The sequence below is a fragment of the Alkalihalobacillus phoenicis genome (genome assembly GCF_047302405.1).
Classification (GTDB): domain Bacteria; phylum Bacillota; class Bacilli; order Bacillales; family Bacillaceae_D; genus Alkalihalobacillus.
This window is the reverse complement of record NZ_CP154853.1, coordinates 2018500-2249185: the sequence shown is the minus strand read 5'-3', so window position 1 is coordinate 2249185 and position 230686 is coordinate 2018500. Positions and strand designations below refer to the sequence as shown.

Sequence of the window (230686 nt, the reverse complement as noted above, 5' to 3'; positions counted from 1 at the left end):
ACAAGTAATCAACATATCAACCTATAGAGGGAAGGAGACATTAGTGAAGGCTGTTTTTGATGATTCTAAACCAATTTTTCAGCAAATTGCTGATATGATAGCAGATGATATAGTCGAAGGTCATTTAAAGGAAGGCGACCAAATCCCTTCTACAACAGAGATCTCACAATTTTACCAAATCAATCGTGCTACGGCCCAAAAAGGACTTGCGACATTGGTGAATGAAGGACTTGTCTATAAGCAAAGAGGTGTCGGGATGTTTGTTGCTAATGGTGCCACGGCTACTCTGATGAAACAAAGAAAAGAACATTTTTATAAACAATATGTGAAACCTATGTTAAATGAGGCAAAGAGAATTCACTTAACAGAAGAAGAACTGATTCAATTTATTAAGGAGGATAAAGATGCTTAAAATTGAAAATTTATCTTTTTATTATGGGCCATCACTCGCTTTAAATGAGGTGAATTTGTTTGAAGGTGAACCCATTATTGCTGGATTATGGGGGCGTAATGGGGCCGGAAAAACAACGTTAATGAAGTTATTATCTGGTCAAGAAAAACCAACAAGTGGTCAGCTACTTGTGAATGGAATCGCTCCATATAATCATAGTGAAACGATGAAACATGTTACGTATATGCAGGAAAACCACCCATTTTCCGAACTGTGGAATGTTGATGATGCCTTGCGCTTTGGTTCTTATTTTAATGAGAATTGGGATCAAGCTTTTGCTGAAGAAATGGTGGAGTTATTCGAATTACCACGTAAGAAAAAAATTCGTAAATTCTCCAAAGGGATGCAAACGATGATTAAAATTGTTATTGGATTAGCAAGCAAAGCACCCATTACGATTTTTGACGAGCCAACGAATGGATTGGACGCCCATATGCGTAAGGTTTTTTATCAATTATTACTAGATACGTATGAGGACCACCCACGTCTAATCATTCTCTCTTCCCATCATATCGATGAAATTGAGCCACTATGTGAAAAAATTGCGATTATTGATAAGCAGACCGTTTCTGATTATGTAGAAACCGAGGAGTTGAATAGAAAAGGCATTTTGTTAACAGGACAAAAAGAGCAAGTTGAATCATTAATCATTGGTGAACATGTGTTAGAGACAAAAACGTTAGGGACTCAAATCCATGTAATGGTTGATGTTCCTTTTACAGAAGAGTGGAAGGAGCGTGCGAGTGAGGCTGGAGTCAAAATCGAAAAAGCACCACTCCAAGATTATCTCGTTCAAATTACACAAAAAGAACGAAAAGAGGCTAATGTATCATGAATACATTTAAAGGTCCTTTTCTGATTTTGTTTGAAGATTTACGTTTTCAAATTTATATCATTTTATTGATCACCTTTTTCTTAGAAGTTTTTATGGTTGGGTTAGGCCTTTTATTAAATGTAGATCAATTTGCTGCGGTTGTATTTGGGCCGATCTATGGATTGTTTATTATCTATCCATTTATCCTTTTTAACAAGAGTTATAAGTACACGCTTGCTTTTGGTGGAACTAGAAAGCAGTTTCTGTTTGCGACTTATCTCAATGTTGGTTTGTTTTTGCTCATAACGATGCTTATTTTAAATGGCATGTATCAGTTAAATCAGTGGGTGTTTGATAGAGGAATTAGCTCAGCTCAATTTATTCACGCTGGTTGGATTCATGAGTCTACAAATGCTTTTCTATATATATGGACAGATATATTGTGGGGAGTCTTTGCTTTTGGATTAGGGTTTATGATGAACTCGGTTTGGTATTACTTTGGTACAGTAAAGGCTTTAATTGTGGGGACACTTTTAGGGTTAGTGTTGATTGGCTGGGGTACATTTGGCGATTTCTCTAAGATTATATCTTTCATTGTTGAGCATTCCTTAGCTTTTATGAATACAGTTGGTGGATTAGGTGGTTTATTTTTGGTTATCTCTTATTTTTTGATGAGGAATGGACCAATCGAACGAGGCGGTCACGGATTATCATTTCGAGAAAAAAGAGTGCTTACTAGTAGTGAAAAAAAGTAAGTTTAAAAAGTATAAATAATTGGAGTAGGTGAGGTTTAATGAATACTTTTAGAGGACCATTTCGACTCATTTGGGAAGATATGCGTTTTCAATTTTATATTATGACGCTTGTAACAGCGATCCTGTTTGCTTTTTACCTTTTTTTAGGTATGGTTATGCAGGTTGAGGGGATGACAGGTGCTTTGTTTGGCCCATTTTATGGATTCCTTCTCTTTTATCCATTTCAAATATTCGTCAAAACGTATCCGACATTTATGGCTTTTGGCGGTACTAGGAAACAATTCTTAATCGGAAATTTTATTGTCTCTGGAATTTTTATCGTCATAAGTATGTTTATTTTAAATGTTATGCATCAGTTGAATCAATTTTTGTATGAGCAAGGGTTGAATACGAATCAATTAATTCATATGGCTGGGATCAATGCTTCATCAAATGCCTTTTTATACTTTTGGGTTGATGTTCTGTGGGGAGTTTTTGCTATTGGACTTGGAATTCTTATTGCGTCCGTCTGGTATTATTTTGGAGCAGTAAAGATGATGTTAGGGGGAGCTGTGTTATCGTTAGTTGGGTTATCTTGGTGGATGTTTGGCAATGTTGATTCTGTCATCCAATTTGTATTTGAAAGTCCTCTTGCCTTTTTACACATTGTGTCAGGCGTTGGCGTAGTCTTTGCATACCTCTCTTATTTGTTAATGAAAAATGGACCATTAGAACGTGGTGGTCATAGTTTATCATTGCGTGAAAGAGAAAAAGGAGTTTCTTAAGTGCATGACTGATAATTTTTTGATAATATCTAAAGAACTAGGCACTTCTCATTAGAGGGGTGCTTTTTTATGTTTATATAAAAAAGATTGAATAATATCCTGTGTTTACACGTTTTTTATGTAACTATGGGGGCAGAAGAATTGAGTGGAAAAGTGAAATTAATCATTTATGTCACTGGATTATCTGCAAATAAATGCTAAAGGTTTTTTGAAATATTAGAATAATAACTCAACTTTCGCAGCGTATAATGAACCCTTAACCGTTGATAGAGATTAACTTTAGGGAGATACAATACTCAAATTGACTTTACATGAACGGTTCAATCGTTGACAGTCTGAACACCTCTCTCCATAGGCTGTTGAAGGAAACTGTTCACTAAATGAAGCGCCTCGGCGTGCGCTACCAAACAGACACCAGACATGGGAGTGATTTATGCTCTACTTGTTTCATGCCCTCCGGCGGTCGCTCCCAAACAGACACTCCGCGTCCTGCCGGAACCTCATGAGCCTCCTCAGCACGCTTGCGGGGTCTCATTGGACGGTTTATTCCGGCGGGAGTCTCCGTGTCTGTTTGTCCGCTAGATCATGGAATCGAATCTAGGTTCGGTTTTCTCATTGAATAAAAAAACAGTCATGACTTCAACGTCCATTAGCTTGAGAATGATTTTTTCTCCTTCCATGACTCATTCCGTTACAGTTGTAAACAAATCAGTGTGGATGCTCTGTACGTTAGCTAGATGATCGAGCTTGTTTCGATTGGAATCCTGTCTTTTCATGACGGCAGACTTAGGAAAAAAATAGGGGGTAACGACCTATTTAGTTCCATAACCAACAAAGGGAAGAAGAAGGTCCTTCTGCGTTAGAAATAGCTGATTGAGAATGGCCCTATCATCAAGCATCTCCACGACACTTAGCGGACAAAACCATACGGAGACTCCCGCGGGAATAAACCGGAGCGAGACCCCGCAAGGCTTGCCGAGGAGGCTCGCCAGGTTCTCGGCAAGGACGCGGAGTATGGTTTTGGGAGCGACCGCCGGAGGGCATTGTACATTGTATATTTTTTCTTGATGCGCAGTTTATCCGTTTTGTGTGATAGTACGTTCTCGCTTTTCAAACGTGTCAAGGGCATTTGTTTAAGAGCTTCCCTTTCGCTCTGCCAACTAGTTGAACGGACTTTCTCGATGCGAAAGTTGAGTAATAAGTAAAAAGGAGTTGGTTCATATTAAAATCCTAAAGGACAAGTATTATTGGATATTAATGCCACCCTTTCTAATATTGGCCCTTATCCTTCAGTTTACCCTTGCAGCTGATAAAAGACCTTTAATTGTATTTTTGGTTATTATGAGCTTTTGGATAATCTATTACACATTAAATTACTTCCAAAAGAGAAAAAAACAAGATTGTGGGAGTCATAATAAGTAATGTAATAAAGCTGATATGAAGGTAAGTTGAGATTTTTATTTTGCTATGGAATGAAAAGGAGGAATTCAAGTTGGTTACTAAACCAACCGTTCTCATTGTTGGAAATGACGGGGACGAGAAAAAAATTCACGCTAGAAGAAGTGAAAAAGGCGTTCGAAAAGTTTAAAATCAATCCAACGCGAGTTGATTTTGCCATTTGTCTTAAAGACGATGAGCAAATGATTGGTGACTTGGCGATCGTTGATATCGACAAAGACAACTATAGTGCAGCTTTCCGGATCGCCCTTCATCATCCGGATTTTAAGAATAAAGGGCTTGGGACAGAAGGCGTTCAACTGTTGATGCAATATGCGTTTGAGGAATTAAAACTTAATCGCTTACAATTAGAAGTATTCTCTCATAATAAAGCGGCTATAAAGTCTTATTTAAAGGCTGGTTTTAAATTAGAGGGGACGTTAAAACAAGCTCTTTATTATCATGGTGTCTACTCGGATATGTTAATACTTGCTATTTTGTTTGAGGAGTATAAACACTTATACAAGTGAAGCGATTTTGGAAGGGGTTAGTATGATTAGCCTCTTTCTTTTTTTATGTTATACTCCGATAATGAGAATCATATTCAATTAGAGGTGATTGTATGAGGGACTGGTTTAATACGGTTATTCATTTAGAGAGTGTCTTATATGCGAACCAGCATCTGGCTAACAGTATTCAGTTCGCGGATACTTTTATTTTTCTTTTCGTTGAGTCAGGAGAAGGGCGTATTAATCATAATGAAAAATCAATTTCATTGAAGGAAGGAGATTTTTTATTAATAAATGCAGGGGATACTTATGGTCCGTTACCAAGGTCAATGTCGATGTATCGATTCTATTTTCAATGTTATCAAGTGAATGAATCCGAGGAGAAGGGATTCATTCCACTAGATAACCGATTTTTCCAAACACGAAAAGGTGTTTTACCTCAGCATTTAAAAGAATGGCCTATTCAACTTTATAAAGAATGGCAGAATCGCTCTTTTTTATGTCAGTATCGTTTTTTGGAAATGCTATATATTTGTTTAGAAAACGGAAATAAAGCTGCTAATGAAGACGAAATTGAGAACGTTAAGCAGTATATCGAGACGTCTGTCGAAAAAGTGATTCGGTTGGAAGAATTAGCCCAAATGTTTGGCATGACAAGTAGTTATCTAAGTGAAAAGTTTAAAGAGAGAACAGGGAAAAGCATTACTGACTTTACTACTGAAGTGAAAATGACAAAAGCAAAAGCGTTTTTACAAACAGAAAAAGCGACGATTAAAGAAATAGCCAATCGGCTTGGGTTTGCAGATGAATTTTATTTTAGTCGTAAATTTAAGAAAGTTGTCGGGGTATCACCAAGTCAATTTCGTCAAGAGCATTCTATTAAAGTGGTTGCTTTTGATTCCTCTGTATTAGGGGATTTAATCGCTCTCACACAATACCCAATTGCTGCTCCAATCCACTCAAAATGGACAAAATACTATTTTGATCATTACCGCAATCATATTCCGATTCATTTGGATGCTTATCGTGCAACAATTGATTGGGAAACAAATGTTGAGAAGGTAAAAAAATATAAACCAGATATGATGATTTCAAAGAAGCATTTTCCTGATCGATTTAGAGAAAATTTAACGATTAATGAGTGTGCCCTCTTGCAAGTAGATGAACAAAAATCGTGGCAGGATCAACTGCATTTGATTGCGACTAAGCTGAATAAAAACGAGGATTATCAGCTTTTTTTAGAAAGCTACATGGAAGAACTATCAGAAGGTAAGCAGCTTCTTAAACTTATCAAGATGGTCCGTCCCCCTATGATCCTACGAATGTATGAAAATAAGATGTATGTTTATCAAAACAGAGGAACGAGGGATTTGTTTCAGGATTTTGGATTTTCACTATCAAAAACAACAGGACAAAAATTAGTCACAGTCGAAGAGCTAGCAACATTAGCACCGGAAGAGCTTTGGCTATTACGCCTCCAAGATAAAACAACAGAGCAACACTATTTAGAACTCCAGCAAACAAAAGAATGGCAGTTGTTGCCTGCCGTAAAAACCAATCGAATCATTTCTTTACAGTCTGATTTATGGTTTGAGTATTCATCCTATGCCCAATTGAGAAAGGTCCGTTTTTTCATTAAGCAGTTAAAATCCATGCTTAATCGAAAAAAAGTCCATGGTTTTTCTCAGTTAGAATCCGTATAATCAACATTATTGAGAATGATTATCATTCGTAATGACTGAGAGGAGAATAGAGGATGAGAACAAAGTGGTTTATAGGCAGTATGTTATTCCTATTATTTATGTTATCAGCTTGCAATAGTGGTGAAACAGCTGGTGAAAATGAAGAGGTTAATTCAATAGAAAGTACGGAAACGAGTGAGGGCAGCGAAACGGTGGAATCTGAACAAACCGTTACTTATCTAGGGGAGGAGTATGTACTGCCTGCTCAAATTGAACGAATTGTCGTGACCGGAGCGATGGAAGCGATGGAAGACTTTTTAGTATTAGACGTCCAACCAATTGGAGCGATGACTGTTGGTGGAGCTTTTCCTGAACGATTTGAATCGATTACAGCACAAGCGGAACCGATTGGTGAAAAAACAGAGCCTGATTTAGAAAAGATTTTGGAGTTAAATCCAGATATCATTTTAGCCTCAACAAAATTCCCACCAGAGGTCGTTGAAAATCTTGAAAAAATGGCTCCAACCGTGAAGATTTCGCATATCGCCACGGATTGGAAAGATAATTTGAACTTTTTAGCAACCATTACAGGACAACAAGAGCAGGCTGAAACAGCGATTCATGATTATGAGGCACAGCTAGAGCAATCAAAAGAAAACATTCAAGCGGTGACAGAAGGGAAAAACGTGCTGTCGATTCGAGTAAGAAGTGGAAACCTATACGTGTATCCGGAATCTGTCTTTCTTAATCCGATTTTATATGATGATTTAGAGCTTGAAGTTCCAGCCGTTGTTCAAGCAGCGCAGGCCCAAGAATTAATTTCAATTGAACAGTTAGCGGAAATCAATCCAGACTTCTTGTTTATTCAGTATGCCGATGCTGAAAATGCCGATGTTACGAATGATGTTGTGGAGGAATTGAAAAACAATCCAATCTTACAAAATGTCCCTGCTCTTAAAGAAAATCAAACATTCGTCAATATAATTGATCCACTTTCTGAAGGTGGGCCCTCATGGAGTCGAATTGAATTTCTAGAAAAGGTGCAAGAGCATCTTGTCCCGTAATCTAAATTCCTCATTTAAGGAGAAACCAAAGAGATTATTGGTTTCTCTTTTTCTTTGGAGCAGTCTTTTTCTTGTTTTGGTAATGGTTTGTTTTAGCTCATTATCGATTGGGGCAAAGTCTATGGAATGGACTACTGTATTTGCTATCATCACGAATTTTGATGAGACGAATACCAATCATCAGGTAATTGTCCAAAGCCGATTGCCACGACTAATTGGGGCATTAGTGATTGGAGCGAGCCTGGCCGTATCAGGAGCACTTATGCAAGGGATGACTCGAAATTATTTAGCTTCTCCTTCGATTATGGGCGTATCGGATGGTTCTGTTTTTATGATTACGATTTTAATGATTTTTTTGCCTACAACCAGTCCTTTAATGATGATTAGCAGTTCTCTAGTAGGCTCAGCGATTGGAGCTGGTGTTGTGTTTGGAATTGCCTCGGTCATTCCTGGGGGATATAGCCCGGTTCGGCTTGCTGTATTAGGAACGATTATCGGCACATTTTTAGCTGGTGTATCACAAGCACTAGCCACGTATTTTCAAATCTCACAAAATATTAGCTTTTGGTATAATGCGAGGTTACATCAAATGGATCCGACATTACTTAAGTGGGTGCTCCCTTTTGGACTTGTCGGGATGCTATTTGCCTTGTTTTTAGCGAAGCAAGTGAGTCTTCTTTCTTTAGGAGAGGAGATTTCAGTTGGGCTTGGTTTAAGGATTCGTTTAATAAAAGGTTTGGTATTCTTAGCGGTTGTTATTTTAACTGGAATCTCCGTTGCTTTAGCTGGAAAAATCGCCTTTGTTGGCTTAGCTGTTCCTCATATCGCGAGGTTTATTGTTGGTCAGGATTACCGAAAAATCATCCCAAGTTCAGCTTTAATTGGTGGCTTGTTACTTGCTTTTTGTGATGTAGTGAGTCGATTAATTAATTTTCCTTTTGAAACGCCAGTCGGTGTCGTGACTGCAATATTTGGTGTCCCTTTCCTTCTTTATTTAATCAAAACGAGAGGGGGAAAGCAGCGTGTTTAACGATCGTAAAAAAGTCTACTTCATTTATAGTGCGGTAATTGCTGTAATTGGTTTAGGACTATATTTCAGTCTTACAAGTGGTTCTTATTCGTTAACGGTAAAGGAAACGTTTCAAACTCTATTTCGAATGGAGAAAAATCCACAATATGATTTAATTATTTTTGATTTTCGTTTGCCTCGAATTGTAATAGGGGCAATGGTTGGTTTTGGTCTTGGTACTGCGGGTGCTGTTTTACAAGGCATTACAAGAAATCCGTTAGCGGACCCTGGTATTTTAGGGATTAATGCAGGTGCTGGGGCAGCGATTGTTGGTTTTCTCTTTTTCTTTCAAGGACAAATCATGGACGTGAACTGGGTGAGCATTTTAGCGATGCCGTTATTTGGCTGGTTCGGTGGAATTACGGCTGTTCTGTTGATTCTCTTTTTTGCAACAGAAAAAGGAAGGCTTGACCCACAGACCTTTATATTAGTCGGGATTGCGGTATCAGCTGGATTTGGGGCAATCACTTTATTCATCTCATTAAAAATGAATCCAAGTGATTATGAAACAGCAGCCGTTTGGTTAGCAGGAAGTGTCTATAGTGCCAACTGGAAATATGTGTGGACGATCTTACCGTGGGTGCTCGTTTTGACTCCGCTTATTATTTATAAAGCAAAAGTGCTGGATATTTTCAGTTTAGTGGATGGAAGTATTAAAGGATTAGGAGTTTCTTTAACAAAAGAAAGGTATTTATTGATTTTTTATAGTGTTGGGTTAGTAAGTGCCTGTGTCTCTGTTTCTGGAAGCATCGGCTTTGTTGGTCTAATTGCCCCGCATATAGCAAGGCAATTACTCGGAGTGCGTCATATAAGAATTTTGCCACTTAGTGGATTAATCGGGATGGCGATGGTCGTTGTCGGAGATTGGATCGGTAAAACGATATTTGCCCCCGCACAGCTCCCGGTTGGAATTGTCATTTCAATCATCGGAGTTCCCTACTTTGTTTATTTATTATTTAGAGCACGAAAAACATAAAGGAGTGAAAGAAATATGTATCAGTTACCTAATACTGAACAGTTTGTACTTGAAATGAATACTAGCAGACGTTATCAAATTATGATTTCGACACCAAAGGAGGAAGCTCCTGAAGAAGGTTTCCCGGTGCTATTTGTGTTGGATGGCAATGCTGTATTTGCTTCTATTACGGAGGCCATTCGATTGCAAACACGGAAACCACATGGTTATCGACCGGCGATTGTTGTAGCAGTCGGTTATGAAACAGATGAACCTTTTCATCGTGAAAATCGTTTCTGGGATTACACGGTGGCGGCAACTGCGGATGAGTTAATGGAGACACCGCATATGGAAGGGTGGCCGAAATCAGGAGGAATTGAACCGTTTCTTGATTTTATCGAAAATGAACTTATCCCTTTTGTGAAAAAGAAGTATGAGGTAAACACGAGTAAGTTTGCTTTATTTGGCCATTCACTTGGTGGACTAGCCACATTGCATACTCTATTTACACGACCACGGTTGTTTCAATATTACATCGCAGGCAGCCCGTCGATCTGGTGGAAGAATGGCTATATTAAAGGAAAGGCGAAGGAATTTTTGGAGAGAAGTAAGGAAAATGCTGGTTCGAGTGCGGAAGTAGTTAAGGTTTTGATTAGTGTTGGTGGCAATGAAAAGGAAATGATGATACAGGAAGCAAAAGCGATGTATCAACACTTAGTGGAAGTTGAACAAGAATGGTTAAAACTCGAATTATTAGTGATGCCCAATACAGGTCATGTCACCGTCTTGCATCCCTTAATGACGGAGATGTTAAAATTCTTTTTGTCAGATGAGAATGAGTCCATTCATTTATAAAAAGGAGGGTGGTAAAAATAGAGTTTTGCTTTTGTTTGGATATTGTGAGGAGAAAGCCCGTCCACTTGGATTGAGGCCACTGAAAAAGTCTCATTCTCATCTTTAACAAGGAAGCAAATTTCGAACCATTAGGTTATTTATTAGATAATCAACTATAGCTTCAGTTGTTTTTTCTTTGACCAAAACGGAGCCAGCACAATACCCGGAGACTCCTGCGGGAGAAGTGAAACACGGGAGACCCCGCAGCGATGAGCGAGGAGGCTCCCGGTTCACCCGCGGAACGCGTAGGGTATGGAGCTGGTGGAGTATAACTAACTAATATAACCATGTTTTAACGAGTTGCCCGGTTTTTTAGTCGCCTCCCCAGATTTTCCCGAAGGTGCTATAAAAAAAACGCTGAAACACCGTCCAGCCGAATTCAACAACTGATGAAAGGTAAAAGAGCCGAGAAAAATCGCTAGAGAACAAGCCTCGTTGTATTCATTTCTGTTAACTCCTATAAACTTATGCTAAAATAAAAAAGAGTTGATAAACAGTCAATTTGGAGGCTAGAAGATGGAGAAAGAGAACAGTGGTTCATGGGAATGGTTAAAGGCGATTATTATTGCTTTATTATTAGCTTTTTTAATTCGCTATTTTTTGTTTGCCCCCATTGTCGTTGATGGGGAGTCGATGACGCCAACATTGCAGGATGGCGATCGGATGATTGTAAACAAATTTAGTTATACACTTTTTGAACCGGAGAGATTCGACATTGTTGTTTTTCATGCTCCCGGTGGGAAAGATTATATAAAGAGAATTATTGGGTTACCTGGTGATGAAATTGAGTATCGTTCCGATGTTTTATATGTGAATGGGGAACCAATAGATGAAATCTTTTTAGAGGAATTAAAAGTACGATATGAAGGCGAGACGTTAACAAATAATTTCACATTAGAAGATGTGACAAATCAATTTGTCGTACCTGACGATCACTTATTTGTTCTTGGTGATAATCGTCGTCACAGTAAAGATAGTCGTGATATTGGTACGGTACCGTATGATGAAGTAATTGGAAAAGCAAGCATCATTTTCTGGCCATTAACAGAAGTGAGGATAGCAAAATAGGAGCGAGTAATAACATGACAATACAATGGTTTCCAGGCCATATGGCCAAAGCAAGAAGAGAAGTAACAGAACAATTAAAAATGATCGATGTCGTCATTGAATTAGTGGACGCCAGAATTCCGCTTTCATCAAGAAACCCTATGATTGATAAATTGGTTGAACATAAACCTCGCTTAATTTTATTAAATAAAGCCGATCTAGCGGATGAAAGTCGTACGGCCAAGTGGAAGAGCTATTTTGAAAAGTTAGGCTACGCTGTGCTTGTGATTAATTCTCAAAATGGCAAAGGGACAGAGAAAATAAGTGGAGAGTGTCAAAAACTTGCCACCCCAATGCTAGAAAAGATGAAGGCAAAAGGAATGAAACCGCGTGCGATTCGGGCGATGATTTTAGGGATTCCAAATGTCGGAAAATCAACGCTCATTAATCGTTTAGCGGCTAAAAGAACGGCTCAAGTTGGTGATAGACCAGGAGTGACCAAACGCCAACAGTGGATTAAAGTCGGAAAACAGCTTGAATTGCTTGATACGCCGGGGATTTTATGGCCTAAATTTGAAGATCAAGAAACAGGTTTCCGTTTAGCGGCAACCGGTGCAATTAAAGACGAGATTTTAGACTTCCAGGACATTGCTTCATTTGCTTTAACTTATTTAAGAGAACATTATCCAGAACGTTTACAAGAACGTTATAAATTGGACGAACTTTCAACCGATAATGTGGAGCTTTTTGACCAAATCGGTCAAAAGCGGGGGTTTTTAGCTAGTGGAGGCTATATTGATTACGATAAAGTAGCAGAGACAATCTTAAGAGAACTTCGTAGTGGATTGCTAGGTCGATTATCATTTGAAGTTCCAGAAAACGAAAAGGAAACCGTTTAGAGAGTGCCTTCTTTAAGCGGTTTTTGTTTTTTTTGATTAAAAAAGAAATAAGACGGTCGATATAAAAAGGAGAGGCTAAAATTAATATGAAACCATTAACGATTAAGGAAATTGAGCACATCCTTTTTAACGGACAACATCCAGAAAAGGAGCAACTTGAGCAATTAAAATTAGATGAGCGTAAAGGTGTTCAAATTCTACTGGCTCGTTTTGAGAAGCAGCAAGTAAAAAAACAGCAGTTGCTCGATATGCATAAGGAAATGCGAAAATATGAAGAAGTTTTGTATCAACAAGAGCATGCCTATATAGCTGGTTTAGATGAAGTTGGTCGCGGGCCATTAGCAGGACCTGTTGTTGCTGCGGCTGTTATTTTGCCAGAGGATTTTCAGTTATTAGGTTTAACCGATTCGAAAAAGCTCTCAAAAGTCAAACGAGAACAATTCAGTGAAGTGATAAAAAAAGAGGCGTTGGCGTACTCCATTCAAATGATTCCAGCACCTATAATTGATGAGATTAATATCTATCAAGCGACGATTAAAGCGATGACAAATGCCGTCGCTGACTTATCTATAAAACCTAGTTATCTATTATTAGATGCGATGAAGCTTCCATTGCCAATCGAACAAACGTCCTTAATAAAAGGTGACCAGAAAAGTATTTCGATTGCCGCGAGTTCCGTCTTAGCAAAAGTGGCTCGAGATCGGTATATGGAAGAGTTACATAAAAAGTACCCATCTTATCAATTTGAGAAAAATATGGGGTATGGGACTGCCGAGCATTTAGAGGCGATTAAACAGCATGGGATTATTTCAGAACATCGGAAAAGTTTTAAACCGGTTTTAGAGTTAGCTGGTTTAGAAACAGAAATGGTGAAACAAGATTCATTATTTTAGAGAAGTGAAAGGAGGGGGAGCATGTTTCAATCTATTTTTACTAAGCAAAACGCAATAACTCAAACCTCTTCTTTTCAACCTTCTTTGGCTTTTAGGCAAGGGCAGCTTATGAAAGGGCAGGTGACCAAGTTATTTCCAAACAATATCGCTACACTCTCGTTAAATGGAGTACCGGTAACAGCGAAGCTTGAGCTTGGATTAACAGTTGGCCAAATTTATTGGTTCGAAGTGTTAAAAAGTAAAGGGTTGCCGACGTTAAGACCATTTATTCAAACAGGTGCAAAAGAAAAAGAGCAGGATGGCGAGCTTTTGGAGAAGCTCGGGCTGCAAGCAAAAGGAAAAGCGGAAACCTTGTTACAGGCATTGCAAAAACAATCGATTCCTTTTACAAGACAAGCCTTTGCTAATGCGATTTCTTTGCTTAATAGACAAAATGAAATCGGACCAATATCCATAGAGCACGTCTCAAGAATGCTCCAACAAAATTGGCCACTGACTGCAGTTGGTTATTCTGCCTTTGTCGAGCTTGATTCAAATGAAGCGATTATAAGGAAAATCTTTACTTTATATCAGTCTTTACAACAGAGTCAAACTGAATCAACAAAGGAATTAGAGACGAACTTAGCAAAATTTATCAATGAAATTCAAAGGGAACCCGAAAAGCCATTTGCATTACGATTATTTCAATCGTTTCTTTTAGAAGAAGTGGGTACGCCTTTACAGCTAGGAGCAAAGCAGTTATTAGAACGAGTGAGTGGACAAACATTAGATGTTGAGCGACTTGTCCAAAGGGTGGCGACAGAGCTTTTAAATTCTAGTTTAGTGAAGCAAGAACAGATAACTCTACGTGAACAAATTCAATCTTTTTTACAACAAAATCAACTAAATGTTTCGGAAACCATAGAATCGTTCGCACGAATTTTGTTTCAAGGGCAACGGCCTACTGAAGAGCTAAGTTGGCCGAACCTTTTTTCGCGCCCGAATTTAACGGAAAATGAACAAGTTGTTTTAAGACAGTTGTTAGATAGTAGTTGGAAGGGCCTCGTTTCCCCTACACAAAACAGACCTGCTTTTTCTAGTCAGCTTCAACAGATCTTTCAATTATTTGGCTTGCAGCATGAAGCAGAAATTGGGAGAACGGCAGCTATTAACACAAATGATTTTGATTCTTTAAAGGCTATTTTATTAAAAGCAAGAGGAGAAGAGCATCCTTCTCAAGTTCAAACGTCTATTTCCCGATTGATCTCTCATCTAACTGGAATCCAGATGCTAGCAGCGATTGAACAACAGGACTTGAATATAAACCATTTGATTATGTCCTACCCAGTTTTGATAGGAAAAGAGCAGTGGAATCTAGATTTGCAGTGGCAAGGAAAACGACTGGAGGATGGAAGTTTAGATCCAGAACACTGTCGAATTCTTTTTTATTTAGAATTAAAGGCTTTGGAAGAAACGATTGTTGATGTTCAAGTCCAGTCCAAAAACGTGACGATGACGATTTATAATGATCATAAGAAACCAAACCATTTAATCAGTTTGTTAATCCCAAGCTTAAAGGAAAGATTCGCTCAATTTGGCTATCAGCTCCAGACATTCTATTGGAAACAAAATCTAGAACATTCGAAACATATGAATATAGCCGGGCAAGAGAAATGGCAAGGTTACTCCAGCTATAAAGGGGTTGATATCCGCATATGAAAGAACAAACGAATACATTTAAGCAGGCAGTTGCTTTGAAATATTTACAAGGGAAAGAAAATGCTCCAAAAGTTAGTGCAAAGGGGAAAGGTTTTGTCGCGGACGAAATCATTAAACGTGCTAAAGAAGCAGATATTCCGATTCAAGAAGACGTTAATCTTGTCCAAATGCTTTCAGAGCTAGAACTGAATGAGACGATTCCAGAAGAGCTATATCAAGTGGTCGCCGAAGTTTTTGCATTTATCTATTTATTAGATAAAAATTACTATGAAAATGAAGAGAACACTCCTTGACCATATTGAGAGTCCGCTGAAAAGCGGTCTACTCGTTAAAATATGGTTGGTTACATTCGTTAGCTTACTCCGGGTTCCGCGGGTGAACCGGTATGTACGTTCTAAACGAGTAAAAGAGCTTGAAGACGATGAGTAAGATAACGAAAAAAGCGGCCAAAAGCTCAAATGAGAGCATCTTTTGGCCGCTTTGATATTATGAACTTTTAAGTGCCTTTTGAAAAGCGTCTAAGGCGACGATAATGGATTCAGTTGGGCATCCTTCTTCGGCATCTTCTAAATCGTCCTCAAAATCTTCTGGAACAGGAGTGATTCCTTGATTATTATCTAAGATAGATTCTGAAAGACCTTCTTCATCATAATCAAAGATTTCTGGAGCAGTAGAGGCACATGCTCCACATGCGATACACGTTTCTTTATCAACGATTACATATTTCGCCATTCTTATCCCCCTCTCCTAGAATTTTAAGCAAAGACACTCGTACTATGAAGTGGCTGTACCTTTGCTTTTGGATCGATAAAAGCCTTTGCATTATTGACCGCAGTAGGAGCTTCGCCAAATCCAGTTGCAATGAGCTTCACTTTTCCATCATACGTACAGATGTCACCTGCGGCATATACTCCTGGAATATTTGTTTCCATTTTTGAATTGACAACAATGGAATTTTTCTCAATCGTTATTCCCCAGTCCTTCATTGGACCTAGTGAAGATATAAATCCGTAGTTAATAATTAATTCATCAAACTCAATCGTTTCTTCCGTTTTTTCCTTGTTATGCTCTAATGTTAGCCCTAAAATGCGTTCACCATTGTCATGTAGTTCAACAGGAACAAAAGGGGTTTTTATTTTTACACTGCTATTAAATAATTGTGTCACACTTGATTCGTGAGCTCTAAATTTATCACGACGATGGACAAGCGTTACTTGGTTCGCAATAGGTTCTAGCATTAAAGCCCAATCAACTGCCGAATCACCGCCACCACATAATAAAACATTTTTTCCTCTAAAATGATTTAAATCTTGAATAAAATAATGCAGATTAGAAGATTCAAACGGTTCGGCACTATCTAATTCCAATTTCCTCGGTTTAAAAGCTCCGTTCCCAGCTGTAATAATGACCGTTTTTGTTAAATGCACCCCCTTATTTGTTGTTAATTGAATCGTTCCATCCTCAAGTGTTTCAAGGTTTTCGACCATTTCTTCTAAACAGATCGTTGGGGCGAAGGTTAAAGCTTGCTGTTCTAAACGTTCAATTAATTCACCAGCACGAACTTTAGGGAATCCCGCTATATCATAAATAAATTTCTCTGGATAAAGGGCTGCTAATTGTCCCCCAAGCTGAGGTAAACTCTCAATGATTTTAACAGATGAATTTCGCATTCCGGCATAAAAGGCAGCAAACAATCCAGCTGGTCCACCACCAATTATCGTGATGTCTTTTATTTGATGCTCCATTAAATAACCTCCTATTCATTATTTTTATTACGTTTTATAAACTATCGTTAATTATAGATAATGTATTTGATCTCGTTCATTCTGTCAAGTTATTTTTAGAAAATAAAAAATATTGATTTAATTTAAAATCGACCATTACTGACTTCAAAAACGGCTGATGAAACTCTATAGTTAGTGAAACAAAGGAGAAGGATAACTATTTATCCTCAAAAAGTGTAAGGTTTATCGGATGATTACATCGATTTTAAAAAGCTTCTAATTATAAAATATGTACTTAAGTGAAAAGGGATTATGTTATTTTAACGTCCGTTATAAAATTGCGAATAAATGAGGGATTGGATGAAAAATAAAGAGATATTGCTGTTTTGTTAAATAAATGCTTATTTTTGCTATTTTTAAATTGAATGAAGATTATGTATATTATGAATTAGTTACGAAAGAATAAAAACCATAAAGAAAACTCGAGGAGGTCTTTTCATGTCGACAACATTATCAGAAACTAAAACGCTTACATTGGTGAAGAAAAACGGAGTAGCCGAGGTTCATATTCATGTTAACAAAACGAATGCGTATGATTTAGACTATTATAAAGAATTAAATGCTGCGATTGATGACATTCGATTTGATAGTGACATTAAAGTAGCCGTTTTAATGAGTGACATGCCGAAATTTTTCTCAGCTGGAGCGAACATCAACTTTTTAAAAGCAGCAGAGCCAAGGTTTAAAACGCAATTCTGCTTGTTCTGTAATGAAACGTTAGATAAAATGGCTCGTTCTCCCCAAATCTGGATTGCTTGTTTAGAAGGACATACCGTAGGGGGAGGGTTAGAAATGGCTCTAGCTTGTGACCTTCGTTTTATGGGGGATACAGCTGGAAAAATTGGCTTACCCGAAATTACGCTTGGTGTGCTAGCAGGAACAGGGGGAACGCAACGCCTTGCTCGTCAAGTCGGTCATTCCAAAGCGTTAGACTTAAACTTAACGGGCGAAACGTTAACCCCACAAGAAGCATTAGACATTCGTCTTGTTGACCGCATCTACCCGCAAGAAGAAACGCGAGCGAAAACCTTGGCTTATGCCGAAAAGATTGCGGGCAGTGCGACGTATGCAGCCTCAAACATTAAGCTCTCGATTATGAATGGAAAAGAAATGCCACTAAATGCCGCAATTCGCTATGAAGGTGAATTACAAAATCTCTTATTCCGTTCGGAGGATGCCCAAGAAGGATTAAGTGCTTTTATTGAAAAACGTTCAGCCGATTGGTCTGGGAAGTAGGAAAGCAAGAATGCTTATAATTAATGGCGATATCGGCTCACCGGTATCGCCATTTTAAACAAAAAATAAAGAATGAGTGAAATGGATGTGAAATTAAATGGAAGATAAAGTCCAAACGTTAGAAGAGGCGATTCATTTACATGTAAAAGATGGTCAATCCGTTGTACTTGGGGCCTGTTTAGAGCCGATGATCCCATTTGCTGCTGCTTATGAAATAATTCGTCAGCAAAAAAAAGAGTTAACGTTAATCGCACCGATATCGGATATTTTATTTGATCTATTAATCGGAACTGAAAGTGTAAGCGGTATCAAAACAGCTTGGGCAGGTAATGTGAGTGCAGGACTTGGGCATAACTACCGCCGTTGTGTTGAAGAACAAATCCCTTCCAAAATTGACATAGAAGATCATAGTAATTTTTCACTTGGATTATCATTATTAGGGGGAGCGATGGGTGTGCCTTATTTGCCGACCAAATCTTTATTAGGTACAGACTTGTTACAAAGCAATCGCTCGTTATCTGTTCATGAATATGAAGGGGAAAAATTAGTACATGTTCCAGCTTTAAATCCAGATGTAGCGATCCTTGGTGTTCAACGTGCAGATAAAAAAGGCAATGCTCATTTTTGGGGGAATATGGGGGTTGCACAAGATGCTGCCCTTGCAAGTAAAAAAGTAATTTTGTTAGCGGAGGAAATAGTGAAAAACGAATTGATTATAAGTGATCCGAACCGAGTGCTAGTTCCAGGCTTCAAAGTCACCTCGGTTGTCCATTGTCCAGCCTATTGCCATCCTTCACCAATGCCAGGCCATTATAGCCGTGATCATCTATTTTTTCATGATTACCACAAGGAAACCAAAACAAGACAAGGGTTTTTACAATGGGTTGAAAAATGGGTAATGAGTGTCACAAGCCATGAAGAATATTTAGACCTACTTGGGCACGAGCGTGTCTCGCAGCTGAAAGTAAAAACAGAAGCATTTGCCGCATCTGTTAACTATGCAGCGGAATAGACGGGGGAGTGATTACGATGAATTATACAATAGAAGAATTAATGGTCGTGAGTGCGGCAAGAGAAATTCAAGATCATGAAGTGGTTTTTGTTGGAATGAGGTTGCCAATGCTCGCTTTTGCAGTGGCGAAAAAGCTACATGCACCGAATGCGGTCGGCTTTTATGAATGTGGAATCGTTCGGGATTTCCCCTCTGAACAGCTCTTATATACAATGGGTGATACACCGAATGTCATTGGTTCGCAATGGTGTACAACGACAAACCATTTAATGTACTTAATGCAGCAAGGTTATGTTGATTGTGGTTTTATCGGTGGAGCAGAAGTGGACCAATACGGAAATGTGAATACCTCCTATATTGGAGATTATAAAAAACCGAAAATTAAATTACCAGGTAGTGGAGGAGCTGCCGATATTGCTTCTTTATCGAAACGTTTACTCGTAATTATGAATCATGAAAAAAGAAGGTTTAAACCTAAAGTTGACTATATAACTTCACCTGGCTTTGGAGATGGTGGAAACTGGCGCAAACAGCAAGGGTTACCTCGCGGTGGCATTGGAGCTCTCATCACAACTTTAGGTGTAATGAAAGCGAATGAAGCAAATGAGCTTGAATTAAAAACAATCCATCCAGGTATTCAGTTAGAACATGTGAAAGAAAACACAGGGTGGGAGCTGAAAGTGAACGCTCAATTAGAAGAAACCGTCGCCCCTTCTAAAGAAGAATTAGACGTAATTAGAAGCGTTGATCCAGAAGGATTTTGGACGGGAAAGAAAAAATAAGGAGTGGAGTGTATGAGAAAGAATGAAATTGAAGTTCTTGTTAATTGGGGCGATACCGATAAAGCAGGGATTGTTTATTACCCCAATTATTTTAAGTGGTTTGATATTGCTGGGCATCAGTTTTTTAGAAGCTGTGGGTTGTCACCGACTAAATTAGAAAAGGAACGACAAATCATTTTACCGATGTTAGATGCGAGATGTACGTTTGAAAAAACATTATTATATGAAGACTTAATTACGATTCGAACGACGGTTATCGAAATCAATGCCAAAACCATTAAGTTAAAACATGAAGTTTTTAATGGTGACATTCGGACTGGAAATGGCTATGAATTACGTGGTTGGGTTCAGCAAACTCCAGAAAGTATAAAAGCTGTACTCATTCCTGACGATGTGAAGGCGATTCTAGAATCCGATGTCCAAAAAGGAAATGGTGTTCTTGCGACGACAAAGTATAATGCATAATATTGTAAATTCCTCTATAATGGAAGAAGAATCAATCTATGATTAAATTTTTCTAACTAAATGGATGGTGACAAAATGAAACCAAGATCGTTGATGTTTACATTATATGGGGAATACATTAAGCATTATGGGGGTGAAGTTTGGGTCGGTAGTTTAATTCAATTAATGGGGAAGTTTGGCGTTTCTGAATCGTCTGTTCGTGGAGCTATTTTTCGAATGGTGCAAAAAAATCTACTTCAAGTGCGGAAAATCGGCAATAAAAGCTATTATTCCGTTACCGAATTAGGTAGACGACGAATTGAGGACGGGGTTAAACGTGTTTATACGACTCAAAGCCAAGCATGGGATGGAATGTGGCGTATTTTAACTTATTCTTTTCCGGAAGAAAAAAGGGAGCTTCGTAACATTATACGAAAAGAGTTAAACTGGACCGGGTTCGGTGTTATATCGAATAGCACATGGGTGAGCCCAAATCCTTTAGAAGAGCAAGTATTAGAAATGATTGATACGTACAAGATTCATGATCATACTTTTTTAATGAGTGCGGGTTCGATTGTTTCTCATGACAATGAGAGCATCATTAAAAAGGGATGGGATCTAGAAAAAATTTCGAGTGAATATGATGTTTTTATCGAAAATTTAACCCCTAAATTTGAAGAATTGCGTGAAAAAGCTTTAAATAATTTATTGACAGACGATGAATGTTTTATTGAACGAACAAAACTCGTCCATGAATATCGGAAATTTTTATTCCAAGATCCGGGTTTTCCACGTGATTTATTACCAAATAACTGGTCCGGTTCAAAGGCACGTGATTTATTTTGGCAAACCCATCAGTTAATTTCGATTCCTGCTGTCCGTTGTTTTGAACAATTATTTGAATCTCCACCAGATATTGATGTAGAAAAAAACCGTAATCGAGCGATCAATCCATTTCGTGAAATCACGGTTCCATTTTAAAAGATAAGTTTTCAGCAATCGGGACCTGGAGGATGGACAAATCTAGTTTAAGGAATGATTTATAAACATAAGGACCTGGAGGAGGAATCTATGAAACTAGAAAAAATCGAAGGCAGAGGATACCGTGTTGGGGTACCTGTGCCTTTTCCGATGAAGTATATATATTGTTACTTATTTAAAGATGAGGGGCATTATGTATTAGTGGATGTTGGTTTTCATTATGAAGAAGCGAAAAAATGCTGGCAAGATGTATTTGTCAAAATTGGGATCGCTCCTACCGATATTAAGACGATTTATTTAACTCATTTTCATCCAGACCATTCCGGACTTTGCGGCTGGATGCAAGAGCTCACAGGGGCAAAAGTGTTTATGCATAATACCGATAAAGAGATGATGGAGCATGTTTGGGGCGAGGGTGCGAATCAATCGACGGTTTTAGAAACGATGTTTATCGATTATGGTGTGCCAAAGGATTTAAGTGAGGACGTTCGTATTCATATGGATAAATTAGCAAAGCATGTCCATCCATTGCCTACAGTTCAATCGATTGATGAACAGATATCGTGGAATGAGCAAGAGTGGACCGTCATCCATACACCTGGCCATAGTGGCGGTCATATTTGTTTTTACCAAAAAGAAGATAAAGTGTTAGTGGCAGGTGACCATATTTTAGATAAAATCACTCCGAATATTAGTGTTTGGCCACGTGCAAGTCAAAGGCCACTTCATGAGTACTTAGATTCTTTGGAAAAGATAAAACAATATGAAGTGAACTATATTTATACGGCCCATGGAAAAATGGTGACCGACCTTTCAAAACGAGCAGATGAAATTATTAGTCATCATCATGAACGCTTAGCGAAAATAGAAGCGCTTTCTGATGGAAAGACTGCTTATCATGTGGCTGAACAATTATTTGCCCATAAAAACTTAACTCCGCATCAATGGCGTTTTGCGATTGCTGAGACGATCGCTCATCTTTTTTATTTAGTCGAAGAAGGAAGAGTAACAAAAAGTACGACCAAACCACATGTCTTTTATTAAATTGAAAATATCGAAAAATAAACTATCGTTAAAAAAACATGTAATGCCACTTATCGGCAGTTGCATGTTTTTTTATGTTAATTACTCAACTTTCGCATCGAGAAAATCCGTTCAACGAGTTGGCAGAGCGAAAGGGAAGCTCTTAAACAAATGCCCTTGACACGTTTGAAAAGCGAGAACGCACTATCATACAAAACGGATAAACTGTGCATCAAGAAAAAATTGCACAGTAAGAAAAAAAATAAAAGGCCCTCCGGCGGTCGCTACCAAACAGACACCAGACATGGGAGTGATTTATGATCTACTTGTTTCATGCCCTCCGGCGATCGCTCCCAAACAGACACTCCGCGTCCTGCCGGAACCTCATGAGCCTCCTCAGCGTTTCACGCTTGCGGGGTCTCATTGGACGGTTTATTCCGGCGGGAGTCTCCGTGTCTGTTTGTCCGCTAGATCATGGAATCGAATCTAGGTTCGGTTTTCTCCTTGAATAAAAAAACAGTCATGACTTCAACGTCCATTAGCTTGAGAATGATTTTTTCTCCTTCAATGATTAATTCCGTTACAGTTGTAAACAAATCAGTGTGGATGCTCTGTACGTTAGCTAGATGATCGAGCTTGTTTCGATTTGAATCATATCTTTTCATGACGGCAGACTTAGGAAAAAAATAGGTGGAAACTCCCTATTTAGTTCCATAACCAACAAAGTGAAAAAGAAGGTTCTTCTGCGTTAGAAATAGCTGATTGAGAATGGCCCTATCATCAAGCATCTCCCCTACACTTAGCGGACAAAACCATACGGAGACTCCCGCGGGAATAAACCGTGGAGCGAGACCCCGCAAGGCTTGCCGAGGAGGCTCGCCAGGTTCCCGCAGGACGCGGAGTATGGTTTTGGTAGCGACAGCCGGAGGAGCCTCATTTTAGTGAACAGTTTCCTTCAACAGCCTACGAAGAGATGTGTTCAGACTGTCAACGATTGAACCGTTCATGTAAAGTCAATTTGAGTCTTGTATCGCCCTAAAGTCAAACTCTATCAACGGTTAAGGGTCAATCATACGCTGCGAAAGTTGAGTTAATTTCATATGATTTTTGTTGGATGAACTCTCATTTAATTTGTTTTATCAATAATGAATGTTTAGTATTAATTATTCGTTCGTCTAAAAAACATAATAAAATATATTGACAGATAATTTGGAATGTTTTATATTACTTAATATAGACGAAAAGAATAAAAACATAATAAAAGAGGTGTTAATAAAATGAACAAAAGTGAAACTGAGGTTTTATTAGAGAAGGTGCAAAAGGGGTTCACGGTTGAGCGTGTGGAAGATATGGATGAAGCCTATTTAAAAGCATTAAAGCAAACGTTAACCATTGTTGGGGATACGGAGTTATTAAGTGTACCGCCGTTACTTACTGTTTATAATGAGGCACCAAACTTGAACTATAAAATTACCGCTTTAGCCGTTATGCAAGATGAGATTGGTCACGCTCATATCGCCTATCGTTTACTTGAGAATTTAGATGTGAATGTCGATGAACTCCTTTATGAGAGAGAGCCTAATCGTTGGAAAAATCCTTATGCCTTTGATTTTGAACTAGATAATTGGATTGAATTAGGAGTCTTCAACGGATTATTTGACAGAGCAGGATACACTCTTTTAGGTGACGCTCATGAACATACATCGTATGGGCCGTGGAAAAGAGCGTTAGTAAAAGTGGATAAAGAAGAATTATTTCACTTACGTAATGGAGAAATCATTATGAAATCGGGGATGAAAAAACAAGAGACAGCGAAACAAGTACAAGAAGCCGTTGATTGGATGTTTTTAATGGGACTTGAATTTTTTGGAGTCGCCGATAATTTGAAAAGCCGTTCCGCCCAATTGGATTACCGTTTAAAGGGGCGGACGAATGACGAACTTCGTCAAAAGTGGTTATCAACAGCTGTTCCATTTTGTGAATCGATTGGTGTAAACGTACCAGCACATTTTGATGAAGAAAAAAATGAATACGTCATTGATGTACCATTTCCTTGCAAATTTGATGTGAAGAATAAAAGATGGCTCCATGACGAGCCAGATACATGGGACGGTGTTATCAAACGATTTAAAGAGCGCGGACCTAAAAACCAAGAGTTTGTGAAAAGAATCCAAAAAGGAGCAAAAGAGCTTGAAGCAATGAGACAAGAGGGGGCTTGAATCATGGAAACGACAATGATTAGTATTGTACCGAACAAAAAATATTGGAATGCATTAAAAGAAGTCATGGACCCCGAGTTTCCTATTAGTGTCGTTGATATGGGGTTAATCTACGAAATCACAAAAAAAGGTTCAAGTTTACAAGTTTTAATGACCTATACGTCAACAGGTTGTGCTTGTATGGAATGGATTGAAAGCGATATCAAAGAGCGGTTGCTAAAAGAAGAGGAAATCGAGCATGTCGACATTCAAGTCGTGTGGGATCCACCTTGGACGGTTGAGAATTTAAGTGAAGAAGGGAAAAGGAAGCTTCGATATTGGGGGGTAAGCTCATGAATAAGCAAGTGGAGTACGTATTATTTACCCGCATTAAACGAGGGGACGATTTAATGGAGATCGGTTCATTTAAAGCGGCTGATTCTGAATTAGCGAAAATTTATGCCGAGCATATTTATGATGAAGAAGATTGGGTCGAAATGCAAGTCGTTCCTAAAAGTGAGTTTATTAGTGTTAGACAGCCTGAACCACTTTTTAATAAGGAAGGAGTGAAATGAATGACGATAAATAAAAATATCTCGTTAATTGAGCTAGCTGAAACCATTGCCGATAATAAATATATTTTAGGGGACCGATTAGTAGAGGTAGGGATCAGTGGTCCTAATTTAGAAGCTACTCTTTCGGCGATTGCGATGGCACAGCAGGAATTAGGTCATGCCAGGCTTATCTACCGTTGGGCTTTTGAGTTAAAAGGGTTGAATGGCAATAGAGTAGATATTAAAGATCAAACAGGAAAAGCGTATAAATCAAATGTGGAAATTACAAACTGGATTGATTTAATTGCGGGATTATACGTAACGAATATCGCGACTGATATCGTAATGAAGGCTGTTATAGCAGCTGAACATCCAGATGTGAACCCACCTTTTAGCAAAATGTTAAAAGAACAAAATGAACATACGATTTATTCAAAAAGTTGGTGTGGACAGCTCGTTCAGGAGAAAGGATCGATTCCAAGAAGATTTCATGAAGCTCTAACAAAACAATATGAAGAAGCACTTCAATGGCTTCAAAAAATAGAGCAAGATCCTTTATTACAATCTGAAAAGATGATTCAACATAATGGCGACCTTAGCACACAATTAAAAAATAAAGTTGAGGTCTTTCTCCAAAAAGGAGTTGTATCCAATGTCAACGGATAAAGTCGAATGCTCCTTTTGCTCATCTGACCAAGTTGAAAAAATTTCTTCATTTGGTACGGCACAGCTTGTCCGACAGTATTATTGCCAAAATTGCCAAAGTGTTTTTGAATATATTCGCTGGCAAAAAGAGGAAAATACGAAATAAAGAAAGGGGCAAAAAGATGGACCAAATGAAGAAGGTTGGTGTGGTCGGTTCCGGAACGATGGGAACAGGCATTGTCCAACTAGCGATTCAAAATGGGTACAAGACTGTTATGTTTGATATTTCCAAACAGGCGGTACAAAGGGCTGAAGAACAACTCGAAAAAATTTTGGCACGCCTAGTCGAAAAAGGAAGATTATCAAAAATAGATAAATCGAATGCGTTAGCCTGTCTACAAGCGACAACGGAGATGGAACTTCTAAAAGACTGTGATCTCGTTATTGAAGCTGCATCGGAAAAATTAGAAGTGAAGCAGGCTATTTTTAAACAATTAGAAGACATTTGTGACGATAAGACGATACTGGCTACTAATACCTCTTCGCTATCGATTACGGAAATTGCTGGAGCTCTAAAGCAGCCGGAAAAAGTAGCTGGATTACATTTTTTTAATCCCGCACCGTTAATGCCACTTGTTGAAGTGGTTTCCGGTATTAATACAACTGAGCAAACCGTCGAGCAGCTTTTTAATTGGGCAACTAGTTTAAAGAAAACAGCCGTTCTTTGTAAGGATACTCCTGGTTTTATCGTCAATCGTGTCGCTAGGCCATTTTACAACGAGGCGTTAAGAATTATGAATGATGGTGTAGCGAGTGTGGAGCAAATCGACCGCATTATGAAAAAGGCCGGTCATTTTAAAATGGGACCTTTTGAATTACAAGATTTAATCGGAATCGATATTAACTTAGCGACTACTAAAACGGTTCATCAAAATTATTACGGTGAAAATCGCTTCCGTCCCCATTTTTATCAAGAAAGGCTCGTGCAGGCTGGGCGTTTAGGCAGGAAGACAAAAGGAGGTTTTTATTCTTATGAGTAAAATATCTCTCGCTATTTTTGGGGAGCATCTATTAGCCCACGCTCTAGCGGATGCTCTTTCAGAAACGGATTTTCAAGTGAGTGTCAATCAAGTCGACCCTCATACACATATAGTTATCGAAACAAATCATTTGATCGAGGAAAAACGGCAGGCGATTGAAAAAATCGAAACGATTGTTGCTGAAGAAGCGTTAATTGTAACCTCTTGCCTTGCATTAACGGCAACCGAAGTAGGTTCGTGGATGACCCATCCGGAACGACTGATAGGTTTTGCGACATATGCCAATTTTTCTGAACATGATTTAGTAGAAGTAGCAAAGCCATTACAAGCTGATTCCATCTATTTAGCCAAAACAGCTGAGCTCTTTCAAAAGATTGGACTTAGTGTAGAAGTGGTCGAAGATGAGGTAGGCATGGTGTATCCACGTATATTAGCTCTTATTATTAATGAGGCTGCTTATGCTTTAACTGAAAAGATTGCTTCGGCCAAAGCGATTGACACCGCGATGAAAAAAGGTGTGAACTATCCACTTGGACCTTTAGAGTGGGCAGAGAAAATCGGAATTGAAGATGTATATGCGGTCTTATCAGGCCTTTATCGTCAATTTGGCGAAGAGCGTTACCGTCCAGCACCTTTAATTAAAAAGCTCGTTTTCGCGAAGTGGGTTGGTGGCGAGACTAAAAAAGGCTTTTACCATTACGATCACCTTAAAAATATACAAAAAGAATTAATAGAAAACTAGTTTTCCTTTTCAATCGCAGTACCAATTTATCAACTAAATTTATAGAAGCTTTGATAATGTTGAGATGAAGGAGTGTTTTATGTGTCCGTAATTAAAGATACTTACCAACTATTTATTAATGGAGAATATACAAACAGCCGTGATGAGAAATTTTTTGAGACGTATAATCCTGCTACAGGTGAGCTGATTGCTCGAGTAGCGAAAGCAACAAAAGAGGATGTTGACCGGACAGTTGAAGCTGCTCGTGCGGCTTTTGAATCGGGAAAATGGCCAAGAACATCTCACACCAAAAGGGCACGTATTTTAAATCAAATTGCCGCAGTTATGAGGGAGCGTTTTAGTGAACTTGTTGAAGCGGAAGTTTTGGATACGGGCAAAACCGTTGCTGCAGCTCAAGGGCAAATTAATCAAGCGATTGAGGATTTTGAGTTTTATGCGGGGACAATTGCTACCTTTGGAGGGCGTACAAACCCAATGCCGGGCCAGTTTTTTAATTATACATTAAAAGAGCCTGTTGGTGTCTGTGCTCAGATTATTCCGTGGAATTATCCACTAATGATGGCGGCTTGGAAAGTGGCCCCTGCTCTTGCAGCTGGTTGTACCGTCATTTTGAAACCCGCTTCCCATACCCCTGTAACCGCTTATATGTTAGCTGATATTTGTAAAGAGGCAGGCGTGCCTCCAGGGGTTGTAAACGTTATCACTGGTAGTGGCTCGGAAATTGGTCCTTACCTTACAGAGCATGCTGGTGTGGATAAGGTCGCCTTTACAGGTGAGACTGAGACAGGTAAGGACATTATGGCCAAAGCTTCTGGTACCTTAAAACGAGTCACCCTTGAATTAGGTGGGAAATCGCCAAACATCGTTTTTGATGATTGTGATCTTGAGGGAGCGGTTGTCGGTTCTGTTTATGGCATTTTTTATAATACAGGACAATCATGTGAAGCAAGATCAAGATTATTTATTCATGAAAATATTTATGATGAATTTGTGAGCAAGTTTATTGAAAAAACAAAAGCATTAAAAGTAGGCGACCCGTTTAATAAAGAAACACATGTTGGGGCTCTAATTTCCAAAGGTCATCAAGAGGTTGTCGATGGTTATGTAGCGCTTGCGGTTAAAGAAGGCGGCAAAGTGTTATATGGTGGCCAAATTCCTGAGGGTGAAGAATATAAAGACGGTTATTGGTATTTGCCAACGGTGATTGGGAATGTCACCAATGATATGAGAATCGCTCAAGAAGAAGTATTTGGTCCAGTTGTGGTTCTTATGAAATTTTCCGATGAAAAAGAAGTGGTCGAGCGTGCAAACGACTCAATCTTTGGGTTAGGCTCGGCGATTTGGACGAAGGATCATGGCAAAGCTCATCGAGTAGCCAAAGCTTTAAAAGCGGGGATTGTGATGATTAATAATCCTATTTCAGCTTTCCCTGGAACGCCATTTGGTGGTTATAAACAGTCTGGTTTTGGTCGTGAGTTATCGATAGAGACGCTAGATCTTTATACAGAGACAAAAAGTGTGGTTTCATACATTGGAGAACGTCCATTAAATTTATTTGGAATTTAAACTTTAATATGCGCTCTATCAATGTATCTAAAATAAAATTTTGATAAATACGAGGAGGAATTATTATGTCCACTGTAGAAACAGAAAAAAAGAATTTAACGGTAGTGAAGAAAAACGGAGTAGCCGAGGTTCATATTCATGTTAACAAAACGAATGCGTATGATTTAGACTATTATAAAGAATTAAATGCTGCGATTGATGACATTCGATTTGATAGTGACATTAAAGTAGCCGTTTTAATGAGTGACATGCCGAAATTTTTCTCAGCTGGAGCGAACATCAACTTTTTAAAAGCAGCAGAGCCAAGGTTTAAAACGCAATTCTGCTTGTTCTGTAATGAAACGTTAGATAAAATGGCTCGTTCTCCCCAAATCTGGATTGCTTGTTTAGAAGGACATACCGTAGGGGGAGGGTTAGAAATGGCTCTAGCTTGTGACCTTCGTTTTATGGGGGATACAGCTGGAAAAATTGGCTTACCCGAAATTACGCTTGGTGTGCTAGCAGGAACAGGGGGAACGCAACGCCTTGCTCGTCAAGTCGGTCATTCCAAAGCGTTAGACTTAAACTTAACGGGCGAAACGTTAACCCCACAAGAAGCATTAGACATTCGTCTTGTTGACCGCATCTACCCGCAAGAAGAAACGCGAGCGAAAACCTTGGCTTATGCCGAAAAGATTGCGGGCAGTGCGACGTATGCAGCCTCAAACATTAAGCTCTCGATTATGAATGGAAAAGAAATGCCACTAAATGCCGCAATTCGCTATGAAGGTGAATTACAAAATCTCTTATTCCGTTCGGAGGATGCCCAAGAAGGATTAAGTGCTTTTATTGAAAAACGTTCAGCTGACTGGTCTGGGAAGTAAGCGTCATCAAATGTTGTGAAAAGGGTGAATCTAAGGTAAAAACCATGGTTTTTACCTTGATTTTCCTGAATTTAAACGGGTAGAGACGTATCATTTTTTCAACTGGAGGGAAATAAATGATCGATTCACATGCATTAAATTTAGTCGGGGTTAAGGAGCACTATAATGCAACAAACCGTTTTATTGAGGAGAATGTTAAAAAGGGGTTAGGGGAAAAAGTCGCGATTTATTCAGATGATAAAAGCCTTACGTACAACGAACTCTTAACACGTGTTAATCAAATTGGTGACGCTTTCAAAAAAATCCATGTTGAAAGTGAAAATCGAGTCCTGTTATTAGCCTACGATTCAGCCGAGTTTATCGTCACTTTTTATGGGGCGATGAAAATCGGTGCGGTGCCGATTCCGGTGAATACGATGTTACCGACACAGGATTATGAATACTTATTAAATGACAGCCGTGCGAAGGTTCTCGTCGTAGAGTCAGAGATTTGGCAAAAGATGAAAGAAAATAAAGAGAGATTTATTTATTTAAAACATGTGATTGTAATCGATACAAAAGAGAAAGGAGCTCATGAAGAACTTGATTTTTATCGGTTTTTAAATACGGGTTCAGAGGGTTGTCAAACCTATCATAGTGGGGCAGAAGATCCAGGATTTTGGCTTTATAGTTCCGGGAGTACAGGCAAACCAAAAGGGGTCATCCATCAGCAACAAAATATGGAAGCAGCTTTAGAAAATTATGCGAAAAACATATTAAACATGACAGAGGATGATATAACGTTCTCGGCTTCTAAATTATTTTTTGCTTATGGATTAGGGAATGGGATGTATTTTCCGCTAGGGGTTGGTGGAACGACGGTTTTGATGAGTGAGAGACCGAAACCAGATAAGGTTTTTGAACAAATTGAAAAAGCGAAGCCGACTATCTTTTTTGGAGTCCCTACCTTATATGGAGCAATGTTGAACTATGTGGAGCAGACGGGGATCGTTCCTGATTTGTCGTCTATTCGAGTCTGTGTTTCAGCGGGAGAAGCTTTGCCGGCTTCTTTCTACAAAAGGTGGAAAGAGGTCTTTCAATTAGATATTTTGGATGGTATTGGTTCAACCGAGGCGTTGCATATTTTCTTATCAAATCGGATTGGCGATATTCAACCTGGGAGTACTGGGAAATTAGTGCCGGGTTACGAAGCGAAAATTTTGAACGACCAATCGATCGAGTTAGGACCGAATGAGGTAGGCGACCTTGTCATTAAAGGGGATAGCTTAACAGGGGGATATTGGTGTAATAAAAAAGAAAATCAGCGTAAGTTTTATGGAGAATGGATGCATACTGGAGACAAATACTATCTGGATGAAAACGGCTATTTTTGGTATTCAGGACGATCGGATGACATGTTAAAAGTAGGGGGGATCTGGGTTTCGCCAATTGAAATTGAAAACATTCTTTTTCAACATCCGAAAGTACTAGAAGTAGCGGTTGTTGGGAAAGAGACAGCGAATCATCTCGTATATCCTAAAGCCTATATCGTTTTAAAAGCTGGGATTGAAGGAACAGAAATGTTAAAAGATGAGTTAAGATTATATGTAAAGGAGCATTTAGCCCCTTATAAATACCCTCGAGAAATTGAGTTTATTGATGATTTACCAAAAACAGCTTCAGGAAAAATCCAACGCTTCCGTTTAAGAGTATAAGTATATGAAATCCATAGAGCTGATTTTCTATGGATTTTTCTTATTGTGGAAATGAAAACCCTAGGCTCGGCCTAGGGTTCCAAAAAGCTTAGAGCGAGGTATTAAAAAAACTCCCCCGAGGTGCTAAAATATATTTTGGTTCGCCAACCAGAATATCAAGCATACGGAGGAGTTTTCATGTCAAAAGACACTAACAGTTTAGCACACACAAAGTGGAATTGTAAGTATCATATTGTGTTTGCACCCAAATATAGGAGGCAAGCTATTTATGGGAGACTAAAAAAAGATATAGGTGAAATTTTAAGAACCTTGTGTGAACGAAAGGGTGTAGAGATTATAGAGGCAACAGCCTGCGTAGACCATATACATATGTTGGTTAGTATTCCGCCTAAAATAAGTGTGTCTTCATTTGTGGGCTATTTGAAAGGGAAGAGCAGTTTAATGATTTTTGATCGACATGCCAACCTAAAATATCGATATGGAAATCGTAAATTTTGGTGTACCGGTTTCTATGTAGATACGGTAGGGAGAAATAAGAAAGTGATACAAGAATACATCAAAAATCAAATACAAGATGATATAGTGGCCGAACAATTGAGTCTTTTAGAATATGTCGACCCATTTACAGGTGAAGAACTAAAAAAGAAGAAGAAATCATACAAAAAGTAGGCCTTTGAGGTCTGGCCAGTAAAAGGAGTACACATGGCGAACCGTTCAGTAGCCCTTTAGGGTTTGGTCAGTAACAAAGGCTTTCAGCCGTAGAGCAAACCACCCGTTATCACGGGTGGTTTTGATTTTTCAAATCATTATATTTTAAATTCGTAACTAGAGCAGGAATTATTTTATTACAATAACAAATAATTGATCGCTTTTTTTGGGTTGGCAAGGCTAAATCGGTTAATGATAAACAAGTATAAAGAAAAGAAAAATAAAAAAACTTTAGAAGCTTTTTGGAATGAAAAGGGAGAGGAAAAGGTTTAGTAAAGCGGGTTTTTAATGAAAAAGAGCATCAATATTCTTATAATACAAAAGAATTTGTCGATTTATTGAATAAAATCCTCCACAAATAATTCTAATAATGCTAAAATAAATATGGTTCTAATCAATCGTTCGAAAAATGATTGGGTAGGAAACAATTTATGTTACCGATAGGAGGCTGGAGAGAATGAATATCCATGAATATCAAGGAAAAGAACTCCTTCGTCAATATGGAGTAGCAGTTCCAAATGGTAAAGTGGCATTTTCTGTAGACGAAGCAGTAGAAGCTGCCAAAGAGTTAGGTACGCAAGTAAATGTAGTAAAAGCTCAAATCCATGCAGGTGGACGTGGGAAAGCAGGCGGCGTTAAGGTTGCCAAAAACCTTGATGAAGTTCGTACATACGCTAATGAGATTTTAGGAAAGACATTAGTAACTCATCAAACAGGTCCTGAAGGTAAAGAAGTAAAGCGCTTACTTATTGAAGAAGGCTGCGATATTAAGAAAGAATATTATGTGGGACTAGTTTTAGATAGTGCTACATCACGTATCGTTTTAATGGCTTCTGAAGAAGGTGGAACAGAAATTGAGGAAGTGGCAGAAGCAACTCCTGAAAAAATCTTTAAAGAAATCATTGACCCAGCAGTAGGGTTGCAAGGATATCAAGCAAGAAGAATTGCTTTTAATATTAATATTCCGAAAGAGTTAGTTGGACAAACGGTTAAGTTCATGATGGGCTTATATAAAGCATTTGTTGATAACGATGCTTCGATTGCTGAAATTAACCCACTTGTAACAACTGGAGATGGAAAAGTAATGGCACTAGATGCAAAGTTAAACTTTGATTCCAATGCTCTTTACCGTCAAAAAGACGTTCTCGCTTTCCGTGATTTAGAGGAAGAGGATGAAAAAGAAATCGAAGCATCTAAATACGATTTAAGTTATATCGCATTAGATGGAAACATCGGTTGTATGGTTAATGGTGCCGGACTTGCGATGGCAACGATGGACATTATTAAACATTACCATGGTGATCCGGCTAACTTCCTTGATGTTGGGGGCGGTGCGACAACTGAGAAAGTAACAGAAGCTTTCAAAATTATCTTATCTGATGACAAAGTTAAAGGGATTTTCGTTAACATCTTTGGTGGTATCATGAAATGTGACATCATTGCAGAAGGTGTTGTAGCAGCCACAAAACAAATTGGTTTAGAAATTCCTTTAGTTGTACGTTTAGAAGGTACAAATGTTGATTTAGGTAAGAAGATTTTAAATGAATCAGGCTTAAATATTACAGCGGCTGATTCCATGGCTGATGGCGCACAAAAAATCGTATCTCTAGTTAAATAGAAAGGCGGGACGAAAGAAATGAGTATCCTTATAAACAAAGATACAAAGGTTATTGTTCAAGGGATTACAGGTAAAACAGGTTTATTCCATACCCAACAAGCTGTTGAGTACGGTACAAATGTCGTTGGTGGTGTAACGCCTGGTAAAGGTGGAACGGAAGTAGAAGGAATCCCAGTATTTAATACAGTTTCTGAAGCGGTTGCAGCAACTGGTGCAAACGCGTCCGTTATTTATGTACCACCTGCATTTGCGGCAGATTCTATTATGGAAGCGGTTGACGCTGAATTAGATTTAGCGATTTGTATTACAGAGGGAATCCCTGTAATGGACATGGTTTCTGTTAAACGTTATATGGAAGGTAAGAAAACTCGTTTAATCGGACCTAACTGCCCAGGTGTTATCACGCCTGAAGAATGTAAAATTGGGATCATGCCTGGTTACATTCACAAAAAAGGTCATGTCGGTGTTGTTTCTCGTTCTGGTACGCTTACGTATGAAGCGGTACATCAATTATCAACAGAAGGCATTGGTCAATCAAGTGCTGTTGGGATCGGTGGAGACCCAGTAAACGGAACGAACTTTATCGATGTTTTAAACCTATTTAATGAAGATCCAGACACATATGCCGTGATCATGATCGGTGAAATCGGTGGAACTGCTGAAGAAGAAGCAGCTGAATGGATTAAAGAAAACATGACTAAACCGGTTGTTGGTTTCATCGGTGGTCAAACAGCTCCTCCAGGTAAGCGTATGGGCCATGCTGGAGCGATTATCTCAGGTGGTAAGGGTACAGCATCTGAAAAGATTAAAACGCTTGAAAGCTGCGGTGTGAAGGTTGCTGAAACTCCATCTGTTATGGGCGAGACTTTAATTTCTGTTTTAAAAGAAAAAGGTCTTTACGAAAAGTGTGTTACACATGAGGTAACAAATTAATATTTAATGTTCAAAATAAGAGTGGCCTATGATGCTAATCTTAGACATATTTAAATGGAAGCTATCCGATAAGGTTAACATAACCTTATGTGGATAGCTTTTTTTATAGGAGTAAAATGACCCGGCTTACACGGCCCAAAACCGACAGGAACCCCGTCAAAGCGAAATAGCTCTTCTTCATGTACAATAATCTCCACTTCTACTTTTTATCGGTACGAAAAAAGCAGGAATTTAATACGTGATGTCGAATGAGAGTAATGATTGACGATGTGATTTGTTGTATAACAGAAATATTCCTATTGGTTCTACATATATTTTCCCACGCGATAAGTTCCTACAAACGACCCGTTTTTCTCTGCGTTATTTTATTTTTGAAAGGTTGTGAAATATTGTCACAAATTCGTCAAAAAATCATTCATTTACATTTTTGTCGAGGAGTATCGAACGCAAAATGTCTCAAAATTTTAAAAAAGGATCCTCAATTAGAGCAATTACCTACCTTAAGTGTCCACGACCTCCAGCAAATCTATCGCTTTTCTCCAAAACAAGCCTCTCATTTTTATGAAGACTATCATCGTTTTTATCCAGAACAGGTTGTTGAATTTTTGGCAAAATATCAAATTGAAGCGATTACGATGATAGATGAAGATTATCCCCTTTTATTAAAAGAGATTTATGATCCACCCCTTGTCTTATACACAATTGGAAAAAAGGAGTTATTAAAAAGGAAAATGATCGCAGCTGTTGGGACGAGGCAACCAACGCAATTAGGGAAACGGAGTGTCGCCCTATTATTACCCCCACTTATTGAACAAAATTGGACGATTATTAGTGGGTTGGCAAAAGGAATTGATGCAATAGCACATCAAGCTACGATTAAGGCTGGAGGGAAAACGATTGCGGTTTTAGGTTCTGGATTCTTTCACCCTTACCCAAAAGAAAATCTGTCATTATATGAATATATTAAAAAAGAACAACTTGTCATTAGTGAGTATCCTCCTTATTGTCCGCCGAAAAGATGGCAGTTTCCTGCAAGAAATCGAATCATAAGTGGTCTTTCCTATGGCGTCATTGTGGTTGAAGCAAAAGAAAAGAGTGGTTCTTTAATTACCGCCGATCAGGCCTTAGAGCAAGGAAGGGAAGTATTTGCTGTACCTGGACCTATTTATGAATCCCAATCATTAGGAACAAATTATTTGATTCAACAGGGTGCAAAACTTGTCGTGAACGCAAACGATATTTTAAACGAATTACCATCTGTCGATATTTGACGAGTTTCTACTATATAAATAGTGTCTAAGATAGTGAAGAAAGGATAAAAAAGTGGCTTTAAAACAGAAAAATAAAAAAGTACAGTTTGACAAAATAAGAAAGTCTGTTTAATAATGAGGAAGATTTACATTTTATCTTCGAGAGAGGGAGTTGCAATATGGCCGATTATTTAGTAATCGTAGAATCTCCCGCCAAGGCAAAGACCATTGGAAAGTATTTAGGAAAAAAATACATTGTGAAAGCTTCAATGGGTCATGTAAGAGACTTACCTAAAAGTCAAATGGGAGTAGATGTGAAAGAAGACTTCGAACCACGTTATATAACAATTCGAGGTAAAGGACCCGTATTAAAAGAATTAAAGACTGCTGCAAAAAAAGTGAAACAAATTTATTTAGCGGCTGACCCCGATCGTGAAGGGGAAGCGATCGCATGGCATTTAGCTCATAGTTTAGGGGTAGATCCAAATTCAGATTGTCGTGTCGTCTTTAATGAAATTACAAAACAAGCGATTAAAGATGCGTTTAAAACCCCAAGAAAAATAAATATGGATTTAGTCGATGCACAGCAAGCACGTCGGATTTTAGACCGATTAGTTGGTTATAATATTAGTCCACTTCTATGGAAAAAAGTGAAAAAAGGATTAAGTGCTGGCCGCGTACAATCGGTTGCTGTCAAAATGATCATCGAGCGTGAAAAAGAAATCCAAGAGTTTATACCTGAAGAATATTGGAGCATCGAAGGTCAATTCAAAATGGATGAGGAAACATTTGATGCGAAGTTTTATGGCGTCGATGGCAAAAAAAAGAGTTTAGCCTCTGAAGAAGAAGTGCAAGCTATATTAAAGAAAATCAAAGGTAAAAAATTTGATATTTCTTCTGTTAGTAAAAAGGAGCGAAAACGTAACCCGGTTGCCCCATTTACAACATCTTCTCTTCAACAGGAAGCAGCAAGAAAGTTAAACTTTCGGGCAAAAAAGACAATGATGATTGCCCAACAACTCTATGAAGGAATTGACTTGGGAAAAGAAGGAACTGTCGGGTTAATTACGTATATGCGTACCGATTCCACAAGAATTTCGGAAACGGCTCAAACGGAATCCAAAGAGTTTATCGAAAAAAACTATGGAAAAGAATTTTTACGACAAGGAAAAAGAGTTGATAAAAAAGGCTCTAATGCTCAAGATGCCCATGAAGCGATTCGGCCAACATCCGTCTTTTATGAGCCAAAAGATGTAAAGGTATATTTATCTAGAGATCAATTACGACTTTATAAATTAATTTGGGAACGTCTTGTGGCAAGTGAAATGGCTCCAGCGGTTATGGATACGATGAGTGTTGACTTAACGAATCAAGGAGTTATCTTTCGAGCGACCGGTTCAAAGCTGAAATTTCCTGGTTTTATGAAAGTGTATATTGAAGGAAATGATGACGGTAAAAAAGAAGAGGATCGCTTATTACCGGACTTGGAGGAAGGTGGAATCGTTTCAAAGGAAGAGATTGAACCTAATCAACATTTCACCCAGCCACCGCCTCGATATACGGAAGCAAGGCTTGTAAAAACCATGGAGGAACTAGGAATTGGTCGCCCGTCTACATATGCCCCTACATTGGATACGATTCAGCGGAGAGGATATGTGGCCTTAGAGGAGAAGCGTTTCATTCCGACTGAGCTTGGAGAAATTGTTCTTCATTTAATCGTTGAATTTTTCCCAGAAATTTTAGACGTAGAATTTACTGCTAAAATGGAGAATGATTTAGACTCGATTGAAGAAGGGAATCATCGCTGGGTTCAAATCATTGATGATTTTTATCAAGGGTTTGAAAAACGACTTCTTGTTGCCGAAGAGGAAATGAAGGAAGTTGAAATTAAGGATGAACCAGCCGGAGAAACTTGTGAAAAATGTGGGCACGACATGGTGTACAAAATGGGCCGTTATGGGAAATTTATGGCGTGCTCTAACTTCCCAGACTGTCGTAATACAAAGGCGATAGTGAAGGAAATTGGGGTTACTTGTCCAACTTGTCATGAAGGACAAATTGTCGAACGAAAAAGCAAAAAGAAACGAATGTTCTATGGGTGTAATCGATACCCAGAATGTGAATTTATTTCTTGGGATAAGCCAATCAATCGTTCGTGTCCAAAATGTCAACAGCAACTCGTTGAGAAGAAGTCGAAAAAGGGTGTACAAGTACAGTGTACATCTTGTGATTATAAAGAAGAATCAAATTAATAAGAGTTTTTTGTTGAATATTGTAGAAAAAAGTATTATGATATGTTTGGCAATCAAGTCAGTTGTACGTACTTTTTTAAAAGCCTTCACCTTTAGTAGGGTGAAGGCGTTTGTATGCTTACAATTGTTTTGAATAGGATAAACTGAGTACAGATAGCTTTTTAGCAAAGGAATTTAATTCTTACATAGAGAATCCAAATAAAGAAATATTTTTGAAATGCAAACAAAGTACATGGAAATGGTCAAAAAAAATCTTAATTCATAAAATGTTCACAATTGTTTTAAGTGGGAGGAAGTATGATGCAAACGAAACATGTTAATGTGATAGGTGCTGGGCTAGCAGGTAGTGAAGCGGCGTGGCAATTAGCTAAAAGAGGCATTCAAGTCTCGTTATATGAAATGCGTCCTGTTAGACAAACCGCTGCTCACCATACGGATAAATTTGCTGAGCTTGTGTGTAGTAACTCACTCCGTTCAAATGCCCTTACGAATGCAGTCGGTGTTTTAAAAGAAGAGATGAGAGCTCTTGATTCTGTCATTATTGCAGCGGCAGATTCAGCGGCAGTACCAGCTGGTGGAGCGTTAGCTGTTGATCGTCATGATTTTGCAGCCCTTGTGACGGAAAAGGTGAAAAACCATCCGAATGTAACGGTTATAAATGAAGAGGTTGATGGAATCCCCGAAGGACCAACGATTATCGCAACAGGACCGTTGACTTCAGAAAGCCTTTCCAAAGAACTACGTCAGTTAACAGGTGAAGAGTACTTATATTTTTATGATGCGGCTGCACCTATTATTGAAGCCGATTCGATTAATCTGGATAAAGTGTATTTAAAATCTCGTTATGATAAAGGGGAGGCGGCTTATTTAAACTGCCCGATGACGGAAGAAGAGTTTGAACGTTTTTATGAGGCGCTCACTTCAGCTGAAACAGTACCGTTAAAGGAGTTTGAAAAGGAAATTTTCTTTGAAGGGTGTATGCCAATTGAAGTGATGGCTTCAAGAGGGAAAAAGACGATGCTATTTGGCCCGATGAAACCTGTAGGATTAGAAGATCCTAAAACAGGGAAAAGACCTTATGCCGTTGTTCAATTACGACAAGATAATTCATCGGGTACTCTTTACAATCTCGTTGGTTTTCAAACTCATTTAAAGTGGGGACCACAAAAAGAAGTCCTTCGCTTAATTCCTGGTTTAGAGAATGCAGAAATTGTTCGATATGGTGTCATGCATCGGAACACATTTATTAACTCACCGAACTTACTCAAACCAACGTATCAATACAAAGAGCGCGATGATTTATTTTTCGCTGGTCAAATTACTGGAGTTGAAGGATATGTAGAGTCTGCGGCAGCTGGACTAGTTGCAGGAATTAACGCCTCACGTTTTGTAGAAGGTGAAGAAATGTTAGAGTTTCCTGATAAGACGGTCATTGGAAGTATGGCTCAATATATTACCCAAGCGAATTCAAAGAACTTCCAGCCGATGAACGCAAACTTTGGTTTATTGCCTCCTTTTGAAGAAAGGATTCGTAATAAAAAAGAGCGTTATGAAAAGCTGGCTACGCGAGCATTGGAAGAGATTCAGAATTTTGTGAAAAAAGTGTAAACATAATTGTCACTGTTCTGAATTCATGTTAGAATTTGATAAGCTTTGTGAGGTGATGAAATGGAACCTGAACAGAGAAACAAAAATCAAGAGCTTTTTTTTCAATATATGAAAATAGAAAAAAATGTCTCCAGCCATACGATTACAAACTATCAAATTGATTTAGATGATTTTTATCGCTTTATGTTCGGACAAAAGATTTTATGTGAAAGAGAAGTCACCCGTGAACATGTTCGCCGATACTTGACGTATCTTTTCGAGAGGAAATATGAACGTAAATCGGTATCAAGACGAATTTCTGCTTTACGTTCGTACTTTCGTTTTTTAGAAAGAGAAGAAATTCTCTCTGAAAATGTCTTTAATATGACGGCGTTGCCAAAACAAAACAGGAGGCTACCCCACTTTTTGTACGAGCAAGAAATGATTCAATTATTTGACTCGTTACAAGGTGAGGAGCCATTACTTCAAAGAGACAAAGCGATTATTGAATTATTGTACGCGACAGGGATGCGGGTCAGTGAATGTCAGCAGTTGCAACTGGCCGATATTGATTTTATGATTGGCACGGTATTTGTTCATGGAAAAGGAAACAAGGAGCGCTATGTTCCTGTTGGCGAATTTGCTTGTGAGGCATTGAACACATATATCGAAGACGGTCGAAAAAAGCTGTTAGCAAAATCGACGAATCGTGAAACAAATAATCATCTGTTTTTAAATTATAAAGGTGGACCACTTTCAACTCGTTCATTTCGGACTTTGTTAGCAAAGAGAGTAAAAGAAGCTGCCTTAACATCACATGTGAGTCCGCATCATTTAAGACACTCTTTTGCCACTCATTTACTTAACAATGGAGCAGACTTAAGGGTGGTACAAGAGCTTTTAGGACATGAGAGCTTGTCCACTACTCAAATATATACGCATGTGACAAAGGAACGCCTTCGGGATGTATACATGCAAAATCACCCACGAGCATAAATTGTTTCAAAGCCGTGTATGCTTAGTAGAATAAGGGTATGACGTTGACCTATTTTGAGAAAAGAGCTAAAGGGGGGACGAATAATGGGCAATTTTCATGCAACGACGATTTTTGCGGTTCGACATGAAGGGAAATGTGCGATGTCTGGAGATGGGCAGGTTACGATGGGAAATGCCGTTGTAATGAAACATACCGCTAAAAAAGTACGTCGTCTTTATTCCAATCAAGTCATTGCTGGATTTGCGGGCTCTGTTGCCGATGCCTTTACTTTGTATGAGAAATTTGAAAGTCGTTTAGAAGAATATAATGGTAATTTACAAAGAGCGGCGGTTGAACTAGCAAAAGAATGGCGAAGTGATAAAATGTTGAGACAATTAGAAGCGATGTTAATTGTCATGAATCAGGAGCATTTATTACTCGTTTCTGGAACTGGTGAAGTGATTGAACCTGATGATGGGATTTTAGCGATTGGTTCAGGTGGAAACTATGCGTTAGCAGCTGGAAGAGCATTAAAAAAACACGCTCCACAATTAAGTGCCAAAGAAATTGCCAAGGCGGCCTTAGAAACAGCAGGAGAGCTTTGTGTTTATACAAATGATCAAATCGTGATAGAAGAATTATAATAAAGCCTAATCTACTATTACCAGCACTGAGCGAAAGTGAGGAGTGATAAAATATGAGTACTTCTTTAACACCACGTCAGATTGTTGAGCGTTTAAATCAGTTTATTGTCGGTCAAGAGTCAGCCAAAAAATCAGTCGCTGTTGCCTTAAGAAATCGCCATCGTCGTAGTTTATTAGAAGATAAGCTTCGTGATGAGGTAACGCCCAAAAATATTTTAATGATTGGACCAACGGGTGTTGGTAAAACAGAAATTGCCCGCCGTTTAGCTAAAATAGTCGGAGCTCCTTTTATTAAAGTAGAGGCAACTAAATTTACGGAAGTTGGTTACGTTGGTCGTGACGTCGAATCAATGGTCCGAGATTTAGTTGAAACGAGTGTTCGAATCGTCAAACAAGAAAAAATGGAATCGGTCAAAAGACAAGCTGAAAATCAAGCGAATCAGAGGCTTGTTCAATTGCTTGTGCCCGAAGCGAAAAAGCAATCCAATTATAAAAACCCATTTGAAATGATCTTTGGTCAACAAAATGAAACTGAACAAACAGAATCATCAACAGAAGAAGATCATGGAATCGCCCAAAAAAGAAAACAAATGGCCCACCAGCTTGCATTAGGTGAATTGGAAGATTATCTCGTTACCATTGATGTTGAAGAGCAACAACAAGGTTTTATGGATATGTTCCAAGGAGCAGGTATGGAGCAGATGGGCATGAACATGCAAGAGATGCTAGGTGGGATGATGCCTAAAAAGCGGAAAAAGCGTCGATTGCCTGTAAGTGAAGCGAGAAAAGTGTTAACAGAAGAAGAGGCACAAAAGTTAATTGACATGGACGAAGTAACCCATGATGCGGTAACAAAAGCCGAACAACTAGGAATTATCTTTATCGATGAAATTGATAAGGTAGCTGGTAAAGGCAATCAACAATCGGCTGATGTTTCGCGTGAAGGGGTACAAAGAGACATTCTTCCGATTGTAGAAGGTTCGACGATTGTTACGAAATATGGTTCTGTTAAAACCGACCATATTCTCTTTATTGCGGCCGGGGCGTTCCATGTCGCAAAACCATCTGATTTAATCCCGGAGCTTCAGGGACGTTTTCCTATCCGGGTTGAATTAGAGAATCTAACCGTTCAGGACTTTGTCCGTATTTTGGTTGAACCAAATAATGCTTTAATTAAACAATATATAGCTCTTTTAGAAACAGAAGGTATAAAAGTTCGATTTTCGGACGAAGCTGTTCATAAGATTGCGACAATTGCAACAGAGGTCAATCGTGATACGGAAAATATCGGAGCTAGACGTCTGCATACTTTATTAGAAAGATTACTTGAAGATTTGTCATTCGAGGCACCTGATATTAATTTAGAAGAAATTTTAATTACCCCTGAATACGTAGATGAAAAATTAGCATCTATTGCTAAAAATCGAGATTTAAGTCAATTTATTTTATAAGAAGTAGAAATTAGGAGGATATTTTAATGAGTTTATTATCAAGAACAAGAAAAATTAATGAGATGTTACAAAAAACAGGTGGTCAACACGTCAATTTCCGTGAAATGGCCGAAACATTACGTGATGCGATTAGTGCGAACGTATTTGTTGTTAGCCGTCGTGGAAAATTATTAGGTTTTGCGATTAGTCAAGAAATTGAAAACGAAAGAATGCAAAAGATGTTTGAAGATCGTCAATTTCCAGAAGAATATACAACTGGTCTATTTAAAGTAGAAGAAACAACAGCTAACCTTGATATTGAAAGTGACTATACAGCGTTCCCAGTCGAAAATAAAGAATTATTCCAATCAGGACTTACAACAATTGTTCCAATTATTGGTGGAGGACAACGTTTAGGTACACTTGTTTTATCAAGACTAGGCGATTCGTTTAATGATGATGATTTAATTTTAGCTGAATATGGTGCAACCGTAGTAGGAATGGAAATCTTACATGAAAAAACACAAGAAATAGAAGAGGAAGCAAGAAGTAAAGCGGTTGTTCAAATGGCAATTAGTTCATTATCTTACAGTGAGTTAGAAGCTGTTGAACATATCTTTAATGAACTTGATGGAAAAGAAGGTTTACTTGTAGCGAGTAAAATCGCGGATCGTGTCGGAATTACACGTTCAGTTATCGTAAACGCTCTTCGTAAATTAGAAAGTGCTGGTGTTATTGAATCTCGTTCATTAGGTATGAAAGGGACATATATTAAAGTTTTAAATGACAAATTTTTATTCGAACTAGACAAATTAAAAACTAAATAAGTATAAATTTTATAGGACCACTGATGGTGACAGTGGTCCTATTTTTTTGTTTAATGAGGAAAAAATACTCAGATGACTTTGTTAAAATAATATGACTTTTCGGCATAAATATAAAAGAATATTTAGAATTTAGTAAAAGTATCTGTGAATATGACGCTTTTATGACGAATTTTTTAATGGTTAAAAAGTAATAAAGAAGTAGTGATATAATAAAAAAAATCTATAAGTAATGACAAATTTATTATAGATGAGCAAGAAGGACTATCTTTTTGGGTAGTCCGTTTTTACTAAATGTGAAAATAGGTAAAACGGTGTTAGACATTTGTCCCAATGTTTATTACAATTTTCATAGAGAGTAATATGTAGGATTTTGTAGAAATATAGAATATTTAGAAGGCATATGTTAAGGGTTTAAAAGATTGGAGTGAAAAAAGTGAATTTATTTTCGGGAACGACTTTCCGAATGTTAGAGCAAGGGTTAAATGGGGCTCAAATGCAGCATAAAGCCATTTCGCAAAATATAGCGAATGTTGATACGCCGAATTATAAAGCACAGCGAGTATCATTTGAGCAGTTATTAAATCAGGAACTTTCCCGTTCAAAATTGGAAGCACATCGAACTAATGAAAAACATGTTGATTTTAAAAGTTCGAGCTTTTCTAGTCCTATTCTCACAAAGGGAAATAGTTCCTATAATCATAATGGTGGTAATGTTGATATTGATTTGGAAATGACAGAGTTAGCGAAAAATCAAATTTACTATAATGGCTTAATTGACCGGCTTAATGGGAATTTTTCAAACTTAAAAATGGTCATTAGAGGAGGTAGTTAAATTAAATGACAATCTTTAATAGTGTGAATATTAGTGCATCAGCGTTAACGGCTCAGCGTCTTCGAATGGATGTTGTATCGGCTAATATGGCAAATGCTGAAACAACTCGAGGTGAGTATGTTAATGGCGAGTGGCAGCCTTATCGAAGAAAGATGGTTTCATTAGCTCCTCAATCAGGAAATCAAAGCCCTTTTTCGGCTCAGTTATCTAGAGCGATGAATTCAAGTGGTTCTGTCGGTCAAGGGGTAAAAGCAACGGCATTAGTTGATGATATGTCTCCATTTAAACTCATTTATCAACCAGAGCATCCTGATGCGAATGAAGAAGGCTATGTATCGATGCCAAATGTTGATCCGCTTCGGGAAATGGTCGATTTAATGAGTGCATCTAGGTCATATGAAGCGAATGTGACGGCGATGAACGCTTCAAAGAATTTGTTGATGAAAGCTTTAGAGATCGGAAAAGGTTAATTGAAGAAATAGGATGTGAAGATAATGGAAATAAACAGCATACAGTCTCCGTTTGTGTTGAAAACAAATGAAATGCAAAGTCAAAAGGTCCTACAAACACCTGCCGAGGCAGAAGCGTCGTTTAAAGCGGCCTTTAAAGATGCTTTAAATAATGTCAATCAATTGCAACAAGAGTCCGGGCAAAAAACACAGCAACTTGTAACAGGTCAAATTGATGACTTACATGAGGTTATGATCGCAGGTCAAAAAGCATCTGTTGCCCTTCAAGCTACTGTAGAAGTGCGTAATAAAGTCGTTGAAGCCTATCAGGAAATTATGAGAATGCAAGTTTAATAGAAAAATGAAGATAGTCAAAATTCTCTACTGCTTTTGATTGTAGGAGGAGCCATGAACGAGAAATTATTAACATACAAAGAAAAAGTAACAAATTACTGGACAGAGAGAACAGAAACGCAAAAGCGGTATTTTGTTATTGGACTAATTGGAATGATTATCTTTGTCAGTCTGTTACTTTTCTTTAGTACTAGAACAACATTTGTTCCTTTATATAGCAATTTAAGTGTTCAAGAAACAGGTCAAATTAAAGCAACGCTCGATTCACGAGGGGTGTCTTCAAAGGTGAGTGATAATGGCACAACGATAATGGTTCCCGAACCAATTGTTGACAATTTAAAAGTGGAACTTGCTGCTGAGGGCATTCCGAACAGTGGGAATATTGATTACACATCGATTCAAGACCAAATGGGTTTTGGAATGACGGATAATGAATTTCGAGTTATCGAACGGGCGGCCATTCAAACTGAGCTAGAAAATCTGATCAGTTCGATTGACGGGATTCAAAATGCGAATGTCATGATTACATTACCTGAAGATAGTGTTTGGTTAAACGCTGAAAAACAAAGTGCGACTGCGGCGATTATCTTAAATGTAGCACCAGGTTACTCGTTGGATGAAAATCGAGTTCGAGCCCTTTATCATTTAGCATCAAGAAGTGTTCCGAATCTTCCTATAGAAAATATCGGCATATCTGATCAAATGTTTAATAGTTATTTTTACGAAGATGAAAATAGCTCTTCTGTCCTAGCAGCTTTTGAACAACAACGGAAAATTCAAAAGGATATTGAGCAAGATATTACCCAAAGTTTGCAACAAATGTTAGGAACGATTGTTGGTCGGGATAAAGTGCTTGTATCAGTCACAACAGATATTGACTTTACTCAAGAAAATCGAATGGAACAACTAGTGACACCAGTCAATGAAGAAACGATGGAAGGCATTGTGGTTAGTGTTGAACGTGTCGAGGAAGCTTATAGTAGCTCTGGTTCTAGTATCGGTGGAATTGCTGGAACAGGTGATGAAATTCCAAATTATCAAGGGGTAGACGGTGCGGGTGAATCTGAATCGGAACGAACAGAAGAACGAATTAATACGGAAGTGAATCGGATAAATCGTGAAATTGTTGAAAGTCCTTATCAAATTCGTGATATCGGTATACAAGTAATGGTTGAACCGCCAGAGGGAATGGCACAGTTACCGCCTCAACAAATTAATGATATTCAACAAATTTTAGCGACAGTCGTACGAACATCGCTTCCAACGATTAGTGAAGAAGAAATGAGCGATGCGATGATTAATGAACGTATTTTTGTCTCGTCTCAGCCGTTTCAAGGGAAAGTAGTATTTGAAGAGTCTCCTAACATGGCCGTTCCAACTTGGTTATATGTAGCAGGAGCGATCGTACTTGTTATTATTATCGCTTTACTTCTTTTATTACTTAAAGGAAGAAAGAAGGAAGAAATAGTTGAGGAAGAAGAAAAGCTGATTTCTTATGATATTGAAGAATTATTAGATGAAGACATAAGTGAGCATGAAACCAAGCGTAGACAGCTTGAAAAGATGGCAAAAGAAAAACCGGAAGACTTTTCAAAATTATTACGAACTTGGCTCTCGGAAGACTAGGAGGGTATGACCTTGGCAAGAGCAAAAAGAGGTTTAACTGGAAAACAAAAAGCTGCGGTTCTCCTGATCTCCTTAGGACCTGATGTGGCAGCTAATGTTTATAAACATTTAAGAGAAGATGAAATTGAACAATTGACATTAGAAATCTCTAATGTCCGTAAAGTGGAAAGCGAATTAAAGGAAGAGATTTTAGAACAATTCCATTCTCTAGTATTGGCTCAGGATTATATTGCTCAAGGTGGAATTGGCTATGCCAAAAGTATATTAGAGAAGGCTCTTGGTGAACAAGCAGCGATGGATATTATTAATCGATTAACATCGACTTTACAAGTGCGCCCATTTGATTTTGCGAGAAAGGCAGAGCCTGCTCAAATTTTGAACTTTATTCAAAATGAGCATCCACAAACAATTGCCCTTATTTTATCTTATCTAGAAAGTGAGCAAGCCGGACAAATATTGTCTGAATTATCTCATGAGGTGCAAGCAGATGTTGCTAAACGAATCGCTTTAATGGACCGAACGTCACCCGAAATCATTAATGAAGTCGAAATGATTTTGGAGCAAAAACTGTCCGCGACCGTTACCCAAGATTATACGGATGCAGGTGGAATTGAGTCTGTTGTCGATGTTTTAAATAGTGTGGATCGGAGTACAGAACGTACGATTTTAGATGCGTTAGAAATTCAAGATCCAGAACTTGCTGATGAAATTAAAAAACGTATGTTTATATTCGAAGACATTGTGACCCTTGATAATCGCTCGATTCAACGAGTGATTCGTGATGTTGAAAACGATGATTTACAACTTGCTTTAAAAGTAGCGAGCGATGAAGTAAAAGATGTTGTTCTTAGCAATATGTCAAATCGAATGGCAGAAGCCTTTAAAGAAGAAATGGAATATATGGGGCCTGTTCGATTACGAGATGTAGAAGAGGCTCAATCACGTATTGTTACGATTATCCGTCGCTTAGAAGAAGCTGGTGAAATTGTTATAGCTCGTGGTGGAGGAGATGATATTGTTGTCTAATGTCATAAAGTCACCTCATACGAGTAAAACGGAAGGAAAAAAGATTATAATTCGGCCTCTTGAGCAATTTAATCCCGTCTTAAATGAAGTTAATTCGGAACTAAATGTAAATGAACAACAAAAAAAACAAGAAATCGAGTCTTTACTCCAACAGGCAGAAGATGAGGCGAAGCGTTTAAAAGAACAAGCTGAGTTAGAAATCGAACAAATGCAACTCCAACTAAACAAATCGCGGCAAAAGCAACTAGAAGAAATCGAACTCCTTAAAGAAGAAGCGATTCAATCAGGGTATCAAAGTGGCTTTGAACAAGGTAAAGAAGAAGCTTTTCGGCAGTATGAGCAAAAATTAGCGGAAGCTTCTCATATTATCGAAGTGGCTAAGCATGATTACAAACAAATGCTTTTAGAAGCAGAACCACAAATGATCGATATCGCACATCTTTTGGCGAAGCGAGTACTAGGTGAGAGACTTGAACTAAATACGGAACACTGGAATCAAATGCTAAAACAAGTGATGCAGGAAGTTAGAGAGCATGAAGAAGTGAAATTATACGTAACCCCCGCTTGGTATGAGCATACGGTTAAACAAAAAGAGGAATTGAAACAACTTTTAAGTCGGACGGAAACTCTATTTATTTACCCCGATCTCAATTTGCCGACGAATGGCTGTGTGGTTGAAACTCGTTTAGGAAGAATGGAAGCGACCCTTGATCGGCAATTACTAGAGTTGAAAAATCAACTGCAAGAAATATTAGAGGGGTTACATGAATGAATAAGCTTATCGCTGACAAAATAATGGAATTATCTCCTTATAAGTGGTACGGAAAAGTAACAAGAGTCGTCGGACTAACGATCGAAGCAAAAGGCCCTCAAGCATCAGTAGGTGAACTGTGTTATATCCTTGTTGGAAAAAAGTTTAATAAAAAAGTGAAGGCAGAGGTTGTTGGTTTTCGTGACGAAAATGTATTATTAATGCCTTTAAATTCTACGTCAGAGATTTCACCTGGTTGCCTTGTGGAGGCAACTGGAAAACCATTACAAGTAAAAGTCGGCTATTCTTTAATTGGGAAAGTGATTGATGGATGTGGTGAACTATTAGACGGAATGTCACTTCCTAAAGGGTTGACGTCTTTCCCGACTGAAAGTGCTCCTCCTAATCCTTTGTTACGGCCACGAATTACTGAGGCGATGAGTTTAGGAGTTCGAGCGATTGATACGTTTTTAACAGTTGGTAAAGGGCAACGTGTTGGGATTTTTGCCGGAAGTGGTGTCGGAAAAAGTACGCTAATGGCGATGATTGCCAAAAAGTCGGCTGCTGATATTAATGTCATTGCCCTTATCGGGGAACGTGGACGTGAAGTGAAAGATTTTATTGAGCGTGATTTAGGTGAAGATGGATTAAAAAATACGATTATGGTTGTAGCAACGTCTGATCAACCCGCATTAATGCGTATTAAAGGGGCGATGACGGCAACCGCAATTGCAGAATATTTTCGTGATCAAGGTTTAAATGTCAACTTGATGATGGATTCAGTCACAAGATTCGCCATGGCCCAACGAGAAATTGGACTAGCTATTGGTGAGCCACCAACAACTAAAGGATACACACCAAGTGTATTTGCGATGTTACCAAAATTATTGGAGCGTTCTGGAACGAGTGCTGACGGAAGTATTACGGCTTTTTATACGGTATTGGTTGATGGTGATGACATGAATGAACCGATCGCGGATGCCGTGCGTGGAATTTTAGATGGTCATTTTGTTTTAGAAAGACAGCTTGCCAATAAAGGACATTATCCAGCGATAAACATTTTAAAAAGTATTAGTCGGGTGATGGATGATATCGTCAGCAAGGAACATAAACAGATCGCTAAAAAGGTCAGAGGGGTTCTTTCTACCTACTTAGAAGCGGAGGATTTAATTCAAATTGGCGCTTATAAGAGAGGGTCATCACCAGATATTGACCAAGCAGTCGCTCTTTACCCTGATATTATCCAATTTTTGCAGCAAACGACCGAAGAAAATATTTCATTAACAGAATCGATCGAACGATTAGTTCAAAAGTTTGGTAAAGAGGTGTTGTAAAATGGCCTTCCACTTTTCTTTACAAAAAGTAATGGAATTAAAGGAAAGAGAAAAAAAAGAAGGGCAATCGATTTATTCAAAAGCAGTCGATGATTTTGAGCAGAAGGCAACGATTTTATACAACTTATTAAAGTCAAAAGAAAGTTTAGAAGACAATGCCCGAAATCGAATTCAAACAGGAATTACGATTGGGGATATTCAGCAGCAGCAATCTCAATTCCTCCGCTTGCAAGAAGAGATTAACAAACAACAAGTTAAAACTCAAATCGCTCGAAATAATATGCAAAAAAAACAGCAAGAGCTTGTGGAACGAACGATTGAGTTTAAAAAATATCAAAAAATGAAAGAACTCAAACATACAGCGTACGAACAAGAACAAACCCATTTAGAGAACGTTCTAATGGATGAAATGTCTGTTTTGATGTATTCCAAAAGGTAAAACAGGGTGATGGCGAATGAATGAAACGAAAAAGCAACGAAAAGGAACATGGTTTTTAATGGTGTTTATCATTCCGGCAGCCGTATTGTTAACAGTCGCTATCGTTTTGATGACGGTCGTAGAACACCCGACAATTAATCGAATGAAGGACATGGCTCGTTCACTACCGGTTATTTCAAATTTAACTGGAAATGAAGCTGAGGCTGAAATGAACGCACAAATTGAGCAATTACAACTTCAATTAAACGAGCACCAGCAACAATTAGCCACTCTTAATCAATTAATAGAAGAAAAAGACTTATTGATTACAGAGCTTGAACAAGAGAATGGGCAATTGCAAGAAGAAGTAGAACAAATGGAGCCGACACAAACAGCTGAACATACCAATCCTGGAAATTCTGCCAATGAAGTTGGCCAAATTTATGAAAATATGTCAGCTAAAAATGCTGCTCGTATCATTGCAGAGCTTTCGATTGACGAGACAATGGCTCACCTCATGCAAATCTCATCAGAACATCGAGGGAATATTATTGCTCGCTTAGATAGTGAAAGGGCAGCAGAAATTATGAACCGACTTGTAGATAATTAATTTCTACAAACATTTGAAAGAGGTAACTAAAAAAGTCTTGATTTTAACTTTCAAGAGAAAACCTAAGGTTATTAGGTTTCTTATTAGACTGGCGGTCATCGTTTTTTAAATTATCCATAACGGAGTAAGCTAACTAATGTAACCATATCTTAACGAGTAGACTGTTTTTCAATGCTTCTAATGGAAAGGAGGTGAGACAGTGCAGAACGTTGTAAATGTGGCTCCAACCAATCAAAATTCAATGCTTCAGCTTCTTGAAAAGCAGGGGGAAAAAGGAACTTCATCATCTTTTTCAGAGCTGTTAAATAAAACATTACAACCGACAAATCAATTAGTGAACTCTTCTGAGCCATTAACTGTTGCTAGCCAAGCTTTTTTAGATTGGTTAAAAGAGGATCCAGCTAATGAAAAAGAGCTTTCATTTAAACAAATGATTCATATTTTTAGTGGAAATGAAAGTATTGAACAGGCGGTTGAACTGGAAGAACAGTTATCGAATTGGCTCCTTCATATATTTCCACTAACAAACGAATTAGAAGTGGAACAACATAGAAACGGCACTTTTGTAAATGAATCCGAACTATTACTTGATTTTATCGAGCTTTTTCCCGAAGAGATTCTTATCGCCTTTGTTCAATCAAATCAAGAAGTTAATGATAAAAGTCCATCTCTCGTTCAGTTGGTTGCTACTTTTAATCAATTTCAAGTTAAAGACTGGTCAATGCTAGAGAACAAAGTGGCACAATTGTTAATGGAGAACGGTCCAAATGAACGATTAGAGCGTGCTCTTACGTTTATTCAACAACAGGTAGGACAGCAAGTTCAGCAGCCGACAGCTAAACAGGAGGCAATAGATGTTAAACAAGTGCTGACATACATAAAAGAACACTTGTTACAAATCAAACAAGATAGTGTGACTTCTTCTCAACCAAATACTGAGAGGCCAAAGGACGAACAGCTAGCTTTAGTTCAACGTTTAAATCAATCCCACCATACGATTGTCAATACGGTTCAACTAACTGGGGGAGAAGCAACTCAAGATCAAAAAGTTGCAGATATGCCTTTTGCTCAAACGATGTCACACGCTGAACAGGCAACGATTCGATTTGGTGTGAATCAAGAACCAGAAGTGATGCAAAAGCAATTTTTGAAGCAGCTCGAACAAATTTTCCAACGACAATTGTTATCGAGTAAGACAAATGGAGCAGCTAACACCATTCAAGTAAGACTTTATCCTGAACATTTAGGGAGATTAGATATTCAAATTGTTCAACAAGAAGGAAGTTTAGTCGCAAAAATTACTGCTCAAACAGGAAGTGCCCGGGAGTTAATTGAATCCCAAATTAACCAATTACGCCAGGCTTTACAGCAACAACAACTACAAGTGGAACGAATTGAAGTAACGGAAGAAAAGGAACGATTTGAACGAGAAAATGGACAATCTTCTCAGCAGAAAGAACAAGAGAAAGAGAAGCCAGTGTTTGAAAATGAAGAAGATGAAGCTAGTTTTTATGAATGGTTAGAGTCTTATTCGTTTGATGAGCAAGTGTAAGATAAAGGAGGGATAAGATGACAGCGATTAACAATAATTTGTGGCTCTCAAGTATTCAAAATCAACCGATGCAATCAAGTGGCTCTAATATGCTTGGGAAGGATGATTTTTTGAAACTTTTGATTACACAAATGCAAAACCAAGATCCGACAAACCCAATGGACGATCGTGAATTTATTTCACAAATGGCTCAATTTTCAAGTCTTGAACAAATGACGAATCTGAATCAATCGATGCAATATATGGTTGATATGCAAATCACGCAAAGTTTAGTTACTCATAGTCAATTGATTGGTAAAAATGTGCAATGGATGCAACTTGTTGATAGTGAGAATGGAGTCGGACACGATGTTCAATATTTAGAAAATGCTGTGAAGTCGGTCAAAATTGAAACAGACGGAAGTCTTCGTTTGTTATTAGATAATAATACGTGGATTAGTAATTTCCAATTAGTACAGGTTGAACCTGTTTCAACATCACCTGAACAACCTAGTTCAAATGTTGGTAAAGATGACACGGAGAACGAGGTGGAATAAGAGGGATGGATAAGAGAATATTAGCCTCCTTGCAAATGGTCCATCCGCATTCCCTTTCACAAAAGCATCCAACTAAGCGTTCAACTTCAGGAGAATTTAAGAGTCTTTTAGAAAAAGAGCTTGAACCAACGTCACCATTAAAAGTAAGTAAACATGCTGAAGGCCGTATGCTTGAGCGTGGCATTTTGATTAATGAAATGACATGGCAAAAAATAAGCGATAAAGTGCAACAAGCAAAAAAGATGGGGATTAATGACTCCCTTGTTTTAACGAGTGAGGCAGCTTTGATTATTAGCGCTAAAAATGAGACGGTTATTACGGCTTTAAAAAGAGAAGAAGCAAATGAACAAATTTTCACCAATATTAATGGAACGATTGTGATTGAGGAAAACACTAAATGATAAAAGCTGGACCTATTAAAGGAAGCTTTTATAACTGTTGAATGATTGATACAGTTAATTAAATGAGAAGGAAGTGTCCATATGTTACGTTCAATGTATTCTGGGATTTCAGGAATGAAAAACTCGCAAATTAAATTAGATACGATCGGAAACAATATCGCAAATGTGAATACGTTCGGTTTTAAAAAAGGGAGAACGACATTTTCTGATATGGTCTCTCAAGAATTATCAGGAGCTACAGCACCAGTTGCTGGTGGTCGTGGTGGGGTTAATTCAACTCAAGTAGGACTTGGAATGCAGCTTGCGTCTATTGATACGATTCATACGCAAGGAAGTTTACAAAATACGAGCCGTGCCTTAGATTTAGGAATTTCCGGTGATGGTTATTTCGTTGTTACAGATGGAGAAGCCGAGTATTACACGAGAGCCGGGAATTTCTATTTAGATGCTGCCGGGAATTTAGTCAACTCTAGTGGGCTTCAAGTATTAGATGTAAACCGGACACCCGTCAATTTTATCGACATTGCTGGTGATATAGATAATATTAAAAGTTTTTCGATTGGTGCAGATGGTTCCATTAACATTATTGATGCTGAAGGGGAATTGATTGAGACAGATGTACAAATTGGCTTAGCTAAATTCCCAAACGCTGAAGGTTTAGCCAAAGCAGGAGATAACTTATTTGTTACGACACCTAACTCTGGTGATGCCGGTGACTTAACAACTCCAGGTGCGAATGGTACGGGGACATTAGTTGCAGGTACGCTCGAAATGTCTAATGTAGATTTATCAGAAGAATTTACGGAAATGATTGTCGCTCAACGTGGATTCCAAGCAAATACAAGAATTATTACAACTTCTGATGATATTTTACAGGAGTTAATTAACTTAAAACGTTAATGGAGACATGAGTAAATGGAGACATGAGTAAATGGAGAAGGAGCAAGGGCTAGATTTAACTCTAGCCCATAAACATATGATGATTGAATTGATTCGCCTAAATGGTAAGCCTTTTTTATTAAATGCTTTACAAATTGAACAAATTGAAACTTTTCCAGATACGACGATTACACTACTAAGTGGAAAAAAAATAATCGTAAAAGATGATTTTAACGATGTTCATAAACGAATCAATCAACTTTATCAATCCATTGGTCTAGTTGGTCTTCAGAAAGAAATGGAGAACCGAGATGAAAAAGAATAAAATTCTAATGATCGTTATGATTATGCTCATTGCCTTAACATTGGTTGGGGTCGTTGCGATTGTTCTTTTAAGTCAATTGAATCAATCCGCATCAGCAACCGATGAAGCATCCATTGATCAAATCATAAATGTATCTTATGAAACGGAACAAATCGTTACGAATTTAAAATCAAATGATTACATTCGTGTTAGTTTTTTTATTCAATTGGATTCAGATGATTCGTTAAAGGAAGTCGAAAAAAGAGATTTTCAAATAAACAATTTGATTTTACGGTTATTATCAGAAAAAACAGCAAGTGAACTAGAGGGAAGAGAAGGAATGGAAGAGCTTGAAACACAGCTTAAAACAGAAATTAATCAATTTTTAAGTGCTGGAGAGGTTGTTCGTGTATATACAACGAGTTGGGTTATCCAATAACGAAGAATTAAACGAACTTTGTTTGGATGGATTGCGAGGTGAGTGCCGTGGCTGATGTATTGTCGCAAGGAGAAATCGATGCCTTATTATCGGCAATTTCGACAGGTGAAATGGATGCAGATGAATTAAAAAAAGAAGAATCAGAGAAAAGAATTAAAGTATATGATTTTAAACGGGCATTGCGATTTTCAAAGGATCAGATTCGTAGCATTACGAGAATCCATGAGAACTTCGCTAGGCTATTAACAACTTTTTTCTCCGCTCAATTGAGGACATATGTGCAAATTTCGGTAACCTCTGTGGATCAACTACCGTACGAGGAATTTGTCCGTTCCATTCCGAAAATGACGATCTTAAATGTTTTTCAACCAAAACCATTAGATGGACGTTTTATTATGGAAATTAATCCTCATATTGCTTATGCAATGCTTGATCGCCTATTAGGTGGTAAAGGTGTTAGTGTGAATAAAGTTGAAAATTTAACTGAAATAGAAACAAAAATAATGTCACAGTTGTTTCAGCGAACACTAGATAATTTTCAAGATGCCTGGGCTTCGATTGTTGAAATGGAACCAGAAATGGAGGACCTAGAAGTAAATCCTCAATTTTTACAAATGGTTTCACCCAATGAGACGGTCGTTGTTATTTCCTTATCAACGACGATTGCGGAAACATCAGGGATGATTAATCTTTGTCTACCACATGTCGTTTTAGAAGAGGTGCTTCCAAAACTATCTTTACATTATTGGATGCAAGAGAAGAAAAAAGAGCGAGAACCAAGAGAATTTATGAATCTTGAAACTAATATAAGGAAAGCACCATTGCTAATACAAGCAGAGTTAGGACGTTCGAATATTACGATTGAAGAATTTCTCCAACTAGATTATGGTGATGTGATTGAATTGGATCGTTTGATAACAGAGCCATTAACTGTCTATGTTGGTGGAGAAGCAAAATTTTATGCTCAACCAGGTAAAGCAAAAAAACAAATGGCTGTTCAAATAACCGAGCAGATTGAGGAGGCACTAAATGATGAGTGACGATATGCTTTCCCAAGAAGAAATTAACGCACTTTTACAAGGTATGACGGATGATAATAATGAAGATTTTACCCAATCTTCTTCATTATATGTTTCGGATTATTTATCAGATCTTGAAGAGGATGCTCTTGGAGAAATAGGTAATATTTCTTTTGGTAGTGCAGCGACGGCACTTTCAACTCTTTTAAATCAAAAGGTTGAAATTACTACCCCAAAAGTGAGCTTAATCGAACGAAAAGATTTAAATGAAGAATTTCCTAAACCTCATGTAGCGGTTCATGTTCAGTATACGGAAGGTTTTGAAGGAACTAATTTACTAGTCATTCATACAAATGATGCGGCTATTATTGCTGATTTAATGTTAGGTGGGGAAGGAAAGCCTTCAACTTCTGACTTAACGGAAATGCATTTAAGTGCGGTTCAAGAATCGATGAATCAAATGATGGGTTCTGCCTCAACTTCTATGTCAACGATCTTTAATAAAAAAGTCGACATTTCACCACCAAGTATTGATTTAATGGATGTTAAAAAAGGTGTAGGAGTGGAGCAATTACCTGATGAACAAACTTTAGTGAAAATTTCGTTTCGCTTAAAGGTTGGGGATTTAATTGATTCAAACATTATGCAATTAGTGACGGTTTCGTTTGCGAAAAAAATGATTGAAGAATTGATGAATCCAAGTGTTCATTTAAAAGAGGAGAAAAACGAGTTGTTTAATGAACCAGTGAATCGTGTGGAATCAAAAGATTTCATAGATAATGAGACTTCTTATCGTACAAAAGAAGAGTGGCATCAGCCGACTTCTAGACGTGAGCAACAGCATCTTGGAACAAAAGTCCCTAACCGAGAAGTAGATGTTCAACCAGCCGTATTTACTGATTTTGAACAACCTCCTCTACAAGATTCAGAGTCTCATAACTTAAATATGTTACTTGATATTCCACTTCAAGTGACGGTGGAATTAGGGAGAACAAAAAAATCAATCAAAGATATATTGGGGTTTACACAAGGCTCTATCATTGAATTAGACAAATTAGCGGGTGAACCGGTTGATATTTTAGTGAATCAAAAACTTGTGGCAAAAGGTGAAGTCGTTGTTATTGATGAGAATTTTGGTGTTCGTGTGACCGATATTATTAGTCAAGAACAGCGTGTCAAAAATTTAAAATAAGGAAGCAGTAGAAAGGTTGACGAAAATGAATAAGAATATTTTAATCGTGGATGATGCCGCATTTATGAGAATGATGATTAAAGATATATTAACAAAAGGTGGCTACAACATCGTCGGAGAAGCAGCAGATGGTGTTCAAGCTGTGGAAAAGTATAAGGAGTTAAAACCAGATCTAGTGACAATGGATATTACAATGCCTGAAAAAGATGGAATTGCCGCTTTAAAAGAAATAAAGGAACTTGATGCAAGTGCTAAAGTTATCATGTGTTCGGCGATGGGGCAGCAATCAATGGTTATTGACGCAATTCAAGCCGGAGCTAAAGATTTTATCGTGAAACCATTTCAATCTGATCGCGTTCTTGAAGCTATTAAGAAAACGTTTGGTTAATCGAAAATGAGGAGTGCACATCATTGTGATTCTTAAAATTGTAAAAGGCTGCTTATTCTTATTATTTGCCTTGGGCCTTTTTCCTTCGTCTGTCTTTGCTGACACGGAGGAAGTGAACCTTAAAGTCACGGAGGCACTAGAAAAAAGGAAACAAACTCCAGATGATGAACAACAAGTACAAAATCAAGAAACAGAGGAAGCGGCTGAGCCACTAGAGCAAACTCCATATGAAGTAGCAGAAAACGAAGAACCTTTAGTTGGGTTTGCGGATCAAAATTTATTTGCTTCTTTTTTTAAATTGTTTCTTGCATTTGGGTTTATCGTCTTTATTATTTATTTTGGATTACGATTTATTAATAAACGAACACAAAACTTCCGCTCAAGTCATTATTTACAAAATATGAGTGGTGTGTCACTAGGGGCTAATCGTTCGATCCAGTTAGTCCGAGTAGGTGATAAATTGTTAATTGTTGGAGTAGGTGAAACGATCCAACTGTTAAAAGAGATTGAGGACGAAGTGGAAATCAATAAAATTATTTCACAGCATGAGCAACATCTAAATAAGATGACGGACGTTCCTGTTGAGAAAGGGTTTAATTGGTTAAAAGAAACGATGTTTGGAGAAAGAGCTCTTCATTCTAAACAGTCATTAAACAATCGTGAGCATGATGACTTTAAACAAGTATTAGACAACCAGTTAAAGGAAGTCTCAAGTTCGCAAAAAAAGTTATATGATTCTTTGAAGGAGCGAGGCCGTAATGATTGATCTGATTGTGACACCCAATTTGATAACTGTACCTGGTATCGAGCCTGATTTTTTCTCAGACGAGCCAGCAAGTGTCGCAACGACGATTCAGCTTTTGCTTGTTTTAACGGTGTTATCGTTAGCTCCCGCAATATTGATTATGATGACCGCTTTTACGCGGATTGTAATCGTCTTATCTTTTGTAAGACAGGGACTTGCGACACAGTCGATGCCACCTAACCAAGTGTTAATTGGCCTCGCCTTATTTATTACGTTTTTTATCATGGCTCCAGTTTTGTCTGAAGTGAATGACCGAGCTTTAACGCCATTTTTGAATGATGAAATGACACAAGAAGAAGCATTAGCAGAAGCAGCTATACCAATGAAGGAGTTTATGGCGAAGCATACGAGAGAGAAGGATTTGGCTTTGTTTATGGGGTATGCTGGTTTAGATCAGCCTGAATCATTAGATGATATCCCACTTACGTCTCTAATCCCAGCTTTTGCCATTAGCGAACTGAAAACTGCCTTTCAAATCGGTTTTTTAATCTTTGTTCCGTTTTTAGTCATTGATATGATCGTTGCGAGTGTTTTAATGTCGATGGGGATGATGATGTTGCCCCCTGTTATGATTGCCTTGCCATTTAAAATCCTTTTGTTTGTATTAGTAGATGGCTGGTATTTAATTGTTGAATCATTATTATTAAGCTTTCGGTAAAAGGAAGGTGCTCTCATGAGCCAAGAATTTATAATCGGTTTAGCTGAAAATGGCGTATGGGTCGTCCTGCTTGTTGCTGGCCCCCTTTTACTAGTTGCATTAGGCTTAGGGTTACTCGTCAGTATTTTTCAAGCTACTACGCAAATCCAAGAACAAACATTAGCGTTTATTCCGAAAATTGTCGGCGTCTTATTTGCCTTAATTATTTTTGGGCCTTGGATGCTTTCACTGTTAACAGATTTTGCTCAAGATATTTTTAGTAATTTGTATCGGTTTATAGGTTAATGATGGAATGGATAAATGTAATACCTGGTTTTTTGTTAGTCCTAATGAGGGTGTTGGCTTTTATTGCGGTGCTGCCGATATACGGACATCGTACGATACCTGTCACTCATAAGATTGGCTTATCGGCCTTTTTGGCTTGGGTGATGATTTTTACGATTGATAATCCTGTTGTTGAGATTAATGGCACTTATTTTCTCTTAATTATAAAAGAAGTATTAGTCGGTTTAATGGTCGGCTTAATTGCGATGATCATGATGTATGCGATTCAAGTCGCCGGTGGTTTTATTGATATGAATATGGGTTTTTTAATTGCGAACGTCGTTGACCCCCAAACAGGGGCTCAGAGTCCATTAGTTGGGAGTTATTTATATACATTTGCGCTTCTATTTTTGTTGCTTATAAACGGGCATCATTTAATGCTAGATGGTGTTTTTTATAGTTATCAGTTTATTCCACTTGATCAAGTATTTTTACCGTTTGGTGATGAAGCAGTTGTTTATTTTGTTGCCGAAAGTTTTGCGAAGATGTTTATGATTGCTTTTCAAATGGCTTTGCCGATTGTAGGTTCGTTATTTTTAGTCGATGTTGCTTTAGGGATGGTATCAAGAACCGTTCCACAAATGAATGTCTTTGTCGTAGGGATGCCTTTAAAGATTCTTGTTGGTTTACTGTTGTTAACGGTTTTTATGGGCGTTTTCTTTATGGGAGTACAAGCACTAATGAATGAAATGATTGTCACGATGAGAACTCTGATGCAAATGCTAGGAGGGGGATAAGGTTGTTATATGTAAAAATAAACCTTCAATATTTTGCGGAAGAGAAGACTGAAAAAGCTACCCCAAAAAAGCGTCAAGACTCTAGAAGAAAAGGGCAAGTGGCCAAAAGTACGGATGTGAATACGGCTTTTATTCTGCTCGCTGTTTTTCTTTTTCTTTGGTTATTTGGTGGCCGTATGCTTGGTCAAGCTATGTATGATTTTTTCAGGCAAAATTTTCAAACGTATTTATTAATGGATCTAACAGCTAAAAACTTAGAGGTTATGTTTTTGGATATCATTTTCCAAGTAGCAGTAGTTTTATTGCCGATCATGTTAATGGCACTAGTTGCAGGAGTTTTTGCTAGCTTTATTCAAGTAGGGGTGATGTTTACGACAGAGCCTTTGAAATTCAATTTAACTAAAATTGACCCAATAAAAGGGGCTAAACGTATTTTTTCAGTACGTGCCTTAGTGGAATTAAGTAAATCTTTATTAAAAATTGGTTTTGTTGGCCTGATTGTTTTTTTAATGATTTGGTTTAACCTCGATGAAGTGATGTTATTGTCGCAAAAATCGGTTCATAATGGTTTTTATTTAATCGCCAATCTAACCGCTCAAATGGGAATGGTCGTTGCGGTGCTTTTATTGCTTTTGTCGGTGCCTGATTATTTGTATCAACGTTATGATACAGAAAAACAAATGCGCATGTCGAAAAAAGATATTAAAGATGAGCATAAAAATATGGAAGGTGATCCGAGAATTAAGTCCAAACGAAAGCAAAAGCAAATGGAAATGGCGATGCAAAGAATGATGCAAGAAGTACCAAAAGCAGACGTTGTGATTACAAACCCAACGCATTTTGCTGTTGCGTTAAAATATGATGAAGCCGTTTCTGATGCACCGATCGTTGTCGCAAAAGGGGTCGATTATGTTGCTCAAAAAATCAAAAGCATTGCGAATGAGCATGAAGTCACTTTAGTTGAAAATAAACCATTAGCAAGAGCTTTGTACAGCCAAGCTGAAATTGGAGACCAAGTTCCTGAAGATTTATTTAAAGCCATTGCCGAAGTATTAGCCTATGTTTATCGCTTAAAAAATAAACAGGTTGGAAAGTAGGGAGACATGTTGTGAAACTAAAAGAATTATCTGTATTACTCGGTGTTATTTTTATTGTCATTATGCTAATTATTCCGCTCCCAACAGGGCTTATTGATTTTTTAATTATTTTAAATATCTCTCTCTCCCTTATTATTATTTTAGTAGCGATGAGCACTAAGGACTCTTTGCAGTTCTCGATTTTTCCGACCTTGCTATTACTTGTTACTTTGTTCCGAATCGGGTTAAGTGTTTCGACGATTCGTTCAATTTTATCAAAAGCTGATGCCGGAAATGTCATTGATACATTTGGTAATTATGTTGTCGGTGGAAATACCCTCGTCGGGTTCGTTGTATTTATGGTTTTAGTCCTGATTCAATTTATTGTTATTACAAAAGGGGCAGAAAGGGTTTCGGAGGTTGGAGCTCGTTTCACTTTAGATGCGATGCCAGGAAAACAAATGAGTATCGATGCAGATTTAAATGCGGGTCTTATTTCCGACCAAGAGGCCAAAAATCGCCGTGAACGTATTGAAAAAGAAGCTGATTTTTATGGGGCGATGGATGGGGCAAGTAAATTTGTTAAAGGGGATGCTATCGCTAGTATCGTGATCGTTTTTATCTCGATGATTTTTGGTTTAATTATTGGGATGATGCAAATGGGCATGGACCTTGGTACGGCGGCTCAAACATATACGGTTCTTACGATCGGTGATGGACTTGTTACACAAATTCCGGCATTACTTATTTCTACTGCGACCGGTATTATAGTGACTCGTGCAGCATCTAACGGTTCTTTAGGTGAGGATATTACTTCTCAACTTTTTGCCTATCCTAAAATGCTCTATGTGGCGGCCATCACGATCTTTTTATTAGGGGTTATCACACCGATTGATAAATTCATTACCTTTACAGTCGCTGCAATGATCGCCGGGGGTGCTTTTCAATTAACGCGAATTGAGAAGAAAACGTTACAAGAAGAAACAGCTGCGGCAGATGAGGCAGAACCGGAAGAGGATATGAAATCACCAGAAAGTGTCATAAGTTTGTTACAAATAGAGCCGATTGAATTTGAATTTGGTTATGGGCTTATTCCTTTAGCTGATACGAATCAAGGGGGAGATATGTTAGACCGAGTCGTAATGATTCGTCGTCAACTTGCTCTTGAGCTTGGAATGGTCGTTCCTGTTATACGAATCAGGGATAATATCCAACTCCAGCCAAATGAATATGTCATTAAAATTAAAGGAAATGAAATCTCCAAAGGGGAGCTTTTACTCGATCATTATATGGCGATGAGCCCAGGTGTTGATGATGAATCCATTGTTGGGATTGAAACGATTGAACCTGCCTTTGGTTTACCGGCGATTTGGATCGGTGAAGAAATGAAGGAGCAAGCTGAATTATCGGGTTATACGGTTGTTGATCCTCCGTCTGTCGTTTCAACCCATTTAACGGAAATTATTAAACGTCATGCTTTTGAACTATTAGGACGCCAGGAAACAAAGCAACTAGTTGATCATTTAAAAGAGTCGTATCCAGCCCTTGTTGAAGAAATTACTCCAAATCATTTATCGATTGGTGAGATTCAAAAAGTGTTAAAAAACTTACTAAAAGAAAACATTTCGATTCGAAATTTACCTGTTATCTTTGAAACATTAGCTGATTATGGTCCAATGACAAAAGATATGGGTTTGATTACGGAATATGTAAGGCAGTCTTTATCAAGGCAGATTACGAAACAAATGACGACCCCAGGTGAACCGTTGTATGTGATTACTTTAAGTGGTGTCGTAGAAAAGAAAATTGCTGATGCAATTCAACAAACCGAGCATGGGAATTTTGTTTCAATGGATCCGAATGATTCTCAAATGATTTTACAAGCAGCGGCCGAAGAAACGGAAAGACTTTCACAAATGGGGCAAATGCCTGTTATCTTATGTTCACCGGCCGTTCGTATGTATGTAAGGCAGTTATTTGAAAGGTATTTACCGCAAATTCCAGTGCTTTCTTATAATGAATTAGAAGCAAATGTCGAAGTTCAAAGTGTAGGAGTGGTGAACCCATCATGAAAGTAAAAAAATACATGGTCACGTCGATGGCTGAAGCAAGGGATCAGATACAAGCGGAGTTAGGGCATGATGCGGTTATATTACATTCGAAAGAAGTCGAGACCGGAGGGTTTTTAGGTTTTTTTACAAAAAGAAAATTCGAGGTCATTGCTGCAATTGACCCGAAACCACCGCAAAAAAGAAAGCCAACTTTAGAGGTACCGGTGAAACAAGAAGAAACACAACCAATTGTTCCACTCAAAAAAGAAACAACGGGTGCCATCAGCGAGGAAATTAGCGCGATAAAAGAAATGATTGAACAGATGTCATCCGGTTATAAAGCAAGTGAATATCCAGACGGTATTGATGAACTCTCAAAAGAGCTCATCACACATGGTGTGTCAGATTCCATTCGTTACAGACTAATGAAAAAGCTGATGGAACAATATGTGATAACAGTCGATCAATCATCCTCTTTGCATAAAAAAGAAAAGTGGAGAGAGCAGTTAAAAGGGTTATTACTTAACGAATTACAGTCGTATCCAATAGAAGCGATACCATTCAATAAACAAGTTTTACAGCTCGTTGGGCCTACCGGTGTTGGCAAAACGACAACGATTGCTAAATTGGCAGCAGAAGCGACGTTAAAAAAACAATTAAAAGTTGCTTTAATTACGACTGATACGTATCGAATTGCTGCTGTTGAACAATTAAAAACCTATGCAAAAATATTAGAGCTACCTTTAGAAGTTGCTTATACGATTGACGATTTACAAAAAGCAAAAGAAAGATTTAAAGAGTATGATTTGATTATGATCGATTCGGCTGGTCGAAATTTTACGGACAAAGCGTATGTCGAAGAATTATCAAAGGTTATTGACTTTCAAGCCGAAGCAACTACTTGTCTTGTTCTTTCATTAACCTCTAAATACGAAGATATGAAAAAAATCATCGAGCAGTTTTCATTAGTTCAAATGGAACAAGTTATTTTTACAAAATTAGATGAAACGACATCTCTAGGAGCTTTATTGAATATTCCACTTGAAAAAAAGTTAGGCATTGCCTATATAAGTAATGGTCAAAACGTGCCAGATGATTTATTTACTCCGACGGCTTCATTTATCGTTGAGCAAGTATTAAGAGGTACCGAGCATGACTGATCAAGCAGAAAAATTAAGAATGATGGTCCAACAATCTCAAAAGTCTCATGCAAAAGTGATAGCTGTTATAAGTGGGAAAGGTGGCGTTGGAAAGTCGAATGTATCCTTAAATTTTGCTCTCTCGCTCATTCAGCAACAATTAAAAGTGGCTGTGATTGATTTAGATATCGGAATGGGCAATTTAGAAATTTTGCTTGGGAAACCAGCTAAATATAGCATTGTTGATATGTTGGAAAGAGATTTATTAATTTCGGATATTCAAGAAGAAGGGCCTGGTCACCTAACCTTTATAGCAGGTGGAACGGGCCTGTCAGAACTAGTGAAATTAAATGAAACGAAGCTACAGAAATTCAGTGAACAGTTAACACAGTTAAGTTTGACGAATGATTACATTTTATTGGATTTAGGGGCGGGATTGACCGAAGAGACATTTGGGTTTATTTTAGCAGCTGATGAAGTGTTTGTTGTGACAACACCAGAGCCTACAGCTGTCACAGATGCGTATTCGATCATTAAATATTTGACATCAAAAGACCAACAAAAACCCCTTCACCTCTTAGTTAATAAAGTAGATTCTGAAAAGGAAGGGAGGCAAACGGCTTTCAACTTGCAGCAAGTAGCAAAACGATTTCTCAACAAAGAAATTGAAATGCTTGGTCAATTACCTAATGATCCGCAGGTAAGTAAGGCCGTTAAAGCCCAAACCCCCTTTATAATATATGATCAAAAATCAAAGGTTAGTAAATCTCTAAAAAAAATTGTCGCTACTTATTTGGGAAAAGATAAATCAACCATTAAGTCGGTTGGATTTGTCCAAAAAATTCAATCATGGTTTATCGCAAAATAAAATGACAAGTAGGAAGTGGTGCAATTGATTCGAAATATTAACGTTTTAGTTGTTGATGATTCTGCTTTTATGAGAAGGCTCATAAGTGAAATGTTAAATGCTGATCCGCAAATAAACGTAATTGGTACAGCTAAAAATGGTCAAGAGGCTCTTGCGAAAAGAGAACAATTGAAGCCAGATGTGGTGACACTTGATGTGGAAATGCCTGTTATGAACGGGCTCGAAACTTTAAAACAGATCATGAAAACGAATCCTTGTCCGATTATTATGTTAAGTAGCACAACGAGCGAAGGTGCGGAAAATACGTTGCTTGCGATGGAGTATGGGGCCGTAGATTTTGTCGCCAAAACACCTGGTCCTATTTCGTTAGATTTAAAAAAAATTGAAGCCGAACTTCGAGAGAAAGTAAAATGTGCAGCAAAGGTAAGGAACCTAAGGGATCCGTCTATTGAGACAATCAAAATGAAACCTAAAAAAGTCACCTATTCTTTGGAAGGCAAGCCTGTAAATAAGTTGGTTCTAATCGGGACATCAACAGGAGGACCAAAGGCGTTAAAGGAGGTGCTCCCAGCCCTTCCCAAAAACTACCCTTACCCGATTCTTGTTGTCCAGCATATGCCGGCAGGATTTACAAAATCTTTAGCAAACCGATTAAATTCTTTATCAGAAATTGAGGTTAAAGAAGCAGAACAAGGAGAGAGAATAGAGGCTGGTATCGCTTATATTGCTCCAGGCGACTCACATTTAGAAATAAAAAGAATAAATGGAGATCTATATGCTGATTTAACAAAAGAAGAACCCATTCGAGGGTTAAGACCAGCTGTTGACTGTTTGTTTCATTCGGTCGCAAAAATAGCAAAATTACAAGTTTTGGCTATTATTTTAACAGGGATGGGAGCAGACGGTACAGACGGGCTTTATGGTTTGAAAAAAACTCATTCAGTCTACGCTCTAGCAGAGTCAGAAAAAACATGTGTTGTGTTTGGAATGCCAAAAGTCGCTATTAAATCGAAGCTTATTGATAAAGTTATTGATTTAGAGCAAGTCTCAGATGAAATTATTCATTTTGTTGAAAGAAAAGGAGTTTAAAAGATGACCTTTTTAGATTCGTTACGTTCTCATCATTTTGATATTTTAAAAGAAGTTGGAAATATAGGTGCAGCACATGCTGCGACCGCATTATCAAAACTAATCGATACAAAAATTGAAATGAATGTTCCTGCCGTCCGCCTCGTCTCCTTTCAAGATTTACCGGAAACCGTTGGTGGGGCGGAGACGGAAGTCGTGGCGATCTTTTTGAGGTTTGCCGGAGATGCGTCTGGAAGCATGTTTTTTTTAACGAGTATATTAGATGCTGAGAGATTTGTGACAAAGCTTATCCACAAACCTTTTCATTTAATGGGGGAAAATGAAATCGAGGAAATGGGCATTTCGGCCTTGCATGAATTAGGAAATATCCTTGCTGGTTCTTATTTATCTGCCTTTTCTGATTTTACGAACCTCAGTTTATTTCCTACAGTCCCTCAAGTGAGTGTTGATATGGCGGGAGCGATTGTACATTACGGGGTATTAACGGTATCAGAGGTTTCCGATTATGCGATCTTAATAGAAACCGATATGGTCGATGTAAAAAATAAGCAGCAGCCTATTAATGGGCAATTTTTCTTCATTCCAGATCCGTTGTCTTTTGAAGTGATCTTTCGTTCATTAGGAGTGTCCATTCATGAATAATGTAACGAAAGTCGGAATGGCTGATTATAACACGGTTGAACCTCCAAAAACGATTCGTACATTAGGTCTTGGTTCCTGTGTAGGGGTTGTCTTATATGATGAACGAACGCTTGTGGCTGGGATGGCCCATATTATGCTCCCAGATTCTACTCAAGCTACAAGTCATTCGCAAAATCGAGCTAAATACGCGGATACGGCCATTAGTGATTTAATCGAACAAATGGTTAAGCTTGGAGCCAAGGTAAATCAGATGTACGCGAAAATTGCTGGAGGTGCACAAATGTTTACTTTTACTCAAGGGGTAGACATGATGCGAATTGGACCTAGAAATGTCGAAGCTGTTAAGAGAATTCTTGCCGAATATCAAATTCCGATAAAGGCAGAAGATGTTGGGGGAAAAAGCGGGAGAACGATTGAGTTTAACCCAACAACTAAAAGATTGCACATTCGAACCGTACACGCTGGAACAAAAGAAATTTAAACGGATAATGATACGAAGGAGAGATATAAATGGCTCAATTAATCATAGAGGACGATAAAAAACTATGGGAACAATGGTTAAAAAATAAAGACCGAGATGCCTGTGACGACCTTGTCAGATTACACTTGCCACTCGTTCAGTATCATGTTCAACGCATTGCCGTTGGGTTGCCTAAAAATGTTAACCGGGATGATTTATATAGCCATGGCCATTTTGGTTTGTTTGATGCCTTAGAAAAATTTAACCCTGAACGGGATTTGAAGTTTGATACGTATGCTTCTTTTCGCATTCGTGGGGCGATTTTAGATGGTTTACGAAAAGCCGATTGGTTACCACGCTCGATGCGTGAAAAAGTAAAAAAAGTAGAGGGAACAACAGAAAAGTTGGAACAATTATATGGTCGAAATGTGACAGCAGAGGAAGTAGCGTCCCATTTAGAAATGTCTGTTGATGAAGTGACTCAAATTTTAATGGAACAATTCACGGCAAACATGTTGTCGATTGATGAATTTACAAAGGAACAAGATAAATCAGATACATTTATGTCGACGATTGTTGATGAAAAGACCTTAACGCCAGAACAGACATTAATGGCTGACTTTACGAAAAGTGAATTGGTTCTATTAATCAAAAAATTAACAGAAAAAGAACAATTAGTCATAAGTTTGTTTTATTATGAAGGGCTGACTTTAACGGAAATTGGTCAAATTATGGAGTTATCGACATCAAGAATATCTCAAATTCATTCGAAAGCCATTTTTAGATTAAAACAAGCTTTCAAAAGACAGCAGCATGATCATTAAATCTATTGCTTTAGCATTCTCGGATTCATATTGACATTAATTATTTACTCAACTTTCGCAGCGTATAATTGATCCTTAACCGTTGATAGAGTTTGACTTTAGGTCGATACAAGACTCAAATTGACTTTACATGAACGGTTCAATCATTGACAGTCTGAACACATCTCTTCGTAGGCTGTTGAAGGAAACTGTTCACTAAAATGAGGCTCCTCCGGCTGTCGCTACCAAAACCATACTCCGCGTCCTTGCCGAGAACCTGGCGAGCCTCCTCGGCAAGCCTTGCGGGGTCTCGCTCCACGGTTTATTCCCGCGGGAGTCTCCGTATGGTTTTGTCCGCTAAGTGTAGGGGAGATGCTTGATGATAGGGCCATTCTCAATCAGCTATTTCTAACGCAGAAGAACCTTCTTTTTCACTTTGTTGGTTATGGAACTAAATAGGGAGTTGCCACCTATTTTTTTCCTAAGTCTGCCGTCATGAAAAGATATGATTCAAATCGAAACAAGCTCGATCATCTAGCTAACGTACAGAGCATCCACACTGATTTGTTTACAACTGTAACGGAATTAATCATTGAAGGAGAAAAAATCATTCTCAAGCTAATGTCCTTTGAAGTCATGACTGTTTTTTTATTCAATGAGAAAACCGAACCTAGATTCGATTCCATGATCTAGCGGACAAACAGACACGGAGACTCCCGCCGGAATAAACCGTCCAATGAGACCCCGCAAGCGTGAAACGCTGAGGAGGCTCATGAGGTTCCGGCAGGACGCGGAGTGTCTGTTTGGGAGCGATCGCCGGAGGGCATGAAACAAGTAGATCATAAATCACTCCCATGTCTGGTGTCTGTTTGGTAGCGACCGCCGGAGGGCCTATTATTTTTTTTCTTACTGTGCAATTTTTTCTTGATGCACAGTTTATCCGTTTTGTGTGATAGTACGTTCTCGCTTTTTAAACGTGTCAAGGGCATTTGTTTAAGAGCTTCCCTTTCGCTCTGCCAACTCGTTGAACGGATTTTCTCGATGCGAAAGTTGAGTTATTTAAAAATGAAAATTTTCTAAAACATCTCGAATAGTCGATAGAGGAGTTGATGTCATTGCACGCCTTGGAACCTTATTTTTCACTTCAAATTAATCGAAATAAAATGGAAGTCTATCTCCATCAAAAAGAACCTATTGGTAATAGTGAAACGGTAAATGAAGAAAATTTAAATCATTTTTTATTGGAAAAAGGAATTCAATACGGTATAGATAGGCAAGTGATCAAAAACGTCATTGAAAATCAAATGAACGATTTTGAACCAAAGTTAATTGCAAAAGGTCAAGAACCGACTAACGGAAAAGATGCCTACTTGTCTTTATTTTTGAACACAAAAAAAGAACAGCTAGTAGATATCAATCAAGATGTGCATACGGTTGATTTAAAAGATGTTCTTGAAATTCCTGCTGTTGAAGCCGGAGCCAAATTAGCTCAGAAAATCGCTGCTACAAAAGGGATGGATGGGCTAGATGTTTATGGGAATAACGTCGAAGCGAAACGTGGCAAGGATTTTCAGCTTAGAACAGGCAAGAATACGAGACTAGACGAGAACACTCAAACCCTTTTTTCGATCGTAAATGGACAAGTCTCCTTTACTAAAAAAACCGTTCATGTTTACCCGGTTTATGAAGTGAAAGGAGATGTTGGGACTAAAACGGGAAATATTAATTTTATTGGAAACGTCCACATTCGCGGTAGCGTCCCAACTGGTTTTAAAATTACGGCCGGTGGAGATATTAGAATTTCTGGTACTGTGGAAGGAGCAGAACTGGACGCGGGAGGTTCGATTTATGTCGGAGCCGGTATTGTTGGCCAGAAAAAAAGTCAAATCAAAGCTAAAGGTTCTCTCCACACGACTTTTATTAATGAAGGAAATATTGAAGTTGAGGATTCGATTTATGTCACTCAATCGATTTTACATAGTTATTGTTACGCTTTTTCGGAAATCGTTTGTATAAAGGGGAAAGGCAACATCGTGGGAGGAAGTATATCAGCTGGCTTTAAGATCCATGCAAATGAATTCGGAAATGCGATGCATACCAAAACAGAGCTTTATGTTGGTCCGTCTGAAAAGGCTGTTAACCAACAAAAGGAAATGGAAATGTTCCTAAAAGAAACGAATGAAAATATTAATAAGTCCTCCAAGTTGCTCAAAATACTAGTGGAAAAAGAAAAAAGATCTGGTGCTTTACAAGGGAAAGAGAAACTTCATAAACTTAAGGTTTTGCATTATTTAAAAGAGTCTATCACAAAACGTGACCAATTAGAGGAAAATTTGTTAGAATTAAGAGGGAGTGTTCAAGGTCAAATTTTGGGGTATATAAAATGTGAGAGAATGATTTATCCTAATGTAAATGTTCATTTTGGTAAATATCGTCGTAAATTATCCTCATCTTACCCTAAAACGCAAATTGCCTTAATGGAAAATGAGATAACGATCTCGATGTTAAAATGAGGAGGAGTGACAAATGAGCCTTCGTCCAGTTGAAATGCAAGGTTCGTATCCACATTCACAAAAAACAGGGAAAATCCAAGAACAAATGCAACAGCGTTTTCAAATAAGGCAAGATATGCTTGCACAAGAGCAAGCGGAATTGGAACGACAAAAAAGAAAGATGATCATGCAATCAGAAGAAACGGCAAACTCGAAAATTATGGATGAACAAAAAGAACAAAAAGAACAAAAAGAGCAAAAAGATAGATCTGAGCAACAAAGCAAAAAAAGAGAAGTCCAACAAGAAAAAACAAAGCAATCGAACCACCCTTACAAAGGGAAGTTTATTGATTTTTCGGGCTGAGAGGAAGTACGATGACATTTTTAGTAGGAATTAGTTTTATCATTCATATTGTAGTTGCCCTTATCCTCTTTTCATTCAAAAACAGAATCGCTCAATTAGAGCAAGAAAACGAAAAGTTGAAGCGGTTAAAAGCAGATATTCAAGATTCATTAATGTTGCATACGAGCCAAATAAAAAAAGATAATGACGCCCTTATTCAAAGCTTAAACCATCAGCGGGTTGCATTGGGAAATCAAAAAGTAGAAAGACATACTGAAACCGAATCGAAACGTTCAAACGTACAATTATCCGAGCAGGCACCACCAGTGGCCATACAGCATAAAAGCACAAAACAGGAACCTTTAAAAGAAATACCTAAAAAAAGTTCTTTCATAGCTGAACTAAAAAATGCAGAAGCCAATAGCTACCCTGCTTATGAACCTCCTGTTGATGAAGCAGTTGATGGGGTCGTATTTGAGCAATCGTTAACGGTGAAGGTTTTAACATTATCAAAGCAAGGTCTCTCTGTAGAGGAGATTGCCAAACAATTAAAAGTAGGTAAAGGAGAAGTTCAACTTATTTTGAATTTTTATCGCTAACATTTACTTGCAAGGAAACCATCATTATGGTATATTAATTGACGGTGTTAATCACACACGCATGCTGATTTGGACATTGGTGCTGTTTTGACAGTTTTGTTCAAATATGAAGGATGCGGAGGAAAATAAAAAACCAATCATAAGGAGGTGTTTGATGTGGCAGTGATTTCCATGAAACAATTACTAGAAGCTGGGGTACACTTCGGTCACCAAACTCGTCGTTGGAACCCAAAAATGGATCGCTACATCTTCACGGAGCGTAACGGTATTTACATTATCGATTTACAAAAAACAGTTAAGAAAGTTGACGAAGCGTATAACTTTGTTCGTAACTTAGCTGCTGACGGAGGAAAAATCCTTTTCGTTGGAACAAAAAAACAAGCACAAGATTCAGTGAAAGAAGAAGCTGAACGTTGTGGTATGTACTTCATCAACCAACGTTGGTTAGGTGGTACATTAACAAACTTCGAAACGATTCAAAAGCGTATTACGCGTTTGAAAAAACTTGAGAAAATGCAAGAAGATGGTACATTTGATGTACTTCCTAAAAAAGAAGTTATCTTATTAAACAAAGAAATGGATCGTCTTGAGAAATTCTTAGGTGGAATTAAAGACATGCCAGGAGTTCCTGATGCATTGTTTGTTATTGACCCACGTAAAGAACGTATTGCAATTGCGGAAGCTCACAAATTGAACATTCCAATTGTTGCGATCGTAGATACAAACTGTGATCCAGATGAAATTGATTATGTAATCCCAGGTAACGATGACGCAATTCGTGCCGTTAAACTTCTAACTGCAAAAATGGCTGATGCTGTGATTGAAGCAACAACTGCTGAAGAGGCGGAAGAAGTTGAAGTAGAAGAAACAACGACTGCTTAATTTTATTTACTTTGACTAAAGGGTGGTAAAGGGGGTTACCCTTTTCCGCCCTTTTTTTACACAAGAGGAAAATATAAATTAAGAGTAGAGAGTAAAACGATGAGTTTTCGTTAAAGTTTCTAACAGGGATATAGTGATTGTATGCGTTAGAATGAGGAAAGATGCTATATTTCCCTAAAAATGAGAATTACATATGGGGAAAGCAGTTATAAATGTTTGAACCATAATAATGTTGAACATACTTAAGTTTGAGGAGGCGTATTTGAATGGCAATTACAGCTAGCATGGTTAAAGAATTGCGTGAAAAAACAGGCGCAGGAATGATGGATTGTAAAAAAGCATTAACAGAAGTTGATGGTGATATGGATAAAGCAATTGACCTTTTACGTGAAAAAGGGATTGCCAAAGCAGCTAAAAAAGCAGATCGTATCGCAGCAGAAGGTTTAACATTTGTTAAATCGGAAGGAAATAAAGCGGTTCTTATTGAAGTAAACTCTGAAACAGACTTTGTTGCAAAAAACGAAGCGTTCCAAACATTAGTTAAGGAACTTGCAGAGCATGTACTAGAGCAAAATCCAGCAGATGCTGCTGAAGCGTTAACTCAACCTTTCAAAGGTGATGGCCCTAATTTAGAAGAGCATATCAACTCAGCTGTTGCAAAAATCGGAGAAAAAATTACGCTACGTCGTTTCACTATCGTAGAAAAAACAGATGCAGATGCATTTGGTGAGTACTTACACATGGGCGGACGTATTGGAGTATTAACCGTACTTAATGGAACAACTGACAGTGCTCTTGCAAAAGATATTGCGATGCATGTTGCAGCGATCAACCCAACTTACGTAGATCGTACAGCTGTATCTGAAGAAACAGTTAACCACGAGCGTGAAATTTTAAAACAACAAGCACTTAACGAAGGCAAACCAGAAAAAATCGTTGAGAAAATGGTTGAAGGTCGTTTAAGCAAGTTCTTTGAACAAGTATGTTTAGTTGACCAACCTTTCGTTAAAGACGGTGACCAAAAAGTTGGCAAGTTCCTTCAAAATAAAGGAGCTACTGTTCAATCTTTCATCCGTTATGAAGTGGGAGAAGGTCTTGAGAAAAGAGAAGAGAACTTCGCTGATGAAGTTATGTCTCAAGTAAAGAAATAATTCAAGATAAGGGGCACATTAGCTAGTGTCCCTTTTTTCAAGGTAATTAAAGATTTTTAGTACGAATTATTTCGCACTTTTACACTTTTCTATTCGCGATTTTTATGGAGGTCATCATGCAAAAATTTAATCGAGTTGTTTTAAAATTAAGTGGTGAAGCATTGGCAGGGGAACAAGGCTATGGAATTGATCCATCTGTCATTCAATCGATCGCTTCACAAATTAAGGAAATTGTAGAGTTAGATGTGGAAGTTGCTGTTGTTGTTGGTGGCGGCAATATCTGGCGTGGAATGGCGGGTAGTGCAAAAGGAATGGACCGGGCAACTGCTGACTATATGGGAATGCTTGCAACGGTTATGAATTCTTTGGCCCTACAAGATAGTCTTGAAGATATCGAGGTAGAATCGCGTGTGCAAACATCGATCGAAATGCGTCAAGTAGCCGAACCATATATTCGTCGTAAAGCAATTCGTCATCTAGAAAAGAAACGTGTCGTTATTTTTGCGGCAGGGACAGGTAATCCGTATTTCTCTACAGATACAACAGCTGCCTTACGTGCGGCTGAAATCGAAGCAGAAGTAATTTTGATGGCTAAAAATAAAGTAGATGGTGTTTATAGTGCTGACCCATCGGTTGATGAAAATGCAAAAAAATATTCAACATTAACATATATGGATGTATTAAAAGAAGGGTTGGCTGTGATGGATTCAACCGCTTCGTCATTATGTATGGATAATAATATACCATTAGTCGTCTTCTCCATTATGGAAGAAGGAAATATTAAACGAGCTGTACTAGGTGAAGAGATTGGTACAGTAGTTAGGGGGAAATAAGATGTCACAAGAAATTCTAAAAAATGCTGAAGGCCGAATGACAAAAGCAATTGATGCCCTAAATCGCGAACTTGCGAAATTACGTGCAGGACGTGCAAATCCAGCTTTATTAGATCGGGTTACTGTTGAATATTACGGTGCGGAAACACCACTAAATCAATTAGCAACCATTTCGGTACCAGAAGCTCGTTTGCTTGTCATCCAACCTTTTGATAAGTCATCTATTAGTGATGTCGAAAGAGCGATCATGAAAGCTGATTTAGGTTTGACACCTTCCAATGACGGAACGATTATTCGTATTCAAATTCCCGCTTTAACAGAAGAGCGTCGAAAAGAGCTTGTGAAACTTGTAAAACGCTCAGCTGAAGAAGCGAAGGTTGCTGTCCGTAACGTTCGTCGTGATGCGAATGATGAACTGAAAAAATCTCAAAAAGATGGCGATATGACAGAAGATGATTTACGCCGTGAGACAGACGAGGTTCAAAAGCTAACAGATAAAACGATTGATAAAGTGGATGCTGTTGCTGCAAACAAAGAAAAAGAAATTATGGAAGTCTAAGCGAATTAGTTGTAAACTAGATGAAGAATAAAGACCCTCTTTTTTTAGGGGGTTTTTTACACTTTTTCTCATAAGAACGATTTGGAAAGAAGCGAGGCAGTGATCCAGCTGCGCGTAGATGGAGGGCAGACGGATGCTTGATAGATTTTCTAAATGGAGAGCAAAGGAAAAGAATTCAAGTGAAGCAGCAGCTCAGCTTGAACACGTTAACATTCCAGAGCATGTCGCAATCATTATGGATGGAAATGGAAGATGGGCGAAGAAAAAAGGACTTCCTCGTGTTGCAGGGCATCGTGAAGGGATGAAAGTTGTTAATAAAATTGTACGTAAAGCAAATGATGTAGGCGTAAAAGTCCTAACATTATACGCGTTTTCAACGGAAAATTGGAAAAGGCCAAAAACAGAAGTGGACTTTTTGTTGCGCTTACCTGAACGATATTTAAATAGTGAACTCCCGACATTAAAAAAAGAAAATGTGAAGGTGCGTTTAATGGGAAGTCTTGATAATTTACCAGACTATACATTGCGTGCAGTAAGGCAAGCGGTTGAGGAAACAAAAGATAATACTGGGCTCATTCTTAATTTCGCTTTAAATTATGGTAGCCGTTTTGAAATGCTTGAAGCGATTAAACAAATTAGTGAAGAAGTTAAAGCAGGAAATTTACAATCAACTGATATAAATGAAGAATTAATGCAAAACTATTTAATGACCGCGCAATTATCAGATCCCGACTTATTAATTAGGACAAGTGGAGAAATTCGCTTGAGTAATTTTATGCTTTGGCAAGCAGCTTATAGTGAATTATGGTTTACAGATGTTTTATGGCCAGATTTTAATGAACATCACTTTACAGAAGCGATTGCCGTCTATCAAAAAAGAGCAAGGCGCTACGGGGGCGTGTAAATAAAGGAGGCGGCAATACTTATGAAACAGAGAATCATTACAGGGGTTATCGGTGGAGCTTTATTTATTAGTTTGGTTATTGCAGGGGGCTGGCTTTTTTCAACGTTTATTTTTATCGTTGCATCTGTTGCGATGACAGAGCTTTTAAAAATGAAGAAAATTTCACCATTCTCTGTAATGGGATTAATAAGCTTAGGCTCCATGTGGCTGTTGCTCATTCCATCCACATGGTTTGATACAGTCGTAACGATTCAATTTACTAAAATTGAAACATTTGTTTTTTTGATTTTATTTTTGCTTATGTTAACAGTTCTTTCGAAAAATAAATTTACTTTTGATGAAGTTGGCTTTGTCGTATTATCGTCGGTTTATGTTGGTTTTGGTTTTCATTATTTATTAATGACACGAGAAATCGCCGATATTGGTATGTGGTTAGTCTTTTTTGTCCTTATTATTATTTGGACAACTGATTCAGGAGCTTATTTTATTGGCAGAGCATTTGGAAAACATAAGTTATGGCCAGATATTAGTCCAAAGAAGACGATAGAAGGTGCAATTGGTGGCATTATAAGTGCGGTTGTGTTAGGAACTGCTTTTTATTGGTTCTTCCCGATTTTTGATAATTACTTTATCGCCCTATTTGTGATGTTAGTTGCCTCCACATTTGGACAATTAGGGGATCTGGTGGAATCAGCTTTAAAACGACATTATTCAGTTAAAGATTCAGGAACGGTATTACCTGGGCATGGTGGAATTTTAGATCGTTTTGATAGTTTAATTTACGTAATGCCGATTTTACATCTTCTCCAATTAATCTAAATATAAAATGTGATATTTTGAACTGAGGGTGAATAATGGTGAAGAAGATAGGACTGCTTGGCTCAACGGGTTCAATCGGGACGCAAACATTAGATGTGATTCGTGAGCACCCAGAACAGTTTTTATTAATTTCGATGTCTGCTGGTCGAAATATTGATTTGGCCAAAAAGCAAATTCAAGAATTTAAGCCAAAACTTGTCTCGGTTTTATCGGACGAGGATAAGGAAAAATTGAGATTAGAATTTGGTGATAAAGTAGAGGTTGTTGCGGGACATGAAGGATTAGTCGAAGTGGCTGTACATCATGAGGTTGATATATTAGTCAATGCGGTAATTGGGAGTGTCGGATTAAAACCAACTCTTGCAGCCATTGAAGAGAAAAAACAAATAGCGATTGCGAACAAAGAAACATTAGTGACAGCAGGCCATCTTGTCACAGAAGCTGCTAATCGTAATGGGGTAACTCTATTACCAGTTGATAGTGAGCATTCTGCCATTTTTCAAGCGTTAAATGGTGAAAGAGCAATGGACATTGAGAGGCTCATTTTAACTGCTTCAGGTGGAAGCTTTCGTGATTTAACGAGAGATGCTTTAAAGAATGTGACGGTCGAACAAGCCTTGAATCATCCGAATTGGTCAATGGGAGCAAAGATTACGATCGATTCAGCGACGATGATGAATAAAGGGCTTGAAGTCATAGAAGCCCATTGGCTTTTTAACATACCATATGAACAAATTGATGTCCTTTTACATAAAGAAAGCATTATTCATTCAATGGTGGAGTTTCACGATAAGAGCGTGATGGCTCAACTAGGAACTCCCGACATGCGTGTTCCGATTCAATACGCTTTAACCTATCCCAAAAGACTTGAAAGATTAAATGGAGAAAGGTTAAACTTATGGGATATAGGCACATTGAATTTTGCTAGATTGGATTTTGAACGTTATCGCTCGATTGCTTACGCATATGAAGCGGGAAAAAAAGGTGGCTCTTTTCCAACCGTATTGAATGCTGCGAATGAGGAAGCTGTTGCGGCTTTTTTAAATAAAAGAATAAGCTTTTTAGAGATAGAACGTTTAATTGAACAAGCATTGGAATATCATGTAGGAATAAAGCAACCAACTCTTGAAGAGATTATAGAAATTGATCAACAATCAAGAGACTTTATCCACTCTAAAATTGATTAAGGAAAGGTGGAGAACGAGTAATTGGAAACGTTACTTTCTTTTATATTAGTTTTTGGTTTACTTGTATTTATTCATGAATGGGGACATCTTTATTTTGCAAAAAGAGCGGGTATTCTATGCCGTGAATTTGCTATTGGGTTTGGACCTAAAATCTTTTCTTTTGAACGAAATGAAACAGTTTATACGATTCGGATGCTTCCACTTGGTGGGTATGTACGAATGGCGGGTGAAGAACCCGAAACGATTGAAATCAAACCGGGCTATGATATTGGACTTGTTTTTAATGAGCAAAATAAAGTCAAAGAGATTATTATCAATAATAAATCCAAACATCCTGAAGCAACGGTCGTTCAAGTGGAAAGAATTGATTTAGAGCATGATTTAGTCGTTGAAGCTTTTAATGAGTTTGAAGAGAAAGTAACGTTTGAAGTTGATGAAAAAGCAAAGATTATTCACGATGAAATTCCAACACAAATCGCACCTTGGAACCGTCAATTTGGCTCTAAATCGGTCGGAAAACGTGCGTTAACGATTTTTGCTGGACCGATGATGAACTTTCTTTTAGCTTTTGTTTTATTTGCTTTAGTTTCTTTGATGCAAGGAGTGCCAGTCGATGAAGCGAGAATTGGAACATTGACTGAGGATGGTGTTGCTAGAGAAGCAGGGCTTTTAAAAGGGGATGAAGTTCAGTCTATTGATGGTACTCCTGTCCATACTTGGGATGAGATGACGTCTGTTATTCAAGCAAATCCAAATCAAGAAATCGATTTTGTGATTAGTCGTGAAGGTGAAACACAGACCATCACATTAACGCCACAAGTTCGTGAAAGTCTTGAGGGAGAACCTGAAGGAGTGGTAGGGATTCACCAGCCAACAGAGTTTTCTATCTTAGGTGCTTTACAATACGGTGTAACCCAAACCTACACATTTACAACGATGATATTTGAAGTCCTTGGCCTAATTATTACGGGTGAATTTTCGATGGATTATATCGCAGGGCCTGTTGGGATTTATGACTATACAGGTCAAGCAGCTGCCCTTGGAATTTTTGTATTAATGCAATGGTCAGCCGCTTTAAGTGTTAACTTAGGTGTTATTAACCTTTTACCGATTCCAGCAATGGACGGGGGAAGACTTGTCTTTTTAGGATTAGAAGCTTTAAGAGGAAAACCGATTGATCCGCAAAAAGAAGGAATGGTTCATTTTATCGGTTTTGCTTTATTGTTTTTACTAGTCATTGTCGTAACATGGAATGATATTAATCGCTTATTTATGTAGTAATTCTAAAGTGCAACACAGCGGATATAGAAGAATTCAAACGAGAAATGCCATCGCTCACGGGATTTTCGGTAGATGCCACTGAAAAAGTTCCCAGCTCAACTTTGACGAGAAAGAATTCTAGATAATTAGGATATTTATTAGAGTGTCAATCATAGTATCAAACAGTTTCCATTTACCAAAACGGAGCCAGCGCAATACCCGGAGACTCCTGCGGGAGAAGTGAAACACGGGAGACCCCACAGCGATGAGCGAGGAGGCTCCCGGTTCACCCGCGGAACGCGTAGGGTATGGAACTGGTGGAGTATAGCTAACTAATGAAACCATTTTTAACGACTAGACCGTTTTTCTGTATCTCCTGTCCGCTATTGACAGAGATTAATATATTGAAGAAGACAAATAGCTATACATTAAGATAAAGTTTACGGTTAGAAAGGACTTTGTTTATGAAACAATCATCATTTTTATTGCCAACTTTAAGGGATGTTCCATCTGATGCTGAAGTGAAAAGCCATCAATTAATGCTTCGAGCTGGAATGATGAAACAAATTGCAGCTGGGGTCTATGCTTATTTACCTTTAGCAAAGCGAGTGATTCAAAAGGTAGAAAATGTTGTTCGAGAAGAAATGAATAAAACGGGGGCACAAGAGTTAACAATGCCTACTCTACACCCTTCAGAACTTTGGCAAGAAACAGGACGTTGGGACAAAATGGGTGGAGAACTCATTCGTTTACAAGACCGTCATAATCGTGACTTTGCTCTTGGTCCAACACATGAAGAAGTGATTACATCCATTGTACGAGACTATATTCAGTCGTATAAAAAACTACCGATCAATCTTTATCAAATTCAAACGAAATTTCGTGATGAAAGAAGACCTCGTTTCGGATTATTAAGAGGTCGAGAATTTATTATGAAAGATGCTTACTCTTTTCATGCAACGAGTGAATCGCTTGATGAAGAGTATCAAGCGATGTATGACGCTTATTCAAATGTCTTTACGAGAGTGGGTCTAAGCTTTCGACCAGTAATTGCTGATTCTGGAGCAATGGGTGGAAAAGATACACATGAGTTTATGGCTCTTGCTGATGTCGGTGAAGATACGATCGCCTACTCAGATTCTTCGGATTATGCGGCCAACATTGAAATGGCTGCAGTTAAAGTGGAAGAGCCTACAAGTGTAGCTGAAATGGTTGAGCTTGTGAAGGTTCAGACAGGAGAAGCGAAAACAATTGAGGAAGTAGTAAGTGAATTAAAAGTGGAAACAAAATCGGTTATTAAATCATTGCTTGTTAAAGTCGATGATGAAATGATTTTAGTGCTCATTCGTGGCGATCACGAATTAAATGAAGTTAAATTGAAGCATGCTTTAGAAGCAAAAGATATACGTTTTGCATCAGATGCCGAAGTTGAACAAGTAATGGGGGTAGCTGCTGGTACTATTGGGCCAGTTGGTGCAAATGTAAAAGTTGTGGCGGATTATGCAGTAAAAGCAATGGCAAATAGTGTTTGTGGAGCAAATGAAAAAGAAGCTCATTATACTGGGGTTAATGCAGAGCGTGATTATCAAGTGAGCCAATATGCTGATCTCCGTTTTATTCAAGAAGGAGAGCCTTCACCAGATGGTAAGGGAACAATTCAATTTGCTCAAGGAATTGAAGTTGGCCAAGTCTTTAAACTAGGAACCTTTTATTCTGAAAGTATGGGAGCAAATGTACTTGATGAAAATGGTAAATCTAAACCGATCCTAATGGGTTGTTATGGTATCGGTGTATCTCGTACGGTTGCCGCTATTATTGAGCAACATCATGATGAGAATGGGATCATTTGGCCATACGAGGTGGCACCATTCCAAATCCATTTACTCGCTATGAACAGTAAAAATGCTGAACAAAAAGAATTAGCCGATCATTTGTACACTTTACTTCAAAGCAAAGGCTATGAAGTATTATACGATGACCGTCCAGAAAGAGCAGGAGTCAAATTTAAAGACTCTGACTTAATTGGTTTACCAATCCGAATTGCGGTTGGCAAACGTGCCTCTGAAGGAATCGTCGAGCTAAAAATGAGGAAATCAGGTGAAATGGTCGAAGTGGCTATTCCTGAGATTGAAGAGCTTATTTCCAATAAAGTGTTAGAATTAAAAGGTCAAGCCTAAAATAGTCATTGATTTTATGTAAATATGAGAAGGGTATCTCACGATTCTGAGATACCCTCTCTTTTCTAAAAGACGGTTACTAAGCATTGCCCAAGCTCGTGGAACAGCTGAAGACTTCCTGTTGTAGGATATAGCCGCTGTCCAATGCCTAGTTTTGGCTTCCTCCCTGGAGACATTACGCTTTCCGAGGGCGACAGTGGAGGCTCCTTGTAAAAATGCTGGGTCGTCCCCTAGTCTAATCTAAGGCCATTGAAAAAGAAGGGTTCTATGATTAAAGGAGAAGTAACTTAATCCAAAATTATTTTTCATTAACCAAAACGGAGCCAGCGTAATACCCGGAGACTCCTGCGGGAGAAGTGAAACACGGGAGACCCCGCAGCAAAGCGAGGAGGCTCCCGGTTCACCCGCGGAACGCGTAGGGTATGGAGCTGGTGGAGTAAACTAACTAATATAACCATATATTAACGAGTAAATCATTTGACAGTGGCTTCGTTAGTAAGGTGGTTCATGCTGATACTTAATCGCTGTAAATATGATTAGAACGCAAATCAAATGATAACAACGCAAATCAAATGATAACAACCAATACCAAAAAACCCTTATGAAATGGAAGAAGGGAGAAGAACAATGGTACAAGCAGACGGACAAATAAGGAAAGAACGATTTCAATTATTATTGCAACAAATTCAATTGCCTGAGCAGTTAGTTGAGATGTATTTTAAAGACGGGCAAATTCAAAAACTATCGATTTTTCGTGAACAAAAAAAATGGCATTTTCTTTTTCATATTCCTTCATTAATACCAGCAAATGTGTATCAAATTCTTGCGGGACGATTAGTCGATACGTTTCAAAATATTGCCACCGTTTCATTTTCCATTCAATATGATCAAGTCGAATTAGCTGATAAAGAGTGGAGCGGTTACTGGCCACTCATCGTTGAGAGACTACAAAACATTTCAAATGGTTTAAGAGAACTTTTACAAAACCAAATACCAAAATTTGATGGGAAACGATTAGTCATCACCGTGAGAAATGAAACAGAGGCTGTTGCATTAAAAAGGAAATTAAATGAACCTCTACGTGAAGCATTAGAGCAACTTTCGCTACCTCAAGTGACCATTGATGCTCATATTAATGAATCCAAAAAAGAATTTGAACGATTTATTGAACAAAGAGAACAAGAAGATCACTCTAAAGTTGTCGAGGCGATCCTTGAGAAGAAAAAACAAGAAAAAGAAACAGAGAATCAGCTTAAAGGACAAGCGCTTACACTCGGATATCCGATTAAAGATGAACCGATCCCACTTGAATCGATTATGGATGAAGAGCGTCGTGTGACTGTTCAAGGGTATGTCTTTGCTGCTGAAACACGTGAACTTCGTAGTGGACGTACATTACTTACTTTTAAAATAACCGATTATACGGATTCCATTTTAATTAAAATTTTCTCACGAGATAAAGAAGATATTCCGTTATTACAATCTGTAAAAAAAGGAATGTGGCTTAAAGTTCGTGGTGGTATTCAAATGGATACGTTTGTTCGGGATTTAGTTATGATCGCCAATGATATTAATGAAGTGAGCCCAATTGAAAGAGTAGACCAAGGGGAAGACGGTCAAAAACGAGTGGAGTTACATTTACATACGACAATGAGTCAAATGGATGGAATCGTCTCAGCAGGTCGGTATGTAGAACAAGCGGCGAAGTGGGGCCATAAAGCGATTGCGATCACCGATCATGGGGTCGTTCAATCCTTCCCAGAAGCCTATTCATCTGGAAAAAAGAACGGAGTCAAAATTCTCTACGGCTTAGAAGCAAATCTAGTTGATGACGGTGTACCTATTGCCTATAACGAACATGATTTAGAACTATATGATGCTGAATATGTCGTTTTTGACGTTGAAACGACCGGTTTATCGGCTGTTTACAATACAATCATTGAGCTAGCCGCCGTTAAAGTGAAAAATGGAGAGATTATCGATCGATTTGAATCATTTGCTGACCCACATGAACCTTTAACGAATACGATCATTGAATTAACAGGGATTACGGATGATATGGTCAAAGGAGCACCTGAAATAGAGGATGTTCTAAAGAAATTTAAAGCATGGGTTGGAGAGGCAGTACTCGTCGCTCATAACGCAAGCTTTGATATGGGTTTTTTAAATGTCGGTTACCAAAAAAGTGGACTACCGGAAGCCACCAACCCGGTCATCGATACACTTGAGCTCGGACGGTTCCTATACCCAGAGTTAAAAAATCACCGTTTAAATACGTTATGTAAAAAATTCGATATTGAACTTGTTAGTCATCACCGTGCGATTTATGATGCAGAAGCGACAGGATATCTTTTATGGAAAATGGTTCGTGATGCAGTTGAGAAAGAGATTGTTAAACATAATCAACTTAATGAACATATGGGGCAAGGGAATTTCCATCGTCAACGCCCTTCCCATTGTATTATTTTAGCAGAAACGCAAGAAGGGCTAAAAAATCTCTATCAGCTCGTTACTATGTCCCATGTCAACTATTATTTCCGAACGCCGAGAATTCCTCGTTCCCAATTGCAAAAGCTGAGAAAAGGTTTACTAATTGGTTCAGCCTGTGATAAAGGTGAGGTTTTTGAAGGGATGATGCAAAAATCACCAGATGAAGTGGAGGAAATTGCACGCTTTTACGATTATTTAGAAGTACAGCCACTCGGCAACTACCGTCACTTAATCGAAAGAGAACTCGTCAAAAATGAATCATCGTTACGTGAGATTGTTCAAAACATTGTGAAGCTCGGAGAAAAGTTAAATAAACCAGTTGTTGCAACAGGAAATGTTCATTATTTAGATGAAGAGGATTATATTTATCGTAAAATTTTAATCGCTTCTCAAGGGGGAGCCAACCCGCTTAATAAACAAACTTTGCCACAGGTTCATTTCCGAACAACTGATGAAATGGTCCAAGAATTTCAATTTTTAGGCAATGATATCGCCAAAAAAATTGTGATTGAAACACCGAATCAACTGGCAGAGCAAATTGAAGAGATTCATCCGATCCCTGATGAATTATATACACCTAAAATTGAAGGGGCGGATGATGAAGTCAGACAAATGAGTTATGACAGAGCGAGAATGATTTATGGGGAAGAATTGCCGGAAATCGTTGAAGCACGAATTGAAAAGGAATTAAAAAGTATTATCGGTCATGGGTTTGCCGTCATTTATTTAATCTCACATAAGCTCGTCAAGAAATCATTAATTGATGGATATCTTGTAGGTTCTCGTGGTTCAGTTGGTTCCTCATTTGTTGCGACGATGACAGAAATAACTGAAGTTAATCCATTACCGCCACATTATGTCTGTCCAAATTGCCATCATTCATACTTTTTTAATGATGGGTCGGTTGGTTCTGGATATGATTTACCTGATAAAGATTGCCCTGAGTGCGGGACGGCTTATGTCAAAGATGGACAAGATATTCCGTTTGAAACGTTTTTAGGTTTTAAGGGAGATAAAGTACCGGATATTGATTTGAACTTCTCAGGTGCGTATCAGCCAAGAGCTCACCATTATACAAAAGAGCTTTTTGGTGAAGAATATGTTTATCGTGCCGGGACGATTGGCACAGTTGCTGAAAAAACCGCTTACGGCTATGTAAAGGGATATCAAGGTGATCATGACCTCCATATGCGTGGAGCGGAGATTGACCGATTGGTTTCGGGTTGTACTGGGGTGAAAAGGACAACTGGGCAACATCCAGGCGGGATTATTGTTGTTCCAGATTATATGGACATCCATGATTTTTGCCCGATCCAATTCCCAGCTGACGATCAAAAAGCAGAATGGAAAACAACCCATTTTGATTTCCATTCCATCCACGATAACTTATTAAAGCTTGATATTCTCGGACACGATGATCCGACCGTTATTCGGATGCTTCAAGATTTAAGTGGCATCGATCCTAAGACGATCCCAACAGATGATCCTGAAGTCATGAAGATTTTTAGTGGGCCAGAAGTGTTAGGGGTAACGGAAGAGCAAATTTTATGTAAAACGGGAACTCTCGGGATTCCAGAGTTTGGAACGCGATTTGTACGACAAATGTTAGAAGAAACGAAGCCGAGTACATTTTCAGAGCTCGTGCAGATTTCAGGACTTTCACATGGGACAGATGTTTGGTTAAATAATGCCAATGAGCTTATTTATAATGGGACATGTGAACTGAAGGATGTAATTGGTTGTCGTGATGATATTATGGTTTATTTAATTTATAAAGGGCTTGAACCTTCATTGGCTTTTAAAATTATGGAGTCTGTCCGTAAAGGAAAGGGGCTTCAGCCTGAGTGGATTGAATCCATGAAAGAAAATAATGTGCCAGATTGGTATATTGGTTCGTGTTTGAAGATTAAATATATGTTCCCGAAGGCCCATGCCGCCGCCTACGTATTAATGGCTGTTCGGATTGCTTATTTTAAAGTTCATCATCCGATTTTATACTATGCATCTTATTTTACCGTTCGTGCGGATGACTTTGATTTGGATACGATGATTAAAGGTGCAGCCGCAATCAAAGCAAAAATTGAGGAAATTAATCAAAAAGGTTTGGATGCTGCTCCAAAAGAAAAAGCCGTATTAACCGTCTTAGAACTTGCCTTAGAAATGGTCGAGCGGGGTTATTCTTTTAAAAAGGTGGAGCTTTATCGCTCAAGTGCAACGGAATTTATCGTCGATGGAAAGGAACTTTTACCACCTTTTAATGCGATGACAGGTGTTGGGACGAATGCGGCCCTTAATATTGTCAAGGCGAGACAAGATCGAGAGTTTTTATCAAAAGAAGATTTGCAACAAAGAAGTAAGTTAACAAAAACCGTTTTAGAGAGTTTAGATGATCATGGTTGTTTAGAAGGCTTACCTGATTCTAATCAGTTGTCTTTATTCTAAGAGGTACTAGCCGTGTCAAGTTGCAAACCGATAAGGATTATGATATTCTGATAATGGTAATACTTAGAATAACGGTCCGAGAAAGAGTGGGGAAACCCACTCTTTCGTTGTTGGTTGGGGGCAATTTTTAAGTGTTCAAGAACTAAACGTTAGAATTGGTAGGGTTTCTATTACGGAGGAAGTTATGTTTTAACGTTACGCAACCCACCTTTTGAGCTATGAATGTTGATTGTGATTTAGAAGGAGGGTTTGATGTGAGTAACAAAGTAACAGATGTTGTTGCTGAACTTGTAAGTCCTATCTTAGAAGACTTAAACTTAGAGTTAGTTGAAGTGGAGTTTAAAAAAGAAGGACCCAATTGGTTTTTGCGTGTTTTTATAGATTCTGAAACAGGTGTTGATTTAGAGGATTGTAGTGCTGTTAGTGAAAAATTGAGTGAGGTTCTAGACGAAACTGATCCGATTGAACAAGCTTATTTTTTGGAAGTATCTTCCCCCGGAGCTGAACGTCCACTAAAAACAAAACAGGATCTTGAAAAAGCCGTTGGTAAATACATTCATGTTTCCACTTATGAAATGCTCGATGGTCAAAAAGTTTTTGAAGGTGATTTACTTTCATTTGATGGGGAAAACTTATCAGTAGAAATGAAAATTAAAACACGTAAAAAAATAATTGAAATTCCTTATGAAAAAGTAGCAAAAGTTAGGCTGGCAATCAAATTATAATGACAAGATGAAAAATGAAGATCGTCTTTTTCGAAAAGAAATTTAAAGAAGAAGTTTAGATTTTGATTATTTGAAAGGGGGAAATGAAATCCATGAATAGTGAATTTATGGATGCATTAACAACATTAGAAAAAGAAAAGGGGATTGGCAAGGAAGTTATTATTGAAGCGATTGAAGCAGCATTAATTTCCGGTTATAAGCGAAACTTCAATTCTGCTCAAAATGTTCGTGTTGATGTTGACCGTGATAATGGGCGTATCCGCGTATTTGCAAGAAAAACGGTCGTTGAGGAAGTTTTTGATGCAAGGTTAGAAATCGCTTTAGACGAAGCGAAAAAAATTCACCCAAGTTATGAAGTGGATGATATTGTTGAAATTGAAGTAACCCCAAAAGATTTTGGTCGCATCGCAGCTCAAACCGCTAAACAAGTTGTTACACAACGTGTTCGAGAAGCGGAACGTGGTATTATTTATGCGGACTTTATCGATCGTGAAGAAGACATTATGACAGGAATTGTTCAACGACAAGACCACCGTTTTATTTATGTCGACTTAGGAAAAGTAGAGGCTTTATTGCCGGTGAATGAACAGATGCCGAATGAAACCTATGCTCATAATGATCGAATAAAAGCGTATATTACAAAAGTGGAAAAAACGACAAAGGGTCCGCAAATTTTAATCTCTAGAACACACCCTGGCCTTCTTAAACGTTTATTTGAACTTGAAGTACCAGAGATTTATGATGGAACAGTCGAGATTAAATCAGTTTCTCGTGAAGCAGGAGATCGTTCTAAAATTGCGGTTCATGCAGATAATCCAGAAGTAGACCCAGTAGGTGCCTGTGTTGGGCCAAAAGGTGGGCGTGTCCAAACGATTGTCAACGAGTTAAAAGGGGAAAAAATTGATATCGTTCGCTGGTCAGAAGACCCAGTTGAGTATGTGGCCAATGCTTTAAGCCCTTCAAAAGTCGTTCAAGTGAATGTCAATGAAGAAGAGAAGATGACCCAAGTCATTGTACCTGATTATCAACTTTCATTAGCGATCGGTAAACGAGGCCAAAACGCCAGACTTGCCGCCAAGCTAACAGGTTGGAAAATTGACATTAAGAGTGAGTCAGAAGCAAAAGAATTAGGCTTATTAACAGAAACAGACTTGCTCGAAAACGATGATTTAATCAACGAAGAATCTTATGATGAAGCAGAAGCAGCTTATTCTGTTGATTCAGATTCCAAGCTTGATTAAAAATAAGGGAGATGGGGCCAAATGAAAAAGCGTAAAGTTCCACTTCGTAAATGTGTTGTCACGAATGAAATGAAACCAAAACAAGAGTTAATCCGCGTCGTTCGTTCCCCTGAAGGAGAAGTATCTGTAGACCTTAGTGGGAAAAAGAATGGACGAGGAGCCTATCTTAGCAACAGTAAAGAATGTTTTGAATTGGCGAAAAAGAAGGATGTTCTTTCAAAGCAATTACAAGTAAAAGTTAGTCCAGAAATATATGATGAATTAGAGCTTGCAAGAGAGCGTGGAAGCAAAAAATGAGCCTAAACGATTCTAAGTGGTTATCCTTATTAGGACTTGCAGCAAGAGCAAGACAAATTGTGACTGGAGAGGAGCTTGTCACAAAGGAAGTGCGAGCCCAGTCGGTGCAACTTGTACTTCTTTCTCAAGATGCCTCAGAAAATACAAAGAAAAAAATTTTGGACAAATGTAGTCATTATAATGTAACGGTCCGCCTCGTAGCGGATCGCGAAACTCTAGGCCATGCCATCGGTAAGGCTGAAAGAGTCGTCATCGGGATTAAGGATAGCGGTTTTGCCAAAAAAATGACTGCATTCATTGACCAATGAATGTGGAGGACGTATATGAAAAAAATGAGAATCTACGAATATGCAAAAGAAAAAAATGTATCGAGTAAAGATGTGATTGACAAATTAAAGTCTTTAAATATGGATGTAACAAACCATATGTCTGTTATTGATGATAAAATGGTGGCTTTATTAGACGGGGATTCTAAGCAGAAAAAGCCTGCAACAGATGCGCCAAAAGATAACAAAGCACAAAATCAAAATCAAAACCGTACGAATAAGCCGAACCAATCAAATAATCAATCACCGCAAAATAGAAATCATAAGAACAAACCAAAGCAAGGAAAAGGTCCACAAAATCGTTCAAACAAAGGACCAAATAAACGAAATCAAACTCAGCAAAACCATACACCACCTAAACCAAAGCCATTACCAGAAAAAATTACGTACTCTGGCTCTTTAACAGTTGGTGAGCTTGCGAAACTTCTTCATAAGGAGCCATCTGAACTGATCAAGAAGTTGATGTTTTTAGGCGTGATGTCAACGATTAATCAAGAACTCGATAAAGATACGATTGAATTGATTGCCGGTGACTATGGTGTCGAAGTAGAAGAAGAGATCATCATTGATGAGATTGACTTTGAAGAGTATGTGGAAGTTGTCAATGAAGAAAATCTTTCTGAACGTCCACCAGTTGTAACGATCATGGGACACGTTGACCACGGAAAAACAACTTTACTTGATTCGATTCGTCAAACGAAGGTAACAGAAGGCGAAGCTGGTGGTATTACTCAGCATATCGGTGCTTACCAAATCGAAACAGATGGTAAAAAAATTACGTTCTTAGATACTCCTGGACACGCGGCCTTTACAACAATGCGTGCACGTGGTGCTCAAGTAACAGATATTACGATTTTAGTTGTCGCAGCTGATGATGGTGTTATGCCGCAAACAAAAGAAGCGATTAGCCATGCGAAAGCAGCAGGAGTACCGATTATTGTCGCGGTTAACAAAATCGATAAAGAAGCAGCCAATCCCGATCGAGTCATGCAAGAGTTAACTGAATTTGAACTCGTTCCAGAAGCATGGGGAGGAGACACGATTTTTGTTAATGTTTCAGCCTTATCAGGAACGGGAATTGATGAGTTATTAGAAATGATTCTTCTTGTTTCTGAAGTAGCTGAATTAAAAGCAGATTCAACGATTAAAGCCAAAGGAACCGTGATTGAAGCTGAGCTTGATAAAGGGCGTGGAGCTGTGGCGACATTGCTCGTCCAAAATGGTTCATTAAATGTCGGAGACCCAATTGTTGTCGGTAGTTCATTTGGGCGTGTTCGTGCCATGGTTAACGATTTAGGTCGTCGTGTGAAACGTGTAGGTCCATCAACTCCTGTTGAAATTACGGGTCTAAATGATGTACCACTAGCTGGTGATCAATTCCAAGTATTTGCTGATGAGAAAAAAGCTCGTCAAATTGGGGAGGCTCGTTCTTCTCGTCAACGTGAGGAGAACCGTTCGGAAAACTCTCGCGTTAGTTTAGATGACCTCTTTAATCAAATCCAGCAAGGTGATGTTAAAGATATTAACATCATTATTAAAGCCGATGTTCAAGGTTCTGTGGAAGCAATGAGAGGATCACTTGAGAAGATTGATGTAGCTGGTGTCAAGGTTAACATCATCCATACTGGTGTTGGAGCGATTACAGAGTCAGACATTATTTTGGCTTCTGCTTCAAATGCGATTGTGATTGGTTTTAGTGTTCGTCCAGATGTGAATGCAAAACGTGTTGCTGAATCAGAAAAAGTAGACATTCGTTTACACCGTGTTATTTATAATGCGATTGATGAAATTGAAGCAGCAATGAAAGGGATGCTTGATCCTGAATTCCAAGAGAAAGTCATCGGTCAAGTGGAAATCCGTACGACATTTAAAGTATCAAAAATTGGTACAATTGCTGGATCTTATGTAACAGAAGGAAAGATTTCACGTGATTCAACTGTTCGTTTAATTCGTGATGGCGTTGTTATTTATGAAGGAGCGATTAATGCTCTGAAACGTTTTAAAGATGATGCTAAAGAAGTAGCAGCAGGTTATGAATGTGGAATTACGCTTGAGAACTTTAATGATGTAAAAGAAGGCGACATTATTGAAGCTTATATTATGGAGGAAATTGAGCGTAAATGATCATCGGCTCCGTTCGGTGTGAACTCCTCATCTATAATGTCCACTCATTAAAAGAAAAACGCTCTGTTCTCAAAAGCGTTCAAACTCGTTTGAAACAAAGGTTTAACCTTTCTGTTGCGGAAACCGATTTTCAAGACGTTTGGCAACGAGCTGAATTGTCCATTGTAACGGTCGGAAACACAAGAACCATTTGTGAAAAAGAATTACAGCGTGCCCTCGCTCTTATCGATAGTGAAGAGCGAGCGGAGCGTACGTTAACAGATTATGAATGGTTATAAGTAGAATTTAGAGATTTTCCAGAGGTGAACAACTATGAGTAATGTTCGTGCACACCGTGTAGGTGAGCAAATGAAAAAAGAATTAAGCGATATTATTATGCGTGAATTAAAGGACCCAAGGATAAGCTTTGTTACAGTAACGGGTGTTGATGTAACAGGAGACCTGCAACAGGCGAAAGTCTACATTACGGTTTTAGGTAGTGATGAGCAAAAGGAAGCAACCCTACTCGGTCTTTCAAAAGCAAAAGGCTTTATGCGGAGTGAAATTGGGAAACGAATTCGTTTACGTAAAACACCTGAGCTCATTTTTGAATTTGATCAGTCGATTGAATATGGAAATCGAATTGAATCATTATTAAGTAAAATCAATCAAGAGCCAAAAACAGGAGAATAAACCGGAAAGGATAGGGGCCATAAGGGTTCACTATCCTTTCTTTAATTAAAATTGGGTTTAAGGTGAGTGAATATTATGAATAAAGCTGGCGTCTTATCATTATATAAACCGGCTGGCATGACATCCCATGATTGTGTTGCGAAATTAAGAAAATTATTTCAAACAAAAAAAATTGGCCATACAGGAACTCTTGATCCAGCTGTAACAGGTGTATTACCGATTTGTATTGGAAAAGCAACTAAAGTCGCCCAATATATGTCCGATTATGCTAAAGCCTATGAAGCAGAAGTGACGATAGGGTATGCCACAACGACAGAGGATCAAACAGGAGAAATCATTGAAGAAAAAGCGGTCACAAATTCAATACCTTCACAAGAGATTGACGAGGTCATAGCCTCTTTTTTAGGTGAAATGAACCAAACGCCACCGATGTATTCAGCTGTCAGAGTAAACGGAAGACGATTGTATGATTACGCTAGAAAAGGGGAAACGGTGGAGCGTCCAAGTCGTATTGTGACGATTGAAGAAATAAACCGGCTCGGAGATGTTCTTTGGAATCAGGAAAAGCAGACTTTTAGTTTTCGACTATTTGTAAAGTGTTCGAAAGGGACTTACGTTCGAACGCTCGCAGTCGATATTGGGAAAAAGCTCGGATTTCCAGCCCATATGTCCAAACTACAACGAGTATCATCTGGTCCTTTTACTTTAGAAGATTGCCTTTCCTTTGAAGAACTTGAACAAATGGAATCAATTGAAGAAAGATGTCAGCAATTAAAGCCGTTAGAAATAGCGATTGCCCATATTCCAAAGTACACCGTCAACGATGAATTGGAAGCAAAAATAAAAGTAGGCTCGGTCTTACCCCAAGATAAATTTATAGATGAAAATAGATTTACGTTCTATAATAAAGAAGGTCAATGTTTAGCGATTTACAAGCAACATCCGACAAAAGCTGGATTAATCAAACCAGAAAAAATGATTTGGACAAGTCTTGACGAATAAAAGTATAGTTTTAAGGGGGACCGAAGATGGAAACGATTTATTTAAGACACCCTATCAATCCAAAAAAAATCGAAACAAAACCTAACGTTATGGCATTAGGTTATTTTGATGGTGTACATAAAGGACATCAAGAGGTCATTAAAGCCGCCGCAGCCAAAGCGATTGAGGATCATTTACAATTAACGGTGATGACCTTTCACCCTCATCCAAAAGAAGTGCTTGGGAAATCATCTGAACCGATGAGATACTTGACTCCTTTAGAAGATAAGCTAACTTATATGGAGAAGTTAGGGGTGGAGCGAATCTATATTATTTCTTTCACCGAAGAGTTTGCCAAATTATCACCGGAACAATTTGTAGAGCAGTATTTAAGCGGCTTAAATGTTAAACATGCGGTTGCTGGCTTTGATTTTACATACGGTGCGTTAGGCCGAGGGAATATGGAATCTTTACCTGAACATGCAAAAGGTCAGTTTTCACAAACGATTGTTCCTAAGTTTGAATACGGAAATTTAAAAGTGAGCTCAAGCCATATTCGTGAATTGTTGGAGCGAGGTGAAGTTGAGGAAATTCCGAATGACCTAAATCGTTATTATAAAATAAAAGGTGTTGTGATTGACGGCGATAAAAGGGGACGGAAGCTCGGGTTTCCAACGGCCAATATTCAGATGGAGAAACGTTATGTGACTCCAAGAACAGGGGTTTACGGAGTAAGGGTTACCCATGGGCAATCGCAATATTTTGGCGTTTGTAATCTCGGCTATGCTCCAACCTTTAATGAGACGCAAAAACCAGAGCCGATTATCGAAGTTCATCTCTTGCAATTTAAGGGCGATTTGTATGGGGAAGAGTTAGAAGTGGAGTGGATTTTCAGAATTCGTCCTGAAAAGAAATTTGCTGACTTTAATGACTTAGTCACCCAAATTGAAGCAGATAAACAAACAGCTATTACGTATTTTGCTGAGAATCAGCTTGCATTCTGACAAAAACCGATGTATAGTAAACAATGTACGTTAAGTACTAATCCTTTTCTTGGCAATACGATTTCACCGACGATTGCTAGGGATTGGAGATTATGAAAGGGAGGTGAACAGGATGGCATTAACACAAGAGCGCAAGAATGAATTAATCGCTGAGTTTAAAGTGCATGATACGGACACTGGTTCTCCAGAGGTTCAAGTCGCTATCCTTACTGAGCAGATCAACACATTGAATGAGCATTTACGTACTCATAAAAAGGATCACCATTCACGTCGTGGTCTTTTAAAAATGGTAGGTCAACGTCGTAACTTGTTAACTTATTTACGTAACAAAGATGTAACTCGTTACCGTAATCTAGTTGATAAGCTTGGCTTACGCCGATAGTTTTTAAGTAGAAAGCGGGAGGATTCCCGCTTTTTTCTCTCTTTAAGGACATTTATTGATTAGTAAGGATGCTTTCAGGCAGAAGATTTATACATATTAGGAACTTATCCTTTTATTTTTTTGTTAAATAGGCAATAATAAGAACAGATTGATTATTTTTGTGTACGAGAGGAGTACGCGCGTAATGGAACAGGAAAGACAAGTATTTACAATGGAATGGGCCGGTCGAACGCTTTCAATTGAAGCAGGTCAACTCGCTAAACAAGCAAACGGCGCCGTCCTTGTTCGTTATGGGGATACAGCTGTTTTAAGTACAGCTACGGCATCAAAGGAACCGAAAGATGTTAGCTTCTTCCCATTAACCGTTAACTATGAAGAACGATTATATGCTGCTGGTAAGATTCCTGGTGGGTTTATCAAAAGAGAGGGTCGTCCAAGTGAAAAAGCGATTTTAGCAAGTCGTTTAATCGATAGACCGATTCGTCCTTTATTCCCAGATGGATTTAGAAATGAAGTGCAAGTCATTAGTATCGTGATGAGTGTTGAGCAAAATTGTTCATCTGAAATGGCCGCAATGTTCGGCTCTTCATTAGCTCTTTCTATCTCAGATATCCCATTTGATGGTCCGATTGCTGGAGTGACAGTTGGTCGTGATTCTGAAGGCCAATTTATCATTAATCCTACGCCTGAGCAATTAGATAATAGTGACCTTAACTTGGTCGTAGCTGGGACGAAGGATGCGATTAACATGGTTGAAGCTGGTGCAAATGAAGTGCCAGAAGAGGTCATGCTTGAAGCGATTATGTTCGGACATGATGAGATTAAACGTCTTATTGCTTTCCAAGAAGAGATCGTTCATCAAATCGCAAAAGAGAAACAAGATGTTATCTTAAAACAAATTGCTCCTGAACTTGCTCAGGAAGTAAGAGAAATCGCTGAAGCAGATATGAAACAAGCTGTTCAAGTCCAAGAAAAACATGCAAGACAAGCAGCCATTGACACTGTTATTGAAGCAACGGTGACAAAGTTTGAAGAGCGTGATGATGAGAACATTAAAATCAGCGATGTCAAAGAAATGTTAAAAAAGCTTGTCAAAGAAGAAGTTCGCCGGTTAATTACCGTTGAAAAGGTAAGACCTGATGGGCGTGCTATCGATGAAATTCGTCCGCTTTCTTCGCAAGTGAAATTATTGCCAAGAACCCATGGCTCTGGTTTGTTCACTCGTGGTCAAACACAAGCACTAAGCATTTGTACATTAGGGGCTCTCGGTGATGTTCAAATTTTAGATGGTTTAGGAATTGAAGAATCAAAACGTTTTATGCATCATTACAACTTCCCGCAATTTAGTGTTGGGGAAACAGGCCCAATTCGTGGACCAGGTCGTCGTGAGATTGGACACGGAGCTTTAGGTGAACGTGCACTTGACCCAGTTATTCCAGATGAAAATGATTTCCCTTATACAATCCGTCTTGTATCAGAAGTGTTAGAATCAAACGGTTCAACTTCACAAGCGAGTATTTGTGCAAGTACGCTCGCGATGATGGATGCCGGCGTACCAATTAAAGCACCAGTTGCTGGTATTGCAATGGGTCTTGTGAAACAAGATGAGCATATTAGTGTGTTAACGGATATTCAAGGGATGGAAGATGCTCTTGGAGATATGGACTTTAAAGTCGCTGGAACGAAAAAGGGAGTAACTGCACTACAAATGGATATTAAAATTTCTGGTATTAACCGTGAAATTTTAGAAGAAGCCTTAGATCAAGCCAAAAGAGGGCGAATGATTATTCTAGATAGTATGCTAGCTACAATTGCGGAATCTCGTACAGAGCTGTCCGAATTTGCTCCAAAAATTATGACAATGAAAATTAACCCTGATAAGATTCGTGATGTCATTGGGCCAAGTGGAAAAATGATTAATAAAATCATAGAAGAAACAGGCGTTAAAATTGATATCGAACAAGATGGTACAGTTTATATTTCCTCTGTCGATAGTGAAATGAACAAAAAAGCACGCTCCATTATTGAAGATATTGTACGCGAAGTCGAGATTGGTCAAACTTTTCTTGGGAAAGTAAAACGAATTGAAAAGTTCGGTGCTTTTGTAGAGTTATTTAAAGGAAAAGATGGACTCGTTCACATTTCTCAACTAGCAGAAGAGAGAATTAACAAAGTGGAAGATGTCGTTCAAATTGGCGATGAGATTTTAGTCCGTGTCACGGAAATCGACAATCAAGGCAGAGTTAACTTATCAAGAAAAGTGATTTTAAAAGAAGAAAAAGAACAAAAAGAGCAACAAGATCAAAAATAACAATGGGGCTGGGGAATCCAGTCTCATTTTTTTCATTTTACGTTATCGACTACCAATGGCGACGTAAAAGTTGAAAAAGGAAGAGCGAGCACGTTGTAAAAGTGAGGTTGCGACGCGAAAAGTGAAAAAAGGAGAGCGAGAGCGTCGTAAAAGAAGAGATACGACGCGGAAAGTGAAAAAAAGGAGAGCGAGCCCGTCGTAAAAGAAGAGATACGACGCGAAAAGTGAAAAAAAGGAGAGCGAGCCCGTCATAAAAGAAGGAATACGACGCGAAAAGTGAAAAGCTAACATCTCTCTATATAATAAACATGTCCACTCCTTAGTTCTAACCTGTCCTTCATCTTCATAGGTTGAGAGTAAGGGGGAGTGATCGTGAAAAAGTATATTATTCATGCGATTTTTTTTGTCGGAATTCTTTTTTTATCATTTTCGGCGGTTCACAATCCTTTTTCATTGAAATATATTGAATCTTTGAAAGAGGATAGTTTAATGGTCATGGCTCCGTCTGATTCGCTTTTGCAAGAGATAGAATCGAAGGCAGAGTCGTATAATGTGGTACCTATAGATGCAAGGGTTGATCGTGTATGGAAGGCGGTTCCTGGTTATAATGGCTTAAAGGTTGACGTAGAAGCGTCCTATGATAAGATGAAGAAGATAGGTCTATTTGATGAAAATCGGCTCGTTTTTAATGAAATCTCTCCATCCGTTCATTTAGTGGATTTAGAGCCACAACCGATATACCGCGGCAATGAAGAAAAGCCGATGGTATCATTCTTAATAAATGTTGCCTGGGGTAATGAATATATTCCAGAGATATTAAAAACACTAAATAAACATTCAATCAAATCAACCTTTTTTCTGGATGGATCTTGGGTGAAAAATAATCCGCAAATCGCTTTAATGATTTATGAAGAAGGACATGAAATTGGAAGCCATGCTTATTCTCACCCAGATATGAATTCATTAACACAACAAAGGATTGATGAGGAATTACAGAAAACAAATGATGTGATTGAAGCAACTTTAAATGTTACACCAAAATGGTTTGCTCCTCCTAGTGGAAGTTTTAATCAAACTGTTGTCGACCGTGCAGCTAATTTAGATATGCAGACAATCTTATGGTCGGTTGATACAATCGATTGGCGAAACCCTAACCCTAATGAAATGAGCGAAAGAGTACTCGGCAAAGTTCATAATGGAGCGATGATTTTAATGCATCCAACAGAGGCGTCGACAAAAGGTTTGGAACAAATGATCATCGGAATAAAGGAAAAGAACTATCAAATTGGAACGGTGACAGACTTAATGGATGAAAAACGATTAAATATTGGTGTAACCCTTAAACAGGACTAAGGGGGTAATAGAGTGATCCAAAAGATAGAATTAGATAATGGGGTCAGAATATTAGCAGAATCAATTCCACATGTGCGTTCGGTTTCAATGGGTGTTTGGATTGGAACTGGATCAAGAAATGAACAGAAACAGGAAAATGGAATTTCGCATTTTTTAGAGCACATGTTTTTTAAAGGGACTAAAACAAGGACAGCTGGCCAAATTGCCGAGACATTTGATCGAATCGGAGGTCAAGTTAATGCCTTCACTTCAAAAGAGTATACTTGTTATTACGCAAAAGTATTAGATGAACATACAAAAATAGCGATTGATATTTTATCGGATATGTTTTTTAATTCTCTTTTTGAAAATACGGAGCTTGCTAAAGAAAGAAACGTCGTATTAGAAGAAATTAAAATGGTCGATGATACACCGGATGACATCGTTCATGATTTATTAAGTGAGGCGAGCTATGGTAAACATTCTTTAAGCTATCCGATTTTAGGAACGGTTGAGACGCTTGAAACGTTTACCGCAGAACATCTTCGTGATTATATGGACCGTTTTTATACAGGTGATTATGTCGTTGTATCGATCGCTGGTAACATTACGGATGAAATTATTGAACAAATTAAAGAGGTTTTTTCAGCGGTTAAACCGACAACGTATGAATTAAAGCGTGAAGCCCCTGTCTTTATTCCAGAAAAAATTATTCGGAAAAAAGAAACCGAGCAAGCTCATTTATGTTTAGGATATCCTGGACTAGAAATTGGGCATAAAGATGTTTACGGGCTTGTCTTATTAAACAATTTGCTTGGAGGTAGTATGAGTAGTCGCCTTTTCCAAGAAATCCGTGAGCAAAGAGGATTATGTTATTCTGTTTTCTCTTACCATTCCTCGTATCAAGATAGTGGGATGTTAACGATTTATGCGGGAACGGCTCATAAGCAGCTTGATGAATTAATTGAAGCTGTTAACATGACAACCGCTCACCTTGCTGAAAAAGGGATGACGGAAAAAGAACTTGCAAATGGAAAAGAGCAATTAAAAGGAAACTTAATGTTAAGTCTTGAAAGCACAAATAGTCGGATGAGTCGTAATGGGAAAAATGAACTATTATTAAAACAACATCGTAATTTAGATGAAATTATTCAAGAAATTAATGATGTACAGTTAGATGAAGTGAATAAGATTGCCAAATTAATTTTGACGAGTAATCCGTCCATTTCTCTTATTAATGCAACTGGTGAGATGCCGGAAGCCTTGCAAGGATAACGATTTTTTTACTAGTTGAACCTCCTACTTGATGTGGAGGCCACTGAAAAAGTTTCAACATCAGCTTTTTCTTAGAAATTAGATTTCCAAGTAGATAATCGCTCATGGGTTCAAGCTGTTTTTCATGATCCAAAACGGAGCCAGCGTAATACCCGGAGACTCCTGCGGGAGAAGTGAAACACGGGAGACCCCGCAGCGATTAGTCGCGAGGAGGCTCCCGGTTCACCCGCTATTGCTGTGGGTATGCAGCTGGCGGAGTAATCCAAATCATCCAAACTAACTTTAATTTTTCAGTGGCCTCCTTCATGTGGGAGGTCTTTTTTTAATTTTTTTCTCATAAATTGAATTAAGGACAACTAATTTAGACAACCGAGGTGAGTTTATGCGTCTAAGTGAAATGAGCAACAAAGAAATCATCGACTTTCAGCGTGGTGAACGATTAGGCATTTTAGGTCAAACGGATTTGTTAATTGATGAAGAGACGGGGGACATCCATGCTTTTATGATTCCGACGATGAAATGGTTTGGTTTTGGGAAAAAGGAACATGAAGTGACTGTTTATTGGCAGCAAATAAAAAAAATCGGTCAAGATATGATTATTATTGATTTAGAACGAATGGAGTAATTGCCAGCTCTATATTAATAAAAAATGTTCAATAATTGTAAAAGCCTATTCTTCTTTAACTTAAGGAGGAATAGGCTTTTTTCTAATTTTTTGAAGTGGGCTATTGTATTCACCACCATGAATTTATAGACATATGCTATGTTGAAGCACTTTCGTTCATCCCTAATCGCTTCATTATTTATAGACAAAAGAGATTAGAAATTGATAGGAAAGGAGACCGATTTAAGATGCTTGAAGGAAAACATATTGTCATCATTGGCGGCGATGCACGGCAACTTGAAATTATAAGAAAGCTTTCTCAAGTTCATGCCCGTATTTCATTAGTCGGTTTTGAACAGCTAGATGATGGCTTTATCGGTGCTTCCAAAGCAGTTATGGATGAATTAGATTGGAAAAAAGTAGATGCCCTTATTCTTCCTGTTAGTGGAACTGATCATGAGGGAGCGGTTGAAACGATCTTTTCTAATGAAAAAGTAATACTTAGCGCCAAACATTTAAACCAAACACCTAAACATTGTGTCGTATATAGTGGCATTAGCACTGATTATTTAAATGATGTGATCAAAAAATCAAATCGTAAATTAATTAAACTGATGGAACGAGATGACGTTGCGATTTACAATTCGATTCCTACAGCTGAAGGAGCGGTGATGATTGCGATTCAGCATACAGATATCACCCTTCATAATGCAAATATAGTCGTTTTAGGACTCGGTCGAACAGGGATGACGATTGCTAGAACTTTTTCAGCTATTGGAGCTAAGGTAAAGGTAGCGGCTAGAGAAAATGAACTTTTAGCGAGAGTGACAGAGATGGGTTTAACCCCAATTCCATTATCTGAACTAGAAAACCAATGTTCTGATGTTGATATTTTTGTTAATACGATCCCAGCCCTCGTCTTAACAGAAAAAGTAATCGCCAAAATACCGACTCATTCCTTGATTATTGATTTAGCTTCAAAACCGGGTGGAACCGATTTTGATTATGCTGAAAAAAGAGGAATAAGAGCTCAATTAGTCCCAGGACTTCCGGGAATTGTCGCTCCTAAAACAGCCGGAAAAATATTGGCAAATGTTCTAACTGAATTATTGTTGGAACAGTAGGTATGGTTATTATTCTAGCTGCGTCCGTTAGAAGCTCGAGAAAAATTAATGGAAATGTTCACTTTTAAGTTGAAACGAATGGCCTTTAGTTAACCAAAACGAAGACAGCGGAATGCCCGGAGACTCCTGCGGGATTAGTGAGGGACGAGAGACCCCGCAGTGTTACACGAGGAGGCTCTCGACTCACCCGCGGAACGCGTAGGGCATTCCGCTGGCGCAGTAAACCAACTGCACTCATCTCGCTTCTGAGCAAAGGGACTCCGCTTTATCAATCTAGCTGTGTCCGTTAGAAGTTCGAGAAAAATCGCCCATCTGAGTGAAGACAAAAAGCGTCTTCATCAGCTGTTCTTATTTTTTCTCACTTCTGCCCAAACGGACTCCGCTTTATATTTTAAGGAGGTTTATTATGTTGTTGGAAGGGAAGCATATTGGATTTGGTTTAACGGGATCTCATTGTACGTATGATGCCGTTCTTCCACAAATGGAAAAGTTAGTTAGCTTAGGGGCCAAAGTTACCCCATTTATTACCTATACTGTTGAATCAACGGACACGAAGTTTGGAGATAGCTTAGATTGGTTAAGGAAAATTAAAGAGATAACGAATGAACCGATTGTCAATTCGATTGTAAAGGCAGAGCCATTCGGTCCTAAGACCCCATTAGATTGTATGATTATTGCTCCAATCACTGGAAATTCGACGAGCAAGTTTGCGAATGCTTTAACGGATTCTCCTGTTTTAATGGGAGCTAAAGCAACTTTAAGAAATGGAAACCCTGTCGTACTTGGAATCTCAACAAATGATGCATTAGGTTTAAATGGCATCAATATTATGAGATTGATGGCAACGAAAAATATTTACTTTATTCCATTTGGTCAAGATGATCCTGTTCTTAAACCGAATTCGCTTGTCGCTCGTATGGATTCACTTGTTGAGACGGTTGAAGCGGCGATTGAGGGAAAACAATATCAACCAGTGCTTATTGAAAAATACAAAGATTAATTGATTCTTTTTGGCAACAGTTGCATTAATGCTTGTTTTCCCTTAAAGTTTAATAGAGTAATCAAACAGCCAAAATAAAAAGATCGTAATTGGATAGGCTGACCATTTGTTAATTTTTTTTGAAAACTGAAGGGAGACAGTATTCATGCAAAATGTAAGTTACAGCGTAGCCGTAGTAGGAGCAACAGGAGCAGTAGGTCAACAAATCTTAAAAACTTTAGAAGAGAGAGATTTTCCAATTGGTCAATTAAAATTACTTTCTTCAAAGCGATCGGCTGGAACAAAAATTACTTTTAAAGGTGAAGAGTATACAGTTGAAGAAGCAACACCAGATTCTTTTGAAGGAGTGCAAGTCGCTTTATTTAGTGCAGGTGGTTCAGTATCGAAAAAACTAGCACCAGAAGCAGTGAAACGTGGAGCGATTGTCGTGGATAATACGAGTGCATATCGTATGGACCCAGAAGTGCCGTTAGTCGTACCAGAAGTAAATGAAGCGGACTTAAAAGAACATAAGGGCATCATTGCAAATCCAAACTGCTCAACGATTCAAATGGTTGTTGCTCTTGAACCATTACGTGAAAAATATGGTTTGAAAAAAGTCGTTGTATCGACGTACCAAGCCGTATCTGGAGCTGGTTTAGAAGCGATTGAAGAAATGAAACAACAAACAGCAGCGATTTTAAATGGAGAAGAAGTGAAGGCAGAAGTCCTACCTTGTAGTGGGGATAAAAAGCACTATCAAATTGCCTTTAATGCCGTTCCACAAATTGATCTTTTCCAAGAAAATGGTTATACATTTGAAGAAATGAAAATGATAAACGAAACGAAAAAGATTATGCATATGGCAGAACTTGAAGTCGCGGCTACTTGTGTACGTTTACCAGTGGAAACAGGGCATTCGGAGTCTGTTTATATTGAAACAGATAAAGGTGGAGCGTCTGTTTCAGAAATTAAGGAGTTATTAGCCTCATCACCGGGTGTTACATTACAAGATGATCCAGACAATCAAATTTACCCAATGGCCTCTACTGCTGTAGGCAAAAACGATGTGTTTGTCGGAAGAATTCGTCGTGATTTAGACCGTGATAATGGATATCATATGTGGATCGTTTCAGATAATCTACTAAAAGGTGCTGCATGGAATTCAGTTCAAATTGCTGAAAGTTTAATTAAATTAAATTTACTAGGATAAATAAGAGTGGTGTATTATGAAAATCATTGTTCAAAAGTTTGGTGGAACATCAGTTAAAGACGAGGAAGTAAGGGAACTTGCCGCTGGTCATGTGATGCGTGCAAGCGAGGATGGCTATAAAGTAATTGTGGTTGTTTCCGCGATGGGCAGAGCTGGTCAGCCTTATGCAACAGACACCCTGCTTGGGTTAATGGATCGAACGATTATGCCTAAGCGTGAGCAAGATTTACTTGTCTCATGTGGTGAAGTTATTTCCTCTGTTGTTTTTACAGAAGTATTATTGAAAAAAGGTCTAAAAGCAAGAGCATTAACAGGTGCTCAAGCTGGATTTAGAACGAACGAAGATTTTACGCAAGCAAAAATTACGGATATGAGATCCGAGCATTTGAAGACGCTCCTTGCCGACTTTGATGTTGTCGTTGTGGCTGGTTTCCAAGGGCAATCAAAAAATGGTGAGCTAGCAACATTAGGTCGAGGCGGGAGTGATACATCGGCTACGGCTCTTGGTGCCGCCGTTCAAGCGGAATGGGTCGATATTTTTACCGATGTAGAAGGAGTTATGACCGCTGATCCGAGAATTGTTAAAGAAGCTCGAGCGTTAGATGTTATGACGTATACGGAAATTTGTAATATGGCCTATCAAGGAGCGAAAGTGATTCACCCTCGTGCGGTGGAAATCGCGATGCAAGCGAAAATCCCGATTCGTATTCGTTCGACCTTGTCAGAAGAGCGTGGCACTTTAATTACTTCTTCGTTAAATGAAGATGCCACTCAAGATGTAAAAGAACGAATCATCACTGGTATCGCCCATTTATCAAATGTAACGCAAATCAAAGTATTTGCACAAGATGGGCAATATGATTTGCAGGAAAAGGTTTTTAAAGCGATGGCGAATGAAAAAATCAGCGTCGACTTTATTAACATCAATCCACGCGGTGTTGTTTATACGGTCTTAGATGAAGTTGCTGAACGAGCGATCGACGTTTTACAAACGATGGGGTATGAGCCAGAAGTGCAAAGCAATTGTGCTAAAGTCTCGGCAGTTGGGGCTGGAATGACAGGAGTACCTGGAGTCACAGCGAAAATTGTCGGAGCTTTATCGAGAGAAAATATTCAAATTTTGCAATCGGCTGACTCCCATACGACGATTTGGGTTTTAGTCAAAGGTGAGGATTTAGTCAAGGCGGTTAATGCCCTTCATCATATGTTTCATTTAATTGAATCAGACGAATAAAAGCACCGATTCATATTGTTTGTTTTGACGATTGTTAAGGAGCTGAGAATCATGAATTTTGGACGTTTATTAACAGCTATGGTTACTCCTTTTCAAGATAATGGTCAAATAGATTATGTCTCATTAAAGAGGTTAATCGATCATTTAATTCAACATGGAACTGATTCACTCGTTGTTTGTGGTACAACGGGTGAATCTCCTACCTTAACGAAGCAAGAAAAGGATGATTTATTTCGTTTTGTTGTGGATTATGTTAATCAAAGAATTCCAGTCATTGCTGGTGTCGGTAGTTTTAATACAGAAGAGTCTGTTCAAGCGACCAAACGGGCGACGACTCTAGGGGTTGATGGCATCATGGCTGTGGTCCCTTATTATAATAAACCTTCACAAAAAGGTTTGATTGAGCATTTTTCAGCTATTGCGGCGAGTACAGATTTACCTGTTATGTTATACAATGTGCCTGCACGTACCGTTGTCAATATGACCAGTGCAACAGTAATTGAATTAGCGAAAGTCGGAAATATCACCTCTGTTAAAGAAGCAAGTGGAGATTTGGAGCAAGTAGCTGAGATTATAGAGGGCACACCTGATGGTTTTTATGTTTATAGTGGGGATGATTCATTAACCATACCATCGTTAGCGATTGGCGCTAATGGAGTTGTATCTGTAGCGGCACATGTTTATGGCTTAGAGATGAAAAAAATGATTGATGCCTATTTTAATGGGAATGTGGTAGAGGCAGCAGCAATGCATAGGAACCTATTGCCAATGATGAAAGCGATGTTTTTAGCACCAAGTCCAACATGTGTTAAATATGCACTAAGTTTAAAAGGGATAGATGTTGGTAGTGTCCGCTTGCCATTGGTCGACATTGAACCAGAAATAAAGTCGCAATTAAATGAATTAATGAACAAGGCAAAATTCTAAAAGATTTATCATGATAGAGTTATATGGAAGGGGGCTGTCCCAAAGGCATGAAAATGACCTTTGAGGGTTCAGTCCCTTTTTTAATACATAATAAAGTGAGAGGTAAGACACCGCTCCTGAGCACACACCCACAGGCCGGTACTGAACTGTCAACACCAGTGGATTTCTGAGGTGTGGCTATTGAAAACGGTCAATTCGTTAAAATATAGGTACATTAGTTACTCAACTTTCGTATCGAGAAAATCCGTTCAACGAGTTGGCAGAGCGAAAGGGAAGCTCTTAAACAAATGCCCTTGACACGTTTGAAAAGCGAGAACGTACTATCACACAAAACGGATAAACTGTGCATCAAGAAAAAATAGACAATGTACAATGCACTTCGGCTGTCGCTCCCAAACAGACACTCCGCGTGCTTGCCGAGAACCTCATGAGCCTCCTCAGCGTTCACGCTTGCGGGGTCTCATTGGACGGTTTATTCCTGCGGAAGTCTCCGTGTCTGTTTGTCCGCTAGATACTGGAATCGAATCTAGGTTCGGTTTTCTCATGGAATAAAAAAATAGTCATGACTTCAAAGTACATTAGCTTGAGAATGATTTTTCTCTTTCAATAACCAACAAAGTGAAGAAGAAGGTCCTTCTGCGTTAAAAATAGCTAATTTGGAAAGAGCCATATCATCAAGCCTCTCCACGACACTTAGCGAACAAAACCATACGGAGACTCCCGCGGGAATAAACCGTGGAGCGAGACCCCGCAAGGCTTGCCGAGGAGGCTCGCAAGGTTCCCGCAGGACGCGGAGTATGGTTTTGGTAGCGACAGCCGAAGCGCTTCATTTAGTGAACAGTTTCCTTCAACAGCCTACGAAGAGATGTGTTCAGACTGTCAACGATTGAACCGTTCATGTAAAGTCAATTTGAGTCTTGTATCGCCCTAAAGTTAATCTCTATCAACGGTTAAGGGTCAATTATACGCTGCGAAAGTTGAGTTAGTTAGTTATACTCCGCCAGCTCCATACCCTACCCTACGTGTTCCGTGGGTGGCTACACTATAGACTTCAATATTTTTGAGTGTGACTTATGACTCCCTCCTGTGCCCTAGCGGATCATGATTTTCGGGAGCGGCGAACATTGCTCCATAACCACTCCACCTAGCTATTTTCATTCAAAATACATCGGTTTCTATGTAAACAATCATTCAGAGGTATAAACGGTTTCTTTATGAACAAAGGCGGAGCGAGCGGAATGCACGGAGACTCCTGCTGGAATAGTGAAGGGCGGGAGACCCCGCAGCGAAGTGAGGAGGCTCCCGATTCACCCGCGGAACGCGTAGGGCGTGCAGCTCGAGGAGCAGACTAACTAATCTAGCCATATATTAACGAGTAAACGGTTTTCAGTGGCATCAATAGTGGAGAACAGCAGACCCCGCTGCGATGTTGTCAGGGGGCTGGAGGATTAAACCAGTTGTTAAATTTTTATTGAAAACAATTAAATAATTTCTTGATTTTAGCAACTGAGGAAGATCAGTCTTGTCTTTCATTTTGAAAATAAGGTATACTGATAACAAGTGATTCGGACGGGTATGATGAACAGAAGTATTAAATGTTTATTCATTTATTTGAACCATCTTTGCCAAGGATATGGGTCGGATAGGTAAAAGAATCGTACTAGGTTGTTTTTTAGCCTAGTTTCTTTAGAAATGATTTACAGACAGCAAAAAGATAAACGAATAGAAAAATAAAGCAACAGCTAAGATTTTTTCTACAAATTAGGAGGAAGCACATTGTCAAATGAAAAAATAGAGAGAGTACGGGTATTCGCCTTAGGAGGAGTAGGCGAAATTGGTAAAAACATGTACGGAGTTGAAGTGAATGAAGATATTATTATCGTTGATGCGGGACTAATGTTCCCAGATGATGATATGTTAGGTGTTGATATCGTCATTCCAGACGTTTCGTATCTGATAGAAAATGAGGAACGTGTAAGAGGAATTGTTTTAACACATGGACATGAGGACCATATAGGAGGCTTGACTTATGTTTTAAAACAACTAAATGTTCCGGTTTATGGAACGAAATTAACCCTTGGCTTAGTGGAAGAAAAACTGAAGGAAGCGGGCATTTGGCGTCAAACAAAGCTTCATTTAATCGATGAACATTCCAATATTGTCGTTGGAAGTACAAATGTCTCCTTTTTCCGAACGAATCACAGTATCCCAGATTCAGTAGGTATTTGTATTGAGACGGAACAAGGTTATGTGGTACATACTGGTGACTTTAAATTTGACCAAACTCCAGTCGATGGACTGCAAGCAGATATTGGTAAAATGGCTGCAATTGGACAAAAAGGAGTTTTATGTTTACTGTCCGACAGTACAAATGCAGAAAAGCCAGGTTTAACAAAATCAGAAACTGAAGTAGGACACGGTATTCAAGAAGTATTTGAAAATACGGTTAGTCGAATTATTGTGACGACTTTCGCTTCAAATGTGCACCGAATTCAGCAAGTGATTGATGCGTCCATTCGGACAAATCGTAAAGTGGCTGTAGTCGGAAAAAGTATGGTTCGAGTCATTACGATTGCATCAAGATTAGGCTATTTGACTTATCCAAAAGATATTATGATTGAAGTGGACGAAATCAATAAATATGACGATGAGCATATTACGATTTTAACGACGGGAAGTCAGGGTGAACCAATGTCTGCGTTAACACGTATGGCTAAGGGAGCACATCGTCAAATTACGATTACCCAATATGATACGGTGATTATTGCAGCTAATGCAATTCCAGGGAATGAAAAATCGGTATCCGGAATTATTGATAAATTACATCGTATTGGTGCGGAAGTAGTGTACGGACAAGCAAGAGTCCATGCATCGGGACATGGTAGTCAAGAAGAGTTAAAACTGATGATTAACCTAATGAGACCGAAGTATTTTGTTCCCGTTCATGGTGAGTTTAAAATGCAGCACGCTCATAAGGATTTAGCGCTAAGTGTTGGTATCCCAGAAGAAAATATTTTCTTAGTAGACAAAGGGGATGTTGTTGAATTTTCAAAAGGACAAGCCCGTAAAGCCGGTAAAGTCCCTTCCGGAAATGTATTAATTGATGGATTAGGTGTTGGTGATGTCGGGAATATCGTGCTAAGAGATCGTAGACTTTTATCGAAGGATGGGATATTAGTTGTTGTCGTCACTTTAAACAAGAAGACGAGTCAAATCGTTTCTGGTCCAAATATTATTTCGCGTGGTTTTGTTTATGTTCGTGAATCCGAAAAGTTACTCGAGGATGCAAATGAGTTGGTCGGAAATATTTTGCAAAAATGTATGACGGAAAATGTGAATGAATGGTCTTCTTTAAAGAGTAATGTCAGAGAAGGATTAAGCCGTTATTTATTTGAAAAAACAAAAAGACGCCCAATGATCTTGCCGATTATTATGGAAGTATGAAGTGCCTAATAATCGATTAAGACAAAGGCCTTCATAATAGAGGTGACTGAAGAAGTGGAAACACTTTTTTAGTCGCCTTTTTTGTTGGTTGAGCTAGCCCAAGTATGTGGATACCGACCGAAGCGGAGCCGACTTATTCGTTTAGAAACTGTAAAAATATGTATCCTAGTGTAGAGGGAGCCCACTTATTTGACAGGAACCAGCGAAAAGTTGTATCCAAACGAATTTGGCTCCCAAATTCTTGTCTGCAACGAACAAAAGCATGTATCTACCCACCCTTTTTTAAATCAACTCCCCGTTAGCTATATCCACTTCTTGTGCACTAAGGAATATTTGACTATGAAGCGCTTATACTAAAAGCATCCAAAAGAGAAGGAGGACGTTATTGTCATGAATCATTATGCCTCTAACCAAGAACAATCACCGCCACCAACGGATCCTAAAAAAGAGGAGAAATCGGGAGGGATTTTAGATAAGATTCAAGAGTTAGGCCAGACAAATGTCGTTCAAATGGAAAATTCGAATATCCATTGTATGACAGTTGTTGGTCAGATTGAAGGGCATATGCAATTGCCTCCACAAAATAAAACGACTAAATACGAACATTTAATTCCGCAGCTTGTTGCGGTTGAGCAAAATCCCAAAATAGAAGGTTTGTTAATTATTCTGAATACAGTCGGTGGTGACGTCGAAGCGGGACTCGCAATTTCTGAAATGATTGCATCGATGTCAAAACCTTCTGTTACGCTCGTTTTAGGCGGGGGCCATTCCATAGGTGTACCGATTGCCGTTGCATCTAATTATTCGTTAATTGCTGAAACGGCAACAATGACGATTCATCCTGTTCGTTTAACAGGTCTAGTGATTGGTGTTCCACAAACATTTGAATATCTCGATAAAATGCAAGACCGAGTCATCAATTTTGTGACAAAGCACTCGGGAATTAGCGAGGAGAAATTTAAAGAATTAATGTTTAGTAAAGGAAATTTAACACGAGATATTGGAACGAATGTTGTGGGAACGGATGCGGTTGAATATGGTTTAATTAATGAGGTTGGTGGAATAGGACAGGCCTTAGTGAAATTAAATAAACTAATTGATGAGAAAAAGAATCAAGGAGATCTTGTTCAATGATTTTATATACGATGATGCCAAACGAAATGGTTTTTCCTGAAGATGAACAAACGTATTCCAATTATGTAACGGTTCCAATTGAAGATGGCCACTTAGTCGTTCAGCAAATCAATGGTTCTGATTATAAAGTCATTCGTTTAGTTTGTTCGAATCCAATGGCTTATTTAAATGAGCAATACACTCCAGGGACCGTCATTCAGGCGATGCCACAATAGTTTCATTCACTTCGATATTTATTCATGAAAAAGCATTGGATATGATATAATAATGGATGATTAGTAAAAGCAGCCAGTCTTTGGCTGCTTCTTAGTATTGGTAACATTTAGATGATTAAGGGTGAGTGCTTTGGCAAAAAGAAAAAAAAAGAAAAAAACACAATGGAAATCCCAGCTTACGTATGAGCTAATCGGTTTAGGTTTGTTAGTGATTGCCGTTGTTACATTAGCTCGCTTAGGATCGGTTGGGGAAACATTTGTTAGTTTATTCCGCTTTTTTTTAGGGGAATGGTTTATTTTATTAGCGGCAGGATTACTTGTTCTCGCCCTATATGTGATTTTCAAACGAGAAATGCCGACATTTTGGTCAAGGAGAATGGCCGGTATTTACGTTATGATGACTTCGTTTGCTTTATTTAGTCATATTGGATTATTTCGAAATTTAGGCTATCGTGAAGGTTTTGCCGATCAATCCGTTATTCGGAATACGTTTCGACTCTTTTCAATGGAACTAAGAGGAGAAACCTCGGCTAGTGAAGATTTAGGTGGCGGAATGGTCGGTTCTGTTGTATTTGCTGTCAGTCATTTTTTATTTGCAGAAAGCGGCTCTTATTTTCTCTGTTTTATTTTATTCATAATCGGCTTAATTTTAATTACGGGTAAATCATTTACGGAGTTTGCTGCATCAAGTTTCCGTAAAAGTTATGTTTATTTAACCGATAGTTTTAATAACTTTATTAGAGAAGGAAAGCTGTGGAAGGAACAAACGAAGGAAAAGCTGGCAGAAGAACGTGAAAACCAACGTAAGAAAAAAGCAGGGAAAAAAGCGAAAATCACGGATGAGTTAAAACAGGCACCAGAACTAGATGATTCGCCAGAACCTGAAATTGTTGACTTTGCTGAAAGAGCCTATTCTAAATCGGTTGAAGCAAGAGAGAACGCTGAATTAAAAACGAAGCAAGATAAGAAAAACCAGGACAAGCTTAATGAGTCAGATAATCACCAAACGGAGGAACAGCCTGAGGTGGCTCTCATGGCAACAGCGATTGAGGAAAATAAAGATTATCAACTGCCTTCCTTTGATTTATTACAATCACCAACATTAGCGAACCAAAGCAATGATCGCCAGCGTTTAACGTCAAATGCGAGAAAACTGGAACAGACACTAGAGAGTTTTGGTGTCAAAGCGAAAGTAATGAAAGTTCATTTAGGTCCTTCTGTGACCAAATATGAAGTGAATCCAAGTGTAGGTGTAAAGGTAAGCAAAATTGTCAACCTTGTCGATGATTTAGCACTAGCGTTAGCAGCAAAAGATATTCGTATTGAGGCACCGATTCCTGGAAAGTCGGCGATTGGGATCGAGGTACCAAACCAAGAAGTGGCTATTGTAACGTTAAGAGAGGTCCTAGACTCTGACAAATCAAAAGCGGATACGAATGTGTTATCTGTAGCCTTGGGACGTGATATTTCAGGTGAACCTGTATTAGCTCCATTAAATAAAATGCCTCATCTCCTTGTAGCAGGTGCGACAGGAAGTGGGAAAAGTGTTTGTATTAATGGGATTATTACGAGTATTTTATTAAAAGCGAAACCTCATGAAGTGAAATTAATGATGATTGATCCTAAAATGGTTGAGTTAAATATGTACAATGGGATCCCTCATTTATTAACTCCTGTTGTAACCGAACCGAAAAAAGCGTCACAAGCTTTAAAAAAGGTAGTGGCCGAAATGGAACGCCGTTATGATTTATTTTCGAATTCGGGTACAAGAAATATTGAAGGGTATAATGAATATATAAGACGTTCGAATGAAGGGCAACAGGCGAAACAGCCGTTTCTTCCATATATCGTGGTCATTGTCGATGAGTTAGCTGATTTAATGATGGTCGCTAGTGGAGATGTTGAGGATTCGATTGCAAGGCTTGCCCAAATGGCGAGAGCGTCAGGTATTCATATGATCATTGCCACACAAAGACCTTCTGTAGATGTCATAACTGGGGTTATTAAAGCGAATATTCCTTCTCGAATTGCTTTTGGCGTTTCTTCTCAAGTAGATTCGCGAACGATTATTGACTCTGCGGGGGCCGAAAAGCTTTTAGGTCGTGGTGATATGCTTTATTTACCAGTTGGTGCGACAAAACCAACCCGCGTACAAGGAGCATTTTTATCAGATGATGAGGTTGAAGGTATCGTCTCTTACGTAATTTCACAACAAAAAGCACAATACATAGAAGAAATGACACCATCAGAAGAGGTGCAGACAACAAATCACGAAGAGACCGATGATTTATATGAAGATGCTGTTGATTTAGTAACAGAGATGAATACGGCTTCCGTGTCGATGATTCAGCGTCGTTTTCGTGTTGGTTATGCGAGAGCAGCTCGTATCATCGATCAAATGGAAGAACGAGGGGTAGTTGGTCCTTATGAGGGCAGTAAACCACGAGAAGTTTTAGTGGCTAAAAAAAATGATGAAGAACAATCTTCTTAAAAAAGATAAAATATCGGTTTTAAAACAAAAACCGATAATGGAGAGAAGTAGAAAGTTTGAAGGAGTGGAACATGTGATAAAAGCGGATCAGCGACCATTATATTTACAAGTGATTGATCGAATAAAACAGGATATTGAAAATAAATTGTATCAAGAAGGACAAAAGCTGCCGTCTGAATTTGATTTGTCTAAACAATTAGGGATTAGTCGAGCAACTCTTAGAGAAGCCTTAAGATTATTAGAAGAGGAAGGGGTCGTCATTCGTCGTCATGGAGTGGGGACTTTTGTTCATACGAAGCCACTTTTTTCAGCTGGGATAGAGGAGCTTCATAGTGTAACGGAAATGATTGCCCAAGCCGATATGGAGCCAGGTACGATATTTCTTTCATCAGCGATTAAAGAAGCGACTGAAGAGGATAAAAAAAGATTCAGCCCGATTGAAACGGACAAAATTCTTGAAATCGAACGTGTTCGAACAGCTAATCAAGTACCCATTGTTTATTGTTTGGATAAAATCCCACATGAATTATTACAAGACTTTTCGATTCATGAAATTAAGTCCTTTTTTTCTTTGTTGGATGAATCGGGACAAGGAATATCCTATGCAGTCACGTATATTGAGCCACTTGGTTATCATGAAAAAGTATCTGAGATTCTTGAATGTGATCCGGAGACATCACTTTTATTGCTTAAACAAATCCATTATAACGAGCAGGATGAACCACTTCTTTATTCTTTAAATTATTTTAGAGCCGATAAATTTAAGTTCCACGTATTAAGAAAACGGATTAAAGCATAACCTAATCAAAATGATCAAAAAAGGAGTTTTAGACTAGATGAAAGAACTCAAGGAAACCCTACTCTCATTAGATTCGATAAATGCCCATCTTGTAAAAACAGCTAAATTTAAAACGTATAGCTTTGTGATGATGCTAAAAGCACCTCTGGAAGAAGAGACGGTCGCTTATCGAGCTTTATTGCCACATGTGCTTCAAAGTGCTACAGCTAAAACACCTGAGCGAGCGAAGTTTCGTCAACGTTTAGATGATTTATATGGTGCGATGCTTGCAACCGATGTTCAGAAAAAAGGGGAAGACCATGTCATTTCCTTTAGAGTGGATGTGGCAAATGAAAAGTTCTTAAGTGAAAAAACATCCCTTTTAAAAGAAGGGATTGAATTATTAAAAGAAATCATTTTTGAGCCACTTGTGGACGTGGAGGCATTTAAAAAAGAAATAGTTGAAAGTGAAAAACGTTCCCTCGTTCAACGAATTGAATCTGTGTTTGACGATAAAATGCGCTATGCGAATGTTCGAATTACGGAAGAAATGTTTAAAGGGGAACGTTATGCGTTAACCTCGTTTGGGACAAAGGAACAAGTGCAAGCGATAACAGCTAGTGATCTATATACTTATTATCAAAACATGCTTGAGACGAATCGTTTTGACTTATATGTTGTCGGTGATTTTGATGAGACAGAATTAAAAGAAACATTAACCCAAACGTTTTCTGGCCTTCAAGTTTCCCAAAATGTAAAAGAACTTCCGAGCTCTCAACCAAACGAAACGAAAGAAAAGAAAGTATTTGATGAGCAGGATGTCAAACAAGGAAAGCTACATATTGGCTTCCGTGCGAATACGACTTTTGCTGATCCTGATTATGTTGCGATGCAAGTATGCAACGGTTTGTTTGGTGGTTTTTCTCATTCGAAGTTATTTATAAATGTTCGTGAAAAGGAAAGCCTTGCCTATTATGCAGCTTCCCGCTTTGAAAGCCATAAAGGATTAATTATGGTCATGTCAGGGATTGAATTTGCCAAATATGACCGTGCAGTGGAAATTATTAAAGAGCAAATGGACACTATGAAAAACGGCGACTTTACCGAAGCTGAAATTGACCAAACAAAAGCGATGCTCATCAATCAACTTCTTGAATCAGTCGATGTCGCTAGAGGTTTTGTGGAGTTAGCTTATCATCAAGTAGTGAGTGGTCATAAGCGTACGGTCGAACAGTGGATTGAACAAATTCAAGATGTGACAAAAGACGAGATTGTGAAAGCGGCACAAAAAATCGAACTCGATACGATTTACTTCTTAAAAGGTAAGGGGGTATAAGTGATGAAACCAATCACGTTTTCACAATTAAATGAGACACTTTATTATGAACAGTTAAGCAATGGATTAGATGTTTATGTCCTCCCAAAAGAAGGGATCAATAAAACATTTGCGACGTTTACGACCAAATACGGTTCGATTGATAACGAATTTACACCATTAAATGAAAAAGAGGCGATTCGTGTTCCAGATGGTATTGCCCACTTTCTTGAGCATAAAATGTTCGAAGATGAAAATGGCGATGTGTTCCAAGATTTTAGTAAACAAGGGGCTTCAGCGAACGCATTTACGAGCTTTACGAGAACCGCTTATTTATTTTCTAGTACATCTAATATTGAGAAAAATCTTGAAACATTAGTTGATTTTGTCCAACATCCTTATTTTACCGATCAAAGTGTCGAGAAAGAAAAAGGAATTATCGAACAGGAAATTACAATGTATGATGATAATCCTGATTGGCGTGCTTATTTTGGTGTGATTGAAAATATGTATGAAGATCACCCTGTAAAAATTGATATTGCCGGGACCGCTGAATCAATTGCTAAAATAACGAAGGAAATGCTCTATACGTGCTACCATACGTTTTATCACCCGAATAATATGTTGCTTTTTATTGTCGGACCTGTTGAGCCAGAGGTGATTATCAAACAAGTAAAAGACAATCAAGCGAAAAAAACATTTGCTGAACCAGAACCAATAGAACGGTTTTATCCAACCGAAGGAGCTGGTGTTGCCAAGAAAAAGAATGTTATTACGATGCCGGTACAAACACCCAAGTTATTAGTCGGTTTTAAAGATAAGAATCCAAATAAACAAGGCAATGATTTGTTAAAACATGAGCTTTCCCTTAATATTTTGCTTGATTTAATGTTTGGTCAAAGCTCGAATAACTATCAAGAGCTATACGAACAAGGATTAATTGATGATACGTTTTCGTTTGATTATTCAGCAGAAAAAGGGTTTGGTTTTACGATTATTGGCGGAGATACAAAACATCCAGATAAATTAGCAGCGAAATTAGAAGAACAAATTACCCAATTTAAAGAAAGACAACTATCAGAAGAAGTGGTGAAGCGAGCGATTAAGAAAAAAATAGGTTCCTTTTTACGTTCCTTAAATTCACCTGAATATATTGCGAATCAGTTTACACGTTACGAATTTAATGAGATGAATTTGTTTGATATCGTACCAGTACTAGAAAGTTTAGACAAAACGGATCTAGAGACGATTATGAAGGACCATTTTGATTTTGATTGTTATACAATCTGTCAAGTGAAGGCAGAAGGTTATCATGAGTAAAAAAGAGCAAGTGCTTTTAACAGGGGCGTCTGGAGGGATTGGTCAAGCGATTGCAAAATCGCTTGCCACTCCTAGGCGTACCCTCTTTTTGCATTATTATCGTAACGAAAAAGCGGTTCAGTTGTTAAAAGAACAATGTGAGGCATTAGGGGCAGAGGTGGTCCTAATGAAAGCAGATTTATGCGATCATGATGGAGCGAGTGAGCTGTTGCGACAAATAACTGGTCAGGTCGATGCCGTCATTCATAATGCTGGGATTGATTCCATTCAATTATTTCCGGAAACGAGCGATGACGAGTTAACAAGGATCATGAATATTCATTTACATAACCCAATAAAAATAACTCGTGCTCTTTTACCTGCTATGATTCGAGAACGAGCGGGACAAATTGTCTTTATTTCTTCGATTTGGGGGTTAACAGGTGCCTCTTGTGAAGTGATTTACTCTGCTGCCAAAGGGGGCGTCAATAGCTTTGTTAAAGCGTTAGCGAAAGAGGTGGCTTTGAGTAATATTCAAGTGAATGCGATTGCTCCAGGTGCGATTGACACGGAAATGCTTGACCGTTATGAGAAGGAAGAGAAGGAGGCTTTAAATGAGGAGATCCCAGCGGGGCGATTGGGACAACCAGAAGAGGTGGCTGAACTCGTTTCTTTTTTACTGTCCAAAAAAATCACTTATATGAATGGTCAAATTCTATCTGTAAACGGTGCTTGGTATTGCTAAAAAAATTTTATGCATATTATTCGTGGAATGGAGGAACGATATAAATCGAAGCATTATATTTTTGAAGGAGGGGTTTACATGTCTGTACTCGATAATTGGGATCAGTGGAAAGACTTCCTAGGTGAGCGTCTTCATCAAGCTGAAGGCGAAGGAATGAACCATAATGTTATCAGTGATGTTGCTTATCAAGTTGGTGAGTATTTGGCGGCGCAAGTTGAACCGAAAAACGAACAAGAGCGAGTATTAGCTGAATTATGGAAAGTTGCGGATGAAAGTGAGCAGCATGCCATTGCGAATATGATGGTTAAACTCGTACAACACGACCATTAATAAACGAAGGACTTCGCAAAAGCGAAGTCCTTTTGTTTCACAATTGGAAGTATACAACCATGTTTCCTTAAACCTTCTCAAAAAAATATGTAAAAAACTATGAAAATGTATGGAAACTATCGAATCAATATGATGAATGTCTTTTTTATGAAAATGATCCGATAAACACCTTTCAATTATGAGAGAGATCAATTATGATAAAAAAGTAAGATTAAGTTCGCCTAATATTGACAATCATCCACATAGTGCTTGCAACTAGTGTTTAGTGATAAGAAAGGTGTTTTGTATGACGTTAAAAGAATGGTATTTAGAATATCAAATCGTAAAAAATCGTCCAGGCTTACTTGGTGACATTTCTTCCTTACTCGGAATGCTTTCACTTAATATTGTCACCATAAATGGGGTTGATGATAAAAATCGGGGGATGCTAATAAAAAGCTCAGACGATGATCAGATCAAACGATTTCTTGCCATTTTAAAAACGCTTGATAGCATTTCGGTTACGAAGTTTCGTGAACCGAGATTACGTGATCGTTTAGCGATTAGACATGGCAAATATATTCAACGTGACGCGGATGACAGGAAAATATTTCGTTTTATTCGTTCAGAATTAGGTTTATTAGTCGACTTTATGGCCGAATTATATAAAAGAGATGGTCATTTCCTAGTAGGTGTGCGTGGAATGCCTCGTGTAGGTAAAACCGAGTCGATCGTCGCCTCAAGTGTTTGTGCCAATAAACGCTGGTCGTTTATCTCCTCAACACTCCTGAGACAAACTGTTCGAACTCATTTAAATGATGATGAATTAGGAAGCGATCATATTTTTATCATTGATGGGATTGTTTCAACGATGAGAGCAACAGAAAAACATCGCCAGCTTGTGAGAGACATTATGCAATTGCCTGCGGTAAAGGTCGTTGAGCATCCAGATATTTTTGTGCGTGAAACTGAATATGAATTAGATGATTTTGATTGTATTATCGAATTAAGAAATGACGACTCAGAGGAAATTACATATGACTCAGTTGAATCAGGGTTTTCGTCTTTTGATATAAGTTAAAGTAGTAGGTAGGTGTTAGTATGTCAGAGCTTGGTCAACATTTAAAAACAGTTCGTGAAGAAAAAGGAATTACATTAGACGATTTACAAGCGACAACCAAAATTCAAAAACGCTATTTAGTTGCGATTGAGGAAGGCCGTTTTGAAACGCTCCCAGGTCTTTTTTATGCAAGAGCGTTTGTTAAAACATATGCCGAGTCGGTCGGGATCGATCCAGAAGAATTATTTGATCAATATAAAAATGAGTTACCGAATCCGCAAAAAGAAGTCACTAATTTACCTTCTCGTCGCGAGCGTTCGTCAAAATCGACAGTTAAGCCGAGTCGACCCGGAAAAAAAAGTCCACTTATTCCACTCGTTGCTGGGTTGTTAACGATCGTCGTAATAGTTGCTCTTATATGGCTCATTATGCAGTCATTGGATCGGACTAGTAATGAGCCTATCCCTCCTGAGGATAATCTAGGGGAAAGTGAATTTGCCGAAGACTTTCTAGATGATGAGGAAGAAGATGTTGAAGACACGGAAACAGAAGATAATAATGGAGATGGTTCAGAGGGAACTGAGGAAGAAGTAGTAGATGAGTCGCAATCAGTTCTTACGTTAACAGAAACACAAGGAACTCGAGCTTATTATGAGCTTACGGGTACAGATGAATTAATGGTCGAACTTCATTTTAGTGGTAGCTCTTCTTATTATGATATTAAAGATGACTCTAGAACGATTTTACATAGTGGTCAACCTAATACTTCTGATGAAGATGTTGAACTAGAGTTTGATTTAAGTGAAGAGAACGAAATTGAAATTAACATCGGAGCTTCAAACAATGTTGAAGTTTATATTAATGGTGAGTTGGTTGAATATGAGTTAGATGCGGTTCATCAATATATTCATATCAGTTTCTCTAGCGACGAATAAAAAAGTGAACAAAATGTTCACTTTTTTTGTCCATTAAAAAGGATAAATATAGTAATTTTAGATAGTAGTGTTTTTTATCATTTTCATCGATAATAATCGCAATAATTGGTGGAATATATTAGAATACGGTTAGGTCTATTTTTATTTATATTTTTCAATATGGGCAGTTGTTAAAGGATGGGACATTTTTTTATTTCAGCGGTCCTTTTATGATACAATAATCAACAAGTCCATAAGGATATAAGATAATTTTGACGATTTTGAAATGGTTTCAAAGAAAGGTGGTTTTCAGTGATGGCGAAAGAACATTCGTTTGATGTTGTTTCTGAGATTGATTTACAAGAGGTTGATAATGCGATTAATCAAGCGGTGAAAGAGATTACGAACCGATATGACTTTAAAGGCTCAAAGAGCTCGATTGAACGTTCTGGTGACGAACAAATTACCGTTGTTTCAGACGATGAATACAAATTAAATAGCGTGCTTGATGTTTTAAAATCAAAATTTATAAAAAGGGGTTTATCGCAAAAGTCGATGGATTTAGGAAAGATAGAATCTGCTTCTGGCGGGCTCGTTAGACAACAAATCCAATTGATTAATGGGTTATCGACTGAGAAGGCAAAAAAAGTCTCCAAAGTGGTACGCGATGCCAATTTAAAAGTAAAAGTTCAAATTCAAGGTGAGCAAGTAAGAGTCACTGCGAAAAGTATTGATGATTTACAATCGGTTATCCACCTTTTGAAGGAGCAGGATTTTGACTTTGCCCTTCAGTTTGTAAATATGCGTTAGTTAATTGTTTAGAAGGAAGGTTAATGTAGTGAATTTACCTAATAAAATTACAGTTTCTAGAATGATTTTAATTCCGATTTTTATGGTCTTTATGTTAGCGGATTTACCACTTGGTACGATTGACATGTTTGGGACTGAGATCCCTGTTGGACATTTAATCGCCGCTTGTTTATTTATCTTTGCTTCAGCAACAGATTGGCTTGATGGTTATTATGCAAGAAAATTAAATCTAGTTACAAATTTCGGTAAGTTTTTAGATCCTTTAGCAGACAAGCTCTTAATTACAGCGGCCTTAATCGGTTTAGTCCAACTAGATTTATTAGCGGCTTGGATTGCGATTATTATTATTAGTCGTGAGTTTGCGGTTACAGGGGTTCGTTTGATTGCAGCGGCAGATGGTGATGTTATCGCGGCAAGTCCTCTAGGTAAATTAAAAACAGTCTTTCAAATTATCGGAATTTCAGCATTGATGCTTTACAATATACCATTTTCAGCGGTTTCATTTCCTTTTGATCAAATCATGATTTGGATAGCCTTGATTTTAACGATTGTTTCTGGTGTTGATTATTTTGTGAAAAATAAACATATTTTAGCCAAACAAGGCTAATAGGGGCGATTTTATGAGAGCAGAAATTTTGGCGGTTGGTTCGGAGCTTCTTTTAGGTCAAATCTTAAATACCAATGCAAAGTTTATTTCTGAGCAATTAGCGATTTTAGGAATAGACGTCTATTATCAGACAGTCGTCGGCGATAATGAAAATAGGCTCTATGATAGTTTAGGTTTGGCAAGTCAGCGTTCGGATATTGTTATATTAACCGGAGGGCTTGGTCCGACAAAGGATGATTTAACAAAGGAAACGGTCGCAAAACTATTTCAGGCGAAACTCGTTTATGACAAAAATGCCCTTTTCAGTATTGAACAATATTTTAGTAAACGACAGATGAAGATGACGGAAAACAACAAAAAACAAGCCCTCATTCTAGAAGGGGCAGAAGTGCTTGTGAACCGGAATGGAATGGCTCCGGGAATGCTATTAAAAAAAGATAAAAAAATGGTCATTCTCCTCCCTGGTCCTCCAAAAGAAATGGAGCCGATGTTTGTCAAAGAATTGATTCCATTACTTGAAAAAAGTCTCTTAAATCGTGGGAAGATTACTTCGAGAGTATTACGCTTCTTTAATATTGGTGAATCAGCTTTAGAGACACGTCTGGAAACTCTTATTGATAATCAAACGAATCCAACGATTGCTCCATTGGCTGGTAATGGTGAAGTGACGTTAAGGTTAACTGTTAAACATGAAGATGATGGAGAAGCGATTCGCTTATTAGATGCCACAGAAAAAGAAATTCAAGCGATTGTAGGCGATTATTTTTATGGTTATGATCATACTTCTTTAATGGAGCAAGTGGTCCAACAATTAACAAAGGAAAAGTGGACGATCTCATGTGCTGAAAGTTTAACAGGTGGTATGTTTGCAAGTGAATTAACGAGTTTTTCTGGTGTTTCCGAAATTTTTACCGGGGGAACAGTCGCTTATTCGACGAAAGAAAAGGAAAAACAACTTCAAGTGTCGAAAGAAGTAATCAAGCAAGATGGCGTTGTGAGCGAAAGCTGTGCAAAAGAAATGGCGCTTGGTGCAAAGAAACTTTATGAAAGTGATATTGCCATTAGCTTTACAGGTGTCGCGGGACCAGACAAACAGGAAGGTAAGGACCCAGGGGTGGTTTACATATCAATTGTCGGGAAATCAGGGGTTGCAAATGGATATACATTATCCCTTCATGGATCCCGTAATGCAATTCGAGATAGAGCTGTGAAGTACGGCTGCTATTATTTGCTTAATGAAATGAAAAGGTGGAAGAGCAGTAATGACATATTTTAATGACTTCGAAATATCAGATTCAATTAAAAAAGCGATTAAAGATATGGGTTTTGAAGAACCATCGCCTATTCAAGCGAAGGCGATTCCTGTCATTTTAGAAGGCGGGGATGTAATTGGGCAAGCTCAAACGGGAACGGGAAAAACAGCCGCATTTGGTATTCCAGTTGTCGATAAAGTAACAAATGAAAAGTATGTTCAAGCCCTCATTTTAACACCAACACGAGAACTCGCGATTCAAGTTTCCGGAGAGTTACAGAAGCTCTCTGTGCATAAACGTATTCGCACATTGCCAATATACGGTGGTCAGTCTATTGGTCATCAAATTAAAGCTTTAAGACAAGGTGTACAAGTCGTGATCGGTACTCCGGGTCGTATCCTTGACCATTTAAGAAGAAAAACTTTAAAGTTAGATAGTGTACATACAATTGTGTTGGATGAAGCGGATGAAATGTTAGATATGGGGTTTATCGATGATATTGAACATATTTTAAGAGAAGTAAAAGGGGAAAGGCAGACGTTACTTTTTTCCGCCACAATGCCCCCAGCTATTAAAAAATTGTCTCGAAAATATATGACGACTCCGAAAATGGTGACGATTAATAAAGGAGAGGTTACCGCACCTTTAATTAATCAAATTTATTTTAAGGTTTTAGAACGAAATAAAATTGATTCATTATGTCGGATCATTGATAGTGAAGAAATTGATCTAGGTATTTTATTTTGCCGTACAAAAAAGGGGGTCGCCGAATTAACCGAGGCCCTGCAAGCGCGCGGTTACTTGGCAGACGGTCTTCATGGTGATTTAACTCAATCCCAACGTGATTCGGTGATGAAAAAATTTCGCGACTCCTCAATTGAATTTTTGATTGCGACAGATGTAGCGGCCAGAGGAATTGATGTTGAGAATGTCACACACGTCATCAACTACGATATTCCACAAGATCCTGAAAGTTACGTTCATCGTATTGGACGAACAGGACGTGCGGGTAGGCAGGGGTTAGCTCTGACACTTGTCACACCAAGAGAGATGAAGCATCTACGTTCGATTGAACATGAAATTAAAATGAGCATTCCATCTCAAGATGTGCCAACGATTGAAGAAGTGGTCGAAAAGCAACATGATTCATGGAAAAAGCGAGTAACGGATACAATTGAGGCACGTGGGAAAGAATTCGATTTATTTTCTCCTCTTGTCAAAGAAATCTTAGAAGTTCATTCACCAGAAGATGTTGTTTCGGCTTTGTTAAAGATGAATTTTTCAACGGAAACACCTAATGAAGAAGCTGGTTATAACTTCGGTGAAACAGGCGGTGCAAAAGGAATGATTCGTTTCTTTATCAATGTCGGTCGTAATGTGAATTTAACTCCGAAAATTTTATCGGAAGAAGTAGCCGAGCTTGTTGGAATTCCGAGCAAGGCGATTGGACGAATTGATATTTTTGAAAACTTTACTTTTATCGAAGTGCCTGAGGAAGTTGCCCCATTTGTCTATGAAGCGTTACGTTATTCTCGAATCAACGGAGCAAGAGTTAATTTAGAGCCTGCTAAACCTCGACCAAAACGCGAAAGAAGAACACCCACACGTTCTTAGTTAATTAAATTATGGTAGGATTGATGTGTGTCAGTCCTACCATCCTCTCTTTTAACATATTCCAATAAACCGAATAAATGTTCGTAAAAACTATTGGCAAATGAAGAAAAAAGCGTTATGATAGATCATAGGAAACATAGATTCGCCTTTTTGAGTGCGGTAATCAATCATCTTTATGTGAAGACATGATTTGAATAAATGAAGTTTAAATTGAATGAATAGAGGAGAGATTGTAAAATGAGTGAACGTAAAGCAGCCCTTGAGATGGCATTACGCCAAATCGAAAAGCAATTTGGGAAAGGTTCCATTATGAAGTTAGGAGAGCAAACGGATCAACGTGTATCGACGATTTCTAGTGGTTCATTAGCTCTTGATATTGCTCTAGGTGTAGGTGGATATCCACGTGGAAGAATTATTGAAGTATATGGACCAGAATCTTCTGGTAAAACAACAGTTGCTTTACACGCGATTGCAGAAGTTCAACGTTCAGGTGGACAGGCAGCCTTTATTGATGCTGAGCATGCTCTTGACCCAGTATATGCCCAAAAGTTAGGTGTTAACATTGATGAACTTCTACTTTCTCAACCAGATACAGGGGAGCAAGCATTAGAAATTGCTGAGGCCTTAGTAAGAAGTGGCGCCATTGATATTATCGTCATTGACTCTGTTGCTGCTTTAGTTCCAAAAGCGGAAATTGAAGGGGAAATGGGTGATAGCCATGTCGGTTTACAAGCTCGTTTAATGTCTCAAGCACTTCGTAAACTTTCTGGTGCAGTTAATAAATCCAAAACGATTGCGGTCTTTATTAACCAAGTTCGTGAAAAAATTGGGGTTATGTTCGGTAATCCGGAAACGACTCCAGGTGGTCGTGCCTTGAAGTTCTATTCTTCCGTTCGTTTGGAAGTACGTCGTGCTGAAACCTTAAAGCAAGGTAATGAAATGGTCGGAAATAAAACAAAAATTAAAGTAGTCAAAAACAAAGTCGCTCCACCGTTTAAACAAGCAGAAGTGGACATTATGTATGGAGAAGGAATTTCACGTGAAGGATTGATTTTAGATATTGCGGCTGAACTGGATATCGTTCAAAAAAGTGGAGCTTGGTATTCATATAACGAAGAAAGACTTGGCCAAGGTCGTGAAAATGCCAAACAATTCTTTAAAGAGAACGCACATCTTACAGAAGAAGTCGAGCGTAAAATCCGTCAACATCACGGTTTAGATGGTGAAATTTTAGTAGATGCTCCAACGGAAGAGGAAATCGATGAGCTTCCACTAGATTTAAAATAAGGATATTATATAAAATAAGCCCATTTTTTTAGGTGCTTGAAGATGTCGACAAAGCTAAATCATAACTTTGTCGGCTTTTCTATTTACTGGAGGTAGAGAAGAACATGCAATTTTTATATTTTACCGATACCCATATTCGTGGAACTTCTCCGAAAAATCGTTTAGATGATTTTGTTGAAACATTAAAAATGAAAATAACAGAGGTTATTGAAATCGCTAATGAACGCCAAGTTGATTTTATTTTACATGGTGGCGATGTTTTTGATAGACCTGATTTATCCCCGAATGTGGTTGGTCAATTTGCGAAAATCTTTCGAGCGGCACAGATGCCGATCTACGCGATTTCAGGTAACCATGACACATATGGGCACAACCCAAATACTCTCTCTCGTACGATGTTAGGTTTATTAGATTCGTTTGGTTTAATGACGATTATTCAGCCAGATGCTCCGCTATTACTTGAAAAAAACGGCCTAAAGGTGCAACTATCTGGACAACCTTATCATTATGACTTAGATCAACGTGACCCCAAGTTAGATTATTATCCAATCAATGAACATCAAGCGGATCTTATGATTCATACCGTTCATAGTATGCTTGTCGAAAAGGCTTTACCAGAAGGAATTCCTCACACATTAATTGATCATATTTGGGGAACAACAGCCGATATTTTATTTACAGGCCATTACCATGGGGGGTTTGGGATTAAAGAACGAGAAGGTAAGTTTATCTGTAACCCAGGGGCACTAGCTCGTGTTAATAATCATTGGTCAGAGCTTAATCGCTTCCCAAAAGTTGTCATTGGTCAACTATCAAAAGAGAAAATCAATTTAGTCGAACAAGTATTAAAAACCGCTCAAAAAGGGGAAGAAGTACTTGATCGTAGTTTTTTAGAAAAAGCGGTTCATCAAGAAGAAAAGCTGCATCAGTTTATCCAACAAGTAAAAGAACAATCTGATTTTCAAAGCTTACAAATGTCTGATATTATCCAAGAACTCGCTTCTTTATCGAATGTTGAAGACGAGGTCAAACAGGAAGCGTTACGAAGGATTACCGTTGTAGAAGAAAGCTGGGAGGGGGAAGAGTATGAATAACATACTCTCAGTTAGACTCGAAAACTTTCAATCTCATTTAGACACATGGATTGATTTTGATAAAGGATTAAATGTCATTGTTGGTCAATCAGACAGTGGTAAAACGGCGATTATAAGAGCAATTCGTTGGGTTCTATTTAACTTGCCAAGAGGAACGGACTTTGTCAGAGTTGGGGCGAACTTTGTGCGAGTAACGATCGAGTTTGAAAATGGGGTCACGATTATTAGGGAACGAAAAAGCTCAAAAAACCGCTATATAATAAAAAAAGCAAATGATGAAGAACTCATATTAGAAGGATTTGGTACTCAAGTTCCGAAAGAAGTGCTTGAAGCTCATGGGATGTTTCCGCTACGAGTTGATCGTGATAATGAGTTGCACCTCCACCTTGCTCAGCAATTAGATGGGCCATTTTTATTAGAGCAAACAGGGTCGGTGCGAGCGAAAACAATTGGTCGAATTAGTGGGGCTCATTATTTAGACATGGCGATTCGTGATACGTCAAAGGATTTATCACAATTACAACAAAGAAAAAAGCATGGCCAAGAAGAGGTCGAACAATTGCAGCACCAGCTTGAACCTTATCAAGCTCTAAACGATTCTAAGGAGAAAATTAACAGAGTAGAAGCCTTTATGACCCAATTAAAGGTCAAACAAGACCGACTTGAAAAGTGGAAAAGCTTACAAGCCGAATATAAAGAGCAGCAACAGGAAAAAGCGAAAATGCTGCGGACGAAACAATTAGTTTCAGGAGCCTTAAACTGGGAAGTCAAGCTTGAAAATATCCAAATCGCGATGTATCGTTTGAAAGAATTGAAACGAAAACAGCAATATGTACAGGAAACGAAAACAGCAATTGTTGTGTGTAAACAATGGATTGAAAAAACTAAACATGTCCAAACGGTTCAAGATATTTTTGAAAAAATCATGGCCAATGTACAAAAAAGAGAACAATTAGGCAAATTTTCATCGAGTTATCAGCAACTCAAAAAGGAGCAACAATACTCGAAAGAACGATTACAACAAACGGAGTTTATCTTAAATAAAAAAATTCAACAGCTTGGGCAGATTCACGAACAAACGAGACGTTTACGACAATTATCGAATCTATCTATTCAAAAAGATGACCTGTATGTAGAATTAAGTAGCTTAAAAAAACAATTACAATGGTTAGAAAAAGTTGAACCATTAAATGAACAGCTTGATTTTGTTCATAAAAAGGTTGCCAAAATGGAGATTTTGAAACAAAAACGAGTTCAATATGAAGATTTAAAAAATCGTATTGATAAGGGAAGAACATTTATAGAAAAAACATTACTCGATTTATCTAAGCTTGAAAAGGAATACGAACAAGCTTTAGTCAATGAAGGAACTTGCCCTCTATGTGGCCATGAAGTGAATAAAGAAAAAATAATGACTTTTTTACATGAATAGGAGGAGGAAAAAATGAATCACGAACATATTGAACAAGATTTGGCCAAAATGAAAAAAACGATTGAGCAAGCAAAGGATATGCGTTACCGAGCGGAAGCAAAATTAGAAGAATTAGAAAATCAAGAAAAACGTTTATTAGCAGAACTTAATGAGCTTGGCGTAAAACCTGAGGATTTGGATCAAGAGATTGAAGCACTTGAAAAGCATATCGAGCAGGCCGTAAATGAAGCTTGGTCGTTAATTCCAAAGGAACTCATGAAAGATGGTAGATAATCGTGGGAAAATAGCCGAACTAGAACGACAATTAACGGAAACAAAAAATGAATGGATTCGACTTGATGCGAAACGAGTCCTATTAGAAGAACAGCTCGAAAAAAAACAACAGGAACTGAATGAATATCAAGACACGATTGATATATATGAAAAAGCCCGTGTACTTTTACAGCAATCAGCTGAATATGCAAGGGAACAAGCAAAGCAGCAAATGGAAACACTTGTTACAAATGCTTTGCAATATGTATTCGGTCCGCTTTTTTCTTTTGTAATCGAAATTGAAGAGCATGGGAACAAAGCGGTCGCTGAATTTTATGTCGTAACCGAATACGAAGGCGTTCAAATTAAAACAAAACCACAAGATTCAAGGGGTGGCGGTGTCGTCGATATTGTGACACTCGCCTTACGTGTTGCTTTAATCGAAACGATCCAGCCCAAAATGAACGGAGCTCTTCTTTTAGATGAGCCTGGTAAACATGTTTCAGGCGATTATGTGCATTATTTATACGATTTTTTGAAGTCGTTAAGTATGATGTTTGAACGTCAAGTTATTATGATTACTCACAATCAGCATCTAGCTGAATCAGGTGATAAAGCGTATCAAGTATCGATTCGTGATGGCATCAGTGAGGTGATCGTTCTTGACAACTCTTGACAATGATGTATACGAGCTTTACAATTATATGGTATGCGGTACTAATTTAATCCTTTCCGCATACGAACCAAAAATTGTTTGAAACATGATTAACATGACAAAAATGCATGTATGGAACCAACAATTAGATAGCAAGAGGAGGTGAAAGAGTGGATATTTTAAGTAATGGTTTCCTCTTCCCTGCTTTGCTTGTTGTCGCTGCAATCATTGGTGCGGTTGTTGGATATCTTGTTCGAAAATCCATTGCAGAAGCGAAAATTTCTAGTGCGGAACAAGCCGCGAAACAAATTACTGAAGACGCGAAACGCGACGCTGAGTCAAGTCGTAAAGAAGCGATCCTTGAAGCTAAGGATGAGATTCACAAAATTCGTACCGAGGCTGAACGTGATGTTCGTGAAAGAAGAAATGAGATTCAAAAACAAGAGAATCGTTTGGTACAAAAAGAAGAGATCCTAGACCGTAAGAGTGAAACTTTGGACAAGAAAGAAGAAGCTTTGGAAAAAAGGGAGGATTCTCTCACCAAAAAACAACGACAAGTTGAAGAGATGGAAAGTAAAGTTGAGGAAATCGTACAACAACAAAAAGAAGAACTTGAACGCATTTCCGGATATTCTCGTGAAGAAGCACGAGCATCAATCCGTGAAGAATTAGAGCAAGAGCTTGCTCATGAATCAGCGGTCTTAATTAAAGAACGCACCATGCAAGCAAAAGAAGAAGCTGATAAAAAAGCAAGAGAAATTTTATCATTAGCTCTTCAACGTTGCTCAGCCGATCATGTGGCAGAAACAACGGTCTCCGTTGTCACTCTTCCAAATGATGAGATGAAAGGTCGAATTATCGGACGTGAAGGACGAAATATCCGCGCTTTAGAAACATTAACAGGAATTGATTTAATTATTGATGATACTCCTGAAGCGGTTATTTTATCAGGCTTCGATCCTATTCGTCGTGAAATTGCTCGTTCGGCTCTTGAAAAACTCGTTCAAGATGGACGTATTCACCCAGCGAGAATTGAAGAAATGGTCGATAAATCGAGAAGAGAAGTAGACGAATCAATTCGTGAGTACGGAGAGCAAGCCACATTTGAAATGGGCATCCATGGTTTGCATCCTGATTTAATTAAGATTTTAGGTCGTTTGAAATTTAGAACGAGTTATGGTCAAAACGTCTTGAAGCATTCAATGGAAGTCGCTTATTTAGCGGGATTAATGGCTGCTGAACTAGGAGAAGATGTCAAGCTTGCCAGAAGAGCTGGTCTATTACACGATATCGGTAAAGCGATTGACCATGAAGTGGAAGGAAGTCATGTTGAAATTGGTGTTGAACTTGCGACGAAGTACAAGGAACATCCAGTGGTTATCAATGCGATTGCTTCTCATCATGGTGATGTGGAATCAACTTCGGTTATTTCAACAGTTGTCGCTGCAGCAGATGCTTTATCAGCAGCGCGTCCAGGTGCTCGTCGTGAAACGCTAGAAACGTATATTCGACGTCTTGAAAAACTTGAAGAGATTTCGGAGTCGTTTGAAGGCGTTGAAAAGACATATGCGATTCAAGCAGGTCGCGAAGTGAGAATTATGGTTCGCCCTGATGTCGTAGATGATGCACTTGCCCACAAATTAGCAAGAGATATTACGAAAAAAATTGAAGATGAGCTTGATTACCCTGGTCACATCCGCGTGACCGTCATTCGTGAAACACGGGCAGTTGAGTATGCAAAATAAAAAAGTGGCTTCGGCCGCTTTTTTTATTTTGTTTTAGAACAAAAAGAGCAAAGGGTGACAGCGGCTAGTCTATTCCTTTATACTAATAAGGGTAAACAAGACTGTATGAATAGAAATGAGGATAATATGAGAATTTTATTTATTGGTGATGTTGTTGGCTCACCTGGTAGAAATATGGTGGATGAATATTTACCAAAGCTGAAAAAGTCATATAAACCGACGATTACGATTATTAATGGTGAAAATGCAGCGTCTGGAAAAGGCATAACTGAAAGAATATATAAAGGTTTTATGGATGCTGGGGCTCAAGCGGTCACACTTGGTAATCATAGCTTTGACAAAAAAGATATATTTGAGTTTATTGATCGAGCAAAAGCGATGGTACGACCGGCGAATTATCCAGAAGGAGTTCCTGGGAAAGGGTACACGTTTGTAAAAATCAATCAAATTGAAGTGGCGGTTGTTAATTTAATGGGACGGACTTTTTTACCGGCGATTGATTGTCCTTTTAGAAAGATCGATCAGATTTTAGAAGAAATCAAGGAGAGAACCCCTTATATTTTTGTTGATTTTCATGCAGAAGCCACAAGTGAAAAACAAGCGATGGGCTGGTATTTAGATGGTAGAGTGACGGCAGTTGTTGGGACGCATACCCATGTTCAAACGGCGGATGAGCGAATTTTACCAGACGGAACGGCGTATATAACAGATGTTGGTATGACTGGGCCCTATGATGGTATTTTAGGGGTTGAGAAAGAAGTTATTATTCAAAGATTTTTAACAAGTTTGCCAGCGAGGTTTGAAGTAACAGAAGGAAGGGAACAATTAAATGGAGTGATCATTGATGTCGACCCAAAAACGGGTCTGGCAAAATCAATTCAACGCATTCTTATTAATGATGATCATCCTTTCTTTCATGTATAATCCGACTAAAGAATGATTCTTTAGAAATTTATTTTTGAAAGCAGGAATATGAATTGATTTTGCGAAATACTATTAACTATTAGCATCTCTTGTACATTGACATCAGGAGTCATAGGTTAAGAGTGATCACTTTTTCCCACATCTTAGCTAGAACCAATATTAGTCGTAATAAAAGGAGGTACAAGAAATGGAAGTTTTAAAAGTTTCAGCAAAATCTACACCAAATTCTGTCGCTGGTGCTCTAGCGGGTGTGATTCGAGAACGAGGTTCTGCCGAAATCCAAGCGATTGGAGCTGGGGCCCTTAATCAATCGATTAAAGCAATTGCCATTGCAAGAGGCTTTGTCGCACCTAGTGGAATTGACTTAATTTGTATCCCTGCCTTCACAGATATTGAAATCGATGGCGAAGAAAGAACGGCGATTAAATTAATCATTGAGCCTAGATAACGAATAAGAACTGTCTAATCTTTTTATGATTAGGCAGTTTTTTTACGTGTGTGAAGATTGAGGCAATCAAACTAATAAAAGATAAATGTCGACACTTCTACCTCACTTTTAGCTAGTGGAGTCACTTGGTCGAGGAATAACTGAACTAGTCTTCTTTTCAATAGTCCTTATTTTAGAATGTTTGTCGTATCGCCATGGAAGTTTCATTGTTTTTAAAGGGGAAGACAAGTATAATATAATATTGAATGTTTTATTTTCGGTAAAGGAGTTTTTTCGATGAATGAAGAGCAAAGATTAGGGAAACAAGGAAATACAAACGAAACTTCCGAAAAGGACGTAAAATCCTCGAACGGAAAAAGCAAAGATTATAGTAAGTATTTCGATTTTTCTAATGCAAAGGTCATTTCCGAAGAAGGGAATAAAAAGGTGATTCGAATCGAAGGGCGAGAGATTTCGATTTTAGACCAGCCTGATTATAAACAAGGAAAACGTCGAGGCAAAGAAGATGTGCAAGTTATCCGACCAGACACGTTAATTCCTGATGACATGAAAACGATTGGCCAAGGGAAGAAATTTTTAATTCGGACATATGGTTGCCAAATGAATGTTCACGATTCTGAAAACATGTCAGGTCTTTTGCTTGAAATGGGTTTTTCAGAAACGGAAGATACAAATGAGGCCGATGTCATTTTATTAAACACCTGTGCGATTCGTGAAAATGCGGAGAATAAAGTATTTGGTGAAATTGGCCATTTAAAAACGCTAAAACAAGAAAAACCTGAATTGATTTTAGGGATTTGTGGCTGTATGTCACAAGAAGAAAATGTCGTCAATCGAATTATGAAAAAACACCAGCATATGGATTTAATCTTTGGGACCCACAATATTCATCGCCTTCCACACCTTTTAAAAGAAGCAATCTTTGGCAAAGAAATGGTGATTGAAGTTTGGTCCAAAGAGGGTGACATTATTGAAAATATGCCCCGTAAGCGAAAAGGGAATACTCAAGCTTGGGTTAATATTATGTATGGCTGTGACAAGTTTTGTACGTACTGTATTGTGCCTTATACACGTGGGAAAGAAAGAAGTCGACGTCCTGAAGACATTATCGCCGAAGTAAGAGACTTAGCACGCCAAGGTTATCAAGAAGTAACTTTACTCGGGCAAAATGTAAATGCTTATGGTAAAGATTTTGATGACATCGATTATGGACTAGGTCATTTAATGGATGAAATTCATAAAATTGATATTCCGCGTGTTCGTTTCACAACGAGTCATCCACGAGACTTTGATGATCATTTAATTGAAGTGTTAGCAAAAGGTGGGAATCTGGTTGAGCATATTCATTTACCGGTTCAGCATGGAAACTCGCAAATCCTTAAGCTAATGGCTCGTAAATATACGCGTGAAAGATACATTGAGCTTGCGAATAAAATAAAAAATACGATTCCCAATGCTTCGTTTACAACCGATATTATTGTTGGTTTCCCGAACGAAACAGAGGAGCAATTTGAGGATACATTATCACTTATGCGTGAAATCGAATTTGATAGTGCCTTTACGTATATTTATTCGCCACGTGAAGGGACACCAGCAGCGAAGATGAAAGATAATGTACCAGATAAAGTAAAACGTGAACGTCTTGCTCGTCTGAATGCCCTTGTTAATGAAATTTCAGCGAAGAAAAATCTTGAATATCAAGGTAAAGTCGTTGAAGTATTAGTAGAAGGCGAAAGTAAAAAGAATCCAGACGTATTAGCTGGACGGACGAGAACAAATCGTCTTGTTAATTTTAGAGGTCCTAAATCAGTCATCGGAACGATCGTTTATGTTAAAATTAATGATGCCAAAACATGGTCATTAAGTGGAGAATTAATTGAATCAGCGGAGGTCGTAAAATAATGGAAGCAAAATATACGAGACAAGAAGTCCTTAAAAAGGCAAAAGAGCTAGCGTCGATGATGGCAGAAACGGAAGAAGTAGATTTCTTCAAAAAAGCCGAAAAACAAATTAATGAGCATTTACGTGTACAAGAACTAATTGCTCAAATTAAAAAACTACAAAAAGAAGCAGTAAACTTAAAGCACTATAATAAATCAGAGGCATTAAAACAAACGGAAGCAAAAATTGATGAGCTACAAGATGAGATTGAGCAAATTCCATTAGTGCAGGAATTTCAACAAAGTCAAGTCGAAGTTAATGATCTTTTGCAAATGGTCTCTAATACGATTACGAAAAAAATCACAGAAGAAATCATTACTTCAATGGGTGGAGATGTGTTAAGAGGAACAACAACCAAAAATCCATTAATCCAAGACCATTGTTAATGATTAAAAAGGAACTCTGTCTTAAGCAAAGGAAGCTTTGTTTAGGGCAGAGTTTTTATTTTAGTAACTCAACTTTCGCATCGAGAAAACCCGTTCAACTAGTTGGCCGAGCGAAAGGGAAGCTCTTAAACAAATGCCCTTGACACGTTTGAAAAGCGAGAACGCACTATCACACCAAACGGATAAACTGTGCATTAAGAAAAAAATAATAGGCTGCCCTCCGGCGGTCGCTCCCAAAACCATACTCCGCGTCCTTGCCGAGAACCTGGCGAGCCTCCTCGGCAAGCCTTGCGGGGTCTCGCTCCACGGTTTATTCCCGCGGGAGTCTCCGTATGGTTTTGTCCGCTAAGTGTAGGGGAGATGCTTGATGATAGGGCCATTCTCAATCAGCTATTTCTAACGCAGAAGAACCTTCTTTTTCCCTTTGTTGGTTATGGAACTAAATAGATAGTTGCCACCTATTTTTATCGAAACCAGCTCGATCATCTAGCTAACGTACAGAGCATCCACACTGATTTGTTTACAACTGTAACGGAATTAATCATTGAAGGAGAAAAAATCATTCTCAAGCTAATGTCCTTTGAAGTCATGACTGTTTTTTTATTCAATGAGAAAACCGAACCTAGATTCGATTCCATGATCTAGCGGACAAACAGACACGGAGACTCCCGCCGGAATAAACCGTCCAATGAGACCCCGCAAGCGTGAAACGCTGAGGAGGCTCATGAGGTTCCGGCAGGACGCGGAGTGTCTGTTTGGGAGCGACCGCCGGAGGGCATGAAACAAGTAGAGCATAAATCACTCCCATGTCTGGTGTCTGTTTGGTAGCACACGCCGAGGCGCTTCATTTTAGTGAACAGTTTCCTTCAACAGCCTACGAAGAGAGGTGTTCAGACTGTCAACGATTGAACCGTTCATGTAAAGTCAATTTGAGTATTGTACCGCCCTAAAGTCAAACTCTATCAACGGTTAAGGGTCAATCATACGCTGCGAAAGTTGAGTTAGTAATAAAAAAATAATTAAAAATGTTTTTTCATTGGAAAACACGTACTATTTCAACACACTCGCTCATATCGTGTAAGAGATAAGGATTTAAGCTAGTTTAGGAACTATTTGCACACTAGTCATTTGTCCTGCATAGGATGGGAGTGAATAGTTTGGCGGAGCGAACGAGGCGGAAGCCATCAAAGCGACCAACTACTTAGATTGAAATGAGAAAGAGGAGGGTAATGTTACATGGCTCAAAATGATTTTAACTTTCGCGAGATCATAACGAAGGCCGTATGTGGGAAGGGACAAAAATTCTCAGAAAACACCCATCATATTAAACCTTCTAACAAACCTTCAAGCATCCTCGGTTGCTGGGTTATTAATCACAAATTTGATGCAGCAAAAAAAGGTGAGAATGTTGAAGTAACAGGAAGCTATGACATTAACGTTTGGTTTTCTTATGACGACAATACAAAAACAGAAGTGGCATCGCAAACGGTACCTTATACGGATATTGTCGAGTTAACTGTTCGTGATCAAAATGTGCTTTCCGAGGAGATGGAAGTAATCGCTCGAGCGGTCCAACAACCAAACACATTAGAAGCGACGATAACAGAGGCTGGTGATCGTGTAGCTGTTCAAGTCGAAAGAGAATTTGTTGTCGAATGTATCGGGGAAACCAAAATTGCTGTTGCTGTTAATCCAGACGGTGTTATTCGTGATTTTTCAGAAGATGACGTAGATGATGATGTAAGCGACGAAGAGTTTGAACGTTTAGATCCAAACTTCTTACATCAAGAAATGCATAAGAAATAATACGAACCGGATTTTTTCTGGTTCTTTTTTTTATACATTAGCACTGTCGCGGGAATATTGTTGCAGGAGTTCCATAAAAGGATTGTGACGCTCCTGTGAATTCTAGGAATCTTCTTAGGCTCGTCCTATCGACGAGTTTTTTTGCCGTTTCTCCGGAAAGAGGTGTCCTTCTTGATTTGAAAATGGAAAAGTAGGTGAGCAAATGGAGAAAAGGAAGCAGCCGTTTTTACAAAAATTTGTTGATCCGTTGCCGATTCCAAAAGTATTACAACCATTAAGAAGAGCCGGGTGTCAGACTTACTATGAAGTAAAAATGGTTCAATTTAAACAAAAACTGCATCGTGATTTAAAGGAGACCACTTTATGGGGATATGAAGGTAGCTATCCAGGGCCCACTATTGAGGTGGAAGCTAACGAGCAAACCTATATAAAATGGATGAATTACCTTCCATCAAAGCATCTATTGCCAATTGATCACACGGTTCATGGAGCCGGGCTTGATGTGCCAGATGTAAGAACCGTTGCACATGTTCATGGAGGGAACACAGAACCAGAAAGTGATGGATATCCGGAAGCATGGTTTACAAATTGTTTTCAAAAAGTAGGGCCTTACTTTCAAAAGAAAGTCTATCACTACGGGAATCAAATGCCAGCAACAGCCCTTTGGTACCACGATCATGCATTAGGAATTACCCGTCTTAATGTTTATGCCGGTTTAGCAGGGATGTATATCATTCGTGATAAAAAAGAGAGAATGCTAAATTTACCATCTGGTGCTTTTGAAATCCCTCTTGTTATTCAGGACAAATCATTTAATGAAGACGGTTCGCTTTATTATCCGACACAACCAACATCACCGACGGCATTAGACGTTTCTGTTGTACCCGAGTTTTTAGGGGAAGTCAATCTTGTTAATGGTAAAGTTTGGCCTTATTTAGAAGTGGAACCACGAAAATATCGTTTTCGGCTATTAAATGCAGCCAATAGTCGATTTTATCAGCTGTCCTTTGATTCGGGACAATTATTTTATCAAATTGGCACAGATGGAGGGCTGAAAGAAAAGCCGATTGGGGTGTCGGAGATTTTACTCGCTCCAGCCGAGAGAGCAGACGTTATTATTGATTTTTCGAACCAACAAAATCAAACGATTGTTTTAAAAAATAATGCCCGAGCTCCTTATCCAAATGGTGAAGAGGTTGATCCACACACAATAGGGATTGTCATGAAATTTAAAGTTAGTGTTCCTTTATCTCATATTGATACAAGTGTCATTCCGAGAAAACTAGTCCAATATGGTCAATTGACGGAACAGATGGCAAGTAAAAATAGACTGCTGACATTAGATAGTGTGAGAGATACTTATGGACGTGGCTTAATGCTACTTGATCATAAAAAATGGGATGAGCCGATTACTGAATTGCCTTATTTAGGTACGACAGAAGTTTGGTCCTTTATTAATTTAACGGATAAAAGCCATCCCATTCATCTTCATTTAGGTAGTTTTCAAATTTTAGACCGGAGACTGTTTAATATAGCTAAATTTGAAGCAGAACGAAAGCTTGATTATCTTGGTCCACCAACCCCACCAACTCCTCAAGAAATAGGTTTAAAAGATACCGTTATTTCTAATCCGAACGAGGTGACCCGTATTATAAAAAAGTTCGATTCTTATACGGGTTTGTATGTGTGGCATTGTCATATTTTAGAGCATGAAGACTATGAGATGATGAGACCGTTTATCGTTTTGAGGTAATAATCTTCGTCTGTAGGCTTAGCGTATTTAATCTTCACTATAATCATGATGTACAGGAGTGAAATAATTGCTTCATGATTTATTAACCGATCTAGTAGGTTCGATTTCATGGAATATGATATAATAATGAACATCTGAAATACGTACGGCGGAGGTTTATGATGGCTGAACAAACACCAATGATGAAACAATATTTAGAGATTAAGGCACAACATGCAGATGCCTTTTTATTTTTCCGTTTAGGAGATTTTTATGAATTATTCCATGAGGATGCGGTCAAAGCTGCACATGAACTTGAAATTACTTTAACGGGTCGTGGAAAAGGCGATGATCGAATCCCGATGTGCGGCGTTCCCCATCATTCAGCAGAACAATATATGGTGAGGTTAATTGAAAAAGGGTATAAAATTGCGATTTGTGAACAAGTAGAAGACCCGGCTGTCGCTAAAGGTGTCGTCAAACGAGAGGTCGTTCAGATATTAACTCCCGGAACGGTCGTCGATAAACGTATGATCCAAGAAAAAGAAAATAACTTTATTACTTCGATTACGGATTTTGCTGATGGTACGATTGGTTTTATTCGGACAGACTTGTCGACAGGAGAAAATGAAGTGACTTTATTAAATGATGACGTTCAAGAGATGATCCAAGAATTAACGTCATCCAGGTCAAAAGAGCTCGTTGTCGAACCGCAATTTGCAGAAGAGAAGCTTGCTCAAATTAAACAAGCGATCCATGTGACGGTGTCCTATGAAGAGAATGCCGATGTCCTATCTGATTATGAATCATTGATTGAACCGTTGGAGCAAAAGAAGCTCCAAACGACCTTTTGGCGGATGTGTCAGTATTTAGTTCGTACTCAAAAACGAGCACTTAATCACTTGCAGCCAGTCGTTTATTATCCGGCAAACTCTTATTTGAAAATTGATCGTCACTCCAAACGAAATTTAGAGTTAACCGAAACATTACGAGATAAAAAGAAAAAAGGCTCATTAATAGGGGTAATTGACCAAACGGTGACCGCGATGGGCGGAAGAATGTTAAAAAAATGGGTGGAACAACCGTTAATTCAGCAGCAAGTGATTGAAGAGCGCTTAAATATTGTCGAAACCTTTTCCTCCTTTTATTTTGAACGGGAAGAGTTACGAGATGAATTAAAAGAAGTTTATGATTTAGAAAGATTAGTAGGTCGAATTGCTTACGGGAATGTGAATGCGAGAGAGCTCCTGCAGTTAAAGCGTTCGTTAGAGAAAATACCGACCGTAAAATCGCTCCTTGAAAAAATGAGTGAAAGCTATAGTGAGCGTTGGTTTTCTCAATCTACGGGCTATGAACCACTAATTGAGTTGCTAGATAAAAGTTTAGTGGAAGACCCACCGATTTCAGTCAAAGAGGGTGGATTAATTAAAGCTGGTTTTCATGAAGAGCTAGACACGTATCGTGATGCTAGTGTAAATGGAAAGCGTTGGATTGCGGAGCTTGAGCAGAAGGAGCGCCAATTAACCGGGATTAAGACGTTAAAAGTTGGTTATAACAAAGTGTTCGGTTATTTTATAGAAGTGACCAGAGCCAATGTTCATCTGTTACCAGAAGGACGTTATGAAAGAAAACAAACGTTGACGAATGCCGAGCGTTATATTACACCGGAGTTAAAAGAAAAAGAAGCGATTATTCTTGGAGCAGAAGAGAAGATGGAACAACTTGAATACGAGCTGTTCCTGACGATTCGTGATGAAGCCAAAAAATATGTCGTTTCGATTCAGGAACTCGCCAAATCGATTAGTGAGATCGATGTTTTGATTGGATTTGCCACGGTTGCAGAAAATAATCGCTATACGAAACCACATTTTTCAACTGAAAATAAAGTGAATATTGTTGGTGGTAGGCACCCTGTTGTGGAAAGTGTCATTCCAAAAGGGGACTATGTCGCCAATGATGTTCAGATGCAAGCAGAAAGAGAAATGCTCCTAATTACGGGTCCAAATATGGCTGGTAAAAGTACGTATATGCGTCAGCTCGCCTTAATCGTGGTGATGGCTCAAATCGGTTCATATGTTCCGGCAGAAGCGGTCGAGTTACCGATTTTTGATCAAATTTTTACGAGAATTGGGGCAGCCGATGATTTAGCAAGTGGGCAAAGTACGTTTATGGTTGAAATGCTTGAAACGCAATATGCACTGACAAAAGCTTCACAAAATAGTTTGATTTTATTAGATGAGATTGGTCGAGGAACTTCAACCTATGATGGAATTGCCTTAGCCCAATCGATCATTGAATATATTCATGATGAGGTAAAGGCGAAGACCTTATTTTCGACCCATTATCATGAATTAACGAGCTTAGAAAAAAGCTTAGTCCATTTAAAAAATGTTCACGTCTCTGCAACGGAAGAGGATGGTCATGTCGTCTTTTTACACAAGGTGATTGATGGACAAGCGGATAGAAGTTATGGAATCTATGTCGCCGAGCTTGCGAATATGCCAACCGCTGTTACGACTCGGGCCGAGGAGCTTTTATTTCAGTTGGAGCAAGGCATGAAACAAATGCCTGTTGCGTCCACACCTTTGGTCCAAACGGTCAAAGAAGAAGTGGCGGTAACAAAAGAAGAGCCAAAACAGCTTTCTTTATTCCCTGAACCTAAGGTAGAAACACGAAAAGAAGAGTCTCTAACAAAAGCAGAAAAACAATTAATGAAGAAAATCAAAGAAGTGGATGTTCTTCATTTGACGCCATTTGAAGCGATGCAAAAAGTGTATGAATGGCAAAAGAGTTTAAAATAATCGGAGAGGAGGCATACAATGGGGAAAATTAAACAGTTACACGATAGTTTATCGAATAAAATTGCAGCAGGTGAGGTCGTTGAACGTCCTGCTTCAATCGTCAAAGAGCTTGTTGAAAATGCGATTGATGCGAACAGCTCTCATATCCTCGTTGAAATGGAGGAGGGTGGCTTAAGTTCGATCCGGATCGTCGATAATGGAGACGGAATGGAAAATGACGATGTCGAAACCGCGTTTTTGCGGCATGCCACGAGTAAAATTCGAACCGACCGCGATTTGTTTCATATTAAAACGCTTGGTTTTCGTGGGGAAGCTTTGCCAAGTATCGCCTCCGTTTCCCACTTAACTTTAAAAACGAGTACAGGTGTTGGGGCGGGTACAGAAATTAAATTAGAAGGCGGCGAGGTTGTTGAAAAAATAGCAGCTGCGACGCGAAAAGGTACCGAAATTAAAGTGACTCACCTATTTTTTAATACACCGGCTCGTTTAAAATATTTAAAAACGGTCACAACGGAAGCCGGAAATGTTAGTGATATCATGAATCGTTTGGCGATGGCCCACCCTGATATTGCGTTTGAATTATTTCATGATGGTAAATTGCTCTTAAAAACATTAGGAAATGGCGATCAAAAACAAGTTGTCGCGGCGATTTATGGGCGTAATATTGCGAAAGAAATGCTAGAAATAAAAGGAGAAACTCTTGATTATTCTTTACGTGGCTATGTGTGCAAGCCAGAAATAACGAGAGCTTCAAGGCAGTATATTTCGATTATCGTCAACGGGCGTTATATTCGAAACTTTGTCCTTGCCAAGGCGATTCAAGCAGGTTACCATACGCTGTTGCCAATTGGTCGCTTTCCGATTGTGGTGCTTTCCATTGAAATGGATCCGCTTTTAATTGATGTCAATGTGCATCCAGCTAAATTAGAAGTCCGCTTAAGTAAAGAAACCGAGCTTAGTCAGTTGATAACGGAGTCGATTGTTTCCATCTTTAAAAAACAAACGTTAATTCCAGAAGTGAATGTCAAAAAAGCGACGAAACTGACAAGTGAACAGATATCGCTTGATTTCGAAACAAAGCAGCAAGCACAAATAAGTGAAAAAGGGAAAGAGGCTCAGAGTAAACAAGTTCATGAACCATTTTCACAAGTTGACATCTACCAAACGCCATCCTTTTCTGAAACAAAAAGCGAAGAAGAACGTTTGGATCCAGAAGTTGTCAATGAAAAAATGCCGAAGCTTGGGGCAAGTCCTTTTACACCATCTAGGATAAGCGACGATGAAGAGCAAACAGTGACTCAGTTCGAACCGAGTTTAAAAGAGTTAGAGCATTCAAACTCAACAGAACAGGAATCAGTGACTGAACAAGTTGAAGTACAACAAGAGTTTGAGCCTTCGAGAGTACCTATTCTTTATCCGGTCGGTCAAATGCATGGAACATATATCATTGCCCAAAATGAACAGGGGATGTATTTAATTGACCAACATGCAGCCCAAGAGCGAATCAAGTACGAATTTTTCCGTGACAAGGTAAAAGAGACCGAACCGAATGTTCAAGACTTACTCGTGCCTTTTACAATTGAATGTACACAGCAAGAGATGGCAATGATAGTAGAACATATCGATAAATTAAAACAGGTCGGAGTATTTCTCGAAGAATTCGGCCCCCATACGTTTATCGTGCGTTCTCACCCGACTTGGTTACCTAAAGGTTTAGAAGAAGAAACGATTCGTGAAATTATTGAACAGCTTTTATCAACAAATAAAGTGGATATCGGAACTTTACGTGAAGAGGCAGCCATTTTAATGTCGTGTAAAGCGGCGATTAAGGCGAATCGACATTTACGACATGATGAGATTTTTGCACTGTTAGAGTCGTTAAGAAAAAGCAGTGATCCATTTACATGTCCGCATGGGCGACCAATATTGATCCATTTTTCAACGTATGAATTAGAAAAAATGTTTAAACGGGTTATGTAATGGATGTATTTAAAGAGGAGAGACAAATTTGATTGTAACAACAGTGCGAAAAAACGCCCAAAGATTAGAACCAAAAGCAAAAGAACTCGCCTCTTTATTACAGGCTCCCTTTATGAGCCGTGGTGGTGACTCAGTCGAAACGTTGCAACGGCGATTTGAACAAGAAGTGATTGTGGTCGGAAGTGAAAAGATTCAATTTTTTCCTAAAGATTCAGCGGATCCGTTTTTTTATCATCCTAATTCTGCCTTTGTCCGAATTAAACAAATCGAAAAAAAACAGCTGGAACCTTTAAAAGCAGCCTCAGACCTTCAAGCAGGAATGAGTTTTCTTGATTGTACGCTGGGACTAGCTTCTGATAGTTTAGTGGCTCAATATTTAGTTGGTGAGAGCGGTCGGGTTATTGGGGTAGAAGAAAATTTTGTGATTGCAACGCTCGTTCAAATCGGTTTAAACTCTTGGACAGATGGACGGGCGGACTTACTCGATTTAATGAAAAAAATTACGGTCAAACATGCTCATCACCTCGACTATTTAAAAGAACAACCTGATAACTCATTTGATGTTGTCTATTTTGACCCGATGTTTGAACAAGCGATTCTTGAATCAAAGGGCATAAGTGGGTTAAGAAGTCTTGCTCATTATGGCACGATTAGTGAAGAAGCGATTCAAGAAGCAAAACGAGTGGCCAAACATCGAGTTGTTTTAAAGGACCATTGGCAAAGCAGTCGCTTTTCGCAATTCCAATTTTCCGTTTTAAAACGAGGTCATGCGGCCTTTCATTACGGTTTTTTGGATATGAATAAAAAAGATCTTCATGATTAGGTTTGGAAAGCTTAAAAAAGGGAGAAGATGATGAAGGAAGATTTAATCTCGATAGTAGGTCCGACAGGCGTCGGCAAAACGGCACTTAGTATTGAACTTGCGAAAAAGTACGGTGGAGAAATCATTAGTGGTGATTCCATGCAAATTTATCGTGGAATGGACATTGGAACCGCGAAGGTAAATGAGGAAGAGATGCAAGGGGTTCCTCATCATTTACTTGATATTAAAGACCCAGATGAAGCCTTTTCAGTAGCGGACTTCCAAGAACTTGTGGTACCTTTAATAACAAGGCTCAATCAAAAAAAGAAGGTGCCGATTTTAACGGGTGGAACAGGGCTCTATGTGAATTCAATTATTAAAGGTTATCAGTTTTCAGAAACGGAAGAAGACTTAACGTATCGAAAAGAACTAGAACAATTTGTGTCCGAACATGGCGTTGAGGCGTTATATACTCAACTTCTTTCAGTTGATCCAGACGCAAAAGAGGTCATTCATCCTAATAATGTCCGCCGTGTCATTCGAGCTCTTGAGGTGTTTAAAGTAACAGGAATCCCCTTTACTAAACAGCAAAAGAGCACGTCAGAGGAAGAACGTTATCACTTAGCAATGATTGGGTTAACGATGCCTCGTGATCAACTTTACGCGCGAATTAATAGGCGTGTCGATATTATGGTTAAAAATGGTTTAATTGAAGAAGTCGAACACCTTTATAACCAAGATCTTAAGGACGTTCAAAGTGTGCAAGCGATTGGATATAAAGAGCTATACGGTTATATGGACGGGTTGTATTCATTAGAAGAAGCGATTGAAAAATTGAAACAAAACTCAAGGCGATATGCGAAAAGACAGTACACTTGGTTTCGCAATAAAACGAACACCACATGGTTTGACGTATCAGAAGGGTTGACTGAAAAAGTTTTTCTGCAAATATCTGAGTTTGTGGAAGGAAATCTAAAAAATATATCGAAATAAAGAGATAGCTAAAATGAGGGGGACAGAATCATGAAAACAATTAATATTCAGGATCAATTTTTAAACCAGTTAAGAAAAGACAATATTTCCGTAACTGTTTTCCTTTTAAATGGATTCCAATTACGTGGACTTGTAAAAGGTTTTGATAACTTTACGATTATTTTAGAAACAGAAGGTAAACAACAATTAGTGTATAAACACGCGATTTCAACCTTTGCACCACAACGTAATGTTCAGTTAAAAAGTGAATCAGACCTTACATAACGGTTTTCCCGAATTGTAGAGACAAGATGGTCGTTTAAAGGGTGCCGATAATAACTTGAAAAAGTAGACTCTTCTTTGTTGATGAAAACAAAGAGGAGTCTTTTTTGATTCGACATTTGAATAATAGATTTATTAGGAGTGGAAAGTCCGAAGTGAGTGCTGTGTCATCGTCTGTAGGTTCAGACTTTATATTAGTGTCTCAAAATGAATAAACGGCCAACTCGAACTTTTAGTCATTATTGCTGAAGTAAATCAAGCCTTTGTTCTTCGGTTAATTTATCAATGGTGAGCATGTAACGGTGAAACGATAAGGGTGATTTCAACCCTAATTTTTTTTGGACATTTTCAGTTAATTCTCCTTCCAGAAGAGCATGTAAAATAAATCGATTCCGCAAATGCTGGGCCGATATCCCTTTACGAAGTTCGCCTCTTGCTACTTCGAGTCGAATCATTTTTTGGATAGCAATGTTCGTTAACTGTTTCGGCTTGTCCTCCTCATAAGACCAGCGATATGTTTTTCTTTGAAAATCAAAAGCTACAAGAAAAGGGTCATTTTCATGTAATCTCGGTCTGACCGGTTCAGGGATTTTTTGATAATAAGTAAAAGCGAGTTCTCGGTCAGGCTTACTTAAATGGACGGAACGTTTGCCTGTTTCCCCGTTGATTTCAATCGTGCCTGATTCAAATTTCATTTGTGTCATGGTCAGCTCAACCGCTTCTTGTAAGGTAAGCCCATAATGCAAAAATAATTTAACGATAAATTCATTACGGGCTTTTAATAAGGGACGAACTTCAAGTTGCTGTTCACTTAAATTTTTGTTTGACTGTAAGATCTCGATAAATCGGGATGCTTCCCGTGATGAGACCCATTCTGACGGTTTTAAAGGAGTGAGAACCAGCTCAGGTGCGTCCGAAAAAGCAAAGGGATGTTCTTTGCATAAATTTTCTTTTATACAATATTTGGCTAGTTGTTTGAGAGCGGAATGGATTCTTCTTACAGTTCGAATTTGGTGTTCTTTTTCTTCAAATAAATACGCTATAAATTGTTGGACCTGTTCCTTTGAAATGTTTATCCATTCGCTTTCGATTGCAAGGCTTTTTGTTTGATGAGAAAACCAACGAAAGAATAAGACAAAATCATGTTCGTATCGTTTAATCGTCGAAGCTTTTCTCCCTTTAATATATAAATCATCTAAATAGGAATGGACGAATGTCGGAAAAGAAGAATCGGTCATTTAAACTTCACCTCTGCTTTTCTAATATTATACATTTAAGTGTAGGTTTTTGAATGTTTTTATAGGCATTTGTCACAATTTTTAATTTGTAGCGTATGATTAACATAAGGGAGTAATGGATGGAAGGGTGAGCAGCATGAGTAACCCGATTAACACGAGGAAAAATGGACGTATTAATGTGGTGTTAAACCAAACGAGGTATGAATTGAAGGAACCCCAGTCACTCGTTTATTATTCCGAGGAAGATAAAGAAAAACATGACATCTTGAAACGATTTGAAAAACGTATGGAAGATTTTATAGGATTAAAAGACGTCAAAAAATTAATTAACGAAATTTATGCGTGGCTATACGTCAATCGTTGCCGTGAACAAAATGGGTTAAAAGTGTCAAAGCAAGTGTTGCATATGATTTTTAAAGGCAACCCTGGTACGGGTAAAACAACGGTCGCCCGAATTATTGCGGAGTTTTTTCATGAAATGAATGTTTTAGAAAAAGGTCATTTACTTGAAGTGGAACGGGCCGATTTAGTCGGAGAATACATTGGTCACACCGCTCAGAAAACAAGGGAGGTCATTAAAAAAGCTCATGGTGGTGTATTATTTGTTGATGAGGCTTATTCGTTAGCAAGAGGTGGGGAGAAGGATTTTGGAAAGGAAGCAATCGATACATTAGTGAAGGCGATGGAGGATCAACAACATTCATTTGTGCTTATCCTAGCAGGCTATTCACGTGAAATGGATTATTTTTTGTCGTTAAATCCAGGTTTGCCATCACGTTTTCCGATTGCGATGGATTTTCCCAATTACACATTAGAGGAGCTCATTGAAATTTTAATCGGTATGGCCCATGAAAGGGAATATAAGTTAACAACGGAAGCGATTCGACATATCCGTGAACATCTTAAGCAAATACGGATTGAACAGGAGCGTGCCTTTAGTAACGGCCGATATATCCGTAATTTGATTGAAGAAGCGATCCGGTTACAGGCAGTTAGACTATTACGTTTAGGGAACTTTGAACGAAAGCATCTCGAAATGTTAGAAGCGGAAGACTTTAATTTTCATTCATCAAGAGTGAATACACGGTAAAGGACCTTTGTATAGGGGGTCCTTTTTGTTTTGTGTTGCTTTTGCTTGAGATGGCTAAATGTTATAATAAAATGATCTGAATTTGTTATGAAAAAGGAGAAAGTTATGCAACTGTTACAAAATGAAAAGTTTCAAACTCTTATTAAAAGAGTAGAGAATAAAATAGAATCCGTTCATAAACAGTTTGATTATGTAGCGATGGTCAATCAAGCAAAAGTGTTGGAGTCTTATAAAAAACATCAAGTAGCGGATTTTCATTTTACACCATCGACTGGATATGGCTATGATGATGTCGGTCGCGATACATTAGAAGCGATTTATGCGGATGTTTTTGGTGGAGAGGCAGCGTTAGTGCGCCCACAAATCATTTCAGGAACTCACGCAATTGCGACTTGCTTATTTGGTGTTTTAAGACCAGGAGATGAATTAGTTTATATTACGGGGAAACCATATGATACGCTTGAGGAAATTGTCGGTATAAGAGGCAACGGGCATGGTTCGTTAAAAGAATTTAAGATTGATTATCGAGCGATTCCCCTTTTAGAAAATGGTTGGATCAATGAAGGGGAAATCACTCAAGCGATTACTTCAAAGACTAAAGTAATTGGAATTCAACGCTCTAAGGGCTATGACGATCGACCATCCTTTACCATTTCTGAAATCAAAAAAATGATCGAATTTATACGTAACATTAAAGAAGATGTGATTATTTTTGTTGATAATTGTTACGGGGAATTTGTTGAGGAGATGGAACCATGTCAGGTTGGAGCCGATCTAATGGCTGGCTCGCTTATAAAAAATCCGGGTGGTGGAATTGTTAAAACGGGTGGATATATTGTCGGCAAGGAAAAATTAATTGAGTTAGCTTCGTATCGTTTAGCAGCTCCGGGTATCGGGCGTGAAGGGGGAGCGAGTCTTTATAGCTTACAAGAGATGTATCAAGGTTTTTTCTTAGCACCACATGTTGTCGCTCAAGCGTTAAAGGGAGCGACTTTTACAGCCGCTTGCTTAGAAGATTTAGGAATGAGTACCTCGCCTAGTTGGAGTGATAAAAGAACGGATTTAATTCAATCAGTTCGTTTTCCAACAGCTGAAGCGATGATTAAGTTTTGCCAAGCCATTCAATCAGCTTCACCTGTTAATGCCCATGTCACTCCACATCCGAGTCCAATGCCAGGTTATGAAGATGATGTTATTATGGCAGCGGGAACATTTATTCAAGGAGCAAGTATCGAATTAACCGCAGATGGCCCGATTAGACCACCTTATGTCGCTTATGTCCAAGGTGGGTTGACATATGAACATGTAAAAATCGCTGTTATTCAAGCAATTGATTCGTTAAAAATTGTCAATGGAGAAAATTGATGTTAGCTAATGTAACATTAGTTGACATTGATTCTTACATCTAGTAGTCTAATAGTATGGAATCGGAGGTGACGGTATGAAAATAGAAGATCGTCGTAATATGCCATTGTTTCCAATTGGAATTGTGATGCAGCTAACCGATTTGACCGCAAGACAGATTCGCTACTATGAGGAAAATAAATTGGTTCATCCAATTCGTACGAAAGGCAATCAGCGTTTATTTTCTTTTAATGATGTTGACCGCCTATTGGAAATTAAAGATATGTTGGAAAAAGGCTTTAATATTTCCGCAATCAAACATGTTTTAGAAGAAAAAGAAAACGAAAAAAAGAACATCCCTCCACCGAAAAAAGAACTATCGGATCAAGAGTTGCGCTTCTTATTAAAGAAGGAATTACAAGATGCCGGAAAATTCGGCAAAACGTCGCTTATACAAGGACAACTTTCTCGTTTTTTTAATACGTAAAATATGGATGGAATAGATTTCTGATTCTTGAGGAAATCTTTTCAATATAATTAGAATTGAAAGGGGCTTACATAGAATGGCTAAGTTTACAAAAGAAGACATTATTCAAAATGCACAAGAAAACAACGTCCGTTTTATTCGCTTACAGTTTTCAGATTTACTAGGAACGATTAAAAACGTCGAGATTCCAATTGATCAATTAACAAAAGCATTAGATAACAAAATGATGTTTGACGGTTCATCAATTGAAGGATTTGTTCGTATCGAGGAATCTGATATGTATTTATATCCAGATCTAGATACGTGGGTCATTTTCCCATGGACTCCTGAAAAAGGTAAAGTAGCCCGTTTAATTTGTGATATTTACTTTCCAGGAAAGCCTGGAGAAGAACCAACTCCATTTGAAGGAGACCCACGTGGTATTTTGAAGCGAGTACTTAAAGAAGCAGAAGAGCTTGGTTTCACTGCTTTTAACATTGGACCAGAGCCAGAATTTTTCTTATTCAAAAATGATGAAAATGGCGAACCGACATTAGAGTTAAACGATAAAGGTGGTTATTTTGATTTAGCTCCAACAGATTTAGGGGAAAACTGCCGTCGTGATATCGTATTAGAGCTAGAAGATATGGGTTTTGATATCGAAGCATCTCACCATGAGGTAGCACCAGGCCAGCACGAAATTGATTTTAAATATGCTGATGCGATTACAGCTTGTGACCATATTCAAACATTTAAACTTGTTGTTAAAACAATTGCTCGTAAGCACGGATTACACGCAACCTTCATGCCGAAGCCATTATTTGGTGTAAACGGTTCGGGAATGCACTGTAACATGTCTTTATTTGATAAAGAAGGAAATGTCTTCTTTGATGAATCAACAGAATCACAATTAAGTGAAACAGCGATGCAATTCCTAGGTGGAATTTTAGAACACGCAGAAGCTTTTACAGCAATCACAAACCCGATTGTTAACTCTTATAAGCGTTTAGTTCCTGGATATGAAGCACCTGTATATGTAGCATGGTCTATGCGTAACCGTAGCCCACTTGTACGTATCCCATCTTCTCGTGGTGTAAGTACACGTATCGAAGTTCGTAGCCCAGACCCAGCAGCCAACCCATACTTAGCTATGGCCGCAATGCTTGCAGCTGGTCTTGACGGAATTAAGAAAAAAATCACTCCACTAGCCGCAACAGATCGTAACATCTACATCATGAGCAAAGAAGAGCGCATCGAAGAAGGAATCAACGACTTACCAGCAACACTAAAAGATGCCATTGACACATTAGTCAAAGACGAAGTTCTAGTGAAAGCATTAGGTGAGCACGCTATCGAACACTTCATCGAAGCAAAAGAAATCGAATGGGACATGTTCCGCACTCAAGTTCACCCTTGGGAACGTGACCAGTATATGCAGAACTATTAAGATGTTCAAACCCTTGACGTTACTGACGTTGAGGGTTTTTGTTTGTTTGAAAACACCTGAAGGGAAGGGCTGTTTTTGTGGGTGCACCCACAATTCACCCACAATTTTTAAAAAACTAGTTATTTGTTAATCTCAGTTTGAAATAGCTACAGATGAAGAAAATAATGATATTTTAAATGTTGTTTACTTAAATCCTAATTATCAATCTTATGATGTAGAGAAGGTAACTAATGAAACATCGGGAAAAGAATTGAGTTTTGAAAAAATATTAACAAATTTAAATGGAGGTATCATATTTCTAAGCATTGATTTTGGAAGTTCGGTAAGGGTCGCAAATCAAGATAATATTATATTAATAAAGTATAAAAGTATAATTGATAAAGTTTATGAGGAGTCTATAGCTTTGCCAATTGATGAAAACTATAAAATCACAAAAAAAATAAGGGGTATTATTTTCAAATAAATGTTCTACCAGCCATCTGGAGTACACTGAACGATTACGGTTAATAGCCGTGGTCTGTCGGTGTCCTCTTTTTATTTTCATAAATGATTGGAGATGATGAAAGATAAACTCAATTAACGACCAACTTCAAGAATGGTGTAAAGAGAATAATGTTGATTTTAAGTGAAAAGACAAAGCCGTTCGAAAAGAGAAGATTCCTAATGAAGTACTTTCAAAGTGGGATATAGCAGATTTAATGGGAAGTAATCGACCGATTTATTCAAGAAAACGTGGAGCTTGGAGACAACTATAAAAAGGGGATGCCATCCAATGAAAGCATTAATTGAAGAGTATAAAATCACATTGAAGCAGTTAAAGAATAGTCGAGAAGGATTATCGAGTGAGCAAACTGAAATTTTATCAGGAATGCTCAGTGATCTTAAATATGCTATAGATTGGATGAGTACCGGAAGGAGTCCCCAAGCAAGAAGAGGAATCGAAAGGAAAGCAGCATACCAACGAGAACGTCCGGTTGATCCTATTACCATGCAGCAACGCTTGATAGCACATGGTCAAAAGCTCCCCAAGTTTGGAGCCGATAGTGACTTTGGTGCGGAGACCCTTGCAGCAGTCAAAGGTTTTCAGCGAGACAAAGGCTTAACAGTAGACGGTATCGTTGGTCCTAAAACATGGGCAGAGCTTAATAAGACTCCACAAAAAAATCAGCTTCTAAGTATCCGTTACCTAATGGAGTATATCGTAATGGTGCAAGAGGTGATGCGGTTAGACAAATCCAAACAGCACTCAATGCAGTTAATTTTAATCCTGGTGCTGTCGATGGCATTTATGGTCCTAAGACAGCTGATGTTTTGAGGAGATTTCAGTCTATGCATGGTCTTGTGGCTGACGGAATCTATGGCCCAGCCACTAGAGCTAAGTTGTTAGCAGTAATGCAAGCATAAAAAGAGCCCTCCTTAGTGTGGGGGCTTAATTTTCTTTAACAAATCTAAAATCAAGTAATACTGTTGATAATCCACCTTGTTAACCACACCAATAACTTCTTTGTAAAAACCATCATCCTAAAAGGTAATATTTATCTCCAACTCATGCTTTAAACTGTCCATAACAATCAACCCAAGCTCATACAATTCTTTTTCATCCAGTTCCGGCTTAGATACTTTTTGGCTTTTATAATCTAATTCGCGTAGAGCTTCTACATGTTCGGGCAGCATAAAGCTTGTTGCCCATAGTTTATTTCCGCGTTTTAATCCTTCTATTTGCTTCAAAACGTTCAACACCTTTTTTATAATATATACAAACATTTGTTTGTTTATCCGTAACGGAAAAAGGAAGCCGATAGCTCCCATTAATTACTATCCTGACCGTGCATGAAAAAGCTCCTTCATTAGGTACTATACCCCTAATGAGGGATCGGAATTACATAATCATACAAATTTACCATGGAAATAACATGTTTATATTGTTACAATTAGTATCGTTAAATTTAACCGTGGGGGATGTAGATTTTATGAATTTTTTTAAATATTATTTGAATATTTATTTGCTTGGATTAATTGTAACTGCTATTTTCAGAGTTATTTACGATTTGGTAAAATATCATCAATTTTTATGGGGGGAGTCTTTAGCATACATCATTATCTTTCCTCTTATACTTACAATCCTTTATAGTTTGATACCCTCTAAAAGTAAAAAAAGCACTGATAGTTAACTTAATCATCAGTGCTTTAAGGATTTTATGAATATTTCTTAGGATCTCCAATACATGTAACTGTTATCCATGAAACTTGTGCTGCAATTCCAAGAACACTTCCCTTAACACCTATCTTAATTAGTTCTCTTGCAGCCATACCCCATTTATCTTCCCATAATAGATCTATTGCAGCACCAATACCAGCAGCTATACCCAACCCAAAAAAATCACTTAATCCTTTTCCAATACATCTGTCCACAGCAGCACTTCTTGGTGTATTAGTTATGCAGCGAACATCATTAGGCTTACAATTTCTACTTTGAATAGAGAATTTTTGTTTGTTTATTAAGGGCTGGTCAATCAATACCTCATTAGTTACCTCTAATTCATATTTTAATTCTCTTAATTCCGAGCTATCTCCAAACTTTTCTTCCAATTTATCGAAGTTCATTCCAATTGGATTACCATTTGCATCAAAAATAATCGCTTCTTCAAACATGAATTCTAGGGCATCTGCTAGTTCTTCAACCAACTTTTCTTCCTCGTTTAATTGAGCTTGAACAGAAATAGGTGTAAGAATAAATGGGTAAACTAATAAAAAGCACGACAATAGTAAAAGAGTGTTAACTAGTTTCATAGATTCATTATTCATTTTTTTGCCTCCGTTTAAATATTATGTAATTAAATCCATTTTTTAGTTTATAGTTGTATTTAAACATTGTAAATAGAATGATAGTTTTTTTTAGTTTAACAAAAAAGAAGGGAGACAAAAGTACTTTGTCTCAAGTTAGAATAATATTAATTAGGAGGGTATTGCCCTAAATGGCTAATGTTTTATCCATTACACCAGTTAAAAATGTTGGATAAAAAAAGGGATTAACCGCGTTAATATTGAATAAAAGCAACGAGGTGATAAAATTGCATTTAATAGTAGAAAATCGATTAAATGAGGCAATGGATGGTAGGACGACTACTTGGCTTGCAACACAGACTAAAATTAAAAGAACTACATTAAATAATTATAAAAATGAGGATATAATGCCACCTATAGATAAGGCGTATAAAATAGCTAAAGCACTTAATAAGTCGGTGTACGAAATTTGGGTACCGAAAGATTAAGTGCTTTTTTATGGTCATAAGTGACGTGATATGGTCATACCTTTAGCTAAGTGCGTCAGTTAGACGCCAACCAAAAGGAGGGGTTCACATGACAAAAGAATTGGCCCAAAAATTATTAGAGCGTAAAGACGTCTGGTTGACATTAGAGGGGAGACGTCAGCTGCAAGCAATTGCTAACGAGAAGGGAAAACAAAATGTATAGACCTACAGTTAGATATGATGATATTTACTATGGAGAGCTACGGATCACGGTTATGGCTGGAGCAGAAGCAAAAAGAATCGGAGAAAGAGAGGGACGTCAACAATGGCAAATCGAAAATATCCAGTGAGTAAGTTAAATCCAGAATGGAGAAAATATCACAAGGGAGGTTATGGTCCAATCAGAACAGGGAGAGACGCCAGCAAGCAGTTGAGAGACGAGATGGGAAGGTTCACAAGGAACGGAAACCAGGAGGAGGTATTTAGAGTTAGGGATCAAAAAGGATAAATATTATGACATGAAAAAGGCTGCTATTTTTACGATCGCCACATCATTAGGGATGATTTGACGTTTGAATCTTTCAACTAGACTAAAGGAAAAGGGGAATATAAGTATATTAATAACAGGGTTTTAATAGGAAATATTTACTTTTTATTACAATGCTGTTATATTTCTAATATTCAGACTGAAGAAGGGATTAAATTAATGAAGTTAAGCATTGCAGCAATCAAAAAGTATCACTTATTTATTATGTTAGCAGTACTTTTGTTTTTTTGTTTGATTCAAACTTCTTCGGTGTCAGCAGCAGAGAAAATACCTTTAAATCACGAAATGGAAAATATTGAAAATGTAATGACCCCTTTTAAAGGTAAGGTTCCTGAAAAGGACCCTAATATTGGTGGTGGAATACCTAATATAACTATTGGATCAAAGTCTGATCCTGGATATATAAACGCTCAAAAACAAAATAGACATATTCAAGGAACCAAAGAGTATACGAGTGGTAAGAGTATTTTTAATGGAACTGTTGTCAAGGCAACTAGACTCCTTAGATCTCATGGAGGAAAGGGAAGAGTAGTAAATAAAGATAATAATAGAGAAAGTGTAAACTTTAATGAGAACATTGGGCTTTATAGATCTCCAGGATCAGATGCAGTAGCACCAACTACAGTTGGGACAATCCATTATTCAAAAACTGGAGCACATATTGTACCTGCGAGGCCTATCCAATGATATTAAGTGAATTTGTGAAGTTTTTTGAAGCTCATGAAGAATTTACAAAATCTGAAGTAATACTAGAATGGAAGAGTGGTAATAAAATAGTAGCTAAACATTATACACAGTATGAAACAAGCAATGAGGATGAATTCCCTGATTCTGATAATCCAGAAAGCGAAGTAGGGTTTTATGAATATTATGCGATTTGTTTTGAGTGTGTTTCTATAATTAATGAAAATGAAGATTATTTTATAGAAGGTGAGGTATTCGAATTAACACCTAAAAATAGCCCTGATTTTATAAAAGATAAAAAAGAAAATATAATATGGACGAATAAGTAATTTTTGAGAGAAGGCTGATATCACCTGTGATAAGGTTAGTATCAGTTTTTTCTATTGTTTAATGTATAAATGAAGTGGAAAAATCGACAAAATACCGAGAAAAACCCGACAAAAAAGGGGACAAACTGGGGGATAATTAAATGTTGATTAAAAGGTACGCTATTGATACAGAAGGAGACACGCCTACCTCCTGTATCAATGGCGTACCGGGGTTATACAGAAGGGGTGTTGACTGTCAGTAGCTAGTTCTTTTACTGTTCATTTAATAAAGTGGATGCGTGATAAATCGTTGTATTATATTTCTCATCGTTTTGATGATTTACTTTCAGTTTCCAAATTGGCTCAAACATGATTTGGACTGTATGTAGTTGTTCTTTAGTCAATGGAACGCCGATAAAACTTGTTTCTGATAAAGTGTAATCAAGCTGTGCTTCAAGCTCAAATTTAAGTTTCAGCAAATTTTTAATACCATTTCTGGTTGGGAATTTAATTTTATATTGGGAATCAATCGCTGTTTTTAATTGAGCTGGGGATTGCCGATAAGCTCTCATCAGATCCGTATAATCTAAAGCTTTATCCACTGATTTTAAGCCCTTCATATCCTGATTCGCTAAATAAGAAAATAAATCCTTATCGGCGAGTCCTTTTGCACGTAAACTTTCCATTGTATAGGCTTCCCAAAGAGATAATGAGGGAGTCGTCGTCATGTGAAAATCTCCTTTCTTATGAAAAACTAGTCTTTATTTAGTCTAGTATAATGTTAAATCAAGAACAAGGAAATAGGTATGAAAAGGAGAGAGTAATAAGCGCCTCTCCATCAGTGGAATTTCATGTACCGGATTTAATGTGAACATACAAACTATAAACAGGAATATTCAGAGCACATGAAAATTAAAAGAGAATAGAGGAGAAACAGGAAACGACCCTGAACCATACGAAAGGAACAAGCAACTCGGTGGTGCCGCTCGTTCCTTTCAAATTAGGGTCTTACTCATCAAGTGTTCACGATAGAACCATTAATTAATGATCCCGCTATTGATAATGCTAACGTTTACGTGTGGTTGAATCGTTAAATTTGGATATAACTCTTTCCAGTTTCCGGTTTCTTTCCATTTTTGATGGTGGAAGCCATACATATGTCTTCCGATCCCGAATCCGTCACAATTAGCATCCTGTAACTTTTCTATCACTTGAGAAGCGAGATTTGTTAAATATTCGGACATTATTTGGTTTAATTCGGCTACTTTTTCTGAATTATGAAGTTCATCTTCTGGAAATTCAACAACCCCAACTTTTAAAGACAAATCGAAACGGACAGATGGATTTTTATCGTCTACTTCCATTTTACTTTTCGCTTCCTCCACATTAACCGTAATATTATTCGGTATATTGATCCCATCATTTTCAATTGGGATTGTTAGAGACGTTTCTTTTGCTAATTCATTGGAAAGGAGTAGAAACAGCATTGTTTCCTCAACACTCATCTTTCCTGTCATTTTTTTATCATTGAATAAGGCGGTACCGATTATTTCGATTTTTGTATCGTTTAATTTAATGAGTGGTGCGATAAAATCAAATCCAGGATCAAAAAGAAATGGACAGATTTTCTGAAGATTAATAGAAGGAATTATTGTATTATCTTCAGAATTGATAATTAGATCGGAAAGGAAATCACCTGTTTCTACCGTTCCTATTTTATCATGTTTCATAATTTTTTCTGTTTCACCTTCTGAAATAGCAAACTTTGCTACTAATGAAGAAGATGGAGCTCTGTAAAAAACATCAAGCAAAGGATAAATATCACCTTTTGCTAACTCTTCTTGGATTAATACGATTCGATTTTTTGAAGGATCGATGTTCCCATGTAAGGCTCTTTCAATTTTTGTCCTACTTTCCCTCGGTGTCCTTCCGATCTCTGAAAAGCTCTCCTCTAGGATCGTTTGACTATCAGAAATCAGCGTAGAAATCGTTAATTTTATATTTCCATCTTCTGTATTATCGAACCCCACGGCTTTTATTAAGATTTTATCTTTTAATAATTGCTGATCCCAACATGCCGTTAATTGAAGTAAGACGACAATCCATATAATCATTTTATGACAGTTTTTCATCGCGTCCTCCCAATTTTTTTCTTACTAACATTGCCGAGAAAAAAAAGAGTAAAGTCATGAAGGAAATAAAAATGAGACTCATATTCCCAATGTAGCTAGAAATTTTATCTATTTGCAGGTGACTTTCTGGCAATAAAGCAAGGATTAACATAATCCCTCCGACGATGTAAACAAAGTAAGGCTTATTCGAGTTATGATTTGAAGTCAAAAACAAATGCTTAAGTGCTTGTGATGCAGCATACAAATAACTAGAAAATGTTGTGGCCACAACGACAATCCAAATAGAAAGAAAGAGTAAGTCCACTCTTTCTAATACGATGAAGGTGAAATCCTTCATCATGTATAAGACAGGCTCAGGAACTAATTTTATTTCATCTGGGCTAAAAAATACGGTTGCGGTAAAAACAATAAATGAATAGATGATCGTAACAGTTAAGTTTGCTAATGATAAAACCTTTAACTTATTGCGGTTAGAACTCTGAGTAGGTCCTAGAAATAAAAAAATCAACTCAAAACCTAACATTGCGATAATGCATTCTTTTGAGCCTTTCAAAATAGTAGTCATCCCATTTACTCCAATTGGCAAAAGATAAACATAATGAGCATTTTTTAGTCCGATACTTACTAAAATAATTAAAAAGATAATTAAGGCCGTCATTAACACATAAACTCTCGCAAGTATGGTTAACCCTCCGTCCACTAAATAAATAGTAATGAGTAATAAAAGTCCCATTATGACGATTTTTGGGGTGAAAATAAAAACCCACTTTTTCATAATATTGCTATATAAAATTAAAATGGTTGTTCCTATAGCAAGAAAATAAACTAAAAACACAATTTTTAAAAAATTACCGAAATATTTACCAAAAATTTCTCGACATTGTACGAAAAGATCTCTCCCATTCATCCAACAATCAATTTTCCATATTAACAATAAAATGATTTGAACAATTACTCCTGCAACTAGCACAGAAATCCATCCATCATTCTCTGAAACATTAAAGACAGAAAAGGGTAAGGATAGCACACCTATCCCAATCTGCGTTTGAACAATAAGAAAATATAATTGATGCAATGAAATTTTTGCTCCATCCATTTAAGGATTCACTCCCTTTAGTAAAGCAGATACTTTCGATTTCTCTTTTTACATGTCATTCTTTTTTTGCTTCGACACCGGTAACCTAATAAAAGTATCTTTAATATGATTGATCTTTAAGGGGGCGAGTGGAGAAAAATAAGGCATCCCATATGGAGTAAGGCGACAAATGTGAATAAATAAAAACAACAATCCATAGCTTATTCCAACAAAACCTAGGACAGCAGCAGAGAGCATCAATGGAAAACGAATGAGTCGAACCGTAGCACTCATCTCATGAGTCGGAACAATAAACGAGGACAAGGCCGTTAACGCCACAACAACGATCATAATATTTGAAACTAAACCTGCTCGAACGACAGCATCTCCGATTACTAAGCCACCAACAATTCCAATTGTTTGTCCAAGCGGATTCGGTAATCTAACTCCTGCTTCTCGTAAGAGTTCTAATGTAAGTTCTAATATGAATGCTTCAACGATCGGTGGATAAGGGATTTCTTCAATCGATTTTTTGACGAGTAACACTAGTCCTTTTGGGATCACTTCAGAATGAAACGAAATGATCGATATATAAATCGCCGGTAAGCAAGTAGCTAAAAAGAAACTGAGTAATCGAATTTGACGATAAAAGGAACCAGTTAACCACCTTGTACTATAATCGTCTGGCGATTGATAAAAAGCAAAAAAAGAAACGGGTAGAATCAAGACCCCAGGTGTTCCATTGACCATTATGGCGACTCGCCCGTCTAAGATATTTGCCGCTGTTCGATCGGGTCTTTCTGTGGACAGCATTTGCGGAAACGGACTCAACGTAGATTCTTCAAGGAATTCTTCTAAACTTCCGGTATTAGTAACATAATCAATTTCAATCAAATTTAAGCGATTTTCAATTTGAGAGACAATTCCTTGATCAACAATTCCATTTACGTAGACCATTGCACATTGTGTTTTAGAAAGTTTTCCAATAGTAAAGTATTTAACCGTAAAATCTGAATTTGGAATTCGATTTCTCAAAATATTTATATTGCTATTTAGCCTTTCTAAAAAGCCATCATGTGACCCTCTAATGACTCGTTCATTTGAGGGTTCTTCCGGACTTCTTGTCATAAATAATTTAATGTCTAAAACAGGTACGACATGAAATCCCTCAATAAAAAGGGGAACCTTGCCAATCATGACACTATGAATAAGCTCTGAATCCGTTTTCTCCATCTCAAATTGGCGAACCAATTTTTCAAGTGGAGTTCCTTCAGTCGTTTGGTTCGTTAGGAGACTAATCGTTGTACTTAATTTTTCTTTATCAATGAGCGATTCTATAAAGCAGAAAATGATCTTTTTCTCACCAATCACCATTTCCCTTACGACAAAATCCTCTGTATGGCTAAATGATTGGATTAATTGACTCGCCTTTTGGTCATATGTCATCTGTTTTTCTGTTTTTTGGTGGTTGCTACTTTCTTTTTCCATACAAAACCTCGCCACTTTTTCTTTAGTATCATGCATACATTGAAAGGATATACAAATTTGTTTCATAATATGGAGATTAAATCGAGAACAAGTACAAAATGGAATGCTCAGTTTTCATTTATATACCTTTGAAAAAACCTTCAATGATGATATCTAGCCATACGATAGTAAAGTTCAATAGCTATAAATTGAAAAAGGAAGTGGAGAAGCGAGATGACGCCTTCTCCATTACAAACTCTTTTAAATGAGACAAGGCTACCTGTAATTTGTGCACTAAAGAAGGAATTTCTATCCTTTTGATAGAATAATGTTAATGTTAGCGGAGTTTAGTTGAGTAGAGAAAGGTGAGATGAGAATGGGACAGATTAAAATTTATGGGGTTAAAGAAAAGTTAAATCCAATTAAGGGTGCATTATCAAATGTTATTCATTCGTGTATGATGGAAGCGCTTGAAATTCCTCCAGATAAGAAGTTTCACCGTTTTTTTCCTATGGAACAAGAAGATTTTTATTTTGCGAGTGGGAGAACGGAAGCCTATACCGTAATTGAGGTTAGTATGTTTGAAGGTCGAACGGTAGAAACGAAAAAGCAATTGCTAAATCTATTATTTGAGCGGATAAATCGTGATCTGGGTATACCACCTCAGGATATTGAGATTACTATTTTTGAAACACCAAAACATAATTGGGGCATAAGAGGATTATCTGGGGATGAGTTAGTGCTGGATTATAAAGTTAATCTATAAGGAAAAGGCGATCACTAATTGCCTGATTTTTCCTTATTCAACAATTGAAGGTATAGTATATCTTGATATGGTAGTATCATTTTATAAATAGATTAGTTGTTACTCACACTATAAATTAATCTAGCTACGTCCGTTAGAAGCCGAAGAAAAATCGGTCGTCTTAATGAAGTCGCGAACTTAGCGTTGTTCCTTAGTATTATCGCTTCTCACCAAACGGACTTCGCTTTTTAATAAAGGGAGTGTTCAGGTCGTGAAAAAGAAAATGCTTATGTTTTTACCTATGGGCTATGGATACTCGACTGCTGTTTTCTTTTAGATATACAGGAATTGGTGAAGTCTGTCTAATTTATTTAGAAAATAAGCAGAAAAATTTATAGTCTGTGAGGTCATATTATGAAAAAAATTACTAGGAAAAATCCTGAGCTTATGCCAAAACCAGTGGGCAACTACAGTCATATTACTAGAGTGCCAAAAGGTGCAGGTTTAGTTGTCACATCGGGTCAAGTAGGAATAGATATGGATGGCAATATTCCTGCAAAATTAAACGATCAAATCACAAATACTTTTGCAAACATAAAAAAGGTTCTTGAATCAGAAGGATTGACTGAAGAGAGCGTTATAAAGGTTAATATATGGGCAACAGAAGAAATTGATTGGGATTATTTAGACCCTCAATGGGATGAATTATTTGGAACGGCATACCCGTCTATGACAGTTGCCTATATTTCCGCATTAGGATTGCCTGAATTGAAAATTGAAATTGAACTGTGGTATGCTGAATTTTAATGACGTAAAAGGAACAGTGAAAACTGTTCCTTTTTGTGTTTTTTAACTCATGTAATACGGTAGTAGACCGATAATGTGAATAAGCTTCTTTTCTTTCAACACCATCTTGTATAAACCACACTTTTCATAATTCAAGAATAATAATTTAGGCTATGCACCTGGTTATGGACTATTGCTTTTTCATAATACCTGATGCTTGAAGCTTTGCTAATAGCTCGTTAAAGTCTGCTACTAACTCAGGTAGTGTAGTTGCAGCAGAGTCAGCTTGGTGCTCTATCTGAAAACTAACCTCATCGGGTTGTATCTTAACTAGAGTGCCTAAGCCGGGTATAAGCTTTTTACCTTCATGTGCCATCGTTATCACCTCGTTTTAAATTGAACGGATCTCCTAGCTCCCTTTGGAAACCCTATAAATGAGAATTGTATGGGAAGCGATTGCATTTCGCAGGTTTTGGAGGTGTTCTCCAAATCTTCCAAATCACCAGCATGAAAAAAAGAGCAACGTTCGATTATACCTAAAGAAGGAGAAGAATTTTATTACATCTCTTTATTAAACTTGAAACGATAATAAGTGCTATATACAATTATAAGCATATAGGCAAAAGCAAATAGCAATAAAACGATTAAATCTATACCCATCAAGGCAAATGATATCATTAAGGCTCCAAACACAAAAACCATCATGTCATATGCTTTCGCTTTTGCCTGATTAGCGATTGTCAAATTACGCTCATCGTTTTTGTCAATATCCAGCTGCTTTGCTGCTGTGGGAGCACCCTTCATAGCACGTTGGAGGATTATTTCTCCCATACCGTGACCAAAAATAACACAACCGATCCCAACCCAGATATAAGGCAATGCTTCCAACATACCTTGTGAATTTTCAATTGTTTTGATGAAATATAGACCACCTGCTAGTAGTCCTACAGCTAAAACGGTAAGAATATAAGCGGAAATAGATTTTTTCATTCCTTTTTATCCTCCTCATAAATAAAGATTTCTTCAATCGTCATACCAAAAAAACGTGCAATCTTGAATACTAAAAGAATCGATGGATTATAACGTCCATTTTCCAGCGAACCGATAGTTTGCCTCGATACTTCAAGTGCCTTTGCTAATTCTTCTTGCTTAATTCCGCGTTGCTTGCGGATTTTTTCTAAACGGTTATTGAAGAAGATGATCCTGTTGGGTATTCGTACAACTCTTTTGGAATTTGGAAGTGCAACAAAAGTAGAACTATGTAATAAATTGAAAATTAGTTTTCCAACAATAAGTAAGAGCCTTACACAGATGGAGAACAATGGAGAAATTATTTCAGTTGGTCTTGATGAATCTAGTGGTGGCAGAAGAGCAAAAAGGTATAGGTACAATCCTGAGTATATGCTTGGTCTTGCTATTTTCTTAGAGAGGTTAGAGACAAACTATACAATATTTAATTGTTTGGGGGAAATAAAGGATCAAGGAAAACTTCCAAGTGTACTAACGGAAGGTGGGTTAAATGTATTAACTACTTATATTGAAAACATCATAAACGCAAATCCAAAAATCAATTCAATCGCGATTGGCGTTCCTGGTGCGGTTGATAATGGTCGGATTTTTCATATTCCAGGATACGAGCATTTTCAAAATATAGATTTAAAAGGGTACTATGAGGGGCATTTTTCTATACCTGTCGCAGTTGAAAATGATATGAATGCGGCTATTCTCGGCTATTACAAAAATAGGAACATGAAGGATCAATCCCTTGTATATTTATATTCTGGACAAAATGGCCCAGGTACAGGGATTATGTTAAATGGACATGTCGTTCGTGGAAGTACGTTTTTCTCCGGCGAGGTTCAGTTTATTCCTCAATATAATGACCAAAATTTTCAACAGGCTTTAAATAGGGGAAATGGAACGAGAAACGAAATGATTAGTGAGGAGTATGAGGTTGATGCGATTAGTAGATTAGTAGCCTCGTTTGTTGCGATTATTAATCCTCATGTTTTCATTTTTTGTGAGGATGAAGTGGATGAAACAATAATAGACAAAATTAAAGTTGTAAGCTCAAAGTATATTCCTTCAGAGCATCTTCCAGAGTTTGAAGCTAGTGATTGGGAACAAGACTATTTATTTGGACTACAAACTCTTTGCCTGGATGTAATGATGGATGAGATAAGTAACATCTAATAAAAAACAAACGAATAATTGCTGTAGGCATTCATCTTTATGAGTATGAATGCTGAAATTTTTATTGACTTATTAAAATGATTTAATAAGTGCTCCTTTTCCCCCTTTTTTTAACTTGTTTTAAAAAAGATAGAAAAAATACAGTTAGGAGAAAACGTATAAACATGACACTATTACTTTTGGTTATTATTTATTTGGCCTTTATTAGCTTAGGGTTGCCTGATCCTTTATTAGGGGCTGCATGGCCCGTAATGCAACAGGAATTGGGGTTACCGCTTGAGGCAGCTGGATTCCTTTTTATGACGATTGCAGGAGGCACTATTGTTTCAAGTTTAGTTAGTGGAAAAGTAATTACGCGATTTGGTACTGGAAAGGTCACTTTTTTTAGTGGTTTAATGACGGCTAGTGCTTTATTAGGTTTTTATTTTGCTCCATCGATCATGTGGTTGGTTATATGCTCAATCCTTCTTGGGCTAGGTGCAGGAGCTGTGGATGCAGCACTTAATAATTATGTTGCTAACAACTATAAGGCACATCATATGAGCTGGTTACATAGTTTTTGGGGTGTAGGAGCCACCTTGGGCCCACTCATCATGGCCCAGTTTATTTCAGGTCAACATGCTTGGAGAAGTGGTTATCTCACAATCTCAGTCATTCAGTTTGCGTTGGCAGCTATTCTGCTATTCTCTTTACCATTATGGAATAGAGTATCGAAAAACAGTAACATAGAGTTAAATGAAAATTCAGAACCTGCCCATACTGAAACTTCTCGTGAAGATACAAAGCCTGTAAAACCTTTGCAAATTAAAGGGGTGAAGCTATCGATGTTTGCCTTCCTATTTTATTGTGGGGTTGAGGCGACAGTGGGACTTTGGGGGAGTAGCTTTCTCGTAAATGTTAAGGAGTTACCAGCATCAGTAGCTGCACAGTGGGTTTCATTCTACTGGGGAGGACTAACGATTGGTAGATTTCTAACTGGTTTTGTTACGTTTAAAATGAGTAACCGCATGCTCATTCGAACAGGACAAGTCATAGCACTAGTTGGTGCTATACTTCTGGTCCTACCATTGCCAACTATCGTTTCACTTGTAGGTTTTATCATGGTGGGATTTGGATTAGCACCGATTTTTCCATGTATGTTACATGAAACACCTGCTCGTTTCGGTAAAACGCATTCACAGACTATTATGGGCTATCAAATGGCTGTAGCTTATACAGGTAGTGCCTTTATGCCACCTCTTCTTGGTTTCATTGCATCAAATACAACAATTGGAATTTTCCCATTTTTTATCGTTGTGTATATTGTGGTGATGCTCTTATGCTCAGAACAACTAAATGCCTACTAAGAAGAAGAGGTGTCGTATCTAATTAAACATGTATATCGACTTAGTGAAACTATAATAAGATGTGAGGAGAATTCTTATGATTAAATTAGTGGTATCTGATATGGATGGAACGTTTTTGAATAATAATGGTGATTTTAACAGAGAACTGTATAAGGACGTTAAAAAGATAATGAAAGAAAAAGGAGTTATTTTTGCTCCAGTTACTGGAAAACAATGTGAACGTGTGGAAGAGTTATTTTCTGAGGATGCAAATGATTTATGGATTTTAGGAGATAGTGCTACTCGAATTAAGCATAACGGAGAATTTGTTTATGAATCTCTGTTAAGCAATAAATTAGGTTTGAAAATAATCCATTTACTCGAAGAAATTAGCTTAGAACATACCGTTATTGCGTGTACAAAAAACGGTGCAGTCATAAAAGGAAGTATCCCACAAGAAGAAGCTGCTATTGTCAGAGGATCTTATGCTCAAGTAAGACATGTCACTAATTTTAATGAAATAAAAGAGGATTTTGTTAAAATTACGATTCACGATCCATTGTTAAGGTGTATGGAAACTAGAGAAAAACTAAATCCGTATTTTGAGTCAGCTTATATTGTAGCTTCGGAAGCAGCATGGATAGATATAGCAAATACCAATGTTCATAAGGGTACTACCGTAGAGCAGTTACAGCGATTACTGAATGTTACGCCAGAAGAAACAATGGCATTCGGAGATGGGTACAATGATATAGAGCTCATGACCCGTAGTACATATAGCTTTGCTGTCCGCAATGCAGTTCAAGAAGTTAAAGACGCTGCCAATTTTATTACCCGTTCAAATGAAGAAGATGCTGTAATGAAAACAATCATTAAGATGTTATCATTACAGGAAAATAGCTATTAAATGATATTTATCATCGAACTTTGTGAATCTTAATACTTAACTATAGTAGAGCTTTTTCACTTAAAAATCATGGATGTTCTTCTATTGGTGAACATCTTGACATCTGTATGATACGAACAGTTTAGTTTTTAAAAGTTTAATAGCGATATTAAATGGTCGAGAAAACTCTTATGTAAAGGGATTTCTCGGCTTTTTTGTTTAGTTAAAAATGGCTCCATACAAACCTAACATTCCCACTGTGGTGGTCTTAATCTAGCTTTCTATCCTTAAAACGAACAACCTCAGTTCAAATTGTACGAATCTACACTTGATATTTGTAGGACTTGAACCATATAATTTAGTTATACGTACAAGTTTGGTGATGTATTTTTATAAGTTCAGTACAAATTTAAATGTTTTACTGAAATTACAAAATGGGAAAGGTTGTGTTGGGCATAATGGAAGGTTTGGATCTAGATGAATGGATTTCAAGGAATTGTCAGTGTGGGAACCCCCATTTTGATATGACGATTGAGCAAATAGTGATTGAAAGGAGTGCCTTAAAAGAAGCGGTCCTTTTTTTGAAAACAAAAAACTATCAAAAGATCGCGATTGTGGCAGATCGTAATACGTATGAAGTGGCAGGACGTTCGTTTTTGCAGGCAGTTAAGCAACTAGAAATCTTAACGGAGACGTCTCTAGTAGGTTATGAAAACGATTCTGAAGTATTAGCAGATGAGAAGTCTATCGTACAAGTGATGACTTCGGTCTCCGCAAATACCGAGATTATTATCGCAATTGGTGCAGGCACGATTCATGACATTGTTCGCTTTGTTAGCTATAAGATGGGAAAGCCTTTTCTCTCGATCCCAACGGCCCCTTCTGTTGATGGTTTTACTTCTATGGGTGCTCCGATCATTGTTAATGGAAATAAAAAAACGTACCAAACTCAAGCGCCGATAGCGGTATTTGCCGATTTAGATATTCTGATGGCGGCCCCTAAAAAAATGATAGCAGCAGGTTTTGGAGATATGTTAGGAAAAACCACCTCTTTAGTTGATTGGCAATTTGGTCATTTAATCGATGAAGAGCCTTTTTGTCCATTGGTTTTTCAAATGACTGAACAAGCATTAGAAAAGTGTTCGAAAAATTTTCAAAAGATTGCCAATAGAGAGGAAGGGGGGATAAAGATTTTGATGCAGTCGTTAATTTTATCTGGTTTGGCTATGCTTCGTTTTGGCCAGTCCCATCCAGCCTCAGGAGCTGAGCATCATCTATCCCATTATTGGGAAATGGTTTTTATAAAAGAAAAGAAAAAGCAAGTGCTACATGGGGAAAAAGTCAGTATTTCAACCTGCCTTATTTCCGAATTTTATCAAACGACGATAAAAGCAGCACTCATTGAATTAAAAAAGGATTCAATTTTGTTTAATGATAAAAGAATGGAGCGTTTGAAAATAAATCATGGAAAAATTTTAGGTATTTTAACGAAGATGCCGACTTCTATACAAATGCAGGAAATGGTTCGAAGGTTAGGGGGCGAATTGAACCCACAATCATTAGGGATTTCTGAAGAACTTATCGAAAGTAGTTTACAAAAGGCTCATTTATTAAGGGAAAGGTTTACTTTTTTATCCTTTTATAATCAATTTATTCGTAAATAAAAGTCTGATTTTAGATATGATTTGTACGAACGAATGTAGATGATGCTATCGATTATAAAAAAAATATAATTTTACTTAAAAAAATATAGAAATTTGTACGTACGTGTGTATAATAATAAATAGAGATTATAGTTTTGAAGAGGAGGGTATTCGAGATGTTAGAAACACTCAAAGAAGAAGTGTTTGAGGCGAATTTAGCTCTGACTAAGTATGATCTTGTCACTTTTACGTGGGGGAATGTAAGTGGAATTGATCGCGAAAAGGGGCTTGTAGTCATTAAGCCTAGTGGGGTTGAGTATTCTGAGATGACGAGTCGTGATATGGTCGTCGTTGATTTTGAAGGTCAAGTATTGGAGGGGGATTTAAAGCCTTCCTCAGATACAGCTACCCATATTGCTCTCTATCAATCTTTTCCTGAAATTGGAGGGATTGTCCATACGCATTCTACTTGTGCAACAAGTTGGGCCCAAGCGGGTAGAGCAATACCCTCTTTTGGCACGACTCAAGCGGATTATTTTTATGGGGAAATTCCATGTACACGTAAAATGACGAGAGAAGAGGTAAATGGGAACTATGAACTTGAAACAGGAAATGTTATCATTGAAACTTTTCGGAAAAATGTATTAAATCCCATTCAAGTACCGGGTGTTTTAGTTCATTCTCATGCGCCATTTGCTTGGGGGAAAAGTCCAAAAGACGCAATTCATAATGCGGTCGTGTTAGAAGAGGTCGCAGAAATGGCTTGGAGAACACTAACGATCAATCCAGGGGCTAGTCCGATGGAGCAAGTTCTTTTAGACAGACACTATTTAAGAAAACATGGAGAAAATGCCTATTACGGTCAAGGTGAAAAAGGAAGTGAAATCAGATGAATAAGAACTATACAATTGGTGTTGATTATGGAACAGAATCGGGAAGGGCTGTCCTAGTTGACCTTACAGATGGAACTGAGATAGCCGATCATGTGACGAAATATTCACATGGAGTAATAGATAAAGTCCTTCCGAGCTCAAAGGTTATACTCGAACATGAATGGGCTCTTCAACACCCCCTTGATTATATTGAGGTTTTAACAAAATCTGTCCCTGCTGTTGTAAAAATGTCAGGCGTTGACCCTGATGACATTATCGGGATTGCGATTGATTTTACTGCATGTACGATGCTGCCAATTGATTCCCAAGGAGAACCGCTCTGTTTAAAGGCTGATTTAAAGGAACGTCCTCATAGCTGGGTAAAACTATGGAAGCATCATGCCGCACAGGATGAGGCGAACCGAATTAATGAAATAGCGGCGTTACGAGGAGAGTCTTTTTTGCAAAGGTATGGGGGGAAGATATCTTCCGAATGGATGATCGCAAAAATATGGCAAATTCTAAATGAGGACGAAGAAATCTATCAACTCACGGATCGTTTTGTGGAAGCGACGGATTGGGTCGTTTCGCAAATGACTAGTCAACTCACAAGAAATAGTTGTACGGCTGGTTATAAGGCGATTTGGCATAAACAAAAAGGTTATCCCACAAAAGATTTTTTTGAATCTTTAGATAGTAGATTAGGAGATTTAACCGAGACAAAACTTCGCGGTAAAGTCCTTCCATTAGGTTCAAAAGCAGGTGAGTTAACAAAAGAAATGGCGAATTTAATGGGGTTAAAGGAAGGGATTGCGGTTGCGGTAGGGAATGTCGATGCTCATGCGGCTGTACCGGCTGTTGGGGTTGTTGAGCCTGGAAAGCTAGTGATGGCAATGGGGACCTCCATCTGTCATATGTTGCTTGGGACAGAGGAAAGGAATGTAGAAGGAATGTGTGGGGTGGTAGAAGATGGTATCATTCCTGGATTTTTAGGTTATGAAGCTGGTCAATCCGCTGTCGGAGATATTTTTGCTTGGTATGTCGAGCATGGTGTACCAGAGGGATTAAAAGTGGAAGCGGACCGTTTAGGGAAAGACGTTCATCAGCTTCTTGAAGAAAAGGCATCGATTTATAAGCCGGGTGAAACGGGATTACTTGCCTTAGATTGGTGGAATGGAAATCGTTCAGTATTAGTGGATACAGATTTAACTGGGCTTATTCTTGGATTTACCCTCCTTACAAAACCTGAAGAGATCTATCGGACCCTTTTGGAAGCGACCGCGTTTGGAACGCGAAAGATAATAGATGCTTTTCATAACAATGGAGTACCTGTTAATGAGTTGTATGCTTGTGGTGGGTTACCTCAAAAAAACAACTTGCTTATGCAAATCTATGCGGATGTGACAAATCGCGAAATTAAAATAGCCGATTCGAAACAAACACCGGCTTTAGGGGCAGCTATGTTCGCAGCAGTCGCAGCAGGAAGTCAAAACGGTGGATTTGATACGATTCATGAAGCGGCTCAAAAGATGGGACGAGTGAAAGATAAGACTTATAAGCCGAAACCTGAAAACGTTGCCATTTATGAAAAATTATACGAAGAATATAACACCCTTCACGAATATTTTGGTCGCGGTGCCAATGACGTGATGAAACGACTGAAATCATATAAATAGATTAGGTTAATTTTAATCACTATAACCATTTTAGGAGGAAACTAGATGTTGGAAGTAAAAAAGTATAACTTTTGGTTTGTAACTGGCAGTCAACATTTATATGGACCAGAAACAATTGAAGAGGTTTGGGAGCATTCAAAAGGAATAGTAAGTGAACTAAACGACAATTCGACGATTCCATATGAAATTGTGATAAAGCCTGTTTTGACAACGGCTGATTCCATTCGAAAGCTTTGTTTAGAAGCGAATACAGATGATAGTTGTGCAGGGATTATCACATGGATGCATACCTTTTCTCCTGCAAAAATGTGGATTGCTGGATTGATGGAATTAAGGAAACCTTTATTACATTTGCATACTCAATATAATCGAGAAATCCCTTGGGGTACGATTGATATGGATTTTATGAATACGAATCAATCGGCCCATGGAGATCGTGAATTTGGCTATATTGGAGCGCGACTTAATCTGGCACGAAAGGTTATTGTTGGACATTGGCAAGATGAGTTTGTTCGAGAGCGCACAGCTTCTTGGATGAGGACAGCTGTTGCCGTAACAGACGGGTTGTCTTTGAAAATTGCTCGTTTTGGTGACAATATGCGAAATGTAGCGGTTACAGAAGGAGATAAAATCGAGGCTCAAATAAAACTGGGCTGGACAACAAATGGATATGGAATTGGTGATTTAACAACTTATATAAATGACGTAACAGAAGTACAAGTGAATGAGCTCTTTAATGAATATCGCGATTTATATGAAATAGATTCAAAAGCCTTTTCTTCTAACGATTATCGCGATTCGATTCTTTATCAAGCAAAAGTTGAGCTAGGGATGAAGGCGTTTTTGCAAGATGGTGGATATAGTGCCTTTACGACTAACTTTGAAATTCTCCATGGGATGAAACAATTACCTGGTCTTGCTGTGCAAAGATTAATGGCTCAAGGTTATGGATTTGGTGGTGAAGGCGATTGGAAGACGGCTGGCTTAACTCGAATGATGAAAATCCTTGCTGATGGAAAAGGCACGAGCTTTATGGAAGATTATACGTATCATTTTGAGAAAGGAAATGAATTAGTGCTCGGCTCTCATATGTTAGAGGTCTGTCCTTCAATCGCTGCGACGAAGCCTAAGGTAGAGGTTCATCCTTTAGGGATAGGCGGTAAAGAGGACCCAGCTCGGTTAGTATTTAGTGGTGCAGCTGGAAAGGCACTCAATGCATCATTGATTGATATGGGAAACCGTTTTAGATTAGTCGTTAATGAAGTCAACGCGGTTGAGACCAATCAAAAAATGCCAAAGCTCCCTGTCGCTCAAGTGTTATGGAAGCCGGAACCATCTTTAAGTGAGTCGGCTGAAGCTTGGATTCATGCCGGTGGAGCACATCATACGGTTTTCTCTTATGTTGTCACACCTGAACAGCTTTATGATTGGGCAGAAATGACAGATATTGAGTGTGTGCTAATCAATAAGAGTACAGACTTAATCACGTTTCGAAATGAATTAAAGTGGAATGAGTTTGTTCGAAAAGGATAAGTTTTTCATTGACTTTTAATAGAGGCGATTATCAGGGTATGTGAGGTATCGTCTCTATTGTCATTCTATTTTAGGTTTTGAGCGAACGAAATGGTAAGAGTCATAGAAGGAAGGGAATGGGAAGCATTGGTTCAGGTTCAATTGTTAGACGGGATTTTTAAACAATCAGAGGATAAGGGAATGGACTATTTATTGTTTTTAGATATCGACCGATTAGTAGCCCCTTGTTATGAAGCGGTCGGATTAGCTCCAAAGAAACACCGATATGGGGGGTGGGAGGAAACCGGCATTTCTGGTCATTCTTTAGGGCATTGGTTATCGGCAGCTGCTTATATGTATCAAAATACGATGAACGGAGCAATAAAAGATAAAATTAATAAAGCGATTGACGAACTTGAATACATTCAGAGCCTTCATGATAGTCATTTTATCGGTGGCTTTCCAAGCACCTGCTTTGAAAAGGTTTTTACAGGTGACTTTGAGGTTGACCATTTTACATTGGCAGGGCATTGGGTCCCTTGGTATAGCATGCATAAGCTTTTTGCAGGGCTAATTGATGTATATAAATTGGTCAAAAATGAAAAGGCTTTCTCGATTGTGACAAAGCTAGCTGATTGGGTGCTAGATGGTACCAAGCAATTGACAGAGGCACAGTTTCAAAAAATGCTCATTTGTGAGCATGGTGGCATGAATGATGTGATGGCTGAGCTCTATTTATTAACTCAAAATCAAGCTTATTTACAATTAGCGATTAGGTTTTGTGAACAGCAAATATTAGAGCCGTTATCAAATAGAAGGGATCTTTTAGAGGGGAGACATGCAAATACACAAATACCAAAAGTGATAGGTGCTGCGAAATTATATGATATTACAAAAGAGGAAAAGTATAAGACGGCGGCCACCTTTTTTTGGGAGGAAGTAACGAGGGAGCGTTCTTATATTATTGGAGGAAATAGCATCAATGAGCATTTTGGCCCTATCTCAGATGAAACATTGGGGGTTCAAACAACAGAAACCTGCAATACGTATAATATGCTCAAGTTGACAGCTCATTTGTTTTTATGGGATCAGAAATCAGAATATTACGATTTTTATGAAAGGGCTCTTTATAATCATATTTTAGCCTCACAAGATCCTGATTCAGGGATGAAAGCCTATTTTGTTTCAACAGAGCCGGGTCATTTTAAAGTGTATCATTCACCAGAAGATTCTTTTTGGTGTTGTACAGGCACCGGGATGGAAAGTCCAACTCGTTATTCTGAACATATCTATTACCAAAGAGACGATGAATTGTTCGTTAATTTGTTTATTGCCTCACGCTTACAATTAGAAAAAAAGGAAATGGCGTTAAAATTAGAGACTGATTTTCCGCGTTCAGGTCGAATTCAATTAAAGATAGAAGAGGGGGATGGGCAGTTTATATCGATTCATCTTCGTATCCCCTATTGGATTGATGGAAAGGTCTCGGTTCTTGTAAATAAAAAGCAAACCTTTTTAACCGATAAAAAAGGCTATGTAACTTTATCAAGAAGGTGGAAGGAAGGGGATGTCATCGAGATAAATTTTCCACTTGGACTTCATTCGTATATAGCAAAGGATGATTCGAATAAAGTAGGTATAATGTATGGACCTGTTGTGTTAGCTGGTGCTTTAGGGAGAGAAAATTTCCCTGAAACAGACATCCAAGCAAATCACTTGAGCTTAAATACACACCCTTTAATCGATGTACCTGTCTTTATTGCGGATAAGGACAGACTACGGAACTGGATAAAACCGGTGGACGGTTTACCGCTTCAGTTTGAGACGGAACCCGTTGGACAGCCAGGAAATCAAAGGGTGAGGCTTATTCCCTTTTATCAATTACATCATGAACGTTATAGCCTTTATTGGTCCATTATGGATGAGAATTTATATAAGAAGTTAAAGAGCTTAGAAAAAGAGAAAGAAACGAAATTGAAACAAATAACAATTGATGTCGTGCAACCGTATGAACAACAGGGAGAAATCGAACATTTTATCGAGAAAAAGAATTCTCGTTCAGGGTATTTAAATACAGTCAAAAGAGGCTGGAGAGATTGTCGGGATGAGGGATTCTTTAGTTATAAGATGAAGGTGGAACCAGGAAAACAAATGTATTTGTCTATTGATTTCTTTAATGGAGATCGTGAAATTTCTATAGAGGGTAGTCCATATATCCGTCATTTTACGATTGCGATTGATGATGAGGCTATTGCGGAGAAACGGCTTGAAGGGAATGGACATGAATTGATTCAAGATATTTATGAGATTCCCTATTATTTAACAGAGGATAAACAAGTCGTAGAAGTGAAGTTTATTTCCTCTTATGGAGAGGTGGCGGGAGGTGTTTATGGGATTAGAATGCTCCGCGAGAACTTTATCAATTAATGATAAGTTAACTAATTGAATGAGGGGGTTTTTATATGGCACGTACATGGAAGGTTTCGGGCTTGATGATAATGTTAGTACTTATAGTAGTATTGGTTGTGGTCAAGGGAGGGAGTGAAGCTTCTATTGAGCAGGAGGAAGATGTGAGGATGTCCATAAAAGAAAATGAGTCGATACAAGGTTTTCATAATGCTTCTGTACACGACCCTTCAATCGTTAAAGCCGATAATGTTTTTTATGTCATTGGATCACATATTGATGGAGCCAAATCAACGGACTTAATCAATTGGGAAAATTATACGAATGGATATACAACGCCCGATAATACCATTTTTGGTGATCTTTCTAATAATCTAGCAGAATCCTTTGAATGGGCAGGGGAGGATGATGTAGATAGTCAAGGTGGTCATGCGGTTTGGGCACCAGAAGTCATTTGGAATGAGCATTATCTTAATGAGGATGGAAGTAAAGGGGCGTATATGATTTATTATAGTGTTTCTTCTACTTATATACGGTCCGCTATTGGTTATGCCGTTTCAAAAGAGATAGAAGGACCGTTTGAATATGTCGACACGATTATGTATTCTGGCTTTTATGATCACGATGCGTCCGATCCGAATAGTGATGTCAACAAGAACTGGATTCATACGAACATTCCGAGTTTAATGGAGGATGGCATAATAGATGAACCGAATCCAAATTGGTTTACAGATCAAGGGGGCTATAATTATCGGATATATACGAATTCAATCGATGCAAATCTTTTCTTTGATGAAAATGGAAAGCTTTGGATGACCTATGGTTCATGGGCTGGTGGAATTTTTATGATGGAAGTTGATCCGGTAACTGGTCAACCTCTTTATCCAGGTGAGGATGGTTTGACAGAAGATGGTCGATTAATCGATCGTTATTTTGGAACTAAAATTGCGGGTGGTTATGGACATTCGATAGAAGGACCTTATATTTATTATGATGATGTTGAAAATTACTATTATTTATTTGCCACATATGGCGGTTTAAGTTCAAGTGGAGGATACCAAATGAGAACGTTTCGTTCGGAAAATCCTGATGGTCCATATGAAGATGCAGCAGGAAAAAAGGCCGTTTTTCCGGATTCACTTGATGATGGAACCGTTCGAAATAAGGTAGATAGTTATGAGCATGCCGAATTTGGCAATAAAATGATCGGGAATTTCCTTTTTGAGCATAAAGTTGGTGACGATGGAACTGGTGAAGATTATGGGTATATTTCTCCCGGACATAATTCCGTCTATATGAGTGAGGAAACAGGTGAGAGGTTTCTCGTTTTCCATACACGCTTCCCAGACAGAGGAGAAATGCATGAAGTTCGGGTTCATCAAATGTTTATGAATAAAAATGGCTGGCCAGTTGTCGCCCCTTATCGGTATACGGGTGAAACAGTAGAGAAGATTCATCGAAATGAGGTCATTGGTGACTATTATATGATCGAACACGGCAAAGAAATTACGTCAGAGATTGAAAAGCAGAAATATATTACGTTAACGAAAAATAATAAAGTCACGGGTGATGTGAAAGGTTCGTGGAAGAGGACGGCTCATAACCTGGCTGAATTGACAATCGATGGAACTGTTTATGAAGGTGTGTTTATAAAGCAATATAACCCTAGCTTAGAAAGGGATGTCGTCACTTTTACTTTGATGTCAAAAGACGGTGAAATGATTTGGGGCAGCCAGCTAGGGGAACGTTCTAGTAAGGAAGTGACTGAGGATATTTTAAAGGATTTGTCATTAGGGGATACCGAGCAAATCATTTCAGATTTGTGGCTCCCGACGGATGGTTCACGTAATGCCGTTATTTCATGGGAAAGCTCAGATCCAACGATTGTTACAAGTACAGGTCAAGTGACAAGGCCATCTGCTGGAGAAAGCGAAGCATCTGCCACATTAACCGCAACCATTACTCATGGGAAAGCAACGGCTAAAAAAACATTTGAAATTCGGGTTTTACCTTACCGGGAAAAGGGGTTAGTCGCTCATTATCCGTTTGATCGTGATTTAACAGAGCGGACAGGGAATTTTGGAGAGGGTACGATAACAGGAGAAAGAATTACTTATACAGGTGGCAGTCTTTCATATGAAGCAGGAGTTAGTCAGGAAGCGGTCGTCTTTGATGGGAGCTCTGGCATACGTTTACCTAAAGGTTTAATTGCGTCTGATCAGTACTCCGTGTCTTTGTGGGTTAAGCCTGCAGAATTGACGACTTTTGCGACGACTTTTTTTGGGGCAAGAGATGAGAATAATTGGATTAGTTTGCTTCCGAGGGGGCCGATTGAAGAGCAAACAATGCTCTGGTCAGGTAGTGCCCAATGGTATGAAGCGCCAACCGATTTTTCAATCGAAAAGGGGGAGTGGTCGCATCTTGTGTTTACTTATAATAAAGGAAAACTTGAAGTGTACATTAATGGAAATAATCATTTTAGTGGAGATGAATTCCCGAATATATTTACGACGATGAAGGCAGATTTCAGTTTAGCAGTGAATTGGTGGGACACGCCTTTTGTAGGATTAATGGATGATTTGAGAATATATGAGGGAGCACTTTCTGAAAAAGAGATTAAACGCTTATTAAATCATGATTAAATCTCAATAAAATCTAAGAGTCATAAGTCATACGGATCAGTTGCTATTAATCTTTGGGCTACACTTTATAGGAGAATGAAAAGGTAGTTATTAATGGTTAATAAAGGCGAAAAAATGTGTTGATATTGACAGAAAAGTTAGTTATAATTTATTTGAATCATCTTATACGTACAAATTACGATAATGACATGATAGAAGTTCAACATGTTCGTACAAAGGTGTGATTTTTAAACGAGGAAAAGGAGGAAACGAATTAATATTTTTTATTTTTTCAGAATTGTAAACGTTATCAAATTTGTGCTTAAATTCTGCTTTGCATTGAAGTTATTAAACTATTAATTTTTTATTGAGGGGGATATGGATGAGTAAATTAAAAAGGTTAATGATGCTTTTATTACTCTCGTTTCTGTTAGTTGGGTGTGGAGGGAATGATGAATTCACGATCGAGTTTTGGACTCCTTTAACCGGGGATGATGGGGCGAATATGGATCAAATTGTTAGAGAATATAATGAGACTGAGCCGGAATATAAGGTCAATCACGTTATTACCTCAGATATGTACACAAAAATGTATACAGTCTTAAATTCAGGAAGAGGTATTCCGGATTTATCGATCATTCATGCAGATCGAGTTCCAAATTTTGTTGATCAAAATTTACTTAAACCAATGACCGAGATCATGGCAATTGAACCAGAATTAAAGGAAGAAAATTATTTAACAGAAGCTTGGACTTCAGGAAATGTGGATGGAACCCAATATACAATTCCATTAGATATTCATGGAAGTGCGATGTATTACAATAAGGAATTGTTAGCAAAGTATGATGTTGAGCATTTTTTAGAAGATAATGTTGTCACTTTTGAAGAAATCCTGTCATTACAAGGGCAACTAGATGAAGGCGATTATGTTGTGAATGATGCTTTGTTAAGCTGGGTTATTTTAGCTCAGATTCAAAATTTAGGTGGAGATATTCAAGATGAGAATGGAAATCCTGCCGTTAATACACCGGAAATGAAGCATGCGTTCGAAGCGATTAAGGAAATTAAAGATGCTGGATTATTGACTCCATATGGAGAAGATGGCTATTTAATGTTCCAATCTGGAAACGTTTTATTCTCTACTGATGGAACGTGGAGTTCAATCGGGCATGCTCAAGTTGAAAGTTTAGATTTTGGTGTAACGAATGTTTATGCTTTTGAACCGGAAATCTTTCATAATAGAGCATCCTCTCATTTATTTGCGATGCTAACAAGTGAGGAGAGAACCGAAGAAAAAGAGGAAGGGATTGCGAGCTTTTTAGAATATTTGAGAGAAAATTCAATGGAATGGGCTGAAGCTGGTCAAATTGTCGCTAGTATTGACGTCATTGAGGATTCGAGCTACGACAGTTATCTTCAATCATTCTTTACTTCAACAGAAGAGCAAACAGATTCTTTATATATTTATACGTACAGACATTATCCTTATATAGCGGAGGCTTTAGATACGTATTCAGCTGATATGGTTCATGGAGAACTGGATATTGAGCAAGGGTTAGAAGAGATGCAAAGATTTGTAGAAGATAAGGTTTCGGAAGGGGCGTTAGATTTAGAGAATGTAATAAATGATGAAGAAGCAAACGATAATTAGAAAAAAGGAGGGGAATGTGCCATTGTTCAAGTGGCACATTACTCTTACCAAAAGGAGTTTGAAGAGTATTGTTTAAGAAAATAAACTTAGGTCCTGTTTTCTTTGTTGGTCCCCACATTATCCTGTTTATCGTGTTTATTTTGTTACCGACTATATATGGGGTTTATGCGTCTTTTACGAGATGGAATCTGGTCGGAGATCCCGTTTGGGTTGGCTTAGATAATTATCGAACAATTTTGTTTAATGAAGATTCGACCTTTTATCACCAATTTTACAATGGGATGAAAAATACTTTTATTTTTGTTATAGCTAGTGTTCCATTAATGATTATAATTCCTTTATTAATAGCCGTTTCATTAGAGCATAAAGATGTTAAGTTAAAAAATCTATTTCAGACCCTTTTATATCTTCCAGGTCTGATCTCTATATCGGCTGCAGCCCTTATTTGGTCCCTTATTTTTAATAAGCAGCTAGGAGTGGTCAGCAATGTATTTGGTTCAGAACCAGTCTGGGCAGCTACTCAACCATATGCCTGGATTACGATTCTTACTATTACGATATGGGCTGGAATTGGTGGGAATATGATTATTTATCGGGCTTCTATCAATGGGGTTTCACCGGATTTATATGAATCAGCCGAAATTGATGGGGCTGGACCTGTAAGGAAATTTTTTAGTATTACGTTACCGTCAATACGGTTTCCTTTAATTTTTACGTTAGTGATGACAACGGCTGGGGCGTTTAACGTCTTTGCTCAGCCTTTGATGATGACAGACGGAGGACCGAGACAAAGTACGACCGTATTAATGATGTATATTCGTGATTTAGCTTTTAGTCATGGAGAGTCGATAGCGGGTGTCGCCTCGGCGATGGCGGTTTTACTAGGTTTAGTCATTTTAGTGATATCAGCGATTCAATATTACTTAATGAACCGTAATGCTGTGTAACGGAAAAAGAAAGAGGAGGGTGGAAATGAACAACCGAGTAAAAATCTCAGATTCTACGTCATTAACAAAGTCGACTAAGCCTGTTAAGGAAAGAGGTAGTGGACGTATTAAAATTTCGAAATACTTAGCCTATATCTTTCTGATTGTAGTAAGTGCGATCTGGATGATTCCTGTCTTATTTGGAATTACAACATCATTTCGTTCGCAGACAGAGGTTGTAAATGAAGGCTTTCGACTTTTACCTGTGAACTGGATCGTCGATAATTATATGGCTATATTAGAAAACACATCGAGTGCTCCGATATTACAATGGATATGGAACTCTATTTTTATTGCTACGACACATACACTTTTAGTTATTGTTGTGATTTCTATAACAGGATATGGATACACACGTATGAAATTTAAAGGCAGAGATGTTCTGTTTTTTACATTATTAGCTATTTCGTTTTTCCCGAATGTTGTCAATTTAATTCCTTCTTATAAAATTATTGATACATTGGGCTGGGTGAACACGCCTTGGGCTATGATCGTACCTGGGTTAGCCGGAATGGGAAATATCTTTCTTGTGAGACAATTTATGAAAGGAATCCCAAAGGAGTTGGATGAATCGGCTAAGGTGGATGGTGCGAGCGATTTTGTCATTTTCTTTAGAATTGTCTTACCATTAATAAAACCAGTGTTAATTGTTTGTGGTTTGTTTTCTTTTGTTGGTTCTTGGAATGACTTCCTCTGGCCGGTTATCGTTTATACGGATGTTCAAAAAATGCCAGTTACCGCTGGGTTGCTATTGTTACAGGATGTATATGGGAATTATCGAATGATTGGTCAATTGATGGGTTCAGCAATATTAGCGATTATTCCTACGTTGCTACTATTCTTCTTTGCCCAAAAATATTTTGTTCAAGCGATCAAATTAAATGCAGGGATTAAAGGGTGAGATTTTAAAAAGGTTGGATCAAAAAAAGACTTAATAGGGAATGGTTTTAGATGGTGACAATCAAAAGAGGGTTGGAACGAAAATTATTAATCATTGGTTCTACGTGGAACTTAATTACGTCACTATTAACGATTTTTAGTTACTATAGCTGGTTTGATCAAGAGGGAGCTAAGCGATTAGAAAATCAAGACTGGAATACGATGATAGCTGGCTCTCAAATGGTTAATAATGTGCTCCAGGTGATTTTAATGTTTGGCATTTTTATGCTTGTAGGGGCGATCATTAATTTTTTGATTGCTGTGAAATTAAAAGATAATGAGATTCAGTATGGGGTTTTAATCTGGATCGCGATATGGGGTCTCATTCAATTACTCTCTATGGACATCATTGGCTTTATTTTATTTTTAATCGCTTTTGTTATCTATTTGGCTAAAAATAGAGCAATTCGGCTTATTAAAAACGAAAAAACAGCAAGTACGTCTGGAAATTTGGCTAACTAGATTGATAGTCTTACCCATTTTAAAATACATGAACGGAAATGAGGTTAATAATATGGAACAAAACAATCAATATCAAAATCCAATCATTGAACAACGAGCTGATCCCTGGGTGTATAAGCATTTTGATGGTTTTTATTATTTTACGGCGTCTGTACCTGAATATAATCGAATAGAGCTCAGAAGGTCAAAAACAATCCAAGGTCTTAATGAAACGGAGCCACTCGTTATTTGGGAGAAGTATCAAAATGGACCGATGAGTGCCAATATATGGGCTCCAGAAATCCACTATATTAATCAAAAATGGTATGTCTATTTTGCAGCGGCGAAGTCCTCGGAGACAAAGGATGGTTTATTTGATCACCGTATGTTTGTTTTAGAAAATGAATCAGAGGATCCGATGCAGGGGCGTTGGGTTGAGAAAGGCCAGATTAAGACGAAATGGGAGTCCTTTGCTCTTGATGCTACATATTTTGAGCATAACGGCATTCATTATTTAGTTTGGCCTCAAAAGGATCCGAGCATAGAAGGCAATTCTAACTTGTACATTTCAGAGCTAGAAAATCCTTGGACTTTAAAGGGTGAACAAGTGATGATTGCCACACCGGAATATGAGTGGGAAAAAATAGGGTTTTATGTGAACGAAGGGCCTGCAGTCATTAAACGAAATGGAAAAATCTTTATCACTTTTTCAGCAAGTGCAACCAATCATCATTATTGTATGGGTTTATTAACTGCGGATGCAAATAGTTCCTTACTAGACGCGAGTTCTTGGGTGAAGCACTCGGAGCCTATCTTTACGACTAATGAAGAAAATCAACAGTTTGGGCCAGGTCATAATAGCTTCACTGTTTCAGAAAATGGAGAAGAGGATGTACTTATTTATCATGCACGTAACTATAAAAAAATAGTAGGAGACCCATTGTATGATCCGAATAGACATACACGGGCACAAGTCTTTTCTTGGGACAAGGAAGGTCGTCCGTTTTTTGGGGAACCATTACCTGACAATAAATAAGTGAATTTTTAATTAAAATTATAAGGAGGATGGTCATGATGACTTTATTAAAAGCGAAGATGGTCGTTGATAAAGACTTTCGCATCTCCGAAATCGATGAAAGAATTTATGGGTCGTTTATTGAACATTTAGGAAGAGCTGTATATGGAGGAATTTATGATCCAGAGCATCCGGATGCTGATCAAAACGGATTCAGAGCAGATGTCATCCATTTAGTGAAAGAACTCAACATTCCAATCATTCGATATCCAGGTGGAAATATGGTTTCGGGCTATAATTGGGAGGATGGAGTTGGTCCTAGACAAGAGCGACCGAGGCGTTTAGAGCTTGCTTGGAGAACAATTGAAACAAATGAAATCGGTACAAATGAGTTTGTTGATTGGGCTAAGCAGGTGAATTCAGAGGTAATGATGGCCGTTAACTTAGGGACGCGTGGGATTGATGCAGCGAGGAATTTAATTGAGTATTGTAATCACCCGGGAGGAACATACTTTAGTGATTTGAGAAAAAAACATGGCTATGAAAAACCTCATAAGATAAAAACATGGTGTTTAGGAAATGAAATGGATGGACCATGGCAGATTGGTCATAAAACAGCTGAAGAATATGGAAGACTAGCATTGGAAACAGCTAAAGTCATGAGGCTTGTTGACCCTTCTATTGAGCTTGTGGCTTGCGGAAGCTCCAATACGGGGATGCCAACCTTTCCTCAATATGAGGCGACAACACTAGAACATACTTATGAAGCAATCGACTATATTTCCCTCCATCAGTACTATGGAAATCGGCAAAATGATACTTCCAATTATTTAGCTAAATCGATGGATATGGAATATTTTATTAAAACGATTATTTCAACATGCGATTATATTAAAGCAAAAAAACGTAGCAAAAAAACGATCAATTTAAGCTTTGATGAATGGAATGTTTGGTATCATTCCAATCAACAGGATCAAGAGATAAAGCCTTGGAGTATCGCACCACCTCAATTAGAGGATATTTATAACTTTGAAGATTCATTGTTGATTGGGTCTATGCTAATGACTTTCTTAAAAAATTCAGATCGAGTGAAAATAGCTTGTATGGCCCAGCTAGTAAATGTCATTGCTCCTATTATGACAACGGATGGGGGAGGGGCTTGGAGACAAACGATCTATTATCCGTTAGCTCATGTTTCTAAGTACGGACGAGGATTTGCATTGCAGCCAATTGTTTCTTCGCCTAAATACGATAGTAAAGAATTTACAGACGTCCCCTATCTAGATTCAGTAGCTGTTTTTAATGAGGAAGAGCAGGAGGTAACTATTTTTGCTATTAATCGTCATTTAGAGCAAGCGATTGAATTACATGCTGATGTACGTAGCTTTGAAGGTTATGAAATCATCGAGCATATCGTTTTGGAAAATAAGGATCTGAAAGCGACAAATTCTTTAGAACATCAGAATGTGTTTCCTCATAATCAAGGAATTTCTTCTTTAAATCAGAACGGTGTAGTAGAAGCGAAGTTAACCAAGGCCTCTTGGAATGTGATAAGGTTGAAGATACAAAAGAAGTTTTAAGATTGAAAAGTAAGTTTTAAGAAGTGACTAAAGAGCTCTGGGTGGTTTAGTCACTTTTTCTATTTCAGATACTTCAATGCTAATGTTTGATTGAAAGTTATTTTTTGTGAAAAGTTAGTTTATAATTATTAGTAATCATATAGTGATTAAAAAACCTTAATTCTTCGCTTTATAATAGCTTTAAGAAGAAGAAGCTTCTTTCTATTTGAGCGTGAGTTATAGTACAATAAAAGGAATACATATACGTATTATACGTGAAGACGATTGTGAAACTTAAAATGACTTAGAAAAGAGATAGTGGCTGGGAGCTTTTCTTAAATTTGTCCATACAAGCATTGAATTGAGGTATTGTTATGCAAACAAAGTATAGTAAGGTAAAACAAGTGATAAAATCAAGAATTTTAGATGGGACTTATGTGCCGAACCAACGGATTAGTTCGGAAAATGAATTAATGAAGGAATTTTCAGTGAGTCGTCATACGATTCGAATCGCGATTGGGGAATTAGTGAGTGAAGGCTGGCTCTACCGTGAACAAGGAGCAGGTACTTTCTGTGCGGATAGAACGGAGAACCAAAACAGAAACCCATCGGTCAAAAAAAATATAGCCATTATGACGACCTATATTTCTGATTATATTTTTCCTTCGATTATTCGAGGGGCTGAATCGTACTTGAGTCAACATGGCTATCAAGTTAGTTTATACAGTACAAATAATGATATTGAGAATGAAAAGAGAATTTTAGAAAATTTAATCACACAAAATATTGATGGCGTCATTGTTGAGCCAACTAAAAGTGCCTTTTCGAATCCGAATATAAACTATTATTTTAATTTTGAGCGAATGAAAATTCCTTATATGATGATAAATGCTTTTTATGATGAATTAGAGCCTGTGTGTTTAATTTTAGATGATGAAAAGGGTGGTTTTGTTCAGACGGAGCATTTGATCCAAAAAGGACACCGGAATATTGTTGGCTTTTTTAAAAACGATGATATTCAAGGAGTTAAACGGATGAAGGGGTATATAAAGGCACATCGTCAGAACCAAGTTCCGATAAACCCGAATCATTTAATCAATTATAATTCTGAGCAAAAGAAAACGAAACCAACGGAAGAATTAACTAAGTTATTAAATAACCATAATGAGATGCCCACTGCCATTGTTTGTTATAATGATGAGCTAGCTTTACAGTTGCTAGATGTGCTGAGGGAGAAGAAACTACAAGTACCTGAGGACATTTCGATGATTGGTTTTGATGATTCTTTTCTCGCTACAGCATCAGAGGTGAAATTAACAACAGTTGCTCATCCTAAAACGGAAATGGGTGAGAGGGCCGCAAAAATGATTATTGGTTTAGTTGAAAATCATAAAAAAGAAAAAAAGGTAGAGTCCTACATATATCAGCCTGAGTTAATCATTCGTAACTCAACAAAGGATATCTCGACAGAAAATTAAATAAACGATTCAACAACAGAATGTCCTTTATGCAGCGGGAATGCAATAAAGGATTTTTTTTGTTTGATTTTTTAGATATTTCTTGAAATAAAATCATTTTCGTTTTAAACTATATATGTACGTACAAGTTATGTTTTTCATTTTGTAATTGTGCGAATGAAGCGTACAATTAGCATGTTAGTAAATCGTTTGAGAGAAAAGGGGAGAAAATATGTAATTTCAATTTTAAAAATCCGATTTGTGGATTTTAGAAGGTCGTTATTAGCAAAAGAGCAATTGTTGAATTTGATGTTAATTGATGCCATGGGAGGCGGAATAAATGAGCAATCGAGTTGTAATAAATGCAGATATCGAAAAAGGGAAGATAAATAAAAATATTTATGGACATTTTGCAGAACATTTAGGTCGTTGTATTTATGAAGGATTTTGGGTAGGGGAAGATTCAACAATTGACCATACAAATGGAATTCGTAATGATGTTGTTGCAGCATTAAAAAACTTAAACATCCCGGTACTTCGTTGGCCTGGTGGTTGTTTTGCAGACGAGTATCATTGGAAGGATGGAATAGGTCCAAGGGAAGAACGGAAGAGAATGGTAAATACGCATTGGGGCGGTGTAGTAGAAAATAATCACTTTGGAACTCATGAGTTTATGAGGCTATGTGAATTGCTCGAAGCGGATCCTTATATTTGTGGGAATGTTGGCAGTGGAACGGTGCAGGAAATGTCTGAATGGGTTGAATATATGACATTTGATGGGGAATCACCGATGGCTAATTGGAGACAGGAGAATGGTCGTCAAAAGCCTTGGCCGCTTACCTATTTTGGGGTAGGGAATGAAAATTGGGGCTGCGGCGGGAATATGAGGCCTCAATACTATGCGGATTTATACCGACAATATCAAACCTATGTTCGAAATTACGGCGACAATAAATTATATAAAATTGCTGGCGGAGCGAATGTAGATGATTACAACTGGACCGAAGTACTTATGCGAGAGGCTGGCCACTTGATGGATGGATTAAGTTTGCATTATTACACGATTCCAGGTGATTTCTGGAAGGGGAAAGGTGCTGCCTTAGATCCGAGTGAAAATGAATGGTTTATAACGATGCAAAAAGCTTTGCATATTGATGAGCTCATTACAAAACATTCCACTATTATGGATAAATACGATCCAGAAAAAAGGGTTGGAATGATCATTGATGAATGGGGGACTTGGTTTGATGTTGAACCTGGAACAAATCCTGGGTTTCTATACCAGCAAAATACGATTCGGGATGCACTTGTAGCTGGACTGCATTTTCATATCTTTCACAAGCATAATGAACGTGTCCAAATGGCGAATATAGCTCAAACTGTCAATGTTCTTCAAGCAATGATTTTAACAGAAGGCGAAAAAATGATCTTAACACCGACCTATCATGTTTTTGAAATGTTTAAAGTTCATCAAGATGCGAAGAAATTAGATGTTGAAGAATTTAGTCATATTTATGATTGGAACGGAGAGCAGCTTCCTAATGTAAGCGTATCCGCTTCAAAGGATAAGGATGGAAAAGTGAATATTAGTTTATGTAATCTCCATCATAAAGACGAATCTATGCTAACAATAGAACTTCGTGGTCTAATGGAACAAGTAGACCACATTTCTGGAAGAATTTTAACGGCTAATGAAACAAATGCCCATAATACGTTCGAGAATCCGGAAAAGGTAAAGCCGACAGCTTTTAGTGGTTATTCTTTCGATGCTGGTCAATTGGAGGTCAAGCTACCAGCGATGTCTGTCGCTGTGTTAACGATTGGCTGAAATGAAGCAAAGATATTGTAAAAGTTGTCAAGTACCTGAAGTACAAATAGATATCGATTTTTATATAGAACATGATAGAGTCGTCTCTGATGAACTTTATGAAAAGAGAGTCGCTATTTGTATGGAATGTTCAGCCCTATTAAACAATAAGACATGTCGATTTTCAGGTGAGCTAGTAACTTATCGAGCGATGATAAAAGAAAAGGGTTGTCCATTTCCTACTACAAGAAAATGGTAAGGAGAACGGTTAACCAAAAGCACTTAAAAAGAGGGAGTGATAAGAGGGGGGTAAACCTTTTTATCACTCTTTTAAAGATCCTTTGATAGATAATTTTCACCCATCTAAATGCAAACATCAAAGTGATTTTCACCTCTTTAAAATAGTTTGTATATCGGTTTACGCTATAAAAACAAAAGAGGCTACCCCTATAAGGTCATTTTCTGACGTTATGAGACAACCTGTAATAATTTTCTAGGTTATAAACCTTTTTTGTAGTTGACCATATACAGTTGCTAATATGTGCATCTCTTAGACATAAAGAGGCTAAACAATCATTTTTCACTGAATCAGTACGAGTGAAAAATCGTCAAGAAAGAGGTGGGATGAATCGTTTTTTTTCTTCTAGAAATAATAACTTAAATAAGGTATACCTAAAACAATGAAAGCCCTACCTCTCTTTCATCCTTACGGCTCCTTGGCCGCGCCAGTGTGAATCAGGATTGCAAAAATCAAGTAACTATTTTTTCAAGTATCTAATGAAACTTCGAACGTTCGTAAAAGAAATTTAAAAATAAAAATGGAGAGAATTGTAGAAATAACAAATGAGGTTATCACTCAAAAAATGAGTTGAAGAAGTTGAATGTTTGAAATGATTATTTTTAATCATAGTATACCCGAAAAATGGAGGGTATTTTTCGGAATGTAATCCATTATCGATAATGTACCTTAATCAAAACTTTTTGTTAGTTTTTCGGTGATTCCTTTAATTAGACCGACTTCACTAATCAAAAATTTATAGGCACTATCCAACATTTCTTTTTCGCTTGCATTAAGTGCTTTTTCTTTTTTCATACGCATTAAGTCACGTACTACTTCAGCACCTTCTAATATTTCACCTGTTTTTATTTTGGCCATGTTCACTTTATACCTTTGTTTCCACGGCATTAAACTATCAGATTCCCCATTTTGGAAAATGTGTATGATGTGTTTTAATGCAAGTAAATCAATAACGGGTCGTATTCCTAAATTTAATGTTTTATTCGTAGGAACCATCACCTGCATATCACTGATAGACATTTTTATAACATAATACTGTTGTTTTTCCCCTGAGAATTCTTTTTCTTCTATGGCTTCAATTATACCTGCTCCGTGCATTGGATAAATAATGCTATCGCCAATTTGAAACATATAATCCACCTCCATATATGGTAACCTTCTTTAGAGTATCATATATGTGTGTTCTTGTCGAATATTTTATAATATCACAAATTTATTTTTGATGTCAATAAATTTATATTGAAAGAGTGAATATATGAGGAAAGGTCAATTTATCCTATGTTTTTAAACCTTTGACTGACTAGTACAATCGTTTTTGGCATTCACTTTGGCCTGATAATAAACAAACGAGAGTCACTATTTTTCTCGTAATTTTTGGTCATGGTTACAAATCCTCTTCTGATTAGTTCTTCTTCTAAAATTCTGATAAAATCTTCATCTAGATTGTTTTTGATTGCTTTTTGATAGGATTCTATTAAAATGCAGTCACTAATAAATGTTAGGCCCAAGAAAATTCCTCCTACTGTGTTCTTAGATGTATATGTATTAAATGAATACCCTAAAGTAATAGATGTTTAAACATTAAAAAGAATTTAATGTCAGAAGTTGATTTTTTGTTAAAAGGTGGAACTAAAGGATTATTAGAGAAGATTCTTTCACCTTCTTATCATTTTGAAATCATCAAGCAAGTTTAGTCTAAATAAGGTTAAAAAGTAACTAGCAAGCAAAAAGTCTAGTTACTTTTTTGGTTGTATTAATAAATATGTAAAATTTATATATAATTATTTACATATATAGATGGAGAGGTTTGAGAGATATGCTTTTAAGAGAGAATACGCCATTTAGATATTTATTTATTGCTCGGCTATTAAGTGTGTTTGCGGATGCGGTTATCTTTTTTTCATTATTAAAATGGTTAGAACTCCAAACAGACTTAAATGACATGTTCATCTATTATTATGTTGCTTTTTATTTACCGGTTTTTTTACTATCCTTACCAATAGGTGCTTGGATTCATCATAAAACGTTACAAAAGGTTATGTCGTATTCGAAGTTAGTGATTATGATTTGTTTAATCATGTATGTAATATTTGAACCTCATTTTCATTATTTTATGATCTATGTTCTGCTTGGCCTTATTAGTATCTCAAGTCTATTCTTTTTTCCGGCTAATCAATCTTTATTGCCATATCTTGTTCAACCAGAAAAGCGCACAAATGCAAATAGTTTGTTACAATTAGGATATACAATAATGAAAATAGGTGGCCAGATTTTTACAGCATGGATGATTAAGTTATCTGTTTCGCCATTATTATTATTGTTTGTTTCAAGTGTTCTCCTCGCTTTGACGATAATTGCGATTTCTAAAATTAAACCTTTAATAAAAAACCAACCGAATAACAAACAAAGTCAAACGAAGATGATCTTATCTAGTTTAAGTTATGTTTGGCATCATACGATGTTAAAGCCTGTTTTTCTTCTATTAACATGTGCCATGCTGTTTATAAGTTCGGTTGACTTATTACTCGTAACTTTTTTGACAGAGGAATTAAAGGTTGGTGTGGAGAATTTAAGTTTTATTGGTACCGCTTCATTAGTAGGAGTTGCGGTTGGAGCAATCCTTATTCGAAAAATAGGAAATAGAGTTCAAATAAAAGTCGTTTTTATATTTCCGATGTTTGTTTTAAGTTTAAGTATTGGTATGCTATATTTTGTAACTCATTGGTTAATGATTTTACCTTTTTTCTTTATTCAAGGAATAGCGTTAGGTGCTTTTCAGGTGAAGCTCGTAACTTTTTTACAGAATGTCATATTACCTGAACATTATACGAGAACCTTTAGTCTTATGAATGTGATTTCAACTGGTAGTGCTTTACCAGGGATTCTTTTGACGGGCTTATTGCTCTCGTATTTAGGTGTTACAGAAACGGTCATCATAATCGCCGTTTGTATCGCTTTAATTGGAATAGGGGCCCTTTTCTTTTTAGCGAATTTATCAACTGAAAAAGTGTCTCATCAAAAAACAGGTTAAGTAAATGGGAATCAAAAAGAGGTGAGTGGATGTCGTTACGATACGCAATTTTAGGTTTTTTAAGTGATTGGGAGGCTAGTGGATACGATATAAAAAAAGAGTTTGATGATGTGATGAGTATTTCCTGGCATAGCCATTTGTCACAGATTTATCCGGAATTAAGTAAGCTTGAAAAAGAAGAGCTCATTCAAAGTCGGTTTGTGGAACAAGAAGGAAAGCCTGATAAAAAGATATATACCATTACAGAAGCAGGAAAAAGGGAGTTAATCCAATGGCTTATGACACCGACTGAACCCCCGAAAATAAAAGACGTTTTTTTAATGCAAGTCTTTTTCTCTGACCGTATATCTGTTGATGAAGTGTTATTAAAGCTGAATCTTTATAAAAAGGAAAGGCAGAAGCGGTTAGAAAAAATGAAAGGTATCATTCAGGAACGTTTTAAAAGTATTAAAGCAAGAAATGTAATGAATGCCCGCATTATTATGGCATCAGCTGTTTTAAAACGTGGTTTAGAAAGTGAAGTGCAATACATAAAATGGTGTGATGACACCATTCAATTTGTACAAAGTTGTCAATCTTTATGGGATAAAAAAGGTAATCAATCCTATGAGGAACTGTCAGCGGTATTTGAAGAATATTTTCAAGAGGCATCAGCCCTTGTCGAGAACGAGCAAGATAAAGTGTAGAAAGGAGATATGGACGAGTTATAAAGTTCATATAATAATTAAATGAAAAACTTTCAAATCATTTTAAATTTATTTTTGGTTATCTTATGTTTATTTGTGATTAATTGGAGCTTTGAGACGTGGATCGATTATGCTCTCATCATAGTGGCTGTTTTATTACTATTAACGACTGGTTTAAGTGTATACTTACGTTCACAGAGAAAATAAAAACCATAAAAAATCCCGAATCTATTTCATTAGATGCGGGATTTTTTATGGTTTTTAAGTATAGTGACTTGCTCCTCTTTTTGTAATGTTACTAGTTATGTTTTGACTAAATAGTATTGTGAAATAATCTAACGGACGCTATAACGAAAGTACTATGGGAGTCATATGTGATAGATATATAGTAATGGTTAGATTACACGCTATTTGATACTTTAACCTTATTTTTACAAACTATTAACCTTTTCCTCATATAAAAGTGATATTCTGAAAAGGCAGGGAAGTGTTTGTTATTGTAGAAAAAGAATGGATTGTGTCTAGACATTGTTAATGTAGGACGTTGTCGTCTTTTTATGTCGTTAACTTTCCTAATATTCTGTCTAAAACGAGGAGGAATGAAATGAAAAATCGATTGTGGAAAAAAGTGATTTATCTGAGCTTAGTGTTTTTACTTATGTTCACTCATTTTTTGCCAGTCTTGACGATTCAAGTTAAAGCTGCAGAGGATGTCATTTCGGTTAGTGACGCGATTGAGAATAACTCAGGGCGAGCCACCGTTGAGGGATACATAGTAGGAACAGTGACAAGTGCGACCAATTTTAGGTTAGAACCACCTTTTACAGCAAATACGAATTTGGCCTTAGCGGATTCTCCTGATGAGAAAGATTTAACCAAAATGATTCCTGTCCAGTTACCAGCGGGGAATGTTAGAAATGGTTTGAACCTAGTGAGTAATCCAGGAAACTATCACGCGAAGGTTCAGATTACTGGTAATTTGCAAAATTATTTTTCGGTTCCAGGTTTACATTCCGCATCTAGTTATCAAATTCTCGAAACTGGACAAGAGCCCCCTGATGAGGAGGATTTAGAGCTCATTACGATATCGGAGGCTCGTTCGAAATCACTTGATACACAAGTCATCGTTCAAGGTGTTGTCACAGTTGATAGCAGAGCAATTAGTGGCAATCAGTATACGACATATATTCAAGATGAAACAGCTGGGATTAATATATTTAATTTTAACCAAAATCAATTTCCTGATTTATATGAAGGAGATCTTATTGAAGTTCGTGGGAATTTAGTTGAATATAATGGCTTATTAGAAGTTGTTCCTGTAGCGGACGGAGTTGAAAAAATATCGGAAGGAAATCCATTACCTTTACCACTAGAAGTGACATTAGCTGAGTTAAATGATCCAGCGATCGCTGAACCGTTAGAAGGGCAGCTTGTCACGGTACATGGTTTTGTACAAAATATTCCGAGTAGTCCTGCTGGTGGTGGCTATAATATTTCATTCATCGATGAAAACTTCCAGGCGACAACGGTTCGTGTGATGGAAGGAACAAATGCAATTGATTCGATTGAACAAGGGAACTGGTATGAGGTGACGGGGGTCTTAAGTCAATTTAACACTTATCAAGTACTACCTCGTAAAGCTTCAGATTTTACTTTGGCCGAGTTACAACCAGAACCCCCTAGTTCAGAAGGAACATATGAATCGACAGTTGGAAGAATTACAGATGGGGATACGATTCATCTTGCTAGTCCTGTCTTAGGTTCAACAGCCGTACGTTTTCTCAATATGGATACGCCAGAAACGTATCACAGCGTTCGAAATGAACTGGATGAAAATCAAAAATACCATGGTGATAAAGCAACCGAATATATGCATGAGTTATTAAGTGTGGGCGATGAAGTCATCGTTGAAGTTGGACCTGAAGCAACGGATCAATATGGTCGATTGCTTGCTCAAATTATTCGTAAATCAGATGGTTTAAACATTAACCTTGAGATGGTTCGAGCAGGGTATGCGACTACCTATTTTATTTGGCCAGTTGGTAATGAAGAGGACTATGAATTATTCCAATCGACTGTTCGTGAAGCAAAAGAAGCAGAATTAGGGATATGGAATCCAGAAAATCCATTATTAGAACAACCGTTTGAATTTAGAGCCCGAGAAACAGGGAATGGTCTTCATCGTTATGTTGGTCACTCAGATACGATGACCTATGTGGAACCAGAAAACTGGAAAGAGGTTCCTGTTGATAAACGTGTCTTTTTTGCAAGCAGTGAAGAAGCAGAAGCAAATGGTTATTTGCCGTTTAACGAACCACAACTTCCTGATGAAGAGCTTATCTCGATGCAATTGCTCGGTATGAATGATTTGCATGGGAAAATTGACCAAACATACAATGTAACGGTTGGAGACGATGTGCTACAAGTTGGACGTTTTGATTATGTGGCCGCTTATTTAAAACAATGGGAAGAACGGAATGAAAATACCTTTATTATTCACTCGGGTGATATGATTGGTGGAAGTTCACCGGTAGCAGCCTTGTTCCAAGATGAGCCGGTCATCGAAATGATGAATGAAATAGGTTTTGATTTTGGTACGGTTGGAAATCATGAATTTGATGAAGGGACAGAGGAATTATTACGAATGGTTCATGGTGGTGACCATCCTGAAGGGAAAGGTTCAGAAGGCTACGCAGGCATGGATTTCCCACTTGTATGTGCAAACTGTGTTGAAAAAGAATCGGGGGAACATTTTTTACCACCTTATGAAGTAATAGAGGTTCAAGGTGAACAGGTTGCCTTTATTGGGGTCAATACGACAGATACCCTGAATATGGTGATACCGGATGGAATTAAAGATATTGATTTTACGAATGAAGTAGAGGCTGTAAATGAAGCAGTAGCCGAACTGAGGGAGCAGGGAGTTAGAGCGATTATCGTCTTAGCTCATATGGCTGCCTCACAATCAGGTGAGACGGCTGTTGGTCCAGCGGCAAACTTAGCCCGCGATGTTGACGATGAGGTCGATATTATTTTGGCAGGGCATAATCATCAAATCGTCAATGCGATCGTTGATGATACGTTAATCGTTCAAGCTTTAGATTATGGTAAAGCTTTTGCGGCAATAGATGTTTTAATTGATCCGGAATCAGGAGACATTGTCGAAAAAGAGGCTGAAATCGTTTTTGTCGATCAAAGTAAAATCGAACCAGATCCAGCTGTTGGGGCCATTCTAGCAGACTATGAAAATCGAGTCGCACCGATCTTAAATGAAGTAGTGGGTGTCGCGGCCATTGATATGATCGGTGATTATTCCAATGATGGCGATACCCCACTCGGAAATTTAATTGCGGATAGTATGATTTGGGAAATGGAAAGTGACTTTGCTTTAATGAATGGTGGTGGTATTCGTGATCACCTTCCAGCTGGAGAAATTACATTTAACCGTCTCTTTAATATTTTACCTTTTAATAATGTTCTCGTGAAATTTGAACTGACAGGAGCGGAATTAAGAGAAATATTAAATGCCCAAATTACAAGTTATGGACCTGATTTTAGTATTGCTGGTTTTAGTTATACATGGGATAAAGACACATTAGAGGTTGTTAATATGTTTTTACCAGATGGTTCAGTATTAGACGAAGAAGCAACATATACGGTCACAACGAACAACTATATGGCCGAATCTAATGGAGACAAGTATAAATTAATGGGTCAGTACGCAAAGAACTTAGTAACAGGACCTGAAGATTTAGAAGCATTTATTTCTTTTGTGAAAACTTTTTCTGAGCCAATCGCGTACTACTCAGAAGGACGAATTGCTGAAATTAGTACGTTACCAGAAGAGCCAGGTACACCAGAAGAACCAGGGACGGATCCAGAAGAGCCAAGTGAATTAGACTATGTGGTTGTTGAAGCAACGATTGTTAATGGGAAGATCACGATCTCAACTGATCTGCTCCGAAATTTAGCAGATAACGCGACTTTATCGATACAAATTTCTGATTTTAACGGGTCTATTACCTTAAACTTAACAGCCGAGCAAATGGCTATTTTAAAAGAAAAAAATGTCACATTAGAAGTTGTAACAGGAGGAATAACAGTAGCGATTCCGACTTCCAATTTTAGTGGACAACAGGAAGTAAATTTCTTTCTTTCATTAATTGACCGTTTTCATAACAAGGTTAGTTCGGTATTTGAATTAAAGTTACAAGAAGGTGAGCAGTTCCTCACAAAGTTTGACAAGCCAATAACACTCATTTTTAATGTTGACACCGAGTCCGTTTCCGATGTAGATAAGTTGCAAGTCTATTATTTTAATGAAGCTAAAAATAAGTGGGAGATTGTTGGGGGAGCATATAGTACTGATAATAAAGTGACCGCAACAACCGACCATTTTAGTCTTTTTACTGTTCTTGAATCAACAGAAGAAGAGCTTCCAGAGGACACGGTAGATGTACCTCAAAAAGAAGATGATAATTTAAAAGAAGAGTTAAAAGAAGGGGTTAAAGGAGAAGGAAAAGAGGGCGGCGCTGAGAGCAGTAAAGACAAAGTTGAGAAAGGAAAGGTATTACCTAATACGGCAACATCTAATTATCAAATGATTTTAATTGGAGCCGTGTTAATGTTAATCGCTGCTGGCATGATGTATCAAAGAAAACGATTAAAAGTTTAATAGGATTTAAAAAGATTACCCCTTTAAGAAATGTTTCTTAAAATGCGGGTAATCTTTTTTTGATTTCATAGCCTATATATGAAGACGGTAACTATTGAGAAAAGCACTAACATCCAGCAATACGAGCAAATCCGGTCATTTCAACCAGACACTTGCCAATATGCTTTTTTGTCACAAAAAAAGCCACCGAATAGGCAGCTTCTAAAAAATTAATGAATGGTCCGAAAGACTCCAATTACTTTCCCTAAAATAGTCACTTGTTTTAACAAAAGTGGGTCCATTGTTGAATTCTCAGGTTGTAAACGAATATAGTCTTTTTCTTTAAAGAAACGTTTAACCGTCGCTTCTTCATCCTCTGTCATGGCGACAATGATATCACCATTATTAGCTGTTTGTTGTTGTTTAACAATGACCATATCACCGTTAAAAATTCCAGCTTCTATCATACTGTCTCCTTCAATGACGAGAACATATGTCTGTTCATTGGCTGCAAGATGTTCAGGTAAAGGCAGATACCCTTCGACATTTTCAATCGCGGTAATGGGAACGCCGGCTGTTACTTTTCCGATAATCGGAATGTAATTAGCTTTTCTTTCTAGATGTTCCACTTCAACGATATCATCCTCTAAGTTTAAAATTTCAATCGCTCTAGGTTTAGTTGGGTCTCTTCGAATATAGCCCTTTTTCTCCAGTCTTGAAAGATGACCGTGGACGGTTGAGCTTGAAGCAAGTCCAACTGCTTCCCCAATTTCTCTAACGGAAGGTGGATAGCCTTTTTTTCTTACTTCTACTTTAATATAATCTAAGATTTCTTGCTGTCTTTTTGATAGTTTTGTAATCGTCAACGTTCGTCACCTCGCTTTATATTTCCTATATGACTAAATTGTACCATGCGAACATATGTAATGCAAACATAAGTTCTAAAAACTGTTGACACAAACGAATGTTCTCGTTTATAGTTAAAGGGAACATACATTCTATATCGATAAGGTGGAGATATACATGATTAAAAAACTAAGCGGTCAAGAGAAATTTATCCTTTTATGTGGTGTTATAACTTTTGCATTTATGTCATTTACGCTATTATTACCTAATGATAAAGATAGTTTTGATACAATTGTTTATGAAGAGGACGCAAATGAGATTGAGTTAGTTATATCTAAATTCGAATTTGAAGAAAGAATGGATCAAGATAATCAGCTAACTTTTAATAATAAAAAGGTGGAAGCGAGCGAGAATGTTAACAGATGAAGTAATTATTTATTGTCGAGTCAGTACAAAAAAAGATACCCAGCAAACTTCTCTTGAAAGACAGAAAAAAGAGTTGGTGGAAATGGCTAAAGCTCAGAATTGGTCGATTTTTGCTATCTATGAGGAAATAGAGAGTGGTTATTCTATCGAGCGGGACGAGCTTTTGCAAATGCTTGAGGACTGTAAAAGTCAAACCATTACCAAAGTTCTTGTACAAGATGACACGAGATTAGGCCGGGGCCATGCCAAAATGGCGATTTTACATGAGTTAGGGAAACATCAAACAAAAGTGTATACCTTACAGCAACAAGGGGAGTTACAGCTTTCAGAGGCGGATAGTATGGTACTAGAAATCGTATCTATTGTGGAAGAATACCAGCGGAAACTCCATAATTTAAAAATTAGTCGAGGTATGAAATCTGCTATTCAAAAAGGATATCAACCTGAACGTAACCTCTCAAACCATCATGCAGGTGGCCGAAGTAAGCTAGAAGTTCCCATTGAAGAAATTGTTCGTTTAAGAAGTCGTAAATTAACGTTCCATGATATTGCGGCAACATTACGCGGATTCGGTTATGATGTTTCAAAAGCGACTGTACATAGGAGATATCAACAATATGTCGCTCAATTAGAGAAAAGTGAAGAAAGTTAACCGTTTTCTTTTTTGATAACCTATTATGAATCAAGCCAAAAGCTTGCATCTAGAAAAATAGGCATGCTACACTCTTATAGAAATAAAAGTAAAATGGGATCATCTTTGCTTTTAAGAAAGTGAGTGGATAATATGTTATCGAAGGATAAAATTGAACGCATAAATGAACTATCAAAGCGTGCGAAAACGGTTGGATTAACTAAAGAAGAAGAAAAGGAGCAACAAAAGCTTCGTAAAGAGTATTTACAAACTTTTCGAGGGGCCTTTAAAAATCAATTACACAGTGTCAAAGTGGTTGATGAAAAAGGCGATGACGTTACACCAATGGCATTGAAGGAAAGTAAAAAAAATTACAAGGGCTTCTCACATTAAAATCTAGAACTACTATCATTTGAGCTAACGAATAATTGATAGTAGTTTTTTGTATGATAAAATTTCCGAGATGTATTAATCGAAAATTCAGTCTTCAATTGTATACTTAAAAAATAAAAGGTAAAAATCCTTAGGGATACTAAGAATTAAAAGAATATTCTTATAAAATTTTCATGCTCTTATGCTTGTGATTTAGAGCAATAAAGGATATGATTAAAACGTAAAAATGCACTTTGAGGAAAGGATGAAAATGATTTATGACAACTAATATCGAACAAGTTGCAATCAATACGATTCGAACGCTTTCTATTGACTCAGTTGAAAAAGCTAATTCTGGTCATCCGGGTATGCCAATGGGGGCAGCGCCAATGGCATTTAGTTTATGGGCAAAATTTATGAACCATAATCCTGAAAATCCTAATTGGCAAAATCGTGATCGATTTGTATTATCAGCAGGTCATGGTTCAATGCTCTTATATAGTTTATTACATTTAACAGGCTATGATCTTTCATTGGAGGATTTAAAGGAATTTAGGCAATGGGGTAGTAAAACACCAGGGCATCCTGAATATGGTCATACTCCAGGGGTTGAAGCAACCACAGGTCCTTTAGGGCAAGGTGTTGCGATGGCTGTTGGAATGGCGATGGCCGAAAGACATTTAGCTGCGACTTATAATAAAGAAGACTATGCGATTGTCGATCATTATACATATAGCATTTGTGGAGATGGGGACTTAATGGAAGGCGTTTCGGCTGAAGCGGCTTCATTAGCAGGCCACTTGAAACTAGGGCGTTTAATCGTCTTGTATGATTCAAATGATATTTCATTAGATGGCGATCTTCATATTTCATTTTCTGAAAGTGTAGAGGATCGTTATAAAGCATACGGCTGGCAAGTTATCCGTGTAGAAGATGGAACAGACTTAGATGAAATTGGACAAGCTATTCAAGCCGCTCAAGCAGATGATCGTCCAACATTAATTGAAGTGAAGACTGTGATTGGCTTTGGTTCTCCAAACAAATCAGGTAAATCAGCTTCACATGGTGCACCACTTGGACCGGATGAAATCAAATTAACGAAGGAATCTTATCAATGGGTGCATGAAGAAGATTTCCATGTCCCAGAAGAAGTTGCTCAATTCTTTGCTGAAAATAAAGAATTAGGAAAGAAAAAAGAGCAAGAGTGGAATGATTTATTTGCTTCTTATAAAAAGGCTTATCCTGAATTAGCGGCTCAATATGAACTAGCTGTAAAAGGTGAGTTACCACAAGGGTGGGATGCAGAAGCCCCTGTTTATGAGGCGGGTTCTAGCATTGCGACACGTTCATCTTCAGGTGAAACATTAAATACATTTGCAAAAACAGTTCCACAAATCTTTGGTGGTTCAGCTGACTTAGCCGGATCAAATAAAACATACATGAAAGATCTAGGTGATTTTTCGCGTGATCATTATGAAGGACAAAACATTTGGTTTGGTGTTCGTGAATTTGCGATGGGAGCAGCTATAAATGGAATGGCCTTACATGGCGGAGTGAAAGCATTTGGAGCTACTTTCTTTGTTTTCTCTGACTATTTACGTCCAGCTATTCGTTTAGCAGCTCTAATGAAGTTACCTGTCATTTATGTCTTTACACATGACAGTATTGCTGTTGGTGAGGATGGTCCAACCCATGAACCTGTTGAGCAATTAGCTGCTTTAAGAGCTATGCCAGGTCTTTCGGTTATTCGTCCAGGAGATAGTAATGAAACGGTTGCTGCTTGGAAGCATGCTTTAGAAAGCGAAGATACGCCTACAGCTCTTGTCTTAACTCGTCAAAACTTAACGACGCTTGAAAGCACAGCAGAATTAGCCTATGATGGGGTTAAAAAAGGTGCTTACGTTGTTTCAAAAGCAAGTGGAGAAGCTAATTTATTACTCCTTGCTTCTGGTTCAGAAGTACCATTAGCTGTTGAAGCTCAAAAAGTACTTGAAAAAGAAGGCATTTATGCAAATGTTATTAGTATGCCAAGCTGGGATCGTTTTGAAAAGCAATCTCAAAGCTACAAAGATGAAGTATTACCACCAGACGTTACAGCTCGTCTAGGAATTGAGATGGGCTCATCATTAGGATGGGGTAAATATGTAGGGTTTAAAGGAGACGTTCTTGCTATTGATACATTTGGTGCCTCCGCTCCTGCAGATAAAATTTTAGCTGAGTATGGATTTACGACGGAGAATGTTGTCGCAAAAGCAAAAGCATTAATTCAATAAATGAATGGGGTGTCTCAAAAGCCCTTAAAGAGAAAAAGATTCGAGAAGCTTTTAGCTTCTCGAATCTTTTTTTAGGCGAATCTGGGTATAAATTTGTTTTCGAGTGAGGGGCGATAAGGCGAAGTGCAACGGAAAGGGAACGGATGAAAGTCTATGATATCTCTTTCGTCATTAGGTAGAAAGAGGATTCTATGACCCTTTTGAAACGCAATCTTTCCTGTATTATGAGATTCGTATGGAGATTTTAGAAAAATAAAGGTATACGATCTTTTTCGACAAAATTAGTTGTTTTCTTCTCCAGTTTCAGACAGCAATTTTATACACGCTTCTTTATAATAAGAAGAAAGCTTGTCTGAGGAGGGATGACGATGAGACATTATCAAATCTATTTGTTACAGGAGAAAGTAGCCAGTCATTTTTTTGGACAGGAACCTAAGTTGTTTCAATTATTTTCTGACCGTAAAAATGCTTCGATTGCTGACCGGTTTATTTTTGATAAACAAATTGAATTTATCTCAAAACCGTTACCAACTTTACTTCTTCAGCAAAAGGTGAAGCTATCATTAAAAGGGTATTCGAGCTATTCTGAATTAAATTTAAAACATCAAATTAAGATTCACAAGCCAAATAGTTTTGCGGAACTATTGATACATGGTCATTATTTATCTTTAATGGCTGAAGGTGGTCCAGAGGCAGAGACGATTTTCTTTGAGATTTTACGGAAAGTAGATCCTTGTTTTTTTGCTGTTGATGTCGAACATGATCATTACGGCTGGTTAAATCCGATTCGTCAAGTGAAATATTTTTCCAGCAGTTATTGGAATTAAAATGTTTGAAAAAATAAAAATCCTTCCTTCATTCAGAATCTTAGCGTCATTTGTTTTAATTCTTCCAAAAATGATTGGAGAAGAGACTTTTAAAACAGTGTTTGTTAAGATATAATAAAAAAGGTTGATTCAAGCAAATGTAAAAGGAAGCTTGAACGTTTTAAAAGGCTGAAGGAGGAAGTTGGACTTATGTGGATTCATATCCTAGGGTATACTATAGCCGTTCTAGCAGGAGCTGCTATCGGATTTTTTATCGCAAGAAAAACAATGATGTCTTATTTAAAGAAAAATCCACCAATTAATGAGCAAATGTTAAGAGTGATGATGATGCAAATGGGACAAAAACCATCACAAAAGAAAATCAATCAAATGATGCAAGCGATGCAAAAGCAACAAGGGAAGTAATCTACTTGTATCAATTTAAAGTGGGAAGCATAGGGGAGATTTACTGAACGATTTTATCTTTCCCTATAATTCACTTAAAATTTTTCTATAGGCTTATAAAACCACGTTTTCTCCAAGAATTTAGGAGAAGGGGTGGTTTTTTGTATTGCAGGAATTTATTTATGATAATTTAGACAAGAGTTATATGAAAAAATGCTCATTAACAAGCAGGTTGAGAGAGTGGTTTTGGGCGATTTTGTCAACATGTTAAAAAATGAAAGACTGATTTCACAAAAAGTATTCATAGTGAAGAATTGTAACTTTTTCTGAATTCCTGTATCTTAAGTATATACATATTGGTTTTGTTATGAATGAAAGGGTTGAATAGATTGGATAATTTTTATTTAATAGTGACATCGATTGGTGCTGTTTGTATGGCGATTTTGGCGATTGTTGTTCGTTTAAAATCTCAGAAAAAACCAGCGTCAATTAAAAAGATTGTATTACCACCTATATTTATGTCTACTGGCTTTTTGATGTTTTTATATGAACCAACGCATTTAACGACACTTCAGGTCATAGAGGCAGTCGCAGTTGGCTTGCTTTTTTCGGTATTATTAATTAAGACGTCTAAATTTGAAATTAAAAACAATGAAATTTTTATGAAACGCTCGAAGTTATTTGCTTTTATTTTAGTTGGCCTTTTGGCTTTGCGCATTATTTTACGATTCATATTAGGACAATCGATTGCGATAGAACAGATCGGTGGAATGTTTTTTATTTTAGCGTATTCGATGATTATCCCGTGGCGTGTTTCGATGTATTTCTCGTTTCGTAAAACCGAGAAAGAGCGTGATGAAGCAAGTGATGCCTTTAATGTTCCTGTGCAATCTTAACCAAGCCATTTATAAATCATTGACTAGCTGTTAAATAGAGCTATTGTTTAGTTTACACGGGGTCAATCCGATAGAGGACAATTAAAAACATCTTTAAGTACATTCAGTTATGGTTTATATACTGACAACTTGGAGGTGTTTTTTTATGGGAACAAGAGCCTGTTACTTTGCAGAAATTAAGTGGTAAGCAATGGAAAGGAGATAAAAGGGTGGGGGAGTTTAACAGATTTTATATAAGAGGGCTCTAACTTTCAGTCCAATCAATAGTTCCGCTTACTCTAAGTATATTTGATAAAAAGGCCAAACCATTTTTAGATCTAGCCTTTCATTTATACCTTCTATTAACTTGTCTGTTCAAACAGATTTTCATATGGTTGAACATCAATCTCGAGCTCGCCTAGTTTTTTTCGTAAAAATTTATGATCGCGTTTTGGTGTTGCGATAATGTACCCACGGATAATATAATCGAGCGTTATTTTTTTAGCTTTTTCTTCGTAAACAAGCTCGCTAATTTTGCCTGCGATTTTCCCTTTTGCTACATCTCTAAATAGTTCCGGTACAGGTTCTACTAGTTCATTTAACAATTTTTTATTGTCATCATCCCATAAATGGAGTGTTTTTTCGATATAAAACTCCTGCCAATCCAAAATTGATTTGCCGTCATCTTTTGGAAGACGTTTAAGAAATTTCCGGAACATAAAATATCCACCGATAAACATGACTGTTACTAAAAAGATTGTCCAAAAGACGATAAACCACATAAACCAATCATTCATATCTGTCACCTCATTTTGTATCGTCTTTATCCTACCACATTTTGATAAAAAAAGTGAAATAAGATCTCCTCAATATGGACCTATCACATCGTTTATAAAGAAGTGTTCATAAACTTTTCTTTGGATCTTTTTTTTTGTTTTGCTATGATGGATGAGGGGTGAATAAGATTATGGTATATATTATTAGTTACGGTATTCATGTATTAATTTCGGTTATCTTTTTTATTTTAATCCCTCTGCCTATTCTTTTAAAAGGAATTCGATTAACAGAGGTACATAAACTGCAAGTCGTCTTAAAGATTTATCAAACGATTATCAAAGTGGCTCATGGTGCCATTGTCATTTCGGTTGTGACAGGTGTATGGATGATTTCAGATTGGTTCTCTTTATGGACATGGGCTGTGTTGATTTTATGGTTAATCATCGGAGCTTTATTAGGTGTAACAGCAAAGAAAATCAGAGAAATGTTTGGCTATTTAAGTGAACAGAGAGAGTTGCATGATGAAATGGCATCCTTGTTTTTATCGACATTATGGCTCGCTTTAGCCTTGATTGCGATGTTTGCATTAAAAATATTACCGTATTTTTATACTTAATTAGAAAATGAGCTCTTACTTGAGAGTGGAAGGAGGGGAAATGATGACAAATGAAGAAGCAGCTTCTTTAATCCAAAAATTACGTGAGCGGGAAATGGAAAGTTACCGTGTTTCTAAAGAAGATTTTTTACTCTTTCGTGCTGTTTTGACAAAGCAAGAGGATTTTTTAAGTTTTAGGGGTAATGCCCAGCATCGTGGTGATGTGATTTATACATATGAACCTGGTTGGACAAAATGATAGTATATATAGGTTTCAATAATGGTTGTTAGTCATAAAAAGAACGGCCCTAAAGGTAGTTTCCTTTAGGGCCGTTCTGTTCTTTTCTTTATCATTAATCTAAAATCGTTACATTTACTTGCTGACGTCCAAATTGGATGGCTTCTTCTTTAGTTGGAACATGTAAATCAATTTTATTCCCTTGAATAGCTCCACCTGTATCTCCAGCAATCGCTTCTCCATAACCTTCTACGTAAACACGACTACCTAGTGGAATGACTTCTGGATCAACGGCAATGACTTTTTTGTCACGGTCATTTCTTAAATCGATTCCTGTTGATGTAATCCCAGAACAGCCTTCACATTCAGCTGTATAAGCTGTTGCTTCAACAGATAATGTTTGACCTTCCTCTGTAGGTTCGTGCTGCTCAGTAGACGTATTGTCTGCACTATTTGTTGACTCTTCTGTTGTTTCATTGGAAGTTTGAACGACTTCTCTTTCTTCAGCTACTTCCTTCTTTTGAGAAGGGTAAATTGAATTGTATAGAGCACCAAACGTTTGTGGGCCTGCAATTCCGTCAACGGTGATTTCAAAATCTTTCTGAGCATCGAGGACAGCCTTTTCCGTTTCCTCGGTAAATTCACCGTTTATTTCTCCCTCATAAAAATCAAGATCCGTCAATATTTCTTGTAACGTTTCTACTAAAAAGCCTTCATCCTCGATTCTAAGTACAGAAATCGCACCTAATGTTTGGGGACCTGCGATTCCATCGACCAATAGATTATGTTCTTTTTGAAACTTTTTGATTGCTTCTTTTGTATTTTGACCGAACACGCCATTTTCGGAATCTCCGTCAAAGAAACCGCGTTCTTCTAGTTTTTCTTGTAACTCTTCAACTTGGGAGCCTTCCATGCCTTTTAACAACAAGCTTTCTTTTTCTGCAGCTGCCGCGGAATGGCTTGGAGCAAATAGAAGAAACATTCCTGCTGCTGCAAGCGGTAATCCGAACCGTTGTACTACTCTTGATGTTGATTTTGTTTTCATCAAAAGAAAACCTCCTTTAATTTTTAAGCAAAAAGTGTTAAATGGAAAAATGCCTTTTGCGCACATTGATTCAATATGAATAAAAGTGGAAAGAATTACTTGCATCCATATTGAATATTTTAGTCCGGAAAAATTTCCGGTCCAATGAGTGCAATGCTAACAGCCGAAATGAAAAGAGGCAAGTAAATGTCTCTCTATTTAATTGAAATGAAATCTTCTTGTAACGTTTCCTTGGTGAACGTTTTAAACGTCATCGTTTTGTTATGATTTATCCAAGTTTTTTCCAATCGATAAATTCAAGATAGTTTTTATATAGTTGACAAGTTATTTTATTGTCGGACAGTTGCTTGGGGAGGGTACAATGAATTATTGGGCAGAAAGAGAATGAAAGCAAACAGATTGTCCAAAAACCAAGTTCCTAAAACAATTTGCTCGTCATAATTTTTTTAAGAAGTTCATGTTGTTGACCAACGTGATCTTGGCGTGGAATAAAATGTATAATCATTATTTGTTGTGATAAATCTTAAAAATAATGCCGTTAATCTTTTTAACCCTGACATCTATAATGTCAGGGTTAATGGTGTAAGATTCTCTATGTTGGGAGGTTATAGATTGAAACTTATTCGATTGTTAGGAATAACTGTTGAATTATTAACGAACAAGAGAGTCAATGCGACAGAATTGGCGGATAAATTTGAAGTTTCGATTCGAACGATTTATCGAGATATTGAATTAATCAATCAGTCTGGAATTCCAGTTGCTTCATTTTCTGGAACAGAGGGTGGATTTGAAATCATGGAAGGCTTCTTTTTGACAAAGCAACATTTTAATTTAGAAGAGTTTATGCTTATTTATCAACTTTTAAGTGGGGTACAAGGAGCAGTTGGTGGTGAAAAATTTCGGACACTTATGAACAAACTAAGTTCTATCCAGCCCTCACTCTTACAAGGTGAATTGAAAAATAATATTCAATTTGATTTAAGTGCAACAGAAGAAGAAAAGAAACTTGTTCTTCCTATTGTCGAAGCGATTGACGATACGAAAAGAATCTCCTTTTCATATATAGATGCTTCTGCCAACATAACAAAACGAAAGATAGAGCCGCTCCAACTTATTTGGGAAAAAGGAGTATGGTATGTCAAAGCATTTTGTATAATGAGGAAAGAAGAGCGATATTTTCGTTTATCACGTATCAGTAACTTAGCGATAACAGATGAAAAGTCTCGGCATTTTTCACGAAAACCAATAGTTGATAAACAATTAGACGATGGGTTCCGTGTGCATTTACATTTCCGTTTATCTGCTCAACCGCGAGTTTTTGAACAATTTCCTGGTCAATGTGTAAAAAAAGAAGATCATATTGAAGTTAAGACAACTTTTTACTCGATTCACTATGCTTTATCTATTTTGTTAAGTTATGGTTCAAATGTGAGAGTACTATCTCCAATAAATTTGAAGGAAGCTCTTATAAATGAGCTACAGAAAATTCAACAACTATATCGAAAGGAGTTAAAGGAAAGAGAGGGGGGTTTGACGAAAAATAAATAATATCTCTATTTGTTAATGAAGATGCTTTGCTAAAAGAATCAAAATTGAGGATAAAAATGAATTTATTTAAGTTAGAAACAATAATAATAAAAGAGCTTTTTTGAAAAGAGCTCATTTGAATATTAGGAGGAAATAGTTTGAGAATAAATGTGAAAAAAGAACAACCATTCGAGTGGGCCGTTGAAACAAAAGGATTGGTGAAAGTTTTTGGTGATCATACCGCTGTGGATGGTGTAGATTTAAAGATCAAAAAGGGTACGGTTTACGGGTTTTTAGGTCCTAACGGTGCTGGAAAAACAACAACCATTCGAATGTTGGCGACATTGCTTAAACCAGATGCGGGTTATGCACGAATTTTTGGACATGATTTAGAAACAGAAACAAAAGAAGTGAGAAAAAGAATTAGTCTTACTGGCCAGTATGCTTCCATTGATGAGGATTTAACAGGATTAGAAAATTTGATAATGATTGCCAAACTCACTGGTTTTAAGAGCAAAGAAGCAAAAGCACGCGCATTGGAGCTTTTGCAGGCATTTCGTTTAGAAGATGCAGCCAAAAAGCAAGTAAAAAAATACTCAGGTGGAATGAGAAGACGTATCGATATTGCGGCAAGTATTGTGGTTACACCAGATTTGCTTTTTCTTGATGAGCCAACAACTGGACTCGATCCTAGAAGTAGAAATCAAGTTTGGGATATCGTTCGAGCATTAACAAGTGTAGGAACAACAGTCTTACTCACTACTCAATATTTAGAAGAAGCGGATCAACTAGCGGACCGAATTGCGGTGATCGATAAGGGTAAAATTATTGCGGAGGGAACGAGTCAAGAACTAAAAGCATCAGTAGGTAAAGGTAAATTGACCGTGACCATTACTCACGCTGAAGATAGTGAGAACGTATCAGCTATTTTAACAAGGTATTTAGATACTCCTCTTAAAGTGTCTGATGACAAGACAGTGTTTGTAGCTCAAGTGAGTGATCCTTCTAGAGTAGCAGAAGCTATGGGTGAACTAGTTCGTTCAAATATAGAACTGCTTGATTTTTCGCTTGGTCAACCGAGCTTAGATGAAGTATTTTTAATGTTAACGAATCAATCAGAAGTAGTAGATAAACAAAAAGAAGGGGTCACGACATGAACCATCATTCTGAAAATCAACAAGGAACAAATGAACAGTTACTTCAGGCAATTGTAGCAGGAAAACGTCCTAATCGACCAAGTGCCTTTTCTTCAACTTTAACCTTTTCGCAACGAGCTTTACTACGGATTAAACATGTCCCAGAACAGCTATTTGATGTAACGGTATTTCCAATTATCTTTTTACTTATGTTTACCTTTTTATTTGGGGGAGCGATTGCTGGTTCCACAAGTGAATACTTACAATTTTTACTTCCGGGAATTCTTGTTATGACGGTCGTACAAATTACGATGTATACAGGGCTTGACTTAAACAAAGATATACAAAACGGAATTTTTGACCGCTTTAGAACATTACCCCTTTGGTTGCCATCTGCTCTTATCGGTGGACTGTTGATTGATGTTCTTCGTTATACGATTGCATCTGTCATCATGATTATCCTTGGCTACGCCTTAGGATTTCGTCCTGAAGGCGGCTTTTATGGAATGAGTATGGCGATTTTACTCATTTTGTTATTTTGCTTTAGTGTCTCGTGGATATGGACTACACTTGGGTTAATTATGCGCTCTGAGAAGTCGCTTATGTTAGTAAGTATGATGGTTCTTTTCCCACTTACTTTTGTCAGCAATGTGTTTGTTGCCCCTGATACACTTCCTAATTGGCTCCAGGCTTTTGTTGAAGTCAATCCAATCTCACTGCTTGTAAATGCCGTACGTGGTTTCATGCATGGAACAATAACAACAGAAGCAATTATGTGGGTATTCTTAACTTCAGGAATTATTCTCATCATTTTTGCTCCTATTACAATGTATTTATATCGAAATAAAAAATAAAGAAATACAGTGATTGGGTATGAAGAAAGTGTTTCTTAATCACGTTAGTTAGACAATAAGAAGCCAGTAACTTATCGAAAAGTTGCTGGCTTCTTAATTGGTAATGAAAACCATGAGGAGCCAAATTAGGGTGCGAATGAATCGGAATAGGTAATGAAAATCATGAAGAGTTAAAATTAGGGTGCGAATTGATCACAATAAGTAATGAAAACCAAGAGGAGCTAAAATTAGGGCGCGAATTAACCGTAATAGGTAATGAAAATCATGAAGAGCCAAAGTTAAGGTGCGTATCCGTCGTAATAGGTAATGAAAACTCTGCAAAGCCAGGATTAAGGTGCGTATCCTTCGAAATAGCTAATAAAAAACCAAGCAAAGCCAAGTTTTTCGTTTAATTGTATCGCACATAAAAATAGGACACCCACTATCGTCACTATGACGTTAGCGGGTGTCCTGCGCTGCTCTATAATTATTTTGTTGTCTTGGTAATCTCTAAAAAAGCTTTAATTCCTTCGATTCCTTGGAAAGTAAAGAGACTTAAAGCAGTTAGTGAGAAAAAAACGACCATAATTAAACGAAACATCATCATTGGCGGTTCCTCCTTTTTGACTTTTTATTTGTCAGAAAAAGCTAGGAGCCGATCTAAATAATTTGATTGATAAAGTTTCGGGTAAAGAAACAATCTGTTATTATTGACCAGATGGAACTGACCAAATAGAAACAAAATCATACTAATCATGATCATACTGAGATAATAAATATTCGTTCCTTGGTCATCACCACCGTTAAGCAGATTGTGATGAGAGGAATCCTCAGCAGATACTGACAGATTTGGTGAAGACCAATCATAGCCATGTTCATTTCCATTATTAAAATTAAAGAGATAAAAAACTAGTAACAAGAGACAGATTGATAGAATAAACGAAAAGCTGAGTCTTTTTATCAATGCTATCACCCCTTTAATTTTAAAAATGATTAACCTTTATTATATATGCTCTGACCTTTTTGGGGAAGAGGAGATTTTGTCGAGGCCGCTTCCAAAATTTTTTAGGTGCTTTTACATACCCCAAACGAAGAAACGTGCATTGTCTCATTTTCCAAAGTATAATGAAATGATGATAACAGGATTTAAGAGGATAAAAAGGGGTTAATACAAACATGAATAGCAAAGTAGCAAGTGAATCAAAAACGGTTTTAACTGATCTTGTTTTACCACCAGATACCAACTTTCATGGTACGATGTTTGGTGGGAATGTGATGGCGAATGCTGATAAAGTAGCAAGTATTGCCGCAATGAGACATGCTCGGGCAGCAGTTGTAACGGCTTCAAGTGACAGTATGGATTTTATTGCACCTGTTCACACAGGGGAGGCGATTTGTATAGAAGCTTATGTAACGTATGCAAGAAAAACCTCCATGGAAGTGTATGTAAAAGTGGAGGCGGAAAATTTAATTACAGGCGAGAAGAGACTGACAGCGACTGCTTACATGACTTTTGTTGCTTTAGATAATACAGGGAAACCAACGGAGGTTCCGAAACTTATTCCTGAAACAGAAGAAGAGAAATGGCAATATGAAGGGGCAGAACAACGCTTTAGTATTCGTAAACAAAGAACAGATGCAAGAAAAAAAAGACAGGCCGAAGTCGATAAGCAATAACCTGCCTTTGAACATATAACGTTATGGAAAACTTTTTTTAAGGAGCGGCGAAAGCCATTCGTCGTTCTTAACCTTCTCCATTCGTTTGACTTACATGGTTTTTATTTTTCGTTTTTTTTGAACCGCTTAATGGGGCGGGCTGACCAGCGTTGCGACGGGGATCCTTTGCTGAATGACGTTCTTTTTTGGTCATACGGTGATGGTCCATATTAAGTAGTATCCTCCTTTTAGCGAGATTCGTTTTATCGCTTTAAATTGAATCATGTACAATCAAGGGTAGCGTTTAAGTGCTGTTATTGGCGTTTTTTCGTTTTTTTGTTGTTTTGTTTCTCTAATTCACTCAAAGGCTCTTGGGCTGTTTCTTCTGCGTATAGTGACTGGTAACCAGCTCCATTTCCTTGAGATTTCGCATGATTCATGTTTGGAATGATATGATTTGATTTTTTCTTCATAATATAAAACACCTCCATCTCTAGTTTGCCCGAATGGAACGTCCTCATTTTAGCAAATAATTCCTCGGTCTAAAAAACAGAGTATTCTTATATTTTTATCCTTAAAAGATTTATTCAAATTTGAAAAATTTTATTTATTCTTTTATTAAGTTTTGCTATTCTATAGAAGGGATATCGTTTGAAAAGCAATTAAAGCGTTTTCTTTTGGGCTGTATAGATTTTTTTATATACGTTCGAAATTTAGACAAATTTAATTGTATGCGGTATTATTGATTTGGAGGAGGGAATACATATGTCAAAAAATTTAGATGTTTATCAGTCACAGAAAACATTTAGTGTTGGTGACAAGTCGTACAAGTATTATTCCTTAGACGCTTTAGAGCAAGCGGGGATCGGTGAAGTATCTAAATTACCTTATTCCATTAAGGTGCTTTTGGAATCTGTGCTTCGTCAATATGATGATTATTTTATTAAAAAAGAGCATGTTGAAAACTTAGCGAAATGGGGAACAGACGGTCAAAATGAAGATATTTCCGTTCCGTTTAAACCATCTCGTGTTATTCTACAAGACTTTACAGGTGTGCCAACAGTCGTGGACTTAGCAGCACTTCGTAAAGCAATGGCTGATTTAGGTGGAGATGCAAGCCAAATCAATCCAGAAATTCCGGTTGATTTAGTCATCGACCACTCTGTACAAGTTGATAAAGCAGGTACAAGTGATTCTTTAATTTATAATATGAATTTAGAATTTAAACGTAATGCAGAGCGTTATGAGTTCCTTAGCTGGGCGAAAAAGGCATTTGATAACTATCGTGCTGTACCACCAGCAACTGGTATCGTTCACCAAGTTAACTTAGAGTATTTAGCAAATGTTGTGCACGCTGTTGAAAAAGACGGTGACACGATCACATTCCCAGATACATTAGTTGGTACCGATTCACATACAACGATGATTAATGGTATCGGTGTTCTTGGATGGGGTGTTGGGGGAATTGAAGCAGAAGCAGGAATGCTAGGACAACCTTCATACTTCCCAGTTCCTGAAGTAATCGGGGTTAAATTTACTGGAGAACTTCCAAGTGGCACAACTGCTACAGACGTAGCCCTTAAAGTAACACAAGTTCTACGTGAGAAAAAAGTGGTTGGTAAATTTGTTGAATTCTTCGGTCCTGGACTTGAATTTATGCCACTTGCCGATCGTGCAACGATCTCAAACATGGCACCAGAGTACGGGGCAACCTGTGGATTTTTCCCAGTAGATGCGGAGTCTCTTAACTATCTTCGTTTAACAGGGCGTTCTGAAGAGCAAATTGCCTTAGTTGAACAGTATAGCAAAGAGAACGGTCTATTCTACGTACCTGGTGAAACTCCTGACCCAACTTATACAGATGTTGTGGAAATTGAGTTATCAGAAATTGAAGCGAATCTTTCAGGTCCTAAACGTCCTCAAGATTTAGTTCCACTTTCTGATATGCAATCTTCTTTCCGTAATGCCGTTGTCGCTCCACAAGGAACACAAGGTTTAGGGTTAACAGAAGATGAATTTAACAAAGAAGTTGAAGTGAAGTTTAACGACGGTCGTGAAACGACAATGAAAACAGGTTCAATTGCTATTGCAGCGATTACGAGCTGTACAAATACTTCTAACCCTTACGTTTTAATCGGTGCTGGTTTAGTAGCGAAAAAAGCGGTTGAATTTGGTCTAGAAGTGCCTGAGTATGTCAAAACATCCTTAGCTCCTGGTTCAAAAGTTGTTACTGGTTATTTAACGGATTCCGGTTTACTTCCTTATATGGAAAAATTAGGTTATAACATCGTTGGTTATGGCTGTACAACATGTATTGGGAACTCTGGTCCATTAGAAGATGAAATCGAAGCAGCGATCGCTGATAGTGACTTAACTGTTACATCTGTTCTTTCAGGTAACCGTAACTTTGAAGGGCGTATTCATCCACTAGTGAAAGCCAATTATTTAGCTTCACCACCATTAGTCGTAGCTTATTCATTAGCGGGTACAGTTGATATTGACTTGAGAAACGACCCAATTGGTACTAGTAAAGATGGAAAGTCTGTCTACTTTAGTGACATCTGGCCAACGGCTGAAGAAATTAGAAAAGTTGTGAAAGAAACGGTTACACCTGAATTATTCCGTCGTGAATATGAGGATGTATTTAGCAGCAACGAGCGTTGGAACGAAATTGATACAACAGATGATTCACTTTACAAATGGGATGATGATTCTACTTATATTGCCAACCCACCGTTCTTTGAAGGTCTTTCAAAAGAGCCTGAAGAAATCAAACCATTAACTGGTTTGCGTGTCATCGGTAAATTTGGTGATACGGTCACAACGGACCATATTTCTCCAGCTGGTGCGATCGGTAAAGATACACCTGCAGGGAAATATCTATTATCTAAAGGTGTTGAGCAAACGGACTTTAACTCATACGGTTCTCGTCGTGGGCACCATGAAGTGATGATGCGTGGTACGTTTGCAAATATTCGTATCCGTAATCAAATTGCTCCAGGTACAGAAGGTGGATATACAACTTTCTGGCCAACAGGCGAAGTGATGTCTATCTATGATGCGGCAATGAAATACAAAGAGTCTGATACAGGCTTAACGATTCTTGCTGGTAAGGATTATGGAATGGGAAGTTCACGTGACTGGGCAGCTAAAGGGACAAACCTTTTAGGAATTAAAACGGTTATCGCGGAAAGCTATGAGCGTATTCACCGTAGTAACCTCGTGTTAATGGGAGTTCTTCCTCTTCAATTCAAAGATGGAGAAAGTGCTGAAAGCTTAGGTTTAACTGGTAAAGAGACAATTGAAGTTCAATTACCAACAGATGTAAAACCTCGTCAACATGTTACAGTTATTGCAGTTGATGAAGCTGGAAACAAAACAGAATTTGAAGCATTAGTACGATTTGATAGTGAAGTCGATGTAGATTACTACAAACACGGCGGAATCCTTCAAATGGTATTACGCCAAAAGTTAGCTTAATCAAGTTAAAATAATAAAAGAGGGTCAGTCAAAAAAGCCCTTTTAAAGTAAAAAGTCATGAGAAGAGCCAATCTTCCATGGCTTTTTTCAATTTGAATGCTTTTTCCATAACCAAAACGGAGCCAGCGCAATACCCGGAGACTTCCGATTCATCCGCGGAACGCGTAGGGTATGGAGCTGGCGGAGTAAGCTGACTAATGTAACTCTATATTTTAACGAGCAGACTCCCGATCTCCCGTGATTGCTGCAGGCATGCAGCATAACCAAAATAACATATAATTTGCTATTTTTTTCGTTGTTTGATTAACTAAATTAAAGTGTTTCGTTTCATAAGGAGTAATTTTTAGGGAATGGGGTAACGAACATGATGGAAGAATATCGAGAAATATTATTAAAAATAGAAACAGCCATACATAGTATTGGAAAATATGTCTTGCCGCAAATCGGCCACTTAAGTCAAGTCCAACTTACTAAAAAACAAGAAGCTATCTTATTTTTATATTTAAGAAATCCAAAGATTACTTTAAAAGAAATGGCTGACTATTTAGAAGTGAGTAAAAGTGCAATCACACAATTAGTAAATAAGCTTGAGGAAGATGATTTGCTCATTCGTACAATCAAAAAAGAGAATCGCCGTGAAGTACAATTAGAACTGGGAGAAAAGGGGAAAAAGATTAAGGAAGAATTAGATAAGTTTGAACAAAAAGTTTTAAAAGAATATTTTACAAAAATCCCAATGGATGATTTAAAGCAAGTATCTAAAACAGTAGAGATGTTTGAAAAAATTGTAAGGGAAGAAGCGAAAAGAACAAAATAAACTAGGGATAAATTACCAAAGACTATTTTTTTATGAAGAATGTGGCGGATTTGTTACATGAATTTGTGAAGTTAAGGGAACAGCCATTTAAATCGGCATATTCATTGACATATGAGAATAACAAATTTAACATGGGATTTAATTAAGTAATTTAACTGTTAAGAAACTTAACTGTAAAAAAGGAAATAAGTTATAGAAAAGGAGTAGGAGCTTAGTATGACAAATTTTTCAATAAGGCGACCGAAATTTACGATCGTCGCGATGCTTTTCTTTTTAATATTTGGATTTGTATCGTTAACTAATTTACCATTACAATTGTTCCCAAATATTAACCCGCCCATTGCTGCGGTTGTAACAAGCTATAATGGGGCAAGTCCTGAAGAAGTATTGGATAGAGTAACTGTACCTCTAGAAAGCCAGCTGTCCACCACTTCTGGTTTAAAAAGAATGACCTCCCAAACGTCTGAAGGAACGGCGTTAATTTTATTAGAATTTGATTGGTCCGCATCAATTGATGACGTTGAGTTAGATATTATTAATACGATTCGTCAAATCCCTCTTCCTGATGGGGCAAATGAACCGAGCTTTTTAAAATTTGATCCATCAATGATGCCAACTTTACAATTGGCGATAACCTCAAATGAACCCGTCGCGGAATTCCAAGATATTGTTTTTGATTTGCAAAGCGAAGTGACAAAAATCCCAGGTGTTGCAAGCGTCAATGAATCTGGCTCGATTATTGAAGAAGTTCAAGTGTACTTAGATCAAGATGAACTTGTCGCTACAGGTTTGACTCAAGAGGATGTAGTGGGTATTATTCAAGCTCATAATGTCGCGATGCCTGGTGGAACGGTGATAACCGATGAGCTTAATTTAACAACTCGTGTCATTAGTGAATTAACAAGTGTGGAAGACATTGAACAATTAGTCGTAAGTGTGAATCCTCAAACAGGAGAAGAAATTCAGCTTACTGATATTGCCTCTGTTGAAATTGGTGCAAAGGATCGTCAAGTGATTACACGTGCTGATCAAGAAGAAGCGATTCAGTTTACGGTCATGAAGGAATCCGAAGCAAATACAGTCGCCGTTTCAAATGCAGTAAATGATCGTTTATCTGAAATGCTGAATGAATCAAAATATGAGGATTTAGAAGTAGTCTCTTTATATGATGAAGGGGAATTTATCAACTTATCGATTAATAGTGTGACAAATGCCCTAATCTTTGGTGGAATCTTGGCGATGCTCGTTCTATTTTTCTTTTTAAGAAATATGAGGACACCATTAATTATTGGGATTGCGATACCATTTTCCGTTATTACAACTTTTGCGTTTATGTATTTTACTAACATCGGTCTTAACTTAATGAGTCTCGGTGGCTTAGCTCTAGGAATAGGGATGTTAATTGATAATGCGATCGTCGTTATCGAAAATATATATCGACATTTATCGATGAGAAAGGATCCAAAACTAGCAGCACTTGATGGAACAAAAGAGGTTGCCGCAGCGATTACCGCTTCTACATTAACGACAATATCCGTTTTCTTGCCAATCGTTTTTATAAGCGGATTAATAGGGAATTTATTTGCTGAATTTGCCTTAACGGTATCTTTTAGTTTAATTGCTTCCTTAATTGTAGCTGTTACTGTTATTCCGATGATTGCTAGTAGATGGTTAAAAACCCCTACTGAAAACTTAGAAGAAAAACGAATCCAGTCCAAATCGATGCAAATGTTGAAATCGGCAGCTGAGTGGGTGCTTAATCACCGTATAACAGTGTTAATGATTACCGCTATCTCTCTTGTTGTTGGTGGTCTTGGTTTAACAACGGTTGGAGTCGAATTTTTACCAGACAGTGATCAAGGCTCCTTTACAATTGATATTGAAATGGAAAATGGAACTTCCTTAGCGCGTACTCAAGAAGCTGTTGAGTCCGTTGAAGAGATTTTGAATGACCATAATGAAGTGGCTAATTACGTCAGTACAACTGGATCAACAGCAGAAAGTATGGGTGGTGGAAGCAGTCACCAGGCTCAAATCCAAGTATCGATGGTTGCTCTTGACCAAAGATCGGTAAGTACAAGTGAATTTATAGAATCGATAGAGAGGGATTTAACTCGTGCCGATAGTGACGCTGATATTTCTGCTTCAACCTTAACAGCACTTGGTGCAGATGCTAATACGATTACCTTTACGATTAGTGATGCAAATCCAGACCGTCTCTATGACCACGCTGAGGAGTTACAACTAGAGTTAGAAGATTTAAATATGGTTCGGACTGTTGAAATAAGCATTGAGGAACTTGTTCCAGAAATTGCGATTGAAGTTGATCCGGAAGCAGCTCGTGAGAATGGCCTTGCTCCAGCTCAAATCGCAAACGAAATTAATAGACTCACGACAGGTCAAACAGCTTCTAGTATACAAACAGAAGACCATGATATTTATGACATTGTCGTTTCACTACATCCCGATTTTATTGAGGATATTGATGCCTTAGAAAATATCCAAATTAGGAATTCAGCGAATGAATTTATTGCCTTAAGTGATGTCGCCGAAATTGTTGAAGGAGAAAGCACGGCCACCATTAATCGTCTTGAACAAGAGGAAGCGGTTGAATTTACGGTTTTCTATACAACAGACACGACGTTAAATGCGATTACGAATGAAATTAACACGATCGTTGATGATTTAGACTTTGGTGATACAACAAGTTTATTTTATGGTGGAGAACGTGAATTATTGGATGATTCAATTGGCAGTATGATACTGGCTCTTGTACTTGGGATTATTTTCATTTACCTAGTAATGGCGGCCCAATTTGAATCTTTTAAAGCGCCATTTATTATTATGTTTACTGTGCCACTTGTTGTCATTGGGGTTGCTTTTATTTTAACGATTACGCAAACACCAATTGGCATTACGGTCTTTATAGGGGGGATGGTCTTAATTGGAATTGTCGTGAATAACGCGATCGTATTAGTTGATTATGTGAACCAGTTAAAAGCACGGGGAATGGCTTCCTATGATGCGTTAGTAAAAGGGGTTCAAGATCGTACTCGTCCGATTGTCTTAACTTCTTTAACGGCGATTTTAGGAATGGTTCCTCTAGCGCTTGGTATTGGAGAAGGGGCTGAAATGCAACAACCGATGGCACTTGTTGTCATTGGAGGTTTGATCAGTAGTACATTCCTATCCTTATTTGTAATACCAGTTGTTTACAGTCTGTTAGATAGTGAAATGCGTAAAAAGAAAAAACGATATGTCACAGTGGAAGGTGAATATGTTGAAGTAGAGGAACTTAAAGAACTCCCTCGTGAAACAAGACAACATTCTATCGTCTTACCAACTGAAACAGAAGAGACAATAGCAGAAGAAGTAAAAAAAGACAAAAAGGACGATGAGAACGAAAAAGAAGAAAACTCTGAATCCCACAACAAAAGTGAAGAGAAAACAGATATTTCGAAAGAAGAGATTCTAGAATTGTTAGAACGAATTGTTGACTCTTCGAAAAAGAAAGATTAAAACGGTCAAAATCGAGACAATATAAAAGGTTAAAAAGAAGTAGATGGAAGGCGTAGTGCTTTTTCATCTACTTCTTTATTTTCGTTTTTTATGGCGGGGATCTTCATAAAAAAGGGAGGAACGGTTAAACTAACGAGCGATATCAATTAAAGGAGCTGGTCCATTATGGTCTCTCAAAAAAGAGCAAAAAAAGACAGTCAAACAAAACGAACAAAAATAAATTCGCAAACCTCTTTTCCAAAAGAAGATTTTCATTCAGGTTCATTTGCTGAAATTGAAGTCGCGAAAATGAGCGAGAAAGGTTTTAAAGAAGATAAAAGTGAGTAACTCAACTTTCGCATCAAGAAAATCCGTTCAACGACACGTTTGAAAAGCGAGAACATACTATCACACCAAACGGATAAACTGCGCATCAAGAAAAAATATACAATGTACAATGCCCTCCGGCGGTCGCTCCCAAACAGACACTCCGCGTCCTGCAGGAACCTCATGAGCCTCCTCAGCACACTTGCGGGGTCTCATTGGACGGTTTATTCCTGCGGGAGTCTCCGTGTCTGTTTGTCCGCTAGATAATGGAATCGAATCTAGGTTCAGTTTTCTCATTGAACAAAAAAACAGTCATTACTTCAACGTACAGTAGCTTGAGAATGATTTTTCTCCTTCCATGACTCATTCCGTTACAGTTGTAAACAAATCAGTGTGGATGCTCTGTACATTAGCTAGATGATCGAGCTTGTTTATCCTGTATTTTGATGACTACAGACTTAGGAAAAAATAGGTGGTAACTACCTATTTAGTTCCATAACCAACAAAGTGAAAAAGAAGGTTCTTCTGCGTTAGAAATAGCTGATTGAGAATGGCCCTATCATCAAGCATCTCCCCTACACTTAGCGGACAAAACCATACGGAGACTCCCGCGGGAATAAACCGTGGAGCGAGACCCCGCAGGTGTGCCGAGGAGGCTCGCAAGGTTCCCGCAGGACGCGGAGTATGGTTTTGGGAGCGACAGCCGGAGCTCTTAATTTTAATGCACAGTTTCCTTCAACAGCCTACGAAGAGATGTGTTCAGACTGTCAACGATTGAACCGTTCATGTAAAGTCAATTTGAGTATTGTATCGCCCTAAAGTTAATCTTTATCAACGGTTAAAGGTCAATTATACGCTGCGAAAGTTGAGAGAGTAAATCGTACAGAGTGATAAACGAAATCGTTTAGAAAGAGGGTGGGACGAGATGTTTGAGTTTTGGACAGGTGCTGAAACCCTACCTATATACGGATTTTTTATTCGAGGTGTGATCGTTTATCTTTACATTTTTTTATTAGTAAAGGTATTGGGGCAGCGTTCAATGAGTTCAATTGATCCTCTAGATTTTATTTTTGGAGTTGTCATTGGGGATATTCTCGGGGCTCCTTTAACCGATGGCGAATTACCGTTAAAAGGTCCGATGACAGCGGCCGCCGTTATCGCGTTTATTCATTTTGCGTTATCCTTAATTGCCCTTAAAACCCCTAAATTTAGAAGAGTCATTGAGGATGAACCGATTATTATTATTCGTCATGGTATCATTTTAAATGAGCAATTAAAAAAGACACGGATTACATTAGAACAACTGATGATGGATTTACGGTTAAAAAATGCAAGTAACTTAGCAGAAGTTGATTATGCCGTACTTGAAATGAATGGTCAAATCAGTGTAATCAAAAAAGATAAATATAATCCAATTACTTTAAAAGACAAAAATAAATCGCCTAAGTCATCTGGTTATTCAACCATACTCATTCAAGATGGGAAAGTGGTTGAGAAAAATGCTAATAAGGTAGGGGGAATGAATAAAGTAAGAAAGCTCATACAGAAAAAAGGGTATGCAAATGTAAGAGATATTTTTGTGATGAGTATGAATGAAAAAGGAGACGTGTATATCAGTCCTAAACAAAAAAAGAAATGAGGGAAGTATAGAACCTCTTATATGTAGGTAAACTATAAATTAAAGAAAGGGGTTTTATTATGAGAAAAGTCAGAAAATTATCATTTGAAGAATTAGTTCGAGAAAATAAAGAAGAGATTTTAAATGATGAACAACGGATGGAACAATTAGAAGAACGATGGGAGAAGCGCCATTTATCAACAAAGTCCTAAAGGCATAAATCATTCAAAAAAATCCACCCTATAAAGTAGGAGGGGATTAAATGGCTAAATCGCAACATGCCTTTGATAAATTTCGACCGAATCATTTAGGAACACAACCACGTAAAAGTGATTCAAATAAAGGCAAAAAAATGAACAATAAAGGAAATGAGCAACCAGATTATATTCCGCCTAAAGGGTAATAAGAAAAAAAGAGGGCTGTCCCAAAGTCATGAAAATGACCTTTGAGGGTTCAGCCCTTCTTTTCGTCTTTTTTTAGAGGAATTGAATTGTTGATTCGTTAGAAATAAATAGACAACCCCTTGAATACTGTTAACTAATAACGAATTCATTTTATTTGGGGGTTTAATTAGTATGAGGTCAATTTCTGGAGTGAGAGTCCTATTTTATATATATATCATCGCTTTGATTTATTTAACGTTATTTGCATGGAATTATGGAGCTTCTTTAGGAGAAGCAGGTCCTGGTGGCCGGAATTACAACTTAATTCCTTTACGAAGCATTTATCGGATAAGTATTTTCAGTGATTCAATCATCGATCCATTCAAAATTTTAATCGGAAATATCATTTTATTTATACCACTTGGATATTTATTACCACAATTACTTAAAGCAAAAAAGCGGTTTATTCTTATCACTTTATATGGTTTTTTAACTTCAATGACGATTGAATTACTTCAATTCACGTTTTTGTATCGTGTGGCGGATGTCGATGATTTGATTTTAAATACATTAGGGGCAAGCATTGGTTTTGGGATGTATCAATGTCAGCGCTTGATGAATAGGAGAATTATTTTCTTTCAAGTGAAAAAACGCTGATTGCACACCCACGGTTAAGCTTTTTAAAAGTGCGTTTGTTTTTAAAGTTTGTTAAAATTGGACTGTAAATAGAAAGTGGTGAGTATGTTGATCGAACACAAATGGTCGCTAGAAGAAATTGATGAATGGTTAATAGAAATAAAAAAATCCTCTCACCCTTTTTCAGAAGCGAAGGCTTTAGCTTTGTTAAAGCAATTGGAGCGAATGGAAGATAAAGAGGACGAAACATTAGAAAATGGACAATCAAAAAAGGGGAAATTAAAAACTTGTCTATATACGTTGTTAATCGAAAAAAGGTATGAGCGAATAGGCCAATATGACGGGCTGATGTATAAATGGCTTGAACAAGCATTATTGTTTGACCCGACCAATCTAGAGGTGAAAAAATGGCAAGTGGAATTTGTATTACAGTCTTATAGTGAGATTGACATTCCGACAGCTTTTCCGACCATAAGAGAAACCGATCATCATTCGGCTAAAAAGGAAAGAGCTGAGCAATATTATCAGTTTGCTGAAGCTTATTTTGAGAATCTTGAAAGAATCGAAAAAGCGTGCCAAGAGTTAGAGCAAAGTTCAACTCATTTAGAAGACGTTCCTCGTTATTCATTGATTTTACAATTACGCTCTTTATATAAACAAATGGAGGAGCCCTTTTTATTGATTTTAAAAGCAACTAAGGAATATGCGAAATCGATTTCGGGTATTTATTACTCAGCCGAACAATTAAGGCAAATCAAAGAGGCGACAGAGAACATTCAAAAGGTTGCCGAACAATGGAATAAGCAAATGGAGCAACTTACGTCAACTGATCATGAGGTTTCTGCCTTAAGCCAGCTTGATAAAATGATTGGTCTTGAACCAATTAAAGAAAGAATTGAAAAGCTTTATCAATATTTGCAATATCAAAAAAGAAGAACTGAATTAGGATTTTCCGCAAAAGATGAACTTAGCTTACATATGATTTTTACAGGGAACCCAGGCACGGGAAAAACGACACTTGCACGGTTAATGGCCAAAATCTATTATGAACTAGGGTTACTTGAACATTCGGAAGTACATGAAGTGGACCGTTCCCAATTAGTAGGAGCCTACGTTGGTCAAACCGAAGAGCAAACACTACAAGCGATAGAGAAAGCAAGTGGTGGTGTGCTTTTTATTGATGAGGCGTATAGTTTAAAACGTTCTGGTGCCTCTAGTAATGATTATGGGCAAACGGTTATTGATACTCTAGTCTCTGCCATGACTAATGAAAAAAAAGCTGGAACGTTTGCTGTTGTTTTAGCAGGTTATCCGGATGAAATGAATGTATTTTTGCGCTCTAATCCAGGATTAAGAAGTCGATTTCCGGAGCAAAATCACTTCCATGTCGAGGATTATTCAAGTAAAGAGCTTTTACGAATTGGTGAAAAAGTCGCATCTGAGAATGATTTTCTTTTATCAGAACCAGCCAAAAAGGCTTTGCTGGAACGAATAGAACGTGCACAGGTGGATGAATCTTTTGGCAATGCAAGAACGGTTAAAAATATTATTTTAGATGCGATCTTTGAAAAGGGAGCCAAAAGTACTGGTGAAGAAGCTGGGACCGCTGACTATGTTTTATTAGAAGAAAAGAACTTTCTTCCGGAAGGTGAAAAGGACCAAGAGCAAAATGCTCAATTAGAATTGAAGTCATTGATTGGTTTAGAACAGGTGAAAATGGAATTGGACAAGCTGACATCCTTTATTAAAGTTCAACAGCTGAGAAGAAAAGAAAACTTGCCAACAAATGCGATTCAACTGAATACGATTTTTTCTGGTGCTTCTGGTACAGGTAAAACGACCGTTGCCCAAATTTATGCTCGAGTTTTAAAAGAGCTTGGGGTGTTAAAAAGAGGTCATTTAGTGGTCGCTAGTCGCTCTGAGTTAGTCGCTGGTTATATGGGGCAAACAGCGGCAAAAACGAAGGAAAAAATACGTGATGCCTTAGGGGGCGTTCTGTTTATTGATGAAGCTTACTCCTTATTTTCTGATGGGCGCGGTGATTTTGGCAAGGAGGCAATTGCCACATTGTTACAAGAAATGAGTACTCACCAAGAAAATTTAGTTGTTATTTTAGCAGGTTATGAAGACGAGATGGAAGGTTTAATCAACAGCAATCCAGGAATTCGCTCGAGATTTCCAAAAAATATCGTCTTTTCTTCTTATAAAAAAGCTGAATTACAAAAAATGATGGGCCAAAAGGTGAAAAAGTTAGGCTATCAGTTGACAAAAGAAGCGGAACTGTTTTTACAAAAAATTATTCCAGATGCAGGGCATCAAGGCAACGGTCGATTTGTCGTTAATACAGTCGAGCAGTTGATTCAGTTACAAGCAGAACGAATTGTAAAAGAAGAATCATTTGAAGTGAATGATTTAATGACGTTAACTAAGAGCGACTTACAACAACTAGTCAAGGATAAAGAGGAGGAATGATGATGAAAATCGTATCTACAAATATTGCCGTACGTTACGCAGAAACCGATCAAATGGGGGTGGTCCATCATTCGAATTATGTTGTTTGGTTTGAAGTTGGTCGTACGGAATTTATTAAAGAGTTAGGGTTTAGTTATGCGGAAATGGAGAGAGATGGCATTTTATCACCTGTGATTGATTTGCAAGTTTCGTATAAACAACCGACAACTTATGGGCAAGAAGTGGCAATACATACGTGGGTGGAGGAATATGATGGGCTACGTGTGAAGTATGGATATGAAGTGAAAAACAAAGCAGGTCAACTGTGTGTGACTGGAAATTCGGTTCATGTTTGTGTGAAAAAGGACACCTTCCGACCGATCTCCATTAGGAAAACATTACCTCATTGGCACGAAGCCTATGAGAAAATTAAAAAGAAGTAAACGAAAAATAATAGGGGAACATAAAGGGAAATCGTTCATCCTCTTGTTCTTTTGTTAGAAATGTTTCATAAAGGGTATGGGTTGTTATATCGAGTTACTTTACGGAGCATTAATGTCCACGTAAAATAAGGTTATATGCTAAAATAATGAGGAGAGAACAGCGGAATAGAGTGAAACAAATAGCTCCATCCACATCTATTATTTAGCTAAAATGACTTGAAGTAGGTGGATTTAGTTGGCGTTTGGGATTACAAGGTATGAATTATTAGCTTGGAAAGAGCGAGTGAATAAAGGCGAAATTGCTTTTATGACACATTATTGGTATGACGAGCGCTTTCCACAATGTAATACCGTGACAAAAGTGGGCTGTGTCAATCTTGGGAAGCTAATCGAATGGGGAAAAAAGTATCAGCTGCAACCGAGTTGGATTGATACTAGAAATGATTATCCTCATTTTGACCTTTTAGGAGAGAAACAAATAGAAATATTAAAAAAAGAAAATCAGTGGTCTCAAATGGAAAGATTTTTTGAAGAGACCCCCACTTAAACGAGTTTGAATAGGAGGCAAAATGATGACAACAAAAAATCAAGAGCTTATCATCGCTGCGTTAGAGGCTCAACCAGAAATTAATGTAGAGCATGAAATCAGAAGAAGAGTCGAATTTTTAAAAGATTATCTTGTTAAAAGTGGTGCGAATGGCTATGTGTTAGGAATTTCAGGTGGACAAGATTCCACTCTTTGTGGAAAATTAGCTCAAATGGCTATCGATGAGCTTCGGAATGAACAAAAGGAAAAAGATTATCAATTTATTGCGATGCGTTTACCTTATGGGGCCCAATTAGATGAAGAAGACGCTCAAGACGCTTTAACATTTATCGAGCCAACGAAATCGATTACGGTTAATATTAAACCAGCCGTAGACGCAGCAGTAAGTTCGGTTCAGGAAGCTACAGGCGAATCGCTTTCCTTTTTTAATCAAGGAAATACAAAAGCAAGGGAGCGGATGAAATCTCAATATGATGTGGGAGCCCATTTCGGTTGTTTAGTTATTGGGACCGATCATGCTGCAGAGGCGATTACTGGTTTCTTTACGAAGTTTGGTGATGGTGCTTGTGATATTGCTCCATTATTTGGTCTAACAAAAAGACAAGGAAAAGCTTTGTTAAAAGAGTTAGGAGCACCCGAGCATCTTTATACAAAAGCACCAACTGCTGACTTGGAAGATGATAAACCAGGCATTCCAGACGAAGTAGCTCTTGGAATGACGTATGACCAATTAGACGATTATCTTGAAGGTAAAGAAGTTGAAGCTGAAATGGCCGAGAGAATTGAATCAAGATATTTCAAAACGGAACATAAAAGACAGCAGCCAGTGACGATTGCTGATAGCTGGTGGAAATAAAAGAAAAAGAAAAGCATGAAGCTTGTATATCCATCATATCTATAATTGATATCAACAAGATTAACAACGAGTAGTATGATTCAAGGAGAGGACCAGATATGAAGGGGAAAATTGTACTTTTAGTAAGTTTATGTGTTTTACTTGCACTTGTCGTGGTTTATTTGAATAGAGAATCGTCATCGACTGAAACAGTTTCACCAAATAATGAACAATCACAAGAGGAAGTAAAGTTTGGCACACAGGAAATTCATTCATTAGAAATTTCGGTTAATGACGTTCGAAGTGAATCTGTTCAGGAAAATGGGGATAGTCAACTTGTTGTCGTAGATATTACGATAAAAAATCAAGGGCAAGACGTTCGAAACATCAGTCTATTAAACTTTACGCTGGTTGATGGAGAGGGTTATGCATATAGTCATTCCTCTCATTCAGAGTTAAAAGGAATTTTAGGTGGACAACTTCATTCTGACCGAAAAAACCGAGGGGAAATAGCCTTTGAAGTACCCGTTTCTTCAGAATATGAGCTTGTTTATACGGAGCATACGAGAACAGGACAACTCATATGGCCGCTGGAGTTAGACTGATCATAAAGAATCAAGAGGAGATAAATACATTCAGATGAGCAATCAACAGGCAGATTTACATATGCATTCAACTGCATCAGATGGGGGCTATACTCCAGCTGAACTCATGAGAAAATGTAAGGATGTTGGCTTACAATATGTTGCTTTAACAGACCATGACACAGTGAGTGGGATTAAAGAAGCAGAAGAAACAGCAACCGAACTAGGAATGACCTTTATTCCCGGGATTGAGCTTTCGACTAAATTTAAGGGAAAAGGGGTTCATATTCTCGGTTATGGGATTGATGTTCATGATGTTGACTTTTTAACGATGCTTACTCAGCAACAAAAACAAAGGGAGAAACGGCTTGAGGTGATTTTAACGAAACTAAAAGCTTGTGACATTGATTTAGAGAAAAATGATGTCTTGCAATTTGTTGATGGTGGTAGCATTGGCCGACCTCATATTGCCAAAGCCTTAGTGAAACGAGGATTTGTTTCTGATGTTGCCGAAGCTTTTGACCTTTATTTAGCAGAAGGAAAGCCAGCTTTTGTCGGTAAAGAAAAAGAAATGTCGGTAAAAGAAGCGATTGATTGGATTCATCGGACCGGTGGATTAGCGATTGTCGCTCATCCAGGTCATTATGGATTAGATGAGTCGATTATCGATTGGGTCAAAAATGATTCATTAGATGGAATTGAAATTTATCATCGTGATCATTTAGAAATAGAACAACAAAAGTATCGTGACATACAAACAAAAATCGAACAAGCGTTAAATAAATCTTTAGTGATAACGGGTGGTTCAGATTTCCACCACGAAGATTATGGCAGGACGATTGAACCTTTAGGCCAAACGAGGATTGATAATGCTTATGCTGTTCAGTTAATCAAAAGGTTAGAGAAGAAGCGATAAGCTCGCTTTTTCTCTTTTTTGGGTGAATGAAGTCAAAAAAGGACTGGTTGTGGGGAGTTCAAAGGAGGGAAATGATTCCCAAAGGAGCAGTTGCGGAAGGTCAAAGGGAACCAAAGGCCCTCAAAGAATTCCAAAGCCATTGAATAAAAGCCGCAAAGGGAATCAAAGGCCATCAATGAAGCCCAAAGCCATCAAATAAAAGCCGCAAAGGGAATCAAAGGCTCTCAATGAATCCTAAAGCCATCAAATAAAAGCCACAAAGGGAATCAAAGGCTCTCAAAGAATCCCGAAGCCACTGAATAAAAGCCGCAAAGGGAACCAAAGGCCCTCAAAGAATCCCAAAGCCACTGAATAAAAGCCACAAAGGGAATCAAAGGCCATCAATGAAGCCCAAAGCCAGCAAATAAAAGCCGCAAAGGGAATCAAAGGCTCTCAAAGAATCCCCAAGCCACTGAATAAAAGCCGCAAAGGGAATCAAAGGCTCTCAAAGAATCCCAAAGCCAGCAAATAAAAGCCACAAAGGGAATCAAAGCCTCAATAAAAATACTTAGGTAAGGAGACAATCCTTATTGAATTATTACCTTCATACGCTATTGGTGATTGGCATTAATAATGATCATGTTTCATTTTCCGCTTGAGAACACTTTATTACTTGTGATTTGACGGAATTTCCTCCGTTATACCCGTGGATTCTCGATGTGGCTTTCAATGACAATTTCTTGTAAGGCTTGAGTGGCTAATTGATCGGCTTCTTTATTTTGCTCACGTTTGATTTGGGTATAATGAATCGTTAATCCTAGTGCCGCTTCCTTTTTCTTAATTCGTTCATACCAAGGGATATAGTGCTCTTCATAACATGGCCACTCATCTGTTAGCTGGTTAATGACAACAAGGGAATCTGAGTTAATTTGTACAGATTGAAAATGAACACCGAGCTGCTCTAAACGCTCCAATAGAAAATAAAGGGCGGCATATTCGGCTTCATTATTGTCTATTAATAATTCGTTCTGTTGATTGGCTTTAAGCCGCCATTTTTTCTTGTTTTGTTCATAATAAATGACGACGCCGAGTCCGCTATTTTTATTTTTTACATCATAGCCACCATCAAAATAGGCGACGATGTTTTGCGGCTCTGTTTCTGTTTCTTTATTTAATTTGATCAATTGTTTAGTCGTCCAATAAGTTCCAGCTTGATCATACCATTCTAATGTTTTGACTCTTCCTGTTTTTTCGAGGTCTGCTGCTAAAATGAGAGCTTCCGGTAACGTCATTTCAGCACTTGTCATTTCAAATGTTTGGTTGGATTTAGCGATTTTATAAGACCAAATGGCGTGGACTTTCATGCTTTTTCCTCCTTTGTTATTATAAACCGATCTAAATGTTGACAAGTTCGATCTTTATCTATAGACTATCATTTTTATAAGGGATTTATTTTGAACATTTTATTATCTGAAATTTTATAGTATTTTGATTTGTGTTATGCTACATATTAAAGAGAGTGTCAACAGCTCGGAATTTTTCCGATGAACTGTACAATAAAGAGAAAAACTAGAGAGTAAAAGGAGTAGGACGGTATGCCAATTAAAATTCCAGACCATTTACCAGCAAAGGAAATTTTGAATCAAGAAAATATATTCGTTATGGGTGAGAGCCGTGCGTACATGCAGGATATTCGCCCATTAAAAATTCTTATTCTAAACTTAATGCCATTAAAAGTACAAACGGAAACCCAGCTTTTAAGGTTACTTGGAAACACACCGCTTCAAGTAGATATTTCCTTTATCCATCCGGACACTCATCAATCCAAAAACACATCCTCTGAGCATTTACAAGCTTTTTATAAAACCATTGATGAGGTGAAAATGCAAAAGTTTGATGGCATGATTATTACAGGTGCACCAATCGAAAAGCTGCAATTCGAAGAGGTTGATTATTGGCCTGAATTGCAAATGATCATGGACTGGAGTGTAGATAATGTGACATCGACTTTACATATTTGTTGGGGGGCTCAGGCTGGCTTATATCATCATTATGGGATTGAAAAAGTAATGGTTCCTAAAAAAGTGTTTGGTGTATTTAACCATCAAGTATTAGAGCCAACTGTGAAGTTATTAAGAGGCTTTGATGATGAATTTCTAGCCCCTCATTCCAGACATACGGATGTCAATTTATTAGATATAAAAAATCACCCGGATATACAAATTTTAAGCATCTCTGAAGAGGCAGGGTTATATTTATGTGCCTCAAAAAATGGCAAACAAATTTTTGTCACTGGCCATTCTGAATATGATACCGATACGTTGCAGCAAGAGTTTGAGCGTGATAAGGCAAGGGGCCTTAATATCCAATTGCCTCGCAACTATTTTCCAGATGATAATCAGCTCGCCCTTCCGAAGTTAAAATGGAGAGCACATTCAAACTTATTATTCTCCAATTGGTTAAACTATTATGTTTATCAAGAGACCCCATATGATTTTACAATCTAAGGTTTTATTCATGCCGAGCATGTGTTTGTCCATCGTTTAAAAACAGCGAAACTCATCGCTGTTTTTTCTATGGATTAGAAATTTTTGATGGAGCTCATCATATTTGGCTGAAACAAGGTCAAACTAGAAATAATCTTCATTTTGGAAAAGAGGTGATGAAAATGCCATTGGTGACGGAAAAAAAGACGGTCTTTTTATTAGATGCAGACGTGTATTATGAGTATTATTATTCTGAATCACATAAAATGAGACCGGTTTTAGTTTTAATCCATGGTTTTATTTCATCCTCTTATTGTTATCGAAAAATGCTTCCATATTTAGTGAAGAAATTTGATTGTCTTTTAATTGATTTGCCTGGTTTTGGTAGAAGTGGTAAAAGCAAAGGATTTCGATATTCCTTTGATAATTATGCCAATTTAGTGTTAGCCCTAACGAAATTGTTAAAAATACGTGAAGCGATTTTAATAGGACATTCAATGGGGGGGCAAGTCTCTCTTTATACAGCATTAAAAGACAAAAAATTGGTTAAAGCCATCATCTTATTAAATAGCTCGGGTTATTTAAAAAAGGTGAAACGTTCTTACTATTATGCAAGTTATCTTCCGTTTGCTGATCGTTTTGTTAAATGGTGGATCGAAAAAAAGGATTATGAAATGGCGATTCGACAAGTTGTTTATAATCAGCATATCGTTAATCATGATGTGGTATTAGAATATAGTCGTCCATTACAAGAAAAACAATTTTTTCGTTCTATGCTTTATTTGATTCGTGACAGGGAAGGGGATTTATCGAAGGAGCAACTTCAAAAAATTACACAGCCATGTTTAATTTTATGGGGGGATGAGGACCGAATTATTCCATTAAAAATAGGGCGGCAATTAGCACGTGATATTCCAAATAGTATGTTTTATTGTTTGAAGAAAACGGGGCATTTAACACCTGAAGAAAGACCAAAGCAAGTTATTAAGCATTTTTTTCAATTTCTGAAACAACATAAAGTGGTCATCTGAAAACCAATTCGTCTTCATTTTTAGAATTGGTTTATTTTAGTTGACATGAGAATGTTAACTCCTTCAATATGCTATAATGGGATGTAATGGTTTTTGAGGGAGGCAAAGCGATGGACCCGTTAGATGTCATGATGAATAAAGATAAAATCATTCCATACTATCAACCAATTATTAGTGCAGATAAACAATTAGTGATCGGCTATGAAGTGTTAGCCAAAATGATAACGGAAGAAGGAAATAAAAGCTTAGGCTGGTTTTTCCGAGATCGTACAATTCCAGATGAATACCGATTAGAAGTAGAGGATTATGTGCAAGCAACGGCGATCGAGCACTTTCAACAAGTTGGTCAAAAAGTGTATTTATTTTTTAATTATGATGCAAAATTACTCTTACAAGATAATGGTGAAACTTTAATCAGACGAATCGAATCGGTTCAAGAAGTTGAAGATTTAAAAGAACGCATTGTCCTTCAGTTAGATGAGCAGCTCATATCCAATCAAGCAGATAAGTTTAAGCATTTGTTAGCATATATTCAAAGTACAGGTATCCAGATCGCGGTTAATAATATTGGTTTTAAGACGTCTAATTTAGATAACTTAGCTTTGTTAAAACCTAATATTGTCAAAGTGAATGTCGCTTTTTTAGAGGAAGATTCATTGCCACATTTATATCGAGAAGTTCATCATTCGATTTCGATGCTGTCACGAAAAATAGGGGCAACATTATTATTTGAAGGCATTACGGGTTTTAATCAATTAAATTATGCTTGGCGCAACGGTGGTCGTTATTACCAAGGTGATTACTTAATCCAAGCGACTCGTCAGTTTATTGCGTTAGATAATTGCAAAGAAAAAATACAAAAGGAATTTCAACATTTTATTACTTTTGAACGACGAAAAGTAGAAGCCCAAATTCAATTATTAAATTTAATCAGTCAAAAAATGAAGCATTCGGTCAAGGAAATTCAAGACACGGAAAGTTTGGATCAATTTATTTTAAAGGTTGCGGCTGAATGTCATGATTTTGCGTTTCGGGTATATATTTGTAATCAGGATGGCTTTCAACAAACCGCTAATGCCGAAAAAAATGAGCTGGAAAAATGGGAGCTGCATCCAGAAGGGCGTAATAAAAACTGGAGCTGGCGTCCTTATTTTTTGGAAAATATCGTTCGAATGAACATTGAGAAAAAAGGTTTATTATCTGATTTATATACAGATATCGAACGAGATGAGCGAATACGGACGTACTCCTATCCGATCTCAGACTCGTTATATTTATTTTTAGATATTCCCTACGATTATTTGTTTGAACAAGATGGTTTATTGTAAAAAAACGAGAACCTCAACTCATGAAGAGTTTGAGGTCCGTTCTATTTATTTGTTAGATTGGAAGGGGACTTTTGAGTGGTTTTACAAGAAAAAGAGCGAAATCAAAAAGCGGTTTCTCGATTAATCGCTTATTTATTTTTTGCATATTCGGCAAATACGGTCATTGTTAGTTACTTATCGGTTTTTTACCGTGAAGAAGGATTATCGGGTAGTGAGGTTGGCATGTTGATGGCTATTGGGCCGTTCGCGATGCTGTTAGCTCAACCGGTTTGGGGGTTTTTAAGTGATAAGTATAAAACGATACGTAAAATATTGATGATTGCTTTAATTGGCTTAATTGTCACGGCATCGATGTATTATATGACGAGTGGATTTACCCAATATTTGGTTGTGATGTTTATTCTTTTTATCTTTTTATCCCCTGTCACAGCTTTAGGTGATAGTTTAGCCCAAAAAACGGCTAACTATCGTAGCTTAAATTTTGGTCAAATCCGAATGTGGGGTTCGATTGGTTTTGCTTTTACGTCACTCGTAACAGGATATTTATTAACCGTGATTGGTGTGGAACATTTTGTATTACCACTTGTTTTTATGGCATCGCTTGCTTTTTTATGTGCCTGTTTCGTTTCAGATGTTCCCGGTTCAAATAAAGCGGTAACAATTGTTCATGCGATTCAAAGTGGTTTAAATATAAGGCTTGGTTTGTTTTTATTTTGTATTTTATTTATTTCGATTCCACACCGGGCTAAT

The 230686-nt window shown here is 37.8% G+C and carries 220 protein-coding genes (1 of these 220 cut by a window edge); 199 read left to right on the top strand and 21 right to left on the bottom strand.

Annotated features, from left to right (window positions below):
* Positions 1–43: 43 nt before the first annotated feature.
* The 15 genes from AA0017_RS10685 (at position 44) to AA0017_RS10615 (ending at position 15224) form a co-directional block, all read left to right on the top strand.
* On the top strand, positions 44–412 hold the full coding sequence (locus AA0017_RS10685) for a GntR family transcriptional regulator (protein WP_003322380.1): 369 nt from the start codon (positions 44–46) through the stop codon (positions 410–412).
* Positions 405–1286: an ATP-binding cassette domain-containing protein gene (locus AA0017_RS10680; RefSeq protein ID WP_413381745.1), complete on the top strand. Its 882-nt coding sequence runs from the start codon at positions 405–407 to the stop codon at positions 1284–1286. Before AA0017_RS10685 ends, AA0017_RS10680 begins: the two co-directional genes overlap by 8 nt.
* Positions 1283–2020, top strand: a complete 738-nt coding sequence (locus AA0017_RS10675; protein WP_413381742.1) for a hypothetical protein — start codon at positions 1283–1285, stop codon at positions 2018–2020. Before AA0017_RS10680 ends, AA0017_RS10675 begins: the two co-directional genes overlap by 4 nt.
* A 38-nt stretch (positions 2021–2058) precedes the next feature.
* Complete coding sequence (locus AA0017_RS10670; protein ID WP_413381739.1) at positions 2059–2784, top strand: hypothetical protein; 726 nt, start codon at positions 2059–2061, stop codon at positions 2782–2784.
* A gap of 1448 nt (positions 2785–4232) precedes the next feature.
* A complete protein-coding gene (locus tag AA0017_RS10665; RefSeq protein ID WP_413381736.1) occupies positions 4233–4751 on the top strand; it encodes a GNAT family N-acetyltransferase in 519 nt (172 codons plus the stop codon).
* 92 nt (positions 4752–4843) lie between these two features.
* Complete coding sequence (locus AA0017_RS10660) at positions 4844–6433, top strand: AraC family transcriptional regulator (protein WP_413381733.1); 1590 nt, start codon at positions 4844–4846, stop codon at positions 6431–6433.
* A gap of 53 nt (positions 6434–6486) precedes the next feature.
* Complete coding sequence (locus tag AA0017_RS10655) at positions 6487–7476, top strand: ABC transporter substrate-binding protein (protein WP_413381730.1); 990 nt, start codon at positions 6487–6489, stop codon at positions 7474–7476.
* Positions 7477–7558: 82 nt separating this feature from the next.
* On the top strand, positions 7559–8506 hold the full coding sequence (locus tag AA0017_RS10650; protein WP_413382552.1) for a FecCD family ABC transporter permease: 948 nt from the start codon (positions 7559–7561) through the stop codon (positions 8504–8506).
* Positions 8499–9521 carry a FecCD family ABC transporter permease gene (locus AA0017_RS10645; protein WP_413381727.1) on the top strand — a complete coding sequence of 341 codons (1023 nt, stop codon included), beginning with the start codon at positions 8499–8501 and terminating at the stop codon, positions 9519–9521. Before AA0017_RS10650 ends, AA0017_RS10645 begins: the two co-directional genes overlap by 8 nt.
* A 15-nt stretch (positions 9522–9536) precedes the next feature.
* Positions 9537–10355 (top strand): alpha/beta hydrolase, encoded by an 819-nt coding sequence (locus AA0017_RS10640; protein ID WP_413381724.1) that lies wholly within the window; start codon positions 9537–9539, stop codon positions 10353–10355.
* Positions 10356–10910: 555 nt separating this feature from the next.
* Positions 10911–11462 carry a signal peptidase I gene (gene lepB, locus AA0017_RS10635; protein WP_413381721.1) on the top strand — a complete coding sequence of 184 codons (552 nt, stop codon included), beginning with the start codon at positions 10911–10913 and terminating at the stop codon, positions 11460–11462.
* 14 nt (positions 11463–11476) lie between these two features.
* A complete protein-coding gene (gene ylqF / locus AA0017_RS10630; RefSeq protein ID WP_413381718.1) occupies positions 11477–12340 on the top strand; it encodes a ribosome biogenesis GTPase YlqF in 864 nt (287 codons plus the stop codon).
* 86 nt (positions 12341–12426) lie between these two features.
* Positions 12427–13233: a ribonuclease HII gene (locus tag AA0017_RS10625; protein ID WP_413381715.1), complete on the top strand. Its 807-nt coding sequence runs from the start codon at positions 12427–12429 to the stop codon at positions 13231–13233.
* A 21-nt stretch (positions 13234–13254) separates the two neighbouring features.
* A complete protein-coding gene (locus AA0017_RS10620) occupies positions 13255–14931 on the top strand; it encodes a hypothetical protein (protein ID WP_413381712.1) in 1677 nt (558 codons plus the stop codon).
* Positions 14928–15224: an EscU/YscU/HrcU family type III secretion system export apparatus switch protein gene (locus AA0017_RS10615; RefSeq protein ID WP_413381710.1), complete on the top strand. Its 297-nt coding sequence runs from the start codon at positions 14928–14930 to the stop codon at positions 15222–15224. Before AA0017_RS10620 ends, AA0017_RS10615 begins: the two co-directional genes overlap by 4 nt.
* Before the next feature lie 193 nt (positions 15225–15417).
* Here AA0017_RS10615 and AA0017_RS10610 read toward each other — a convergent pair whose 3' ends face one another.
* Entirely contained in the window at positions 15418–15663 is a 246-nt protein-coding gene (locus tag AA0017_RS10610; protein WP_413381707.1) for a ferredoxin, read from the bottom strand.
* 23 nt (positions 15664–15686) lie between these two features.
* Positions 15687–16676, bottom strand: a complete 990-nt coding sequence (locus AA0017_RS10605; RefSeq protein ID WP_413381704.1) for an NAD(P)/FAD-dependent oxidoreductase — start codon at positions 16674–16676, stop codon at positions 15687–15689.
* A gap of 477 nt (positions 16677–17153) precedes the next feature.
* On the opposite strand from AA0017_RS10605, the gene AA0017_RS10600 reads away from it, so the two are divergent.
* The 120 genes from AA0017_RS10600 (at position 17154) to hfq (ending at position 143901) form a co-directional block, all read left to right on the top strand.
* On the top strand, positions 17154–17951 hold the full coding sequence (locus AA0017_RS10600; RefSeq protein WP_413381701.1) for an enoyl-CoA hydratase/isomerase family protein: 798 nt from the start codon (positions 17154–17156) through the stop codon (positions 17949–17951).
* 97 nt (positions 17952–18048) lie between these two features.
* Positions 18049–18963, top strand: coding sequence for a CoA transferase subunit A (locus tag AA0017_RS10595; RefSeq protein ID WP_413381698.1), 915 nt, complete (start codon positions 18049–18051; stop codon positions 18961–18963).
* 17 nt (positions 18964–18980) lie between these two features.
* Positions 18981–19745 (top strand): CoA-transferase subunit beta, encoded by a 765-nt coding sequence (locus tag AA0017_RS10590; protein ID WP_413381695.1) that lies wholly within the window; start codon positions 18981–18983, stop codon positions 19743–19745.
* Positions 19746–19757: 12 nt separating this feature from the next.
* The gene (locus tag AA0017_RS10585; RefSeq protein WP_413381692.1) at positions 19758–20210 is read left to right on the top strand and encodes an acyl-CoA thioesterase; all 453 of its coding nucleotides are present in this window, start codon (positions 19758–19760) and stop codon (positions 20208–20210) included.
* Positions 20211–20285: 75 nt separating this feature from the next.
* The gene (locus tag AA0017_RS10580; protein WP_413381689.1) at positions 20286–21170 is read left to right on the top strand and encodes a PaaX family transcriptional regulator C-terminal domain-containing protein; all 885 of its coding nucleotides are present in this window, start codon (positions 20286–20288) and stop codon (positions 21168–21170) included.
* Positions 21171–21260: 90 nt separating this feature from the next.
* On the top strand, positions 21261–22214 hold the full coding sequence (locus tag AA0017_RS10575; protein WP_413381686.1) for an MBL fold metallo-hydrolase: 954 nt from the start codon (positions 21261–21263) through the stop codon (positions 22212–22214).
* Positions 22215–23470: 1256 nt separating this feature from the next.
* Positions 23471–24412 carry a Phenylacetic acid catabolic protein gene (locus AA0017_RS10570; protein WP_413381683.1) on the top strand — a complete coding sequence of 314 codons (942 nt, stop codon included), beginning with the start codon at positions 23471–23473 and terminating at the stop codon, positions 24410–24412.
* A gap of 3 nt (positions 24413–24415) precedes the next feature.
* Positions 24416–24748, top strand: a complete 333-nt coding sequence (locus AA0017_RS10565) for a metal-sulfur cluster assembly factor (RefSeq protein WP_413381680.1) — start codon at positions 24416–24418, stop codon at positions 24746–24748.
* The gene (locus AA0017_RS10560; protein ID WP_003320704.1) at positions 24745–24966 is read left to right on the top strand and encodes a hypothetical protein; all 222 of its coding nucleotides are present in this window, start codon (positions 24745–24747) and stop codon (positions 24964–24966) included. Before AA0017_RS10565 ends, AA0017_RS10560 begins: the two co-directional genes overlap by 4 nt.
* The gene (locus AA0017_RS10555; RefSeq protein ID WP_413381677.1) at positions 24967–25611 is read left to right on the top strand and encodes a Phenylacetic acid catabolic protein; all 645 of its coding nucleotides are present in this window, start codon (positions 24967–24969) and stop codon (positions 25609–25611) included.
* Entirely contained in the window at positions 25598–25756 is a 159-nt protein-coding gene (locus AA0017_RS10550; protein ID WP_413381675.1) for a hypothetical protein, read from the top strand. The genes AA0017_RS10555 and AA0017_RS10550 overlap by 14 nt, the downstream gene beginning before the upstream one ends.
* A 16-nt stretch (positions 25757–25772) precedes the next feature.
* Positions 25773–26630 carry a 3-hydroxyacyl-CoA dehydrogenase NAD-binding domain-containing protein gene (locus tag AA0017_RS10545; protein ID WP_413381672.1) on the top strand — a complete coding sequence of 286 codons (858 nt, stop codon included), beginning with the start codon at positions 25773–25775 and terminating at the stop codon, positions 26628–26630.
* A complete protein-coding gene (locus AA0017_RS10540; protein ID WP_413381669.1) occupies positions 26623–27372 on the top strand; it encodes a 3-hydroxyacyl-CoA dehydrogenase family protein in 750 nt (249 codons plus the stop codon). The genes AA0017_RS10545 and AA0017_RS10540 overlap by 8 nt, the downstream gene beginning before the upstream one ends.
* Before the next feature lie 81 nt (positions 27373–27453).
* Positions 27454–28938, top strand: coding sequence for an aldehyde dehydrogenase family protein (locus tag AA0017_RS10535; RefSeq protein WP_413381666.1), 1485 nt, complete (start codon positions 27454–27456; stop codon positions 28936–28938).
* A 65-nt stretch (positions 28939–29003) separates the two neighbouring features.
* Positions 29004–29801, top strand: coding sequence for an enoyl-CoA hydratase/isomerase family protein (locus AA0017_RS10530; protein ID WP_413381663.1), 798 nt, complete (start codon positions 29004–29006; stop codon positions 29799–29801).
* A gap of 116 nt (positions 29802–29917) precedes the next feature.
* Positions 29918–31495 (top strand): benzoate-CoA ligase family protein, encoded by a 1578-nt coding sequence (locus AA0017_RS10525; protein ID WP_413381660.1) that lies wholly within the window; start codon positions 29918–29920, stop codon positions 31493–31495.
* Positions 31496–31672: 177 nt separating this feature from the next.
* Positions 31673–32164: an IS200/IS605 family transposase gene (gene tnpA, locus AA0017_RS10520; protein WP_413374543.1), complete on the top strand. Its 492-nt coding sequence runs from the start codon at positions 31673–31675 to the stop codon at positions 32162–32164.
* A gap of 496 nt (positions 32165–32660) precedes the next feature.
* Positions 32661–33821: an ADP-forming succinate--CoA ligase subunit beta gene (gene sucC, locus AA0017_RS10515; RefSeq protein WP_413381657.1), complete on the top strand. Its 1161-nt coding sequence runs from the start codon at positions 32661–32663 to the stop codon at positions 33819–33821.
* An 18-nt stretch (positions 33822–33839) separates the two neighbouring features.
* Positions 33840–34754 (top strand): succinate--CoA ligase subunit alpha, encoded by a 915-nt coding sequence (gene sucD, locus AA0017_RS10510; protein ID WP_413381654.1) that lies wholly within the window; start codon positions 33840–33842, stop codon positions 34752–34754.
* Positions 34755–35143: 389 nt separating this feature from the next.
* Positions 35144–36025: a DNA-processing protein DprA gene (dprA, locus tag AA0017_RS10505; protein WP_413381651.1), complete on the top strand. Its 882-nt coding sequence runs from the start codon at positions 35144–35146 to the stop codon at positions 36023–36025.
* Between the two features lie 158 nt (positions 36026–36183).
* Positions 36184–38256: a type I DNA topoisomerase gene (gene topA, locus AA0017_RS10500; protein WP_413381648.1), complete on the top strand. Its 2073-nt coding sequence runs from the start codon at positions 36184–36186 to the stop codon at positions 38254–38256.
* A 300-nt stretch (positions 38257–38556) separates the two neighbouring features.
* Positions 38557–39864, top strand: coding sequence for an FADH(2)-oxidizing methylenetetrahydrofolate--tRNA-(uracil(54)-C(5))-methyltransferase TrmFO (trmFO, locus tag AA0017_RS10495; RefSeq protein ID WP_413381645.1), 1308 nt, complete (start codon positions 38557–38559; stop codon positions 39862–39864).
* 60 nt (positions 39865–39924) lie between these two features.
* On the top strand, positions 39925–40839 hold the full coding sequence (gene xerC / locus AA0017_RS10490; protein ID WP_413381642.1) for a tyrosine recombinase XerC: 915 nt from the start codon (positions 39925–39927) through the stop codon (positions 40837–40839).
* Between the two features lie 84 nt (positions 40840–40923).
* Positions 40924–41463 (top strand): ATP-dependent protease subunit HslV, encoded by a 540-nt coding sequence (gene hslV, locus AA0017_RS10485; RefSeq protein ID WP_413381640.1) that lies wholly within the window; start codon positions 40924–40926, stop codon positions 41461–41463.
* Positions 41464–41516: 53 nt separating this feature from the next.
* Positions 41517–42914 (top strand): ATP-dependent protease ATPase subunit HslU, encoded by a 1398-nt coding sequence (gene hslU, locus AA0017_RS10480; RefSeq protein WP_413381637.1) that lies wholly within the window; start codon positions 41517–41519, stop codon positions 42912–42914.
* Positions 42915–42940: 26 nt separating this feature from the next.
* On the top strand, positions 42941–43720 hold the full coding sequence (codY, locus tag AA0017_RS10475) for a GTP-sensing pleiotropic transcriptional regulator CodY (RefSeq protein WP_003320685.1): 780 nt from the start codon (positions 42941–42943) through the stop codon (positions 43718–43720).
* Positions 43721–44153: 433 nt separating this feature from the next.
* A complete protein-coding gene (gene flgB / locus AA0017_RS10470) occupies positions 44154–44552 on the top strand; it encodes a flagellar basal body rod protein FlgB (protein WP_413381634.1) in 399 nt (132 codons plus the stop codon).
* Positions 44553–44557: 5 nt separating this feature from the next.
* On the top strand, positions 44558–45022 hold the full coding sequence (gene flgC / locus AA0017_RS10465) for a flagellar basal body rod protein FlgC (RefSeq protein WP_413381631.1): 465 nt from the start codon (positions 44558–44560) through the stop codon (positions 45020–45022).
* 24 nt (positions 45023–45046) lie between these two features.
* Positions 45047–45355: a flagellar hook-basal body complex protein FliE gene (gene fliE / locus AA0017_RS10460; protein WP_413381628.1), complete on the top strand. Its 309-nt coding sequence runs from the start codon at positions 45047–45049 to the stop codon at positions 45353–45355.
* Positions 45356–45409: 54 nt separating this feature from the next.
* A complete protein-coding gene (gene fliF, locus AA0017_RS10455; RefSeq protein ID WP_413381625.1) occupies positions 45410–46981 on the top strand; it encodes a flagellar basal-body MS-ring/collar protein FliF in 1572 nt (523 codons plus the stop codon).
* Positions 46982–46993: 12 nt separating this feature from the next.
* Complete coding sequence (gene fliG / locus AA0017_RS10450) at positions 46994–48007, top strand: flagellar motor switch protein FliG (RefSeq protein WP_413381622.1); 1014 nt, start codon at positions 46994–46996, stop codon at positions 48005–48007.
* Positions 48000–48779 (top strand): flagellar assembly protein FliH, encoded by a 780-nt coding sequence (gene fliH / locus AA0017_RS10445; protein ID WP_413381619.1) that lies wholly within the window; start codon positions 48000–48002, stop codon positions 48777–48779. The genes fliG and fliH overlap by 8 nt, the downstream gene beginning before the upstream one ends.
* On the top strand, positions 48776–50092 hold the full coding sequence (fliI, locus tag AA0017_RS10440) for a flagellar protein export ATPase FliI (RefSeq protein ID WP_413381616.1): 1317 nt from the start codon (positions 48776–48778) through the stop codon (positions 50090–50092). Before fliH ends, fliI begins: the two co-directional genes overlap by 4 nt.
* A 1-nt stretch (position 50093) precedes the next feature.
* A complete protein-coding gene (gene fliJ, locus AA0017_RS10435; RefSeq protein ID WP_413381614.1) occupies positions 50094–50531 on the top strand; it encodes a flagellar export protein FliJ in 438 nt (145 codons plus the stop codon).
* 16 nt (positions 50532–50547) lie between these two features.
* Positions 50548–51120, top strand: a complete 573-nt coding sequence (locus AA0017_RS10430) for a magnesium transporter MgtE N-terminal domain-containing protein (RefSeq protein WP_413381612.1) — start codon at positions 50548–50550, stop codon at positions 51118–51120.
* Positions 51121–51319: 199 nt separating this feature from the next.
* Entirely contained in the window at positions 51320–52672 is a 1353-nt protein-coding gene (locus tag AA0017_RS10425; protein ID WP_413381609.1) for a flagellar hook-length control protein FliK, read from the top strand.
* A gap of 17 nt (positions 52673–52689) precedes the next feature.
* Positions 52690–53208 carry a flagellar hook assembly protein FlgD gene (gene flgD / locus AA0017_RS10420; protein WP_413381606.1) on the top strand — a complete coding sequence of 173 codons (519 nt, stop codon included), beginning with the start codon at positions 52690–52692 and terminating at the stop codon, positions 53206–53208.
* 5 nt (positions 53209–53213) lie between these two features.
* Positions 53214–53609 (top strand): TIGR02530 family flagellar biosynthesis protein, encoded by a 396-nt coding sequence (locus AA0017_RS10415; RefSeq protein WP_413381603.1) that lies wholly within the window; start codon positions 53214–53216, stop codon positions 53607–53609.
* An 81-nt stretch (positions 53610–53690) separates the two neighbouring features.
* A complete protein-coding gene (gene flgG / locus AA0017_RS10410; protein WP_413381600.1) occupies positions 53691–54509 on the top strand; it encodes a flagellar basal body rod protein FlgG in 819 nt (272 codons plus the stop codon).
* A 31-nt stretch (positions 54510–54540) separates the two neighbouring features.
* Positions 54541–54813 carry a flagellar FlbD family protein gene (locus AA0017_RS10405; RefSeq protein WP_413381597.1) on the top strand — a complete coding sequence of 91 codons (273 nt, stop codon included), beginning with the start codon at positions 54541–54543 and terminating at the stop codon, positions 54811–54813.
* Positions 54800–55231 (top strand): flagellar basal body-associated protein FliL, encoded by a 432-nt coding sequence (gene fliL / locus AA0017_RS10400; protein ID WP_413381594.1) that lies wholly within the window; start codon positions 54800–54802, stop codon positions 55229–55231. Before AA0017_RS10405 ends, fliL begins: the two co-directional genes overlap by 14 nt.
* Positions 55232–55278: 47 nt before the next feature.
* Positions 55279–56271 carry a flagellar motor switch protein FliM gene (gene fliM, locus AA0017_RS10395; protein ID WP_413381591.1) on the top strand — a complete coding sequence of 331 codons (993 nt, stop codon included), beginning with the start codon at positions 55279–55281 and terminating at the stop codon, positions 56269–56271.
* On the top strand, positions 56261–57442 hold the full coding sequence (fliY, locus tag AA0017_RS10390) for a flagellar motor switch phosphatase FliY (RefSeq protein WP_413381588.1): 1182 nt from the start codon (positions 56261–56263) through the stop codon (positions 57440–57442). The genes fliM and fliY overlap by 11 nt, the downstream gene beginning before the upstream one ends.
* 25 nt (positions 57443–57467) lie before the next feature.
* Complete coding sequence (locus tag AA0017_RS10385; RefSeq protein WP_413381585.1) at positions 57468–57830, top strand: response regulator; 363 nt, start codon at positions 57468–57470, stop codon at positions 57828–57830.
* 25 nt (positions 57831–57855) lie between these two features.
* Positions 57856–58596: a flagellar biosynthetic protein FliO gene (locus AA0017_RS10380; RefSeq protein ID WP_413381583.1), complete on the top strand. Its 741-nt coding sequence runs from the start codon at positions 57856–57858 to the stop codon at positions 58594–58596.
* Positions 58589–59293, top strand: coding sequence for a flagellar type III secretion system pore protein FliP (fliP, locus tag AA0017_RS10375; protein ID WP_413381581.1), 705 nt, complete (start codon positions 58589–58591; stop codon positions 59291–59293). Before AA0017_RS10380 ends, fliP begins: the two co-directional genes overlap by 8 nt.
* A 15-nt stretch (positions 59294–59308) precedes the next feature.
* The gene (gene fliQ, locus AA0017_RS10370) at positions 59309–59578 is read left to right on the top strand and encodes a flagellar biosynthesis protein FliQ (protein ID WP_413381579.1); all 270 of its coding nucleotides are present in this window, start codon (positions 59309–59311) and stop codon (positions 59576–59578) included.
* Positions 59578–60354, top strand: a complete 777-nt coding sequence (fliR, locus tag AA0017_RS10365; protein WP_413381577.1) for a flagellar biosynthetic protein FliR — start codon at positions 59578–59580, stop codon at positions 60352–60354. The genes fliQ and fliR overlap by 1 nt, the downstream gene beginning before the upstream one ends.
* Before the next feature lie 2 nt (positions 60355–60356).
* The gene (gene flhB / locus AA0017_RS10360; RefSeq protein ID WP_413381575.1) at positions 60357–61451 is read left to right on the top strand and encodes a flagellar biosynthesis protein FlhB; all 1095 of its coding nucleotides are present in this window, start codon (positions 60357–60359) and stop codon (positions 61449–61451) included.
* A gap of 11 nt (positions 61452–61462) precedes the next feature.
* On the top strand, positions 61463–63502 hold the full coding sequence (flhA, locus tag AA0017_RS10355; protein WP_413381573.1) for a flagellar biosynthesis protein FlhA: 2040 nt from the start codon (positions 61463–61465) through the stop codon (positions 63500–63502).
* Positions 63499–64641, top strand: a complete 1143-nt coding sequence (gene flhF / locus AA0017_RS10350) for a flagellar biosynthesis protein FlhF (protein ID WP_413381571.1) — start codon at positions 63499–63501, stop codon at positions 64639–64641. Before flhA ends, flhF begins: the two co-directional genes overlap by 4 nt.
* On the top strand, positions 64634–65488 hold the full coding sequence (locus tag AA0017_RS10345; protein ID WP_413381569.1) for a MinD/ParA family protein: 855 nt from the start codon (positions 64634–64636) through the stop codon (positions 65486–65488). Before flhF ends, AA0017_RS10345 begins: the two co-directional genes overlap by 8 nt.
* A gap of 24 nt (positions 65489–65512) precedes the next feature.
* Positions 65513–66577, top strand: a complete 1065-nt coding sequence (locus tag AA0017_RS10340; protein WP_413381567.1) for a protein-glutamate methylesterase/protein-glutamine glutaminase — start codon at positions 65513–65515, stop codon at positions 66575–66577.
* 3 nt (positions 66578–66580) lie between these two features.
* Positions 66581–67219 (top strand): chemotaxis protein CheC, encoded by a 639-nt coding sequence (locus AA0017_RS10335; RefSeq protein ID WP_413381565.1) that lies wholly within the window; start codon positions 66581–66583, stop codon positions 67217–67219.
* The gene (locus AA0017_RS10330) at positions 67212–67700 is read left to right on the top strand and encodes a chemotaxis protein CheD (protein ID WP_413381563.1); all 489 of its coding nucleotides are present in this window, start codon (positions 67212–67214) and stop codon (positions 67698–67700) included. Before AA0017_RS10335 ends, AA0017_RS10330 begins: the two co-directional genes overlap by 8 nt.
* Before the next feature lie 29 nt (positions 67701–67729).
* Positions 67730–68503, top strand: a complete 774-nt coding sequence (locus AA0017_RS10325) for a FliA/WhiG family RNA polymerase sigma factor (RefSeq protein ID WP_413381561.1) — start codon at positions 67730–67732, stop codon at positions 68501–68503.
* Between the two features lie 1094 nt (positions 68504–69597).
* Entirely contained in the window at positions 69598–70995 is a 1398-nt protein-coding gene (locus AA0017_RS10320; RefSeq protein ID WP_413381559.1) for a DUF342 domain-containing protein, read from the top strand.
* A 13-nt stretch (positions 70996–71008) separates the two neighbouring features.
* Positions 71009–71338: a hypothetical protein gene (locus AA0017_RS10315; protein WP_413381557.1), complete on the top strand. Its 330-nt coding sequence runs from the start codon at positions 71009–71011 to the stop codon at positions 71336–71338.
* An 11-nt stretch (positions 71339–71349) separates the two neighbouring features.
* Positions 71350–71916 carry a DUF6115 domain-containing protein gene (locus tag AA0017_RS10310; RefSeq protein ID WP_413381555.1) on the top strand — a complete coding sequence of 189 codons (567 nt, stop codon included), beginning with the start codon at positions 71350–71352 and terminating at the stop codon, positions 71914–71916.
* Between the two features lie 156 nt (positions 71917–72072).
* Positions 72073–72798, top strand: coding sequence for a 30S ribosomal protein S2 (rpsB, locus tag AA0017_RS10305; protein WP_003320647.1), 726 nt, complete (start codon positions 72073–72075; stop codon positions 72796–72798).
* A gap of 266 nt (positions 72799–73064) precedes the next feature.
* Complete coding sequence (tsf, locus tag AA0017_RS10300) at positions 73065–73949, top strand: translation elongation factor Ts (RefSeq protein WP_413381553.1); 885 nt, start codon at positions 73065–73067, stop codon at positions 73947–73949.
* Positions 73950–74065: 116 nt separating this feature from the next.
* A complete protein-coding gene (pyrH, locus tag AA0017_RS10295; protein WP_413381551.1) occupies positions 74066–74782 on the top strand; it encodes a UMP kinase in 717 nt (238 codons plus the stop codon).
* 1 nt (position 74783) lies between these two features.
* Complete coding sequence (gene frr / locus AA0017_RS10290; RefSeq protein ID WP_413381549.1) at positions 74784–75341, top strand: ribosome recycling factor; 558 nt, start codon at positions 74784–74786, stop codon at positions 75339–75341.
* A 133-nt stretch (positions 75342–75474) separates the two neighbouring features.
* Positions 75475–76245, top strand: coding sequence for an isoprenyl transferase (locus AA0017_RS10285; RefSeq protein WP_413381547.1), 771 nt, complete (start codon positions 75475–75477; stop codon positions 76243–76245).
* Between the two features lie 21 nt (positions 76246–76266).
* The gene (locus tag AA0017_RS10280; RefSeq protein ID WP_413381545.1) at positions 76267–77064 is read left to right on the top strand and encodes a phosphatidate cytidylyltransferase; all 798 of its coding nucleotides are present in this window, start codon (positions 76267–76269) and stop codon (positions 77062–77064) included.
* Between the two features lie 38 nt (positions 77065–77102).
* A complete protein-coding gene (gene dxr / locus AA0017_RS10275) occupies positions 77103–78251 on the top strand; it encodes a 1-deoxy-D-xylulose-5-phosphate reductoisomerase (protein WP_413382549.1) in 1149 nt (382 codons plus the stop codon).
* A gap of 21 nt (positions 78252–78272) precedes the next feature.
* A complete protein-coding gene (rseP, locus tag AA0017_RS10270) occupies positions 78273–79529 on the top strand; it encodes an RIP metalloprotease RseP (protein ID WP_413381543.1) in 1257 nt (418 codons plus the stop codon).
* 446 nt (positions 79530–79975) lie between these two features.
* Positions 79976–81688 (top strand): proline--tRNA ligase, encoded by a 1713-nt coding sequence (locus AA0017_RS10265; protein ID WP_413381541.1) that lies wholly within the window; start codon positions 79976–79978, stop codon positions 81686–81688.
* A gap of 627 nt (positions 81689–82315) precedes the next feature.
* On the top strand, positions 82316–86620 hold the full coding sequence (locus tag AA0017_RS10260) for a PolC-type DNA polymerase III (protein ID WP_413381539.1): 4305 nt from the start codon (positions 82316–82318) through the stop codon (positions 86618–86620).
* A gap of 254 nt (positions 86621–86874) precedes the next feature.
* Positions 86875–87345 carry a ribosome maturation factor RimP gene (gene rimP / locus AA0017_RS10255; RefSeq protein WP_413381537.1) on the top strand — a complete coding sequence of 157 codons (471 nt, stop codon included), beginning with the start codon at positions 86875–86877 and terminating at the stop codon, positions 87343–87345.
* 92 nt (positions 87346–87437) lie between these two features.
* On the top strand, positions 87438–88586 hold the full coding sequence (gene nusA, locus AA0017_RS10250; RefSeq protein WP_413381536.1) for a transcription termination factor NusA: 1149 nt from the start codon (positions 87438–87440) through the stop codon (positions 88584–88586).
* Positions 88587–88607: 21 nt separating this feature from the next.
* On the top strand, positions 88608–88883 hold the full coding sequence (gene rnpM / locus AA0017_RS10245; protein ID WP_413381534.1) for an RNase P modulator RnpM: 276 nt from the start codon (positions 88608–88610) through the stop codon (positions 88881–88883).
* Positions 88880–89191: a YlxQ family RNA-binding protein gene (locus AA0017_RS10240; protein ID WP_413381532.1), complete on the top strand. Its 312-nt coding sequence runs from the start codon at positions 88880–88882 to the stop codon at positions 89189–89191. Before rnpM ends, AA0017_RS10240 begins: the two co-directional genes overlap by 4 nt.
* A 15-nt stretch (positions 89192–89206) precedes the next feature.
* Entirely contained in the window at positions 89207–91333 is a 2127-nt protein-coding gene (gene infB, locus AA0017_RS10235; protein WP_413381530.1) for a translation initiation factor IF-2, read from the top strand.
* Complete coding sequence (locus AA0017_RS10230; RefSeq protein WP_413381528.1) at positions 91330–91611, top strand: DUF503 domain-containing protein; 282 nt, start codon at positions 91330–91332, stop codon at positions 91609–91611. The genes infB and AA0017_RS10230 overlap by 4 nt, the downstream gene beginning before the upstream one ends.
* Before the next feature lie 34 nt (positions 91612–91645).
* Entirely contained in the window at positions 91646–92005 is a 360-nt protein-coding gene (rbfA, locus tag AA0017_RS10225) for a 30S ribosome-binding factor RbfA (protein WP_004428461.1), read from the top strand.
* Between the two features lie 75 nt (positions 92006–92080).
* Positions 92081–93007, top strand: coding sequence for a tRNA pseudouridine(55) synthase TruB (truB, locus tag AA0017_RS10220; protein WP_413381526.1), 927 nt, complete (start codon positions 92081–92083; stop codon positions 93005–93007).
* Positions 93008–93033: 26 nt separating this feature from the next.
* The gene (gene ribF, locus AA0017_RS10215) at positions 93034–93990 is read left to right on the top strand and encodes a riboflavin biosynthesis protein RibF (RefSeq protein ID WP_413381524.1); all 957 of its coding nucleotides are present in this window, start codon (positions 93034–93036) and stop codon (positions 93988–93990) included.
* A 112-nt stretch (positions 93991–94102) separates the two neighbouring features.
* Positions 94103–94372 (top strand): 30S ribosomal protein S15, encoded by a 270-nt coding sequence (gene rpsO, locus AA0017_RS10210; protein WP_004428454.1) that lies wholly within the window; start codon positions 94103–94105, stop codon positions 94370–94372.
* 184 nt (positions 94373–94556) lie between these two features.
* Positions 94557–96683, top strand: coding sequence for a polyribonucleotide nucleotidyltransferase (gene pnp, locus AA0017_RS10205; protein ID WP_413381521.1), 2127 nt, complete (start codon positions 94557–94559; stop codon positions 96681–96683).
* A gap of 369 nt (positions 96684–97052) precedes the next feature.
* Positions 97053–98036, top strand: a complete 984-nt coding sequence (locus tag AA0017_RS10200) for a polysaccharide deacetylase family protein (RefSeq protein WP_413382545.1) — start codon at positions 97053–97055, stop codon at positions 98034–98036.
* A gap of 12 nt (positions 98037–98048) precedes the next feature.
* Positions 98049–99290 carry a M16 family metallopeptidase gene (locus AA0017_RS10195; RefSeq protein WP_413381519.1) on the top strand — a complete coding sequence of 414 codons (1242 nt, stop codon included), beginning with the start codon at positions 98049–98051 and terminating at the stop codon, positions 99288–99290.
* A 382-nt stretch (positions 99291–99672) separates the two neighbouring features.
* Positions 99673–99915, top strand: a complete 243-nt coding sequence (locus tag AA0017_RS10190; protein WP_004428445.1) for a YlmC/YmxH family sporulation protein — start codon at positions 99673–99675, stop codon at positions 99913–99915.
* A 227-nt stretch (positions 99916–100142) separates the two neighbouring features.
* Positions 100143–101018 carry a dipicolinic acid synthetase subunit A gene (gene dpaA, locus AA0017_RS10185; RefSeq protein WP_413381516.1) on the top strand — a complete coding sequence of 292 codons (876 nt, stop codon included), beginning with the start codon at positions 100143–100145 and terminating at the stop codon, positions 101016–101018.
* Positions 101019–101424: 406 nt separating this feature from the next.
* Positions 101425–102018 (top strand): dipicolinate synthase subunit B, encoded by a 594-nt coding sequence (gene dpaB / locus AA0017_RS10180; RefSeq protein ID WP_413381514.1) that lies wholly within the window; start codon positions 101425–101427, stop codon positions 102016–102018.
* Between the two features lie 145 nt (positions 102019–102163).
* On the top strand, positions 102164–103210 hold the full coding sequence (asd, locus tag AA0017_RS10175; RefSeq protein ID WP_413381512.1) for an aspartate-semialdehyde dehydrogenase: 1047 nt from the start codon (positions 102164–102166) through the stop codon (positions 103208–103210).
* Between the two features lie 16 nt (positions 103211–103226).
* Positions 103227–104444: an aspartate kinase gene (gene dapG, locus AA0017_RS10170; RefSeq protein WP_413381510.1), complete on the top strand. Its 1218-nt coding sequence runs from the start codon at positions 103227–103229 to the stop codon at positions 104442–104444.
* Positions 104445–104495: 51 nt separating this feature from the next.
* Positions 104496–105371 carry a 4-hydroxy-tetrahydrodipicolinate synthase gene (gene dapA / locus AA0017_RS10165; RefSeq protein ID WP_413381508.1) on the top strand — a complete coding sequence of 292 codons (876 nt, stop codon included), beginning with the start codon at positions 104496–104498 and terminating at the stop codon, positions 105369–105371.
* A 1776-nt stretch (positions 105372–107147) separates the two neighbouring features.
* Positions 107148–108815: a ribonuclease J gene (locus AA0017_RS10160; RefSeq protein ID WP_413381506.1), complete on the top strand. Its 1668-nt coding sequence runs from the start codon at positions 107148–107150 to the stop codon at positions 108813–108815.
* Positions 108816–109205: 390 nt separating this feature from the next.
* Positions 109206–109949, top strand: coding sequence for a ClpP family protease (locus AA0017_RS10155; protein ID WP_413381504.1), 744 nt, complete (start codon positions 109206–109208; stop codon positions 109947–109949).
* Positions 109946–110164 (top strand): YlzJ-like family protein, encoded by a 219-nt coding sequence (locus AA0017_RS10150; RefSeq protein ID WP_413381502.1) that lies wholly within the window; start codon positions 109946–109948, stop codon positions 110162–110164. Before AA0017_RS10155 ends, AA0017_RS10150 begins: the two co-directional genes overlap by 4 nt.
* Before the next feature lie 130 nt (positions 110165–110294).
* Entirely contained in the window at positions 110295–112655 is a 2361-nt protein-coding gene (locus AA0017_RS10145; RefSeq protein WP_413381500.1) for a DNA translocase FtsK, read from the top strand.
* A gap of 37 nt (positions 112656–112692) precedes the next feature.
* Positions 112693–113454, top strand: a complete 762-nt coding sequence (locus AA0017_RS10140; protein ID WP_413382542.1) for a GntR family transcriptional regulator — start codon at positions 112693–112695, stop codon at positions 113452–113454.
* Between the two features lie 37 nt (positions 113455–113491).
* Positions 113492–114769, top strand: coding sequence for an EF-P 5-aminopentanol modification-associated protein YfmF (gene yfmF, locus AA0017_RS10135; protein ID WP_413381498.1), 1278 nt, complete (start codon positions 113492–113494; stop codon positions 114767–114769).
* A 3-nt stretch (positions 114770–114772) separates the two neighbouring features.
* Entirely contained in the window at positions 114773–116068 is a 1296-nt protein-coding gene (gene yfmH, locus AA0017_RS10130) for an EF-P 5-aminopentanol modification-associated protein YfmH (RefSeq protein ID WP_413381496.1), read from the top strand.
* Positions 116061–116792: an elongation factor P 5-aminopentanone reductase gene (ymfI, locus tag AA0017_RS10125; protein WP_413381494.1), complete on the top strand. Its 732-nt coding sequence runs from the start codon at positions 116061–116063 to the stop codon at positions 116790–116792. The genes yfmH and ymfI overlap by 8 nt, the downstream gene beginning before the upstream one ends.
* 78 nt (positions 116793–116870) lie before the next feature.
* Positions 116871–117122: a DUF3243 domain-containing protein gene (locus tag AA0017_RS10120; RefSeq protein WP_413381492.1), complete on the top strand. Its 252-nt coding sequence runs from the start codon at positions 116871–116873 to the stop codon at positions 117120–117122.
* A gap of 286 nt (positions 117123–117408) precedes the next feature.
* A complete protein-coding gene (locus AA0017_RS10115; RefSeq protein WP_413381490.1) occupies positions 117409–118182 on the top strand; it encodes a YmfK family protein in 774 nt (257 codons plus the stop codon).
* A gap of 20 nt (positions 118183–118202) precedes the next feature.
* Positions 118203–119096 carry a helix-turn-helix domain-containing protein gene (locus tag AA0017_RS10110; protein WP_413381488.1) on the top strand — a complete coding sequence of 298 codons (894 nt, stop codon included), beginning with the start codon at positions 118203–118205 and terminating at the stop codon, positions 119094–119096.
* 294 nt (positions 119097–119390) lie between these two features.
* A complete protein-coding gene (locus AA0017_RS10105; RefSeq protein WP_413381486.1) occupies positions 119391–119885 on the top strand; it encodes a YajQ family cyclic di-GMP-binding protein in 495 nt (164 codons plus the stop codon).
* 28 nt (positions 119886–119913) lie between these two features.
* The gene (gene pgsA, locus AA0017_RS10100) at positions 119914–120492 is read left to right on the top strand and encodes a CDP-diacylglycerol--glycerol-3-phosphate 3-phosphatidyltransferase (protein ID WP_413381484.1); all 579 of its coding nucleotides are present in this window, start codon (positions 119914–119916) and stop codon (positions 120490–120492) included.
* 13 nt (positions 120493–120505) lie between these two features.
* Entirely contained in the window at positions 120506–121768 is a 1263-nt protein-coding gene (locus AA0017_RS10095) for a competence/damage-inducible protein A (protein WP_413381482.1), read from the top strand.
* Positions 121755–123359, top strand: coding sequence for a DEAD/DEAH box helicase (locus AA0017_RS10090; RefSeq protein WP_413381480.1), 1605 nt, complete (start codon positions 121755–121757; stop codon positions 123357–123359). The genes AA0017_RS10095 and AA0017_RS10090 overlap by 14 nt, the downstream gene beginning before the upstream one ends.
* Positions 123360–123596: 237 nt before the next feature.
* On the top strand, positions 123597–124646 hold the full coding sequence (gene recA / locus AA0017_RS10085; RefSeq protein WP_413381478.1) for a recombinase RecA: 1050 nt from the start codon (positions 123597–123599) through the stop codon (positions 124644–124646).
* A 104-nt stretch (positions 124647–124750) separates the two neighbouring features.
* Positions 124751–125740 carry a metallophosphoesterase family protein gene (locus tag AA0017_RS10080; RefSeq protein ID WP_413381476.1) on the top strand — a complete coding sequence of 330 codons (990 nt, stop codon included), beginning with the start codon at positions 124751–124753 and terminating at the stop codon, positions 125738–125740.
* Positions 125733–127172 (top strand): AAA family ATPase, encoded by a 1440-nt coding sequence (locus tag AA0017_RS10075; RefSeq protein WP_413381474.1) that lies wholly within the window; start codon positions 125733–125735, stop codon positions 127170–127172. The genes AA0017_RS10080 and AA0017_RS10075 overlap by 8 nt, the downstream gene beginning before the upstream one ends.
* A gap of 12 nt (positions 127173–127184) precedes the next feature.
* Positions 127185–127445 (top strand): hypothetical protein, encoded by a 261-nt coding sequence (locus AA0017_RS10070; RefSeq protein WP_413381472.1) that lies wholly within the window; start codon positions 127185–127187, stop codon positions 127443–127445.
* Positions 127435–128100 carry an ATP-binding protein gene (locus AA0017_RS10065; RefSeq protein WP_413381470.1) on the top strand — a complete coding sequence of 222 codons (666 nt, stop codon included), beginning with the start codon at positions 127435–127437 and terminating at the stop codon, positions 128098–128100. The genes AA0017_RS10070 and AA0017_RS10065 overlap by 11 nt, the downstream gene beginning before the upstream one ends.
* 149 nt (positions 128101–128249) lie before the next feature.
* Entirely contained in the window at positions 128250–129824 is a 1575-nt protein-coding gene (rny, locus tag AA0017_RS10060; protein ID WP_413381468.1) for a ribonuclease Y, read from the top strand.
* A gap of 126 nt (positions 129825–129950) precedes the next feature.
* Positions 129951–130748 (top strand): TIGR00282 family metallophosphoesterase, encoded by a 798-nt coding sequence (locus AA0017_RS10055; RefSeq protein WP_413381466.1) that lies wholly within the window; start codon positions 129951–129953, stop codon positions 130746–130748.
* Positions 130749–130935: 187 nt separating this feature from the next.
* A complete protein-coding gene (locus AA0017_RS10050; RefSeq protein WP_413381464.1) occupies positions 130936–131196 on the top strand; it encodes a stage V sporulation protein S in 261 nt (86 codons plus the stop codon).
* Positions 131197–131472: 276 nt separating this feature from the next.
* On the top strand, positions 131473–133098 hold the full coding sequence (gene miaB / locus AA0017_RS10045) for a tRNA (N6-isopentenyl adenosine(37)-C2)-methylthiotransferase MiaB (RefSeq protein ID WP_413381462.1): 1626 nt from the start codon (positions 131473–131475) through the stop codon (positions 133096–133098).
* Complete coding sequence (locus AA0017_RS10040; protein WP_413381460.1) at positions 133098–133523, top strand: RicAFT regulatory complex protein RicA family protein; 426 nt, start codon at positions 133098–133100, stop codon at positions 133521–133523. Before miaB ends, AA0017_RS10040 begins: the two co-directional genes overlap by 1 nt.
* A 1236-nt stretch (positions 133524–134759) precedes the next feature.
* A complete protein-coding gene (locus tag AA0017_RS10035) occupies positions 134760–135329 on the top strand; it encodes an outer spore coat protein CotE (RefSeq protein ID WP_413381458.1) in 570 nt (189 codons plus the stop codon).
* A gap of 202 nt (positions 135330–135531) precedes the next feature.
* Positions 135532–137082: a multicopper oxidase family protein gene (locus AA0017_RS10030; protein WP_413381456.1), complete on the top strand. Its 1551-nt coding sequence runs from the start codon at positions 135532–135534 to the stop codon at positions 137080–137082.
* Between the two features lie 161 nt (positions 137083–137243).
* On the top strand, positions 137244–139862 hold the full coding sequence (mutS, locus tag AA0017_RS10025) for a DNA mismatch repair protein MutS (protein ID WP_413381454.1): 2619 nt from the start codon (positions 137244–137246) through the stop codon (positions 139860–139862).
* Positions 139863–139880: 18 nt separating this feature from the next.
* Positions 139881–141842, top strand: a complete 1962-nt coding sequence (gene mutL, locus AA0017_RS10020) for a DNA mismatch repair endonuclease MutL (protein ID WP_413381452.1) — start codon at positions 139881–139883, stop codon at positions 141840–141842.
* A 28-nt stretch (positions 141843–141870) separates the two neighbouring features.
* Positions 141871–142665, top strand: a complete 795-nt coding sequence (locus tag AA0017_RS10015; RefSeq protein ID WP_413381450.1) for a class I SAM-dependent methyltransferase — start codon at positions 141871–141873, stop codon at positions 142663–142665.
* Between the two features lie 30 nt (positions 142666–142695).
* Positions 142696–143637, top strand: a complete 942-nt coding sequence (gene miaA / locus AA0017_RS10010; protein ID WP_413381448.1) for a tRNA (adenosine(37)-N6)-dimethylallyltransferase MiaA — start codon at positions 142696–142698, stop codon at positions 143635–143637.
* Between the two features lie 30 nt (positions 143638–143667).
* The gene (gene hfq, locus AA0017_RS10005; RefSeq protein WP_003323764.1) at positions 143668–143901 is read left to right on the top strand and encodes an RNA chaperone Hfq; all 234 of its coding nucleotides are present in this window, start codon (positions 143668–143670) and stop codon (positions 143899–143901) included.
* A gap of 236 nt (positions 143902–144137) precedes the next feature.
* Here hfq and AA0017_RS10000 read toward each other — a convergent pair whose 3' ends face one another.
* Positions 144138–145136 (bottom strand): tyrosine-type recombinase/integrase, encoded by a 999-nt coding sequence (locus AA0017_RS10000; protein WP_413381446.1) that lies wholly within the window; start codon positions 145134–145136, stop codon positions 144138–144140.
* Between the two features lie 136 nt (positions 145137–145272).
* On the opposite strand from AA0017_RS10000, the gene spoVK reads away from it, so the two are divergent.
* The 6 genes from spoVK (at position 145273) to AA0017_RS09970 (ending at position 150887) form a co-directional block, all read left to right on the top strand.
* Positions 145273–146226, top strand: a complete 954-nt coding sequence (gene spoVK / locus AA0017_RS09995) for a stage V sporulation protein K (RefSeq protein ID WP_413381444.1) — start codon at positions 145273–145275, stop codon at positions 146224–146226.
* A 105-nt stretch (positions 146227–146331) separates the two neighbouring features.
* A complete protein-coding gene (locus AA0017_RS09990) occupies positions 146332–147591 on the top strand; it encodes an aminotransferase class I/II-fold pyridoxal phosphate-dependent enzyme (protein WP_413381442.1) in 1260 nt (419 codons plus the stop codon).
* A gap of 76 nt (positions 147592–147667) precedes the next feature.
* The gene (locus AA0017_RS09985; RefSeq protein WP_413381440.1) at positions 147668–148057 is read left to right on the top strand and encodes a MerR family transcriptional regulator; all 390 of its coding nucleotides are present in this window, start codon (positions 147668–147670) and stop codon (positions 148055–148057) included.
* A 76-nt stretch (positions 148058–148133) separates the two neighbouring features.
* The gene (gene glnA, locus AA0017_RS09980; protein ID WP_413381438.1) at positions 148134–149483 is read left to right on the top strand and encodes a type I glutamate--ammonia ligase; all 1350 of its coding nucleotides are present in this window, start codon (positions 148134–148136) and stop codon (positions 149481–149483) included.
* A gap of 772 nt (positions 149484–150255) precedes the next feature.
* Entirely contained in the window at positions 150256–150798 is a 543-nt protein-coding gene (locus AA0017_RS09975) for a peptidoglycan-binding protein (RefSeq protein WP_413381436.1), read from the top strand.
* Entirely contained in the window at positions 150717–150887 is a 171-nt protein-coding gene (locus tag AA0017_RS09970; RefSeq protein WP_413382539.1) for a peptidoglycan-binding domain-containing protein, read from the top strand. The genes AA0017_RS09975 and AA0017_RS09970 overlap by 82 nt, the downstream gene beginning before the upstream one ends.
* 117 nt (positions 150888–151004) lie before the next feature.
* On the opposite strand, the gene AA0017_RS09965 is transcribed toward AA0017_RS09970, so the two are convergent.
* Together AA0017_RS09965 and AA0017_RS09960 are read right to left on the bottom strand one after the other, a co-directional pair.
* On the bottom strand, positions 151005–151211 hold the full coding sequence (locus AA0017_RS09965; RefSeq protein WP_413381434.1) for a YolD-like family protein: 207 nt from the start codon (positions 151209–151211) through the stop codon (positions 151005–151007).
* Between the two features lie 468 nt (positions 151212–151679).
* Positions 151680–152288: a hypothetical protein gene (locus AA0017_RS09960; protein ID WP_413381432.1), complete on the bottom strand. Its 609-nt coding sequence runs from the start codon at positions 152286–152288 to the stop codon at positions 151680–151682.
* A gap of 302 nt (positions 152289–152590) precedes the next feature.
* Between AA0017_RS09960 and AA0017_RS09955 the strand changes: the two genes are divergently transcribed.
* The 4 genes from AA0017_RS09955 (at position 152591) to AA0017_RS09940 (ending at position 154294) form a co-directional block, all read left to right on the top strand.
* Positions 152591–152755 (top strand): helix-turn-helix transcriptional regulator, encoded by a 165-nt coding sequence (locus AA0017_RS09955; RefSeq protein ID WP_413382537.1) that lies wholly within the window; start codon positions 152591–152593, stop codon positions 152753–152755.
* Between the two features lie 194 nt (positions 152756–152949).
* Positions 152950–153084, top strand: a complete 135-nt coding sequence (locus AA0017_RS09950; protein ID WP_413381430.1) for a hypothetical protein — start codon at positions 152950–152952, stop codon at positions 153082–153084.
* A 356-nt stretch (positions 153085–153440) separates the two neighbouring features.
* Positions 153441–153968, top strand: a complete 528-nt coding sequence (locus AA0017_RS09945; RefSeq protein WP_413381428.1) for a polymorphic toxin type 50 domain-containing protein — start codon at positions 153441–153443, stop codon at positions 153966–153968.
* Complete coding sequence (locus tag AA0017_RS09940) at positions 153965–154294, top strand: hypothetical protein (protein ID WP_413381426.1); 330 nt, start codon at positions 153965–153967, stop codon at positions 154292–154294. Before AA0017_RS09945 ends, AA0017_RS09940 begins: the two co-directional genes overlap by 4 nt.
* Before the next feature lie 251 nt (positions 154295–154545).
* On the opposite strand, the gene AA0017_RS09935 is transcribed toward AA0017_RS09940, so the two are convergent.
* From AA0017_RS09935 to AA0017_RS09920, 4 genes are all read right to left on the bottom strand, one after another.
* Positions 154546–155001: a hypothetical protein gene (locus AA0017_RS09935; protein ID WP_413381424.1), complete on the bottom strand. Its 456-nt coding sequence runs from the start codon at positions 154999–155001 to the stop codon at positions 154546–154548.
* Positions 155002–155310: 309 nt separating this feature from the next.
* Entirely contained in the window at positions 155311–156405 is a 1095-nt protein-coding gene (locus tag AA0017_RS09930; RefSeq protein ID WP_413381422.1) for a Ger(x)C family spore germination protein, read from the bottom strand.
* Positions 156389–157501: a GerAB/ArcD/ProY family transporter gene (locus AA0017_RS09925; RefSeq protein WP_413381420.1), complete on the bottom strand. Its 1113-nt coding sequence runs from the start codon at positions 157499–157501 to the stop codon at positions 156389–156391. The genes AA0017_RS09930 and AA0017_RS09925 overlap by 17 nt, the downstream gene beginning before the upstream one ends.
* A gap of 48 nt (positions 157502–157549) precedes the next feature.
* Positions 157550–158968 (bottom strand): spore germination protein, encoded by a 1419-nt coding sequence (locus tag AA0017_RS09920; RefSeq protein ID WP_413381418.1) that lies wholly within the window; start codon positions 158966–158968, stop codon positions 157550–157552.
* A gap of 355 nt (positions 158969–159323) precedes the next feature.
* Between AA0017_RS09920 and AA0017_RS09915 the strand changes: the two genes are divergently transcribed.
* Complete coding sequence (locus AA0017_RS09915) at positions 159324–159713, top strand: tautomerase family protein (RefSeq protein ID WP_413381416.1); 390 nt, start codon at positions 159324–159326, stop codon at positions 159711–159713.
* A 393-nt stretch (positions 159714–160106) separates the two neighbouring features.
* Positions 160107–160499, top strand: a complete 393-nt coding sequence (locus tag AA0017_RS09910) for a RidA family protein (RefSeq protein ID WP_413381414.1) — start codon at positions 160107–160109, stop codon at positions 160497–160499.
* A gap of 169 nt (positions 160500–160668) precedes the next feature.
* Here AA0017_RS09910 and AA0017_RS09905 read toward each other — a convergent pair whose 3' ends face one another.
* The 3 genes from AA0017_RS09905 to AA0017_RS09895 form a co-directional block, all read right to left on the bottom strand.
* Positions 160669–160854, bottom strand: coding sequence for a hypothetical protein (locus AA0017_RS09905; RefSeq protein ID WP_413381412.1), 186 nt, complete (start codon positions 160852–160854; stop codon positions 160669–160671).
* A gap of 182 nt (positions 160855–161036) precedes the next feature.
* A complete protein-coding gene (locus AA0017_RS09900; protein ID WP_413381410.1) occupies positions 161037–161468 on the bottom strand; it encodes a hypothetical protein in 432 nt (143 codons plus the stop codon).
* On the bottom strand, positions 161465–161677 hold the full coding sequence (locus AA0017_RS09895; RefSeq protein ID WP_413382534.1) for a helix-turn-helix transcriptional regulator: 213 nt from the start codon (positions 161675–161677) through the stop codon (positions 161465–161467). The genes AA0017_RS09900 and AA0017_RS09895 overlap by 4 nt, the downstream gene beginning before the upstream one ends.
* Here AA0017_RS09895 and AA0017_RS09890 point away from each other — a divergent pair.
* From AA0017_RS09890 to AA0017_RS09805, 18 genes are all read left to right on the top strand, one after another.
* Positions 161676–162671, top strand: a complete 996-nt coding sequence (locus AA0017_RS09890) for an ROK family protein (protein WP_413381408.1) — start codon at positions 161676–161678, stop codon at positions 162669–162671. The genes AA0017_RS09895 and AA0017_RS09890 overlap by 2 nt on opposite strands.
* Positions 162672–162835: 164 nt before the next feature.
* Positions 162836–164017, top strand: a complete 1182-nt coding sequence (locus tag AA0017_RS09885) for an MFS transporter (RefSeq protein WP_413381406.1) — start codon at positions 162836–162838, stop codon at positions 164015–164017.
* Positions 164018–164093: 76 nt separating this feature from the next.
* Positions 164094–164903: an HAD family hydrolase gene (locus AA0017_RS09880; protein ID WP_413381404.1), complete on the top strand. Its 810-nt coding sequence runs from the start codon at positions 164094–164096 to the stop codon at positions 164901–164903.
* Between the two features lie 437 nt (positions 164904–165340).
* Positions 165341–166546 carry a sn-glycerol-1-phosphate dehydrogenase gene (locus AA0017_RS09875; RefSeq protein WP_413382531.1) on the top strand — a complete coding sequence of 402 codons (1206 nt, stop codon included), beginning with the start codon at positions 165341–165343 and terminating at the stop codon, positions 166544–166546.
* A 155-nt stretch (positions 166547–166701) separates the two neighbouring features.
* Complete coding sequence (gene araD, locus AA0017_RS09870; protein WP_413381402.1) at positions 166702–167418, top strand: L-ribulose-5-phosphate 4-epimerase; 717 nt, start codon at positions 166702–166704, stop codon at positions 167416–167418.
* Complete coding sequence (locus tag AA0017_RS09865) at positions 167415–169073, top strand: ribulokinase (protein WP_413381400.1); 1659 nt, start codon at positions 167415–167417, stop codon at positions 169071–169073. The genes araD and AA0017_RS09865 overlap by 4 nt, the downstream gene beginning before the upstream one ends.
* A 45-nt stretch (positions 169074–169118) precedes the next feature.
* Positions 169119–170606 (top strand): L-arabinose isomerase, encoded by a 1488-nt coding sequence (gene araA, locus AA0017_RS09860; RefSeq protein ID WP_413381398.1) that lies wholly within the window; start codon positions 169119–169121, stop codon positions 170604–170606.
* A 90-nt stretch (positions 170607–170696) separates the two neighbouring features.
* Positions 170697–173012: a beta-L-arabinofuranosidase domain-containing protein gene (locus AA0017_RS09855; protein WP_413381396.1), complete on the top strand. Its 2316-nt coding sequence runs from the start codon at positions 170697–170699 to the stop codon at positions 173010–173012.
* A 35-nt stretch (positions 173013–173047) separates the two neighbouring features.
* Complete coding sequence (locus AA0017_RS09850; protein ID WP_413381394.1) at positions 173048–175633, top strand: LamG-like jellyroll fold domain-containing protein; 2586 nt, start codon at positions 173048–173050, stop codon at positions 175631–175633.
* Between the two features lie 361 nt (positions 175634–175994).
* Positions 175995–177263 (top strand): extracellular solute-binding protein, encoded by a 1269-nt coding sequence (locus AA0017_RS09845; protein WP_413381392.1) that lies wholly within the window; start codon positions 175995–175997, stop codon positions 177261–177263.
* 68 nt (positions 177264–177331) lie between these two features.
* The gene (locus AA0017_RS09840) at positions 177332–178210 is read left to right on the top strand and encodes a carbohydrate ABC transporter permease (protein WP_413381390.1); all 879 of its coding nucleotides are present in this window, start codon (positions 177332–177334) and stop codon (positions 178208–178210) included.
* A 25-nt stretch (positions 178211–178235) separates the two neighbouring features.
* Positions 178236–179150, top strand: a complete 915-nt coding sequence (locus AA0017_RS09835; RefSeq protein ID WP_413381388.1) for a carbohydrate ABC transporter permease — start codon at positions 178236–178238, stop codon at positions 179148–179150.
* 50 nt (positions 179151–179200) lie between these two features.
* Positions 179201–179650 carry a hypothetical protein gene (locus AA0017_RS09830; protein ID WP_413381387.1) on the top strand — a complete coding sequence of 150 codons (450 nt, stop codon included), beginning with the start codon at positions 179201–179203 and terminating at the stop codon, positions 179648–179650.
* A gap of 52 nt (positions 179651–179702) precedes the next feature.
* Positions 179703–180665, top strand: a complete 963-nt coding sequence (locus AA0017_RS09825; protein ID WP_413381385.1) for a family 43 glycosylhydrolase — start codon at positions 179703–179705, stop codon at positions 180663–180665.
* 35 nt (positions 180666–180700) lie between these two features.
* Entirely contained in the window at positions 180701–182224 is a 1524-nt protein-coding gene (locus tag AA0017_RS09820; protein ID WP_413381383.1) for an alpha-N-arabinofuranosidase, read from the top strand.
* Positions 182225–182577: 353 nt separating this feature from the next.
* Entirely contained in the window at positions 182578–183681 is a 1104-nt protein-coding gene (locus AA0017_RS09815) for a GntR family transcriptional regulator (RefSeq protein WP_413381381.1), read from the top strand.
* 319 nt (positions 183682–184000) lie between these two features.
* Positions 184001–185488, top strand: a complete 1488-nt coding sequence (locus AA0017_RS09810; RefSeq protein WP_413381379.1) for an alpha-N-arabinofuranosidase — start codon at positions 184001–184003, stop codon at positions 185486–185488.
* 1 nt (position 185489) lies between these two features.
* Entirely contained in the window at positions 185490–185726 is a 237-nt protein-coding gene (locus tag AA0017_RS09805; protein ID WP_413381377.1) for a DUF6171 family protein, read from the top strand.
* Between the two features lie 708 nt (positions 185727–186434).
* Here AA0017_RS09805 and AA0017_RS09800 read toward each other — a convergent pair.
* Together AA0017_RS09800 and AA0017_RS09795 are read right to left on the bottom strand one after the other, a co-directional pair.
* Entirely contained in the window at positions 186435–186896 is a 462-nt protein-coding gene (locus AA0017_RS09800; RefSeq protein WP_413381375.1) for a CarD family transcriptional regulator, read from the bottom strand.
* 191 nt (positions 186897–187087) lie between these two features.
* Positions 187088–187273 (bottom strand): sporulation histidine kinase inhibitor Sda, encoded by a 186-nt coding sequence (locus AA0017_RS09795; RefSeq protein WP_413381374.1) that lies wholly within the window; start codon positions 187271–187273, stop codon positions 187088–187090.
* A gap of 308 nt (positions 187274–187581) precedes the next feature.
* Here AA0017_RS09795 and AA0017_RS09790 point away from each other — a divergent pair, with 308 nt between their 5' ends.
* The 3 genes from AA0017_RS09790 to AA0017_RS09780 all read left to right on the top strand — a co-directional run bounded on the left by AA0017_RS09790 (position 187582) and on the right by AA0017_RS09780 (position 194157).
* On the top strand, positions 187582–188796 hold the full coding sequence (locus AA0017_RS09790; protein WP_413381372.1) for an MFS transporter: 1215 nt from the start codon (positions 187582–187584) through the stop codon (positions 188794–188796).
* A gap of 29 nt (positions 188797–188825) precedes the next feature.
* Positions 188826–189482 (top strand): PadR family transcriptional regulator, encoded by a 657-nt coding sequence (locus AA0017_RS09785; RefSeq protein ID WP_413381370.1) that lies wholly within the window; start codon positions 188826–188828, stop codon positions 189480–189482.
* Positions 189483–190086: 604 nt separating this feature from the next.
* Complete coding sequence (locus tag AA0017_RS09780; RefSeq protein ID WP_413381368.1) at positions 190087–194157, top strand: DUF6359 domain-containing protein; 4071 nt, start codon at positions 190087–190089, stop codon at positions 194155–194157.
* A 209-nt stretch (positions 194158–194366) separates the two neighbouring features.
* On the opposite strand, the gene lexA is transcribed toward AA0017_RS09780, so the two are convergent.
* Complete coding sequence (gene lexA, locus AA0017_RS09775; protein WP_413382528.1) at positions 194367–194996, bottom strand: transcriptional repressor LexA; 630 nt, start codon at positions 194994–194996, stop codon at positions 194367–194369.
* Between the two features lie 163 nt (positions 194997–195159).
* Here lexA and AA0017_RS09770 point away from each other — a divergent pair, with 163 nt between their 5' ends.
* From AA0017_RS09770 to AA0017_RS09740, 7 genes are all read left to right on the top strand, one after another.
* Complete coding sequence (locus AA0017_RS09770) at positions 195160–195408, top strand: hypothetical protein (RefSeq protein ID WP_413381366.1); 249 nt, start codon at positions 195160–195162, stop codon at positions 195406–195408.
* A complete protein-coding gene (locus AA0017_RS09765; RefSeq protein ID WP_413381364.1) occupies positions 195395–196060 on the top strand; it encodes a recombinase family protein in 666 nt (221 codons plus the stop codon). The genes AA0017_RS09770 and AA0017_RS09765 overlap by 14 nt, the downstream gene beginning before the upstream one ends.
* A 132-nt stretch (positions 196061–196192) precedes the next feature.
* Positions 196193–196432, top strand: a complete 240-nt coding sequence (locus tag AA0017_RS09760; protein ID WP_413381362.1) for a DUF896 domain-containing protein — start codon at positions 196193–196195, stop codon at positions 196430–196432.
* Positions 196433–196689: 257 nt separating this feature from the next.
* On the top strand, positions 196690–198684 hold the full coding sequence (gene tkt / locus AA0017_RS09755) for a transketolase (RefSeq protein ID WP_413381360.1): 1995 nt from the start codon (positions 196690–196692) through the stop codon (positions 198682–198684).
* Between the two features lie 368 nt (positions 198685–199052).
* Entirely contained in the window at positions 199053–199511 is a 459-nt protein-coding gene (gene sirA / locus AA0017_RS09750) for a sporulation inhibitor of replication protein SirA (RefSeq protein ID WP_413381358.1), read from the top strand.
* 189 nt (positions 199512–199700) lie between these two features.
* Positions 199701–199916 (top strand): YneF family protein, encoded by a 216-nt coding sequence (locus AA0017_RS09745; protein WP_003324501.1) that lies wholly within the window; start codon positions 199701–199703, stop codon positions 199914–199916.
* A 368-nt stretch (positions 199917–200284) separates the two neighbouring features.
* The gene (locus AA0017_RS09740) at positions 200285–200791 is read left to right on the top strand and encodes a CcdC family protein (RefSeq protein ID WP_413381356.1); all 507 of its coding nucleotides are present in this window, start codon (positions 200285–200287) and stop codon (positions 200789–200791) included.
* Between the two features lie 341 nt (positions 200792–201132).
* On the opposite strand, the gene AA0017_RS09735 is transcribed toward AA0017_RS09740, so the two are convergent.
* Positions 201133–201567, bottom strand: a complete 435-nt coding sequence (locus tag AA0017_RS09735; protein WP_413381354.1) for a DUF2621 domain-containing protein — start codon at positions 201565–201567, stop codon at positions 201133–201135.
* A 170-nt stretch (positions 201568–201737) separates the two neighbouring features.
* Here AA0017_RS09735 and AA0017_RS09730 point away from each other — a divergent pair, with 170 nt between their 5' ends.
* Together AA0017_RS09730 and AA0017_RS09725 are read left to right on the top strand one after the other, a co-directional pair.
* Positions 201738–202163 carry a hypothetical protein gene (locus AA0017_RS09730; protein ID WP_413381352.1) on the top strand — a complete coding sequence of 142 codons (426 nt, stop codon included), beginning with the start codon at positions 201738–201740 and terminating at the stop codon, positions 202161–202163.
* 43 nt (positions 202164–202206) lie between these two features.
* Positions 202207–202401: a hypothetical protein gene (locus AA0017_RS09725; protein ID WP_413381351.1), complete on the top strand. Its 195-nt coding sequence runs from the start codon at positions 202207–202209 to the stop codon at positions 202399–202401.
* Positions 202402–202495: 94 nt separating this feature from the next.
* Here the strand turns inward: AA0017_RS09725 and AA0017_RS09720 are convergent, their stop codons facing one another.
* On the bottom strand, positions 202496–203425 hold the full coding sequence (locus AA0017_RS09720; protein WP_413381349.1) for a peptidoglycan-binding protein: 930 nt from the start codon (positions 203423–203425) through the stop codon (positions 202496–202498).
* Between the two features lie 612 nt (positions 203426–204037).
* On the opposite strand from AA0017_RS09720, the gene AA0017_RS09715 reads away from it, so the two are divergent.
* The 3 genes from AA0017_RS09715 to AA0017_RS09705 all read left to right on the top strand — a co-directional run bounded on the left by AA0017_RS09715 (position 204038) and on the right by AA0017_RS09705 (position 206942).
* Positions 204038–204973: a helix-turn-helix transcriptional regulator gene (locus tag AA0017_RS09715; protein WP_413381347.1), complete on the top strand. Its 936-nt coding sequence runs from the start codon at positions 204038–204040 to the stop codon at positions 204971–204973.
* A 137-nt stretch (positions 204974–205110) separates the two neighbouring features.
* Positions 205111–206109 carry an ATP-binding cassette domain-containing protein gene (locus AA0017_RS09710; RefSeq protein WP_413381345.1) on the top strand — a complete coding sequence of 333 codons (999 nt, stop codon included), beginning with the start codon at positions 205111–205113 and terminating at the stop codon, positions 206107–206109.
* On the top strand, positions 206106–206942 hold the full coding sequence (locus tag AA0017_RS09705; RefSeq protein WP_413381343.1) for an ABC transporter permease: 837 nt from the start codon (positions 206106–206108) through the stop codon (positions 206940–206942). Before AA0017_RS09710 ends, AA0017_RS09705 begins: the two co-directional genes overlap by 4 nt.
* A 610-nt stretch (positions 206943–207552) precedes the next feature.
* Here the strand turns inward: AA0017_RS09705 and AA0017_RS09700 are convergent.
* Positions 207553–207885: a hypothetical protein gene (locus tag AA0017_RS09700; protein ID WP_413381341.1), complete on the bottom strand. Its 333-nt coding sequence runs from the start codon at positions 207883–207885 to the stop codon at positions 207553–207555.
* Positions 207886–208097: 212 nt separating this feature from the next.
* Between AA0017_RS09700 and AA0017_RS09695 the strand changes: the two genes are divergently transcribed.
* On the top strand, positions 208098–208598 hold the full coding sequence (locus tag AA0017_RS09695) for an acyl-CoA thioesterase (protein ID WP_413381339.1): 501 nt from the start codon (positions 208098–208100) through the stop codon (positions 208596–208598).
* Between the two features lie 67 nt (positions 208599–208665).
* On the opposite strand, the gene AA0017_RS09690 is transcribed toward AA0017_RS09695, so the two are convergent.
* A complete protein-coding gene (locus AA0017_RS09690) occupies positions 208666–208806 on the bottom strand; it encodes a small acid-soluble spore protein P (RefSeq protein WP_413381337.1) in 141 nt (46 codons plus the stop codon).
* Positions 208807–208891: 85 nt separating this feature from the next.
* Entirely contained in the window at positions 208892–209053 is a 162-nt protein-coding gene (gene sspO, locus AA0017_RS09685; protein WP_413382525.1) for a small acid-soluble spore protein O, read from the bottom strand.
* Between the two features lie 289 nt (positions 209054–209342).
* Here sspO and acnA point away from each other — a divergent pair, with 289 nt between their 5' ends.
* The 14 genes from acnA to AA0017_RS09615 all read left to right on the top strand — a co-directional run bounded on the left by acnA (position 209343) and on the right by AA0017_RS09615 (position 225112).
* Complete coding sequence (gene acnA, locus AA0017_RS09680; RefSeq protein ID WP_413381335.1) at positions 209343–212057, top strand: aconitate hydratase AcnA; 2715 nt, start codon at positions 209343–209345, stop codon at positions 212055–212057.
* Positions 212058–212421: 364 nt separating this feature from the next.
* A complete protein-coding gene (locus AA0017_RS09675) occupies positions 212422–212874 on the top strand; it encodes a MarR family winged helix-turn-helix transcriptional regulator (RefSeq protein WP_413381333.1) in 453 nt (150 codons plus the stop codon).
* A gap of 216 nt (positions 212875–213090) precedes the next feature.
* Positions 213091–216393: an efflux RND transporter permease subunit gene (locus AA0017_RS09670; RefSeq protein ID WP_413381331.1), complete on the top strand. Its 3303-nt coding sequence runs from the start codon at positions 213091–213093 to the stop codon at positions 216391–216393.
* 165 nt (positions 216394–216558) lie between these two features.
* The gene (locus AA0017_RS09665) at positions 216559–216720 is read left to right on the top strand and encodes a hypothetical protein (RefSeq protein ID WP_413381329.1); all 162 of its coding nucleotides are present in this window, start codon (positions 216559–216561) and stop codon (positions 216718–216720) included.
* A gap of 904 nt (positions 216721–217624) precedes the next feature.
* Positions 217625–218338 carry a DUF421 domain-containing protein gene (locus AA0017_RS09660; protein ID WP_413381327.1) on the top strand — a complete coding sequence of 238 codons (714 nt, stop codon included), beginning with the start codon at positions 217625–217627 and terminating at the stop codon, positions 218336–218338.
* Between the two features lie 59 nt (positions 218339–218397).
* Entirely contained in the window at positions 218398–218529 is a 132-nt protein-coding gene (locus AA0017_RS09655; protein ID WP_003324038.1) for an FbpB family small basic protein, read from the top strand.
* Between the two features lie 50 nt (positions 218530–218579).
* Positions 218580–218720: an acid-soluble spore protein N gene (locus tag AA0017_RS09650; protein ID WP_003324037.1), complete on the top strand. Its 141-nt coding sequence runs from the start codon at positions 218580–218582 to the stop codon at positions 218718–218720.
* Positions 218721–218892: 172 nt separating this feature from the next.
* The gene (locus AA0017_RS09645; protein WP_413381325.1) at positions 218893–219357 is read left to right on the top strand and encodes a VanZ family protein; all 465 of its coding nucleotides are present in this window, start codon (positions 218893–218895) and stop codon (positions 219355–219357) included.
* 84 nt (positions 219358–219441) lie between these two features.
* Positions 219442–221808, top strand: a complete 2367-nt coding sequence (locus AA0017_RS09640; RefSeq protein ID WP_413381323.1) for an AAA family ATPase — start codon at positions 219442–219444, stop codon at positions 221806–221808.
* 2 nt (positions 221809–221810) lie between these two features.
* Positions 221811–222230, top strand: coding sequence for an acyl-CoA thioesterase (locus AA0017_RS09635; protein ID WP_413381321.1), 420 nt, complete (start codon positions 221811–221813; stop codon positions 222228–222230).
* Positions 222231–222465: 235 nt separating this feature from the next.
* On the top strand, positions 222466–222777 hold the full coding sequence (locus AA0017_RS09630) for a hypothetical protein (RefSeq protein WP_413381319.1): 312 nt from the start codon (positions 222466–222468) through the stop codon (positions 222775–222777).
* Positions 222778–222802: 25 nt separating this feature from the next.
* The gene (nadE, locus tag AA0017_RS09625; protein ID WP_413381317.1) at positions 222803–223633 is read left to right on the top strand and encodes an ammonia-dependent NAD(+) synthetase; all 831 of its coding nucleotides are present in this window, start codon (positions 222803–222805) and stop codon (positions 223631–223633) included.
* 98 nt (positions 223634–223731) lie between these two features.
* Complete coding sequence (locus AA0017_RS09620; protein WP_413381315.1) at positions 223732–224217, top strand: DUF4352 domain-containing protein; 486 nt, start codon at positions 223732–223734, stop codon at positions 224215–224217.
* 34 nt (positions 224218–224251) lie between these two features.
* Positions 224252–225112, top strand: coding sequence for a PHP domain-containing protein (locus AA0017_RS09615; RefSeq protein ID WP_413381313.1), 861 nt, complete (start codon positions 224252–224254; stop codon positions 225110–225112).
* A 677-nt stretch (positions 225113–225789) separates the two neighbouring features.
* Here the strand turns inward: AA0017_RS09615 and AA0017_RS09610 are convergent.
* Entirely contained in the window at positions 225790–226455 is a 666-nt protein-coding gene (locus AA0017_RS09610; RefSeq protein WP_413381311.1) for a reverse transcriptase-like protein, read from the bottom strand.
* 231 nt (positions 226456–226686) lie between these two features.
* On the opposite strand from AA0017_RS09610, the gene metA reads away from it, so the two are divergent.
* From metA to AA0017_RS09590, 4 genes are all read left to right on the top strand, one after another.
* Entirely contained in the window at positions 226687–227598 is a 912-nt protein-coding gene (metA, locus tag AA0017_RS09605) for a homoserine O-acetyltransferase MetA (protein ID WP_413381309.1), read from the top strand.
* 161 nt (positions 227599–227759) lie between these two features.
* Positions 227760–228608 carry an alpha/beta fold hydrolase gene (locus AA0017_RS09600; RefSeq protein ID WP_413381307.1) on the top strand — a complete coding sequence of 283 codons (849 nt, stop codon included), beginning with the start codon at positions 227760–227762 and terminating at the stop codon, positions 228606–228608.
* A gap of 110 nt (positions 228609–228718) precedes the next feature.
* Entirely contained in the window at positions 228719–229936 is a 1218-nt protein-coding gene (locus tag AA0017_RS09595) for an EAL-associated domain-containing protein (protein ID WP_413381306.1), read from the top strand.
* A gap of 75 nt (positions 229937–230011) precedes the next feature.
* Positions 230012–230686, top strand: the 5' portion of a protein-coding gene (locus AA0017_RS09590) for an MFS transporter (RefSeq protein WP_413381304.1). 516 nt of this gene lie beyond the right edge of the window; 675 of the gene's 1191 nt are visible here — the first part of the coding sequence; it begins with the start codon at positions 230012–230014; the stop codon falls past the right edge of the window.

Coding starts and splice junctions, on each gene's coding strand:
- AA0017_RS10680 (WP_413381745.1), top strand. CDS start 405: ATGCTTAAAATTGAAAATTTATCTTTTTATTATGGGCCATCACTCGCT.
- AA0017_RS10675 (WP_413381742.1), top strand. CDS start 1,283: ATGAATACATTTAAAGGTCCTTTTCTGATTTTGTTTGAAGATTTACGT.
- AA0017_RS10670 (WP_413381739.1), top strand. CDS start 2,059: ATGAATACTTTTAGAGGACCATTTCGACTCATTTGGGAAGATATGCGT.
- AA0017_RS10660 (WP_413381733.1), top strand. CDS start 4,844: ATGAGGGACTGGTTTAATACGGTTATTCATTTAGAGAGTGTCTTATAT.
- AA0017_RS10655 (WP_413381730.1), top strand. CDS start 6,487: ATGAGAACAAAGTGGTTTATAGGCAGTATGTTATTCCTATTATTTATG.
- AA0017_RS10650 (WP_413382552.1), top strand. CDS start 7,559: ATGGTTTGTTTTAGCTCATTATCGATTGGGGCAAAGTCTATGGAATGG.
- AA0017_RS10640 (WP_413381724.1), top strand. CDS start 9,537: ATGTATCAGTTACCTAATACTGAACAGTTTGTACTTGAAATGAATACT.
- lepB (WP_413381721.1), top strand. CDS start 10,911: ATGGAGAAAGAGAACAGTGGTTCATGGGAATGGTTAAAGGCGATTATT.
- ylqF (WP_413381718.1), top strand. CDS start 11,477: ATGACAATACAATGGTTTCCAGGCCATATGGCCAAAGCAAGAAGAGAA.
- AA0017_RS10625 (WP_413381715.1), top strand. CDS start 12,427: ATGAAACCATTAACGATTAAGGAAATTGAGCACATCCTTTTTAACGGA.
- AA0017_RS10620 (WP_413381712.1), top strand. CDS start 13,255: ATGTTTCAATCTATTTTTACTAAGCAAAACGCAATAACTCAAACCTCT.
- AA0017_RS10615 (WP_413381710.1), top strand. CDS start 14,928: ATGAAAGAACAAACGAATACATTTAAGCAGGCAGTTGCTTTGAAATAT.
- AA0017_RS10610 (WP_413381707.1), bottom strand. CDS start 15,663: ATGGCGAAATATGTAATCGTTGATAAAGAAACGTGTATCGCATGTGGA.
- AA0017_RS10605 (WP_413381704.1), bottom strand. CDS start 16,676: ATGGAGCATCAAATAAAAGACATCACGATAATTGGTGGTGGACCAGCT.
- AA0017_RS10600 (WP_413381701.1), top strand. CDS start 17,154: ATGTCGACAACATTATCAGAAACTAAAACGCTTACATTGGTGAAGAAA.
- AA0017_RS10595 (WP_413381698.1), top strand. CDS start 18,049: ATGGAAGATAAAGTCCAAACGTTAGAAGAGGCGATTCATTTACATGTA.
- AA0017_RS10590 (WP_413381695.1), top strand. CDS start 18,981: ATGAATTATACAATAGAAGAATTAATGGTCGTGAGTGCGGCAAGAGAA.
- AA0017_RS10585 (WP_413381692.1), top strand. CDS start 19,758: ATGAGAAAGAATGAAATTGAAGTTCTTGTTAATTGGGGCGATACCGAT.
- AA0017_RS10580 (WP_413381689.1), top strand. CDS start 20,286: ATGAAACCAAGATCGTTGATGTTTACATTATATGGGGAATACATTAAG.
- AA0017_RS10575 (WP_413381686.1), top strand. CDS start 21,261: ATGAAACTAGAAAAAATCGAAGGCAGAGGATACCGTGTTGGGGTACCT.
- AA0017_RS10570 (WP_413381683.1), top strand. CDS start 23,471: ATGAACAAAAGTGAAACTGAGGTTTTATTAGAGAAGGTGCAAAAGGGG.
- AA0017_RS10565 (WP_413381680.1), top strand. CDS start 24,416: ATGGAAACGACAATGATTAGTATTGTACCGAACAAAAAATATTGGAAT.
- AA0017_RS10560 (WP_003320704.1), top strand. CDS start 24,745: ATGAATAAGCAAGTGGAGTACGTATTATTTACCCGCATTAAACGAGGG.
- AA0017_RS10555 (WP_413381677.1), top strand. CDS start 24,967: ATGACGATAAATAAAAATATCTCGTTAATTGAGCTAGCTGAAACCATT.
- AA0017_RS10550 (WP_413381675.1), top strand. CDS start 25,598: ATGTCAACGGATAAAGTCGAATGCTCCTTTTGCTCATCTGACCAAGTT.
- AA0017_RS10545 (WP_413381672.1), top strand. CDS start 25,773: ATGGACCAAATGAAGAAGGTTGGTGTGGTCGGTTCCGGAACGATGGGA.
- AA0017_RS10540 (WP_413381669.1), top strand. CDS start 26,623: ATGAGTAAAATATCTCTCGCTATTTTTGGGGAGCATCTATTAGCCCAC.
- AA0017_RS10530 (WP_413381663.1), top strand. CDS start 29,004: ATGTCCACTGTAGAAACAGAAAAAAAGAATTTAACGGTAGTGAAGAAA.
- AA0017_RS10525 (WP_413381660.1), top strand. CDS start 29,918: ATGATCGATTCACATGCATTAAATTTAGTCGGGGTTAAGGAGCACTAT.
- tnpA (WP_413374543.1), top strand. CDS start 31,673: ATGTCAAAAGACACTAACAGTTTAGCACACACAAAGTGGAATTGTAAG.
- sucC (WP_413381657.1), top strand. CDS start 32,661: ATGAATATCCATGAATATCAAGGAAAAGAACTCCTTCGTCAATATGGA.
- sucD (WP_413381654.1), top strand. CDS start 33,840: ATGAGTATCCTTATAAACAAAGATACAAAGGTTATTGTTCAAGGGATT.
- topA (WP_413381648.1), top strand. CDS start 36,184: ATGGCCGATTATTTAGTAATCGTAGAATCTCCCGCCAAGGCAAAGACC.
- trmFO (WP_413381645.1), top strand. CDS start 38,557: ATGCAAACGAAACATGTTAATGTGATAGGTGCTGGGCTAGCAGGTAGT.
- xerC (WP_413381642.1), top strand. CDS start 39,925: ATGGAACCTGAACAGAGAAACAAAAATCAAGAGCTTTTTTTTCAATAT.
- hslV (WP_413381640.1), top strand. CDS start 40,924: ATGGGCAATTTTCATGCAACGACGATTTTTGCGGTTCGACATGAAGGG.
- hslU (WP_413381637.1), top strand. CDS start 41,517: ATGAGTACTTCTTTAACACCACGTCAGATTGTTGAGCGTTTAAATCAG.
- codY (WP_003320685.1), top strand. CDS start 42,941: ATGAGTTTATTATCAAGAACAAGAAAAATTAATGAGATGTTACAAAAA.
- flgC (WP_413381631.1), top strand. CDS start 44,558: ATGACAATCTTTAATAGTGTGAATATTAGTGCATCAGCGTTAACGGCT.
- fliE (WP_413381628.1), top strand. CDS start 45,047: ATGGAAATAAACAGCATACAGTCTCCGTTTGTGTTGAAAACAAATGAA.
- fliF (WP_413381625.1), top strand. CDS start 45,410: ATGAACGAGAAATTATTAACATACAAAGAAAAAGTAACAAATTACTGG.
- fliI (WP_413381616.1), top strand. CDS start 48,776: ATGAATAAGCTTATCGCTGACAAAATAATGGAATTATCTCCTTATAAG.
- fliJ (WP_413381614.1), top strand. CDS start 50,094: ATGGCCTTCCACTTTTCTTTACAAAAAGTAATGGAATTAAAGGAAAGA.
- AA0017_RS10430 (WP_413381612.1), top strand. CDS start 50,548: ATGAATGAAACGAAAAAGCAACGAAAAGGAACATGGTTTTTAATGGTG.
- flgD (WP_413381606.1), top strand. CDS start 52,690: ATGACAGCGATTAACAATAATTTGTGGCTCTCAAGTATTCAAAATCAA.
- AA0017_RS10415 (WP_413381603.1), top strand. CDS start 53,214: ATGGATAAGAGAATATTAGCCTCCTTGCAAATGGTCCATCCGCATTCC.
- flgG (WP_413381600.1), top strand. CDS start 53,691: ATGTTACGTTCAATGTATTCTGGGATTTCAGGAATGAAAAACTCGCAA.
- AA0017_RS10405 (WP_413381597.1), top strand. CDS start 54,541: ATGGAGAAGGAGCAAGGGCTAGATTTAACTCTAGCCCATAAACATATG.
- fliL (WP_413381594.1), top strand. CDS start 54,800: ATGAAAAAGAATAAAATTCTAATGATCGTTATGATTATGCTCATTGCC.
- fliY (WP_413381588.1), top strand. CDS start 56,261: ATGATGAGTGACGATATGCTTTCCCAAGAAGAAATTAACGCACTTTTA.
- AA0017_RS10385 (WP_413381585.1), top strand. CDS start 57,468: ATGAATAAGAATATTTTAATCGTGGATGATGCCGCATTTATGAGAATG.
- fliP (WP_413381581.1), top strand. CDS start 58,589: ATGATTGATCTGATTGTGACACCCAATTTGATAACTGTACCTGGTATC.
- fliQ (WP_413381579.1), top strand. CDS start 59,309: ATGAGCCAAGAATTTATAATCGGTTTAGCTGAAAATGGCGTATGGGTC.
- fliR (WP_413381577.1), top strand. CDS start 59,578: ATGATGGAATGGATAAATGTAATACCTGGTTTTTTGTTAGTCCTAATG.
- flhF (WP_413381571.1), top strand. CDS start 63,499: ATGAAAGTAAAAAAATACATGGTCACGTCGATGGCTGAAGCAAGGGAT.
- AA0017_RS10345 (WP_413381569.1), top strand. CDS start 64,634: ATGACTGATCAAGCAGAAAAATTAAGAATGATGGTCCAACAATCTCAA.
- AA0017_RS10335 (WP_413381565.1), top strand. CDS start 66,581: ATGACCTTTTTAGATTCGTTACGTTCTCATCATTTTGATATTTTAAAA.
- AA0017_RS10330 (WP_413381563.1), top strand. CDS start 67,212: ATGAATAATGTAACGAAAGTCGGAATGGCTGATTATAACACGGTTGAA.
- AA0017_RS10325 (WP_413381561.1), top strand. CDS start 67,730: ATGGCTCAATTAATCATAGAGGACGATAAAAAACTATGGGAACAATGG.
- AA0017_RS10315 (WP_413381557.1), top strand. CDS start 71,009: ATGAGCCTTCGTCCAGTTGAAATGCAAGGTTCGTATCCACATTCACAA.
- AA0017_RS10310 (WP_413381555.1), top strand. CDS start 71,350: ATGACATTTTTAGTAGGAATTAGTTTTATCATTCATATTGTAGTTGCC.
- tsf (WP_413381553.1), top strand. CDS start 73,065: ATGGCAATTACAGCTAGCATGGTTAAAGAATTGCGTGAAAAAACAGGC.
- pyrH (WP_413381551.1), top strand. CDS start 74,066: ATGCAAAAATTTAATCGAGTTGTTTTAAAATTAAGTGGTGAAGCATTG.
- frr (WP_413381549.1), top strand. CDS start 74,784: ATGTCACAAGAAATTCTAAAAAATGCTGAAGGCCGAATGACAAAAGCA.
- AA0017_RS10285 (WP_413381547.1), top strand. CDS start 75,475: ATGCTTGATAGATTTTCTAAATGGAGAGCAAAGGAAAAGAATTCAAGT.
- AA0017_RS10280 (WP_413381545.1), top strand. CDS start 76,267: ATGAAACAGAGAATCATTACAGGGGTTATCGGTGGAGCTTTATTTATT.
- AA0017_RS10265 (WP_413381541.1), top strand. CDS start 79,976: ATGAAACAATCATCATTTTTATTGCCAACTTTAAGGGATGTTCCATCT.
- AA0017_RS10260 (WP_413381539.1), top strand. CDS start 82,316: ATGGTACAAGCAGACGGACAAATAAGGAAAGAACGATTTCAATTATTA.
- nusA (WP_413381536.1), top strand. CDS start 87,438: ATGAATAGTGAATTTATGGATGCATTAACAACATTAGAAAAAGAAAAG.
- rnpM (WP_413381534.1), top strand. CDS start 88,608: ATGAAAAAGCGTAAAGTTCCACTTCGTAAATGTGTTGTCACGAATGAA.
- AA0017_RS10240 (WP_413381532.1), top strand. CDS start 88,880: ATGAGCCTAAACGATTCTAAGTGGTTATCCTTATTAGGACTTGCAGCA.
- infB (WP_413381530.1), top strand. CDS start 89,207: ATGAAAAAAATGAGAATCTACGAATATGCAAAAGAAAAAAATGTATCG.
- AA0017_RS10230 (WP_413381528.1), top strand. CDS start 91,330: ATGATCATCGGCTCCGTTCGGTGTGAACTCCTCATCTATAATGTCCAC.
- rbfA (WP_004428461.1), top strand. CDS start 91,646: ATGAGTAATGTTCGTGCACACCGTGTAGGTGAGCAAATGAAAAAAGAA.
- truB (WP_413381526.1), top strand. CDS start 92,081: ATGAATAAAGCTGGCGTCTTATCATTATATAAACCGGCTGGCATGACA.
- ribF (WP_413381524.1), top strand. CDS start 93,034: ATGGAAACGATTTATTTAAGACACCCTATCAATCCAAAAAAAATCGAA.
- rpsO (WP_004428454.1), top strand. CDS start 94,103: ATGGCATTAACACAAGAGCGCAAGAATGAATTAATCGCTGAGTTTAAA.
- pnp (WP_413381521.1), top strand. CDS start 94,557: ATGGAACAGGAAAGACAAGTATTTACAATGGAATGGGCCGGTCGAACG.
- AA0017_RS10190 (WP_004428445.1), top strand. CDS start 99,673: ATGCGTCTAAGTGAAATGAGCAACAAAGAAATCATCGACTTTCAGCGT.
- dpaA (WP_413381516.1), top strand. CDS start 100,143: ATGCTTGAAGGAAAACATATTGTCATCATTGGCGGCGATGCACGGCAA.
- dpaB (WP_413381514.1), top strand. CDS start 101,425: ATGTTGTTGGAAGGGAAGCATATTGGATTTGGTTTAACGGGATCTCAT.
- asd (WP_413381512.1), top strand. CDS start 102,164: ATGCAAAATGTAAGTTACAGCGTAGCCGTAGTAGGAGCAACAGGAGCA.
- dapG (WP_413381510.1), top strand. CDS start 103,227: ATGAAAATCATTGTTCAAAAGTTTGGTGGAACATCAGTTAAAGACGAG.
- dapA (WP_413381508.1), top strand. CDS start 104,496: ATGAATTTTGGACGTTTATTAACAGCTATGGTTACTCCTTTTCAAGAT.
- AA0017_RS10155 (WP_413381504.1), top strand. CDS start 109,206: ATGAATCATTATGCCTCTAACCAAGAACAATCACCGCCACCAACGGAT.
- AA0017_RS10150 (WP_413381502.1), top strand. CDS start 109,946: ATGATTTTATATACGATGATGCCAAACGAAATGGTTTTTCCTGAAGAT.
- AA0017_RS10140 (WP_413382542.1), top strand. CDS start 112,693: ATGGAGAGAAGTAGAAAGTTTGAAGGAGTGGAACATGTGATAAAAGCG.
- yfmF (WP_413381498.1), top strand. CDS start 113,492: ATGAAAGAACTCAAGGAAACCCTACTCTCATTAGATTCGATAAATGCC.
- yfmH (WP_413381496.1), top strand. CDS start 114,773: ATGAAACCAATCACGTTTTCACAATTAAATGAGACACTTTATTATGAA.
- ymfI (WP_413381494.1), top strand. CDS start 116,061: ATGAGTAAAAAAGAGCAAGTGCTTTTAACAGGGGCGTCTGGAGGGATT.
- AA0017_RS10120 (WP_413381492.1), top strand. CDS start 116,871: ATGTCTGTACTCGATAATTGGGATCAGTGGAAAGACTTCCTAGGTGAG.
- AA0017_RS10115 (WP_413381490.1), top strand. CDS start 117,409: ATGACGTTAAAAGAATGGTATTTAGAATATCAAATCGTAAAAAATCGT.
- AA0017_RS10110 (WP_413381488.1), top strand. CDS start 118,203: ATGTCAGAGCTTGGTCAACATTTAAAAACAGTTCGTGAAGAAAAAGGA.
- AA0017_RS10105 (WP_413381486.1), top strand. CDS start 119,391: ATGGCGAAAGAACATTCGTTTGATGTTGTTTCTGAGATTGATTTACAA.
- AA0017_RS10095 (WP_413381482.1), top strand. CDS start 120,506: ATGAGAGCAGAAATTTTGGCGGTTGGTTCGGAGCTTCTTTTAGGTCAA.
- AA0017_RS10090 (WP_413381480.1), top strand. CDS start 121,755: ATGACATATTTTAATGACTTCGAAATATCAGATTCAATTAAAAAAGCG.
- recA (WP_413381478.1), top strand. CDS start 123,597: ATGAGTGAACGTAAAGCAGCCCTTGAGATGGCATTACGCCAAATCGAA.
- AA0017_RS10080 (WP_413381476.1), top strand. CDS start 124,751: ATGCAATTTTTATATTTTACCGATACCCATATTCGTGGAACTTCTCCG.
- AA0017_RS10075 (WP_413381474.1), top strand. CDS start 125,733: ATGAATAACATACTCTCAGTTAGACTCGAAAACTTTCAATCTCATTTA.
- AA0017_RS10070 (WP_413381472.1), top strand. CDS start 127,185: ATGAATCACGAACATATTGAACAAGATTTGGCCAAAATGAAAAAAACG.
- AA0017_RS10065 (WP_413381470.1), top strand. CDS start 127,435: ATGGTAGATAATCGTGGGAAAATAGCCGAACTAGAACGACAATTAACG.
- AA0017_RS10055 (WP_413381466.1), top strand. CDS start 129,951: ATGAGAATTTTATTTATTGGTGATGTTGTTGGCTCACCTGGTAGAAAT.
- AA0017_RS10050 (WP_413381464.1), top strand. CDS start 130,936: ATGGAAGTTTTAAAAGTTTCAGCAAAATCTACACCAAATTCTGTCGCT.
- miaB (WP_413381462.1), top strand. CDS start 131,473: ATGAATGAAGAGCAAAGATTAGGGAAACAAGGAAATACAAACGAAACT.
- AA0017_RS10040 (WP_413381460.1), top strand. CDS start 133,098: ATGGAAGCAAAATATACGAGACAAGAAGTCCTTAAAAAGGCAAAAGAG.
- AA0017_RS10035 (WP_413381458.1), top strand. CDS start 134,760: ATGGCTCAAAATGATTTTAACTTTCGCGAGATCATAACGAAGGCCGTA.
- AA0017_RS10030 (WP_413381456.1), top strand. CDS start 135,532: ATGGAGAAAAGGAAGCAGCCGTTTTTACAAAAATTTGTTGATCCGTTG.
- mutS (WP_413381454.1), top strand. CDS start 137,244: ATGGCTGAACAAACACCAATGATGAAACAATATTTAGAGATTAAGGCA.
- mutL (WP_413381452.1), top strand. CDS start 139,881: ATGGGGAAAATTAAACAGTTACACGATAGTTTATCGAATAAAATTGCA.
- miaA (WP_413381448.1), top strand. CDS start 142,696: ATGAAGGAAGATTTAATCTCGATAGTAGGTCCGACAGGCGTCGGCAAA.
- hfq (WP_003323764.1), top strand. CDS start 143,668: ATGAAAACAATTAATATTCAGGATCAATTTTTAAACCAGTTAAGAAAA.
- AA0017_RS10000 (WP_413381446.1), bottom strand. CDS start 145,136: ATGACCGATTCTTCTTTTCCGACATTCGTCCATTCCTATTTAGATGAT.
- spoVK (WP_413381444.1), top strand. CDS start 145,273: ATGAGTAACCCGATTAACACGAGGAAAAATGGACGTATTAATGTGGTG.
- AA0017_RS09990 (WP_413381442.1), top strand. CDS start 146,332: ATGCAACTGTTACAAAATGAAAAGTTTCAAACTCTTATTAAAAGAGTA.
- AA0017_RS09985 (WP_413381440.1), top strand. CDS start 147,668: ATGAAAATAGAAGATCGTCGTAATATGCCATTGTTTCCAATTGGAATT.
- glnA (WP_413381438.1), top strand. CDS start 148,134: ATGGCTAAGTTTACAAAAGAAGACATTATTCAAAATGCACAAGAAAAC.
- AA0017_RS09975 (WP_413381436.1), top strand. CDS start 150,256: ATGAAAGCATTAATTGAAGAGTATAAAATCACATTGAAGCAGTTAAAG.
- AA0017_RS09960 (WP_413381432.1), bottom strand. CDS start 152,288: ATGAATAATGAATCTATGAAACTAGTTAACACTCTTTTACTATTGTCG.
- AA0017_RS09955 (WP_413382537.1), top strand. CDS start 152,591: ATGGATGGTAGGACGACTACTTGGCTTGCAACACAGACTAAAATTAAA.
- AA0017_RS09950 (WP_413381430.1), top strand. CDS start 152,950: ATGTATAGACCTACAGTTAGATATGATGATATTTACTATGGAGAGCTA.
- AA0017_RS09945 (WP_413381428.1), top strand. CDS start 153,441: ATGAAGTTAAGCATTGCAGCAATCAAAAAGTATCACTTATTTATTATG.
- AA0017_RS09940 (WP_413381426.1), top strand. CDS start 153,965: ATGATATTAAGTGAATTTGTGAAGTTTTTTGAAGCTCATGAAGAATTT.
- AA0017_RS09935 (WP_413381424.1), bottom strand. CDS start 155,001: ATGACGACGACTCCCTCATTATCTCTTTGGGAAGCCTATACAATGGAA.
- AA0017_RS09930 (WP_413381422.1), bottom strand. CDS start 156,405: ATGAAAAACTGTCATAAAATGATTATATGGATTGTCGTCTTACTTCAA.
- AA0017_RS09925 (WP_413381420.1), bottom strand. CDS start 157,501: ATGGATGGAGCAAAAATTTCATTGCATCAATTATATTTTCTTATTGTT.
- AA0017_RS09920 (WP_413381418.1), bottom strand. CDS start 158,968: ATGGAAAAAGAAAGTAGCAACCACCAAAAAACAGAAAAACAGATGACA.
- AA0017_RS09915 (WP_413381416.1), top strand. CDS start 159,324: ATGGGACAGATTAAAATTTATGGGGTTAAAGAAAAGTTAAATCCAATT.
- AA0017_RS09910 (WP_413381414.1), top strand. CDS start 160,107: ATGAAAAAAATTACTAGGAAAAATCCTGAGCTTATGCCAAAACCAGTG.
- AA0017_RS09905 (WP_413381412.1), bottom strand. CDS start 160,854: ATGGCACATGAAGGTAAAAAGCTTATACCCGGCTTAGGCACTCTAGTT.
- AA0017_RS09900 (WP_413381410.1), bottom strand. CDS start 161,468: ATGAAAAAATCTATTTCCGCTTATATTCTTACCGTTTTAGCTGTAGGA.
- AA0017_RS09890 (WP_413381408.1), top strand. CDS start 161,676: ATGATCCTGTTGGGTATTCGTACAACTCTTTTGGAATTTGGAAGTGCA.
- AA0017_RS09885 (WP_413381406.1), top strand. CDS start 162,836: ATGACACTATTACTTTTGGTTATTATTTATTTGGCCTTTATTAGCTTA.
- AA0017_RS09880 (WP_413381404.1), top strand. CDS start 164,094: ATGATTAAATTAGTGGTATCTGATATGGATGGAACGTTTTTGAATAAT.
- AA0017_RS09875 (WP_413382531.1), top strand. CDS start 165,341: ATGGAAGGTTTGGATCTAGATGAATGGATTTCAAGGAATTGTCAGTGT.
- araD (WP_413381402.1), top strand. CDS start 166,702: ATGTTAGAAACACTCAAAGAAGAAGTGTTTGAGGCGAATTTAGCTCTG.
- AA0017_RS09865 (WP_413381400.1), top strand. CDS start 167,415: ATGAATAAGAACTATACAATTGGTGTTGATTATGGAACAGAATCGGGA.
- araA (WP_413381398.1), top strand. CDS start 169,119: ATGTTGGAAGTAAAAAAGTATAACTTTTGGTTTGTAACTGGCAGTCAA.
- AA0017_RS09855 (WP_413381396.1), top strand. CDS start 170,697: ATGGTAAGAGTCATAGAAGGAAGGGAATGGGAAGCATTGGTTCAGGTT.
- AA0017_RS09850 (WP_413381394.1), top strand. CDS start 173,048: ATGGCACGTACATGGAAGGTTTCGGGCTTGATGATAATGTTAGTACTT.
- AA0017_RS09845 (WP_413381392.1), top strand. CDS start 175,995: ATGAGTAAATTAAAAAGGTTAATGATGCTTTTATTACTCTCGTTTCTG.
- AA0017_RS09835 (WP_413381388.1), top strand. CDS start 178,236: ATGAACAACCGAGTAAAAATCTCAGATTCTACGTCATTAACAAAGTCG.
- AA0017_RS09830 (WP_413381387.1), top strand. CDS start 179,201: ATGGTGACAATCAAAAGAGGGTTGGAACGAAAATTATTAATCATTGGT.
- AA0017_RS09825 (WP_413381385.1), top strand. CDS start 179,703: ATGGAACAAAACAATCAATATCAAAATCCAATCATTGAACAACGAGCT.
- AA0017_RS09820 (WP_413381383.1), top strand. CDS start 180,701: ATGATGACTTTATTAAAAGCGAAGATGGTCGTTGATAAAGACTTTCGC.
- AA0017_RS09815 (WP_413381381.1), top strand. CDS start 182,578: ATGCAAACAAAGTATAGTAAGGTAAAACAAGTGATAAAATCAAGAATT.
- AA0017_RS09810 (WP_413381379.1), top strand. CDS start 184,001: ATGAGCAATCGAGTTGTAATAAATGCAGATATCGAAAAAGGGAAGATA.
- AA0017_RS09805 (WP_413381377.1), top strand. CDS start 185,490: ATGAAGCAAAGATATTGTAAAAGTTGTCAAGTACCTGAAGTACAAATA.
- AA0017_RS09800 (WP_413381375.1), bottom strand. CDS start 186,896: ATGTTTCAAATTGGCGATAGCATTATTTATCCAATGCACGGAGCAGGT.
- AA0017_RS09790 (WP_413381372.1), top strand. CDS start 187,582: ATGCTTTTAAGAGAGAATACGCCATTTAGATATTTATTTATTGCTCGG.
- AA0017_RS09785 (WP_413381370.1), top strand. CDS start 188,826: ATGTCGTTACGATACGCAATTTTAGGTTTTTTAAGTGATTGGGAGGCT.
- AA0017_RS09780 (WP_413381368.1), top strand. CDS start 190,087: ATGAAAAATCGATTGTGGAAAAAAGTGATTTATCTGAGCTTAGTGTTT.
- AA0017_RS09770 (WP_413381366.1), top strand. CDS start 195,160: ATGATTAAAAAACTAAGCGGTCAAGAGAAATTTATCCTTTTATGTGGT.
- AA0017_RS09765 (WP_413381364.1), top strand. CDS start 195,395: ATGTTAACAGATGAAGTAATTATTTATTGTCGAGTCAGTACAAAAAAA.
- AA0017_RS09760 (WP_413381362.1), top strand. CDS start 196,193: ATGTTATCGAAGGATAAAATTGAACGCATAAATGAACTATCAAAGCGT.
- tkt (WP_413381360.1), top strand. CDS start 196,690: ATGACAACTAATATCGAACAAGTTGCAATCAATACGATTCGAACGCTT.
- sirA (WP_413381358.1), top strand. CDS start 199,053: ATGAGACATTATCAAATCTATTTGTTACAGGAGAAAGTAGCCAGTCAT.
- AA0017_RS09745 (WP_003324501.1), top strand. CDS start 199,701: ATGTGGATTCATATCCTAGGGTATACTATAGCCGTTCTAGCAGGAGCT.
- AA0017_RS09735 (WP_413381354.1), bottom strand. CDS start 201,567: ATGAATGATTGGTTTATGTGGTTTATCGTCTTTTGGACAATCTTTTTA.
- AA0017_RS09730 (WP_413381352.1), top strand. CDS start 201,738: ATGGTATATATTATTAGTTACGGTATTCATGTATTAATTTCGGTTATC.
- AA0017_RS09725 (WP_413381351.1), top strand. CDS start 202,207: ATGACAAATGAAGAAGCAGCTTCTTTAATCCAAAAATTACGTGAGCGG.
- AA0017_RS09720 (WP_413381349.1), bottom strand. CDS start 203,425: ATGAAAACAAAATCAACATCAAGAGTAGTACAACGGTTCGGATTACCG.
- AA0017_RS09705 (WP_413381343.1), top strand. CDS start 206,106: ATGAACCATCATTCTGAAAATCAACAAGGAACAAATGAACAGTTACTT.
- AA0017_RS09695 (WP_413381339.1), top strand. CDS start 208,098: ATGAATAGCAAAGTAGCAAGTGAATCAAAAACGGTTTTAACTGATCTT.
- AA0017_RS09690 (WP_413381337.1), bottom strand. CDS start 208,806: ATGGACCATCACCGTATGACCAAAAAAGAACGTCATTCAGCAAAGGAT.
- acnA (WP_413381335.1), top strand. CDS start 209,343: ATGTCAAAAAATTTAGATGTTTATCAGTCACAGAAAACATTTAGTGTT.
- AA0017_RS09675 (WP_413381333.1), top strand. CDS start 212,422: ATGATGGAAGAATATCGAGAAATATTATTAAAAATAGAAACAGCCATA.
- AA0017_RS09670 (WP_413381331.1), top strand. CDS start 213,091: ATGACAAATTTTTCAATAAGGCGACCGAAATTTACGATCGTCGCGATG.
- AA0017_RS09665 (WP_413381329.1), top strand. CDS start 216,559: ATGGTCTCTCAAAAAAGAGCAAAAAAAGACAGTCAAACAAAACGAACA.
- AA0017_RS09660 (WP_413381327.1), top strand. CDS start 217,625: ATGTTTGAGTTTTGGACAGGTGCTGAAACCCTACCTATATACGGATTT.
- AA0017_RS09655 (WP_003324038.1), top strand. CDS start 218,398: ATGAGAAAAGTCAGAAAATTATCATTTGAAGAATTAGTTCGAGAAAAT.
- AA0017_RS09650 (WP_003324037.1), top strand. CDS start 218,580: ATGGCTAAATCGCAACATGCCTTTGATAAATTTCGACCGAATCATTTA.
- AA0017_RS09645 (WP_413381325.1), top strand. CDS start 218,893: ATGAGGTCAATTTCTGGAGTGAGAGTCCTATTTTATATATATATCATC.
- AA0017_RS09640 (WP_413381323.1), top strand. CDS start 219,442: ATGTTGATCGAACACAAATGGTCGCTAGAAGAAATTGATGAATGGTTA.
- AA0017_RS09635 (WP_413381321.1), top strand. CDS start 221,811: ATGAAAATCGTATCTACAAATATTGCCGTACGTTACGCAGAAACCGAT.
- nadE (WP_413381317.1), top strand. CDS start 222,803: ATGACAACAAAAAATCAAGAGCTTATCATCGCTGCGTTAGAGGCTCAA.
- AA0017_RS09620 (WP_413381315.1), top strand. CDS start 223,732: ATGAAGGGGAAAATTGTACTTTTAGTAAGTTTATGTGTTTTACTTGCA.
- AA0017_RS09615 (WP_413381313.1), top strand. CDS start 224,252: ATGAGCAATCAACAGGCAGATTTACATATGCATTCAACTGCATCAGAT.
- AA0017_RS09610 (WP_413381311.1), bottom strand. CDS start 226,455: ATGAAAGTCCACGCCATTTGGTCTTATAAAATCGCTAAATCCAACCAA.
- metA (WP_413381309.1), top strand. CDS start 226,687: ATGCCAATTAAAATTCCAGACCATTTACCAGCAAAGGAAATTTTGAAT.
- AA0017_RS09600 (WP_413381307.1), top strand. CDS start 227,760: ATGCCATTGGTGACGGAAAAAAAGACGGTCTTTTTATTAGATGCAGAC.
- AA0017_RS09595 (WP_413381306.1), top strand. CDS start 228,719: ATGGACCCGTTAGATGTCATGATGAATAAAGATAAAATCATTCCATAC.